The 189,506-nt window shown below is 71.4% G+C and carries 146 protein-coding genes, 14 tRNA genes, 1 other RNA gene, 2 pseudogenes and 2 riboswitches; of the genes and pseudogenes, 89 read left to right on the top strand and 74 right to left on the bottom strand.

Annotated features, from left to right (window positions below):
• The 5 genes from ACFYPN_RS20380 to ACFYPN_RS20360 all read right to left on the bottom strand — a co-directional run.
• Positions 1-2,119 (bottom strand): DEAD/DEAH box helicase (locus ACFYPN_RS20380; RefSeq protein ID WP_389299834.1); only part of this gene is annotated, 2,119 nt, incomplete at its 3' end.
• 291 nt (positions 2,120-2,410) lie between these two features.
• Positions 2,411-2,932, bottom strand: coding sequence for a hypothetical protein (locus tag ACFYPN_RS20375; protein WP_389299831.1), 522 nt, complete (start codon positions 2,930-2,932; stop codon positions 2,411-2,413).
• A gap of 95 nt (positions 2,933-3,027) precedes the next feature.
• Positions 3,028-3,408, bottom strand: a complete 381-nt coding sequence (locus tag ACFYPN_RS20370) for a CrcB family protein (protein WP_358761807.1) — start codon at positions 3,406-3,408, stop codon at positions 3,028-3,030.
• Positions 3,405-3,896: a CrcB family protein gene (locus ACFYPN_RS20365; RefSeq protein WP_389299827.1), complete on the bottom strand. Its 492-nt coding sequence runs from the start codon at positions 3,894-3,896 to the stop codon at positions 3,405-3,407. Before ACFYPN_RS20365 ends, ACFYPN_RS20370 begins: the two co-directional genes overlap by 4 nt.
• Positions 3,893-4,243, bottom strand: a complete 351-nt coding sequence (locus ACFYPN_RS20360; protein ID WP_327176650.1) for a metallopeptidase family protein — start codon at positions 4,241-4,243, stop codon at positions 3,893-3,895. The genes ACFYPN_RS20365 and ACFYPN_RS20360 overlap by 4 nt, the downstream gene beginning before the upstream one ends.
• A 197-nt stretch (positions 4,244-4,440) precedes the next feature.
• Between ACFYPN_RS20360 and ACFYPN_RS20355 the strand changes: the two genes are divergently transcribed.
• From ACFYPN_RS20355 to ACFYPN_RS20340, 4 genes are all read left to right on the top strand, one after another.
• Positions 4,441-6,042 carry a metallophosphoesterase gene (locus tag ACFYPN_RS20355; protein ID WP_389299825.1) on the top strand — a complete coding sequence of 534 codons (1,602 nt, stop codon included), beginning with the start codon at positions 4,441-4,443 and terminating at the stop codon, positions 6,040-6,042.
• A gap of 91 nt (positions 6,043-6,133) precedes the next feature.
• Positions 6,134-6,206 (top strand) — tRNA-Glu (locus ACFYPN_RS20350).
• A 38-nt stretch (positions 6,207-6,244) separates the two neighbouring features.
• A tRNA-Asp gene (locus ACFYPN_RS20345) sits at positions 6,245-6,319 on the top strand.
• A gap of 22 nt (positions 6,320-6,341) precedes the next feature.
• Positions 6,342-6,415 (top strand) — tRNA-Phe (locus ACFYPN_RS20340).
• A gap of 385 nt (positions 6,416-6,800) precedes the next feature.
• Here the strand turns inward: ACFYPN_RS20340 and ACFYPN_RS20335 are convergent.
• Positions 6,801-7,571, bottom strand: a complete 771-nt coding sequence (locus tag ACFYPN_RS20335) for a DsbA family protein (protein ID WP_358761803.1) — start codon at positions 7,569-7,571, stop codon at positions 6,801-6,803.
• A gap of 526 nt (positions 7,572-8,097) precedes the next feature.
• Here ACFYPN_RS20335 and hrpA point away from each other — a divergent pair.
• From hrpA to ACFYPN_RS20320, 3 genes are all read left to right on the top strand, one after another.
• Positions 8,098-12,039, top strand: coding sequence for an ATP-dependent RNA helicase HrpA (gene hrpA, locus ACFYPN_RS20330; RefSeq protein ID WP_389299821.1), 3,942 nt, complete (start codon positions 8,098-8,100; stop codon positions 12,037-12,039).
• Between the two features lie 137 nt (positions 12,040-12,176).
• Positions 12,177-12,251, top strand: a tRNA-Asp gene (locus ACFYPN_RS20325).
• 158 nt (positions 12,252-12,409) lie between these two features.
• Positions 12,410-12,730, top strand: a complete 321-nt coding sequence (locus ACFYPN_RS20320; RefSeq protein WP_358761799.1) for a DUF6274 family protein — start codon at positions 12,410-12,412, stop codon at positions 12,728-12,730.
• 855 nt (positions 12,731-13,585) lie between these two features.
• On the opposite strand, the gene bldC is transcribed toward ACFYPN_RS20320, so the two are convergent.
• Both bldC and ACFYPN_RS20310 read right to left on the bottom strand, forming a co-directional pair.
• A complete protein-coding gene (gene bldC / locus ACFYPN_RS20315; protein WP_003949541.1) occupies positions 13,586-13,792 on the bottom strand; it encodes a developmental transcriptional regulator BldC in 207 nt (68 codons plus the stop codon).
• Positions 13,793-14,755: 963 nt separating this feature from the next.
• Entirely contained in the window at positions 14,756-15,601 is an 846-nt protein-coding gene (locus tag ACFYPN_RS20310) for a hypothetical protein (RefSeq protein WP_358761797.1), read from the bottom strand.
• A 183-nt stretch (positions 15,602-15,784) separates the two neighbouring features.
• Here ACFYPN_RS20310 and ACFYPN_RS20305 point away from each other — a divergent pair, with 183 nt between their 5' ends.
• Both ACFYPN_RS20305 and ACFYPN_RS20300 read left to right on the top strand, forming a co-directional pair.
• The gene (locus ACFYPN_RS20305) at positions 15,785-16,912 is read left to right on the top strand and encodes a Leu/Phe/Val dehydrogenase (RefSeq protein ID WP_389299816.1); all 1,128 of its coding nucleotides are present in this window, start codon (positions 15,785-15,787) and stop codon (positions 16,910-16,912) included.
• A gap of 371 nt (positions 16,913-17,283) precedes the next feature.
• Entirely contained in the window at positions 17,284-17,535 is a 252-nt protein-coding gene (locus tag ACFYPN_RS20300) for a DUF3073 domain-containing protein (RefSeq protein WP_358761793.1), read from the top strand.
• A gap of 271 nt (positions 17,536-17,806) precedes the next feature.
• Here ACFYPN_RS20300 and purM read toward each other — a convergent pair whose 3' ends face one another.
• On the bottom strand, positions 17,807-18,880 hold the full coding sequence (gene purM / locus ACFYPN_RS20295) for a phosphoribosylformylglycinamidine cyclo-ligase (protein WP_358761791.1): 1,074 nt from the start codon (positions 18,878-18,880) through the stop codon (positions 17,807-17,809).
• A 57-nt stretch (positions 18,881-18,937) separates the two neighbouring features.
• On the bottom strand, positions 18,938-20,464 hold the full coding sequence (purF, locus tag ACFYPN_RS20290; RefSeq protein WP_389299812.1) for an amidophosphoribosyltransferase: 1,527 nt from the start codon (positions 20,462-20,464) through the stop codon (positions 18,938-18,940).
• Between the two features lie 466 nt (positions 20,465-20,930).
• Here purF and ACFYPN_RS20285 point away from each other — a divergent pair, with 466 nt between their 5' ends.
• Together ACFYPN_RS20285 and ACFYPN_RS20280 are read left to right on the top strand one after the other, a co-directional pair.
• On the top strand, positions 20,931-21,023 hold the full coding sequence (locus tag ACFYPN_RS20285) for a putative leader peptide (protein ID WP_327269069.1): 93 nt from the start codon (positions 20,931-20,933) through the stop codon (positions 21,021-21,023).
• Between the two features lie 359 nt (positions 21,024-21,382).
• Positions 21,383-22,843 (top strand): sulfatase, encoded by a 1,461-nt coding sequence (locus ACFYPN_RS20280; protein WP_389299809.1) that lies wholly within the window; start codon positions 21,383-21,385, stop codon positions 22,841-22,843.
• 159 nt (positions 22,844-23,002) lie between these two features.
• Here the strand turns inward: ACFYPN_RS20280 and ACFYPN_RS20275 are convergent, their stop codons facing one another.
• The 4 genes from ACFYPN_RS20275 to purS all read right to left on the bottom strand — a co-directional run bounded on the left by ACFYPN_RS20275 (position 23,003) and on the right by purS (position 27,150).
• The gene (locus ACFYPN_RS20275) at positions 23,003-23,803 is read right to left on the bottom strand and encodes a sterol carrier family protein (RefSeq protein ID WP_389299807.1); all 801 of its coding nucleotides are present in this window, start codon (positions 23,801-23,803) and stop codon (positions 23,003-23,005) included.
• Between the two features lie 163 nt (positions 23,804-23,966).
• Positions 23,967-26,216 carry a phosphoribosylformylglycinamidine synthase subunit PurL gene (gene purL, locus ACFYPN_RS20270; RefSeq protein WP_389299804.1) on the bottom strand — a complete coding sequence of 750 codons (2,250 nt, stop codon included), beginning with the start codon at positions 26,214-26,216 and terminating at the stop codon, positions 23,967-23,969.
• A complete protein-coding gene (gene purQ, locus ACFYPN_RS20265; protein ID WP_358761782.1) occupies positions 26,213-26,893 on the bottom strand; it encodes a phosphoribosylformylglycinamidine synthase subunit PurQ in 681 nt (226 codons plus the stop codon). Before purQ ends, purL begins: the two co-directional genes overlap by 4 nt.
• Positions 26,890-27,150 (bottom strand): phosphoribosylformylglycinamidine synthase subunit PurS, encoded by a 261-nt coding sequence (gene purS / locus ACFYPN_RS20260; RefSeq protein WP_266706271.1) that lies wholly within the window; start codon positions 27,148-27,150, stop codon positions 26,890-26,892. The genes purQ and purS overlap by 4 nt, the downstream gene beginning before the upstream one ends.
• 573 nt (positions 27,151-27,723) lie before the next feature.
• Here purS and ACFYPN_RS20255 point away from each other — a divergent pair.
• From ACFYPN_RS20255 to ACFYPN_RS20235, 5 genes and pseudogenes are all read left to right on the top strand, one after another.
• Positions 27,724-28,059, top strand: a complete 336-nt coding sequence (locus tag ACFYPN_RS20255; RefSeq protein ID WP_358761781.1) for an Lsr2 family protein — start codon at positions 27,724-27,726, stop codon at positions 28,057-28,059.
• 178 nt (positions 28,060-28,237) lie between these two features.
• Positions 28,238-28,312: transfer RNA gene (locus tag ACFYPN_RS20250), tRNA-Gly, on the top strand.
• 76 nt (positions 28,313-28,388) lie between these two features.
• Positions 28,389-28,464 (top strand) — tRNA-Gly (locus ACFYPN_RS20245).
• Positions 28,465-28,702: 238 nt separating this feature from the next.
• Positions 28,703-29,167: pseudogene (locus ACFYPN_RS20240) on the top strand (DNA-binding response regulator); the annotation flags it as partial.
• 23 nt (positions 29,168-29,190) lie between these two features.
• Positions 29,191-29,266: transfer RNA gene (locus ACFYPN_RS20235), tRNA-Gly, on the top strand.
• Positions 29,267-29,508: 242 nt separating this feature from the next.
• Here the strand turns inward: ACFYPN_RS20235 and ACFYPN_RS20230 are convergent.
• Positions 29,509-30,051: pseudogene (locus ACFYPN_RS20230) on the bottom strand (TetR/AcrR family transcriptional regulator); the annotation flags it as partial.
• 128 nt (positions 30,052-30,179) lie between these two features.
• On the opposite strand from ACFYPN_RS20230, the gene ACFYPN_RS20225 reads away from it, so the two are divergent.
• Complete coding sequence (locus ACFYPN_RS20225) at positions 30,180-30,866, top strand: SDR family oxidoreductase (protein WP_389299799.1); 687 nt, start codon at positions 30,180-30,182, stop codon at positions 30,864-30,866.
• Positions 30,867-30,931: 65 nt separating this feature from the next.
• On the opposite strand, the gene ACFYPN_RS20220 is transcribed toward ACFYPN_RS20225, so the two are convergent.
• From ACFYPN_RS20220 to ffs, 6 genes are all read right to left on the bottom strand, one after another.
• Entirely contained in the window at positions 30,932-31,846 is a 915-nt protein-coding gene (locus ACFYPN_RS20220; RefSeq protein ID WP_389299796.1) for a phosphoribosylaminoimidazolesuccinocarboxamide synthase, read from the bottom strand.
• A gap of 276 nt (positions 31,847-32,122) precedes the next feature.
• Positions 32,123-33,580 carry a N,N-dimethylformamidase beta subunit family domain-containing protein gene (locus ACFYPN_RS20215; protein WP_358761775.1) on the bottom strand — a complete coding sequence of 486 codons (1,458 nt, stop codon included), beginning with the start codon at positions 33,578-33,580 and terminating at the stop codon, positions 32,123-32,125.
• A 477-nt stretch (positions 33,581-34,057) separates the two neighbouring features.
• Positions 34,058-36,007, bottom strand: a complete 1,950-nt coding sequence (locus ACFYPN_RS20210; protein ID WP_389299793.1) for a hypothetical protein — start codon at positions 36,005-36,007, stop codon at positions 34,058-34,060.
• Between the two features lie 585 nt (positions 36,008-36,592).
• Positions 36,593-37,852 carry a phosphoribosylamine--glycine ligase gene (gene purD / locus ACFYPN_RS20205; RefSeq protein WP_358761769.1) on the bottom strand — a complete coding sequence of 420 codons (1,260 nt, stop codon included), beginning with the start codon at positions 37,850-37,852 and terminating at the stop codon, positions 36,593-36,595.
• A 132-nt stretch (positions 37,853-37,984) separates the two neighbouring features.
• The gene (locus ACFYPN_RS20200) at positions 37,985-40,315 is read right to left on the bottom strand and encodes a DNA polymerase III subunit gamma and tau (protein ID WP_389299789.1); all 2,331 of its coding nucleotides are present in this window, start codon (positions 40,313-40,315) and stop codon (positions 37,985-37,987) included.
• Between the two features lie 308 nt (positions 40,316-40,623).
• Positions 40,624-40,720: signal recognition particle sRNA small type (gene ffs, locus ACFYPN_RS20195), an RNA gene on the bottom strand.
• 142 nt (positions 40,721-40,862) lie between these two features.
• On the opposite strand from ffs, the gene ACFYPN_RS20190 reads away from it, so the two are divergent.
• A tRNA-Ser gene (locus ACFYPN_RS20190) sits at positions 40,863-40,950 on the top strand.
• 676 nt (positions 40,951-41,626) lie between these two features.
• On the opposite strand, the gene ACFYPN_RS20185 is transcribed toward ACFYPN_RS20190, so the two are convergent.
• A complete protein-coding gene (locus tag ACFYPN_RS20185) occupies positions 41,627-42,295 on the bottom strand; it encodes a hypothetical protein (RefSeq protein ID WP_389299786.1) in 669 nt (222 codons plus the stop codon).
• A gap of 242 nt (positions 42,296-42,537) precedes the next feature.
• Between ACFYPN_RS20185 and ACFYPN_RS20180 the strand changes: the two genes are divergently transcribed.
• The gene (locus ACFYPN_RS20180; RefSeq protein WP_389299783.1) at positions 42,538-44,031 is read left to right on the top strand and encodes a hypothetical protein; all 1,494 of its coding nucleotides are present in this window, start codon (positions 42,538-42,540) and stop codon (positions 44,029-44,031) included.
• A 140-nt stretch (positions 44,032-44,171) separates the two neighbouring features.
• On the opposite strand, the gene ACFYPN_RS20175 is transcribed toward ACFYPN_RS20180, so the two are convergent.
• From ACFYPN_RS20175 to ACFYPN_RS20150, 6 genes are all read right to left on the bottom strand, one after another.
• Positions 44,172-45,911, bottom strand: a complete 1,740-nt coding sequence (locus tag ACFYPN_RS20175) for a ricin-type beta-trefoil lectin domain protein (RefSeq protein ID WP_389299780.1) — start codon at positions 45,909-45,911, stop codon at positions 44,172-44,174.
• 230 nt (positions 45,912-46,141) lie between these two features.
• Positions 46,142-46,603 carry a redoxin domain-containing protein gene (locus ACFYPN_RS20170; protein ID WP_389299778.1) on the bottom strand — a complete coding sequence of 154 codons (462 nt, stop codon included), beginning with the start codon at positions 46,601-46,603 and terminating at the stop codon, positions 46,142-46,144.
• 102 nt (positions 46,604-46,705) lie between these two features.
• Positions 46,706-46,918: a DUF4287 domain-containing protein gene (locus tag ACFYPN_RS20165; protein ID WP_358761757.1), complete on the bottom strand. Its 213-nt coding sequence runs from the start codon at positions 46,916-46,918 to the stop codon at positions 46,706-46,708.
• A gap of 158 nt (positions 46,919-47,076) precedes the next feature.
• The gene (locus ACFYPN_RS20160; RefSeq protein WP_389299776.1) at positions 47,077-48,558 is read right to left on the bottom strand and encodes a glycoside hydrolase family 76 protein; all 1,482 of its coding nucleotides are present in this window, start codon (positions 48,556-48,558) and stop codon (positions 47,077-47,079) included.
• Between the two features lie 185 nt (positions 48,559-48,743).
• Positions 48,744-50,276 carry an alpha/beta fold hydrolase gene (locus ACFYPN_RS20155; RefSeq protein ID WP_389299773.1) on the bottom strand — a complete coding sequence of 511 codons (1,533 nt, stop codon included), beginning with the start codon at positions 50,274-50,276 and terminating at the stop codon, positions 48,744-48,746.
• Between the two features lie 137 nt (positions 50,277-50,413).
• On the bottom strand, positions 50,414-51,529 hold the full coding sequence (locus tag ACFYPN_RS20150) for a hypothetical protein (protein WP_389299771.1): 1,116 nt from the start codon (positions 51,527-51,529) through the stop codon (positions 50,414-50,416).
• Positions 51,530-51,708: 179 nt separating this feature from the next.
• On the opposite strand from ACFYPN_RS20150, the gene ACFYPN_RS20145 reads away from it, so the two are divergent.
• On the top strand, positions 51,709-52,491 hold the full coding sequence (locus tag ACFYPN_RS20145; RefSeq protein ID WP_358761750.1) for a VOC family protein: 783 nt from the start codon (positions 51,709-51,711) through the stop codon (positions 52,489-52,491).
• Between the two features lie 81 nt (positions 52,492-52,572).
• On the opposite strand, the gene cobN is transcribed toward ACFYPN_RS20145, so the two are convergent.
• Positions 52,573-56,181: a cobaltochelatase subunit CobN gene (gene cobN / locus ACFYPN_RS20140; RefSeq protein WP_389299882.1), complete on the bottom strand. Its 3,609-nt coding sequence runs from the start codon at positions 56,179-56,181 to the stop codon at positions 52,573-52,575.
• A 54-nt stretch (positions 56,182-56,235) separates the two neighbouring features.
• Positions 56,236-56,315, bottom strand: a riboswitch (cobalamin riboswitch).
• A gap of 184 nt (positions 56,316-56,499) precedes the next feature.
• Between cobN and ACFYPN_RS20135 the strand changes: the two genes are divergently transcribed.
• The 3 genes from ACFYPN_RS20135 to cobJ all read left to right on the top strand — a co-directional run bounded on the left by ACFYPN_RS20135 (position 56,500) and on the right by cobJ (position 60,229).
• The gene (locus tag ACFYPN_RS20135) at positions 56,500-57,900 is read left to right on the top strand and encodes a cobalamin biosynthesis protein CobG (RefSeq protein ID WP_358761746.1); all 1,401 of its coding nucleotides are present in this window, start codon (positions 56,500-56,502) and stop codon (positions 57,898-57,900) included.
• Between the two features lie 119 nt (positions 57,901-58,019).
• Entirely contained in the window at positions 58,020-58,646 is a 627-nt protein-coding gene (locus tag ACFYPN_RS20130) for a precorrin-8X methylmutase (protein ID WP_358761744.1), read from the top strand.
• Between the two features lie 119 nt (positions 58,647-58,765).
• On the top strand, positions 58,766-60,229 hold the full coding sequence (gene cobJ, locus ACFYPN_RS20125; protein ID WP_389299880.1) for a precorrin-3B C(17)-methyltransferase: 1,464 nt from the start codon (positions 58,766-58,768) through the stop codon (positions 60,227-60,229).
• Between the two features lie 59 nt (positions 60,230-60,288).
• Here cobJ and ACFYPN_RS20120 read toward each other — a convergent pair whose 3' ends face one another.
• Positions 60,289-61,098, bottom strand: a complete 810-nt coding sequence (locus ACFYPN_RS20120) for a cobalt-precorrin-6A reductase (protein WP_389299766.1) — start codon at positions 61,096-61,098, stop codon at positions 60,289-60,291.
• A 14-nt stretch (positions 61,099-61,112) separates the two neighbouring features.
• Here ACFYPN_RS20120 and ACFYPN_RS20115 point away from each other — a divergent pair, with 14 nt between their 5' ends.
• Positions 61,113-62,231: a cobalt-precorrin-5B (C(1))-methyltransferase gene (locus ACFYPN_RS20115; RefSeq protein ID WP_358761740.1), complete on the top strand. Its 1,119-nt coding sequence runs from the start codon at positions 61,113-61,115 to the stop codon at positions 62,229-62,231.
• Between the two features lie 40 nt (positions 62,232-62,271).
• Here the strand turns inward: ACFYPN_RS20115 and cobM are convergent, their stop codons facing one another.
• Positions 62,272-63,021 (bottom strand): precorrin-4 C(11)-methyltransferase, encoded by a 750-nt coding sequence (gene cobM / locus ACFYPN_RS20110; protein ID WP_358761738.1) that lies wholly within the window; start codon positions 63,019-63,021, stop codon positions 62,272-62,274.
• Positions 63,018-64,241 carry a precorrin-6y C5,15-methyltransferase (decarboxylating) subunit CbiE gene (gene cbiE / locus ACFYPN_RS20105; protein ID WP_358761736.1) on the bottom strand — a complete coding sequence of 408 codons (1,224 nt, stop codon included), beginning with the start codon at positions 64,239-64,241 and terminating at the stop codon, positions 63,018-63,020. Before cbiE ends, cobM begins: the two co-directional genes overlap by 4 nt.
• A 413-nt stretch (positions 64,242-64,654) precedes the next feature.
• Between cbiE and ACFYPN_RS20100 the strand changes: the two genes are divergently transcribed.
• The 5 genes from ACFYPN_RS20100 (at position 64,655) to ACFYPN_RS20080 (ending at position 68,909) form a co-directional block, all read left to right on the top strand.
• Positions 64,655-65,086, top strand: coding sequence for a YciI family protein (locus tag ACFYPN_RS20100; RefSeq protein WP_389299761.1), 432 nt, complete (start codon positions 64,655-64,657; stop codon positions 65,084-65,086).
• A gap of 85 nt (positions 65,087-65,171) precedes the next feature.
• On the top strand, positions 65,172-65,891 hold the full coding sequence (locus ACFYPN_RS20095; RefSeq protein ID WP_389299759.1) for an HhH-GPD-type base excision DNA repair protein: 720 nt from the start codon (positions 65,172-65,174) through the stop codon (positions 65,889-65,891).
• Positions 65,888-67,459, top strand: a complete 1,572-nt coding sequence (locus ACFYPN_RS20090) for a M28 family metallopeptidase (RefSeq protein ID WP_389299757.1) — start codon at positions 65,888-65,890, stop codon at positions 67,457-67,459. Before ACFYPN_RS20095 ends, ACFYPN_RS20090 begins: the two co-directional genes overlap by 4 nt.
• Before the next feature lie 373 nt (positions 67,460-67,832).
• A complete protein-coding gene (locus tag ACFYPN_RS20085; protein WP_266706381.1) occupies positions 67,833-68,129 on the top strand; it encodes a type II toxin-antitoxin system VapB family antitoxin in 297 nt (98 codons plus the stop codon).
• A 180-nt stretch (positions 68,130-68,309) separates the two neighbouring features.
• The gene (locus ACFYPN_RS20080; RefSeq protein ID WP_358761815.1) at positions 68,310-68,909 is read left to right on the top strand and encodes a LytR C-terminal domain-containing protein; all 600 of its coding nucleotides are present in this window, start codon (positions 68,310-68,312) and stop codon (positions 68,907-68,909) included.
• A 91-nt stretch (positions 68,910-69,000) separates the two neighbouring features.
• Here ACFYPN_RS20080 and upp read toward each other — a convergent pair whose 3' ends face one another.
• Positions 69,001-69,636 (bottom strand): uracil phosphoribosyltransferase, encoded by a 636-nt coding sequence (upp, locus tag ACFYPN_RS20075; RefSeq protein WP_275493336.1) that lies wholly within the window; start codon positions 69,634-69,636, stop codon positions 69,001-69,003.
• Positions 69,637-69,787: 151 nt separating this feature from the next.
• On the opposite strand from upp, the gene ACFYPN_RS20070 reads away from it, so the two are divergent.
• The 8 genes from ACFYPN_RS20070 (at position 69,788) to ACFYPN_RS20035 (ending at position 74,895) form a co-directional block, all read left to right on the top strand.
• Positions 69,788-70,042: a hypothetical protein gene (locus tag ACFYPN_RS20070; protein WP_389299753.1), complete on the top strand. Its 255-nt coding sequence runs from the start codon at positions 69,788-69,790 to the stop codon at positions 70,040-70,042.
• Positions 70,043-70,259: 217 nt separating this feature from the next.
• Complete coding sequence (locus ACFYPN_RS20065; RefSeq protein ID WP_358761726.1) at positions 70,260-70,835, top strand: hypothetical protein; 576 nt, start codon at positions 70,260-70,262, stop codon at positions 70,833-70,835.
• 111 nt (positions 70,836-70,946) lie between these two features.
• Positions 70,947-71,375, top strand: a complete 429-nt coding sequence (gene tadA / locus ACFYPN_RS20060) for a tRNA adenosine(34) deaminase TadA (RefSeq protein WP_358761813.1) — start codon at positions 70,947-70,949, stop codon at positions 71,373-71,375.
• Between the two features lie 46 nt (positions 71,376-71,421).
• Positions 71,422-71,506: transfer RNA gene (locus ACFYPN_RS20055), tRNA-Ser, on the top strand.
• Positions 71,507-72,001: 495 nt separating this feature from the next.
• A complete protein-coding gene (locus ACFYPN_RS20050; RefSeq protein WP_358761724.1) occupies positions 72,002-72,166 on the top strand; it encodes a hypothetical protein in 165 nt (54 codons plus the stop codon).
• 11 nt (positions 72,167-72,177) lie between these two features.
• On the top strand, positions 72,178-72,471 hold the full coding sequence (locus ACFYPN_RS20045; RefSeq protein WP_358761722.1) for a Dabb family protein: 294 nt from the start codon (positions 72,178-72,180) through the stop codon (positions 72,469-72,471).
• 456 nt (positions 72,472-72,927) lie between these two features.
• Positions 72,928-73,806, top strand: a complete 879-nt coding sequence (locus tag ACFYPN_RS20040; RefSeq protein WP_358761720.1) for an RNA polymerase sigma factor SigF — start codon at positions 72,928-72,930, stop codon at positions 73,804-73,806.
• A 234-nt stretch (positions 73,807-74,040) separates the two neighbouring features.
• Entirely contained in the window at positions 74,041-74,895 is an 855-nt protein-coding gene (locus ACFYPN_RS20035; protein WP_266706395.1) for an RNA polymerase sigma factor SigF, read from the top strand.
• A gap of 231 nt (positions 74,896-75,126) precedes the next feature.
• On the opposite strand, the gene ACFYPN_RS20030 is transcribed toward ACFYPN_RS20035, so the two are convergent.
• A complete protein-coding gene (locus tag ACFYPN_RS20030; protein ID WP_266706397.1) occupies positions 75,127-75,342 on the bottom strand; it encodes a hypothetical protein in 216 nt (71 codons plus the stop codon).
• A 325-nt stretch (positions 75,343-75,667) separates the two neighbouring features.
• Between ACFYPN_RS20030 and ACFYPN_RS20025 the strand changes: the two genes are divergently transcribed.
• The 5 genes from ACFYPN_RS20025 to ACFYPN_RS20005 all read left to right on the top strand — a co-directional run bounded on the left by ACFYPN_RS20025 (position 75,668) and on the right by ACFYPN_RS20005 (position 81,601).
• Positions 75,668-76,249, top strand: coding sequence for a MarR family transcriptional regulator (locus tag ACFYPN_RS20025; protein WP_358766297.1), 582 nt, complete (start codon positions 75,668-75,670; stop codon positions 76,247-76,249).
• Between the two features lie 23 nt (positions 76,250-76,272).
• The gene (locus ACFYPN_RS20020; protein ID WP_389299747.1) at positions 76,273-78,738 is read left to right on the top strand and encodes an MFS transporter; all 2,466 of its coding nucleotides are present in this window, start codon (positions 76,273-76,275) and stop codon (positions 78,736-78,738) included.
• A 426-nt stretch (positions 78,739-79,164) separates the two neighbouring features.
• Positions 79,165-79,980 carry a YceI family protein gene (locus tag ACFYPN_RS20015; protein ID WP_358759670.1) on the top strand — a complete coding sequence of 272 codons (816 nt, stop codon included), beginning with the start codon at positions 79,165-79,167 and terminating at the stop codon, positions 79,978-79,980.
• A 122-nt stretch (positions 79,981-80,102) separates the two neighbouring features.
• The gene (locus ACFYPN_RS20010) at positions 80,103-80,579 is read left to right on the top strand and encodes a PPOX class F420-dependent oxidoreductase (protein ID WP_389299744.1); all 477 of its coding nucleotides are present in this window, start codon (positions 80,103-80,105) and stop codon (positions 80,577-80,579) included.
• A gap of 35 nt (positions 80,580-80,614) precedes the next feature.
• Positions 80,615-81,601, top strand: a complete 987-nt coding sequence (locus ACFYPN_RS20005) for an NAD(P)-dependent oxidoreductase (RefSeq protein ID WP_389299876.1) — start codon at positions 80,615-80,617, stop codon at positions 81,599-81,601.
• Between the two features lie 61 nt (positions 81,602-81,662).
• On the opposite strand, the gene ACFYPN_RS20000 is transcribed toward ACFYPN_RS20005, so the two are convergent.
• Together ACFYPN_RS20000 and ACFYPN_RS19995 are read right to left on the bottom strand one after the other, a co-directional pair.
• Entirely contained in the window at positions 81,663-82,454 is a 792-nt protein-coding gene (locus ACFYPN_RS20000) for a TetR/AcrR family transcriptional regulator (protein ID WP_358759666.1), read from the bottom strand.
• 77 nt (positions 82,455-82,531) lie between these two features.
• Positions 82,532-84,094, bottom strand: coding sequence for an MFS transporter (locus ACFYPN_RS19995; protein ID WP_389299741.1), 1,563 nt, complete (start codon positions 84,092-84,094; stop codon positions 82,532-82,534).
• A 271-nt stretch (positions 84,095-84,365) separates the two neighbouring features.
• Between ACFYPN_RS19995 and ACFYPN_RS19990 the strand changes: the two genes are divergently transcribed.
• On the top strand, positions 84,366-85,532 hold the full coding sequence (locus tag ACFYPN_RS19990) for a serine hydrolase domain-containing protein (protein WP_358759662.1): 1,167 nt from the start codon (positions 84,366-84,368) through the stop codon (positions 85,530-85,532).
• A gap of 122 nt (positions 85,533-85,654) precedes the next feature.
• Here ACFYPN_RS19990 and ACFYPN_RS19985 read toward each other — a convergent pair whose 3' ends face one another.
• From ACFYPN_RS19985 to ACFYPN_RS19965, 5 genes are all read right to left on the bottom strand, one after another.
• Positions 85,655-87,877: a glycosyltransferase family 39 protein gene (locus ACFYPN_RS19985; RefSeq protein ID WP_389299738.1), complete on the bottom strand. Its 2,223-nt coding sequence runs from the start codon at positions 87,875-87,877 to the stop codon at positions 85,655-85,657.
• Positions 87,874-89,295, bottom strand: a complete 1,422-nt coding sequence (locus ACFYPN_RS19980; RefSeq protein WP_358759659.1) for a bifunctional glycosyltransferase family 2/GtrA family protein — start codon at positions 89,293-89,295, stop codon at positions 87,874-87,876. The genes ACFYPN_RS19985 and ACFYPN_RS19980 overlap by 4 nt, the downstream gene beginning before the upstream one ends.
• A 96-nt stretch (positions 89,296-89,391) precedes the next feature.
• Entirely contained in the window at positions 89,392-91,086 is a 1,695-nt protein-coding gene (locus ACFYPN_RS19975; protein ID WP_389299735.1) for an ATP-binding protein, read from the bottom strand.
• Positions 91,087-91,091: 5 nt separating this feature from the next.
• Positions 91,092-91,850, bottom strand: coding sequence for a response regulator transcription factor (locus ACFYPN_RS19970; protein WP_358759657.1), 759 nt, complete (start codon positions 91,848-91,850; stop codon positions 91,092-91,094).
• A gap of 229 nt (positions 91,851-92,079) precedes the next feature.
• Positions 92,080-93,057, bottom strand: a complete 978-nt coding sequence (locus ACFYPN_RS19965) for a DUF2797 domain-containing protein (protein WP_358759655.1) — start codon at positions 93,055-93,057, stop codon at positions 92,080-92,082.
• A gap of 137 nt (positions 93,058-93,194) precedes the next feature.
• Here ACFYPN_RS19965 and sigJ point away from each other — a divergent pair, with 137 nt between their 5' ends.
• Complete coding sequence (gene sigJ / locus ACFYPN_RS19960; RefSeq protein WP_358759653.1) at positions 93,195-94,142, top strand: RNA polymerase sigma factor SigJ; 948 nt, start codon at positions 93,195-93,197, stop codon at positions 94,140-94,142.
• A 128-nt stretch (positions 94,143-94,270) separates the two neighbouring features.
• Positions 94,271-95,581, top strand: coding sequence for an FAD-dependent oxidoreductase (locus ACFYPN_RS19955; protein ID WP_358759651.1), 1,311 nt, complete (start codon positions 94,271-94,273; stop codon positions 95,579-95,581).
• A gap of 337 nt (positions 95,582-95,918) precedes the next feature.
• Here the strand turns inward: ACFYPN_RS19955 and ACFYPN_RS19950 are convergent.
• Positions 95,919-95,991 (bottom strand) — tRNA-Arg (locus tag ACFYPN_RS19950).
• A gap of 394 nt (positions 95,992-96,385) precedes the next feature.
• Positions 96,386-96,476 (bottom strand) — tRNA-Ser (locus ACFYPN_RS19945).
• Between the two features lie 391 nt (positions 96,477-96,867).
• Between ACFYPN_RS19945 and ACFYPN_RS19940 the strand changes: the two genes are divergently transcribed.
• Entirely contained in the window at positions 96,868-97,740 is an 873-nt protein-coding gene (locus tag ACFYPN_RS19940) for an SSI family serine proteinase inhibitor (protein ID WP_389299731.1), read from the top strand.
• 365 nt (positions 97,741-98,105) lie between these two features.
• Positions 98,106-102,500, top strand: a complete 4,395-nt coding sequence (locus ACFYPN_RS19935; protein ID WP_358759649.1) for a PAS domain-containing protein — start codon at positions 98,106-98,108, stop codon at positions 102,498-102,500.
• A gap of 117 nt (positions 102,501-102,617) precedes the next feature.
• Here ACFYPN_RS19935 and ACFYPN_RS19930 read toward each other — a convergent pair whose 3' ends face one another.
• The 3 genes from ACFYPN_RS19930 to ACFYPN_RS19920 all read right to left on the bottom strand — a co-directional run bounded on the left by ACFYPN_RS19930 (position 102,618) and on the right by ACFYPN_RS19920 (position 108,489).
• Complete coding sequence (locus ACFYPN_RS19930; RefSeq protein ID WP_389299728.1) at positions 102,618-104,267, bottom strand: long-chain fatty acid--CoA ligase; 1,650 nt, start codon at positions 104,265-104,267, stop codon at positions 102,618-102,620.
• 159 nt (positions 104,268-104,426) lie between these two features.
• Positions 104,427-104,984, bottom strand: a complete 558-nt coding sequence (locus ACFYPN_RS19925) for a SigE family RNA polymerase sigma factor (protein ID WP_358759646.1) — start codon at positions 104,982-104,984, stop codon at positions 104,427-104,429.
• 343 nt (positions 104,985-105,327) lie between these two features.
• The gene (locus ACFYPN_RS19920; RefSeq protein WP_389299873.1) at positions 105,328-108,489 is read right to left on the bottom strand and encodes a glycosyl hydrolase 115 family protein; all 3,162 of its coding nucleotides are present in this window, start codon (positions 108,487-108,489) and stop codon (positions 105,328-105,330) included.
• 600 nt (positions 108,490-109,089) lie between these two features.
• Here ACFYPN_RS19920 and ACFYPN_RS19915 point away from each other — a divergent pair.
• Together ACFYPN_RS19915 and ACFYPN_RS19910 are read left to right on the top strand one after the other, a co-directional pair.
• On the top strand, positions 109,090-110,052 hold the full coding sequence (locus tag ACFYPN_RS19915; protein ID WP_389299726.1) for a bifunctional DNA primase/polymerase: 963 nt from the start codon (positions 109,090-109,092) through the stop codon (positions 110,050-110,052).
• Between the two features lie 140 nt (positions 110,053-110,192).
• Positions 110,193-111,380, top strand: a complete 1,188-nt coding sequence (locus ACFYPN_RS19910) for a hypothetical protein (RefSeq protein ID WP_389299723.1) — start codon at positions 110,193-110,195, stop codon at positions 111,378-111,380.
• A gap of 539 nt (positions 111,381-111,919) precedes the next feature.
• On the opposite strand, the gene ACFYPN_RS19905 is transcribed toward ACFYPN_RS19910, so the two are convergent.
• From ACFYPN_RS19905 to ACFYPN_RS19895, 3 genes are all read right to left on the bottom strand, one after another.
• Positions 111,920-111,994, bottom strand: a tRNA-Trp gene (locus ACFYPN_RS19905).
• A 186-nt stretch (positions 111,995-112,180) separates the two neighbouring features.
• Positions 112,181-112,289: transfer RNA gene (locus ACFYPN_RS19900), tRNA-OTHER, on the bottom strand.
• Positions 112,290-112,370: 81 nt separating this feature from the next.
• A complete protein-coding gene (locus ACFYPN_RS19895) occupies positions 112,371-113,081 on the bottom strand; it encodes a DUF4145 domain-containing protein (protein WP_358759640.1) in 711 nt (236 codons plus the stop codon).
• Between the two features lie 836 nt (positions 113,082-113,917).
• Between ACFYPN_RS19895 and ACFYPN_RS19890 the strand changes: the two genes are divergently transcribed.
• Positions 113,918-114,451 (top strand): NUDIX hydrolase, encoded by a 534-nt coding sequence (locus ACFYPN_RS19890; protein WP_358759639.1) that lies wholly within the window; start codon positions 113,918-113,920, stop codon positions 114,449-114,451.
• Here the strand turns inward: ACFYPN_RS19890 and ACFYPN_RS19885 are convergent.
• A complete protein-coding gene (locus ACFYPN_RS19885; protein ID WP_358759637.1) occupies positions 114,429-115,778 on the bottom strand; it encodes a hypothetical protein in 1,350 nt (449 codons plus the stop codon). The genes ACFYPN_RS19890 and ACFYPN_RS19885 overlap by 23 nt on opposite strands.
• Before the next feature lie 323 nt (positions 115,779-116,101).
• Between ACFYPN_RS19885 and ACFYPN_RS19880 the strand changes: the two genes are divergently transcribed.
• The 4 genes from ACFYPN_RS19880 (at position 116,102) to ACFYPN_RS19865 (ending at position 118,865) form a co-directional block, all read left to right on the top strand.
• A complete protein-coding gene (locus tag ACFYPN_RS19880; protein ID WP_358759635.1) occupies positions 116,102-116,431 on the top strand; it encodes a hypothetical protein in 330 nt (109 codons plus the stop codon).
• A 193-nt stretch (positions 116,432-116,624) separates the two neighbouring features.
• Positions 116,625-117,749: a radical SAM protein gene (locus tag ACFYPN_RS19875; RefSeq protein ID WP_358759633.1), complete on the top strand. Its 1,125-nt coding sequence runs from the start codon at positions 116,625-116,627 to the stop codon at positions 117,747-117,749.
• On the top strand, positions 117,746-117,910 hold the full coding sequence (locus ACFYPN_RS19870; protein ID WP_358759631.1) for a hypothetical protein: 165 nt from the start codon (positions 117,746-117,748) through the stop codon (positions 117,908-117,910). Before ACFYPN_RS19875 ends, ACFYPN_RS19870 begins: the two co-directional genes overlap by 4 nt.
• A gap of 88 nt (positions 117,911-117,998) precedes the next feature.
• Positions 117,999-118,865 (top strand): GNAT family N-acetyltransferase, encoded by an 867-nt coding sequence (locus tag ACFYPN_RS19865; protein ID WP_358759629.1) that lies wholly within the window; start codon positions 117,999-118,001, stop codon positions 118,863-118,865.
• A 144-nt stretch (positions 118,866-119,009) separates the two neighbouring features.
• Here ACFYPN_RS19865 and ACFYPN_RS19860 read toward each other — a convergent pair whose 3' ends face one another.
• Positions 119,010-119,276, bottom strand: a complete 267-nt coding sequence (locus ACFYPN_RS19860; protein WP_358759627.1) for a hypothetical protein — start codon at positions 119,274-119,276, stop codon at positions 119,010-119,012.
• A 107-nt stretch (positions 119,277-119,383) separates the two neighbouring features.
• Between ACFYPN_RS19860 and ACFYPN_RS19855 the strand changes: the two genes are divergently transcribed.
• Positions 119,384-120,028 carry a hypothetical protein gene (locus ACFYPN_RS19855; RefSeq protein WP_358759625.1) on the top strand — a complete coding sequence of 215 codons (645 nt, stop codon included), beginning with the start codon at positions 119,384-119,386 and terminating at the stop codon, positions 120,026-120,028.
• A 1,745-nt stretch (positions 120,029-121,773) separates the two neighbouring features.
• Here the strand turns inward: ACFYPN_RS19855 and ACFYPN_RS19850 are convergent.
• Positions 121,774-122,313, bottom strand: a complete 540-nt coding sequence (locus tag ACFYPN_RS19850; RefSeq protein ID WP_358759624.1) for a GntR family transcriptional regulator — start codon at positions 122,311-122,313, stop codon at positions 121,774-121,776.
• Positions 122,314-122,477: 164 nt separating this feature from the next.
• Between ACFYPN_RS19850 and ACFYPN_RS19845 the strand changes: the two genes are divergently transcribed.
• From ACFYPN_RS19845 to ACFYPN_RS19810, 8 genes are all read left to right on the top strand, one after another.
• Complete coding sequence (locus tag ACFYPN_RS19845; protein WP_358759622.1) at positions 122,478-122,855, top strand: hypothetical protein; 378 nt, start codon at positions 122,478-122,480, stop codon at positions 122,853-122,855.
• Positions 122,855-123,100, top strand: coding sequence for a hypothetical protein (locus ACFYPN_RS19840; RefSeq protein ID WP_358759620.1), 246 nt, complete (start codon positions 122,855-122,857; stop codon positions 123,098-123,100). Before ACFYPN_RS19845 ends, ACFYPN_RS19840 begins: the two co-directional genes overlap by 1 nt.
• Positions 123,097-123,495, top strand: a complete 399-nt coding sequence (locus ACFYPN_RS19835; RefSeq protein ID WP_358759618.1) for a hypothetical protein — start codon at positions 123,097-123,099, stop codon at positions 123,493-123,495. Before ACFYPN_RS19840 ends, ACFYPN_RS19835 begins: the two co-directional genes overlap by 4 nt.
• Positions 123,492-124,943 (top strand): cell division protein FtsK, encoded by a 1,452-nt coding sequence (locus tag ACFYPN_RS19830; protein ID WP_358759616.1) that lies wholly within the window; start codon positions 123,492-123,494, stop codon positions 124,941-124,943. The genes ACFYPN_RS19835 and ACFYPN_RS19830 overlap by 4 nt, the downstream gene beginning before the upstream one ends.
• A 6-nt stretch (positions 124,944-124,949) precedes the next feature.
• Positions 124,950-125,696, top strand: coding sequence for a DUF2637 domain-containing protein (locus tag ACFYPN_RS19825; protein ID WP_358759614.1), 747 nt, complete (start codon positions 124,950-124,952; stop codon positions 125,694-125,696).
• Positions 125,697-125,834: 138 nt separating this feature from the next.
• The gene (locus ACFYPN_RS19820; protein WP_358759612.1) at positions 125,835-127,301 is read left to right on the top strand and encodes a replication initiator; all 1,467 of its coding nucleotides are present in this window, start codon (positions 125,835-125,837) and stop codon (positions 127,299-127,301) included.
• On the top strand, positions 127,292-127,495 hold the full coding sequence (locus ACFYPN_RS19815) for a helix-turn-helix domain-containing protein (RefSeq protein WP_358759610.1): 204 nt from the start codon (positions 127,292-127,294) through the stop codon (positions 127,493-127,495). The genes ACFYPN_RS19820 and ACFYPN_RS19815 overlap by 10 nt, the downstream gene beginning before the upstream one ends.
• Positions 127,489-128,868 carry a site-specific integrase gene (locus ACFYPN_RS19810; protein WP_358759608.1) on the top strand — a complete coding sequence of 460 codons (1,380 nt, stop codon included), beginning with the start codon at positions 127,489-127,491 and terminating at the stop codon, positions 128,866-128,868. Before ACFYPN_RS19815 ends, ACFYPN_RS19810 begins: the two co-directional genes overlap by 7 nt.
• Positions 128,869-128,870: 2 nt before the next feature.
• Here the strand turns inward: ACFYPN_RS19810 and ACFYPN_RS19805 are convergent, their stop codons facing one another.
• The 4 genes from ACFYPN_RS19805 to ACFYPN_RS19790 form a co-directional block, all read right to left on the bottom strand.
• On the bottom strand, positions 128,871-129,293 hold the full coding sequence (locus ACFYPN_RS19805; protein ID WP_358759606.1) for a hypothetical protein: 423 nt from the start codon (positions 129,291-129,293) through the stop codon (positions 128,871-128,873).
• Positions 129,294-131,816 (bottom strand): AAA family ATPase, encoded by a 2,523-nt coding sequence (locus ACFYPN_RS19800; protein WP_358759604.1) that lies wholly within the window; start codon positions 131,814-131,816, stop codon positions 129,294-129,296.
• 239 nt (positions 131,817-132,055) lie between these two features.
• A tRNA-Ser gene (locus tag ACFYPN_RS19795) sits at positions 132,056-132,145 on the bottom strand.
• 53 nt (positions 132,146-132,198) lie between these two features.
• Complete coding sequence (locus ACFYPN_RS19790; RefSeq protein WP_358759602.1) at positions 132,199-133,836, bottom strand: trypsin-like peptidase domain-containing protein; 1,638 nt, start codon at positions 133,834-133,836, stop codon at positions 132,199-132,201.
• Positions 133,837-134,196: 360 nt separating this feature from the next.
• Between ACFYPN_RS19790 and ACFYPN_RS19785 the strand changes: the two genes are divergently transcribed.
• From ACFYPN_RS19785 to ACFYPN_RS19775, 3 genes are all read left to right on the top strand, one after another.
• Positions 134,197-135,024: a glycerophosphodiester phosphodiesterase gene (locus tag ACFYPN_RS19785; protein WP_358759601.1), complete on the top strand. Its 828-nt coding sequence runs from the start codon at positions 134,197-134,199 to the stop codon at positions 135,022-135,024.
• 65 nt (positions 135,025-135,089) lie between these two features.
• Positions 135,090-135,797: an ATP-binding protein gene (locus ACFYPN_RS19780; protein WP_389299708.1), complete on the top strand. Its 708-nt coding sequence runs from the start codon at positions 135,090-135,092 to the stop codon at positions 135,795-135,797.
• Positions 135,798-136,278: 481 nt separating this feature from the next.
• Positions 136,279-137,247 carry a DUF5926 family protein gene (locus ACFYPN_RS19775; protein WP_358759599.1) on the top strand — a complete coding sequence of 323 codons (969 nt, stop codon included), beginning with the start codon at positions 136,279-136,281 and terminating at the stop codon, positions 137,245-137,247.
• Between the two features lie 978 nt (positions 137,248-138,225).
• Here ACFYPN_RS19775 and ACFYPN_RS19770 read toward each other — a convergent pair.
• Entirely contained in the window at positions 138,226-138,891 is a 666-nt protein-coding gene (locus tag ACFYPN_RS19770) for a bifunctional DNA primase/polymerase (protein ID WP_358759597.1), read from the bottom strand.
• Between the two features lie 835 nt (positions 138,892-139,726).
• On the opposite strand from ACFYPN_RS19770, the gene ACFYPN_RS19765 reads away from it, so the two are divergent.
• Both ACFYPN_RS19765 and ACFYPN_RS19760 read left to right on the top strand, forming a co-directional pair.
• The gene (locus tag ACFYPN_RS19765; RefSeq protein WP_389299705.1) at positions 139,727-141,211 is read left to right on the top strand and encodes a PP2C family protein-serine/threonine phosphatase; all 1,485 of its coding nucleotides are present in this window, start codon (positions 139,727-139,729) and stop codon (positions 141,209-141,211) included.
• A 261-nt stretch (positions 141,212-141,472) separates the two neighbouring features.
• Complete coding sequence (locus ACFYPN_RS19760; protein WP_389299702.1) at positions 141,473-142,951, top strand: aminopeptidase P family protein; 1,479 nt, start codon at positions 141,473-141,475, stop codon at positions 142,949-142,951.
• Positions 142,952-142,987: 36 nt separating this feature from the next.
• Here ACFYPN_RS19760 and ACFYPN_RS19755 read toward each other — a convergent pair whose 3' ends face one another.
• A complete protein-coding gene (locus ACFYPN_RS19755; protein WP_389299699.1) occupies positions 142,988-143,563 on the bottom strand; it encodes an ATP-binding protein in 576 nt (191 codons plus the stop codon).
• Positions 143,564-143,879: 316 nt separating this feature from the next.
• Here ACFYPN_RS19755 and ACFYPN_RS19750 point away from each other — a divergent pair, with 316 nt between their 5' ends.
• The 9 genes from ACFYPN_RS19750 (at position 143,880) to ACFYPN_RS19710 (ending at position 154,468) form a co-directional block, all read left to right on the top strand.
• Positions 143,880-144,728, top strand: a complete 849-nt coding sequence (locus tag ACFYPN_RS19750) for a hypothetical protein (protein ID WP_358759589.1) — start codon at positions 143,880-143,882, stop codon at positions 144,726-144,728.
• Positions 144,729-144,844: 116 nt separating this feature from the next.
• Positions 144,845-145,582, top strand: coding sequence for a YcnI family protein (locus ACFYPN_RS19745; RefSeq protein WP_389299696.1), 738 nt, complete (start codon positions 144,845-144,847; stop codon positions 145,580-145,582).
• Positions 145,583-145,692: 110 nt separating this feature from the next.
• The gene (locus ACFYPN_RS19740) at positions 145,693-146,349 is read left to right on the top strand and encodes an SCO family protein (protein ID WP_358759585.1); all 657 of its coding nucleotides are present in this window, start codon (positions 145,693-145,695) and stop codon (positions 146,347-146,349) included.
• The gene (locus tag ACFYPN_RS19735) at positions 146,346-146,792 is read left to right on the top strand and encodes a copper chaperone PCu(A)C (RefSeq protein ID WP_358759583.1); all 447 of its coding nucleotides are present in this window, start codon (positions 146,346-146,348) and stop codon (positions 146,790-146,792) included. Before ACFYPN_RS19740 ends, ACFYPN_RS19735 begins: the two co-directional genes overlap by 4 nt.
• A gap of 15 nt (positions 146,793-146,807) precedes the next feature.
• Positions 146,808-148,862 carry a copper resistance CopC/CopD family protein gene (locus tag ACFYPN_RS19730; RefSeq protein WP_389299692.1) on the top strand — a complete coding sequence of 685 codons (2,055 nt, stop codon included), beginning with the start codon at positions 146,808-146,810 and terminating at the stop codon, positions 148,860-148,862.
• 56 nt (positions 148,863-148,918) lie between these two features.
• On the top strand, positions 148,919-150,211 hold the full coding sequence (gene efeB / locus ACFYPN_RS19725; protein WP_389299870.1) for an iron uptake transporter deferrochelatase/peroxidase subunit: 1,293 nt from the start codon (positions 148,919-148,921) through the stop codon (positions 150,209-150,211).
• 297 nt (positions 150,212-150,508) lie between these two features.
• A complete protein-coding gene (gene pheA, locus ACFYPN_RS19720) occupies positions 150,509-151,444 on the top strand; it encodes a prephenate dehydratase (protein WP_389299689.1) in 936 nt (311 codons plus the stop codon).
• Between the two features lie 940 nt (positions 151,445-152,384).
• The gene (serS, locus tag ACFYPN_RS19715) at positions 152,385-153,662 is read left to right on the top strand and encodes a serine--tRNA ligase (RefSeq protein ID WP_358759577.1); all 1,278 of its coding nucleotides are present in this window, start codon (positions 152,385-152,387) and stop codon (positions 153,660-153,662) included.
• Positions 153,659-154,468: an HAD family hydrolase gene (locus ACFYPN_RS19710; protein WP_358759575.1), complete on the top strand. Its 810-nt coding sequence runs from the start codon at positions 153,659-153,661 to the stop codon at positions 154,466-154,468. Before serS ends, ACFYPN_RS19710 begins: the two co-directional genes overlap by 4 nt.
• A gap of 123 nt (positions 154,469-154,591) precedes the next feature.
• Here ACFYPN_RS19710 and ACFYPN_RS19705 read toward each other — a convergent pair whose 3' ends face one another.
• The 5 genes from ACFYPN_RS19705 to ACFYPN_RS19685 form a co-directional block, all read right to left on the bottom strand.
• A complete protein-coding gene (locus tag ACFYPN_RS19705) occupies positions 154,592-155,284 on the bottom strand; it encodes a hypothetical protein (protein WP_389299686.1) in 693 nt (230 codons plus the stop codon).
• Between the two features lie 322 nt (positions 155,285-155,606).
• A complete protein-coding gene (locus ACFYPN_RS19700; RefSeq protein ID WP_358759571.1) occupies positions 155,607-156,326 on the bottom strand; it encodes an ABC transporter permease in 720 nt (239 codons plus the stop codon).
• Between the two features lie 29 nt (positions 156,327-156,355).
• Positions 156,356-157,267 carry an ABC transporter ATP-binding protein gene (locus tag ACFYPN_RS19695; protein WP_389299683.1) on the bottom strand — a complete coding sequence of 304 codons (912 nt, stop codon included), beginning with the start codon at positions 157,265-157,267 and terminating at the stop codon, positions 156,356-156,358.
• Positions 157,264-158,178, bottom strand: coding sequence for an ABC transporter permease (locus ACFYPN_RS19690; RefSeq protein ID WP_389299680.1), 915 nt, complete (start codon positions 158,176-158,178; stop codon positions 157,264-157,266). The genes ACFYPN_RS19695 and ACFYPN_RS19690 overlap by 4 nt, the downstream gene beginning before the upstream one ends.
• A complete protein-coding gene (locus ACFYPN_RS19685; RefSeq protein ID WP_389299867.1) occupies positions 158,168-159,253 on the bottom strand; it encodes an ABC transporter ATP-binding protein in 1,086 nt (361 codons plus the stop codon). Before ACFYPN_RS19685 ends, ACFYPN_RS19690 begins: the two co-directional genes overlap by 11 nt.
• 494 nt (positions 159,254-159,747) lie before the next feature.
• On the opposite strand from ACFYPN_RS19685, the gene ACFYPN_RS19680 reads away from it, so the two are divergent.
• From ACFYPN_RS19680 to ACFYPN_RS19655, 6 genes are all read left to right on the top strand, one after another.
• The gene (locus ACFYPN_RS19680) at positions 159,748-161,493 is read left to right on the top strand and encodes an SDR family oxidoreductase (protein WP_389299677.1); all 1,746 of its coding nucleotides are present in this window, start codon (positions 159,748-159,750) and stop codon (positions 161,491-161,493) included.
• A 714-nt stretch (positions 161,494-162,207) separates the two neighbouring features.
• Entirely contained in the window at positions 162,208-162,750 is a 543-nt protein-coding gene (locus ACFYPN_RS19675; RefSeq protein WP_389299674.1) for an RNA 2'-phosphotransferase, read from the top strand.
• A gap of 105 nt (positions 162,751-162,855) precedes the next feature.
• Positions 162,856-163,314, top strand: a complete 459-nt coding sequence (locus ACFYPN_RS19670) for an NUDIX domain-containing protein (RefSeq protein WP_358759562.1) — start codon at positions 162,856-162,858, stop codon at positions 163,312-163,314.
• Between the two features lie 136 nt (positions 163,315-163,450).
• A complete protein-coding gene (locus ACFYPN_RS19665; RefSeq protein ID WP_389299671.1) occupies positions 163,451-164,353 on the top strand; it encodes an LLM class flavin-dependent oxidoreductase in 903 nt (300 codons plus the stop codon).
• A 52-nt stretch (positions 164,354-164,405) separates the two neighbouring features.
• Positions 164,406-165,599, top strand: coding sequence for a hypothetical protein (locus ACFYPN_RS19660; RefSeq protein WP_389299669.1), 1,194 nt, complete (start codon positions 164,406-164,408; stop codon positions 165,597-165,599).
• Between the two features lie 288 nt (positions 165,600-165,887).
• Complete coding sequence (locus ACFYPN_RS19655) at positions 165,888-166,751, top strand: Cof-type HAD-IIB family hydrolase (RefSeq protein WP_389299666.1); 864 nt, start codon at positions 165,888-165,890, stop codon at positions 166,749-166,751.
• 65 nt (positions 166,752-166,816) lie between these two features.
• On the opposite strand, the gene ACFYPN_RS19650 is transcribed toward ACFYPN_RS19655, so the two are convergent.
• The 5 genes from ACFYPN_RS19650 to hisC all read right to left on the bottom strand — a co-directional run bounded on the left by ACFYPN_RS19650 (position 166,817) and on the right by hisC (position 176,565).
• The gene (locus ACFYPN_RS19650) at positions 166,817-168,664 is read right to left on the bottom strand and encodes a GAF domain-containing sensor histidine kinase (protein WP_389299663.1); all 1,848 of its coding nucleotides are present in this window, start codon (positions 168,662-168,664) and stop codon (positions 166,817-166,819) included.
• A gap of 131 nt (positions 168,665-168,795) precedes the next feature.
• Positions 168,796-172,446, bottom strand: a complete 3,651-nt coding sequence (gene cydD, locus ACFYPN_RS19645; protein ID WP_389299660.1) for a thiol reductant ABC exporter subunit CydD — start codon at positions 172,444-172,446, stop codon at positions 168,796-168,798.
• Between the two features lie 84 nt (positions 172,447-172,530).
• Complete coding sequence (gene cydB / locus ACFYPN_RS19640; protein ID WP_358759550.1) at positions 172,531-173,532, bottom strand: cytochrome d ubiquinol oxidase subunit II; 1,002 nt, start codon at positions 173,530-173,532, stop codon at positions 172,531-172,533.
• A 17-nt stretch (positions 173,533-173,549) separates the two neighbouring features.
• Positions 173,550-175,061: a cytochrome ubiquinol oxidase subunit I gene (locus ACFYPN_RS19635; protein WP_358759548.1), complete on the bottom strand. Its 1,512-nt coding sequence runs from the start codon at positions 175,059-175,061 to the stop codon at positions 173,550-173,552.
• A gap of 424 nt (positions 175,062-175,485) precedes the next feature.
• On the bottom strand, positions 175,486-176,565 hold the full coding sequence (hisC, locus tag ACFYPN_RS19630; RefSeq protein ID WP_389299656.1) for a histidinol-phosphate transaminase: 1,080 nt from the start codon (positions 176,563-176,565) through the stop codon (positions 175,486-175,488).
• A gap of 430 nt (positions 176,566-176,995) precedes the next feature.
• Between hisC and ACFYPN_RS19625 the strand changes: the two genes are divergently transcribed.
• From ACFYPN_RS19625 to ACFYPN_RS19615, 3 genes are all read left to right on the top strand, one after another.
• Positions 176,996-178,108 carry a LacI family DNA-binding transcriptional regulator gene (locus ACFYPN_RS19625; RefSeq protein ID WP_358759544.1) on the top strand — a complete coding sequence of 371 codons (1,113 nt, stop codon included), beginning with the start codon at positions 176,996-176,998 and terminating at the stop codon, positions 178,106-178,108.
• A gap of 174 nt (positions 178,109-178,282) precedes the next feature.
• Positions 178,283-179,362 carry a metallophosphoesterase gene (locus ACFYPN_RS19620; protein WP_358759542.1) on the top strand — a complete coding sequence of 360 codons (1,080 nt, stop codon included), beginning with the start codon at positions 178,283-178,285 and terminating at the stop codon, positions 179,360-179,362.
• 184 nt (positions 179,363-179,546) lie between these two features.
• Positions 179,547-180,422, top strand: a complete 876-nt coding sequence (locus ACFYPN_RS19615) for a hypothetical protein (RefSeq protein WP_389299654.1) — start codon at positions 179,547-179,549, stop codon at positions 180,420-180,422.
• A gap of 74 nt (positions 180,423-180,496) precedes the next feature.
• On the opposite strand, the gene ACFYPN_RS19610 is transcribed toward ACFYPN_RS19615, so the two are convergent.
• Both ACFYPN_RS19610 and thiC read right to left on the bottom strand, forming a co-directional pair.
• Positions 180,497-181,747: an MFS transporter gene (locus ACFYPN_RS19610; RefSeq protein ID WP_389299651.1), complete on the bottom strand. Its 1,251-nt coding sequence runs from the start codon at positions 181,745-181,747 to the stop codon at positions 180,497-180,499.
• Positions 181,748-181,908: 161 nt separating this feature from the next.
• The gene (gene thiC, locus ACFYPN_RS19605; RefSeq protein WP_389299648.1) at positions 181,909-183,699 is read right to left on the bottom strand and encodes a phosphomethylpyrimidine synthase ThiC; all 1,791 of its coding nucleotides are present in this window, start codon (positions 183,697-183,699) and stop codon (positions 181,909-181,911) included.
• Positions 183,692-183,824, bottom strand: a riboswitch (TPP riboswitch). (Overlaps the previous gene by 8 nt.)
• Positions 183,825-183,895: 71 nt before the next feature.
• On the opposite strand from thiC, the gene ACFYPN_RS19600 reads away from it, so the two are divergent.
• A complete protein-coding gene (locus tag ACFYPN_RS19600; RefSeq protein WP_358759536.1) occupies positions 183,896-185,227 on the top strand; it encodes a YibE/F family protein in 1,332 nt (443 codons plus the stop codon).
• Positions 185,228-185,263: 36 nt separating this feature from the next.
• Here the strand turns inward: ACFYPN_RS19600 and ACFYPN_RS19595 are convergent, their stop codons facing one another.
• The 4 genes from ACFYPN_RS19595 to ACFYPN_RS19580 all read right to left on the bottom strand — a co-directional run bounded on the left by ACFYPN_RS19595 (position 185,264) and on the right by ACFYPN_RS19580 (position 187,753).
• Positions 185,264-185,701 (bottom strand): SsgA family sporulation/cell division regulator, encoded by a 438-nt coding sequence (locus tag ACFYPN_RS19595; RefSeq protein WP_266706557.1) that lies wholly within the window; start codon positions 185,699-185,701, stop codon positions 185,264-185,266.
• 101 nt (positions 185,702-185,802) lie between these two features.
• Positions 185,803-186,573 carry a helix-turn-helix domain-containing protein gene (locus ACFYPN_RS19590; RefSeq protein WP_358759674.1) on the bottom strand — a complete coding sequence of 257 codons (771 nt, stop codon included), beginning with the start codon at positions 186,571-186,573 and terminating at the stop codon, positions 185,803-185,805.
• A gap of 448 nt (positions 186,574-187,021) precedes the next feature.
• Positions 187,022-187,243 (bottom strand): DUF5326 family protein, encoded by a 222-nt coding sequence (locus ACFYPN_RS19585; protein ID WP_358759672.1) that lies wholly within the window; start codon positions 187,241-187,243, stop codon positions 187,022-187,024.
• A 192-nt stretch (positions 187,244-187,435) separates the two neighbouring features.
• Positions 187,436-187,753 (bottom strand): cupin domain-containing protein, encoded by a 318-nt coding sequence (locus ACFYPN_RS19580; RefSeq protein ID WP_358759534.1) that lies wholly within the window; start codon positions 187,751-187,753, stop codon positions 187,436-187,438.
• 81 nt (positions 187,754-187,834) lie between these two features.
• On the opposite strand from ACFYPN_RS19580, the gene ACFYPN_RS19575 reads away from it, so the two are divergent.
• Both ACFYPN_RS19575 and ACFYPN_RS19570 read left to right on the top strand, forming a co-directional pair.
• The gene (locus tag ACFYPN_RS19575; protein WP_358759532.1) at positions 187,835-188,212 is read left to right on the top strand and encodes a phage holin family protein; all 378 of its coding nucleotides are present in this window, start codon (positions 187,835-187,837) and stop codon (positions 188,210-188,212) included.
• Positions 188,213-188,295: 83 nt separating this feature from the next.
• The gene (locus tag ACFYPN_RS19570; protein ID WP_358759530.1) at positions 188,296-189,420 is read left to right on the top strand and encodes a cystathionine gamma-lyase; all 1,125 of its coding nucleotides are present in this window, start codon (positions 188,296-188,298) and stop codon (positions 189,418-189,420) included.
• The last annotated feature ends 86 nt before the right edge of the window (positions 189,421-189,506 follow it).

Here is a 189,506-nt window from a genome sequence, read left to right as displayed (position 1 = left end):
CACCGGAACGGAAACCACCCGACGGACGGTCGCCACCCGAGCGGAAGCCGCTCGACGGACGGTCGTCGCGGCCCTGGAACGGACGGCCACCACGGTCGCCACCACGGTCGTCACGACGGTCGCCACCGGAACGGAAACCACCCGACGGACGGTCGCCACCCGAGCGGAAGCCGCTCGACGGACGGTCGTCGCGGCCCTGGAACGGACGGCCACCACGGTCGTCACGACGGTCACCACCCGAACGGAAACCACCCGACGGACGGTCGCCACCCGAGCGGAAGCCACCCGACGGACGGTCGTCACGGCGGTCGTTGCCACCGCGGTAACCACCACGGTCGCCACCACGGTTGTCGCGACGCTCGTAGTTGCCCCGCTCGTCACGGCGCTCCTCGCGGACCGCCGGCTGCTGCTCCGGCACGGCGACGGCTGCCTCGACGGCGGCCTCCGCCTCGGCGACGGCCTCGGCCACCGCCTGCTCCGGGTCGTCGCCCCGCTCGCGTGCGGCACGGGCCACCAGACGGTCGGCCTCCTCGCGGAGTTCGCCGGCGCGGCGCTGCACGTGCTCCAGCTGCTTGGTCAGCTCGGCGACCTCGCGCTCGGCCTGCTTGGCGGCGTTGTTCGCGGAGTCGGCCTGGACCTCGGTGAGCGAACGCGCACCGGTGATCTCGGCGACCTCGGGCTCGAAGACGCCCGCGCCCTGGACGATGTGGCGCGAGGCGTCGACGCCCGCGTCCTCCATCAGGCGGAAGATCTGGCGACGCTGGTGCGGGAGCGCCAGCGAGACGACGACACCGGACTTCCCGGCACGGGCGGTACGGCCCGAGCGGTGCAGGTAGTCCTTGTGGTCGCCGGCCGGGTCCACGTTCAGCACCAGGTCGATGCCGTCGACGTGGATGCCTCGGGCGGCGACGTCGGTGGCGACCAGGGCGTTGACGTAGCCCTTCTTGAAGTCTTCGAGGACGCGGGTACGGGCACCCTGCGTCATGCCGCCGTGCAGCGCGTCGGCCTTCACGCCGGACTCGATGAGCTGCTCGGCGATGCGGTCGGCGCCCAGCTGGGTCCGGACGAAGATGATCGTGCGGCCCTTGCGGGCTGCGATGGCGGCCGTGACCGGCGCCTTGTCCTTCGGCTTCACGACGAGGACGTGGTGCGTCATGGTCGAGACGTTGCCCTGGGCGCTGTCGACCTCGTGCGTGACCGGGTTGGTCAGGTAGCGCTTGACCAGCGTGCCGATCTCGTTCTCCATGGTGGCGGAGAAGAGCATCCGCTGGCCGCCGCCGGGGATCTGGTCGAGCAGCTCGGTGACCTCGGGCAGGAAGCCCAGGTCGGACATCTGGTCGGCCTCGTCGAGGACGGCGACCTGGACGTTGGCGAGCGAGCAGGCGCCGCGGTTGATGATGTCGCGCAGACGGCCCGGGGTGGCGACGAGGACGTCGACACCGCGCTCCAGGGCGTAGATCTGGTTGCTCATGGAGGTACCGCCGCAGACGACCTTCATCTTGAGGCCGAGCACGTCGCCGTACGGTTGGAGCGCGTCCGCGACCTGCATCGCGAGCTCACGGGTCGGCGTGAGGATGATCGCGCGGGGCTTCTTCTTCTCCGTGTGACCGCCGGCCAGCGCGGCCAGCGTCGGCAGACCGAAGGAGAGGGTCTTGCCGGAGCCGGTACGGCCGCGGCCCAGGATGTCCTTGCCGGCCAGGGCGTCCGGGATGGTCGCGGCCTGGATCGGGAAGGGGCTGGTCACGCCGTTCTGCGCCAGCTTGCGGACGATGCCGTCGGGCAGGCCCAGCGAGGAGAAGGTGACGGTCGGCTCGGCGTCCTCGTCGGACTCGGAGACGACCTCGTCGGACACGACCTCGTCGGAGACGACCTCGTCGGAGACGGCCTCGACGGCGACGGGAGCTGCCTCGGCCACGACGGCCTCGGCGGGGGCCACGGCCTCGGCGGTCGCGGTCTCGACGGGAGCTGCGGCCTCGGTGGCCTGCTCGTCCGTCACCTCGGCGGCGACGGGAGCTGCCTCGGCCACGACGGCCTCGGCGGTCGGCTCGGCGGTGTGCGCGAGCTCAGTGGTGTCGATGTCCTCGGACATGACGGCGTGGTCAGAACTGGAAATTGACATGCGAAATGCGAAACCTTCCGGAGTCTCGGCACGCGCCCGTAACTCCGTGTTTTCGCAATTTCGACCGCCTCAATGCGGTCCAGCCACGGCAAGGGAGAGTACGCGCCACACGGCGCTCTTCTGTGTCGGCGCCGGGCAATGGGATCAAACGATCTACTACCATACGCACTCACCCCCGCATCGCGCAAACCGCCCCCCGCCGACACCCCTCCACACCCCTTCCGACCTGCGGTGATGTCCTGGAGGCGCGTACCGCCGACCGGTCCCCGGCGGGCCCGTGAGGGCGGCTGCTCACTCCGCCGGCGAGGCCGCGGGCGGTGTCGGTTCCTCCGGCGCGGGCGGGGACTCCGGGGGCTGCCCCGGACCGCCCGCGTCGCCGCCCGGGGCCGGGTCGGTGGCCGGCGGCTGGGTGGGGTCGGGCGGGACGGGTGCGAACGTGATGACGGGGTCCCCAGGGCCCGCCGTGACACCGGGCGGCACCACCACGGGTGCCCCGCTCCCGCTGGGAACCGGCAGGCCGGGACCCTGGTCCGCCGCCGTGGGACTGGGCGAGGCGGGGTCACCGGACCGCTTCGGGTCCGCCTTGCCGTTCTTGGCCCGGTCCGTGCGGGGGCGGCCGGCGCCCCCGGAGCCGGAGCGGCCGGCCGCTCCGGAGACCCCGCTGTCCTGCTCCTCCTCGGCCGCGGCCGCACCGGCGGACCGCGAGGGGCGGGGGCCGGTCTTCTCGGCGTCCACGCTCACGCACCCGAGGGAGGCGCCCAGCATCAGCGCGGTGAGGACGGCCCAACGGACGGGAACGGGGAACGGGCGCACGGGGCACCTCCGGGACGGTGTACGCGGGAACGGGTGCGTGGTGCCCAACTCCCCGGACCCCGCCGGGGACACGCCCGTCGGCCGACGGGTACGCGTCAGCCGCCGAAGCCGGCCCCGCCCGCCACCTCCGCACCGAGGAACACCGCGCCGAGCCCCACCAGCAGGGAGGCCGCCACATTGGCCCCCGCGAGGAAGGACCGACCGGTCTCGGCCATCCGGAGCGTCTCGTACGAGAAGGTCGAGTACGTCGTCAGCGCCCCGCAGAGCCCCGTGCCCAGCAGGGCGTACGCGGGCGCGGAGACGGCCGCACCGGTGAGCGCCCCGAGCAGCAGGCTGCCCGCCGCGTTGGCCGCGAAGGTGCCCCAGGGGAAGACGTACGGGACCCCGGGGCCGTGGTGGCGGCGCACCAGACGGTCCGTCAGGTAACGCAGCGGGGCGCCCGCCGCACCGCCGACGATGACCAGCAGCCAGTTCACCGGGCGCCACCCTCCGTACGCCCCGCGCGGGTCCGGCGTGCGCGGGTCACCGCTCCCCGGGTCACCACCGCCGACGCCCGCACGGCGCCCAGCGCCGCCGCCAGCGTGAGGAAGGCGTAGACCATGGCGGTCAGCGCCTCCTGGCGCTGGAGCAGCTTCGAGACGTCGGCCGCGTACGTGGAGAAGGTGGTGAAGCCGCCGAGCACACCGACGCCGAGGAACGGGCGCACCAGCGGCCGGCTGACCACGGACAGCTCGGCGGTGAGCACCATCAGGACACCGATCAGGGCACAGCCGGCGACGTTGACGGCGAGGACGGTCCACGGGAAGGTGCCCGCGCCGGTGGGCCACGCCAGGGTCGCCGCGTAGCGGGCGGTGGCGCCGAGCGCCCCGCCGGCCGCGATCACTCCGAGCACCGCCGCCTCGCGCGGCCCGGAGAGCGCGGGGGGCGCCTCCTCACCCGGCGGTCCCGTGTGGGAACCGCTCACGCGTACCCCAGCGCGTGCAGCCGCGCGTCGTCGATGCCGAAGTGGTGGGCGATCTCGTGGACCACGGTGATCTCCGTCTCCGCGACGACGTCCTCCCGGGTCTCGCACATCCGCAGTGTCGGCCCCCGGTAGACGGTGATCCGGTCCGGCAGCACGCCCGCGTACCACTCGCCCCGGTCGGTGAGCGGTGTTCCCTCGTAGAGGCCGAGCAACTCGGGGTCGCCGGGGTCCGGTTCGTCCTCGACGAACACCGCGACGTTGTCCATCAGCCGCGTCAGTTCCGGCGGAATCCGGTCGAGCGCCTCGCTCACCAGCTCTTCGAACTGCTCGCGCGTCATCTCCAGCACCCCGCCATTGTCACGCACCGCCGCCCCTGCGCACCCGCCCCGCCGGCGTTCGTCCGGTGCGTCCGGTGCGCCCGGCTCCGCCCCCGTACGACCCGGGCGCCGCCGCCCGCCCGCCACCGCACCCCGTGCGCGCCCCGTACGCGGGGACGCCCCGCCCCCGCCGCATGGCCGGAGCGCGGACCGGGCATACGGGTCCAATGGTTCGCGTCCCGTTCCGTCCGCTCCGCACCGCGTCCGCCCGTCTCCGCCGGAACCCGCCCACCCGCACCGCCGCGATGCCGGCGCCCGCCCTCCCCGGAGCCGCCGGGCCCCGGTCCCGCCCGGTCGTGCGGGTGCTCGCGATGGTCGCGGTGGTGGTGCTCGGCGGCTGGCTCGGGCTGCTGGTCGTGGGGGACGTGAAGACGCCGGTCGGTCCGATGGACACCACGATGGCGCTGCGGCCCTCGCTCAGCGGGGGCACCCGGGTGGACGTCTCCCCGCTCGGCGCGCTGGAACTGGACTCGCACGTCGCGCCCCTGCGCCTCGACGTGGACGTGGACCGCCTCGACCCCGAGCGCTCCCAGCGGCTGGTGGAGAAGCCCGAGCGGTTCTCCGGGCTCCAGGACGAGGTCACCCGGGACATCGCGGACGGCGCCCGGGAGCTGGCGCTGCGGTCGGTGGTGGCCGTACTGACCGGGGCGACCGCGCTCGGACTGATCGTCTACCGCCGCCCCCGCCCCGCCCTGGCCGCCGGCGGCCTCGCGCTGGTGCTGCTGGCCGGATCGGGGGTCAGCGCGTACGCCACCTGGAACCCGAAGTCGGTGCTGGAACCGAAGTTCTCGGGGCTGCTCTCCAGCGCCCCTTCGGTGGTCGGCGACGCCCGTTCGATCGTCACCGAGTTCGACGTCTACCAGCAGGAGCTGGCCCGCCTGGTCACCAACGTCTCCCGGCTGTACGACGCCACCTCCACGCTCCCCGTCTACCAGCCGGATCCGGGCACCCTGCGGGTCCTGCACGTCTCGGACATCCACCTCAACCCGGCGTCCTGGCACATCGTCGCTTCGCTGGTGAAGCAGTACGACATCGATGTGATCATCGACTCCGGCGACACCATGGACCACGGAACCACCACCGAGAACGGCTTCCTCGACCCGATCCGCGACCTCGGCGCCCCGTACGTCTGGGTGCGGGGCAACCACGACTCCAAGGACACGCAGAAGTACCTCAGGGGCTTCAAGAACGTGCGCGTCCTGGACGAGGGGAGCGCGGTGACCGTCGCAGGAGTGCGCATCGCGGGTACCGGCGACCCCCAGTTCACCCCCGACCGGACGCTGGCCCGGGGCGGCGGGGCGTCCGAGCGGATGGCCGGCCTCCGGCTGGCCTCCGCCCTCCGCGACCAGACCCGGGCGGGCACGCCGGTGGACATCGCGGTGGCCCACGATCCGCAACTCGCCCGGGAGACGGACGGCACCGTTCCGCTCGTCCTCTCCGGCCATGTCCACCATCGGGTCAACGAGGTCCTCCCGCTCGGCACCCGGCTGAAGGTGGAGGGCTCCACCGGCGGCGGTGGGCTGCGCGCCGTGCAGAACGAGAAGCCGGAGAAGGTCCGCGCCTCCGTCCTCTACCTGGACCGCGCGACCCGGCGGCTCCAGGCCTGGGACGAGATCACGCTGGGCGGGCTCGGCCTGACGACCGCCGAGGTGAGCCGCCATCTGCCGGAGGAGAACACCCCAGCGGCGTCCCCCTCGGGGGCGGGGTCCTCCGGCACTCCCGGCCCTTCCGCGCCCCTCCCGCCCGGCACTCCCAGCCCCTCCCGGTGACGTCGCCGGGAAACCGTTTTGGCGTTAGCTCCGGGATCCCATATGCTTCTGACGTCCCCGACGCGCTGGAAAGCAAGCCGGTGGGCCTTTAGCCCTCATCGTCTAGTGGCCCAGGACGCCGCCCTTTCAAGGCGGTAGCACGGGTTCGAATCCCGTTGGGGGCACGCTTTACCATGTGCGAGACTTGTCTCGCACATAGCTTGGTCCTGTGGAGCAGTTTGGAGTGCTCGCCACCCTGTCAAGGTGGAGGCCGCGGGTTCAAATCCCGTCAGGACCGCTGCAGTTCTCAGGAACTGCGTGGCTGGGTAGCTCAGTTGGTACGAGCGATCGCCTGAAAAGCGATAGGTCGCCGGTTCGATCCCGGCCCCAGCCACCTTCCGGAAGCCCCATCCACGCGGATGGGGCTTCCGTCGTTCCCGGGCTCGTTTCCCGGGGCGCCGGTCGCGGACCGTCCGGTCGCGGAGCTCGGGTTCGGAGCTCGTACCCGAGGCTCAGCCCGTCTCGCGCCCGGCCCGCCCCGCCCGCGCCGTGCCCGCAGGGCCCGTACCCCCAAGAACAGCACGGCTCCGGCCACCACCGCTCCCCGCAGCACCGCGTCCGGCACCCCCGCTCCGGCGCGTCGCGGCCACTGCTCGACGTACCCGGCCCCCATCCCGGCCCCCTCCCCGCCGAGCACCCCTGCGGACGCCCCGAGCACCCCTGCGGGCGCTGCGGCGAACGTCCCGGGGGCCGTGCCGGGGGCACTCCCGCGGCCGGCGTCACCGGGCCTGGTTCCCCGCCTGGCCGACGCTCTCGGTCGGGGCGGCGCTGCCGGTACGGGCCACCTCGGCGGCCTCCTCGATGGCCGCCGTGAAGGTCGCGTCGGGCTGGGCGCCCGCCAACGGGCGGCCGTTGACGAGGAAGGACGGGGTGGAGGAGGCGCCGAGCCCGTACGCCTCGGCCTGGTCCCTGCTGACCGCCTCGGCCGCCGGGGCGCCGTCCAGGTCGGCGCGGAACCGGTCCAGGTCCGCCACCCCCGCCTCCTTGGCGAGAGCGGTGAGGCGTGCGGGGCCGAACCCCTTCTCCTTGGCTCCCTCGGCGTAGGCGGCCCGGTAGAACTCCCAGAAACGCTTCTGGCGGCCCGCGGCCCAGGCGGCGCGGGCGGCGGCCTCCGACTCCTTCCCCGCGATCGGGAAGTTGCGCCACTCGATGCGCAGGGTGCCGTCGGCCACGTAGGCGTCGATCAGGTCGGGTTCGGTGTCCCGGGCGAAGGTGCCGCAGTAGCCGCACTGGAAGTCGCCGTACTCGACGAGGACGACGAGCGCGTCCGTACGGCCGAGGGCCAGCGGGTCGCCCGGTTCACGGCGGGCGAGCTTCGCCGTCTCGGAGTACTCCCCCGCGTCGGGCCGGGCCGACTCGCCGGCCGCTGCGGGGGACGGGCCGGGGGCGGTGGCCCGGTAGGAGGCGTAACCGAGCAGGGCGGCGGCGAGGACGACGGCGGAGCCGTACAGCAGGGGCTTCTTCGACCGGCTCTTCTGGGGCAGGGGCATGCGGCACTCCGGGAGCGTCGTACGGATGCGGGGCGGCGGGAAGAGAGGTGACCGGGCGCGGCGGCGGGGCTCAGAGGGCGCGGCCGGCCGCGGCTATCCGGGCGCCGGGACGCGACGCCCCGGCGGTACGAGCACCGGCGGTACAGAACCGGGCGGCACGAACGCCGGCGGCACGAACCCCGGCGGCACGGCCCTCAGCCGTACGGGCCCAGACGGCACGGCCCACCGCGCCACCGGCCTCCGCCGTACGGGCCCCCGTGGGGCGGGTCGGGCGGCTCACCGGGCAGGTCGTACGGGACACGGCGCGGGCCCCTTCCCGGACGGCCTCACATCGGGCGACTTGCCGGAAATGGTACGTGCCCGAACCCGTCCGGGCGGGCGCACCCGGCGCCGGGGCGCGGCCCGCGCCGCGGGCCCTGTCCGGCCCGCACGGGGGTGCCGGCACAGGGAGCCCGGCCCGCCGCTGGACGGCCGGTGTGAAATCGGTTCGCCACTCCTCGGGCGCGGGTGAGATCCTGGGATCCGTATGTCTACTTCCTTCGCTGATCTCCAGTCCCAGCTCGGACAGCTCTCGCTCCGTGACGCGCACCGGCTCGGCCGGCGTCTCGAAGGGGCGCGTCGCATCCGCAAGCCCGAGGCCCGTCAGTCCGTCGTGGACGAGATCGCGGCCGAAGCGGGCAAGGCCGCCGAACGGCTCGCCGCGCGCGCCTCCCGGCTGCCCACCGTGTCGTACCCCGAACAGCTCCCGGTCAGCCAGAAGAAGGACGTGATCCTGGAGGCGATACGCGACCACCAGGTCGTGATCGTCGCGGGCGAGACCGGCTCCGGCAAGACCACCCAGATCCCGAAGATCTGCATGGAGCTGGGGCGTGGGGTGCGCGGCATGATCGGGCACACCCAGCCCCGCCGGATCGCGGCCCGCACGGTCGCGGAGCGTGTCGCGGAGGAGCTGGACACCCCGCTCGGCGAGGCCGTCGGCTGGAAGGTCCGCTTCACCGACCAGGTGAACCCTGGATCGACCTTCGTGAAGCTGATGACGGACGGCATCCTGCTGGCCGAGATCCAGACCGACCGTGAGCTGCTCGCGTACGACACGATCATCATCGACGAGGCGCACGAGCGGTCGCTGAACATCGACTTCCTCCTCGGCTACCTGGCCCGGCTGCTGCCGAAGCGTCCGGACCTGAAGGTCGTCGTCACCTCGGCGACCATCGACCCGGAGCGGTTCGCCCGGCACTTCGGGGACGCCCCGATCGTCGAGGTCAGCGGGCGCACCTACCCGGTGGAGGTCCGCTACCGCCCGCTCCTCGAAGAGGGCGGCGAGGACGCCGACCGCGACCAGATCACCGCGATCTGCGAGGCGGTGGAAGAGCTCCAGTCGGCCGGCCCCGGCGACGTGCTGGTCTTCCTCTCCGGCGAGCGGGAGATCCGCGACACGGCCGACGCGCTCGGCAAGCGGAACCTCCGCCACACCGAGGTGCTCCCCCTCTACGCGCGCCTCTCGCACGCCGAGCAGCACCGGGTGTTCCAGCGGACGCCCAGCGGCATCACCCGGCGCATCGTCCTCGCGACCAACGTCGCCGAGACCTCGCTGACCGTCCCCGGCATCAAGTACGTGATCGACCCGGGAACCGCCCGCATCTCCCGCTACAGCCACCGCACCAAGGTGCAGCGGCTGCCGATCGAGGCGATCTCGCAGGCCAGCGCCAACCAGCGCAAGGGCCGCTGCGGCCGTACCTCGGACGGCATCTGCATCCGGCTCTACTCCGAGGACGACTTCCTCACGCGGCCGGAATTCACCGACGCCGAGATCCTGCGGACCAACCTCGCCTCCGTCATCCTCCAGATGACCGCGGCCGGGCTCGGCGAGATCGAGAAGTTCCCCTTCATCGACCCGCCGGACCACCGCAACATCCGCGACGGTGTGCAGCTGTTGCAGGAGCTGGGCGCGCTCGATCCCGAGGAGAAGGACGCGCGCAAGCGGCTCACCCCGCTCGGCCGCAAGCTCTCGCAGCTCCCGGTGGACCCGCGGCTCGCCCGTATGGTCATCGAGGCGGACCGCAACGGCTGTGCCCGCGAGGTCATGGTCATCGCCGCCGCCCTCTCCATCCAGGACCCGCGCGAGCGTCCCTCGGACAAGCAGACGCAGGCCGATCAGCAGCACGCCCGGTTCAAGGAGGAGACCTCCGACTTCCTGGCGTACCTGAAGCTCTGGGAGTACGTCCGCGAGCAGCAGCGCGAGCGCGGTTCCTCCAGTTTCCGCCGGATGTGCAAGCAGGAGTACCTCAACTTCCTGCGCATCCGCGAGTGGCAGGACATCTACTCCCAACTGCGCACCGTCGCACGGCAGATGGACATCAAGGTCGAGGAGCCCACGGCAGGTGGGGGCATTCCGGAGCAGGCGGTGCACACCTCCCTGCTGGCCGGCCTGCTCTCCCACATCGGCCTCAAGGACACCGAGAAGAACGAGTACCTGGGCGCACGCAGCGCCAAGTTCGCGATCTTCCCGGGCTCCTCGCTCTTCAAGAAGCAGCCCCGGTTCGTGATGTCGGCCGAGCTGGTGGAGACCTCCCGGCTCTGGGCCCGCGTGAACGCGAGGATCGAGCCGGAGTGGATCGAGCCCGTCGCCCAGCACCTGCTGAAGCACACCTACAGCGAGCCGCACTGGGAGAAGGACCAGGCGGCGGTGATGGCGTACGAGCGGGTGACCCTCTACGGGGTGCCGATCATCGCCCAGCGCAAGATCAATTTCGGCCGTATCGACCAGGAGGCGTCCCGGGACCTCTTCATCCGGAACGCCCTGGTGGAGGGGGACTGGCGGACCCACCACCAGTTCTTCCACGACAACCGCAAACTCCTCGGCGAGGTGGAGGAGTTGGAGCACCGCGCCCGGCGCCGCGACATCCTCGTGGACGACGAGACGCTCTTCGACTTCTACGACCAGCGCATCCCCGAGCACGTCGTCTCGGGCGCGCACTTCGACTCGTGGTGGAAGCACAAGCGACGCGACGAGCCGGATGCCCTGGACTTCGAGCGCTCCATGCTCATCAACGAGAAGGCCGGGGCCGTCACCAAGGACGACTACCCGGACTCCTGGCGGCAGGGGAAGCTCAAGTTCAGGGTGACGTACCAGTTCGAGCCCGGTGCGGACGCGGACGGCGTGACCGTCCACATCCCGCTCCAGGTGCTCAACCAGGTCACCTCGGAGGGGTTCGACTGGCAGATCCCGGGCCTCCGCGAGGAGGTCGTCACCGAGCTGATCCGCTCGCTGCCCAAACCGATCCGCCGCCACTACGTACCGGCCCCGAACTATGCCGACAAGTTCCTCGACCGGGCCGTCCCGCTCCAGGAGCCGCTGCCCACCACGCTCGCCCGGGAACTCCAGCGGATGGTGGGGGTGCCGGTCACCGCGGACGACTTCGACCTGGGGCGCGTACCGGAGCACCTGAAGATCACCTTCCGGATCATCGACGAGCGGCGGCGCAAGGTCGCCGAGGACAAGGACCTGGAGGCACTGAAGCTCCGGTTGCGCCCCAAGGCCCGTCAGGCGCTCTCCCAGGCCGCCGCGGCCACCGCGGGGCCCTCGGGCGTCTCCATCGAGCGTTCGGGCCTCACCGGCTGGACCATCGGCACGCTGGAGCGCGTCTTCGAGACCCGGCGGGCCGGGCAACCGGTCAAGGCGTACCCGGCGTTGGTGGACCAGGGCGAGACGGTGGCGGTCCGGCTCTTCGACACCGAGGCCGAGCAGCAGCAGGCGATGTGGCGGGGCACCCGCAGGCTCATCCTGCTGAACATCCCGGTGAACCCGGCGAAGTTCGCCTCGGACAAGCTCACCAACCAGCAGAAGCTGGCCCTGTCGCGCAATCCGCACGGCTCCGTGCAGGCCCTCTTCGAGGACTGCGCCACCGCCGCCGCCGACCGCCTGATCGCCGCCCACGGTGGTCCCGCCTGGGACGAGGCGGCCTTCAAGACCCTGTACGACAAGGTCCGCGCCGACCTGGTGGACCTCACGGTCCGCACGGTCGGCCAGGTCCAGCAGATCCTGGCCGCCTGGCAGGCCTGCGAGCGCCGCCTGAAGGCCACGAACAGCCTGACGCTGGTGAAGAACGTCGCGGACGTACGGGACCAGCTGGCGCGCCTCGTGCCGGCCGGGTTCGTCACCGCGACCGGGCTGCGCAGGCTGCCCGACCTGATGCGCTACCTCGTCGCCGCCGACCGCCGGCTCCAGCAGATGCCGACCTCCGTCCAGCGCGACACCACGCGCATGGAGAAGGTGCACGAGATGCAGGACGAGTACGCCTGGCTGCTGGAACAGCTGCCGCAGGGGCGCCCGGTGCCCCAGGAGGTCCTGGACATCCGCTGGATGATCGAGGAGCTGCGGGTCAGCTACTTCGCGCACGCTCTGGGGACCGCCTTCCCGGTGTCGGACAAGCGCATCGTGAAGGCGATCGACGCCGCCGCGCCGTAGGGAATCGGGCCTGCTCACACCCCTCACCGGGGTGTGAGCGGGCCGTGACTCGGGGTGAATTCGACCTGGCCCGCCGACCTCCTGTACAGTCCTGTTTCGCAGCCGGACGAGAGTACGGAAGCGGAGAACAACAGCAAGGTCCTGTGGAGCAGCTTGGAGTGCTCGCCACCCTGTCAAGGTGGAGGCCGCGGGTTCAAATCCCGTCAGGACCGCAGTGAAGAAGGCCCGGATCGAGTCGATCCGGGCCTTCGCGCGTTCCGCTCCCTTGACGGCGCGGTGGGCGGGGCGTACCTGTGGGAGCGCACGCGCCGGGAACGAACGGGCCATGCCGTTCCCTTCGCCCGGCGCGTCCGGCTTCCGGGAGGCGACCGTGCGTACATCCGCGGCGAGACACGAGGTCAGGGCTCTGCTGCGCGCCCACCTGGCGGCGACCGGGGGACGGGTCCACCCCACCCGCCACTGCACCGTCTGCCACCGTCTGCTGCGGCTCGCGATGACCCCGGCGCCCGCTCCCGGGCCGCCGGCCGCCACCGGGCCGGCCGGCACCTCGACCCACGACCCGACGGGCGCGCCCGTGGTCGCCCCCGTGGTCGCCCCGTCGTCGGTCCCGGAGGCCGCTTCCGGCCGCAGGAGCCCCGACGACACCCGGAGGGGCTCCGGGGGCCTGAAACCACCGCCGCAGGGCCCGTGAGAGCACTCTCCGAGGGCCGCGCGGGCATCGCGTCCGCCCTCTGCGCCCCCGCCCCTCGGGGCCCTCCGCGGCCTCGCCCGCACCCCCACCCCCCACCCGCGCCCTTTCCGGGCTCCGAGAGAAGTGCGGGGGAGATGCGGGGGTCACCCGGACGAAGGGCGAAAGTCCCCGTGCCCCACGACCATCGGCGACGTTTCCCGCGTTCCGGTAGTGGCAGGCTGGACGTTGGCAAGCAGTGGGCAGTGTGACGGGAGTCACCGAACCAGTTTTTGGACAGGGCAACTTTACCCTCCTCCTACAACTGTCGAATTTAATATGTGCAATTGCACTCCTCTTCGGGGGTTCTGTGGAATCCATCCCTCCGGTTTCTCCCGGCCCGTACGGGTAGCTCCCCCGCCTCCGGACAGACTCCTTCACCGGGTCGCACAGAGAACCCCACACCTGCTCACACTCCCCCCGCGCATCGGCCGGGAGAGCGACGCGGGCTGCGGGGAGGGCGGCCGTAGGGAGAAAGCGGGGAGGCGGCCGGAGGGCATCGCGGCCGGGCGCCGGGCGCACATGCCGACCGCATGTGCCGGTCCGCCAAGACGGCCGCACATGCCTCTGGAGAGGGCCGCCGCAGCCCCGTTGCCCCCGAAGGCACGCCCGGGGGCCTCGCCGGGCACCACGGGGCACTTCCGGGCATAAAAAAGATCGCGCTGGACCCGGCGGAGTCCAGCGCGATCTTGACGACGTACCCGCATCGCACAGGTATGACGCCCGTTGGGGCGGGCGCCCGTCGTATGGAGCTATGGGTGAGCGGCTGCGGTTGGGGGGCCGTCAGCTGCCCGGTCGTGATGCGGCGACAGGGGTGTTTCAGGCCTCGCTGCGCTGCTGCGGAATACCCGCAAGCAGTGCGCGGACCTCTGCCTCGCGGTACCGGCGATGTCCACCGAGCGTGCGGATGGACGTGAGCTTGCCAGCCTTGGCCCAACGGGTGACCGTCTTCGGGTCCACGCGGAACATCGTGGCAACCTCAGCCGGGGTCAGCAGCGGCTCGGCATCAGGGGTGCGAGCGGTCATGAGCGGCCTCCTCGGGAGAACCGAACCATCTCGGTTCTTTCCTCTAAATTCTGCACCTTGGCCCTCGTTGCCCGAAATGGCGAACGGGGACCGAGTCGGTTATAGGACGAACGGCTTGTCCTCGGCACTACAACTACACCATCCGTCCAGCCGCGTCGGCCAAACCGATGGAATTGCCCTCCCAGGTGTTCATCAGCGACGGAAGCCGATGGACCATGCCATAGCGGACAGTCACGCGTCAGTAACGATCAGTCACAGAGCGATCAGGAGTCACCAGACCCCCCATAGCGTGCAATGCAGAGCAATCCGCCCATAGTTGGACGGACAGAGTCCTCCCCGGACTCCTTGTCCTATTTTGGCACGAGGGGTGGGGATCGACGCAAGGGTGGCGTAAGTGCCGTCCGTCACGCTTGCGGCCAATGGACCGGTTCAGGACGTAAGACCTAGGGCGCTGGGCGTAGTCTCCCGCCCCTCACGCCCCTTTCACCCCAGAGGACACGTCGGACGTGCCGTCAGCCGGACGCCGGCTCCGCCCGGACCGCCCCGGCCCCGCGGCGAACGCTCACCGGATCACGCCCCGGCCGGGGCCCCCTCGACACGTCCCGTGGGTTCACGTGCGTGCTCGCGCATCCCGTCGGCGATCATCGACTTCCTCAACTCCCCTCCCGGTCACGGCCGGGCACCCGGGCCCGCCTTCCTGGCGAAGGAGGCAGTTGGTGCACCTTGGCGCGATTCCGGCCGATTGAGATGCATGCGACCGCCTCGGCCCAATGTTGCCCCGATTCGGACCTTTCATGCCGTCGTGTTCCGATTCGCATCCATAGGTGGTGTGGTGTGCCGACACATGTTGACGCCGGACAGCCCTTTCACCGTTCACTTCACGAAGTCGCGGCCGCACACCGCTCGCAGCCCCCGCGCTCCCGCACGGGGCCCCCCGACAGCGCGAGCGGAGGCACCGCGCGGTCAGTTGGCGAACCGGAGGTCCCGCACCGCACGCCAGCGCTCCGCGACCCGGCCGTACGCCACCGCCGCGCGGTCGTTGTCGCCTTCGCGCAGCGCCCCGAGGCCCTCGGCCACGTCCGCCGCCGACCGGTCCTCGGCGAGCCGCTCGGCCGGCACGGCGTGCACCAGACCCCCGTAGTCCAGCTCGACCAGCGACCGGGGGTGGAACTCCTCGAGCCAGCGGCCCACATCGACCAGTCCCTCCGCCAACGGGCCGTCGTCCACGCTCTCCCGCAGGGTCCGCAACCCGCGCGCCAGCCGGCGACGCGCCTCCACCATGGGCGTCCGGTACCGCAGCGAGGCGGGTCCGCCCGCGCCGTCCGGCGCCCCGTACTCCCGCTCCTCGTCGGCGAAGAGCACGAACCAGCGGACCGGCACGTGCCACACCGCCGTCCTGATCCAGGGCCGCGCGTCCGGGTTCCGGCGCTGCCACCGCTCGTGGTCGGCGGCCTGCTGGTCACGGACCACCGGAGGCAGTACCGCGTCCAGCACATTGGCCGGAAACAGACCATCGAGTTCCTCCAGCGCCAGCCATCCGCGCAGCCGGGTCCGCCACGGGCAGACGCAGACCACCCCGCCGATCTCCGCGACGAAGGCGTCCGCGCTCTCGTGGGGGCTCACCCCGACCGGTGGGGTGGGCACCAAGTCCGCCAGCGAACGGCGCAGTTCGTCCTGGGCCGTGGGGAATTCGGCACGTTGCGCGTAGCGCGCCCAGTGCGCGCGCTCGGCCTCCGGGAAAGCGGCGAGGGGCTCGTACACCCGCAGATAGGACGTGTAAGGGACGAGCACTGAAGACACCACGGGCATGGAGCTGATCGTGTCACGCCGGTACTCCCTCAGGGGGTGATCGACGGCGAAGAGGCGATCCGCGCGGGGGAAGCGCGCAAGGGTCGTAGGCTCGGACCCGCACGGGCCGGCCCCGCCGGTCCGCCGGGGTCTTCCCACCCTCAGAAGTCCCCTTCCGCCGCTTCGTACTTGGGAGTCACCACCGTGACCGATGTGACCGGCGTACCTCTCGCACCCGCCGCACCCGCCGACGTGCTGCGCACCCTGTTCCACTCGGACCAGGGAGGCCACGAGCAGGTCGTCATCTGCCAGGACCGGGCCACCGGCCTCAAGGCCGTCATCGCCCTCCACTCCACCGCCCTGGGCCCCGCCCTCGGCGGCACCCGCTTCCATGCGTACGCCACCGAGGCGGACGCCGTCGCCGACGCGCTGAACCTCGCCCGCGGGATGTCGTACAAGAACGCCATGGCCGGGCTCGACCACGGCGGCGGGAAGGCCGTGGTCATCGGCGACCCGGACCTCGTGAAGACCGAGGAACTCCTGCTCGCCTACGGCCGGTTCGTGGCCTCGCTCGGCGGCCGGTACGTCACGGCCTGCGACGTCGGCACGTACGTGGAGGACATGGACGTCGTCGCCCGCGAGTGCCGCTGGACCACCGGGCGTTCCCCGGAGAACGGCGGCGCCGGCGACTCGTCCGTGCTCACCGCGTTCGGCGTCTTCCAGGGGATGCGGGCCTCGGCCCAGCACCTGTGGGGTGATCCGACCCTGCGCGGCCGGAAGGTCGGCATCGCGGGCGTCGGCAAGGTCGGCCGGCATCTGGTCGGCCACCTCCTGGAGGACGGAGCCGACGTCGTGGTCACGGACGTGCGCGAGGAGTCGGTGCGCCGGATCACCGACGCCCACCCGGAGGTCACCGTCGCGGCGGACACCGACGCGTTGATCCGCACCGAGGGGCTCGACATCTACGCCCCGTGCGCGCTCGGCGGCGCGCTGGACGACACCACCGTGCCCGTGCTCACGGCGAAGGTGGTGTGCGGTGCGGCCAACAACCAGCTCGCGCACCCGGGGGTGGAGAAGGACCTCGCGGACCGCGCGATCCTCTACGCCCCGGACTACGTGGTGAATGCCGGCGGCGTGATCCAGGTCGCCGACGAACTGCACGGTTTCGACTTCGAGCGGGCCAGGGCGAAGACGGCGAAGATCTTCGACACCACGCTGGAGTTGTTCGCACGTGCGAAGGCGGATGGGATTCCGCCGGCCGCTGCGGCGGACCGGATCGCCGAGCTGAGGATGGCAGGGGCCCGCCGCTCCCCCTCTCCTGACCTCTCCTGAGCGATTCGCCGCCGAGCGTCCCACCGACTTCGCGGTGACCTCGGCGCGACCGTCCCGCCACTTTCCCGCCGACCGGAACAGCACGCCCGCCCCGGTCGGCGGGGCCTGCGGGGTCCGGGCGAGACAAGACTCACCCCGGTCGGCGGGTCGGACGCCGGGAAGAGGTTAAAATCGCAGTTGACCAGCGAGGACGGAGCGCCTCATTGGTCCTGCACCGGGGCGCAAGACGCGGGCGGCGTACCGTATGGCCACGGAAGCAGGTACCGTTGAAGCTCTACGGGCACGGGCTCTCATCCGAGGGGCCGTCCCGAAACATGAACGCGTGTCAAGACTCTGGGGCCGTCGAGCCCCGTCACCGAGGGGGTCGAGCCATGGGGCGCGGCCGGGCAAAGGCCAAGCAGACAAAGGTCGCCCGCCAGCTGAAGTACAGCAGCGGCGGAACCGACCTGTCACGTCTGGCCAATGAGCTGGGCGCATCACCTTCGAGTCAGCCACCGAACGCCGAGCCGTTCGAGGACGACGAAGAGGAAGATGACCCGTACGCACAGTACGCAAGTCTTTACAACGACGACGAGGACGAGGACGAGGAGTCCGGTCCCTCGTCCCAGCGCCGCGGCGCTTGACCTCGCGCTGACAGAACAACCCGGTCCGGGCCCGTCCCGGACCGGGTTCTGTGCTGTCCGGTCACGGTCGGTCCAGTGCGGAGAGCCCCGTGCGCCGAGCCCACTCGGGGCGGGCGGTACGGCAGCTCCGGAGGTCCGGCACAGGTCCCTGGGGCGTGGGCCGGATGCCTGCCGGACGTCACCCGACGGGCCCGCGCCGACGGGCGGGAGGGCGATCGGGTCGCCCTGCCCCGCCCCTCGGGCCGGTTGTCCTCAGGTGATCAGCGGGTGATCAGCGGGCGTACTCGCCGGTCAGCTCGGCACCGGTGGTGTGGTCGCCGCGGTCGGTGATCTCACCGGCGACCCAGGAGTCGACCCCTCGGTCGGCCAGCGTCGTCAGTGCCACGTCCACGGAGTCCGCCGGGACGATCGCGATCATGCCGACGCCCATGTTCAGCGTCTTCTCCAGCTCCAGCCGCTCGACCTTTCCGGCCGTGCCGACCAGGTCGAACACCGCGCCCGGCGTCCAGGTGGACCGGTCCACGGTGGCGTGCAGCCCGGCCGGGATCACCCGGGCGAGGTTGTTCGCCAGGCCGCCGCCGGTGACGTGGCTGAAGCCGTGCACCTCGGTCGTACGGGTGAGGGCGAGGCAGTCCAGCGAGTAGATCCGGGTGGGCTCCAGGAGCTCCTCGCCGAGGGTCCGGCCGAACTCCTCCACCTGGCGGTCCAGGGTCCAGCCGGCGCGGTCGAAGACCACGTGGCGCACGAGCGAGTACCCGTTGGAGTGAAGACCGGACGACGCCATGGCGATGACGGCGTCACCCTTACGGATGCGCTCGGGACCGAGCAGGCGGTCGGCCTCGACCACGCCCGTCCCCGCGCCGGCGACGTCGAAGTCGTCCGGGCCGAGGAGCCCGGGGTGCTCGGCCGTCTCGCCGCCGACCAGGGAGCAGCCGGCGAGGACGCAGCCCTCGGCGATGCCCTTCACGATCGCCGCGACACGCTCGGGATGCACCTTGCCGACGCAGATGTAGTCGGTCATGAAGAGCGGTTCGGCGCCGCAGACGACGAGGTCGTCGACGACCATGCCGACCAGGTCGTGACCGATGGTGTCGTAGACGCCCATCTGCCGCGCCAGGTCGACCTTCGTGCCGACACCGTCGGTGGCGGAGGCCAGCAGCGGGCGCTCGTAGCGCTTGAGGGCAGAGGCGTCGAAGAGTCCGGCGAACCCGCCGAGACCGCCGAGACCCTCGGTCTCTGGGCGCTTCGTCTTCTTCACCCACTGCTTCATCAGCTCGACCGCGCGGTCGCCGGCCTCGATGTCGACGCCGGCCGCAGCGTAGGAAGCACCTGTTGTCTCAGACATTGCCCGGGATCTTTCGTGTGGGAATACGGGGCTGGTGGGAACGCAGGTCGGTCCGGATCACGGACGACGCAGCGCGTCGGCCGCCGCGGTGGCGGCGGGGCCGGCGGCCAGCTCGGTCTCCAGCAGCTGCTTGCCGAGCAGCTCCGGGTCCGGGAGCTCCATCGGGTATTCACCGTCGAAGCAGGCGCGGCAGAGGTTGGGCTTCTGGATCGTCGTCGCCTCGATCATCCCGTCGAGCGAGATGTACGAGAGCGAGTCGGCTCCCATGGACGTGGCGATCTCGTCGACCGACATGCCGTTGGCGATGAGCTCCGCGCGGGTCGCGAAGTCGATGCCGAAGAAGCAGGGCCACTTGACCGGCGGGGACGAGATCCGGATGTGGATCTCGGCGGCACCGGCCTCGCGGAGCATCCGGACCAGCGCGCGCTGGGTGTTGCCGCGGACGATCGAGTCGTCCACGACCACCAGGCGCTTGCCCTTGATGACTTCCTTGAGCGGGTTCAGCTTCAGCCGGATGCCCAGCTGACGAATGGTCTGCGACGGCTGGATGAAGGTCCGGCCGACGTAGGCGTTCTTGACCAGCCCGGCACCGAACGGGATTCCGCTGGCCTCGGCGTAACCGATCGCGGCGGGGGTGCCGGACTCCGGTGTCGCTATGACCAGGTCCGCCTCGACGGGGGCCTCGGCGGCGAGGCGGCGGCCCATCTCGACGCGGGAGAGGTAGACGTTCCGCCCGGCGATGTCGGTGTCGGGGCGGGCCAGGTAGACGTACTCGAAGACACAGCCCTTGGGCTTCGCTTCCGCGAAGCGGGAGGTGCGCAGACCGTTCTGGTCGATGGCGACGAGTTCGCCCGGCTCGATCTCGCGGACGTAGCTGGCGCCGCAGATGTCGAGGGCGGCGGACTCCGACGCGACGACCCAGCCGCGCTCCAGCCGGCCGAGGACGAGTGGGCGGATGCCCTGCGGGTCCCGGGCCGCGTAGAGCGTGTGTTCGTCCATGAAGACCAGCGAGAAGGCGCCGCGGACCTGGGGAAGCACCTTGGTGGCTGCTTCCTCGATGGTCAGGGGATTTCCGTCGTCGTCGGTCTGCCCGGCGAGCAGCGCGGTCACGAGGTCGGTGTCGTTGGTCGCGGCGACCTGGGTGGCTCGGCCGTTCTTGCGCGGCAGGTCGGCGACCATCTCCGCGAGCTGGGCCGTGTTGACCAGGTTGCCGTTGTGGCCGAGGGCGATCGAGCCGTGCGCGGTAGCACGGAACGTCGGCTGCGCGTTCTCCCACACCGAGGCACCGGTGGTGGAGTAGCGGGCATGACCGACCGCGATATGGCCCTGGAGCGACCCCAGAGACGTTTCGTCGAAGACCTGCGAGACCAGTCCCATGTCCTTGAAGACCAGGATCTGGGACCCGTTGCTCACTGCGATGCCCGCGGACTCCTGTCCACGGTGCTGCAGGGCATACAGTCCGAAATAGGTGAGCTTGGCGACCTCTTCGCCGGGAGCCCAGACACCGAAGACGCCGCAAGCGTCCTGGGGGCCCTTCTCGCCGGGGAGCAGGTCGTGGTTGAGTCGTCCATCACCACGAGGCACGCCACCGAGTGTAGGCGAGGTCGACCACTGGTCCGAATTGGGGACGGCCCCCGCACCGGCGCCCGGAGCCGCCCGGACGTGCGCGGACGCGGAGCGGGAAGTCCGTTTCCTGGGGATCCTGTCGATCACCGGGAGTGATCACCGTTACGCCCCCGGACGGTGACCGCCCGGGGGCGTAACGACCGGAGCCCAGCACTGCGGCCCCCTCCTCGCCCACGAGGGGGCCGCGACGACCCATGGCGCACCGCCCTCCCCGTCGCTCAGGGTGAGGCGGGCCCGGGGGTTACGGATGGGCCTTGTCGGCCCTCCGTTCCGTGGCGAGCCTCACACTGCGGGGACCGGAGGGTGGACACCGGCGGCCCCTCCCACGCTCCGAGCGGCGTTCGCGGTCCGGATAACGGTACGCATGTCCGAGGAACGAGACGGTCGTTGACACGGACACGACCGCGCGGCAGGCTCCAGGGCCATGCAGCCCCTCGGTGATCTCTCGGTCACGCTCGTGGAGCGCCGCCACGTCGATCTGGGACGCCTGGCGAGCGCCATCTGTCGCTGCTCCTGAGCCGCTGAGCTCCTGATCCACCGGGCCGCCCCGAGTCGGCCGCAGCCCGCCCGCGCCGCATTACGGGTCCACGCCCGCGGCCCTCGGCCGGAGGCGTTCCCTTCCGGCCGTTACCGCTCGTGCGGTCCCTCCCGCTCGACGTGCTGTCGCCGCTGTCCGTGCTCCCCGCGGGCTGTTCGTGCTGCATGCGCTGTGCGTGCTGTTCCTGCCGGTGCGTTCCGCGGTCGTGGCCCTGCGCTGCCCGGTGGCCGTACGTCCTCACACCTTCCTCCCCATGCTTCCCTCCCGTCCCGTACGGAGGTTCCGGGTGCGCCCCCACGCATCCGGCCGCCCTGCGGGACCCCGTGCCCGGAGTCGCCATGTCTTCCACCCAGAACCCCAACCCCGGATCCGCCGAGCCGACCGGCTCGGTCCCGCGGCGCGCCTTCACCGCCGCCATCGGCGTGACTGCCGCCGCCGCGGCCGTGGGACTGTCGGCCGGACCCGCGTCGGCAGCCCCGGCCGCCGCTCAGCAGAAGCCCGATACGCGGGAGAAGCCCTTCCGGGCGGCGCGCGGCAAGCACTCCCGCCGCCCCAACATCCTCTTCATCCTGGGCGACGACCTCGGCTGGGCCGACCTCTCCTCGTACGGCGCCCCGCACATCAGGACGCCGAACCTGGACCGCCTCGGCCGTCAGGGCGTGCGGTTCACCGACGCGTACTCCGGCTCCGCCACCTGCTCGCCCACCCGCTTCAGCCTCTACACCGGCCGCTACCCGGGGCGTACCGCGGGCGGGCTCGCCGAGCCGATCGCGGACCGGTCGGTGGGTCTGGAGCCGACACATCCGACGCTCGCCTCGCTGTTGCGCGGCACCGGCTACGCCACCGCGCTGATCGGCAAGTGGCACTGCGGCTACCTGCCGGAGTACAGCCCCACCAAGTCGGGGTGGGACGAGTTCTTCGGCAACTTCGGCGGTGCGCTGGAGTACTACTCCAAGCTCGGCCTCGGCGGCGAGTACGACCTGTTCGAGGGCGACGCCGAGTACAAGGACCTCCGCTACTACACGCGCATCCTGACCGAGCGGGCGAGCGAGTACGTCCGGCGCGACCACGACAGGCCGTGGCTGCTGAACCTCAACTTCACCACCCCGCACTGGCCGTGGATCGCGGACGGCGACACCGAGGAGAGCGCGGAGGTCGTCCGGAAGATCAAGGCGGGCAATCCCGCCGCCCTCTTCCACAACGACGGCGGATCGGTCGAGAAGTACAAGCAGATGGTCGAGGACCTGGACCGTTCGGTCGGAGAGGTGCTCGACGCGCTGAAGAAGTCCGGGCAGGAGGAGGACACCCTCGTCTTCTTCGCCAGCGACAACGGCGGCGAGCGCTTCTCCTACCAGTGGCCGCTCTCCGGCAACAAGAGCTCGCTCCAGGAGGGCGGAATCCGGGTGCCCGCGCTGCTGCGCTGGCCGGCCCGGATCGACGCCGGCCAGGTCAGCGACGTGCCGGTCTTCTCGCCCGACTGGACCGCGACGCTGCTGGAGATCGCGGGCGCCCGCCCCGCTCCGGCGTACCCGCTGGACGGCACCAGCCTCGGCGGCTATCTGCTGCGGGGCGAAGAGGTGGCGGAGCGCGACCTGTTCTGGCGGGTGCGCGGCGAGCGCGCGGTGCGCCGGGGCGACTGGAAGTACTACCGGGGCAAGACCGGCGGTGACCAGCTCTTCAACCTGCGCGAGGACCAGCGGGAGCAGGCGAACCGGGCCGCCGAGGAGCCGGAGCTGCTGGCGGAGCTGCGGGCGTTCTGGGAGCGGACCGACGCGGAGCTGCTGCCGTACCCGGCGTGAGACCCGTCCCGCCGCCCGCTCCTGACGGCGGGCGGCGGGACGCCCGCACCGACGACCAGCCATCAGCGCCTGCGACCTGCTATCTGCGACCTCCGATCAGCGGTCAGCGGTCAGCGGTCAGCGGTCAGCGGTCAGCGGTCAGCAATCTGCGGTCAGCGATCACCGCATCAGCGGCAGCAGCCCCGTGAGATCGGCCCGCTCCCCGCTCGCCGAGATCCGTGCCGCCTCCAGCTCATCGGCCCAGCCGGTCCGCCCGGTGGCGAGCCGGATCCAGGTGAGCGGGTCGGTCTCCACGACGTTGGGGGGCGTACCACGCGTGTGCTGGGGCCCGCCGATGCACTGGACCACGGCGAACGGCGGGACGCGCACCTCCACCGAGCCGCCGGGCGCCCGTTCGGCGAGGGCGTCCGCGAGCAGCCGGGTGGCGGCGGCCAGGGCCTGACGGTCGTACGGGACGGCCAGGCCGGTCGCCGCGTTGAGGTCGTCCGTGTGCGCGATCAGCTCGACGGTCAGGGTGACCAGGTGGTCGCCCAGCCGCATCGAGCCGGCCCGGGTCGGCAGCAGCCGGTCGGCCGGGGCCGGTCCCACCACCGCCTCGAAGCGGGCCGCGACCTCCTCGTACAGGGCAGCGGGATCGGGGTGGGCCGCAGTGAGGGCGCGGGTCTCCTCGTCGATGGCGTCCGACCGTCCCGCCGTCGTGAACGGCCATTCCGCCGGGGTCAGTTCCGGCTTCGCGCCGCGCGGCTCCGGCAGTTCCAGGTTCCGGCAGACGGCCGAGAGACCCGCCGCGAGATGGGCGGCCAGCTCACGGACGGTCCAGTCACCGAGCGGGGTGGGCAGCGTGAGTTGTTCGGGGGTCAGCCCGGCGACCGCCTGGCCGACCTGGGCGAACTGCGCCAGTACGGCGGCGCGGGTGCGGTCGGGGTCGTAACGGCGGGCGCGCTTGCGGGTCGGCGGCATGCCATCGAGCGTACGGCTCCGAGGGGCGTCCCCACCCATGGCGTCCGGCGCCCCGGAGGCGCCCGGTCCCGGAGAGCGCGATGCCCCCGTCCGGCGGACCGGACGGGGGCATCGGCACACGTGCCTCGGGAGGGAGACCCGGAGGGCCCGATCGAGGGGCGAGTCAGGCGAGAAGCGCCGGAATGGTTCCCTCGTGGGCCGTCCGCAGCTCGCTCAGCGGAATGCTGAACTCGCCCTGGATCTCGATCTCCTCGCCGTCCACGACACCGATCCGGGTGGCGGGCAGACCCCGCGCCCCGCACATGTCGCTGAAGCGGAGTTCCTCGCTGCGCGGCACCGAGACGATCGCGCGCCCCGCCGACTCGGAGAAGAGGAAGGTGAACGCGTCCAGACCGTCCGGGACGACCAGCCGGGCACCCTTCCCGCCGCGCAGGCAGGACTCGGTGACCGCTTGGACGAGACCGCCGTCGGACAGGTCGTGCGCGGCGTCGATCATGCCGTCGCGCGAGGCCGAGATCAGGATGTCGCCGAGCAGCTTCTCGCGGCCCAGGTCGACCTTGGGCGGCATCCCGCCGAGGTGCTGGTGGACGACCTCGGACCAGGCCGAACCGCCGAACTCCTCGTGCGTGTCGCCGAGCAGGTAGACCAGCTGCCCCTCCTGCGCGAACGCGACCGGGGTGCGCCGGGTGACGTCGTCGATCACACCGAGCACGGCCACGACCGGCGTCGGGTGGATCGCGGTGTCACCGGTCTGGTTGTAGAGCGAGACGTTGCCACCGGTGACCGGGGTGCCCAGCTCCAGGCAGCCGTCCGCGAGACCACGGGTGGCCTCGGCGAACTGCCACATGACGTCCGGGTCCTCGGGCGAACCGAAGTTCAGGCAGTCCGAGATCGCGAGCGGCTTGGCGCCGGAGGCGGCGACGTTGCGGTACGACTCCGCCAGCGCGAGCTGAGCGCCGGTGTACGGGTCGAGCTTCGCGTAGCGGCCGTTGCCGTCGGTCGCCATGGCCACGCCGAGGTTGGTCTTCTCGTCGATGCGGACCATGCCGGCGTCCTCGGGCATCGCGAGCACGGTGTTGCCCTGCACGAACCGGTCGTACTGGTCCGTGATCCACGTCTTCGACGCCTGGTTCGGCGAGGAGACGAGCTGGAGCACCTGCGCGCGCAGTTCGTCGCCGTTCGCCGGGCGGGCGAGCTTGCCGGCGTCGTCGGCCTGGAGCGCGTCCTGCCAGGAGGGACGGGCGAACGGGCGGTGGTAGGTCGGGCCCTCGTGGGCGACGGACCGCGGCGGAACGTCCACGATCTGCTCGCCGTGCCAGAAGATCTCCAGCTGGGAGCCCTCGGTCACCTCACCGATGACGGTGGCGATGACGTCCCACTTCTCGCAGATCTCCAGGAAGCGGTCCACGTGCTGCGGCTCGACGATCGCGCACATGCGCTCCTGCGACTCGCTCATGAGGATTTCCTCGGGCGAGAGGGAGGAGTCGCGCAGCGGCACGGTGTCCAGCTCGACGCGCATGCCGCCGGAGCCGGCGGAGGCCAGCTCGGACGTGGCGCAGGAGAGCCCGGCGCCGCCGAGGTCCTGGATGCCCGCGACGAGCTTCTCCTTGAAGATCTCCAGGGTGCACTCGATGAGGAGCTTCTCCTGGAACGGGTCGCCGACCTGGACGGCGGGGCGCTTGGCCGGGCCGGTCGACTCGAAGGTCTCGGACGCGAGGACCGAGACGCCGCCGATGCCGTCGCCGCCGGTGCGGGCACCGTAGAGGATGACCTTGTTGCCGGGGCCGGATGCCTGGGCGAGGTGGATGTCCTCGTGCTTCATCACGCCGATGCAGCCGGCGTTGACGAGCGGGTTGCCCTGGTAACAGGCGTCGAAGACGACCTCGCCGCCGATGTTCGGCAGGCCGAGGCAGTTGCCGTAGCCGCCGATGCCCGCGACGACACCCGGCAGGACGCGCTTGGTGTCGGGGTGGTCGGCCGCGCCGAAGCGCAGCGGGTCGACGACCGCGATCGGGCGGGCACCCATGGCGAGGATGTCGCGCACGATGCCGCCGACGCCGGTGGCCGCGCCCTGGTAGGGCTCGATGTACGACGGGTGGTTGTGCGACTCGACCTTGAAGGTGACCGCGTAACCCTGGCCGACGTCGACCACACCGGCGTTCTCGCCGATGCCGACGAGCATCGCGTCGTTGGCGGGGACCTTCTCGCCGAACTGCTTGAGGTGGACCTTGCTGCTCTTGTAGGAGCAGTGCTCGGACCACATCACGGAGTACATGGCGAGCTCGGCACCGGTGGGACGGCGGCCGAGGATCTCGCGGATCCGGGCGTACTCGTCCTCCTTGAGGCCGAGTTCCTTCCAGGGCTGTTCGGCGTCCGGGGTCTCGGCCGCGTGCTTGACCGTATCCAGGCTCATGCGTTGACCAGCTTCTTGATGATCGAGGTGAAGAAACCGAGGCCGTCCGTGCCGCCGGTGCCAATCAGCGGCTCCACCGCGTGCTCGGGGTGGGGCATGAGGCCGACGACGTTGCCGGCGGCGTTGCTGATGCCGGCGATGTCACGGAGCGAGCCGTTGGGGTTCACGTCGACGTAGCGGAACGCGACGCGGCCCTCGGCCTCCAGCTCGTCGAGCGTGCGCTCGTCGGCGGTGTACCGGCCGTCCATGTTCTTCAGCGGTACGGAGATCTCCTGGCCGTCCGCGTAGTCCGCGGTCCAGGCCGTCCCCGTGTTCTCCACCCGCAGCTTCTGGTCGCGGCAGATGAAGTGGAGGTGGTTGTTGCGCAGCATCGCGCCGGGCAGCAGGTGCGCCTCGGTCAGGATCTGGAAGCCGTTGCAGATACCGAGGACCGGCATGCCGGCCTTCGCCTGCTCGATGATCGGCTCCATCACCGGCGAGAAACGGGAGATGGCCCCGGCGCGCAGGTAGTCGCCGTAGGAGAAGCCACCCGCGAGAACGACCGCGTCGACCTGGTGCAGGTCCTTGTCGCGGTGCCACAGCGGTACGGGCTCCGCCCCCGCGACCCGGACCGCGCGCAGCGCGTCCTGGTCGTCGAGGGTGCCGGGGAAAGTGACCACGCCGATACGAGCGGTCACTTCGCGGCCTCCTCGGACTCCACCTTCACGACGAAGTCCTCGATGACGGTGTTCGCGAGGAAGGTCTCGGCGAGTTCGTTGATCCGGGCCAGGGCGGCGTCGTCGACCGGCCCTTCGACCTGAAGCTCGAAACGCTTCCCCTGGCGAACGTCGGCGATTCCCTCGAAGCCGAGACGGGGCAGTGCGCGCTGCACCGCCTGTCCCTGCGGGTCGAGGATCTCCGGCTTGAGCATGACGTCGACTACGACGCGTGCCACTGGCACTCCCAATGGTGTGGTGCGGCTGGGTCTCCGAGGGGTTCCCCAGACCCCCGCGGGTCCTGTCAGCGTACCTGGCTGAAATTTCTACGCGGGTAGACAAGGTTCTGCGGATCACGCGAAGATATCGATCGCCACCGTTCCGGGGAAAAGTCCGGGAAAAAGAGCCGGATCGATTGCGGACGGACACGCGAAACAATTGGGCGGGCTTCACAATGCCGTACCGCCGCTGTACAAATGATTACCAGGGAATGCATCACGGCTCGGGGAACACCGGAACACCGACGCCCAGGACCTGTATCGATTTCCGGGCCGGACCAGTGAGCGGCGACGTACTGCTTCGCATCCGAGGCGGAGGAGGGAGCGATGGCGCGGGCCTCGCGACCGACGACATCGCCGGAGACGGAGCCGCACGATGCCGCGAGCCTGGCCGGGACTCCTATACAGGCCCCGAGGATCGGGCCGGACAGCCCGCGAGTCCGGCCTGATCCGACCATAAAGACCCCAGGCAGCCGGAAGGCCGGCGTCCGCGCACCTCAGACGCGCGGGGGCCGCAGGAAAGGACCGATATCCGTGGCGCAGCGCGTAGTGGTCACGCTCTCCGACGACATCGACGGGGGGCAGGCGGCAGAAACGGTCACTTTCGCCATCGACGGGAAGTCCTACGAGATCGATCTCAATCCCGTCAACGCGAAAAGACTGCGGAAGGCCCTGGCCCCGTACATGGCGGCCGGCCGAAAGCAGACAAATGCTGGAAAAAACGGCAAGACTCCCGTTTCCTACCGCCACACCTCCCTCGCCCCCGACCCGGCGGCCGTCCGCGCCTGGGCGCGCTCGCACCAGATGGCGGTGCCGGCCAGGGGACGCATCCCCAAGAAGGTCTACGAGGCCTTCGAACAAGCGAGTTGATGACGGGGCGGGACCCGTCGACCGAACCCGGAGGCCAGCACCGGCCTCCGGGCCGGTCCGCGCGGGAAGCTCGCGGCGACATCCGCGGGGGAGCCGACTTGCGCTGCACCCCCGGACGTCGGATAGAGTCTGGATCACGCCAAGGGGCAAGGCCGAAAGGCCCCAACCACAGCAGCGTGCGGGTGTAGTTCAGTAGTAGAACACCCCCCTTCCAGGGGGGAGGCGCAGTGTGCGATTCCTGTCACCCGCTCCACATCACTCTCCGACCACTCCGGTGGATCGGGTAGAGTGGTGCTCGCGCCGCCCGGTGAAAGCCGAGCGGATGCAATGCGGACGTAGCTCAGTTGGTAGAGCGCAACCTTGCCAAGGTTGAGGTCGCCAGTTCGAACCTGGTCGTCCGCTCCAGAAGAAAGACCCCGGTCGATTTCGACCGGGGTCTTTCTCGTGCGCCCGGAGTGTGTTCCTCCGGCTGTTCCACCTGGTGGATCTTTGTCTTTTCCGGGAAACCGAGCGAGCGCTCCCGCCGCGTGGATGGGCTTCCTGATGGCCGCCGTGAAACCGCGACCGGGCCCGACGGGCTCGCCCGCCATGGATCCGACCCACCGGCCCGATGGTCCGATTTGCCGATGGCCTGGTCTTCTTTCCCGATGGCCCGGTCTTCGATTCCCGGCCGCCCGGCCCGGACGGTGTGAGGGTGGCCACAACCCCGCGGGCCGAACTCCCGGGCTGCGCCCCGTGATCGTGACGGACCACGGCCGCCCCGGCCATCCGGAGCGGGCCCTTTCGGCAGGCGTGCGGGGGTTCGTCACCCACGACGCCCAGCGCCCGCCGAACGGCCGGGATCATCCGCATCGTGCACGGCGGACACCGTGACGCGGAAACGGAGTTGGTGGCCGACGCGATATCCGCCGGGGACTCACCGCCGCCCCCATGGAAAGCCGAGGCGCTGGAACTCCCGGCGGACGGCGCCCCCGCCGCGTGGATCGCCGCGCGCGCCTCACTCTCCCCCCGGGACGGTCCCTGACCACCTCCCCTCGGCGGTCGCCGGGCGGGGCGCGGAGGAGCTCCCGCGGCAGCGCGTTTCGCTCGGGCTCAGGGATGGGTATAGTTGTCCTCGCGCTCAGGCGCAGTGCGAACGTAGCTCAGCTGGTAGAGCGCAACCTTGCCAAGGTTGAGGTCGCGAGTTCGAACCTCGTCGTTCGCTCCACAGGAGAAGGCCCCGGTCCCCAGGACCGGGGCCTTCTGCGTACCCGGCCGCCCCTCGGAGCCGTACCCCCACCTCCCCATCGGTCTTCCGCCGACCGGTCAGGCCGCTGACGGTGTGGTCGGTGGGATCGGTTCGGTCGGCGCGGTCGGTGAGGTCGTTCCGGGCGGTGGAGTCGGCGCGATCGGTGGGGTCGGTTCGGTCGGTGGGGTCGTTCCGGGAGGTGGAGTCGGCGCGGTCGGGGCCAGGGCCTCGCGCGCGGCGGCGAGGATCGCCTCGGAGAGCGGGAACCCTTCGGTCGCCCGGGCCAGCACCAGGGCGCCCACCAGGGTGGAGAGTTGGGCGAGGCCGTCCCGGTCCTCCGTGGCGAGCTTCTCGGCGAAGGCACCCACCCCGTCCGCGTAGACGCGCCGGGCCTCGCGGTTTTCCGGTTCGCGCGCCATGTCGGTGACGAGGGCGGCGACGGGGCAGCCGTCCGCCGGGCTGTCGCGGTGTTCGACCGACAGGTAGTCGTCGATCAGCGCCCGCCGGGCGAGATCGGCCCGTTCCACGTGGTGCGCGGGCCCCGGTCCATGCCGGTCGTAGGCGTCGAAGGCGTGGGCGGTGGCCTCGTCGACGAGCGCCTCCTTGGACGCGAACTGCTTGTAGAAGCCCCCGTGGGTCAGACCCGCCTCCCTCATGAGATCGGCGACGCTGACGTGCGTGCCCTGCTCCCGGAACATCCGGGAGGCGGTCTCCACGACCCGGCGGCGGTTCTCCTCCGCCTGCGCCTGCGATACGCGGCCCATCAGCCACCTCCCGAGATTGGATGCCAGTTGACATCTATCCTATGGCCGATTTTAGATTGCGGTCATAATCTAAATGGGTCGGGTCGGGTCCACCGACTGCCCCGCCCCGCCGAGCCGGGAGTACGCACATGGAACTGAAGAACGCGGTCGCCGTGGTCACGGGCGCCAACCGGGGGCTGGGCCGGCATCTGGCCGCGCAGCTCACCGAGCGGGGGGCGAAGGTGTACGCGGCGGCCCGCCGCCCCGAGACGGTGGACCTGCCCGGGGTCGTCCCGCTCCGGCTGGACGTGACGGACGAGGAGTCGGTCCGGGCCGCCGCCGCCCTGGCGTCCGACACGACCCTGCTGGTGAACAACGCCGGCATCTCCACCTCCACGCCGCTGATCGCCGGTGCCACCGAGGCGGTACGGAGGGAGATGGAGACGAACTACTTCGGGCCGCTCGCCGTCACGCGGGCCTTCGCCCCGGTCATCGAGAGCAACGGGGGCGGAGCGGTGCTCAACGTCCTGTCCGTGCTGTCGTGGCTGCACCCGGCCGAGCTGGGTTCCTACGCGGCGACGAAGGCAGCGGCCTGGGCACTCACCGGCGCGGTCCGGCAGGAACTGGCGCCGCGCGGGATCGTCGTCTCCGCTCTGCACGTCGCCTACATGGACACCGACATGGCCGCGAGCGTGGCAGCCGACCAGAAGGCCGATCCCGCCGACGTCGCCGCGCAGGCCCTGTCCGGCATCGAGGAGGGCCGACTCGAAATCCTCGCCGACGACACCACCCGCTTCATCAAGAAGAACCTGGCCAACGCGCCGACCCTCGCGTGAAGAGCATGATGCCGCCGCCCCTCGCGTGCGGGGGCGGCGGCATCACGGACGGAACCGCGGGGGGGCTACTTCCAGCTGAGGCCGGTCAGCCGCTCGTACGCCTCGATGTACTTGGCGCGGGTCGCGTCCACGACCTCCTGCGGCAGCGCGGGCGGCGGGGTCTCGCTCTTGCGGTCCCAGCCCGAGGCGGGCGAGGTCAGCCAGTCACGGACGAACTGCTTGTCGTACGAGGGCTGGGCATGCCCCGGCTCCCACTCGGCCAGCGGCCAGAAGCGCGAGGAGTCCGGGGTCAGCACCTCATCCCCGAGGACCAGTTCTTCGACGCCCTCCGCGGCGGGCGCATAGCCGAACTCGAACTTGGTGTCGGCCAGGATGAGTCCGCGTCCGTACGCGATGTCCCGGGCCCGCCGGTACACCTCGAGCGTCAGCTGCCTCAGCAGGGCGGCCGTCTCCACGCCGACGGTGTGCGCGACCGCCTCGTAGCTGACGTTCTCGTCGTGGTCGCCCACGGCAGCCTTCGTCGCCGGGGTGAAGATCGGCCCCGGCAGTTCGGAACCGTCGACGAGACCCTCGGGAAGACCGATGCCGCAGACCGTGCGCGAGGCGTCGTACTCGAGGAGCCCGGAACCGGTCAGGTAGCCGCGCGCCACGCACTCGACCGGGACCATCCGCAGCGAACGGCAGATCGTCGTGCGGCCCTCCCAGTCGGCGGGTGCGCCGGCCGGCACCTCGGTGGAGATGACGTGGTTCGGCAGCAGGTCGCCGAGCTGGTCGAACCACCAGAGCGACAGCGCGGTCAGCACCCGGCCCTTGTCGGGGATCTCGGTCGGCAGCACCCAGTCGTACGCGGAGATGCGGTCGCTGGCGACCATCACGAGATCGCCGGCCTCGTTCCGGTACAGCTCACGCACCTTGCCGGTGTGCAGGTGGGTGAGGCCCGGCACCTGGACGGGCTCGGGCTTTTCTACGAAACCGGACACGCTGCCTCCGCGTAGGTTGATCCAAGGGTCGCGGGTCCGATTGTCCCGTATGCCGGTGGCACCTCGCCGCGTGGGGCGGTCCGGTGGGGTACCGGCACCCGGCGACCACGCCCGCGCAGCGCCGCGCGCTGTCGGCGGATCGGCCGCACGTCGGCCGCGGACGGCCTGCGCGTCGCCGTCGCGTCGGCTGCGGATCGGCTGCGCGTCGCTGTCGCGTCGGCTGCGGATCGGTTGCGGATCCTCTGCCGATCGTCCGTGCGTCGCCCGCGCGGAGGGTCAGTCGCGCTTGCAGATCCGGTTCAGCAGATTGGCCGTGGCGCGCTGGATGCGCTCGTCGGTGTGTCCCGGCCGGTCCAGCGCCGGCGACCAGGCGAACGTACCGGAGGCGAAGACGAGAGCCCCGGAAGGTGCCTGGTAGAGCGAGGACTCCTGGTAGCGCCGGGCGCCCTCCAGGTCCTCGTACGGTGAATGCGCGAGCAGGATGCGCTGCTCGTGCTCCGGCAACGCGGTGCGTGGGTAGTACCGGTCGGCCTCGCCCGCCACCAGACCGGCGATCTCGTCGCCCTCCCCCGCCCCGGTGCCCCGCCAGAGCCAGTGGTCGGCGTTGCGCACGATGAGCGGCGAGGGCTCGGGCACCCGGCCCGCGTACTGGATGCCGAGCAACTGCTGCTCCGGTCTGTCGACCTCCCGCCACAACGCGGGCTTCCCCGGCCCCTGCCGTTTGCGGCAGGTGAGAAGACGGTCGGGCACCCCGGACGGCGACGCGGCGAGGGACACCTGCCAGTACATGGTGTTGGCCGAGAGGAAGACCAGCGAGGTCCCGGTGTCCCGCGCCAGCTCCGCGGTGCGCCGCATGGGGATGGACCAGTACTCGTCGTGGCCGGGGAAGACCAGGCCGCGGTAGCGGCCCGGGTCGACGCGGCCGGCGTGCAGGTCACGGGCGTCCGCGTAGGCGAGGCTGTAGTCGTACCGCTCGGCCCAGCGGATGAAGTCGTAGGCGTGGCCGACGTGCAGGGGAAGCCCGGCGCCCGCGTACGGACGGTCGAAGGAGACCGTGACCGCCGCCTCCTCCTCCCCCAGCAGACCGCCCTTCTCGTCCCACGCGTGGTAGAGACTGGCGCCCGTCCGGCCGTCCTCGGGGTAGAGGTTGTACGCCTGCCAGGTGATGTCCGGGAGCAGCAGCAGCAGATCGGCCGGATGGTCGTCCCGGACCGTGAACGGGACGTGCGAGCGGTGGCCGTCGACGGTGGTCAGTACGGCGACATAGGCGCCCACCGACCAGTGGGCCGGGATCTGGAGCCGCCAGGAGAGCCACCAATGGTGGCAGGAAACAGTCTTGTCGGCGGCGAGCGGAGGGGGCTGCACGATGCCCGACTGGCGCGGGCTGGTGGTGATCTTCCGGGCGCCGTCGCCGCCGTAGTGGCCGATGCGGTAGATGTCGACGTAGAACTGCTGCGGCGGGTCGACCGTGATGTGGAAGTCGATGGCCTCCCCGGGCGCCGCCGCCCCGGGCGACGCGAAACCCTTCACCTGTCGGCGCACGTCATCGGCCGTACGCGGCCCGCCCCCACTGCGCCCCAGATCGGGATCGGCGTACCAGGGGACGACCTGCCCCGTGTCGTTCAAGTAGTTCTCGCTCCCGCGCAACCAGGGCAACGGCCCCTGCCCGAACGGATCGCTCACGGCGTGCGCGAAGGCACCCGACTCCCATCGGCGACTGAGCTCCGCCCCCATGATCGGCCCCTCCCTCACGTCCCCCGTACCACTCTGGTGCGCCCTGTGTCAGGACGGATCCCAGCACATCACATAACGCATGCGGCTCGTCACCGTTCGTCGTGAATTGACGTGAACGGAACCTAGCCTTCCGGGTATTGGGCCCGTACCGGGGTCCGCACCAGCGCGCGCACGGCGGTGTGCGCCGGACGAGGGCGCGTGCGCGGGGCGCGGGACGGAGCCCTTTCGGCACCGCGTGCGCGGACCGATTGCGTACACGGTGCCATATTTCCGTATACGGAGGGCCTGTTGCGGCGGAGTGGGACACATTTCCGTATCCGAGGGGCGTGTTGGCTACGCGCGGGGCACACGGACACGCATGAGCGCCGGAGGAACGGCGGGATCGAGGGACCGCTGGGCGGAGGGACGGCCACGAGGAGGGACGGCCACGCGGCTGGACAGCTGGACAGCTGGACGGCTGGGCAGCTGTCCAGCTGATCAGACCAGGCGGACCGGCTTGTCCTCCCGGATGCCGAGCTCTGCGAGCCAGGAGCGCAGCGGCTCCGCGTCGCCGTCCTCCACCAGGCTGAGCACCGGAGTGCCCAGATCCGCCCGGCGCGCCCCGTCGACCAGCAGGGCTGGACCGTCCAGCCAGTCGAGGCCGGGCGCCGCGCCGGCCGTGTCCACGGCCGCGCAGCAGACCATGGCCGTGACGTGGTCGGCGAGCAGTTCCGCACCCGTACGGGGCGGCTGGAGCGGGAAGAGCGGGAGCGGGCCCGGACCCCAGAGGTCGAGCGGGTCCACGGCCGGGCTGTTCCCGCCCGCCACACCGTTCGCCGTGCCGGGAGCCGCCGTGCTGTTCGTCGGGCTGTTCGTCGCACCGTCCGCCGTACCGGCGGCCGTCTCGGCGCGTGCGGTGGCCTCCGCGGCTTCCTCGCGGGCGACGGCGGCTCCCACGGCTGCCGCGAGCTCCTCGCCCCCGCCCCGGGCCGCGAGGTGGTCGATGACCCGGGCCAGCGTGGGGGCGCCCGCGTCGGCGGTACGGACGGCGGCGGGACGTACGGCGGCGGGACCGGCGGGAAGAAAGCCGAGCGTGGATGAGGCCGCTCCCAGGCCTCGCTCCGGGGAGGTGGCGCCGGAGGCCGGTGCGCCCGGGGCCATCGTGTCGGGGCCCGCCAAGTCGGGGCCCGTGCCGAGGGGGCCTGACCCGGGGGAGCCCATGCCGAGGGAGTCCATGACGCCGTGCAGGCGGGCCGCCTCGGTACGCCACTTCCGGTCGACGACTTCTTCCGGATACCGCTGCCAGTCGACCGGCGACCACTCGCCGCCCCGGGCCGGTGCACCGTGGAAGAGCCTCGCGGCGAGCAGGGAGGCCGCCTCGTCGGCGAGACCGGGCTCTTCGAGGAGATCGCAGGCGGGGCGCTCGCCCAGGCGCGCGGTGAAACCCTCGGCGAGCCGGTCGCGGCGGGACAGCTCGGTGAGCGCGGAGACCACTCCCGCGTCCAGCCGCGCGGGCCACCGGCCCATCCGCCACGCGGGCAGCGCGACGCGGGTCAGCAGGCGGTCCCAGCCCGCGTAGACGAGCCCGACCTGCTCCTGGGCGACGGCGCGCGCGCCGTACTCCACGCCCTGGGCGCGCAACGAGGCGGAGAGCGCGACGCAGCGTTCCATCTCGGCGGCGTGCCCGCGACAGCTGCGGAGCAGCAGCCGGGCGGCCCAGCCGGTGAAGGCACGCCGTAGCCGGCCGAGCGCGCCGACTGGTGAAACGTTTGACCGCGCGGTCCCGGGAGTGGGGGCTCCGGCGTCCGCGACGACGCCGTCCAGGCCCCGGACGAACCGGCGGGCGGCCGCTATGTCGGGGTGCGCGGCCAGGCCCGTACCGGCGACCACGGGGGCGAGTACCGCCCGCAGCTCATCGACGCGCATCCACCACAGGAACGGGGACCCGATCACCAGCACCGGTGCCGCCCGCTCCCGGTCGCGCCGCTCACCGGCCTGCTCCCTGGCTCCGGCGGTGCGCCCGGTCCGTGCCGTCGGATGGGTGCGGTCCTCCAGCCAGCTGTCGCAGTCGGGGGTGAGCGCTATGGCCGAGGGCGCGGGCACGTCCATGCGGTCGGCCAGCTCGCGTACGAGCCGGTAGAGATCGGGGGCGGACTTCTCGTCCACCGCGACGGTCGGGCTGAGCGCCGGCCGGGCCCGCGCCACGGTGACGGCGACCCCCGCGGCCAGCAGCAGGAAGACGACGGCCGTCGCGCCCACCACCCAGCGGGCGGTGTTCCAGCCGACGCCCGACAGACGTCCCTGCGCCGTGGCGGCGATCATGACCACGGCCACCGCCGCGGGCAGGATCGCCAGCGCCACCGCACGGCTGCGGATGCGCAGCAGCGCGAGGGCCCTCGCCCGGGCGGCCCGCATGCCCAGGTCCTCAACAGTCTCCGTACCGGACACGACCGGAAGTCACCCCCTCTGCCCCCGCGACGGTGTTGCTCACTCCCCCACTGTGGCACCGCCCTCGGACATCGCAATGTCAGTGGGCCAAGTGCCGGAATCCTTGCGCCGCACCCTAGTTGGGGGTTTCTCGGCCGTCATCCGGATGGCGCAGCCGTCACCCGATGGAATGGCTTTGGGCAAAGCTGCTGACTTATCGCCATGGATGGGCAAGCCCTCTCCCCGCGCGCACAGCGCACGCGCGGGGGCGTGCTCCGGCGCACTGGGAGCTCGTACGCGACCGACTCGTACGCGGACGAACGGTGCGGTGGTGAGGCCTGCGGGGACCTGCGGACACGCCTGTGGCGGCCGAGGTGTCACTCGGCCGCCACTGGGTCACGCGGGGGTGGGACGTGAAGACGGGGCGGGCGCTCAGGGCGGCCCGGCCGTACAGGTCCGGACCGGACCGGCCGTACAGGCCCCGGCCGTACAGGACCGCCGTACCGGACCGGCCGTACAGGCCCCGGCCGTACAGGACCGCCGTACCGGACCGGCCGTGTCGAACCCGGCCGGGCCCCGGGGGAACGGCGCGGGGCCGGGCCCGGATCAGACCCCGGCGTCCTCCGCGGCCTTCTGCGCGATGTCCGTACGGTGCTGGGAGCCGTCGAGCCGGATGCGGCCGAGGGCCGCGTAGGCGCGCTCGCGCGCCGTGCCGAGGTCCGGGCCGGTCGCGGTCACCGAGAGGACCCGGCCGCCCGCGCTCAGGACCGTACGGCCGTCCGCCTTCGTCCCGGCGTGCAGGACGTAGGCGTGCGGGGCATCCTGGGCCGCCACGTCGGCGAGACCCTCGATCGGGTCGCCGGTGCGGGGGGTGTCCGGGTAGTTGTGCGAGGCGATGACCACGGTGACGGCGGCGTCGTCGAGCCAGTTCAGCGGCGGTACCTCGTCCAGCGTGCCGTTCGCCGAGGCGAGCAGCAGACCGGCGAGCGGCGTCTTCAGACGGGCCAGGACCACCTGGGTCTCGGGGTCGCCGAAGCGCGCGTTGAACTCGATGACGCGCACGCCGCGCGAGGTCAGCGCGAGGCCCGCGTAGAGAAGACCCGAGAACGGCGTACCGCGTCGGCGCAGCTCGTCGACGGTGGGCTGGAGAACCGTCTCCATGACCTCGTCGACCAGCTTCGGGTCCGCCCACGGCAGCGGGGAGTAGGCACCCATGCCGCCGGTGTTCGGACCCTCGTCGCCGTCGAGGGCGCGCTTGAAGTCCTGGGCCGGCTGGAGCGGCACCACGGTGGTGCCGTCGGTGATCGCGAAGAGGCTGACCTCGGGACCGTCGAGGAACTCCTCGATGACCACCCGGTCGCAGGCCAGCGCATGGGCACGGGCCACCTCGACGTCCCCGGTCACGACGACGCCCTTGCCGGCGGCGAGCCCGTCGTCCTTGACGACGTACGGGGCGCCGAAGGCGTCGAGCGCGTGGTCGATCTCGTCCGCGGTGGTGCAGACGTAGCTCCGGGCGGTCGGGACGCCTGCCCCGGCCATGACGTCCTTGGCGAACGCCTTGGAGCCTTCGAGCTGCGCCGCCTCACCGGACGGGCCGAAGCAGGGGATACCGGCCGCGCGCACGGCGTCGGCGACCCCGGCGACAAGCGGCGCCTCCGGGCCGACGACCACCAGCCCCGCATCCAGTTCGGTGGCGAGGCGCGCGACGGCGTCGCCGTCGAGCGCGTCGACCGGGCGCAGTTCGGCCACCTCCGCGATACCGGCGTTGCCGGGAGCGCAGTACAGAGCGGTGACCTCGGGGTCGAGGGAAAGAGAGCGGCACAGGGCGTGTTCGCGGGCGCCGCCGCCGATGACGAGGACCTTCACGGTGTGCAGCCTAACCGCCGGGGGCGCGGGGCCTCGACGGCCGCCGGTCCGTGGACGGGGGGCTCCGGCGGACCGGGGCGCGCGGCAGGCGCCCGAAGGCCCGCTCGGTGCGCCCGGACGCCCGGGTCCCCGCTACTCGTTGGTGAACTCCTCCACGACCGTGGCACCGAGCTCGCGGACGATCAGCTCGTGCCCGGAGAGCGCCGAGTCGACGAGGTCGGGATCGTCGGCCTCCGGGGTGTCGTCCTCCGGCGCGACCGTGTGCACCGGCTCGGGCGCGGACCGCTCGTACGCCGCCGGGGCCGACCCGGAACCGCCCTGTCCCGACCCACCCCCCTGGTGCTGCTGGGACTGCGGGGACTGGTCGGACTGCTGGCCTTGGGGGGACTGCTGCGACGAGGGGGACGACGGAGGCTGATAGGGCTGCTGGGGCGCTCCTGCGGGCGCGGGCCGCTGCTCGTACGACTGCTGGGGCGCGGCCTGGTACGCCGGGGCCTGGTAAGCGGGCGCGCCACCGCCGGGGCGTCCGCCGCCGCCCTGCGTCGGCTGGCCACCACCGCCGGAGGCGTCGACGATGGCTTCGACGCGCCACTGGGCGTTGAACCGCTCGGCCAGCGCCTGCCGCAGCACCTCTTCGCTGCCGCTGCTCGCGAAGTTGTCGCGGGCGCCCGCGCTGGTGAAACCGATCTGGAGCGTGGTGCCGTCGAAACCGGTGACCTGGGCGTTCTGGCTGAGCAGGATCCAGGTGAAGCGGCGGCGGTTCTTCACCGCCTCCAGGATGTCCGGCCAGATGCTCCGCACCTGCCCGGCGCCCTGCACCATGTCCTGCCCTCCGGCCGGGGCGGCGGGCGTCTGAGCAGCGGAAGCGGACGGGGCGGGGGCCGGAGTGGCCGGGCGGGGCGCTGCGGCACCGGGCGTCGAGGCGGTCGGCCACCCACCGGGGCGGCGGGCCTGCTCCCCACCACCGGCAGCGGCCGGGGTGGGCCACGCACCGGGCCGCTGAGCAACGGGCGGCGCCTCGGCCGGAGGCTGCTGGCCGTACTCGGCGGACGGCGCGGGGGGCTGCGGAGCGGGGGCTTGCGCGGCCGGGTTCTGCGGGGCCGGCGCTTGCGTGACCGGGGGTCCGTACGGCGCTGCGGCAGGCTGCGCGACGGCGGGCGGGTTGTACGGGGCGGCGGGCGCAGCCGGCATCGGCGGATGGGCCTCCGGGCCGGGGACGTACCCCAGCGCGGACGGTGCCGCCATGACCGGTGCCGGTACCCCTGCTCCGGCTCCTGCCCCTGCCCCTGCCCCTGCTGCAAAGGCGCCGCCCCGCTCCAGGCGGTCCAGCCGCGCCTGGAACGACCGCTCGTCGTCGAAGGCGGCGGGCAGCAGCACCCGGGCGCAGATCAGCTCGACCTGGAGGCGCGGCGAGGTCGCGCCGCGCATCTCCGTCAGCCCCTGGTTGACGAGGTCGGCGGCGCGGCTCAGCTCGGCCGCTCCGAAGACGGACGCCTGGTCCGACATCCGCTCCACCACGTCGGCGGGGGCGTCGATGAGCCCCTTCTCCCCGGCGTCCGGCACGGCCGCCAGGATCACCAGGTCACGCAGGCGTTCCAGCAGGTCGGCGACGAACCGGCGCGGGTCGTTGCCGCCCTCGATCACCCGGTCCACGACCTCGAAGGCCGCCGCGCCGTCGCCGGCCGCGAAGGCGTCCACCATCGAGTCGAGGAGCGACCCGTCCGTGTAACCGAGCAGCGAGGTCGCCATGGCGTACGTCACGCCGTCGTCGCCCGCACCGGCCAGCAGTTGGTCCATCACGGACATCGAGTCACGGACCGAGCCGGCCCCGGCGCGTACGACGAGCGGCAGCACACCGTCCTCGACCGCGCTGTTCTCCCGGTCGCAGACGTCCGCGAGGTACGACCGCAGGGTCCCGGGCGGGACGAGCCGGAAGGGGTAGTGGTGCGTGCGCGACCGGATCGTGCCGATGACCTTCTCGGGCTCGGTCGTCGCGAAGATGAACTTGAGGTGCTCCGGCGGCTCCTCGACCACCTTCAGCAGGGCGTTGAACCCTGCCGGGGTGACCATGTGCGCCTCGTCGATGATGTAGATCTTGTAGCGGCTGGAAGCCGGCCCGAAGAACGCCTTCTCGCGCAGGTCACGGGCGTCGTCCACGCCACCGTGCGAAGCCGCGTCGATCTCGATGACGTCGATCGAACCCGGGCCGTTGCGCGCCAGGTCCTGACAGGACTGGCACGTCCCGCACGGCGTCGGCGTCGGCCCCTGCTCACAGTTCAGGCAGCGGGCGAGAATGCGCGCACTGGTCGTCTTTCCACAACCACGCGGCCCGCTGAACAGGTACGCGTGATTGACCCGGTTGTTCCGCAGGGCCTGCTGGAGCGGGTCAGTGACATGCTCCTGACCGATGACCTCGGCGAACGACTCGGGGCGGTAGCGGCGGTACAGCGCAAGGGACGACACAGTTACGAGGTTATCGGGACGCACCGACAACCGACTCCGCATCGGGCCCGCCCGCCCGGGGACCCTGGTCACACCGGGCCCCCGACGGAACGACGAGACGTAGATCACACGCGGGGCGGGGAGATCACACGCGGGCCGGGGGCGGCCGGGTGCGGTACGGCGGCTCAGTCGCGTACGGCGGCGACTCACGCACGTACGGCCGAGCTCGGCTCCCAGGGGCCGGGACCGCCTACGGGGAACCAACGAGCCCACCGCTGCGCCCGCCCACGACAGGCTGCGTTCCGGGCCACCGAACAGGCCCCGGAAAACACAAGGGCCCCCCACGCACCCGCCAGAGCCAACCTACCCTTGCTGCCTTCCGGCCCTGGGGGAGTTCAGTCAGATAGCGCCACGTGAGGGGCTGACGCCCACCTTAGCCGATCCCCACCCCCCCAGGTCCACCCGCCCGGCCCCGAGGTTCCCCCGATCCGACCACACGACCCCGTCCCGACGATCTTCCGGGGAACGTGTTCGCGAGCACCCCTCAACGTCTTGTATTGTTTGCGGCGGAGGATTCGCCTAGTGGCCTAGGGCGCACGCTTGGAAAGCGTGTTGGGGGCAACCCCTCACGAGTTCGAATCTCGTATCCTCCGCCATTGCTCTCACCGGGCAATACGTCGAAGGGCTCCGCAGCTTGCTGCGGGGCCCTTCGGCGTTGGCGGTCGCAGTGGTGATCACAGTTTCCGGCTACCGCCTGTTGAGGATTGCCCGGCACACGTTGCAGTACATGGCCGCGTTCTCACCGCGCCGCCGCATCATCTGGCTGCAGCCGGCGCACAGCCCGAGCTCCCATGGTGGGCAGCCCAGCGCTGCGGGGCTGCCGTCCGCTCGACAGGAGTGATCCGCGTCGGAGCGTTGGACCGGCAGACGCAGGAGGGGGAAGCCACTTGTCGGTTGATCGAGATCGCGGAGAGGCCGGGCGTCGCTGCCGCACCAGCCGTCTTCGCCTGCTCGGCAGCTGCGGTCGACCTCCTGTTCGGCGAAGGTGATCACGTCGTCGTCTTCTTCGACCGGCGCCGCGGGCGGGGCAGTTCTCTCCCCGACGATCTCCTCCCACTGCGTGCGATCGGCCGCCGACACCCACATGTGCCGCCCAGCGCGACCGCTGCTCCGACTGGGCAGGTAGACCGATACGCTTTCCTCCGTAGCGCTCCGCAGGACCAGGTCCTCGATGAAGACCGGCTTTCTCTGTGGGAGGCACAGCTCCGGCACGAACCAGTCCGCGTGAATCGCCCCGCAGTGACTGGCCCCTCGCTGACGAGGCAGTGGCGCTCACTGCTCGGCACGCACTTCCAGACTTCGAGGTGCCGGTACCCGCCGCGGATCACCATCTCCTTGCCGCCGGCGATGTCCCTCCACGGCATGTCGTCCACACGCGCCCACGGGGCGCCGGTCGATCAGGGAAGCCGTGCGATCTTTGGCCACCCACACATGGGGGATGCCGTTTTCGACAGCGTTCGCCGAACGGCGGCGCACGCTGCTGGGGCTGAGATGGTGGTACTGGATCTCCCAGCCGACACTCGGCCCACCAGGGCCGGTGACGACGGCGTCCGAGACGCTCCGCCGGTTGGCCGTACGGACGTCGGCCTCGGCGCCCAGGCCGTGCCGTGCGGCGGTCTCGACGACCCGCTCCTTGGTGACCTTGTGTTGCGCGCTCTCCGCCGGGGTCGCCTTGTGTGTGCTCGGCAGGTGCGAGGCCACGAGCGGCCTCCGGCCTCCGGCCCGGCCGCGACGGATGAACAGCCACGGTGACTTCCCGCCGGCCTCCGACAGGCATGCCCGACCCTCGTGATGTGCGAGGCATTCGAGCAGTTGTGGTTCGCGCCCGGAAACCCCGACTGTGATCTCCCCCAGCAGCTCGGGACGGTTCGGGTGACCGAGGTCGGGGAGGGACGGATTGATCTCCAGGCCATGTCCGGTGTGCCACACCCCTTGTGCCATCCCTCAACGGTAGGGACGACCGCCGACATGCAACAGAGCGCCGCCGAGTCAGCCTTCCGTCGCGTAGCGGCCAAGCATTTGGGCTGTACGGCTCTTCCGGACAACAGCGCGGGCACCGTAACGAACCGGACCGGCCGGCGTTTCCCGTCGGATCCACTCCAGAGATCATCCCATTAACCAGAAACTCGCCCTTACCGCACCGGACATACGCCACCATCCACACATGAGCAAGGAACAGACGCGTGGGTAAGCGCGAACGCCGCCGCAAGCGGGAACGGGGCAAGAAGAAGCAGCCACAACGGCCACCGGCTGCCCCGGAGCCGATTGTTCGGGAGTTTCCAGTAGAGGCTCCCCGCCTCCGCGTCGTGATCAAGCACGATGCTCCCGAGGACGCCCAGAAAGTCAGCGCCCTCTACTGGGAAATCAAAGACGACGGCACCTGGGCCCGGACCGTCAGCAGCATCGGCGTAGCCGGCGACATCGGCTCGATGGCCACGACGCACTCGCACGCCATCCTCCTGAACTGCCCCTGCGCGAACTGCTCCGAACCGATCACCGTCCCCAACCGGTCCTGGGCCAACAAGGTCGGCGGGAAGTACCTCGACGCGGAGGCTCCCTTCTTCCTTTGCCGGGACTGCGGGGCGATCCGGGAGCGAGAAAAGACCGAGCAGCAACAACGCGCCGCCGAACAGAGACGCATCGAACAAGAGCGTGAGCAGCAGAAGACTGAGAGGCTTCAACGCCTGGTTGCTCGAACGGTCGAGGCGGAAGAGAGAAAGGACGAGCCGACCGGCTTGCTCCCGACGGACAGTCCTCTGGCCCATGCCCTCTACGTAGCGTTGATCAGCTACGCCACACGTAACCCCGGCAAGGCACTTCCCAGTCTCGCAAGTGTCGGCCCCTTGGGCTGGACGGGTGACACCGAGCAGGACAGGGAACTATTCCTGGCCCTCTACGATGCGAAGCTGCTTGCTATCGCACCGGAGAGTCCACCGCGGGCGTTCACTCTCACCCAGGACGACGGCATCGCATTCTTCTCCACCGAAGTCGTGTGGCGGGTCGTCGGATGCCTTGCCACCGCACAAGAGCGCGTCAAGAAAATCACGTACCTCCTCCAGACTCAGCCCGGGCCCCAGGGAGCTGCGGCGCGTGATGCCTTCACCGTGCTGATGGACCGGATGGAGGTCACCGATATCGCCGGCTATCTCAACAACCTGCTCACCAAGAAATACGGTTACCCCGAAGTACCCGAAGCGCGGCGCGAGGAGCTCGCGGAGGTGATCCGCGAAGGCTTCGAGCACGGGTACACCTCTGGTCAGATGATCTGCTTCGCCTGGCGAGCTGCCGACTCTGCTGCGGCGTGGAAGGAGCGCAACCCTCGGATGGGGCCGCCGGAGGCGGCGTCCGCCTCGGTGACAAGCCTCCGTGCCAAGATCGACAGGGCGATCGAACTCCACCACTCCATCCCCGAGTACGAAACCCCGCGCTGGCACGCAGCACCCCTCGCGCTCGCCGGCTTCCGGCGGCTGCACGCGAAGATCCGCTGGGTGTACAACCGTGAAGTCATCGACGCGTGCACCCGATGCGACCACCTGGGCCTCAAGGAAACCGTCCGCTCCGGGACCGGGGAAAGCGCCATGTGGCGCTGCACCCATCCCCTCGGGATTCCACCTCAGCAACACGCTGAGGAAGAACCGAGCGGCTGGGACGACGTACCCGACCCCGCCGACGCCTGACCTCAAGGCCCGCTCCCCATCCGGGGTCGACCGCTTCAACCGGGAATCCCGCCCCTGCTCTCGCCGGGCAGCAGGCCGGAGGGCCCCGCAGCCAGCTGCGGGGCCCTCCGCCTACGTGACCCTTCGAGGCGCCTCGCCGCTCACCCCAGTGCGAACTTCTGCGCCGCAGCCCCGTTGCAGTCCCAGATCTGCAGGCGGGTGCCGTTGGCGGTGGCGCCGGACGGGGAGTCGACGCACCGGCCGCTGGTCGGGTTGGACATCGAGCCGTTGGTGTTGGCGGTCCAGTTCTGGTAGCCGCTGCCGTTGCAGGTGGCGAGCTGGAGCTTTGTACCGGCGGCGCTGTTGCCACCGGCGATGTCCAGGCACTTGCCCAGGGTCTGCAAGGTCTGGCCGCTCCACGTCCAGTGCTGGTCCTTCGCCGCGGACTGGCAGTCCCACAGCTGGACCGCGGTGCCGTCACTGCCGGTGTCGTCGCCGGCCACGTCCACGCACTTGCCGCCCGGACCGACGATCGGGGCGGCGAGGGTGAACTTCTGGGCGGCGGAGCTGTTGCAGTCCCAGATCTGGAGGCGCGTGCCGTTGGCGGTGGCACCGTTCGGGGCGTCGATGCACCGGCCGCTGGTCGGGTTCCTCAGCGAGCCGTCGCTCTGCTGCACCCAGGACTGGTAGCCGCCGGTGTTGCAGGTGGCGAGCTGGAGTCGGGTGCCCCCGGCGCTGTTGCCACCGGCGATGTCCAGGCACTTGCCCAGGGTCTGCAAGGTCTGGCCGCTCCACGTCCAGTGCTGGTCCTTCGCCGCGGACTGGCAGTCCCACAGCTGGACCGCGGCGCCGTCGCCGCCGACGTCGTTGCCCGCCACGTCCACGCACTTGCCGCCCGGACCGGTGATCGGTTGGCCGGTCACCGTACCGCCGGTGTTGCCGCCTGATCCGGATCCGGGCGCCTTGTTGTACACGGCGACCGAGTCGATCACCAGCTTGCCGCCGGAGACCGTGGCCGCGTTCGGGCCGCCACCGAACGCGTCCGGGAAGCCGCCACCGATCGCCAGGTCGTAGATGATGTAGAACGGGTGGTCGATCGCGTCGGCCCAGGTCGTCGCGTCGACCTGGTTGGCGTTGACGGTGAAGAAGTTGTTCCCGTCGAGGTAGAACCGGACCTGCTCCGGCGACATCGAGCGGTCGATCTCCACCGCGTAGTCGTGGAAGCCGGTCTGGCAGCCCGAACAGGCGCGCTCACCGGAGCCGATGCCGGTCGACTCGCCGCACGGGCCGCCCGGGTTGACGCCGCAGTGGATGGTGCTGAAGTCGGAGCTGCGCCCGTTGATGTCCTCCATGATGTCGACCTCGCCCGACTTGGGCCAGGTGACACCGGACCGCAGCGGCGCGCCGAGCATCCAGAACGCCGGCCAGTACCCCGCACCGTTGGCGGTGGTGACGTTGGGCTGCTGGAGGACCGACTCCATGCGTACGACTCCGCCTGCCGGGGCGCCGAAGCTCGCCGACTGGGTCTCCACCCGCCCGGACGTCCATCCGGTCCGCGGGTCGGAACCGGAGTGCAGGGCCTGGAGTACCAGGTGACTCTGGCCGTCGTAGTAGACGTTCGACGTGCTGTTGGTCATCGTCTCGATCTCACCGGTGCCGAAGCTGCTGCCCGGCCCGGTGTCGTACTTCCACAGGTTCTGGTCGATGCCGGTGCCGGACGCGCCGCTGAAGTCGTCGCTCCAGGTCAGGGTGAAGCCGGAGGGCGGCGCGGGCACCGACGCCTCGGCGCTCATCGTCCCGCCGACGGTGGCCGCCACCGTGACCGCGACGACGGGAAGCAGTCTCAGTGCTTTCGTCCACCCGCCACGCTGCGACCTTGGCCTTGCCCAGTTCACGCGCATGTGTCCGACCTCCGGGGAAAGGCGTGACAGCGCGAACGGGCCGCGCCGCCTCTGGCGGGACCTCCAGGTACGTACCTGGAATGTCATGCGCACAGCATGTCGACGGCTCCGGCTTTCGACAAGACGCTTGGCACGTACACCCTCCCGGAGCCGGAACACCCGATGAGCATCCCGACGCGTACCTGCCCAAAACCCCAAGGGGCCGGCGCCCGGGGGACGGCACCCCCCGGTCACTCCCGCGCCGCCAGCTCCTCCACCGCCGCCAGCACGAGCTCCGCGTGGTTCTCCGGGTCCGCCACCGGATGCAGCAGCGCGCGCACCCGGCCCGCCCGGTCGAGGACGACCCCGGCCCGAGCGAACAGGATGCGCTCCCCCACCCGCACCTCGGGCACGCCCAGGGACCGGCCGAGGACCAGCTCGGGGTCGCCGACCAGCGGGTATCCCAGCTCGCGCGAGGCCGCGAACTCCGCGAGGTGTCCGGGGGCGTGGGCGCTGACGCCCAGGACCCTGACATCGGCGCGGGCGAACCGGGCGGCGTTGTCGCGTACCGAGCAGAGGCCCGTGGTGCAGCCGGCCAGCTCGGGCAGCACCTCGCCGATACCGGGCTCGGTGATGAAGAAGAGGACGGTCCAGCGGTGCTCCCCGGAAGGAACGGCAACCGGGCCCTCGGTGGTCTCGACACTTCTCTGCACGGGAATCCTCGCTGGTGGCGCTGGTGGCGCTGGTGGGAGCGCGGGACGACGCCCGTAGGGGCGCGGTTGCGGAGACCGATCATCGCACCGCCCCGCCGTGGGTCACCTGCCCGTTTCCTCCGCAAGGGTGTGCGCGACCAGAGCGTTGGCGTGGCCGTGCCCCAAGCCGTGGGTGGTCTTGAGCCAGCCGACCAGCTCCCCGTGCTTCGTCAGGGGCGAGGAGCGGATCAGTTCCTTCCACTCCGCCACGGGGCGTCCGTACGTCTTCTCGATCGAGGGGAAGTAACTCGCGGGGCCTTTCACGGGGTTCGTCATGCAGGGTGGACCGCGGACCGGGCCGGACATCACCGGTCGGGTCCCGTGATCCACCTCACACGCACCGGGCCTGAGCCGCACGGCGGGGGTGGCGCGAGCACAGACCCGCGCCACCCCCGGACGGCCGCCCACCGCCCGGCCGTTTACTGCCCGGCCCCCTACTGCCCGGCCGCGTTGAGCAGATCGAGGACGCTCTGCTGGCAGCCGTAGTCGGTGGTGCCGGTGCCTCCGTTCCAGTGCGGGCCGTACTGGTCGAGCGCGTTGCGGTCCTTGGCCCAGGCCGCGTCGGCCCAGCGGTCGAGCGTCGCCGCGTACGGGTGGTCGGTCAGCTGGGTGTCGAGCTTGCCGAGGCCGCGGACGTACGCGCCCTTGAAGGACGGGCCGTCGCCGGCGCACTCGTCCCCCTCGCCTGGCTCCCGCAGCACCCCGTCGGTCTGGAGCCGGACGGTGGAGGCGCCGGCGAGGGTGCGGGCGGTGGTCAGCAGGGCGGAGTCGCCGGTGGCCCGGTACAGCTCGGTGAGCCCGCCGAGGACCACGCCCTGGTTGTACGTCCAGGTGGGCTGCCCGTTGTTGGCGCAGGCGTCGGTGAGTCCGTCGTTGACCATGTGGTCACCGTTGATCATCCCGCTGCCCTGGAACCACGACCACTCGGCCTTCGCCCTGCCCAGGTACACCGTGTCACCGGGGATGCGGTTGTGCAGCGCCGCGTTGAGCTGGAGGAAGAGCTCGTTGGTGATCGCGTTCTTGTACGTCATCGTCCGGTTCCACAACACCCCGCCGCCGCACGTGCCGTTCCAGGACGCCTGCATGTGGTCGGCGTCGGCGCGAGCCGTGTTGAGGTACCGGCTGTCGCCCGTCGCGTCGTAGGCGGCGACCCAGGCCAGGCCCCACCAGCCGGTGTCGTCCAGGTAGTCGTTGCGGAAGCTGCCCCCCTGCGCGTTGATGTTCTTGTCGTACGTGGAGGCGATGGCGTACCGGTAACTCGGCATGCCGCTCAGCCGCGCGTTGTCGAGCACGGCGGTCAGCGCGTTGGCCGCCGTCCACCAGCCGTTGCCGCCGAACAGGCCGGTGCCCCGGTCGTACGACATCATCAGCGCGGTCGAGGCGGCGGTGGAGCGGCTCCACGCGTTCCAGTTCACCCGCGCCCAGCCGGTGCAGGTGATCTCGGGGCGGTCCCCGGCCTTGCCGCAGGCGCGCAGGGCGCCGACACCGGCGGTGTTCCAGTCGTCGACGTTGTACATCCGGGTCCGCCAGCCGCTCGATCCGGCGGGAACGGTCGTGTCACCCAGCTTGCTGCCGGAGGCCCAGGTCCGGCCGCCGTCGAAGGAGCGGTCGGTCCAGACCTCGTCGCCCGCCGCGCCGCTCTCGATCGAGGCCCACCCCATGACATCGTTGTCGGAGAGATGCAGCCGGACGGTGCGTCCGTACAGCGCACTGCTCACCGGCACCCGGTCCGAGGTCGCGGCGGCGGGATCGCGGCCGTCGCACTGCTTGTTGCAGAGGGCGGCTGCGGCGGCTGCGGCCGTGGCCGCCGGGGTGGGGGCGGCGGCGTGCGCGGCCGCCGCCGGGAGGGCGGTGAGCAGCAGGCTCGCGAAGAGGGCGAGGACGGCGGGGCGCCGCCCTCTGCGGGTGAGGGGCATGCGGCAACTCCTTGCGGGTGGGGGGGGGACGTGCCGACCCACCAAGCCGACCTGATATATCAGGTCCATGTCAATATGCGGGCGGGTCCCGGTGCCGTCCAGGTGGGGTACGAGCCGGACGCGCCGGCCCCGCCCGGGACCGTCCCGCCCCCACCTCACCTCACCTCACCGGCACCGGCACCGGCTCACCCCTCCAGGTGCCCCAGCACCGTGCGTACCGCCTGCTGGACCGCCAGGCGCGCCGGGTCGGTGTGGTCGACCGCCTCGAAGCCGTGCCGCGCTCCCGGGACGGGGATCACCTCCAGCCGGAGCTCCGTCCCCTCGGCCGCGAGCAGGAACTCCTCGACGGTGGCGTCGATCTCCGCCCGTTCCCTCTCCACCCGGCTCAGCACGAAGGGCAGCGGGCCGACGGCCCCCAGGGCCTCCACAGGCCTGAACCGCCCGCCGAAACCGGGCCAGTTGGGCAGCGGGGCCAGCACCGGATAGGTGGCCGCGATACAGCGCAGCCACGTTGGGGGCGCCGCCAGCCAGTCGGCGGAGAGGAGCGATCCGGCGGAGAAGAACCAGAGGGCGATCCGCTCACCGTCGACGCGCGGATCGGCGCGGACCCGTTCGATCGCCGCCGCGAGGTCCTCGGCCGCCGTGGAGTAGTCGCCGAGGCCGTGGAGGCGGTGGTCGAGCACGACGCCGACCGCGCCCAGGCTCGCCACGTACCCGCCGTACCCGGCGAAGGTCGGCCAGTCGCGGGGGGTGGGCCGCGCGTCGGCGGCCACCGGGCCGCCGTGGACGAACAGGACGGCGGGGCGCGGCTCCTCGGCGTCGGGGAAGTAGAGGTCGACACGGCCGTCCCGCTCGCGCTTCCGCTCGGGCACGTCCAGCAGGAAAGGCCCCAGATGTACGGGTGACCCGGTTGCCCGCGCTCCGACGCGGTGGCCCTCGCCGGCCGCCGCCCGGCACAGCACACCGGCGAGTTCGGCGGGCGCGGAGAGCATCGGCCAGTGCCCGGTGGGTATCTCGACGAGGGTGACGCCGGGGCGGGTGAGCGCCTGGACGCGTGGTTCGCCCATGCCGACGAGGGACTCGACGAGTTCGATGCTCGATCCGTTCCCCGACGCGAGGATGCCCGTGCACGGGATGCCGTGGGCAGCCCCGGTCGCGGGCAGCGGCTCGACGAGCGTGCCCGCCGGGTGCGGCACCGCGCGCCGCGCCAGCAGTTCCAGGTCCTCGGCGGACAGATCGGCCGAGCCCGCCCGCAGGCGCCACTCCTCGGCGGAGGGCGGTCGGATCACCGCGGACCCCGGCCCGTCCGTGCCGTACGGGGCCTCCGCCGTCAGGGACACGGCCTGCTCCCGGACCGCCGGGTCGGGCTCGATGACGAGGGCGGGTTCACCGTCCTGCGGCAGCCCGGCGTCCAGGTTGACGATCCGGGAGACCCGGTCCGGGCGCCGGGCCGCCGCACCGAGGACGGGGAGGATGCCGTAGTCGTGGCCCACGAGGACCACCTCGGTCTCCGCCGCGTCCACCCAGTCGACGACCCGCACCAGATCCTCGATGTGGGTGGTGAGGTCCGTGACCCGGCCCACCGGGTCCGCTTCCTCCCCGAGGCCGGTGAGGGTCACCGCGTGGACCGTCGCGCCCGATTGCTCCAGGTGTTCCGCCACCCGGTCCCAGATCCAGCCTCCGGTGAACGTACCGGGCACCAACAGGAAAGCCGTCACGCGCCGCCTCCGCCTCCTCGTACGAAACGATGCGGGCGTACGCAGACCGTGCCCGCACCGCTCACCTACCCAATCCTCCGGCGACGCAGCTCAAGGCCCCGGGGGTGCGGCCCGGCGCAGGAGGTCCCCCCACCCGCTCAGGCCGGGTGGCGCTCGGTGATCCGGCCGACCGCGTCGGCCAGCAGGTACGCGCTCTTCCCGTGCCCGGCGACCGTCACCCGGACGATCGGCGCGGGGGTGGAGCCCTGGGACGTGATGTCGATCCGCCAGCTCTCGGGGGAGTCGACGCCCAGCCCGGTGCGCGCGGTGTCCACGAGTCCGGGGAGCAGTTCGTACGGGATGCCGCGCAGGCTGATCGGGAAGTCGCCGCCGGCGGAGAAGCCCTTGCTGCCCACGGCCGACATCACCTTCTCCTCGATGGTGATCCGGGTGCCCATCTCCGTACCCATGCCGGTGACCAGGGTGTTGGCGAGGCGGCGCATCTCGCCGGTGCGCAGGGTGGACGCGGAGGACGCGGAACCGGTGACCGTGGAGACGGTCGTGGAGGTGGAACCGGAGCTCGGGCCCGGTAATGCCGCCGTGCTGGTTGAGGACGGGGAGGGGGCGTCGGAGTCGCTGGGCAGATCGTCCCAGTAGGGGACAAGGACGAGGGCCACCCCGACCAGCAGGCCCAGGAGCATGAGCAGGCACCCCGACCATGCCTTGCTGTCCGCCTTCACCCGGGTGTGTGCGGGCGCGGTGTCGATCCGCGCCTCGGCCGCCCTGCGCGCCCACTCCGCCGTCGGCCGCCGCTCCAGCTTCACCTTCCAGGGCTCGGCCTCGGGGTACGTCACCACCACGGTGCGGCCCTCGGGATAGTCCGCCAGGTCGACCAGGTTGACGGACTCGTCGACGGTCACCCGGTAGGCGGGGGCGTCGTCGGGCGCCACCGTGAGGTCGAACCGCACCGGTACGTCGGCGAGCTCGCCGTTCGTGGCCCGACGGTTCTCGATCCGGGCGAGCGCGACCCGGAGCACCGGGACGCTCCGCCGCGCCTCCCGCACCCGCGCGGGGACGGCCACCAGCAGGACGGCCACCACCAGCCCGCCGAGACCGCAGCCGAACACGGCCACGCTCTTCACCATCACGCCGACGACCAGCGCCGTCAGGGTGCCGCCGAACAGGGCGCTCACCGCGAAACCCGCCAGCAGGGAGAGAACCTCCCGGGCGGCCGACCGCGTGGGGCGTGCGGACGTTTCCCCCGTCGTCACCATGGCCGTGATTGTCCCCGGCGAGGGTGGCCGCGGGAAGACGAACGGCGGAACCCCGCGGGGCGGTTCCGTACCGGCGTCCGGGTGAAACCGGCTTCCCGCGCGCGCAGGTGCCCGGCTGCCGCAGGGCCGGGTCGGCATCGTGGCCTCCGCCCGCCCCCACCCGCACCCCAGGAGGACCCATGCTCGGCACCGACTTCCGCACCGGATCGCCCAACTGGCTCGACCTCGGCAGCCCGGACCCCGAGGCCGCCGCCACCTTCTACGCCGCCGTCTTCGGGTGGCGGGTCGTCTCCGCCGGGCCCGACACGGGCGGGTACGCGTTCTTCCAGGTGGAGGGGGCGACCGTGGCGGCCATCGGCCCGCTCACCGAGGAGGGGGCGTCTTCGGCCTGGACGGTCCACTTCAAAACCGACGACATCCGGGCCACCGTCCAGGCCGTCAAGGACGGCGGAGGAACCGTCCGGATGGAGCCCATGGACGTCATGGGCGAGGGCACGCTCGCCCAGATCACCGATACGCAGGGCGCCGACTTCGCGCTCTGGCAGCCCGGCAGGACGGCCGGGCTCGGGCGCACCTCCGCCCCGAACAGCCTGGTCTGGGTGGAGCTGCACGTCCCCGACCCGCTCGCGGACATCGCTTTCTACCAGGGCCTGTTCGGCTGGCGCACCCAGGACATGCCGGTGCCCGGAATGACGTACCGGGTGTTGAGCACCGAGGACGGCGACCTCCAGGACACCACCTTCGGCGGGGCGGCTCCGGCGGACGACAGCGGCGGCGAGCAGGCCCGCTGGGTGCCCTACTTCCATGTGACGGACGTGGACGCGACCGTCGAGGCGACCCGGTCCCACGGCGGGGCCGTGCTGATGCCGGCGGCCGACATGTCCGACGTCGGCCGGATGGCCTGGCTCGCGGACCCCTTCGGCGCGGTGTTCGCACTGCTGAAGCCCGACCCCCGGATGTGAGTCCGCGGCCGGACTCCTGCGAAGGCGCGGAGGCGTGAAGGCGTGAGGGCGCGTGAAGGCGCTGGGGCGCGGGGGCCCGGCTCAGTCGTCCCCGCCCTCCAGCTCGCCCTCGGTCTCCAGGAAGACCTGGCGCAGCGCTTCGAGGACGGCCGGGTCGGGCTTCGCCCACATCCCGCGCGACTCGGCCTCCAGGAGGCGTTCGGCGATCCCGTGCAGCGCCCAGGGGTTGGCCTGCTGGAGGAACTCCCGGTTCTCCGGATCGAGTACGTACGTCTGGGTGAGCTTGTCGTACATCCAGTCGGCGACGACCCCGGTCGTGGCGTCGTAGCCGAACAAGTAGTCCACGGTGGCGGCGAGTTCGAAGGCGCCCTTGTAGCCGTGGCGGCGCATCGCCTCGATCCAGCGGGGATTGACCACGCGGGCGCGGAAGACGCGCGAGGTCTCCTCGACCAGGGTGCGGGTGCGGACGGTCTCCGGGCGGGTGGAGTCGCCGATGTAGGCCTCGGGGGCGGTGCCCTTCAGCGCGCGCACGGCCGCCACCATGCCGCCGTGGTACTGGAAGTAGTCGTCCGAGTCCGCGATGTCGTGCTCGCGGGTGTCGGTGTTCTTCGCGGCGACCTCGATGCGCCGGTACGCGGTCTCCATCTCCTCGCGGGCCGGGCGCCCGTCGAGCTCCCGGCCGTAGGCGTAGCCGCCCCACACCGTGTAGACCTCGGCGAGGTCGGCGTCGGTGCGCCAGTCGCGGGAGTCGATGAGCTGGAGGAGACCGGCGCCGTACGTCCCCGGGCGCGAGCCGAAGATCCGGGTGGTGGCCCGGCGTTCGTCGCCGTGCTCGGCGAGGTCGGCCTGCGTGTGGGCGCGTACGAAGTTGTGCTCCGCCGGTTCGTCCAGCGAGGCGGCCAGCCGTACGGCGTCGTCCAGCAGCCCCACCGTGTGCGGGAAGGCGTCCCGGAAGAAGCCGGAGATCCGCAGCGTGACGTCGATGCGCGGGCGACCCAACTCCTCGTGCGGGATGGGCTCCAGGCCGGTCACGCGGCGGGAGGCGTCGTCCCAGACCGGGCGGACGCCCAGGAGCGCGAACGCCTCGGCGATGTCGTCGCCCGCCGTACGCATCGCGCTGGTGCCCCAGAGCGAGAGGCCGACGGAGGAGGGCCAGTCGCCGTTGTCGGTGCGGTAGCGGGTCAGCAGCGACTCGGCGAGCGCCTGGCCGGTCTCCCAGGCGAGCTTGGAGGGCACGGCCTTCGGGTCGACGGAGTAGAAGTTGCGGCCGGTCGGCAGGACGTTGACGAGCCCGCGCAGCGGCGAGCCCGAGGGCCCGGCGGGTACGAAGCCGCCGTTCAACGCGTGCACGGCGTGGTCGAGTTCGTCGGTGGTGGCGGCGAGGCGCGGCACCACCTCGGTGGCCGCGAAGTCCAGGATGTCGGCGACGGCGGACGGGTGTCCTGCCGCGACCCCCGCGACGGCGGCCGGGTCCCAGCCGGCGTCCTCCATCGCCTGGACCAGGGCGCGGGCCTGCTCCTCGACCTCGTCGGCCGCGGTGCGGGTGGCGGCCGACTCGTCCAGGCCGAGCGCCTCGCGCAGGCCGGGGAGCGAGGCGGTGCCGCCCCAGATCTGGCGGGCGCGCAGCACCGCCAGGACGAGGTTGACCCGGTCCTTGCCGGCCGGCGGGTTGCCGAGCACGTGCAGGCCGTCGCGGATCTGGACGTCCTTGATCTCACAGAGCCAGCCGTCGAGATGCATGATGAACTCGTCGAAGCCCTCGTCCTGGGGCCGGTCTTCGAGCCCGAGGTCGTGGTCGAGTTTCGCGGCCTGGATGAGCGTCCAGATCTGGGCGCGGATCGCCGGCAGCTTCGCCGGGTCCATCGCGGCGATCTGCGCGTGCTCGTCGAGGAGTTGCTCCAGCCGGGCGATGTCGCCGTAGCTGTCGGCGCGGGCCATCGGCGGCACCAGGTGGTCCACCAGCGTGGCGTGCGTCCGGCGCTTGGCCTGGGTGCCCTCGCCCGGGTCGTTGACGAGGAACGGGTAGACCAGCGGCAGATCGCCGAGGGCCGCGTCGGGGCCGCAGGCGGCGGAGAGCCCGGCGTTCTTGCCGGGCAGCCACTCCAGGTTGCCGTGCTTGCCGAGGTGGATCATCGCGTCGGCGCCGAAGCCGCCGTCGTCGGCGGAGGCCGCGATCCAGCGGTAGGCGGCGAGGTAGTGGTGCGAGGGCGGCAGATCGGGATCGTGGTAGATCGCGATCGGGTTCTCGCCGAAGCCGCGCGGCGGCTGGATGAGGATCAGCAGATTGCCGCGCCGCAGCGCCGCGAGGACGATGTCGCCCTCCGGGTTCGCCGAACGGTCCACGAACATCTCGCCGGGCGCCGGACCCCAGTGCTCCTCCACCGCCGTACGCAGCTCCGCGGGGAGGGTGGCGTACCAGCGGCGGTAGTCGGCCGCCGGGATACGGACCGGGTTCGCGGCCAACTGCTCGTCGGTCAGCCACTCCCGGTCATGGCCGCCCGCCTCGATCAGCGCGTAGATCAGCTCGTCGCCGTCGCCGGAGACCAGCCCCGGGATGTCCGCCTCGGGCCCGAAGTCGTACCCCTCGGCGCGCAGCCGGCGCAGCAGCGCGACGGCGCTCGCGGGGGTGTCGAGACCGACCGCGTTGCCGATGCGGGAGTGCTTGGTCGGGTACGCGGAGAGCACCAGGGCGATCCGCTTCGCGTTGTTCGGGATGTGCCGCAGGCGCGCGTGCCGGACGGCGATCCCGGCGACCCGGGCGGCGCGCTCGGCGTCGGGGACGTAGGCGGGCAGGCCGTCCGCGTCGATCTCCTTGAACGAGAACGGCACCGTGATCAGGCGCCCGTCGAACTCCGGCACCGCGATCTGGGTGGCCGCGTCCAGGGGCGAGACGCCCTCGTCGTTCTCCTCCCACGCGCTGCGCGAGCTGGTCAGGCAGAGTGCCTGGAGGATCGGTACGTCGAGTCCGGTCAACGCCCCCGCGTCCCACGACTCGTCGTCGCCGCCCGCCGACGCCTCGGCGGGGCGGGTGCCGCCGGCCGCGAGGACGGTGGTCACGATCGCGTCGGCCGCGCGCAGGGCGTCGATCAGGCCGTCCTCGGGGGTACGGAGCGAGGCCACGTAGAGCGGGAGGGCGCGGGCCCCGGCGTCCTCGACGGCAGCACAGAGCGCGTCCACGAACGCGGTGTTGCCGCTCATGTGGTGGGCGCGGTAGTAGAGCACCGCCACGGTGGGCGCGGTGTCGGGGAGTGTGCGGGCGGTCCGTTCCAGCGGACCCCAGGCGGGGGCCGGGGCGGGCGGTTCGAAGCCGTGCCCGGTGAGCAGCACGGTGTCGGAGAGGAAGCGGGCCAGCTGGCCGAGGTTCTCCGGGCCGCCGTGGGCGAGGTAGGCGTGCGCCTCGGCGGCGATGCCGATCGGGACGGTGGAAGCGGCCATCAGCTGTGCGTCGGGAGCCTGTTCACCGGTGAGGACGACGACCGGGAGGCCGGTGGCCCGCACTTGGTCGAGGCCTTCCTCCCAGGCGCGCACCCCGCCGAGGAGGCGCACCACGACGAGGTCGGCGCCGTCGAGCAGCGCCGGAAGGGTGTCGAGCGGGAGGCGGGAGGGGTTGGCGTACCGGTAGCGGACCGGGCCTTCGCAGGCGCGGGCGCTCAGCAGGTCGGTGTCGGAGGTCGACAGGAGCAGGATCATGCCGGGAAAGCCCTTCCCCGGGATGTCCACGCCCCGGGCGGTGTCGGACGGCGGGAGTTCCTGACTCGTCCGGCCGCGTCAGCGGGCCGGACTCACAGTGGCGGGACCGCGCCGGATTCTCACCGGGCTTCCTCCCATGGCGCCGTCTGGCGTCGGCGGACCGAATGGTCCACCGCGAGCATCCTAAGCGGCCCGCGTCCGTCGCGGCAGGGGGCCTCCGATGGTCGGGTCGCGCGGGCCACCGGGCCCTCACGGCGCCCGGACCCACGCGGCGGAGGTCACTTCCGCTCCGCGGGTGACGCCCCGGACCCGGTGGGTATGCTCGCCGCCATGTCCGCAACCGCCGATTCGCCCGGTTCCCCGGCCGCCGTCGCCGCAGCCCGGAACGGCGGTGACGCCTGCCCCGGCACTTTGCGGCTGCACACGGCGGATGACGGTGCGCTGGCTCGCGTGCGGATACCCGGCGGGGTGCTGACCGCCGCCCGGGCCCGCACCCTGCTGGACGCCGCCGACCGGCTCGGCGACGGCGAACTCCACCTCACCTCGCGCGGAAACGTACAACTCCGCGGTCTCGACGTGGGTTGCGGTGGCGAACTCGCCGGGCTACTCCGCGGAGTGGGCATGCTGCCGTCCGACCGGCACGAGCGCGCACGCAATGTCGTCGCCTCCCCGCTCTCCGGTCTCGACACCGTCGGCCACGCCGACATACGGCCCTGGCTCGACGAGTTGGACACCCTGATCTGCTCGGACGAACGCGCCACGGCACTCTCCGGCCGCTTTCTCTTCGCGCTCGACGACGGCCGCGGCGACGTGGACGCCCTGGGCGCCGACCTCACCCTGATCGCGCTCGACGGCGAACGCGCGCTGCTGAGGGTCGGCCCCGGCGATACCGGAACCCTTCTCCCCGTCGCCTTCGCGAACGCCCCGCGCGCCGCGCTGCTCGCCGCCGAGGCCTTCCTCGACCTGGCGGCCGGTCCGGGCGTGTGGCGGATCTCCGGCCTCCCCGAGGACGCCCGTGCCGCACTCCCCGCCGAAGCCGCCCGCCGCGCGGGACTCGTACCACCGCCCGGACCGGCGCCCCGCCCGCTGCTTGGCCCGCCGCCCGGCCCGCCGGAGACTGCGCACCGCCCCATCGGCACGCCGAACGGCACCCCCGTGCCCGGCGCGGTGACCGGTCCCGAGGGCCGGACCGCGTTGCACGTCGGCGTACCGATGGGGCGGCTGACCGGAGTGCGGTGGCGGGCGCTCGTGGAGACCGCCGAACGGCTCGGCTCCGGTGAGCTGCGCTGCACCCCGTGGCGCGGGGTCGTCGTGCCCGGCCTGGCCGCCGGACCCGCCCGACGCGCCCTCGACACGCTCGCCGAAGCCGGTCTGGTGACCGGGCCCGGCTCTCCCTGGGCCGGGGTCGGCGCCTGCATCGGGCGCCCCGGCTGCGCGAAGTCTCTGGCCGACGTGCGGGCCGAGGCGGAGGCCGCGCTGGTGGCACCCGGGATCGGTCCGGCAGCGCTCGGTCCGGCCGGGCGGCTGCCCGTGTACTGGTCCGGGTGCGAGCGCCGCTGCGGCCACCCCCACGGGGAGTGGATCGACGTCGTCGCCACCCCGGCGGGACACCGGATCACCCAGGTACGGGGGGAGTCGCGGGGCGCCCCGACGGCCGTCCCGGACGATCCGGCCGCCCTCGCCGCCGCGGTGGCCGCGGCCCGAAGTCCCCGCACCTGACCACCTGAACACCTGACCGCGTAACCGTCTGAACACCTGAACCGACCACGCCGGGCCCCGGACCGTCCCCGGCCGTCCGGCGAGAACCGGCCGGCCCGACCGAAGAAAGCGACAGCACTGTGCATCAGTACGAGAAGGACGGACCGGCGATCTACCGCCAGTCCTTCGCCACCATCCGCGCGGAGGCGGATCTCGCCGGTCTGCCCGCCGACGTCAGTCAGGTCGCGGTCCGGATGATCCACGCGTGCGGCATGGTCGACCTCGTACGCGACCTCGCCTTCTCGCCGACCGCCGTGGCCGACGCCCGCGCCGCCCTCCGGGCCGGCGCCCCGGTCCTCTGCGACGTGGCCATGGTCGCCAGCGGGGTCACCCGCAAGCGCCTGCCCGCCGCCAACGAGGTCGTCTGCACCCTCTCCGACCCCTCCGTGCCGGAGCTGGCCCGGACGATGGGCACCACCCGGAGCGCCGCCGCCCTGGAGCTGTGGCGGGACCGGCTGGAGGGCTCGGTGGTCGCCATCGGCAACGCGCCCACCGCGCTCTTCCGGCTGCTGGAGATGATCGAGGAGGGCGCCCCGCTCCCCGCCGCCGTGATCGGCGTCCCGGTCGGCTTCATCGGCGCGGCCGAGTCGAAGGAGGCCCTCGCGGCGCACGTCTCGGGGGTCCAGCACCTGGTGGTGCGCGGCCGTCGCGGCGGCAGCGCCCTGGCGGCGGCAGCCGTCAACGCCCTCGCGAGCGAGGAGGAGTGACCGGCACCGTGGCGGCGAACGAGCACGCCGCAAGCGCATCCGCCCTCGGGAACGCCGACGCCGCACCCGGCGGTACGGGCCGGCTCTACGGGGTCGGCCTCGGCCCGGGCGACCCGGAGCTGATGACCGTCCGCGCGGTCCGGGCCATCGCCGAGGCCGATGTGATCGCCTTCCACAGCGCCCGGCACGGCCGCTCGATCGCCCGCTCCATCGCCGCCGCGCACATCCGCCCGGACCACGTCGAGGAACCGCTGGTCTACCCCGTCACCACGGAGACCACCGACCACCCGGGCGGCTACCGGGGCGCGCTGGAGGACTTCTACACCGAGGCGGCGGCCCGGCTCGCCGCGCACCTCGAAGCGGGCCGCACGGTCGCCGTACTCGCCGAGGGCGACCCGCTCTTCTACGGCTCGTACATGCACATGCACAAGCGCCTGGCGGACCGTTACCCGGCGGAGGTCATCCCCGGGGTCACCTCGGTCAGCGCGGCCGCCGCGCGGCTCGGCACCCCCCTCGTCGAGGGCGAGGAGATCCTCACGATCCTGCCCGGCACCCTGCCGGAGGAGGAGCTGACGGCCCGTCTGGCATCGACCGACTCCGCCGTGGTGATGAAGCTCGGCCGGACCTTCCCGGCGGTGCGCCGCGCGTTCGACGCGTCCGGGCGGCTGCCCGAGGCGCGGTACGTCGAGCGCGCCACCATGGCCGGAGAGCGCACCGGCGACCTCGCGGACGTGGAGCCCGGCTCGGTGCCGTACTTCGCGGTCGCCGTGCTGCCCAGCCGGATCGACGCCCCCCGCCCCGCGCCGGTACCCGGCTCCGGCGAGGTCGTGGTGGTCGGCACCGGTCCCGCCGGACCGCTCTGGCTGACGCCCCAGACGCGCGGGGCGCTGGCCGCCGCCGACGCGGTGGTCGGCTACACCACCTATCTGGACCGGGTACCGGTCCGGCCCGGCCAGGCCCGCCACGGCTCGGACAACAAGGTGGAGGCGGAGCGCGCCGAGTTCGCGCTCGACCTCGCCCGGCGCGGTCAGCGGGTGGCCGTCGTCTCGGGCGGCGACCCGGGTGTCTTCGCCATGGCGACGGCGGTCCTGGAGGCCGCCTCCCAGCAGCAGTACGAGTCCGTCCCGGTACGCGTCCTCCCCGGGGTCACCGCGGCGAACGCCGCCGCCGCCCTCGCGGGCGCCCCGCTCGGCCACGACTACGCGACGATCTCCCTCTCCGACCGGCTCAAGCCCTGGGAGGTCATCGCCGGACGGCTGCGCGCCGCGGCCACCGCCGACCTGGTGATCGCGCTCTACAACCCGGGCTCCAAGAGCCGGACCTGGCAGGTCGGCAAGGCCCGCGACCTGCTCCTCGAACACCGCTCCCCGGACACCCCGGTCGTCCTCGGCCGGGACGTCGGCGGCCCCACCCAGAGCGTGCGCACGGTACGCCTCGCCGATCTCGACCCGGCCGAGGTGGACATGCGCACCCTGCTGATCATCGGGTCCTCGCAGACCCGCCGGGTGGAACGCCCCGACGGCACTCACCTCGTCTGGACCCCGCGCCACTACCCGGAGGCGCAGGGGGAGACGGGGTCGTAAGGGGTCGTAAGGGGTCGTAAGGGGTCGTAAGGGCTGTCCCGCGCCGGAGACGAGTCGTCTCAGCCACCCAGGCAGGCGTCCAGCCAGCCCAGGGCCTCGGTCGTGGTCGCGGCCACCGGTACCCCCTCGGGGACCGGTGGCCGCACCACGACCACCACCGGAATCCCGGCCTCCCGGGCGGCGGCCAGCTTCGGCGCGGTGGCCGAGCCCCCGCTGTCCTTGGTGACGAGCACCTCGACACGGTGCCGGCGGATCAGCTCCCGCTCGCCCTCGAAGGTGAACGGCCCCCGGTCGAGCAGCACCTCCATCCGCGCCGGGTGGGGCGCCTCGGGCGCGTCCACCGACCGCACCAGGAACCACAGCTCGTCCAGCCCGGCGAAGGCCGCCAGCCCCATCCGTCCGGTGGTGAGGAACACCCGCTCGCCCAGTGACGGCAGCAGGTCGGCGGCCTCCTCCAGGGAGCCGGCGGGGTGCCAGTCGTCCCCCGGGCCGGCCACCCAGCCGGGTCGGCGGAGCGCCAGCAGGGGAACATGGGCCGAGGCGGCGGCGCGGGCCGCGTGGAAACTGATCGTTCCGGCGAAAGGATGGGTGGCGTCGATGAGCGCATCCACCCGGTGCTCCCGCAGCCACGCGGCGAGCCCCTCCGTACCGCCGAAGCCGCCGACGCGGACCTCGCCCGGCGGCAGTACCGGCCGGGCCACCCGCCCGGCGAGCGACGTCGTGACCAGCGGGGGCCTCCGCCCTCCGGCCGGCACCTCGGTGGCCAGGGCCTCCGCCAGCCGGCGGGCCTCGGTCGTCCCGCCGAGTACGAGGACGTGCTGCGGGGAGACGGGCTCGTCCGGCATGTCGGGCAGTGGTATCGGCACCATCGAGGGGACCTTCCATGAGCAGTGAGGCGAAGGGCGGGCGCGAGGCCCAACTCAAACACACCGGTCTGCGCCCCGGTTGGACCACCGGTGCCTGTGCGACGGCGGCGACCACCGCCGCGTACACCGCCCTGCTGACGGGGGAGTTCCCCGACCCGGTGACCATCACGCTGCCGAAGGGCCAGACACCCGCTTTCGCGCTCGCCGTCGAATCGCTTCAGGACGGCACCGCGACCGCCGGGGTGGTCAAGGATGCGGGCGACGACCCGGACGTGACCCATGGAGCGCTGGTCAGGGCGACGGTACGGGAGCTGCCGCCGGGTTCGGGAGTGGTGTTCCGGGCGGGTCCGGGCGTCGGCACGGTGACCCTGCCCGGACTGCCGCTGAACGTCGGCGAACCGGCCATCAACCCGGTGCCCCGGCAGCTGATGCGCGAGCACGTGGCCCGGGTCGCGGCGGAGCACGGCGGCACGGGTGACGTGGAGATCACCCTCTCCGTGGACGACGGCGAGGAGATCGCACGTTTCACGTGGAACGGTCGCCTCGGCATCCTGGGCGGGCTCTCCATCCTCGGCACCACCGGGGTCGTCGTGCCCTACTCCTGCTCGGCCTGGATCGACTCGATCCGGCGCGGGGTCGACGTGGCGCTGGCCGCCGGGCAGACCCATGTGGCCGGGTGCACCGGCTCGACCTCGGAGAAGACGGTCGTCGCGGAGTACGGCCTGCCGGAGATCGCCCTGCTGGACATGGGCGACTTCGCGGGGGCGGTGCTCAAGTACGTACGCCGTCATCCGGTGCCCCGGCTCACCGTCTGCGGCGGGTTCGCCAAGCTGTCCAAGCTCGCCGCCGGACACCTGGACCTGCACTCGGCGCGCTCCCAGGTGGACAAGGGGTTCCTCGCCGGGCTGGCCCGGGAGGGCGGGGCGGACGAGGAGCTGGCCGGGGCGGTGGCGACCGCCAACACGGGTCTCGCCGCACTGCAGTTGTGCGCGGCGGCCGGAGTCCCGCTGGGCGACCTGGTGGCGGTGGCCGCCCGGGACCAGGCCCTGGAGGTGCTGCGCGGAGCGCCGGTGGCGGTGGACGTGATCTGCGTCGACCGGGCCGGGACGGTGGTCGGGCGCAGCGCGGTCCGCTGAGCCCGACCACCGGCCCGGCCCGGGCCGTGCAGGTCCGTGCTCAGCAGGTGTGGCGGTCGCGCTCCGGCGAGTAGAGGTGGCTGTCGCGGAACTGCTCCGCCCCCAGGGTCCGCCCCACCATGATGACGGCCGTACGGGTCACTCCGGCCTCCTCCACCTGTCCGGCGATGGTCGCCAGGGTGCCGCGCAGGACGATCTCGTCCGGCCGGGAGGCCATGGCCACCACGGCGGCCGGGCAGTCGGCCCCGTAGTGCGGCAGCAGTTCCTCCACCACCCGGTCCGCGTACCGCGCGGCCAGGTGGAGCACGAGCAGGGCGCCGCTGCGGCCGAGCGTGGCCAGGTCCTCGCCCTCCGGCATGGCGGTGGCCCGCTGGGCGATCCGGGTCAGGATGACCGTCTGACCGACCGTCGGCACGGTCAGCTCCCGCTTGAGCGCCGCCGCGGCGGCGGCGAACGCGGGTACCCCGGGCACCACTTCGTACGGCACTCCGGCGTCGTCGAGCCGCTTCATCTGCTCGTTGACCGCGCTGAAGACGGACGGGTCGCCGGAGTGCAGCCGGGCGACGTCGTGGCCCTCGGCGTGGGCGCGGACCAGCTCGGCGGTGATCTGCTCGATGTCCAGGCCCTGGGTGTCGATCAGCCTGGCGTCCGGCGGGCAGTCGGCGAGCAGTTCGCGCGGCACCAGGCTGCCCGCGTAGAGGCAGACCGGGCTGGCGGCGAGGAGGCGGGCGCCGCGCACCGTGATCAGGTCGGCCGCGCCGGGTCCTGCGCCGATGAAGTACACGGTCATGGGGTCTCTCCCGGGAGGTTGCGGGGCTTGCGGACGGACCACTGGGTGACGGGCATCGCCTGGCGCCAGCCGGTGAAGCCGCCGACCGGGACGGCATGGGCCACCGCGAGCCGGACCAGTTCGCCGCCGTGGCGCCGGTAGCGGTCGGCGAGGAGCGCCTCCGACTCCAGCGTGACGGTGTTGGCGACCAGCCGTCCCCCGGCGGGCAGCGCCTCCCAGCAGGCGTCGAGCAGCCCGGGGGCGGTGAGGCCGCCGCCGACGAAAACGGCGTCCGGGACCGGCAGTCCGGCGAGCGCCTGCGGGGCGCGGCCGGAGACCACCCGCAGTCCGGGCACGCCGAGCCGGTCGGCGTTGCGGCCGATCCGGGCGGCACGCGCCTCGTCGCGTTCGACGGTGACGGCGCGGCAGGACGGATGGGCGCGCATCCACTCGACGGCGATCGAGCCGGAGCCGCCGCCGATGTCCCAGAGCAGCTCTCCGGGCGCGGGCGCGAGTGCGGCGAGGGTGGCGGCGCGGACGTGGCGCTTGGTGAGCTGCCCGTCGTGTTCGTACGCGGTGTCGGGCAGCCCGGGGACGAGGCCCAGGCGGAGCGCGTCCGGGGTGGCCCGGCACTCCACGGCGACGAGGTTCAGCGGGTCGCCCGCCGGGTGGGTCCACTCTTCGGCGGTGCCCTCGTGGCGGGCCTCTCCGGCCGAGCCGAGCTGTTCGAGGACGGTGAGCCGGCTCGGGCCGAAGCCGTGCCCGGTGAGCAGGGCGGCCACCGTCGCGGGGGTGGTGGCGTCGGCGCTCAGCACCAGCAGCCGGCGCCCGTCGTGCAGGGCGGCGACCAGCCGGGCGGCGGGGCGGCCCACCAGGGTGATGGTTTCGGTCTCCTCGGCGGGCCAGCCGAGCCGGGCGCAGGCGTACGCCACCGAGGACGGATGCGGCAGCACGCGCAGTGCCCCGGCGCCCAGCTCCTCGGTGAGCGCGCGGCCGATCCCGTAGAACATCGGGTCACCGCTGGCCAGCACCGCGATCCTGCTGCCCCGGTGGTCGGCGAGCAGACCCGCGACGGCGGGGCGCAGCGGCGAGGGCCACGCCACCCGCAGGCCCGCGCACACCGCGGGCAGCAGTCCGAGCTGGCGTCCGCCGCCGATCAGCACCTCGGCCTCCAGCAACGCGGTGCGCGCCGGTTCCGCCAGGCCCGCCCAGCCGTCCGCACCGATGCCCACGACGGTCACGGGGGCCGAGGGGACCGGCAGGGGGCCGGCCGGCGGGAGTGCGGGTGATGCGGGCGGGACGGTGGGCACGGCCGGACCTCGGTGTTCGGGGCGTTCGGGCGGTCGGGTTCTCGGACACCCGGGATTTCGGGCGGTCGGGTGTTCGGGTTCGCGGGTGGTCGGGTTCTCGGGTGTTCGGGTTCGCGGGTGGTCGGGTTCTCGGGTGGGGGGAGACGCTGCCGCACTCTACTGTCCGGCGCCCGGGCGACGACCGGCCGGGCCCGCCGGGCCCGCTCGCGCACCCGTCCCGTCCGGTGTCCGATGGAAGGAGGCGCACCCCGGCCGCCAGGTGGCTCCGGCAGCGGGCTCCGGCCCCCCGAGGAGACGGGCCGCCCGGCAGGGGACGACAACGACGACGGTGGAGGTGCAGGCGTATGAGGTTCCTGGTGATGGTGCAGGGTTCGCAGGCCGACTACGACGCGATGTCCGGCAGGGGGTCCGCCGAGGGCGGCCCGACGTGGGGCGAACAGGACCGGAAGGCGATGTTCGCGCACATGGACACGCTCAACAAGGAGTTGGAGGCCTCCGGCGAGATGCTTTACTGCGACGGCCTCACCGCCCCGGACGAGACCCGCTTCGTCACGGCGAGCGCGGACGGCGGGCCCCCGCTCGTCGCCGACGCCCCGTACGACCGGGACCAGGTGCTGATCGCCGGGTACTGGGTGCTGGACTGCGCCGGGCTGGAGCGGGCCACCGAGATCGCCGCCCGGGTCGTCGCCTGTCCGCAGCCCGAGGGCGCCCCGTACCGGCCGGTGGCGATCCGCCCGATCGGTGAGGCCCCGCAGGAGGATCTCGCACCCGCCTGATCCTCGGGGGCCGGCGTACGCGCACGGCCCCCATCGGCAGCAGCAGAAGTCGCCGAAGCCCGCGCCCCCCGCCACCATCGGCTCCATGACCACGAGCAGGAAGAGCGACGGGGAGCCCGTGGCGAACGGCGCCCCCACCCTTCGGATCGCGCAGCAGCCGGAGGCCGACGAGCTGCTCGCCCGCAGCCCGCTGGCCGCACTGGTCGGCATGCTGCTGGACCAGCAGATCCCCATGGAGTGGGCCTTCACCGGTCCGCACGCGCTGGCCCAGCGCATGGGAGCGGACGACCTGGACGCCCGGGAGATCGCCGCGTACTCTCCCGAGGCGTTCACGGCGCTCTTCACCGACAAGCCGGCCCTGCACCGCTACCCCGGCTCCATGGCGAAGCGGGTGCAGCAGCTCTGCCAGTACCTCGTGGCCGAGTACGACGGCGACGCGAGCGCGGTGTGGGCCGACGCCGCCACCGGCGCGGCGCTGTTGGCCCGGCTGAACGCGCTGCCCGGCTTCGGCACCCAGAAGGCGCAGATCTTCCTGGCGCTGCTGGGCAAACAGTTCGGCGTCCGGCCAACCGGCTGGCGGGAGGCCGCGGGGGCCTACGGCGAGCAGGGCGCACACCGATCGGTCGCCGACATCACCGGGCCGGAGTCGCTCGCCGAGGTCCGCGCGTCCAAGCAGCGGGCGAAGGCGGAGGCGAAGGCCTCCGCCGCCGCGAAGAAGGCCGCGCCGGCCGCCGGTGAGACCGCACCGGCCGCCGACCGGGCCGCACCGGCCAAGAAGTCCGCGTCCTCCCGGAGTACCCGGTGAGCGCCCCCGCGCGGACCCGCCCGTACCGCCGCCCGTCCCCCCGGCGCGCGCTCCCGCTCGTCGCCTCGGCCGTCCTGCTCCTCCCGCTGCTGCTGGGCGCGGCGGTCCCGCCACCCGCGGCGGGGCCGGACCCGGCGCGGGAGGCCACCCGGCTCTCCCGGGAACTCGTCGCCGCCTCCTCCGCCACCGGCGCCCGCCGGCACCTGCGCCGCTTCCAGGAGGCGGCCGACGCTGCGGGCGGGAACCGGGCCGCCGGATCGGCGGGCCACGACGCCTCGGCCGCGTACGTCCTCCAGCAGCTCCGCCGGGCCGGCTACGACGCCCGGTACGAGCCCTTCCCCTTCACCTGGACGGAGACGCTCGCCGCGAAGCTGGCGGTGGTGACGCCGGAGCCCCGGGACGCGGTGGTGGAGGCGATGACGTACACCGCGTCGACCGAGGAGGGCGGGCTCACGGCGGAGCTGGTCCGGGTGCCGGTGGACGACACCACCGGCTGCGAGGCGGCCGACTACGCCAGGACCGAGGTCACCGGGCGCATCGCGCTCATCCTGCGGGGTGGCTGCTCCTTCCAGCAGAAGCAGGCCGCCGCGGCCGGGGCGGGCGCGGCCGGGGCGTTGATCTCCAACAACCTGGACGGCAAACTCACCGGCACCCTCGGCGACCCCACCGCCGTCCGCATCCCGACCGGCGGCATCACCCGCGCCGAGGGTGACACGCTCGCCGCCGCACTCGACGGTGGAGAGGTGACCGTCACCCTCGAACTCCGTGAGCGCCAGGAGAAGCGCACCACCCGCAACGTCGTCGCCCAGACCCCGGACGGCGACCCCGCGCACACCGTGATGCTCGGCGCCCACCTGGACTCCGTCTCCGAGGGACCGGGCATCAACGACAACGGCTCCGGCTCCGCCGGGCTCCTCGAAGTCGCCCTCCAGCTCGCGGCGACGCACCGCACCCCGGCGAACGCCGTCCGGTTCGCCTGGTGGTCGGCCGAGGAGAACGGGCTCGTCGGCTCGGACGCGTACGTCGCCGGACTGACCGACGCCCAGCGCCAACAGACCGCCCTCTACCTCAACTTCGACATGATCGCCTCCCCCAACGGCGTCGAGTTCGTCTTCGACGGCGATGACTCCGAGGCCTCCGGTTCAGGACCCGGTCCGGCGGGCTCGGCCCAACTGGAGCGTGGAATCACGGAGTTCCTGAACCGCCGGAAGACCCCGTACGAGAGTTCCGACTTCACCGGACGCTCCGACTACGGCCCGTTCATCGAAGCCGGCATCCCGGCGGGCGGCACGGACACCGGAGCCGAGGGGATCAAGTCGGCAGCGCAGGCCGGGAAGTTCGGCGGGACCGGGGGGACCGCGTACGACCCGTGCTACCACGCCGCCTGCGACACCCTCGACAACATCGACCCGACAGCCTTCGAGACCAACATCGACGTGATCGCGGACGCGGTCGGCACCTACTCCCAGGACCTGCGCCCGCTCACCGGCCCGGCCCCCGCGGCGGCCGGCACGGACCGCCGCGGGAGCGGACGTCTACGCACCGGCCACGGTCGTGACACAGCGTGAGGAATGGCCGCCGGCCCCCGGCAGCCTCCGCAGGCCCGGCTGCCTACCGCACGGAGCCCCCGCGTCCACCCGTGCGAGCAGAGGGGCGCGCGCCGCACTTCCGCGCCCCCGCCTGCGCCGGTGGCCGCGGACCACTCCCGTTCACCCCGACACCACCACCGGTCGGCCGACGGGTGTCCACCGCTCCGAAAACAGGTCGAACTCCCCCTCGATTGCCGGGGATCGACCTGATCCGGACGTGATGTCCGTCCCTCCGCTCGCGTTCGCCGGCGGGACCGGCCTTCCCTTTTCAGGGGGTTCACTCACTTTCGACCGGCATCATGACCCCCTTCCCCGGCTGCGCACGGTGGTTGTTCCCCGGTAGGCTTTCCGTGTGATCTTCAAGCGCATCGGAAATGGGCGGCCATACCCCGACCACGGCAGGGAAAGCACCCGCCAGTGGGCCGACGTCGCGCCGCGCCCGGTTCGCCTCGACCAGCTCGTGACCACGAAGGGCGAGCTGGACCTCGAAACGCTCCTCGCCGAGGACTCCACCTTCTACGGCGACCTCTTCGCGCACGTCGTGAAGTGGCAGGGCGACCTCTACCTGGAGGACGGGCTGCACCGAGCCGTCCGCGCCGCGCTCCAGCAGCGCCAGGTGCTCCACGCCCGCGTGCTCGAACTCGGCTGACGGCACCTCCGCGCGGTTCCGCCCGTCCGCCCCTTCTACCACCACCGCGGCCGGGACTCCGAGTTGTCGGGCCTTTCGGGTGCTTTCAGGCGCATGCGGGTGCCATCGGTTGATCATTTAGTACGCATCATCGGCGGCCCGCACTACGCTGCGCACATGAGCATGCTCACTCCCCCCGGCATGGGCGGAAAGTACCGCATCACGGGCAACGCCTATCCGCGGATGCGCCGTCCCCGTCACCGCCGCAGGCTCGCCCTCGCCGCCGTCGCCGCCCTCGTGGCACTCGGGCTGGCCGGCTGGGGCACGCTGCAGCTCATCGACGTCTACTCGGGCGGCGACACGAAGGCGGTGGCGGCCGACCACAAGCGGGAGTGCGCGAACGTCCCGAAGCAGGTGGCGGCCGTGCAGGCACTCCCCGCGCCGGCCCGGATCACCGTCAACGTCTACAACGCGACCCCGCGCCGCGGTCTGGCCAAGAGCGCCGCCGACGAGCTGAAGAAGCGCGGCTTCAAGATCGGCGAGGTGGGCAACGCCCCCGCCGCGTACGACAAGAAGGTCCCCGGCACCGGCCTGCTGCTCGGTCCGCCGACCGCCGCCGACAGCGCGTTCCCGGTCCTCGAAACCCAGCTGCCGGGCACCGCCCGGAAGACCGAGGCCCGCAAGAACGCCGAGGTGGATCTGATCCTGGGCACGCGGTTCACGGCGTTCAGCACCCCGCAGGCCGCGGCCGCCGCGCTGTCGGCGCTGACCAGGCCGGCGCCCGCCCCCGCCTCCTGCTGAACCCCGAGGCAGCGGCTCCGCACCCGCGCGGACACGACGACGGCCGGTCACCCCACCTGTGACCGGCCGTCGCGCGTCTGTCGGTGGCGGATCAGTCGGCGGTGCCGTACATCCGGTCGCCCGCGTCGCCCAGGCCCGGCACGATGTAGCCGTTCTCGTTGAGCCGCTCGTCGATCGAGGCGGTGACGACCGTGACGGGGGCGTCCGCCAGCTCGCGCTCCATGATCTCGACGCCCTCCGGCGCCGCGAGCAGCACGACGGCGGTGACGTCGTCGGCACCCCGCTTGATGAGCTCGCGGATCGCGGCGACGAGCGTGCCGCCGGTCGCCAGCATCGGGTCGAGGACGTAGACCTGACGGCCGGAGAGGTCCTCCGGCATCCGGGTCGCGTACGTCTCCGCCTGGAGGGTCTCCTCGTTGCGGATCATGCCGAGGAAACCGACCTCCGCGGTCGGCAGCAGCCGCACCATGCCGTCCAGCATGCCGAGACCGGCGCGGAGGATCGGTACGACGAGGGGCCGGGGGTACGACAGCTTCACGCCCGCCGTCGGCGAGACCGGGGTCTCGATGTCGACCAGCTCGGTACGCACGTCCCGCGTCGCCTCGTAGGCGAGCAGGGTGACCAGCTCGTCGGCGAGCCGACGGAAGGTCGGGGAGTCGGTGCGCTTGTCGCGCAGGGTGGTGAGTTTGTGCGCCACCAGGGGGTGGTCGACGACGTGGATCCGCATGGCGTCCACACTAACGGCCTCCCGCGCGCCACGAGCTTCCTCCCCGGCGGTGACGGGGCCCGCCCACCTCTCCCCGTACGCCCGCGCTGGCATCATCCACTCGTTCGGGGGGAAGGTGAGGCGTACGGACCAGCCTTGGGGTGGTGTGCGGATGACCGACCGGGAGCGGAAGCGGGACGAACCCGCGACGCGGGAGCGACTCGAATCACGCGACGTGCGCGAGGAGGGCGACGCGCCGACGAGTACGGAGCACACGCAGGAGAGTGACGCCGCCCGCCGCCGTCGCCGGGCGCAGTTCCTCCGCGAGCTGCACGAGGCGAAGCAGCTGCGGGACCGCGTCCAGCCCCGTCGGGCCCGCGCGGCCCGTATGCGGCAACAGATGCGGATGCGTACCTTCCGCTGGTGACGGGGGCTCCGACGGGAGCGCTCGCCCCTGGCCGAGTGCTCCGGAGCGGCTTCCGCCGACCGGGCCCTTGCGGAACTGATGGCCGACGCAACGTCCGAAGAGGTCTCGCTCGGCCGATGTTTCTGCCACGATGCCGATTGGGCGGGGCTCAGCGCAGTCGGACAATCGTCTGCCCTCCCGTCGGACCGATTCACCTCTGACCAGTGGGAGTGTCACGGTGTACTTGGCCGCACTGCTCGCGCGCACCGAAGACGGGTGGGAAGCGAGCGATACGGAGCTCGACAATGTGGAGGCCCTGTCCGACCTGACGGACCTGGCCCGGGACGCCTCGGTGGACGAGGACACGGTCCTCGTCTACATCGAGCAGGAGGACGCGTGGTTCGGCGTCGTCCGCGTGGACGGGGAGGAGGACCCCCGCATCTACGTCTCGGACGCCTCCGCCGCCGCCAGGTCCTCGTACGGGGAGATCCTGCTCACCGACGAACTGCTCGGCCGCGAACCGGGGGCCGAGGACGAAATCGCCGCTCTGGAGGAACTCGTCGGCCTCGAAGGCGATGAGGACCACGATCCGGAGCTCGGCCACGGGGACGAGGACGGCGCGGCCGTCCCGCCCACCGGGGCCGCCGACCCGGACCACGACCCCGATGCCGTGCCGGCGGGACCGATCGGGGACACCTCGATCCTCGCCGACCTCGGTCTCTCCGAGCGGGCGCTGCTGACCCTGCGGACCGATGCGCTGGCGGAGATCGTCGACGCGCTCGGAGCGGACGAAGTGCTGGAGAGCGTCCGCTAAGGTCCGCGGGTGACCGCGCGCCCCCCCGAAGAACCCCCGCCCCCCTTTCCCCCCACCCCCCTTCTCGCGTCCTTCGCCACCGATCCCGTACGGGACCCGTGGCGGGCCCCGATGCGCCATGCCCTGGACGAGGCGGCGCAGGCGGCGCTTGCCGGTGATGTTCCGGTCGGTGCCGTCGTCCTGGGACCGGACGGATCGACGATCGCCACCGGCCACAACGAGCGTGAGGCGACCGGTGATCCGACCGCGCACGCCGAGATCCTCGCCGTCCGTGGAGCCGCCGCCGCCCTCGGGCAGTGGCGGCTCACCGGTTGCACACTCGTGGTCACCCTGGAGCCCTGCACGATGTGCGCGGGCGCGCTGGTGCAGTCGCGCGTGGACCGTGTCGTCTACGGCGCGCGCGACGAGAAGGCCGGGGCAGCCGGCTCGCTCTGGGACGTGGTGCGCGACCGGCGGCTCAACCACCGGCCCGAGGTGATCCACGGCGTCCTGGAGGAAGAGTGCTCCAGGCAGCTCACGGCGTTCTTCCGCGCGCTGTAGGGAACTGATTTCTGCTCCCGGCCCGTGATGGTCTAAGCTCTCTCTCGGTAGCGTGTCCGAGCGGCCGAAGGAGCTCGCCTCGAAAGCGAGTGTGGGGAAACTCACCGAGGGTTCAAATCCCTCCGCTACCGCTCTTACGAAGGGCCCGACGCATCGCGTCGGGCCCTTCGAGCGTTTCCGGTGCGTGCGCGCGGACCCGCGCCGGGTACGGCAACGGCCCCGGCCCTCACGGAAGAGGGGACCGGGGCCGGAGCCGGGACGGGGAGGGTCGGGGGAGGCGGCATCGGGGGGACAAAGCCGCCTCCCCCGATGAGGACAGTCCCTACTGGTCCTGCCGCGGTCGGGGGGAGTGCCGCGGCAGGACCCCACAGAGAGGGTCCTGTCCCGCGCCCCGCGGGTTCCTGCCTGGTCCGCCGGGCGTGCTTCCATCGTGCCCGCTCGTCCCGCCCGTGCGGGCCGGTGAAAGGCCCTTGTCGCAGGGACCTTGGTCCCGGGGGGACCGGGCACCGGTCGGGCTCCGTCTCCGCCACGGGTTCGAACACCTATCGTGATCGACCCCCGAAACCGACCGGGTGTACGGATAGAATCTGCCGACCGCGCACGGGACCGAGGGGGAGGCAGGGGCTGTGGCGCAAGCGAGGAAGATCGCGCTCTACATCGTGGTGGTCTTCGTGCTGTACACGATCATCACGTCGCCCGCGAGGGCCGCCGACCTCGTCCAGGTAGGGTTCGAAGGCATCTCCAGCGCCGCCCGGGGCGTCGGGGACTTCATGTCCGAGCTGGTGAAGTAGGAGCACTGCCGATGATCCGCCACTTGGTCCTGTTCAAGCTGAACGACGGCGTCGAGCGGGACGACCCGCGGGTCGTGGCCGGTGAGAAGGCGTTCCGGGAACTGGACGGTCTCGTCCCCGGACTGGAGTTCTGGGAGTGCGCCTGGAACATCACCGACCGGCCGATCGCATACGACTTCGCCATCAACTCCGCCGTCGCCGACGAGGACGCGCTCAAGCGGTACATCGAGCACCCGGCGCACCAGGCGGCGGCCGGTCAGTGGCGCGAGTTCGCCACCTGGGTCATCGCCGACTACCCCTTCTGACCCCTGCGCGCGCCCCGGCACCCCGGCGCGCGGGCCGTTCGCGGGACGGTGCGCCCGGCCGTGCGCGGGTCACGCGCGAGCCTCGGTGCGCCCCCGCACTCGCGCCCGACGCACCCCACGCGCCGCACCGTTGCCACCCCCGCCCCGACCGCTCCGTACGTACGCCCCGACGGGGGGCGACACGGGCCCGTCGGCCGTCGCCCCCAGTCCCTTGCCGTTCAGATGAGGGGCTTTTGATGGTTTTTAAACCCATTTGACTCCAACACGGCTATATACGGTGCTTGCACACAGTGGACATGTCTTGTGATGCTATGACCGCTTTTGATGGATGAATGGACCGCAGTTGTCCGTCACGTTGGCTGTCAGTCGACCGTGCGGTTCGATCGCGCAGTGCGATCGCGCAGGTCGGAAAAAGAAGCGTGACCGTGAAGTCGACCGTGAAGGGGTGGCGTCACCGTGCCGGCCAGTGCAGCGCCTCAAGTGCCTCCCCAGACAGCCCAGAAGGACCGGACACAGCTGTCCGACGAGATCCAGACCGAGACGCCCGACCCCTCCACACCGCCCGCGAGAACCCGGGGCGCCGACACCAGGGCGCTCACCCAGCTCCTCTTCGGCCAGCTCAAGGACCTCGTGCCCGGCACGGCCGAACACCGCAGGGTGCGGGCCGCGCTGATCGAGGCGAACCTGCCGCTGGTGCGGTACGCCGCGGCGCGCTTCCGCAGCCGGAACGAGCCCATGGAGGACGTCGTCCAGGTCGGCACCATCGGCCTGATCAACGCGATCGACCGCTTCGACCCCGAACGCGGCGTCCAGTTCCCCACGTTCGCGATGCCGACCGTGGTGGGCGAGATCAAGCGCTACTTCCGGGACAACGTCCGCACCGTCCACGTGCCCCGTCGGCTGCACGAACTCTGGGTGCAGGTCACCGGGGCGACCGAGGACCTGACGACGGCTCACGGACGCTCTCCCACCACCGCCGAGATCGCCGAGCGGCTGCGGATCTCCGAGGACGAGGTTCTGGCCTGCATCGAGGCCGGCCGGTCCTACCACGCGACCTCACTGGAAGCGGCCCAGGAGGGCGACGGGCTGCCCGGCCTGCTCGACCGCCTCGGGTACGAGGACCCGGCGCTCGCCGGGGTCGAACACCGCGACCTCGTACGGCACCTGCTCGTACAACTGCCCGAGCGCGAGCAGCGGATTCTGCTCCTCCGCTATTACAGCAACCTGACACAGTCCCAGATCAGCGCAGAACTGGGCGTATCCCAGATGCATGTGTCAAGACTTTTGGCCAGAAGTTTCGCCCGACTGCGATCCGCAAACAGGATCGAGGCATAACCAGAACGGGTAGACCGTCTCCGAGCGGTTTTCCGGCGCCCCCGTCCTCCGCACCCCCTGCTTCCTGCGCATACGCGGCGCTGACTTATCGACATGTCACTACAGCGTGTTGCCGACATGTGACATTCTGCTGGAACCGCGTTTGCCGCAGCCTCCCCTCCGGTATTCAGGTGGAGGCTGCGTTCCTCCGATGGTCGCGGCCACCGCGACCGTCCGCGACCTCAAGGGGGTGGCATGTCCGTAGACCAGGGCAGCTCGAAGGTGCTCACGCTCACGAAGAGCGCGCCCGCGCCTGCCGTGCTCACCAGCTCGTCGGAAGCCATCGACACCCGTACGCTGTCCCGCTCCCTGTTCCTGCGGCTCGCCGCACTCGGTCCCGAGGGAACGGACAGCCCGGAGCGGGCCTACGTACGCGACACACTCATCGAGCTCAACCTCCCGCTGGTGCGGTACGCGGCAGCGCGCTTCCGCAGCCGCAACGAACCGATGGAGGACATCGTCCAGGTCGGCACCATCGGCCTGATCAAGGCGATCGACCGGTTCGACTGCGAACGGGGGGTGGAGTTCCCGACGTTCGCCATGCCGACGGTCGTGGGCGAGATCAAGCGGTTCTTCCGCGACACCTCGTGGTCCGTACGGGTCCCCAGACGGCTCCAGGAGCTGCGCCTGGCGCTCACCAAGACCAGCGACGAACTGGCGCAGCGGCTCGACCGCTCGCCGACCGTCCCGGAGCTGGCCAAGGCGCTCGGCGTCTCCGAGGAGGACGTGGTCGACGGGCTCGCCGTCGGCAACGCCTACACCGCCTCCTCGCTCGACTCCCCGTCCCCCGAGGACGACGGCGGCGAGGGCTCCCTCGCGGACCGCCTGGGGTACGAGGACACCGCGCTGGAGGGTGTCGAGTACCGCGAGTCCCTGAAGCCGCTGCTGGCCAAGCTCGCGCCTCGCGAGCGGCAGATCATCATGCTGCGGTTCTTCGCCAACATGACGCAGTCGCAGATCGGCGAGGAGGTCGGCATCTCGCAGATGCACGTCTCACGCCTGCTGACCCGCACGCTCGCGCAGCTGCGCGAGGGGCTCATCACCGACTGACGGTCCGGCTGCCGGGGGGAGACGCGCTCACGCGCCCCGGCAGCACCCCTCACACCCGGGCCGCGCCCCTCATACCCGGGCCGCGCCCGGACGCCCCGGGTCGCGCCCCGGTACGTCCGGCCGGTCCGGTTTCCGTGCCGGGCGCAGGCACGTGCACCACGCGGGGCCTTCCGCATACGCCTCGGCGGCCCCCGTCGTACGGAGGCCGCCGGATGGTCGGACGGTGCGCGGTCAGCCGAGCGCGAGCCAGGCGACCGCGGCGAGGACGACGACGACCGCGACGACCGCGACGATCACCCCGGTCTTCGGACCGCCGGACGGGGCGGCCTGCTGCGGCCGGCGCTGCGGCTCTCCGTCGTCGACGAAGGCGCGGAACATCTGCGTGCTGCCCGCCGGGTCGTCATTGCCCGCGGGGCCCTGCTGAGGGGCGTGGGGGTTGTGTGCCATGGGCCAGGACCCTAGCGAACTCGGGCCTTCCGCCCAACCCCCGGGGGACTTCCGGGCGACGGTTCGTACGGACATTCCCCTCATCTCCACAACATCGCGCGCCGTCAACATGAGCCCCCGGGGAGCCTCACCCTGTGGTGTGAGACACACAGCTGACCCACGGGAGCCACACGCTGGGGCTTTGACCGTCAGCCTACGGAGCCTTTGGGGTTCCTTTACTTTTGCAAGCCCCATTTAGTTTGCCTGCAGCAACCAACGGCTTCTATGGTTGCCCTAAGCAACAAGATGTGGAGCGCGAGTCTGCGCAGAAGTCTGGGGGTGCCCCGTGGCAGCACGGAGTCAGTACGAGGAACTGGCCCGGCACCTCAGCGCCATAGGCGTCGTGAAGCGCGGGCTCTCCCGCGCTCTGCCCGCCGACTGCCCCGGCGGCTCGGCCGCGGTGCTCACGCTCCTCGCGCAGCACGGCGAGATGCGCATCAGCAGACTCGCCGAGCTGCTCTCCGTGGACATGTCCGTGACCAGCAGGCACGTCGCCCACGTGGCGGAACGCGGCTGGATAGAGCGGTTTCCCGACCCTGCGGACAAGCGCTCACGCATCCTGAGGCTGACCTCCTTGGGGCATGACGTGCTCGTCGACCTCAGTCGTCGGAGCACCGAAGTGTTCGCGCACAACCTCGCGGACTGGTCCGACGACGAAGTCGGACAACTCGTCACGTCGCTGGCACGGCTCTGCGGCAGTTTCGCCGCCCGCACGCCCAGCGCTTGCACCCCCGGACGGCACACCGACGACTGTCGCGGCCGGCTCACCGGGCGCACCGTCCCGCAGGGTTCCGACCCGGACGGGAAGCCCGCGGAAGGGCCCGCTCCGGTCACCGAGGACCTGACGGACACCCGTACACCTCTGTAACAGAAGCAAAGCAAAGGACATTCATGGCTACGACCACACCGACCGGTGTGCGGGGCGGCCACGCCAAGCACGGGGGCTCCGAAGCTCCCGACGGCGCGCCGATGACACACCGGCAGATCATGGAAGCGCTGGCCGGACTGCTGCTCGGCATGTTCGTCGCGATCCTGTCGTCGACGGTGGTTTCCAACGCGCTCCCCCACATCATCTCCGACCTCGGTGGCGGCCAGAGCGCCTACACCTGGGTCGTCACGGCGTCGCTGCTGGCGATGACCGCGACCACCCCGATCTGGGGCAAGCTCTCGGACCTCTTCAGCAAGAAGCTGCTGGTCCAGATAGCCCTGGTCATCTACGTGCTGGGTTCCGCCGCCGCCGGTCTGTCGACCAGCGCCGGCATGCTGATCGTCTTCCGCGTGGTCCAGGGCATCGGCGTCGGCGGTCTCTCCGCCCTGGCGCAGGTCGTGCTCGCCGCGATGATCTCCCCGCGTGAGCGCGGCCGGTACAGCGGTTACCTCGGCGCGGTCTTCGCCGTCGCCACCGTCGGCGGCCCGCTGCTCGGCGGCGTCATCACCGACACCAGCTGGATGGGCTGGCGCTGGTGCTTCTACGTGGGTGTGCCGTTCGCGATCATCGCCCTCTTCGTGCTCCAGAAGACCCTGAAGCTCCCGGTCGTCAAGCGGGACGTCAAGGTCGACTGGACCGGCGCGTTCTTCATCAGCGCGGGCGTCTCGCTGCTGCTCCTCTGGGTGACCTTCGCGGGCGACAAGTACGCCTGGGGCTCCTGGCAGACCGTCGTGATGCTGCTGGGCGTCGTGGTCCTCATCGGTGCGTTCATCTTCACCGAGTCGAAGGCCCGCGAGCCGATCATCCCGCTGCGGCTCTTCCGCAACCGGACCATCACGCTCGCCTCGGTGGCCTCGCTCTTCGTCGGTATCGCGATGTTCGCGGGCACCGTCTTCTTCAGTCAGTACTTCCAGCTGGCACGCGGCAAGTCGCCGACGATGTCCGGCGTCATGACGATCCCGATGATCACGGGTCTCTTCCTCTCGTCGACCATCTCCGGCCAGGTCATCACCAAGACCGGCCGCTGGAAGGCATGGCTCGTCTCCGGTGGCGTCCTGGTCACCGCGGGTCTCGGCCTGCTGGGCACGATCCGGTACGACACGACGTACTGGCACGTCGCGATCTTCATGTTCCTCGTCGGCGCCGGTGTCGGCATGATGATGCAGAACCTGGTTCTCGCAGCCCAGAACCAGGTCGACCCCAGCGACCTCGGCGCGGCCAGCTCCGTCGTCACGTTCTTCCGTTCGCTCGGTGGCGCCATCGGCGTCTCGGCGCTGGGCGCCGTCATGGCGAACCGCGTCACCCACTACGTGGCGGACGGCCTCTCGGACCTCGGCGTCAAGGGCACCGGCGGCACCGGCGGCGGCATCCCCGACCTGGCCACGCTGCCCGCTCCGATGCGCGCGGTCGTCGAGGCCGCGTACGGCCACGGTGTCGGCGACGTCTTCCTCTTCGCCGCCCCGTGCGCACTGCTGGCCTTCCTCTTCGCGATCTTCATCAAGGAGGTCGCCCTGCGGACCACCTCCGGCAGCGAGAGGGCGGCTGCGGCCACCGCCGAAGCGGTCGCGGCCCCCTCGGCCGACGCTGCCCCGGCCGACGCTGCCCCGGCCACCGCCACCCTGCAGGCTCCGGCGGCCACCTCGGCCGACACCCTCACCATCCAGGGCACCCCGGTGCGCGGTGTGGTGCGCGGCGCGGACGGCGCTCCCGTCGCCCAGGCCGCCGTCACGCTGATCTCGCTCGGTGGTCGTCAGCTGGGCCGTTCGGTGGCGCAGACGGACGGTTCCTACGTCCTCGACGCCCCGGGTACCGGCAGCTACGTGCTGATCGCCTCCGCCGACGGCTGCCAGCCGCAGGCGTCCACGGTGGTCGTCGGCGACGAGCCGCTGGCCTTCGACATCCTGCTCTCGGGCACCAGCGGACTGGCCGGTACCGTCCGGGCCGCCGAGGCCGGTACTCCGGTCCGGGGCGCCATGGTCATCGTGACCGACGTGCGCGGTGACGTGCTCGCCACCGGCACCTCCGGTGAGACCGGTGACTTCGCCTTCGGCGAGCTGGTCCCCGGCACGGTGACGCTCGCGGTGAACGCGGCCGGTTACCGCCCGCTCGCCCTCCCGGTGGAGATCGCCGGCACGGGTGTCACCCGGGTCGAGGCCCCGCTGCAGGCCGGCGCCCTCGTCCAGGGCGTGGTGCGCGCCGGCTCCGCCGGTACCGCCCTCGCGGACGCCCGCGTCACCCTGATCGACGCGGCGGGCAATGTCGTCGCCACCTCCACGACCGGTGCGGACGGCGCGTACGCCTTCACCGATCTGGACGCCGGTGAGTACTCCGTCGTCGCGACCGGCTACCCGCCGGTGGCGAGCACCGTGACCGTCGCCGGTCACGGGATCGACGGACACGACATCGAACTCGCCCACCCCGGCGAGTGACCGAGCGCTAGTGCCGCGCCCGGCAGTGTTTGCCCCATGAGGAGCGGTGGTCGGTGCGTGCCGACCACCGCGACGGGGCAAAGCTTGCCGGGCGCGGCACCAGGTGGTACCCGGCGGATCATGGCCGGGGTCGCGACGCCCGGCACGGCACCTCGCGGCGTTTCCGAAACGTCCGAATCGCTCCGCGATGAGGACGTTCCAGCGCCTTGCGGTGCACCGCGCCGAACGCCGCGCCCTTCCCGACCCCGATCCGCCGGACACCACCCAAGCCCCCTGGCAGGACGCGACTTTCAGCGGAGAGTCTGTCCCGGCCGGTGGAAATGGGCCCCGGTGGCGAGTGCGGCAGGCAGGGGACGGCCTGCCGCCCCGCCCCGGGGCCCGACTCGTATCCCGAGTCATCGAGTCAGTGAACAAGGAGAGAACGGTATGGGACTTCGCGCACAGGTACGGACGCGGGACGGCTGGGCGGTCCAGCACGCGATCGTCACGGTCACCGACATGACCGGCACCCAGATACTGCGCGCCACCGCCGACGAGGACGGCGCGACCCGCACGGAGGATCCGCTGCCCGCCGGTGCGTACACGGTGATCGTGACCGCGGTCGGTTACGCGCCCGCCGCCTCCACCGCCCTCGTCACGGCCAGCGGCCGCATCGAGGCCGGCACCGTGGTCCTGGCCCGCCAGGGCGGCGTGGAACTCCCCCCGCCCGGCGACTGGTCGCTCGACCCCGCGCACAGCTCCGTGGCCGCCTCCGCCCAGCACCTGGGCATCTCCAGCGTGCGCGGCCGGTTCACCGAGTTCAGCGGCCGGATCGTGATCGACGAGGACATCGCCCGGTCCCGGGTCGACGCCGTCATCGACGCGGCGAGCATCGACACGGGCAACGGCATGCGCGACCAGCACCTGCGGTCGGCCGACTTCCTCGACGTGGACCGGTTCCCCGAACTGGCGTACAACTCCACCGGGCTGGTCCCCGCCGGGCCCGACCGCTGGACGGTCAAGGGTGAGCTGACGATGCGGGGCGTCGCCCGCCCCGTCGACCTCGACCTCACCTACCTCGGCACCGGTCCCGACCCGTGGGGCGGGGTCCGGGCGGCGTTCCGCGCGACGGCCGAGCTGCGCCGCGACGACTTCGCCATGAACTACAACCAGGTCGTGAAGGCGGGCATCTCCGCCATCGGTACGACGCTCCGCGTAGAGCTGGACATCCAGGCGGTCCAGGGCGACTCCCTCCCCTCCTGAGCAGCACGCACCCGGCCGGTCACCGGTCGGCCACCACCGGGCCGGTCGCCGGGGAGGGTACGCCCTCCGCCGGTGGCCGGCCCGTCGTGCGTCCCGGGCGGCCCCGCCCTTACGCTGGGCGTATGGCTCCCCACATCGCGACCAACACCACCGCCGACCGTGACGAGTTGCTGGCGTTCGTGAGGCCCCGGCACCGGGCGCTGCTGATCACCGCACGGTCCGACGGCCGCCCCCAGGCCTCCCCGCTCACCTGCGGGGTGGACGACTCCGGCCGGATCGTCGTCTCCACCTACCCGGAGCGCGCCAAGACCCGTAACGCCAAGCGGGACGACAAGGTCAGCGTGGTCGTCCTCTCCGACGACTGGAACGGCCCCTGGGTGCAGATCGACGGCACCGCCGAGGTCATCGACACCCCGGACTCGGTCGAGCCGCTCGTGGAGTACTTCCGCAACATCTCCGGCGAGCACCCGGACTGGGACGAGTACCGGGCCGCCATGCTCAAGCAGGGCAAGTCGATCATCCGGATCACCCCGGAGCGCTGGAGCCCCATCGCCACCGGCGGCTTCCCCGCCCGGCTCGTGACCGGCACCGACGCCTGAGGACCACCCGATTGCCCCCCGTGACCACCGCCGCCCTGCCCAGCCCCGGGCTCCTCGCCCGCGCCCGGCTGCTGACCGCCCCCGGCCTCGGTCCGGAGGTGCGGCGCGGGCTGGCGGAGATCACCGGCCGTGACTGGGCCGCGTACCCGGACGACGGGGCACCTGAGGCGACCAGGACACCGGACGACGGGACACCCGGTGGCGGCGGGCCGGTCGTGTACGTCGGGGCCTCGCGTCCGGCGGGGCTGCCGGTGAGCGATCTGGTCTGGTACCACAGCGTCAACGCCGGTACGGACGGCCTGCTCGCCCCCGGCCCCTGGCCCGCCGGGGCGCTGCTGACCCGGACGGTCGGCCGGATGGGTGAGCGGATCGCGCAGTACGTCCTCGCCTGGGTGCTGGCCGAATGCCAGTCGGTACCGGAGTTCGCGGCGCGGCACGCACGCGGGGAGTGGCGGCGCGAGCCGTCCGAGCTCGCCGCAGGACAGACCGCCCTGGTCCACGGCACCGGCCGGATCGGCTCGGCGGTGGCGGGCCTGCTGCGGGCGTGCGGTCTCCGTACGGTCGGTGTGGCCCGGACCGCGCCCGGCGTCCCGCCGCCCGGCTTCGACCGGGTGGTGGTGGCGGGTGGGCCCGCGGAGCGGGACGCGCTCGGCGAGGCGCGCTGGGTCGTGGCGGCGCTGCCGCTGACCGCCGCCACGGAGAACTACTTCGGCTCGGAGCGCTTCGGGTGCGTACGGGGAGCGTCGTTCGTCAACGTGGGGCGCGGGGCGACGGTGGACCTGGCGGCGCTGGAGGACGCGCTGCGGGCCGGCTCGGTCCGGCGCGCGGTGCTGGACGTCCTGCCGTCCGAACCGGCCGTTCCCGGCGACCCCTGCTGGCGGCTGCCGCGCACGGTCGTCACCTCGCACTCGGCGGGCATCACGGCGGACGAGGACATCGTCACCGACTTCGCCGCCTGCTGGGCGGAGTTGCACGCGGGGCGGTGGCCCGAGCTGACCGTGGACCCGGGGCGCGGCTACTGACGGGCCCCGTCCGCAGATCAGTCGTGTCCCGTCCCTGTTCCGTCCCGTAGCGGCGCTCGCGTCAGCGGTCCCGCATCGCCTCGATGCCCGCGATCAGCAGGTCGAGCGCGAAGGTGAAGTCCCGCTCGCGCATCTCCTCGACGGTGTCGCCGCCGCGCGCGTCCATCAGGTCCTGCGAGACGTCGACGACGGGCTTGAGACTCGGCTCGGAGCGGTACGCGGTCATCGCCTGCCGGAAGTACTCGTCCTGGCTGACCCCGGCGGCGGCCGAGCGGCGGCGGAGGTCGCCCTCGATGGTGCCGAACCCGTACACGAACTGGAAAACCGCGGCGAGCGCGCCGGTCTGCCGGTGCAGCGGGAGGCCGGTCGCCCGGATGACGTCCTGCACGGCCCGGGTGAAGCGCAGGGAGGACGGGCCGATGTTGAGGAAGCTCCCGACGAGCGAGGACGCCCATACGTGGCGCACCAACAACGCCCGGTAGGCGAACGCGAGTTGACGCAGGCGGTCGGTCCAGGCCGCGTCCTGTCGGGGTGGCGTGATCTCCCCGTAGAGAGCGTCGAGGGCCAGCTCCAGCAGGTCGTCCTTGGTGTCGACGTACCAGTAGAGGGACATCGCGGTGACGTCCAGCTCGGCGGCGAGGCGGCGCATGGAGAACTTCGCGAGGCCCTCCGCGTCCAGCAGCCGGACCGTCGCGGCGGTGATCCTGTCGCGGTCGAGGCCGGCGGGCGACCCTTCCGACCTGCGGCTGCGCGAGGCCGGCCGCCCGTCGAGCCACACGCTGGTCCGCAGGGCCGGTGGGGCCGGGGCGGTCTTCGGTGCGGGCTCCTCCGCCCGGTCGGCCGCGGACACCATGGCGCACTCTCCTCGTGTACCCGGGGGACGGACCGGGCGGGGCACCGTCACGGATGCCCCGGATGCCCGGTCCGATGCTATGCCGCCGAGCCGGCCGGTTCCTCCGGTACGTGCGGGCCCTCCGCCGCACCGGGCGCCCGGCCCGCCCGTTCCGCCCGGCGCAGCAGGAGGGCCGCGACCAGCCCGCCGGCCAGTACGGCTGCCGCGCCGACCAGTTGGCCCCTCTCCAGCCCGGACGCGAAGGCGTCCGTGACGGCGGCGCGCCCCTGGCCGTCGCCGGCTGCCGAGAGCGCGGCGGGGAGGGAGGCGGCCCCGGCGGCGGCGAGGGGCAGCAGCGCGGTGAAGCGGGAGGTGAGGACCGCACCGAGGACGGCGACCCCGAGGCCGTTGCCGAACTCGGCGAGGGTGCCGTTGACGCCCGCGCCCACCCCCGCGCGCTCGGGCGGGATGGCGCCCATGATCGCGGCGGCCATGGCGGGGGCGGCGAGGGAGATTCCCGTGCCCATCACGACGAGGCCGAGCAGCATGCCGGGGTACCCGTGCGGGGCGAGCAGCGCCACGGCGGCGAGGCCGGCCGCCAGCAGGGACATCCCGGTCGCGATCGTGGCGGGGGTGCCCATCCGGGGCACCAGCCGGGCGCCGACACCGGTGAGGTTGAGGGCGACCACGGTGAGCGCGAGCGGGGCGATGCGCAGACCGGCTTCCAACGGCTCGTACCCGAGCACGAACTGCAGGTGCTGGGTGAGCAGGAAGAGCGAGCCGCCCATCCCGAACGCGACCAGTACCGAGCCCGCCACCGCGCCGACGAACGACCGGTTCCGGAAGAAGCGCATGTCGAGCATCGGCGACGGCACGCGGAGCTCCCAGAGCGCGAACCCGGCCAGCACGGCGATCCCGGCGAACGCGGTGAGCAGCACCCGGACGGAGGCCCACCCGTGGTCCGGGCCGGAGATGATCGCGTACACCACGGCGGTCATGCCGATCGTGGAGAGCAACGCGCCCAGCAGGTCCGGGCGTTCACCGTCCGGGTTCTTGAACTCCGGTACGAGCCGGGCCACGGCGACCAGGGCGAGGGCCGCGACGGGGAGGTTGACGAGGAAGATCGAGCCCCACCAGAAGTGGCCGAGCAGGACTCCTCCGAGGAGCGGTCCGGCCGCGAACCCGAGGGAACCGACCGTGGCCCAGACGCCGATCGCGCGGACCCGCTCGGTCTCGTCGAAGACCTGGACCACGACGGCGAGCGTGCTGGTCAGCAGCAACGCCCCGCCGACGCCCATCCCGGCCCGCGCCGCCACGAGTTGGCCGGGGCTCTGGGCCAACCCCGCAAGCAGTGAACCGACTCCGAACACCGCGAGCCCGGCGAGCAGCATCTTCTTGCGCCCGTAACGGTCCGAGGAGCTGCCCGCGGTGATCAGCAGACCCGACTGGACGAGCGAGTAGGCGTTGATCATCCACTGCACCTGGGCACCGGAGGCACCCAACTCCTCGGTGAGGGAGGGGATCGCGACGTTGAGGACGGTGTTGTCGAGCAGCACGGTGAGCTGGGCGAGGCAGATCACGCCGAGGATCAGCCAGCGCTGGGGGTGCCGGGGCGGCCCGAGGCCGGAGCCGGCTAAAAAGGTTGAGGCGTTCGCCGTCATGCGGTCTCCTACGGGACAGCCCTTCGGGGCGTCGGCTCACAGCGGCCGTGCCTCTCCGGGTAGGGCGGTTCGGGGGCGGTGCGCGGCGGGACAGGTCAGGGCGGGACAGCGCAGGGCAGGGCGGGGCGGGAGAAGCCCGATCCCCTTACACCGTATGGCTGTTGCTCTACGGCGTACAAGCGAATTTCCGGTACTCATCCGAACGAGCGAACGGACGCACGGACGGGGCGAGGGGCCGGGACAGCCCGGGCCGCCGGGGGAAGGTGGGCCCATGACGACGGACTTGCGCGCATTCCTGGACCCCTACGTCGAACGCGGCGCCGCCCCCGGTGCCGTGGCGCTCGTGGCCCGTGGCGATCGGGTGGACGTGGCCGCGTCCGGCTCGGCGGACACCGAAGGCTCCGCGCCGATGGCCCGCGAGACCATCTTCCGGATCGCCTCGCTCACCAAGCCGATCACCGCAGCCGCCACGATGGTGCTGGTCGACGAGGGACGGCTGACACCGGGCCAGCCCGTCGGGACCTGGCTGCCGGAACTGGCCTCCCCCAAGGTCGTCCGCACGCCGGACGGCCCGATCGACGACGTCGTACCGGCCAGGCGGCCGATCACCGTGTTCGACCTGCTCACCTTCCGGGCCGGGTACGGCTTCCCCTCCGACTTCGCGCTGCCGGCCGTCGCGCCGCTCTTCTCCGAGCTGAACCAGGGTCCGCCGCAGCCGCAGGCGGTGGCGGAACCGGACACCTGGATGCGGACGCTCTCCCGTATCCCGATGCTGCGGCAGCCCGGCGAGGCGTGGCTCTACAACACCTGTTCGGACATCCTCGGGGTGCTCGTCGCCCGTGTTTCGGGGCAGCCGCTGCCGGTGTTCCTGGCGGAGCGGCTCTTCGAACCACTCGGGATGAAGGACACCGGGTTCGCCGTTCCGGCGGCGGACCTCGGCCGGTTCACCGGTTACTACCGGACGCACCAGGACGGCGGGTTCGACCTGGTCGACGCGGCGGACGGGCAGTGGAGCACCCTCCCGGCGTTCCCCTCGGGGGCGGGCGGCCTGGTCTCCACCGCCGACGACTGGTTCGCCTTCGCCCGGATGCTCCTCGCGGGCGGCCTGGCCCGCGACGGGCACCGGCTGCTGTCGGCCGGCTCGGTACGGCAGATGCTGACCGACCACCTCACCCCCGCCCAGCGGAGGGCGAGCGGACTCTTCACGGAGGGGCAGGGCTGGGGGTTCGGCGGATCGGTCGACGTGGAGACCCGGGACCCGTGGAACGTGCGCGGCCGGTACGGCTGGGTCGGCGGCACCGGCACCGCCGGCCACCTCGTCCCGTCCACCGGGCTGGCCACCCTGCTGCTGACCCAGGTCGAGCTGGGCGGCCCGACGCCGCCGCAGCTGATGCGGGACTTCTGGACCTACGCGGCACGGGTCGCCGCGTCGGAGTGAGGGCGGGGCCCGTGGCCGACGCACCCGGAACGGACCGAGGCGGGCCCGGACAGCCGTGGGGCTGCCGGGTCCGCCTCTTCGTGGGGACGGGAGTGACGAGGTGGTGCCGGGGACGGACGACGTCAGCTCTTGGGCCGGGTCAGGTCGTAGAACGTGGCGCTGCCGACCGTCACCTCCTGGAAGTTCTCCTCGACCCAGGACGAGATCTTCGAGGACGTGCCGCTGTCGCCGCCGCCCATGCCCATACCGCTCCCGCCGATGAAGTAGTGGATCTTCCCGTCGGAGACGTAGCTCTTGAACCGGGCCAGGGTCGGGGACGGGTCGCTGCCGTTGAAGCCGCCGACGGCCATCACCGGGTCCTCGGTGGCCAGCTGGTAGCTCGCCGAGTTCTGTGAGCCGATCGCCGCCGCGACCCAGGTGTAGTCGTCGGCGTCCTTCTCCAGCAGCTTCTTCGCAGCGTCGGAGACCGTGGCGCCGTCGAGCAGCCCGCCCATGCCGCCGCCCCCGCCGCCGGCCGGACCGCCCTCGCCCATGGCGCCCGGCATCCCGCCGAAGTTCTGCCCGACCGTGCCGTTCTGCCTCGTGCCCTGCCCGGGCATCGTGCCGGTGGGGGGCGTACCGGTGGGAGGCGTACCGCCGCCGCCCGCACCCTGGCCGGTCCGGCCGGTGCCCTGACCGCCGTTGGCCTGGCCGGTCATGGCGCCCGGAGGCCGCATGCCGCCACCGCCACCGCCGGGTCCACCGCCCCCGCCCATCACGCTGGCCCCGGACGGCCCGGCCGTGACGATCGACCCCTGATGGCCGGTGTTCAGCGTGGACACCGTGTACGCGGCCGGACCTGCCAGTGACGCGACGAGAGCCGCCGCAGCCACCGCGAGCCCGGCCCGCCGGTCGATCCGGCCCGCGAACACCATCCACGCGGCGGCGATCAGGCCGACGAGCAGCACCACCCAGCGCAGCCACGGCAGGTAGTCCGGGGTGCGGCCGAGGAGGACGTACGCCCAGACCGCGGTGGTGGCGACGGTGCCGGCGAGCACCGCGCTCGCCCACCACGCGGCCCGCTCCTCCCACAGCGCGACGGCTCCGATGCCGACGAGCGCCGCGAGGTAGGGGGCCAAAGCCACCGTGTAGTACTGGTGGAAGATGCCGGCCATGAAGCTGAAGACCACCGCGGTCATCAGCAGCGAGCCGCCCCAGGCGAGGAACGCGGCCCGGCGCGCGTCGGTGCGTGGCGCCTTCCGGGTGAGCCGGATGCCGGCCACGAGCAGGATCAGCGCGGCGGGCAGCAGCCAGCTGATCTGGCTGCCGATCTCGGAATTGAACATGCGCCCGATGCCGGTCTCGCCCCAGCCGCCGCCCTGTCCGCCGCCACCGCCACCGACGCTGCCGGTCTCGTCGCCGCTGATGCGGCCGAGCCCGTTGTATCCGAAGGTCAGTTCAAGGAAGGAATTGTTCTGCGAGCCGCCGATGTACGGGCGGGAGGAGGCGGGCCACAGCTCGACGATCGCCACCCACCAGCCGCCCGAGACGGCCATCGCCACGGCGGAGAGGCCCAGTTGGCCGAACCGCTTTCGTACGGACACGGGCGCGACGACCGCGTAGAGCACGGCCAGCGGCGGCAGGATGAGGAACGCCTGGAGGGTCTTCGCCAGGAAGGCGAGCCCGACCGCGACGCCCGCCCAGAGGAGCGACGTGGTGCGGCCGTTCTCCACCGCGCGGAGCACGCAGTAGACGGTGACGGTCATCAGCAGCGCGAGGAGCGCGTCCGGGTTGTTGAAGCGGAACATCAGCGCGGCGACCGGGGTCAGCGCGAACGCGCCCACCGTGAGGAGCCCTGCCGCCGCGCCGAAGCGGCGGCGGACGGCCGCGTACAGCACCCCCGCGGTGGCGACGCCCATCAGCACCTCGGGCAGCAGGATCGCCCAGGAGCCGAGACCGAAGATCCGTACCGAGATCGCCATCGGCCAGAGGGCGGCCGGCGGCTTGTCGACCGTGATCGCGTTGGCCGCGTCCGAGGAGCCGAAGAAGAACGCCTTCCAGCTCTCGCTGCCCGCCTGGACGGCAGCGGAGTAGAAGGAGTTGGCGTACCCGGAGGCGCTGAGGTTCCAGACGTAGGCGAGCGTGACCACCAGCAACAGGCCGAGGAGGGCCGGGCGCGCCCAGGCCGGGTCCTCGGGCCTGCCGCGCCGGAGCCGTCCCGCCCGGCCGGCTACTCCGTCGGACCTCTCGGACCAGTCGGCGCCGTCGGACCCGTCGGAGGAGGCCGTCCGGTGGGAGACCTGCGGCGGTGCGGGCACCACCGGCGGCGGCGGGGGGTACGCGTCGGGGCGGAGGGAGGCGGTCATCGGGCGTTCCTCGGTTCGTCGTCGGCGTACGGGGCGGTGCCGCGGTCCGGGATCGGAGCCGTACGGGAGATTCCGGTCGGGTCGGCCTGCGGGGCGGGAGGGCCCGTGGGACGGCCGGTGGGGGCGGGTGCCCCTGCGGTGGGGCGGTCGCCCGGCCGCTCCGGGAAGACCCAGGCGCGCAGCAGCAGGAAGCGCAGCACGGTCGCCGCCAGGTTGGCCGCGATCAGCACGGCGACCTCGGTGCCGTGCGAGGTGGAGGGGGCCGTGGTGCTCAGCGCGGCGAGCGAACCGCTGGTGAGCGCGAGGCCGATGGCGAAGACCACGAGGCCCTGCGCCTGGTGGCGGACCGCATCGCCCCGGCCGCGCACCCCGAAGGTGAGGCGCCGGTTCGCCGCCGTGTTGGCGACGGCGGACACCAGCAGGGCACCGGCGTTGGCGAGTTGCGGTCCGACGCCCAGCCGGAAGAGGGAGTAGAGCGCGAGGTAGACGGCGGTCGAGAGCGCCCCGACCACGCAGAATCCGACCAACTGCCTGGCCAGCCCGCGCGGCACGCCGGGCACCGTACGGTCCCGGGGGTCGTCGCCGAACGGCCGGGCCAGCCGGTCGAGCGGCAGCGCGCCGACCGCCAGCGCCCGACCCACCCGCCAGACACCCTTCAGGTCCTCGGTGGCCGTCTTCACGAGGTGGACCGTGGAGTGCGGGTCGTCGATCCAGTCGACCGGCACCTCGTGGATGCGCAGCCCGGCCCGCTCGGCGAGCACCAGCATCTCGGTGTCGAAGAACCAGCCGGTGTCCTCGACCATCGGCAGCAGCCGTTCGGCCACCTCGTACCGGATCGCCTTGAACCCGCACTGCGCGTCGCTGAACCGTGCGGAGAGCGAGGAGCGCAGGATCAGGTTGTAGGAGCGCGACACGAACTCGCGCTTCGACCCGCGCACCACCCGCGCGCTGGGTGCCAGCCGGGACCCGATCGCCAGGTCCGAGTGGCCGGAGATCAGCGGCGCGACCAGCGGCAGCAGGGCGTTCAGGTCGGTCGAGAGGTCGACGTCCATGTAGGCGAGGACCGGCGCGCCGGACCGCGACCACACCGTGCGCAGGGCGCGCCCGCGCCCCTTCTGCTCCAGCCGGTACGACACCACCTCCGGGAGCAGCGCTTCGAGCCGGGACGCCACCTGCGGGGTGGTGTCGGTGCTCGCGTTGTCCGCGATCGTGATGCGGAAGCGGTAGGGGAAGGTCCGCGACAGGTGCTCGTGGAGCCGCCGCACACACGGTTCAAGGTCCTTCTCCTCGTTGTACACGGGCACGACCACGTCGAGGACGAGTACGGGCGCTCCGTGCGCGTCCACCGTCCCGGCCGGAAGATGCCGCCGGGCCGGCAGGGCACTGGTGCCGGCGCTCCAGGGGTTGTCGGTTCGCATGGGCCCGACACTCCCGGGCCGCGCTGTCACGCCGTTGTGCTGAGGCTGTGGTCACGCTGTGAGTTCCGACCACAGCGTGACGCCACCTCACATGCGTTACCCAGCAGTCGGGTTGTGCGCGGCGACCGGCGTGCGCACGTCTTCCGTTCCGGGCTCGGCACAGGCCGGCAGCCGGACGGAGAACACCGTGTCGCCCGGTACCGAGCGCACCGCGACCTCACCGCCGTGCGCGACCGTCACCGCCTGCACGATGGCCAGCCCCAGTCCGGTGGAGCCCGCGTGGCGCGAGCGAGAGGCGTCTCCCCGGGCGAACCGCTCGAAGACGTGCGGCAGCAGCGCCGCCGGAATCCCCGGGCCGTCGTCCCGTACCTCCATCGTCACCCAGGGAGCCCCCGGCGTGGCCGCGCGCACGCGGGCGGTGACGGTGGTGCCGGGCGGAGTGTGGCTGCGCGCGTTGCCCAGCAGGTTGACCAGCACCTGGTGGATGCGGGTCGCGTCGGCCCGTACCGTCGCGGGCGCTTCGGGCAGCTCCAGCCGCCAGAGGTGACCGCCCTCGGCCGACCGGGCACGGTCCGCCGCGCGCGCGTCGCTCACCGCGTCCACCACGAGGGGCGAGAGGTCGGTGGGCCGGTGGTCGAGCGGTCGGCCCGCGTCGAGCCGGGCCAGCAGCAGCAGGTCCTCCACCATCCCGGTCATCCGTTCGGCCTCGGACTCGATGCGCCCCAGCGCGCGCCGGGTGTCGGGTCCGATGGACTCGTCCCCGCGCCGCGTCAGTTCGGCGTACCCGCGGATCGAGGCGAGCGGGGTGCGCAGTTCGTGACTGGCGTCCGCGACGAACTGCCGCACGCGCGTCTCGCTCTCCTGCCGGACGGCCAGGGCCGAACCGACGTGCCCCAGCATCCGGTTGAGCGCCGCACCGACCTGCCCGACCTCGGTGCGGGGATCCGCCTCCGCCGCGGGGACGCGTACGAGCGGCGCCACCTCGCCGCTGTGCAGCGGGAGTTCGGAAACACGCGTCGCGGTGGCGGCGACCCGGCGCAGCGGGCGCAGCGCCACCCCGACCATGGTGACCCCCGCGATCCCGGCGGCGATGAGCCCCGCCCCCGTGACACACACCTCGACCAGGATGAGCGCGGCGATGTCCCCGCTCACCTCCTCGCTCGGGATGCCGACGAGGAACGTGACACCGCCCTTGGCGGAGGCCGACTCGACGCGGTAGGAGCCGAGTCCGGGCAGTTCGACGTCGTGGGTGGCGGAGTCGCCGGCCGCGCCGGAGGACTCCAGGGCCTCGGACTGGGCGGTGGTCAGCGGCGTGGACGTGGGGACCCTGTCCTCGCCCCGATCGGCGAACACCTTCGAGTCGAGGACCGTGCCGCCGTCGGTGACGACCGCGCCGACCGTACCGATGGGCTGGCCGCCGTTGCCGATGAAGTCGAGCAGCCCGCCACCCGGACCACCGCCGCCCGGCCCCGGTACGCCGACCCCCGGGCCCAGTCCGGCCCGGACCGCGATGGAGTCCAGCTGGTCGTCGAGCTTCCCGTACATGTAGCTGTGGAAGGCGATCGCCGTCACCGAGCCGATCACGGCCGCGACGACGGCGATGAGCGAGACGGCGGAGACCACCAGCCGGGTCCGCAGCGTCCAGGGCCGCCCGGCCCTTCCACGGGCGCCGGCTCCCTTGCGGCCGCCGACTCCCGCGCGGCTGCTGCCGACTCCGTCACGGCCGCCGGGTCCGTCACAGCCGCCGGGTCCGTCGCGGTGGGTCGCCTGCCGGCCGGTCCGCCTGCGCACGCCGGCTACTCGCCGGGCTTGATGAGATAACCCGCGCCCCGGCGGGTGTGGATCATCGGCGTGCGACCCGCGTCGATCTTCTTGCGCAGGTAGGAGATGTAGAGCTCGACCACGTTGGCCTGGCCGCCGAAGTCGTAGTTCCACACCCGGTCCAGGATCTGCGCCTTGCTCAGCACCCGGCGGGGGTTGCGCATGAGGAAGCGCAGCAGCTCGAACTCGGTGGCGGTGAGGTGGATCGAGGTGCCGCCCCGGCTGACCTCGTGGCTGTCCTCGTCGAGCAGCAGGTCGCCGACGACGAGCGTGGACTCGCTGCGGGCGGTGGTGGACGTGCCGGAGCGGCGGATCAGCCCGCGCAGCCGCGCCACGACCTCCTCCAGGCTGAACGGCTTGGTGACGTAGTCGTCGCCGCCCGCCGTGAGACCCGCGATCCGGTCCTCCACCGCGTCCCGAGCGGTCAGGAAGAGCACCGGCACGTCGGCGTGGTCGCGGCGAAGCCTGCTGAGCACCGCCAGCCCGTCCATGTCCGGCAGCATCACATCGAGCACCACCGCGTCGGGGCGGAAGTCCCGGGCGGTCCGCAGCGCACCGGCGCCGTCCCCGGCGCTGCGCACGTCCCACCCCTCGTACCGCAGGGCCATCGAGAGCAGCTCGGCGAGCGGCGGCTCGTCGTCCACGACCAGCACGCGGACGGGGTTGCCGGGCTTACCGGTGGTGCGGTCGGCCCTGAGCGGTTCGGTACGCCCCTGGGGCGAGGTCGTCGTCATCCCCCCACTCTGTGAGACCGCTCTGAGAGGGAGCTTGCCCATTCCTGTGAAAACCCTGAGAAATGAGTCAGGCTCTGGTCATGAGGACACCAAGACCTGGACACCAAGACCGGACATGACCGAACCGGAGGAGCACCGGCGGGACCGGTCCTCCCCGGCGAAGAACCCGTCAGAACACCGGTAGTCACATCTCGTCGGACCACCCGTCGGACCACCCGTCGGACCACCGTCAGAAGAGCCCGTCCTGCACGGCGCCCCGCCCCAGATCGTCGACGGGGACGGTCACCGCCGGACCCCAGCCACCACCGCTCCCGCCGGTGCTCCCGCCCCCGCCGGTGCTCCCGCTCGCCACCGGCCCGTCCGGCGCGTCACCGGTGGCCCGTACGAGTTCCCAGCCGGTCATCAGCCGGGTGTCCAGCACCACCACCGCACCGCCGTCGCCGGTCGCCAGGTGGAGATCCGGTCCGGCGGCCGCCACCAGCCGCCCGGCCACCCCGCCGCCCGCGACCAGCTCCCGTACCGCTCCGGCGCTGGATCCCAGGGCCGCGAGACCGAAGAGTTCCGTGTGGTCCACCGCCTCGTACGGCAGCCGCTCCAGCGACTCCGGCCAGCCGCGCCCGTCGAGCGCCGCCGCCCTCCCGTAGAGTTCCGCCACCTCGGCCCGGCGCCCCTCCGGGCCCGGCAGCGCCCCGCGCACCGCGCGCTTGCGGGCGTACGGAATCCGGTCCGGCACCCCGAGCGCGGCGCGCAGCACCTCCTCGGTCCGCCGCGCCGCCATGAGCGGGCCCCGCCCCAGCCAGCTGAAGACCACGGCGCCCTGCTCCCGCAGCCGTGCGGCGCCCCGCTCCTCGGCGGTGATCCCGACCTTGACCATCCCCGGCCCGAACCACGCGAGGTAGACCCGGTACGTACGCGGGTCGTCCGCGATCGTGTCCGCCGCCACCGAGTGCGCCCGGTCCAGCCGCGCGCACTCCGCGCACCTGGCACCCGTGCTCCGGCCCGGCACCGGCGCCCCCACCGGGCAGAGGTTCTCGCGCGCACCCACGCAGGTCCGCTCCCCGAGGGCCCGGAAGCCGAGCTCGCTCCCGTACACGAGGACGCTCCCCCGCCGGTCCCGGTCGCTGCGCCACCCCAGCTCCGGGGCGTCCCCGGGCCACCGCAATCCGGTGCACCGCCAACCCACGTCGACCCCCGAGACCGTCACCATCCTGATCCTGCGAGGGATCAACCCTACGGGGCCTTCCGGGACCGGTCGCCTCCGCTCGGTTCCGGTCGCTTCCGGTCACCTTCGACCTCGATCGGTCTTGAGGTGCCGGGGGCCCGAAAGGCCCTACAATCCCGGCCATGGCACTGACCATGGACGACGTGGACCGCTTCGAGGCATCCCGACCGCGCCTGGAGGCCATCGCCTACCGCCTCCTCGGGTCCGCGAGCGACGCCGAGGACGCCGTGCAGGACACCTTCCTGCGCTGGCAGGGCACCGACATCGGCCACATCGAGGTCCCCGAGGCCTGGCTGACGAAGGTCCTCACCAACCTGTGCCTCAACCAGCTGACCTCGGCCCGCGCCCGCCGCGAGACGTACGTCGGCCAGTGGCTGCCCGAGCCGCTGCTCGCCGGAGACCCGATGCTCGGCCCCGCCGACACCGTCGAGCAGCGCGAGTCCGTGTCGTACGCGGTCCTCGCCCTCATGGAACGCCTCTCCCCCAACGAGCGCGTGGTGTACGTGCTGCGGGAGGCCTTCGACTACCCGCACCGGAGGATCGCGGAGATCCTCGACATCACCGAGGCCTCCTGCCAGCAGATCTACCACCGCGCGAAGAAGCACGTCGCGGAGGGCAAGTCGCGTACCGAGATCGACGAGGCGGCCGCCCGGCGGATCGTCCACGAGTTCCTCGCCGCCGCCACCAGCGGCCGTACCGAACCCCTCGTACGGCTCCTCACCGGCGACGCGATCGCCATCGGCGACGGCGGTGGCAAGGTCCCGGCCCGCGCCAAGGCCTTCGAGGGGGCGCTCGCGGTGGCGAAGTTCATGCGGGGCCTCTTCAAGCCCGGCCCGGCCAAGCGCAACCTCGTCGGCGGCTCCCCCGGGGTCTACGCCTGGACCGCCAACAACACCCCCGCCCTGGTCGTGGTCCTCAACGGCCGGGTCATCGGGATCGTCTGCATGGAGATCACCGCCGAGGGCATCGCCGCGTTCCGCAGCCAGGTCAACCCGGACAAGCTGGTCCGCGCGACCGAGCGGTGGGCGGCGGCCGGTGACCACGGCGAACCCCTGCTCCGCCCCTTCTGACCGCACCCTGCCCCACGTGAGCCACTGATGTGAGCCACGTCACAACACACCTCTGTCAGGAATCGTCGGGCTGTCCGGTTCAGGAGGCGAACCGCGCGGAACAGGACGCGAGACAGGGAGCCAGGGAAATGAAGGACCACACCGTCCGGAAGCACCGCATCATCGTCCTCGGCGCCGGATACACCGGAGCCATCGCCGCCGGCCGCCTCGCCAAGCGGCTGCGGCGCGAGGACGTCGACATCACCCTCGTCAACGCCGAATCCGACTTCGTCGAGCGGGTCAGGCTGCACCAGCTGGCGGTCGGCCAGGAGCTGCGGCCACGCCCCTTCGCCGAGATGTTCGCCGGCACCGGCGTGGAGCTCAGGCTCGGCCGCGTCACCGCCGTCGATGCCGACCGCAAAACCGTCACCGTCACCGTCCTCGACGGGAGCGGGCCGGGGAACGGAAACGGGAACGGTGGCGGGACCGCGGGCGGGACCGGTGGCCATGAAGCCTCCGCCGCGGAACTCCCGTACGACACCCTCGTGTACGCCCTCGGTAGCGGCTGGAACACCCACGGCGTCCCCGGCACCGCAGAGCACGCCCACGACATCACCGGCCGCCCCGGCGCCCTCCGACTCCGCGAGCGCCTGGCAGTCCTCGGCGCAGGATCGCCGGTGGTGGTCGTCGGTGGCGGCCTCACCGGGGTGGAGGCCGCCACCGAGATCGCCGAGGCCCGCCCCGACCTCGACGTCACCCTCGCCGCACACGGTGAACTCGGCGACTGGCTCTCCCCCAAGGGCCGCCTCCACCTGCGGAAGGTCGCCGGCAAGCTCGGCATCACCGTCCGCGAACACACCGCCGTCGAGGCGGTGGGGGCCGACCACGTCGTCACCGCCGACGGCACCGCCGTCCCCGCCGCCGTCACGGTGTGGACCGCCGGCTTCTCGGTCCACCCGATCGCGCAGGCCACCACCCTGGAAGTCACCGGCGACGGCCGGATCGTGGTCGACAGGACCCTGCGCTCGGTCTCGCACCCCGACGTGTACGCCATCGGCGACGCCGCCCACGGCATCGGCCCGGCCGACAAGCCCCTGCGGATGTCCTGCGCCTCGGGCGTCCCCCTCGCCTGGCAGGCCGCCGACACCATCGCGGCCCGCCTGACCGGGGACAAGCTCCCGAAGCCTTCGGCCCGCTACTTCAACCAGTGCATCTCGCTGGGCCGCAAGGAGGGCCTCATCCAGTACGTCACCGCCGACGACCGCGCCGTCAGCGCGGCCCTGACCGGACGGCTCGCCGCCTTCTACAAGGAAGTCGTCTGCAAGAGCGCCGCCTGGGGCGTCGCCAACCCCACCCTCGGCCTCCCGTCGCGCCGCCGGCCGCTCGTGCACCAGACGCCCGGGGCGGCCCCGGCCCCGGCTGCGGCCCCGCAGGACGCGCTGCCGGAGGCGGCGTCCTGACCGACCCGGCGGCTTCCCGCAGGCCGTGGACGGAAGAGCAGCTCCGCCCTCGGCCCGTACATCCGTTACGGGCCTGCGGGTTGGCGCTGTCAGCCCCGCCGGGACCCCGGTTACCTGACCGACCTCCCCTACAGCGAGGGCCCGTTGCGGGTGGGCCGGTCCCGGACCACCGGTGGCTGGAGCGACTTCCTTCAGGAAGACGCCGTCGGCATCCTCCGGAACACCGCTCGCCCCGCGCTCCCTCCCGCCGGGGCGAGCGGCCTTCGGGACCGCGCCACGCAGGGGCGGACAACGCGAGAGGCCCCCGGGATTTCTCCTGGGGGCCTCTGGCCTGCTGTGCACTCGGCAGGATTCGAACCTGCAACCTTCTGATCCGTAGTCAGATGCTCTATCCGTTAAGCTACGAGTGCTTGGCGTTCCGGGCTTTTTTCTTCCCGGTCGGCGTTGCGAGAACAACATTACATGAACCGCGCCGTGACGCGAAATCCATTGCCCTCACCCCGCCTGACCTGCGGAAACGTCCCCAGAGGGTGAATCTCGACGGTTCCGGGGCGCGCTGCCGCCCCCGTCCTTCCGCCTCTGCCGCTCGCGGAAACCGTTCGAACGGGCCTCCACGGGCGGGAGCCACCGCGATCCGGACCCGGACCCGTACCTCGCACGATCACGACCGGGAATGATTGGGAACGACCGGATTCGGCCCCGGCCACGGCGACCGCCCCGACCGCGAGCACGGCAGGTCCTCCGAGCGACGGCCCCCGAGAACGACCGAAGCCCCGCGCCAGGGGCACGGGGCTTCGGATGGGGCGGAGGCGGAGGGATTTGAACCCTCGATGGGTTTTAAAACCCAAACCGCATTAGCAGTGCGGCGCCATAGACCGGACTAGGCGACGCCTCCAGCACACCTCGCGCAAGCGCGAGTGGTGCGTGCAGATGATGACACAGCCGGAGCCGGTGTCACCAATCGCGGCCCACGGTACTAGGCAGGTGGGCGCGGTGGCAAAGCAGATACGGCCCTGATGCGGGGAAGATCCGGCGCGCTCCCGTTCCCGGTCGGCGCTCCCTGCCCGTACGCCGGCCCGTCGCCCTACTGAACGCCCCGCCCGCCCCGCCCGTACGCCCGGCGTGCGCCCCGGCTTGCTCCGTGCGGCCCTTCCGGATCGCGCAACGTCGGGGCGGGAGGGACGTTAGGGACACCAGGAAGGGCCGACGTGATCCAGGGACACGAGATGGGTCAGCCGCTGCCCGCCGCCCACCCGTGCCCGTGCCCCAGGACCAGGAGCCCCGCAATGTTGCGCCGTCTCGCCCTCACCGCCGTCCTCTCGATCGCCGCGCTCTCCACGGCCGCCCCCCTCGCCACGGCCGTGGGGCCGCTGCCCGTGCCCATCGAGGGGTCGGGGCCGCTCCCGGTGTCCGAGCAGCCCGGGCCCACCGTCCCGGACGGGACCGCCGGCCCGAACGCAACCACGGTCCCGAACGCAACCCCCGGCCCGAACGCAACCCCCGGCCCGAACGGGACCGCCGGCCCGTCCGGCCCGTCCGGCCCCGCCGGCTCCCCGTACAGCGGGATGCTCCGCCCCGCGCGCAAGGGTGCCGGGGCTGCCGAGGCCCGCGGTCCCCGTGACACGGACGACCCCGCCCTCCCCGGCCGCAGCAACGGCGACCGGCCGGGGGACTCGGCCGGTCCCACCACGCTCCCGGCGCCCGTCACCCTGCCGGCGCCCACCACCGGCGGAGCCGAGGCCGACGCGACCACGCGGCTGACGGTGACCGTGGAGGGCTCCGGAAACACGGACTCCGGCAGGACCGACTCCGGGGCCTCCGGCAAGCCCGGCTCCGCACAGCGCGTCGGTGACGGTTCGTACGAGCTGACGTGCACGCCCGCCGCCGGCACCCGGTCGGGTACGCGGGCCGGAGGCGACCACCCGGACGCGCAGGGCGCCTGCGACCGGCTCGCGGAGGCGGAGGGAACCGGTGAGGACCTGTTCCGGCCCGTCGACAAGAACGCGATGTGCACCCAGATGTACGGCGGACCGGCCACCGCACGGATCACCGGGACCTGGCGGGGCCGACCGGTCGACACGACCGTGAACCGCAAGAACGGCTGCGAGATCGCCCGCTGGAACGCCCTGCGCCCGTTGCTCCCGGCCACCGGCCAGTAGGCCGGGCGGTAACCGGCAGGGTCCCGGCCGGCGTCCACCCCCGGGACGCGGGCGTGAAACCGGGCGGGTGCCGGCGGGCCAGTGAGCCCGTCGAGTAGGCCGAATGGGGCTTTTCCCGGCCTCCTTCCCGGGCCCCCGGCGTACGGCTCCGTGCAGAGCTCCGGAGCCGTACGTACGGGGCGCGTTGGGGTGTTTGGGGGGTTCCGGTGCGCACCGGTTGTACAGAAGCTCGACGAGAGCTCCCCCTCATCCACCGTTCCCGCCCGCTCCGGTGCCCGTAGACTCCTCCCGTGACAGCTTGTGGCCCGAGGGGCAAGATGGGGCCCCGGGCCGGCAAGGTGCGGTAAACAGGGAGGAAGCGCGTCGTGAGTAGCAGGCCATCCCGAGGCACTGCTCGCCTCGCAGCCATACTCGACGCCCTCCCTGACGGGCTGCTGCTCGTCAATGCCAACGGCACGGTCGTCAACGCCAACAGCATCGCGCTCGAAATGTTCGAGGCGCCCGGTACGGGCCTGGTGGGACGCGGACTCCTCGATCTGCTCTCCGAGTTCGACTCACGGCTGATCCCCGGGTCGATGCGCCGGCCCGAATCGGCGGACTCCCGGGGCAGGACCAAGCCGACGCGGATGATCGCGCGCCGGACGGACGGCCACGAGTTCCCCGTAGAGGTCACCAGCGCGAGCCTCGACAGCGGGCAGGCCGCCTACAACGACTTCCCCACCTCCTCCTTCACCGGTGACGAGCTGCTGATGCTCGTCGTCCGGGATCTCTCCGGCACCGTCGACACCGAGGCCGAACTGGCCCGTTCGCAGCGGCAGACCGAGATGATCCTGCGGGCCGCCTCGGAGGGCGTGGTCGGTACCGACACGGACGGCAGGGTCGTCCTGGTCAACCCGGCCGCCGCGCAGATCCTCGGTTTCCGCGCCAGCGACCTGGGCGGCAAGGAGCTGCACCCGCTGATCCTGCACTCGCGTGCGGAAGGCGAGCCGTTCCCGTACGACGAGTCGCCGCTCGCCGACACCCTGCGCTCCGGGCGCAAGCACCGGGTGCGCGGGCAGGTGCTCTGGTCCAAGAGCGGCGCGCGGGTTCCGGTGGACCTGACGACCGCTCCGGTGCGGGACGGCGACCAGCTGGTCGGCGCGGTGATGACCTTCACCGACCGCAGGCCGTACGAGGAGCTGACCGAGCAGCACACGACCGAGGTCGCGGAGCTGAACGAGAAGCACGCCGCCGAGATCTCCTCCCTGACGGAGAAGCACACCGCCGAGGTCGCCGAGCTGACCGCGAGCCACACCGCCGCCGTCACCGAACTCACCGAGAACCACACCACCGAGGTCTCCGGGCTCACCGAGGGCCACGCCTCGGAGATGGCCGACCGCACCGAGCGGTACGCCTCCGAGCTGGAGGAGCAGGCCGACCACATCGCCCTGCTCGGTGCGCAGCACGCGCAGCTGACGGCCGTTCTCGGCGAGTCGCTGCGCGGGCCGCTGGAGGAGCTGCGGGGCGAGCTCGCCACGCTCGCCTCCGACCCCGCCGGCCAGCTCTGGCCCGAGGCGAACCAGATCCTGCACCACCTGGCCGCCGGGTACGCCCGGATGACCACGCTGGTCGACAACGTTCTGGGCTACCAGCGCCTGGACCTCGGCACGGAGACGCTCGACAAGGCTCCGGCGCCGATCGACGCCGTCGTGACGGCGGGCATCGACGGCGCGGTCGAGCTGATCGGTCCGGGGCGCGCGCAGTTCGCGGTGCACGCTCCGCCGATCGAGGCCGAGGTGGACGCCCGCCGGCTGGCGACCGCCCTGGCCCACCTGGTCGCGGACGTGGCCGGCATCGACTCCACCGGCAAGACCCGGATCGCACCCGGCGGCGGCTATCTCGACTCGACCGTCGTGGTGGCCGCGGCCCAGCGCGGGGACGTCGTACGGATCGAGGTGCGCGGCCCGTTCGCCGGTGGTGACCCGGTGCACACGCCGATCGTGCGCGGGATCGTGCGGGCGCACGGCGGGGTGCTCCAGACCCACGAGATGCCCGGCATGGCGGGCAGCGCGTACGTGCTCGAAGTACCGCTGGGATCGGGTTCGGGCACGATCCAGCAGCCGCCCCCGCAGGCGCGGGCCGCCCTGCCGGAGCAGGCCACGGAGTCGCAGCCGCAGCAGGAGGTCGCGGCCTTCGAGGCCGTCGGCGCTCCCGCCGTCGTCAGTGGTGGGCGGCGCAGGGCTCGCCGGGCCTCGACGGACGCGTTCCTGGAGAGCGCGCTGAGCCCGGAGGGGCCGGAGAGCCTCGCGGGTACCGAGGGCACGGGTGTCCCGGTGGACTCGTCCGACGGTGCGGGCGGCGCGGGCGCGACCGGGCGGCGCCGGGCACGGCGGGGTCCGGCGGCGGTGGAGGAGCAGGAACAGGAAGCGTTGGTGCCCCGGCCCAGCGAGGGTTCCGGCCGCAGGCGCGGTCGCCCCAGCCCGGCGGAGACCGCCCCGGTTCCGGCGCAGTCCGGTCCCGCCCAGCACTCCGGGCCCGCGGGGCAGTCCGGGCCCGCGGGGCAGTCCGGGCCCGCGGGGCAGGTCTCCGTACCGGATCCGCGGCCCGTATCCGCTCAGCAGTCCGTGCCCGTACCGGCGCAGGCCGGTCCTCCTCAGCAGCTCCCGGCCGCGCAGGCGCGTCCGCGCGGTGCCGGGCAGGCTCTGGCGCTCCCGGCAGCCGGTAACGCGCCTTCGGAGGGCTCCGTCGTGACGGCGGCGGAGGGCGCCCAGGGCGCGGGGCGTCCGCAGCGCGGACAGACCGTGCCCCCGCAGGGCGTCCCGACGGGCCCGCAGGCCCCGGGCGTACAGAACCCCGGCGTACAGGTCACGGGCCCGCAGGCCCCCGGACAGCAGGGCCGACCGGTGCGTCCGGAGGGCGCGGGCCGTCCCGCGCTGCCCGTGCGGTCGCCCGTGGTGCACGACGAGGGCGTTCCGCAGCCCGAGGCGCTCGCACCGGAACTCCAGCCCGCAGGACGTCGCGCCCGGCGTGCGCTGGCCGCCGCGCAGGAGCGGCTGGCCGCCGAGAACGCCGGGCCGCGCACCCCGTTCGCGCTGGGGCCCGCAGACGCCGACCGGCCCGAGCCCGGGCCCGGAGCGGTACCGGACCGGCACGACGCCACCGCCATGGGTCCGGACGAGGACCACACGCCACCGGAGCCGCACCCCGTGACCGCCGCCCCGTCCGGCCGCCGCCGGGCTCGTCCCGCCGAGGCGGCGGGTTCGCCGGAGAGCTGGTCGCGGGTCGACTCGACCGACCGGGTCGGCCGCCCGGCGCACGGGCCCTCCCACGCCGGCATCCACGCAGGTGTCCAGGACGACGACGAGGCGCCGCAGCCCGCCCTGGCGTACGCCGCACGCGACCGGGAAGGCGCCGTCACCGGCGACGGGTTCGCGCGCCCGGCCGTGGCCCCCGCCGCCGCACCGGTGCCTCCCGCCACCGCCGTACCGCCCACCGCTCCCGCCGCGGCACCGCCCGTGCCCGCGCCGCCCGCCGCTCCCGGGCCGGTGTCCGGCGATGCCGGGCCCACCACGCACGCGACCGGCAACACCCACGTGCCGCCCGCCGCCGCGCCCGCGGCCCGCAGGCAGCCGCTGCCCGCCGAGATGCCGATGCCCGGCGGCTCGGACACCCAGGGACGGGCCTTCAGTGTGCGGACACTCGGTCAGGGCGTACCGCTCGTACAGCACCTGGGGCACCAGCAGAACCAGACGCTCGGCGCGGCGGGCCGGCGCCGCAAGCTGTCCGCGCCCCCGGGAGCCGACTCTCCCGCCCCCGCCGCCGCTCCGCAGGGACTTCCGCAAAGCCTTCCGCAGGCTCCGACCCCACAGCCCGCGCGGCCCGGCTCCGGCGCGACGGCGTCGGCCTCCGGGCAGCTGATGACGCCCGTCTCCGAAGGGCGTTCGTACGCCATAGGAGCACCCGACGAGGGTGCCGAGGGCCCGGAGCCGCTGGACGGTCCGGGCGGTGCGGTCGAGATCGCCAACCGTCCGCAGCCCCGGCCGGTCGACGACGAGCTGCCCCCGGAGCCGCTGGACAACCCCCGGCGGCTGCTGGTCTGGCCCGCTCCGGACGTGTCGACCCAGCAGGCGCTCAGCGACCGGGGCTACCGGCCGGTGATCGTGCACTCGCGCGAGGAGGTGGACGCGCAGATCGCCGCGTTCCCCGCCGCGCTCTTCGTGGACCCGCTGACCGGGCCCATCACACGTACCGCCCTCCAGTCGCTGCGCCAGGCCGCCGTGGCGGCCGAGGTGCCGGTGCTGGTCACGGCAGGTCTGGGGCAAGCAAGCCGGGACGCGGCGTACGGCGCCGATCCGGCCGTCCTCCTCAAGGCGCTCGCCCCGCGCGACAGCGAGCAGCACCCGCCCCGGGTCCTCGTCATCGAGGAGCGGGAGGAGATCGCGGAGGCCCTCGCGCAGACCCTGGAGCGGCGCGGCATGCAGACCGTCCGGGCGTCGACGGACAGCGAGGCGGTCGACCTGGCGGCGCGGACGCGGCCGAACCTGGTGGTGATGGACCTGATGCAGGTACGTCGCCGACGGGCCGGGATCATCGACTGGCTGCGGGCCAACGGGCGCCTGAACCACACCCCGCTGGTCGTCTACACCTCGGCCGGACTGGACGGACCGGGGCTGTCGCTGCTCGCTTCCGGCGAGTCCGCGCTCTTCCTGGCCGAACGCTCCACCAGTGACGAGGTGCAGTCCCGGATCGTCGATCTGCTGGCGAAGATAGGGACCAACTGACCGCACGGCAGCGGGGTGGTACGGATCTCCGTACCACCCCGCTGCCGTGCGGCCGGCGTGCGCCGACGTGAGCCGACGTACGGCCGACGTGAGCCGACGTACGGCTGACGTGGACGGTCAGACGACCGTGACGTCCAGTTCGCCGTTCGCGTGCTGCTTGCGGATCACCTTCTTGTCGAACTTCCCCACGCTCGTCTTCGGTACGGCCGCGATGACCGTCCACCGCTCCGGAAGCTGCCACTTGGCGACGCCGGACTCGGCGAGGAATGCCTTGAGGCTTTCGAAGCCGGCGGTGGCGCCCTCCTTGAGGACGACCGTGGCCAGCGGGCGCTCGCCCCACTTGTCGTCGGGTACGGCGACGACGGCGGCCTCGGCCACGTCCGGATGGGCCATGATCGCGTTCTCCAGCTCCACGCTGGAGATCCACTCGCCGCCGGACTTGATGACGTCCTTGGCCCGGTCGGTGAGGGTGAGGAAGCCGTCCGGGCTGATCACGCCGACGTCGCCGGTCTTCAGCCAGCCGTCCACGCTGAACTTGTCCTCGGGACGCGAGGGTTCACCGTCCGCGCCGCCGTAGTACGCGCCGGCGATCCAGGGGCCGCGTACCTCCAGCTCACCGGCCGACTCGTTGTCCCAGGGCAGGTGTTCACCGCCCGGGCCGACCAGCCGTCCCTCGACACCGGCCGGGAAGCGGCCCTGGGTGACGCGGTACGGCCACTCCTCCTCGGCGCTCAGCCCGGCGGGCGGGTTGGCCATGGTGCCCAGCGGGGAGGTCTCCGTCATGCCCCAGGCGTGGCAGAGGCGGACGCCCAGCTTGTCGTACGCCTCCATCAGCGAGGGCGGGCAGGCGGCTCCGCCGATGGTGACCCGGGCCATCGAGGTGAGGTCGCGCGGCCTCGCGGTGACCTCCGCGAGGAGGCCCTGCCAGATGGTGGGGACGGCGGCCGCGTGGGTCGGCCGCTCCTGCTCGATCATGTCGGCGAGGGGAGCGGGCTGGAGGAAGCGGTCCGGCATCAACATGTTCACACCGGACATGAAGGCCGCATGGGGCAAACCCCAGGAATTCACATGGAATTGGGGCACGACGACCAGCGTGGTGTCGGCGTCCGTCAGCCCCATCGACTCGGTCGCGTTGACCTGCATCGAGTGCAGGTAGATCGAACGGTGCGAGTAGACGACGCCCTTGGGGTCGCCCGTGGTGCCGGAGGTGTAACACATGGCGGCGGCCTGGCGTTCGTCGATCTCGGGCCAGTCGAAGGTGGCCGGACGGCCGGCGATGAGCTGCTCGTAGTCGTGCACGCGCGGCGCCACGCCGTCGAGCAGGGAGAGATCGCCGTGGCCCGCGACGACCACGTGCTCCACGGACGGCAGATGGGGCAGCAGCGGCGCGAGGAGCGGCAGCACCGAACCGTTGACGATCACCACCTTGTCGTCCGCGTGGTTGACGACCCAGACGAGCTGCTCGGCGGGGAGCCGCAGGTTGAGGGTGTGGAGCACGGCGCCCATGGCCGGAATCGCCAGGTATGCCTCGACGTGCTCCGAATTGTTCCACATGAGGGTTCCCACACGCTGGTCACCGTCGATGCCCAGTTCGTCGCGGAGGGCACCCGCGAGACGGGTCGCACGGTCGCCGATCTCCGCGAAAGTCCGGCGGTGCGGCTCGGGTTCGCCGGTCCAGGTCGTGACCTGCGACTTCCCGTGGATCGTCATCCCATGGGTCAGGATGCGGGTGACAGTCAGCGGTACGTCCTGCATGGTGCTCAGCACGGCGTCCTCCCGGAGGCGCTACGCAGCAGTAGGGTTCCGCTGATTCTGCGCACATACCGCGCGGTATGTCACTACTCCGGGCCACCCCAATCGGTACGCGCCCCCGGGAGAGCGGTGGTCAGGGTCGTCCGTGACCAGCACGCGGGGCACCGCGCCGGGTCAGCGCGCCGGGGTCAGCTCCGGGTCCTCGCGGAGCTTGCGGAGCGCCCGGGAGACGGCGCTCTTCACCGTGCCCACGGACACCCCGAGCACCTCGGCGGTCTGGACCTCGCTGAGGTCCTCGTAGTACCGCAGGACGACCATGGCCCGCTGCCGGTCCGGCAGTTTGAGCACGGCCCGCCACATCGCGTCGTGGAGCGACTGGTGTTCGGCCGGGTCGGGGGCCGGGGCGGTCGCCGGCTCGGGCAGATCGTCGCAGGCGTACTCGTCGACCTTGCGCTTGCGCCACTGCGAGGTACGCGTGTTCACCAGGGCGCGGCGGACGTATCCGTCCAGCGCCCCGTGGTCCTCGATCCGCTCCCAGGCCACATAGGTCTTGGCCAGCGCGGTCTGGAGCAGGTCCTCGGCGTCGCTCGGATTCGCGGTGAGCGAGCGCGCGGTGCGCAGCAGGACGGGCCCGCGCGCCCGGACGTACGAGGAGAACGACGAGTAGGGCGGGGTGTGTCCGGCGGCGGCAGCGGGGTGCCTGAGGGCGCCCGTGCAGACTGGCGTGGTCATCTCTCCAACCTAGGAGCGAAGGCCGGGCGACGGATCGGCCCCAGGTCCCGATGGCACGTCCGCCTCAGGGTGTAGGAGCCGGGAGGCGTCCACCTCCTGGGGGTGGAGGGCGCGAGAGGGGGAGTCGGGGTCGGGGCCTTCACCGTGACGCCAACCCGGGCCGGACGGCGGCGGGGAGGGGTACGGGTACCGGTACGTGGTCGGGGGCCGGGGCAGGGGCGGGAACGGCCCGCGCGAGGCACCGGAGTGCACCGCGCGGGCCGGCCGCGCACCGTACGGGTCCGGGGGTCGCTTCGGGGTACAGCGGGACGGCTCCCGGTTCCAGCCGGTCCTCCGCCGGTCCTCAGCCGATCCGCAGGCTCTCCGGCGGCCCGAGGTAGACCGGCCGCAGACCGCCGGTGTCGACCACCAGCTTCTGGAGCACCACCGTCGGGTCGATCATCCAGAACTTCAGCACGTGCTCCCCCGGCCGGGCGATGACGTGCTGGGTGGCGGTGCGGTTGACGTTGTCGGAGGTACCGCGCGCCCACTGCACGTTCATGGTGCCGTCGTCCTGGCCGGTGACCGCCGTGGCGTTCACCGTGCGCGGTACGTCGTCGTCGAAGGAGACCGCGTACTTCAGGCCGTCGCCGGCCAGCGCGTTGTTCCTCGGGGAGAGATACGCCCAGACCGTGACCGGTCCGGTGGTGAAGAGGCTCAGCGTGTACTCCAGCCGGGGGCCCCGGCCCGCCGACTGCCGGGCCGCCGTCACCGGGAAGGCTTCCATGCCGCCCGCGGTACGGCCCACGTCGGGCAGGTGGCGCCAGTTCACCGACCCGCTGCCGATCGCGCGACTGTAGTGCTCGGCCTCCATCGACACGTACCCGCCGGCCTCCACGAACCCCTTGGGGCCCGGCTTCGGCGGCCGGGGCCGGTCGACCACGGCGGTCACGACGACGCTCGCCCCGCCGGGGCCGCTCACCGTCACCGGCACCCGGCTGACGCCCTGCGGCGCGCGCTTCCAGTCGACCCGCAGGGTGACCCGGGTCTGGGTGGTGACCCGCCCGTGCGGCCGGTCCACCAGCAGCCAGGACTTCCCGGCGGTGATGCGGTAGTCGAAGGGCGCCTGCCCCCGGTTGAACACGTCGAGGTAGGGGTCGGGGCCGTTGGAGTACGGCGAGAACACCGGCAGTTCCGCCTCACCCGCCCCGCCGCCCGGCCACCAGTCCTCGCTCCCCTCGACGGCGACGCCCATCTCGGCCGCCCGGGGCAGCTCGATGCGCTTCACCGCCGGGTAGATCTCGTCGGCGAGCGCCACGTTGTTCAACTCGGGCTGCTGCCACGGCGCGTTGGGACCGTAGCGCGCGACGTCTCCGTACCCGATGTGCGGCTGGGTCTGGAAACCCTCCCACTTGCCGTCCGCCACCTGGGTGTTGAACCTCTTGGACAGGGCGAAGTCGTCCGCGAGACGGGCCTCGGCGGTCGCAGCCAGTTCGTTGGTCAGGGCCCGGCCCTGCTCCGCGTAGAAGAGGTTGGTGAACTGCGCCTCGCGCAGCTCGTAGACGTTCGCGGTGGCCTCGACCTCGTACCCGACGAGCTCGAACCAGGCGTCCTGCGAGGAGGCGGGCAGGCGCTCGCCCACCGCGCGCGCCTTCGCCGCGAGAGCCCGCCAGCGGTCGGTGACCCGCTCGAGTTCCCGGTGGTGCACCAGGCTGAAGGGGGTCGCCCGGTCGTCGTAGACGATCGCCGAGGAGTCGGTGGCCGGGTCCTTGGCGGGGTCGAGGGTGATGCGCCGGTTCAGCAGTTCCGGCTTGCGGATCTGCTGGAGGTGCGCGTACTCGGAGAGGACCTCCGCGATCCGCTCGGCCTGCTTCTCCCCGAAGTGGAGTCGCGCGTAACCGAGTTCCCACTCCGGGAGGCGGTCGAGGTCCCAGCGCGCCGGGCTCCAGGCGTACTCCATGAAGAACTGCGTGGCGAGCTCGTTGCCCTTGAGATCGCCGACGTTGGTGATCCACAGGTCGTGATTCCCGTACGTGTACGACTGGTTGAGCTGGTCCCACATGTTCGGCAGCGACGTGGTGTCCACCCACTTGTAGTTGCGGCCGACGCCCACGTAGTCGAAGTGGTAGTAGAGGCCGTAACCACCGGCGCGGGCGTCGGTGGCGAGCTGGGGCAGTCTGCGCACGTTGCCCCAGTTGTCGTCGGTGAGCACCACCGTCACGTCGTCCGGGACGCGCAGCCCCCGGTCCCAGTAGCGCTGCACCTCCTTGTAGAGGGTCCACACCTGCGGAACGGACGTCTCGTCGCCGGTGATGTCGGCGATGATGGCGCGCTGGCTCGCGATGATCTCGCCCATCAGCTCGATCGCGTCGCCGTCCGGGAGGCTGGTGTCACCGTTGCCGCGCATGCCGAGGGTGACCACGCCCTCGAAGTCCTGCTCCTTCATACGGCGGATTCCGTCGGCCCAATATGCCTTCAGCGCCTCGGAGTTGCGCCGGAAGGACCACTCCCCGGTACCGCCGTAGGGGTCGTGGCCGGGGGTGGTGATGTTGCCCGCGCTGTCGCGCACGGCGGCGACCGCGTGCCGGTTCCACTCCTCGATGCCGCGCATCATGGGGGCCTCGTGCGAGGTGCCCATGACGATTCCGTACGCCGTCGCGGTGGCGTGGTTCAGCGGGTCGTCCTCGGCGAAGGCACGGCCCCAGACGGCGGGCCAGAGGTAGTTGGCCTTGAGCCGGAGGAGCACCTCGAATATCCGGGCCCAGAAGTCGGCGTTGAACCCGCCCTCGAAGCCCGCCGCCTTGCCGGGGCCGAAGAACTTGGGGGCCCAGGTGCCGAGCGAGGGGTTCTCGTCGTTGACGAAGATGCCGCGGTACTTCACGGCGGGGGTGCCCTGGGTGTGGCGGCCGGGGCGGACGTGGATCTGGTCGCGGTGCTCCGGCACCACGTCGTCCCACCAGTACCAGGGGGAGACCCCGATGCCCCGGGAGACGTCGTACGCGCCGAAGATCGTGCCGCGCTGGTCGCTGCCGGCGATCACGAAGGCCCGGTCCACGCCGGGCATCGGCCGCTCGACGATCGTCTGGAGGGACGTCTCCCACGTGCCCGCGATGCCGCTCACGTCGAGCTTGCCCGCGTCCACCAGTGCGTCGATGAGCGGGCTGCGCCCGATGGTGCCGATGATCGCGATCTCGCGCTGCCCGGCGCCGGCCTTCCGCACCACGGCCGGTCGCACCCCGGTGACCCGCTCGATGTCGGACTGCAGATCGCCGACGGTCCGGATGACACCCGCGTGGTCCGCGCCGCTGACGACGAGCGGGACCGCGCGGCCCGACGCCACCAGGGTGAACCCGCCGGACACCGCGCCGAACGAGATGTACGCCCCGGAGTCGGTGGCCCGGCCCGCAGCGCCCCCCTGCGTCCCGCCGTCACCGCGCGTCCCGCCGACGCCCTGGGTCCCGAGGGGTGCGGCCACGGCGGGCGTCGCGCCGCCGAGGGAGAGGAGCGGGGAGGCGAGGGCGCTCAGACCGAGGCCGAGCGCGAGTACGGACCGCCGACTGGCAGGGGCCGAGGCGGCCGATTCCGGTGCGCCGGAGCGATCGGGGCCCTGAGAAGCGTCCTGGGACGGGCCCTGGGACCAGTCCTGACAGGAGCTCTGACGGGACCCCTCTACCTGGGATGCCGGTAGGCGCGGGCCCGGAACCTGTGATTCCACGAATGACCTCCGATAAAAGTTTCGAGAAAAGAGTCGCCACAACGGGCAGGGGGGAAAGTTCGCAGGTCACGGGTTGGAACAGCGGGAAGCGAGGCGCAGGATGCCAGGACTACACAGCTCACCGATCCCTCCCTTATCGAGCCAAGGCACTCGAACACGAGGAATCCCGACATCGGACCACGCGCGATCCTCGAACGGGACCGAAACATTTCGAGAATGTCCCCGCAATTTTCTGGAAACCTAAGGCCCGCCTTTTCCGGCGGTCAATCCCCTTGCACCAACCGATTGCCGCAAGGCCGGCCGGGAGGTGTCCGGCCACGGCCCGCCCGGAGCCCGGGGGCGGACGAGGGGGTGCCCAGGGTCACCCTCAATTCCGTTGCCTTATTCGAACTCACGTACGAACATGAGTGCATGGCCCCCACCGACCGGCAGATCGCCACCCTGGCCCTGGCCCACGCGCTGAACGCCGCGGAGCGGGGTCTCCCCGTCATCCCGCTCACCGCCGCCAGACTCCCCGCCCTGCGCTCGCCCCACCCGGGCCGACCTGCGCGTACCGCCTGCACCGGCCAGTGCGGGCTGCCCGGACACGGGGTGTACGACGCGACCACCGACCCTGCTGTCGTCCGCGCGCTTTTCGCGGCGGCGCCGGACGTGGCCGGGTACGGCATCGCCTGTGGGCGGGGGCCGCACCGGCTGATCGGCATCGATCTGGACGCGGACACCGCCGGACCGGCCACGGGGCAGGCCGCCGACGCTCTCGGGGCTACGGACGCACACGCGGACGGCGCGCTCCGCCAACTCGCCCTCCAGCACCTCTTCACGATCCCGCCGACCCTCACCGTTCTCACCCCGAGCGGCGGTCGGCACCTCTGGCTGACCGCGCCCGCGGAGGTCGTCGTGCCCAGCTCGGCGAGCCGCCTCGCGCCGGGCATCGACGTCCGGGGCACCGGTGGCTACCTCATCGGGCCGGGCTCCCTCACCCCGCACGGCACCTACCGCCTCGCCCCGGGCACCGCGCACCTCCCACCGGCGCCGTGCCCGCGCACCCTGCTGCGCCTGCTGACGCCCCCGGCCCGCCCGGCCCGCCGGACCGGAGGGGCCAATGGGGTGGGAGGGGCCAGTGGGGCTGCTCATACCCTCCGCGCCCCCGAGGACGGCGAGGGGCTGGTCCACTTCGTGCTCGCCGCCCGCGCCGGACAGCGCAACACCCGGCTGTTCTGGGCCGCCTGCCGCGCGTACGAGCACGGTTTCGGCGACGCGCTCGCCCCCGCCCTGACCGAGGCGGCCGTACGCGCCGGCCTCTCCCTCCACGAGGCCCGCGCCACCCTCGCCTCCGCCGCCCGGATGACGGCGGGCCGCTCCGAGGCGGCCTGAGGGTGCCCACAGCCACTTCGGCAGGACTCCGAGGCGGCGGCGAGGCCGAGGAGTAGGGTTCTCCCCGGTCTCCGCAGCCCGCAGGACCGGTGTGCGCGAACCCGTCACGCACACCCCGTCCCGGAGAGATCGGCCCGTTCATGCCCGCCGCAGCGCCCACCACCCGGGAGCACGGTGGCGACAGGCCGACGGCGGACCCGGCCCGGCGCCCGCTCCGCGCCCACCTCCGCGCCGGCGGCCCCGCGCTCCTCGCGGTCGCTCTCTTCCTCTGCGTACGGGTGTTCTCCCTCGCCGCCCTGGCCGTGCGCGCCGCCGCCACGGACAAGAGCCCGCGGGTGCTCCTGTCGGAACGCTGGGACTCCCTCTGGTACGCCCGGGTCGCCGAACACGGCTACGCCTTCACCGTCAATGCGCCGGACGGCCGCTCCCTGTCGAGCATGGCCTTCTTCCCCCTGCTCCCCTGGCTGGAGCGGGGCACCCGGACGGTGACGGGCCTGAGCCTGCCCGCCGCCGGGCTCCTGGTCGGCGCCCTCTCCTCGGCCCTCGCGGCCTGGGCCGTCTTCCTGGTGGTGCGCCACTCCTACGGTGACCGGGCCGGGGTCGTCTGCGTGGTGCTGTGGGCGGCCGTACCGGTCGGCATCGTCCAGTCGATGGCGTACAGCGAAGCCCTCTTCACCGCCCTCGCCGCCTGCGGGCTGCTGTGCGCACTCCGCGAGAGGTGGATGACCGCGGGCATCCTGGCGAGCCTCGCGGGACTGACCCGCCCGGTCGGACTCGCCGTCACGGCCGCCCTGTTCCTCGCGGTCTGGCTCCACCACCGCGCGGGGGCCGGCGGCTCCCGGGACCGGATACGGGCGGTGCTCGGCTGCCTGGTGGCACCGGTGGGCGCGGTCGCGTACATCCTCTGGGTGGGCGCCCGACGCGGCCGTCTGCTGGGCTACCTCGACGTACAGGACGAGTGGGGCAACGGCTTCGACGGCGGCTGGGCCTTCGCCCGCTTCCTGACCGGCGGCTCCGCCGCACTCGCCGTGCTCGCCCTCCTCGGCATGCTGCTCCTGGCGTACTGGCCCCACCACATCGGTGCCAAGCAGCACCAACCGCCGCCCCTGATCGCCTACTCGGCCCTCGTCACCCTGCTCGCGGTAGGCGCCTCGGGCTACTTCGGTTCCAAACCCCGCCTGCTCCTCCCGGCGTTCCCCCTGCTGATCCCTCTCGCGGTGCTCCTCGCCCGCCGCCGCCCCGCGCTCACCTGGAGCGCCCTCACCACCCTGACCGTCGCCTCCGCGGTGTACGGGGCGTACTGGCTCACGGGGTCGGGGCCGCCGTAGGGACGGGGCAGCAGCAGGGGCCGTAGGGGCGGAAGCCGTACGGGCGGAAGCCGTACGGGCGGAAGCCGTACGGGCGGAAGCCGTACGGGCGGGGGCCGTACGGGGGGCCGTACGGGGGGGCGTACGGGGGGGGCGTACGGGGGGGCGTACGGGGGGGGCCGTACGGGGGGCGTACCGGGGGGCCGGTCACGCCATGCTCAGAAAGCCCTCAAGAGTTCCCGCTTCGGCTTCCGCGGGCCCTCGGGTACTGCCAGGGTCATCCTCACGCGGCCCACCACCGCGCGTCGCGGCCACCGCCTTCGGGCCCTTGCCGTGGGGTTTTCGCCGTCGGGGTCTTCTCCCGCCGGCCAGTCGACGAGACCAGGAGACACCCATGCTGGGAGCACTGACCCCGGGCGAAGTGACCGTCATCGTCCTCACCCTCATCGTCCTCGCGGGCCTCGGAGTGGGCGGGCTGAGGTTGCTGGGGAGGCGCGGGCGGTAGCTGCCGCGATCGCGCGGGGACCGGAAGGGGGAGCCGTCCGGGCGGACGGGAGAGGCGGAGCCGACCGGATTTGAACCGGCGTCCTCACGGTTTTGGAGACCGCGCGCGACGACCTCTGCGCTACGGCTCCGCCCCCACCGGAATCCTAAGGGGCCTCCCGCAGTTCCTGGTGGTCCCGGCGCGTACGGCCGCGCACGGAAGGGGACTTGACCACTGACGCTGCGGTCCCACCGCCCACGCGGCCCTTCCTCGACGCCCCCACCGGGGCATGAGAACGACCCCTGACCGATGTCGCTGGTCAGGGGTCGTTCCTCTGCGGTGGGTGTGGGATTTGAACCCACGGTCACATCGCTGCGACGACGGTTTTCAAGAGGGTGCTGCGGGAAGCCTCTCGCACGCGCCTGACCTGCATACTCGACCCCACCACCAGCCGCCGTGGAGCCACGCGGTCCACGCCGGGTCCACTGCGACCGGCGCGGGCGCGATCGCACCGCCCCCCAGCAGTCCTACAGGTGAAGCTCAGAGATCCTGCTGAGCAAGAGGTTGGTCTGCTGCTCCATGAGGCCGGCGCGTTCTCGACTCAGCTCCTCAAACTGACCATGAGCCGCCGCATTCCGGAGTCCCCCAACTTGCTCAAGATCCTTCGCTTCCTGCTTGGTGATCAGCTCCTCCCGACGGAGAAGCTGCGAGTACGTGCTGAGCGAGGGGCGCTCGGGCAGTTCCAGCCCGCGGGCCTCAATCAGCGCCCGTAGTGCGCTCTCCAATGCTGCACCGCACAGCACGATGGCCGCAGCAGGATGGGTCTGCTTGTCACTCAGTAGCCGCCGTACCTGGCCCATCATGTCCGTGCTGATCAGGCCGACCTCCGACCAAGCGCGAGCACCCACGATTTCGCTGACGCCCGCTTCCACCTGGCGAACCCAGGTAAGCAGGACATCACCGACGGCGCGAGCTCCCGACTCAGTGGACTGGTTATCTCCCTTGCTTTGGTACACCTCAGCAGCACGGGAGGTCCAGAAGCTGTCCTCACCGGCGTACTGGCGCAGAAACTCCATGCCCGCGAACGCGTTCGCCATCAGGGCAGGAAGCTCCTGATGGTCCGATATCTGCCACCAGCCCCGACCGTCCTCGTTCCGACCGGGCTTCCACACCAGACCTTCTTGCAACGTCTGGGCCAGTGAGCGAGCGTACGAGAGGACCTGCTCCTGATTGGGCATATCAACACTCCGACTGCAGCGATGGAACTCTCGATCATCGCTGCCGAAGGTTACGTGCGCATACGGTTTAAGAGTTACAGGAGACTGTCGGTATGGCCAAGGAGTACCGAGTCGGGATCGTATGCACCGATAGGGGCCAGCACGCGCGAGTCCGTCTGACGATGGCTCGACGCGAAGCTGATGGCAGCCATGGGATGACCCATGCCTTCAGATACTTCGCGTCACCAATGCGGGACGCCGAGCCTGGGTCCATGATGGGTCGCAGTTCATACGTCTTCAGGTGCCCAGCATGCCCGCGCACGCCCCAGGTTGAAGCGACAAGGTGGTGGCACCTCGTAGACGAGATGCGAGCTGCGGGCTTCACCGAGTTGGACGTCTCGTTGCTACCATGATTCTGCTGCCGCATGGCTAGGGCAGTCCCTGGGCGAGGACGGGGTCACTTTCCAGTCACGTACGTGACGTTCGCTGCAAGCCCGCTCATCCGGTGGGTAGCTTCAAGCTGCCCATGGAGAGCACATGCAGGGCTTTCTCATCGACATCCTCGCCAATCTGGCGGCAAGCACTGTCACGACTATCGGTGTACTCGCCGGCCGAAGTGCATTCACACGGTGGCGTCGCCGCGGTCGTCAGGAAGGCAACAACAGCTAGCCCTGGCTTCGTAACTGGCTGACAACAGATTGGCCCCCGCTCATGGTCTTGGGCGAGGGCCAATCACCACCATCCGCGTCCCCTCAGGCTGGCCACCTATTCGTCACTATGACGTGAATTTGATTGAACCTGGCAGTCTGTGGCTGTAGCTCTGCGATGCTGGAGGCCGATCGAGAGGGGCCGCAGCGATGCAGTGGAAGATCCACGGGGAACGTCCGATCTACGAGAACAGCTGGGTGAACCTGTGGCTCACGGACGTCGAGACGCCGGACGGAAACCGCTGGGAGCACCACGTCGTAAAGCTCCGGCACTTGGCCGTGGCTGCCGTCGTCAACGAACGGCGCGAGGTGCTGATGATGTGGCGGCACCGCTTCATCACCAACGCCTGGGCGTGGGAACTGCCCATGGGCTTGGTCGAGGAAGGCGAGAGCCCGGCTGAAGCGGCAGCCCGTGAGGTGCTGGAGGAGACCGGCTGGCGGCCCGGCCCGATCAAGTCGCTGATCTATGCCGAGCCAGCCAACGGCATCACCGACTCCCAGCACCACGTCTTCCGGGCTGACGGAGCGACGTACGAGGGTCCGCCGACCGAGAAGAACGAGTCGGACCGGATCGAGTGGATCCCGCTGGCCGACGTGCGGGGCATGATCGACCGCCGCGAGATCGTCAGCAGCGGCTCCCTGGTCGGGCTGCTCTACGTGCTCATGGACGAGGCGATCCGCTGATCTGGCGGGGCAGCACTTCCCGGAGTCGGGCCTCGAACGCCACCGCAGCCGGTTCCCGACGGAAGGGCTCCAGCTGCTCGTAGAACTCCCGCAGGTGGCCGGCGACTCGTTGCGAGCTGACGGCCGCCGCCGGGGCCAGGGCATCCATGGCCGTGTGGCACGCCTCGTCGAGTTTGCCGCGCTGAAGCTGGGTGCGGGCGAGCCAGAAGGCGTGGAAGGCCCGGCCTCGGTGGTTCGATGCGTGCTCGCGGCGTAGCGCGTCCGCAATGAGGGGTTCGGCGAGGGCTGCTTCGCCCAGGCGGCCGTGCGCGATGCCGGTGTCCACGATCAGCTTCGGTTCGTCGAAGTAGGCGACCCAGGCCGGGTCCGGATCACCTGTGCTAATCCGTCCGAAGTGGGTGTGGGCTTCCGAGATCGCGGTGTGAGTCGCGCCGTGGTTGCCCAGGGTGGCGTGAGCGAAGGCTTCGCGCATCGCGAGCATGGCCAGCACGCGCGGTGTCGTCCCCGCGGCCGCTCGGGCCTGGTCCTGGGCGGCCGTGACGAGCGCGAGGGCGTCGCCGGGCTTGTCCTGGTAGGTGGCCTGGAGACTCATGCAGGCGAGGACGTTGGCCATGAACTGGCGGTCGTCGATGACCTTGGCCAAGCCGAGGGATTCGGTGAAGTATGCGCGTGCCTGGTTGTACTGACGGGCGTCGAAGTAGGTCCATCCGGTGAGCCGGGCCAGTTCGGCCGCGATGCTGTGCAGGCCGTCCCGCAGAGGAGCCGGTCGCTGCTCCTTGAGAAGATCGACGACGTAGCGGAGCTGGCCCACGACCGCTGGCCGTAAGGTCTCGCCACCGTGCTCGTCGTCCCGGCGCCAGTAGTCCGCGATCGACGAATGCAGCGCGTCCAGCGTCGAGGCGCTGAGATCCCGCTCGGCCGCCAGGGCGAGGATGCTGTCGACGTCCGCCCCCGGTAGTCCGGCGGCCAGTGGTTCGACGGCTGAGGGGGCCGGTACCTCGGCCGGTTCGCGGGGCGTGACTGTCAGGTTGGACGGCGTCTCCCAGGAACGTCGGGCAAGGCCGAGCATGTGTCCGGGGATGCGCAGTCCGTCCGAGATCCGTTCGATCACGTCCATGTGCAGCAGCTGCCGCCGTCCGGCGATCACCTCGCCCACGCGGCTCGGGGTCAGGTCGCAGCGACGCGCGACCATCGACGGATAGATGCCTGCTCGTGCCTTGACCAGCTGAAAGATGCGGCCAAAGTCTCTGGCCTGGCATGCCTCGATCATCACTGGGTCCGTGAGCAGGCTGACCGGGAGTTCCTTCGAGCGAGATGGCTCGGGCATCGGGCACGCTCCGGCATGAGGACTACGGATCGCTGCACTTGGTCAACCGAGGGTGATGTTACCCAAGTTGGGTAATCCGCTTGGCCTTTCTGGCCGGGCCCGTGGATCGCGATGCTCCTGACCATGGCGAACGGACAGGACGACGTACGGATGACGTTGCGGGTCTCCCGCGACTCCGGCCAGACGTGGGGACCTTGCACGGAGGTACGCGTGGGCGAGGACCCTGTGGTTCCGGAGAACCCAGGCCGCTACCCGCCGTGCGTCTGTCCCCGGTGCTCGCAGCAGGCCCGGAACAACGTCGCGTCCTTCCGGATGGTGTCGTGATGCGTTGCGCGCGCTGGCGCCGGGTGCCCCTCGACCTGGCACGAGAAGCCCGTGAGAAGTCGACCGCCCCGTACATCGACAGGGTGGTGCAGTGCCAGCTGTCCGCGCACGACGAAGGTGAGCACTTCGGTCTCCTCACCGACGTCGGCGCGTACGGGACCGCGCTGTGGCTCCGCTGGCACGGGGCGGACGAGGCGGAGCTCGTCGTGTTGCCGGACTGTCCGGTGGCCGCCCCGGGTCCTGACGGTGAGGGCTGCTGTCTGTTCGCCGACCATGCCAAGCAGCACACCTGGGAAGACGCCCTGGAGGAGGTCTCGTGCAGCAGCTGATCGCGAGCCCGCACAAGACCCGGCGCTCTCGCTCGCCTCGCAACGAACAGTGCGGGGACTGCGGTGGCAGCGGCGCCAACTCGTCCGGCAAGACCTGCGGCACCTGCAACGGGCTGGGAGAGATCCACTGCCACGCCGGCCGCCAGGGGCCCCGTGCACTGTCCTGCTCCGTGATCCGGAAGGAGGGCCACCGATGGCCCACGCTCTGATCGCCTCTCCGTTCCTCGACGGACACCTTCTCCTCAAGCCGGGAGCGCGGGCCGGCGCCCGCATCTCCGCCGACCACTTCGAGGGTCTGCGCCAGGCCGCCACCGCCGGTGAGTCGCTTCCCACCTGGACGGTGCAGACCGCCTCCGACCTGTGGGGCCTGGACCTGGGTGGCCAGACCGCGCAGGGCACCGTGCTGGTGCGCGAGCCGTCCCCGTACGGCTACTGCCGTGCCTCCTGGGAGATCAACCTCGGCTGCAACTTCGGCTGCAAGCACTGCTACCTCGGCGAGCGCCCTTTCTCCGGCCTCGGCTGGGAGGACAAGGTCCGGCTGCTGGGCATCATGCGCGAGGCCGGTGTCCTCTGGCTCCAGATCACCGGCGGCGAACCCACCATGGATCCCCACTTCCAGGGCGCCTATCGGTACGCCTGGCAGGCCGGGATGATGCTCACCATCTCCACGAACGGCTCCCTGCTCTGGCGGCCGGACCTCCTCAAGCTCTTCCGGGACTCTCCGCCGTACCGCCTAGTGGTCAGCATGTACGGGGCGAGCGAGGAGTCCTTCGATACGCTCACCCAGCGCCGTGGCGCGTGGAAGGCGTTCCGGCGCGGCATGGACGCCGCCCGTGAGGCGGGTCTTCCTCTGCGCATCAACGTCGTGGTGACCGAGGACAACGCCTCCGAGGCCGACGAGATGGCCGCCCTCGCCGAAGAGTGGAACGTCGAGAACCACGCGTACACGAACATGACGCCCACGATCTACGGCGGCGGAGAGCCGCTGCTCGCCCAGTCTGCCGCCCACCTGCGGCAGCGCAAGCCGTTCGCCGGCTGCAACGCGGGACACACCTTCTTCCACGCCGACCCCCACGCCAAGGTGTCGATCTGCAAGGTCGGCCGCGACGACCAGATCGACCTCATGGCCGAGGGCATCGACGGCCTCACCCGGCTCGGCGCCATCGCCGACCGCCTCATGCTTCGCACCGGTGGGTGCGAAGGCTGCGCCCTGTCCGGCACCTGCCGGGTCTGCCGCCCCCTGGCCAAGCACTACCAGGAGGCCAAGGCGCCGCTGCACAGCTACTGCCAGCACGGAGACAAGGAGAACGCCTCATGACCCCGCCCGTACCGGTGACCATCCTCCCCGGCCCGCCGACCTCGGCCCGCCGCGCGGCCCCGCCCGTCGCGACCGCGTCGATCACCGCCGTCCCCGACCTCGACGTGATCGTGGAAAGCGCGGAGTGCTCCTGCGACGCCGGCGACGACAACCCCCACTGACCGACACGATCCGGTCAACACCGTTCAGGCCCCGGCGTACTCGCGTCGGGGCCTGGGCCCTGCCCGTCCCACCGCTAGGGTGCCGCTCATGTTCTTCCGCTGGGACTGGCTCCGGCCCCAACTGACCGCGCCGATCGTGCCCACTCTCGGTCCCGTCCATCCCGACGCCCTGACCGTCGACCTCTTCGAGGACACACTGCGAGCGGCCGAAACCGGGGACTTCCTGCCCTACGACAAGGACCGGCGCTGGGGCGGCGAGAAGGACGAGAAAGTCCTCCGCGAGGACGTAGTCCACCAACCCGAGCACACCCTCATCCCCACCCTGACCCAGCGTGGACGCGGCACCGTGAAAGTCTTCGCCTACGGGCTCCGCGACAGCGACGTGGAGGAGGCCGCCGAGATGGCCGCCAAACTCGCCGCCGCGCACGATGTGGTCGACGCCCGGGTCGTACGCCCCCTCGGCCCCGAGACCACACACCCGCGGGGCATCCGCATCCAGCTGAAGGACTTCACCGCCGGCCCCTGCCCCGCCCCGGACGGTCCGGTCCACCCCGTCACCGCCTGGCCGACCAGCGCGCAGGAGACCTTCGCCCCGTTCGCCGAGGCCATGGCGGGCGATGGCCTGGCCTTCCTCCACACACAGATGCAGGCCGGCCGGTGCGGCCCGGTCCTCACCGCCACCGTCGACGACCGCATCGTGGGCGCGATCGGCCCCATGGAGATCCAACCCGACGCCGTCGGACGCCTCCAGCTCCTCCCCCAGTACTTCGCCGTCCTGCCCGAAACCCGGGGCCAGGGCCTCGGACGCGTCCTGTGGCGGGCCGCCATGCACTGGGGCCAGTCCCACGGCGCCGCCTACCAACTCCTCCAGACCGAGGTCGGCGGCCCCTCCGACCACCTCTGCCAGACCGAAGGACTCACCTCCCTCGGCTTCACCCACACCACAGCCGCATAGCTCCGGGCCGCGCCGCTTTCTCTGGTCGGCGAGGAGGAGGTGCTCAGATGGCAAAGCAGCAGAAGCGAGCCTCGGACCGGTTCACGGTCCCAGGCTCGCTCGTTTGCTCTGGCGGTGAGAACACACCATTTGTGCGCCGGAAATCTACCTCCTGGAGATGGCGAGGAAGGCGGCGATCGCACCTGCGATCGTGACGACGAGGGTCACGCCAGCGACCGCGACTGTGAGCGGGGTCGCGAGCGAGGGGTGCGCGATCGTCACGTAGAGCAGGCCGGCTCCAATGATGAGGATGACGAGGACGAAGAGCAGGATCAGGAGAGGGAGCAGGGCTGCGGCAGCCGGGCCTGCGGGAGCCGGGTAGGACTGCTGGGACTGGGCGGAAGGCGTCTGAGTGGAACTGCTGTTGGTCATGGCACGAGCATCGTTGCGATCGTCGGGAGATCCTGCCCGACAAAATCGGGGGTGTTCTCTGGACGACCGGGACGGTGCCGAACGAGGGCTTGCGAGATAGTGGCCGTATGGCATTCGGGATGGGGTTCGGTGAGATCGAGATGGACCTCACCGAGACCGGCGTCACCCTGCGGAATCTCTACGGGTGGCCAGGGTGGGTGATAGAGGTCGACATCGCTTGGTCGACCTGGAGCGCGCGCACCGTCCGGGACATCCCGCCCCCTCGGACCCGGAGCAACGCCCGGCGACCGACCGACGACCCCGAACTGGTCCGGCGCATCAGGAAGGCGGCTGAGGCAGCCAAGGAACTCCCCCGCAGCTCGATCTGGGTGGTCTCCCTGGCCCTTCCCACACCGCACAAGAAGAAGACGGACGGTGTGCAGTTGCGGGCCGCCACCATCGGCACGATGTACAACTACGCGCTCAATCTCGGCCTCTCCCGAAGCGCGCTATCTCGGAGGTCTATGACCTCCCTCTGGTGGAAGCCGAGGATGAGCGTGCGCAGCCCTCCCGCAAATACGAGCGCTGGATCGAGCAGGCCCGTAAGACCATCAACCCAGAAACCGGCAGGCCGTACCTCCAGCCCTACATCAGCGAGCTTCACGCTCCCAGGTTGTGGCCGATCGGCCGCGGACACCCACTGGAGCCGCGCCGCGCGCAGCCAGCGATTCCCGAGCCCATCCGAGAAGGACGGTACGCCGGCCGCGTCCTGACCTTGAGGGTGTCGAGAACGGCGCCGCCGGACTGGGCAGTCCAAGAGGCTCGGGAACGAGGATCCCGGCTGATCGGCCCGGACCTGGTCATCGAAGGGTCCTGGTCCAACGGCGAGGAATCGCCGCCACTTCCCGTGTTGCGGGGCGTCAGCCCGGGGGAGACCCCCCGCCGGGTGCAGAGCCTGGTCAAGGAGCTGGAGGGGCGCTATCCCGGGGCGAAGGTCACCGCTACGGTCAGCACCCAGGCGATGGGACAGCCTCACGGAGCGGACTGATCGCGGCGTAGGACCGGGTCCCAGTCGTACTGCGGAAGGGCGTGCTCGACTGCTTTGGAGGACCGCTACTGCCCGGCGTGCGCCACGAAGCGCAAGCCCCTACAGCCGACCCATGCCGTTGGCGACCTCAGCCACAGAAAATCAGCCACGACGGCGGGTGCGCCGAACAAGCGCCCGCCACGTGTGCCTCCAGCAACCCCCACCGGCCCCAGCCACGCTTCCCCAATCCGTTACGGTCTCGGCCACGTTGCAGCCTGAGCGCTGTCATCAGCCCCGCCTGACGGATGGACAGCAGGCCAGCCACCGGGAACAGCTGATGAAGCGGCAATCCGCCGTGACCGATGCAGAGTTGGCGAGCACCTCGCTCCTGCCAGCTGTGCTCGCCGTGGGACAGCTGGCGGGGTTCTCCGCAGGTCTGGCTGCCCGCTTCTCGGGCTTTTGCGGCGCGAGTGGGCGGGGGCCGTCGCGGGCGGTGGCGGAGACATGGAGCCAGCGGCGGCCTGGGCCGCCGCGCCGCGCGGCCCGCGCCAGCGGGCCGCCTTGATCCAGTAAAGAAACTTTGGACAGCTCACCCCTTCGGCCGCGTCGGCCGGTAGGAGTGGGCCGCTTTGCCATGGATTGCATGGTTCATCATCTGAATCGCCTATTCGCCCGCTGTTGCCTGGGTCTGTTCGTGGAATCGGCGAAAACTATCCACAGGTGAACCGTGGTTGGCTCCTCTGGTCGGGTTATCCATAGACAGGGGCTACATGCACGTTCGGGGTGAGTTATTCGTTTTGTCGACCGCACTGGCCGCACCGGGGGAGAGGCCCGTTTCGCGCGGGCGCGGGAGGCGTGATCCAGGTCACCTCGCACGGGGTCACGCGCGGGGCGTCTCTCGCACCTCTATACGTGATCCGGGATTGCGGGCCGGCGAACATAGCCGACGATCGCCGGTTAGCCAAACCGGGGATTCTCCGGATGCTTGTCAGCGCGGACCAGGGAGCCAGGCCCGCGAGGGGGAGCTGATCGTGACGCGCACCACATGGACGGGGTGTCACACCGGGGCCGTTTTCCCCACCTGTAGCAGGCGAGAGGGCCAAACCGGTCCGAGTGCACGAAAGGAGACGGTCATGGTGGAACGGGTGCAAGCGTCGCCGGAGGGGGTCCACCCTGCTCGCCCGGCGGGACGCGAAGCCGGATCGGGGGCTCCCGAGACGGGCACTGCGGAAATGCCCTCCCGTGGCACGGGAGCTCACGGATCGAGGGGTCGAGCAATCCGCAGAGATGCCTCAGGGTTGGCCAGGCCGGACGGGCTGCGGACACACCCGCCGGGCAATATCCGACAGGAGATACCGCACGCACGCAGCAAGAACGGGGTGGGCATGACCGAGCACGAACAGCAGGTACTGGCCGGGTACATGGCTCGGCTGGGCGAGCAGGTTGAGCGGTTGGGGCAGCTGGCGGAAGAGGTGGCGAGCGCGCTGGGTGCTATGAAGCGTCCGGCTTCCGCACTTCCTCAAGAACCTGCTGGAAAAGCTGTGTGAGCTGGTCGACCTGCTGCGTGAGGACCTCTACCTGCTGGGCCAGGGCGTTGAACTCCGGACTGGCGTCCGGCCGGGTCAGCGTCCCCGGCTCGGGCTTGGACTCGCGCTTGAGTAGCTCGCGCAGCGAGGCCGGAGCTCCGGGACCGGTCCACAACTCCTTGCGGCCGACCTGCATCGTGTACCAGGCCGGCGGGGTGTAGTCACCGGTGGACTCGTCGGGACGCTCGGCGTCGCCAGCACCTTCACCCTCGGGCGCGAGGACGAAACTGCCCCGACCCTGCACCGTGTGGATCAGGCCCTCGTCCCGCAGGACGCGCAGTGCACTGCGGGCGGTCATGTTGGCGACCTCGAACCGCTCTTGCAGCTCACGGTGCGAGGGAAGCTGCTGGCCAGGCTGTAGAACGCCTCGCTGGATCTCGTCGCGCAGCACATCCGCGACCCGCCGGTAGGGAGGGCGCGTGTCGCTGGAGGGCCGTTTCGTCATGGCCCCAGCCTAGCGGCCCCTAGCCCAGCTACCCCGTGTTCGGCCAACCCACCTAGCGCAACATAGCTAGGTCACGCATCTTTTCTTTGTTGACCTGGCTAGCTGGGCGAGGTAGCGTCTTCCTGTCGGCCCCACCAGGGGCCCCGAAACGCAGGAGTGAACGCATGGCTCGCATCCCGGTCCTCGTCAAGCCGACCGACACCTACATCACCGGCACCGGCAACACCCCGAAGATCAAGAACCCGGAGACGGGGGAGATTGCGACCGACCGCGACACGGGGGAGGTCCTCCACACGGTCACCGTCATGCAGATGTCGGAGGGCCGCGCCGAGATCCTCAAGATCACCGTGCCGGAGTCCGGTGTCCCGGCGGGTCTGGCGCCGGGCCTCATGGTCCGTCCGGTGGAGCTGATCGCCACCCCGTGGGCCCGCATCTTCAACGGCAGCCTCTCCGACGGCGTCGCCTACCGGGTCTCGCGCCTGGACCTGGCAGCCCCGGCGGCTGCTCCGGCGGCCGAGTCGGCGGCCAAGAGGGCCGCGTAATGGGTGCCACTGCCGGGCGGAGTTCCACCACTCCGCCCGGCGGCGGCAAGGGGGCCTCGCCGCTGTCCGAGGACGTGTTGACGGTCTTTGCCGCTCACGGGATCGAACTGGACTGGATCGCCCGGATGCACGTCACCAACGCGGTCCATGACGCCCGGCTGTCGGTCTACGGCTACGGGATCTGCGCGGACATCAAGGCGTCCATCGAGGACATGAACAAGCACCGGAAGGGGAGGGCACGATGACTCCAGAAGAGATCAACAGCGGCCCCGCTCGGGAGGCCGGTACCCCGGAGGTTCCCGGTTACCCGGTCCTTCTCCCCGAGGAGGGGGACACCCGGTTCAGCGAGCGGCTGCTGATGGACGTGCACGCTGTGCTGCGGGCGCACGGGTATCCCGAGCTCGGCGATGAGTGGGACCTGGAGCACCTGGAGCTGACGCTCCACTGGTTCCTGTACTCCGAACAGATCAGCGAGCGCACTCGCGTGCTGTGGGACCTGATGCGGTCCGCGTCCGACGGGGCGGGTCTGCCTCTGGGATCCAAGCGGCGGGCACTGGCCACCGCACTTCTGGCACGGCTTGAGGCCGGACAGGACATCAACATCCGTGACGGCAAGCTGGCTATGGAGGGGGCGAAGTGAGCCCGGAAGAGATCATCGGCTGGGCGCCGGTGTTGGCCGTGGTCTGCGCCGTACTGCTCATGGTGTGGGCCACCGCCAAGACTGTCCGCTACGTGCGGGCCGACCGGGAGACGCGCCGCAGCATCCGGCAGGCCGTCAAAATCAAGATGACGTGGGGGCGGCTGGCCAAGATGGCCGGCCTGTCGGTCACCGACCGCACCCCGCCCTGGCTGTCCTACTTCAACATCAGCACGGACGCCCCGGAGCCCAAGCCGCGTGAGCTGGTCCCGGTGATCAAGACCCGGCCGGACAGGTACGGGGTGATCGTCCACGTCAAACTGCTGCCGGGGGTCGGGATCAAGGAACTCCAGGACAAGGCCCGGTTCCTGGCCGATGCCTGGGGCTGCGTCCGCGTCGCCGTCGAGGCGGGCAAGCCGGGCCACGCGGTCCTGAGGGCGATCCGCCTCGACCCGCTGACCGGCCACACCCAGTACGTGCCGACCGGGGAGCCGCCCGCCGACTTGATGGTATGGCCTGTCGGCCGGGACGAGTACGGAGCTCTGGTCCACATCGAGCTCAAGAACAAGTCGGGGGCGGTCGTCGCGGGCGGTGTCGGCGGCGGCAAGTCCAACCAGCTCTCGGCTCTGATCACCTACTTCGGGCCGTCCCCGGCCGTGCAGTTCGTGCTGTTCGACGGCAAGGTCTCCGATGCCGCCCACGGTGACTACGCGGACGTGCTGCCCCGCGTCTTCGCACACGCCGGCAATGACCTGCATGAGGCCAACGCACTCCTGCGGCGGCTGGTAAAGCTGCTGCACGACCGTGCCACGATGGCCCGGAGGGTGCTGGGCACGGCGAACATGTGGAATGTCGGCCCCAGCGAGCAGTGGCCGCTGGTGTTCGTCGTCATCGACGAGTCCCACACCTTCTTCCACGATCACAAGGGCAGTGACAAGGAGACCCGCGCGCTCGCCGCCCTCGCGGCGGAGAACATCCGCCTGACGGGGCTACTCGTCAAGGGTGGCCGGTCGGTCGGGATCTTCACGGTGCCGGCCACCCAGAAGGCGACCGGCGACGCCATCCCCACCTCGATCCGGGACGTGTGCAGCGCTGCCCTGTCCTTCTACCAGCGCACCACCGAGGCATCGGTCGCCGCGCTCGGGGACGACATCCGCAACTGGCCGGACATGGACCCGATCAACCTCCAGGGTTCCCAGTACGTGGGCGTCGCGTCCATGGCCGCCGAAGGGCGCCCCGGCTTCGTCCGTGTCCGCACGCCCTACCTCGACCCCGCCAACGCCGCAGCCGTCGCCAACGCCACCGCGCACCTCACCCAGGACCCGACGGTACTGCTGGCCAAGCTGACCCCGCCCAGCCTGCACAAGGCTGAGTCCCCGGAGGACGACGCCCCGCCGCAGCCTGAGCCCCCAGCCTCACAGCCGCTCCCAACTCCCCAGGAAAGGAGGTGAATTACATTGACGGAAGACCGGACGACACAGCGCACCATCACCATCGTGATGATCTTGATCGCCGCCCTGGCGTTCGTGTTCTCCTTCGGGAACGTCTGGGCCCTGGCCCTGAGGCTCGGAGTCCCGGCCCCGATCGCCCCGCTGATCGCGCCTATGGTGGACCTGTCGGTGGTCGGGCTCCTGGTCGCGCTGCGCTCGCTCTCCCTGCGTGGAGTCCCCGCCGGTGACCTGCGCTCGGCGACTCGCCTCATGCACCTGTCCGGCCTGCTGACCCTCGCCCTCAACACCGCGCACCCGCTCTTGGCCGGACACTACGGCCGGGCCGCCCTCGACAGCGTGGCCCCGCTCCTCTTGCTCGGCTGGGGCTCGGTGGGCCCCGCCCTGCTCAGGCACTTCCACGCCGTCGCCCCCGCCGACCCCGCTCCAGCGCCGGTCCCAGCATCCGAACCGATCATGGCACCGGCTCCCGAGCCGGACGCAGAGCCGAACCCGGCCGTAGCGGAACCCGTCGCCGAACCCGCGCCGCACCTCGCCGCCCCGGCTCCGATCACCACTGCCACACCGGCCCCCGTGGTGAAGACCGCCCCGACTCAGGCCCCTGTGGTGCCGGAGCCGCTGATGAACGCGGCCCGCACCATCGCCGCATCCCACCTGGCCGCACACGGCGAACCCATCACTGCGGTGCAGCTCCGCGCCCGCCTCGGCATCGCCCTGCCGCTCGCCACCGCCACGCACGCGGCTCTGTCGGCCTGACCCTCCCGCCGGCCTCCCGCACTTCTCCGCCCTCGGCCCCTCCCGGGCCTGGCCTGTCATGCCTCCGGGCAGCACCCCACCCCGACAGTGGTGCTGCCCGGGGCCCCCTTCTCCTCAGCGGAAAGGATCCTCTTGCCGATGCCCCGTGACCTCGACTTGCGGCACGTGATCAGCCCCGCTATCCGGGACCTGATCGAGCTGGCCAACCTCGACGACTTCGACCGCACCCGCGACCAGATCACCCGCCTGCGCGGCTGCACCCGCCCCATCAACCTCGTCGGCCACACCACCACCCGCAACGCCGCCACCGGCGAAACGATCCGCTCGTACTCCACCAGTGACGAGCCCACCGGACGGCTCCTGACCACCTGCGGCAACCGCCGCACCTCCCGCTGCCCCGCCTGCTCCCGCACCTACGCCGCCGACACCTACCACCTCGTCCGCGCCGGACTCTGCGGCGGCAAGGACGTCTCCGAGACCGTCCGCACCCACCCCCGCGTCTTCCTCACCCTCACCGCCCCCTCCTTCGGCCCCGTCCACAACCGCCCCACCAAGGACGGCAAGCCCCACGCCTGCCGCTGCGGCGACCACCACCCCGAGGAAGCCCCCGAACTCGGCACACCGCTGACCCCGAAGACGTACGACTACACCGGCGCCGTGCTGTGGAACGCCCACGCCGGGGCCCTGTGGGCACGCTTCACCCTCAACCTCCGCCGCGCCCTGGCCGCACACTTCCGTATCACCCAGAAGGACATGAAGCACCTCCTGCGCGTGTCCTTCGCCAAGGTCGCCGAGTACCAGAAGCGCGGCCTGGTCCACTTCCACGCCGTCATCCGCTTCGACGGCCCCGACGGCCACACCAGCGCCCCGCCGGCCTGGGCAGGCCTGGACGACCTCACCTACGCCATCCGCGCCGCTGTCCGCCGCACCGCCCTCACAGTCACCTCCGACACCGTGGGAGACCAGGAGATCCGCTGGGGCGCCATGCTCGACGTCCAGGAGATCACCGCGCTGGGAGACGGCGAACTCACCGACTCGGCCGTAGCCGGGTACGTCGCCAAGTACGCCACCAAGAGCGCCGAGGACTCTGGCACGGTTGACCGCTCCTTGGTCTGCCGGACCTGCTCCGGCCGGGGCACGGTCGGCGGACGTGTGAAGGACCTCTGCCCCGACTGCGAAGGCTCCCGACAAGCCGAACCCCTCCGGGACCTGCCCGTCCACCGGCACGTCCGGCAGATGATCCGCACCGCCTGGGACCTGGGCGGCCTGCCCGAATTCGCGGACCTCAAGCTCTGCAAGTGGGCCCACATGCTCGGCTTCCGCGGCCACTTCTCCACCAAGTCCCGCGCCTACTCCACCACCCTCGGAGCCCTCCGTGACGTACGCCGCGCCTGGCGCCTCGCCCAGGCCGACGCCGCCCGCACTCGCGCCGGCCACCCCACCCCCGGCCCGGACACCGTGCTCGTCACCGAGTCTTCCTGGGCCTACCTCGCCTCCGGCTACCGCCCCGGCGAGGAACTCCTCGCCGCCCAGACCCGCCACGACATCGACCAGACCCGCGCTGACAAGGAACGGGCCAAGACCGAAGGGGAGGTATGGCAGTGACCGCCGCACCGACCACCCGCATGCTGACCCTCGTAGAGGCGCTGACCGAGCTGCGCATGTCGCGGGCCGCCTTCTACCGGCTTCGCGCTCGCGGGAACGCGCCCCGCTGCCTCAAGCTCCCGAACGGACAGATCCGCATCCGCCGGGCCGACCTCGACTCCTGGTTCGAGGGCTGCGAGGTGTCCGCGTGCTGACGTACGACGTGAAGATCTGGAGCATCCGCAAGCGGCCCGACCGGGCTGCGGCCTATCAGCTGCGCTGGCGAGTTGGCATTCAGCCATTCTCGAAGAGCTACAAGATCAAGGCCCAGGCAGACGGACGACGTTCCGAACTGCTCGCCGCGCTGCGCAACCGCGAGCAGTTCGACACCGAGACTGGCCTGCCGGCCTCCGAAGTCCTGGCGGCCCAGTCCCCCACCTGGTACGCCCACGCTCGGGAGTACGTGGCGATGAAGTGGCCGAACGCCTCGGCCAAGCACCGCGCGAGCATCGCGGATGCTTTGGCCACGGTCACCCCACGCCTGGTCAAGGACAACCGCGGGGCCCCCGCTCCCCGGGTCCTCCGCGCCGCGCTCTACTCCTGGGCCTTCCGGCTCGTCCTCGACCAGGACGGCGAACTCGTGGCCCGCGCCGATGCCGAGGAAGCGCCAGAAGCCATCGCGTCGGCCCTCGACTGGATCGGCCGCAAGTCCGTCGACATCTCGGCTCTGAACACACCGGCCGTCGTGCGGTCCGCCCTGGACGCGCTGGCCCGCAAGATGGACGGCACCGCTGCGGCCGACAACACGGTGAACCGCAAGGTCCCCGTGTTCAGCAACTGCCTCCGCTACGCCGTCGAGTTGGAACGCCTGCCCTCGCTGCCCCTGACCAAGGTGGACTGGACGCCGCCCGACACTGACGACGAGATCGACTTCCGCTACGTACCCGGCCCGGCTCTCGCCCGGAAGCTGATCGATGCCGTGGGCGTACAGGGAGTTCGTGGCCAGCACCTCAAGGCGTTCTTCGGATGCATCTACTACGCGGCAACCCGCCCCGGCGAGGCCGTGACCCTCCGGGCCTCGGACTTCACCCTGCCCGAGGAGGGATGGGGACAAGTCGTCCTGTCGTCCAGCTCCGCGCGTGTCGGCTCCGGCTGGACCGACTCGGGCGAGTCGTACGACTCCCGCGGCCTCAAGAAGCGCGCCCGCCGGGCCACCCGCGAGGTGCCCATTCCCCCGGTCCTCGTCCACCTGGTCCGTGACCACATCGAGGAGTTCGGCACGGCCGAGGACGGACGACTCTTCCGGGCCGTCCGGAACGGCGGCCTGCTCAGCAAGGAGTACGGCGACATCTGGAAGGCCGCTCGCCTGTCCGTCCTCACCGAACAGGAAGCCAAGACGCCCCTCGCCGAAGTCCCGTACGGACTCCGCGCTGCCTGCGTCTCCCTCTGGCTGGAGTCCGGTGTCTCCCCGGCCGAGGTCGCCCGCCGCGCCGGCCACAGCATCGCGGTCCTCTTCCGCTTCTACGCCAAGGCAATACATGGGTCTGAAGACAGAGACAACGCTCTGATTGAGAGTCATTTGCTCTAGCGTCACTTCGACGCGACCTGCCCACTCACCTCTCCAGCCGGAGCAGGAATAGCGATGGCAGATTCCCCGCCAACCTCGGGCCTCTCAACGAATTGATCGAGAAAACCCTCCAGTCGGGATACGACGAATTCCCACTCATCGAGAACAACAGAGGAAGCATTCAGAAGACCTGAGCGACCATGCAAAATATCCGATGACTTCTTGTAGATATGGCGAGACAGTCTAATTACGCCAAGAACCTCTCCATAGCTACCCTGCTCGACAAGGCCGAGCACAAAGGCTAGTTGAGCATCCGCACCGTTTGAAATTGTCGGAGGCCGATCCGGCTTGCAGACAAGCTTGTAGGCATCAGACGAGACCCTCTCGATCCGAAGCCTCAACTCCAGAACCTTGATTCTACGCAACGAGAGGTCGGTCACATCCATTCAGAAATCCCACTCACCAAGCGTCGAGCATGCATCAAGCCCTGCCTTGATCTCCAACTTCAGATCGGCCTTCGCTTCTTCTCCGCCATGTGCAGCGCTGTTCCACTTGGCGATGTGATGCCCACACGCTTGCCGAGCCTTGTCGACAGGGTGAGAAAGAGCCGGATCCAAAGAGATGATCTGCTTAGCTGCATCGAGTCGCTTGGTGGTTGTCATCGCTCCATCCAGAAGCCCCAGCGACGTAGCCACGTTCTCCCCAGAGAAAAGCGAGTATCGAACGATGCACTGCCTCAACGCATCATCCAGCGCCTGCCGCAACAACCCTCGAATAATCTGAACCTCATTGAGGTATCCCGTAGACGACACCTTGGGTGAGAACTGCCATACCGACTCCGCATCCCTAATAAGGACCCGCCAAAGCTCGTCGGTCTTCTCAACAGAAATCTCTCCCCGGATCCCATCACGACTCACGACCCACGCCTCGCACACATGACTCCGTGCCAGAAGATGCTCCTTCAAACGCTCATCGTGAGTTAGAACGATGACGCGCCTCCCCTTGGCCAGGTCGGAGATCACAGCGGCGAGCCTGTCAACCCTGATTTCATCGAACGAATGGACGGGATCGTCGAGGATCAGAAAATTGAAGGGTCCAGAACCAGCCGTCGCAAACAGCGGAGCAAGCAAGAAGGCATTTCTCTGCCCCGCGCTCAGCATGGCAAGTTCCAGCTTGTTCCCGTCAGCTCCCTGTACGGAGATTTCAGCTCGCGTCCGCTTGAGGCTTACCGATTCCAGGACGATTCCAGCATCTTTTAGTAGACGCTCTACCTGTACGCCGGCCTTTCCTTCGAAACGCACAGTGCGGCCAGCACGGAGACGGTCCTCAAGTTCACCGATACACTTGCGTGTCGCCTCCCAGAGGGGAGCAGACTCAGCTTCCTCATTCTCCTGCTCCCAGGCCGCGATGTATGGCTCTAGCGTCGCCCTACGCCCCCGTCGCCACTGAGCGGAAATATCACTCAGCTCGATCGCCTTACTATAAAGACCCTTCCAGGACTCTCCTGAAAGTTTCGCTCGAATTCCGAGGAATCTTGTCACTACAGGGGCAACAGGCTGTTCGCCGTACGCCTCAAATGTCGCCAGAAGAGCCGCGTACTCAGATCGGAAACCGTCGAGCAATGGTTCATCGAAATCTGCTACGCCTGAGACTATGTCGAGAACCATCGGGATGATCTCAACGGCTCCGCGAAGTGCCTTCAGTGAGGCGTTTGCCGCATTTCTCCTGGGGGCTGTCTCTGTAACACTTGCCAGGTTATCGGCAAGGCGCTGCACCCAATCGGAAACCTCGCTGTCGCAGACCGGGCAGATGTATCCGCAGTTAGCAACCTGCTCGACCTCTGAATGGAGAGAAGTCAGGTGAACCGCCAGACGATGGTGAACTGTAGGAACGTCCCCTAGCACCAACTCCAGAGCACGGTCGACATCGCGCAGCGAAGCATCCAGTCTTTCGATTCCAGCCGCTGTAACCTCAGGTAGCGCTGCTCCGACTTCGGTGAGGCCGTTCTCAGTCAGCCAGGCCCGTATGTCGCCCACATCCCCACTCCAGGACATGTCTGGAAGATGGTGCTGCGGTTCGAGTTCCAAGAAGTGGGCGTCTACCCTTGCCACTCTCTCCTTGGCGCTCTTGAGTGCGGCTGCGAGACGCTTACGACTAGCAGTTGCGGAAGAACTGATCTCCTCAACGCGACGTTCCAGGTGATCAAAGCAGCCACCGAGCGCGAGCAGATTCTCAATGTACCTCTGAAGATCTTCGTGCTGCTGCACACGCCTCTCTACATCGGCATACGAAAACACCGGCGGATGAGATTCCACGGCGTAACTCCAGGGGGTCTCCGAGATTTCAAAACTCGCAACTCCCCCGCTGGAAAGCTCACGGATGGAATCGAAGTTATTAACCTGCCCATCCTTGCCGATTCGAGCTGTAAGTCGAAGTGACTCTTCACCTCGCGTTAGAACGACTTCAACCGTAGATTCTTCTGCATCGCGGGCACAGTTCACTTTCTCCCATAGTGGACTCTTCCCGCTTCTTGCAGTCGCCGGAGCAACAGCCGCCCACCAGTCCGATCGACCCGAAAGCGCCGTCCGAATCCCATCAGAGATGCTCGACTTCCCAGACCCATTAGGCCCGTGAAGAATGGTCACGCCAGGCGTCGGGTCGAACTGGAAGAAAAAAGGAACAGTGGCGCCCTGAAAACCCTCGATCCTCAGTGAAACGAGGTCCCATGAAAGGCCACGCGTAGGATCCCATGCATCGATTCTCCCCGTTCCTCCGATCTCTTCGATCAGAGCGAGAAGGTTCCCCCAAGCCTGCCTCTTCTGGGGGCTGTTCGCACGAGCCTGTGCGAACTTGCTTTCCTCGGCAAGGTCCGCATACGTGAGGAGGCTCAGCTCGCTAGAGCCGGCCGAGGATCGGGCGTGACCGCCATCGGGGGCCGAACTGGTAGCCGTGTGACGATGAGGGTCCACCGATGCTCCCTGTGCAGAACGCTCCTTGCGATTTGCGATGCTACCCAGGTAACTAAAGCTGGTGCATGGGTTTTTGCCCGATTCCCTTCCCCTCCGCCTGATGCGCACGTGGTGGTCCACGCCTGGTCCACACACGATGATCCAAAGCGGCACACAGGCGATCCAGGGTGAGACAGGACCCATGCCGAAGGGGTGCCCCTCAATCGGGACACCCCTTCTGATCAGCACGTTCTCTGACCTGGCGGTGGGTGTGGGATTTGAACCCACGGTCACATCGCTGCGACGACGGTTTTCAAGACCGTTCCCTTAGGCCACTCGGGCAACCCACCCCGGTCCCCGGAGCGACGCGTCGCCGCCGGGGAACGGCCTACAGCCTAGCCGGTCAGCTGTCGCCCTTGCGCTCGCCCAGGGTGAGTTCGACGGTGGACTCCTTGCCGTCGCGCTCGTAGGTCAACGTGACCCGGTCGCCCGGCTTGTGGGTCCAGATCTCGCCGATGAGGGTCGGTCCGCTGTCGACCGGGGTGTCGTTGAACTTGGTGATGACGTCGCCCGCCTTCAGGCCCGCCTTGGCCGCCGGGCCGTCCGCGGCTACGGCCGAGGTGCCGGACGAGCCCTGGTCGGAGATGACCGCGCCGTCGCCGTTCTCCGACATGGTGACCGTCGCGCCGATGACCGGGTAGACGGGCTGGCCGGTCTTGATGAGCTGCTCGGCGACGTTCTTCGCCTGGTTGATCGGGATGGCGAAGCCGAGGCCGATGGAGCCGGCCTGGGTCTGGGCGCTGCTGCCGGTCGACTGGATGGCCGAGTTGATCCCGATGACCGCGCCGGTGGCGTCGAGCAGCGGGCCGCCGGAGTTGCCCGGGTTGATCGAGGCGTCCGTCTGCAGGGCGCTCATGTAGGAGCTGCTGCTGGAGGAGGAACCGTCACTGGAGGCGACCGGGCGGTTCTTGGCGCTGATGATGCCGGTGGTGACCGTGTTGGACAGGCCGAACGGGGCGCCGATCGCGATGGTCGAGTCACCGACCGCCACGTTGTCGGAGTTGCCGAGGGCCAGCGGGTTCAGACCGGACGGCGCGTTCTTCAGCTTGATGACCGCGACGTCGTACCCCTCGGCGCGGCCGACCACCTCGGCCTCGTACTTCTTGCCGTTGGAGAAGGTCGCGGTCAGTTCGCCGTTCTCCGCCGCGGAGGCCACCACGTGGTTGTTCGTGAGGATGTGGCCTTCCTTGTCGTACACGAAGCCGGTGCCCGTGCCGCCCTCGCCGTCGCCGTTCTTGGCGTCGATCGTGACCACGCTGGGGAGGGACTTGGCGGCCACCCCCGCGACCGTGCCGTCGGCGCGCTTGAGTGCCTTCGGGCTGTCCGCGGCGCTGATCGTCGTCGAACCGGTGGAGCCGTCGTCGTTGCTGTCCGCGGCCCAGAAGCCCAGCGCGCCACCGATGCCGCCGGCGACGAGCGCCGTCGCGGCGACCAGGGCGACGAACCCGCCCGCCCGGCGCTTGCCGGGGCCCTTGGGGGTCTGCTCGGCGGAGGCGCCCCAGACCGCGCCGCCGTTGCCGTCGCCACCGCCGGCGTACGCCGGTACGGCCGGCGGGGCCGGAGGCGGCCACGAACCCGCGGGCGCGGCGGTGTGCGGCGCCGGGTACGCCGGAGCGGCCTGCGGGGCCGGGTAGCCGGGCGCGGGCGTGTGCGGCGCCTGCGCGGGCGTGTGCGGCGCAGGGTAGCCCGGCGCGGGAGGGGTGCCGTACGGTCCGGCGGGCTCGACCGACGGGGAGGAGTCGTCGGCCCGACCATCCGCGTACGGCGGTTCCTGGGGCGGCTCGGCGTGTGCGGCGGGTCCGGTGGAGCCGTGCGCCGCCGGAGCCGCGTCTTCCTGATGTGCCGTCGCCGGTGCCTCGGGCCTCGGGGAGGTCTCCCGGCGGGGGTCCTCAGGAGCGGCGGCCGGCACGGGAGGTACTGACGGAGCGGGCGGTACGGCGGGGACCGCGGCGCCCTCGTGGCCCTCGTTCTCGGTGCTCACAGCTCTTTACTCCTCGGTTCCACTCGGCATTCGGCAAGAGATCCGCTCTGCAGTGTTCTGGACCCAAGCTTTGCCCAGAACACGTCAGGCCACTGTAAGCAGGACCTGTGCATCCGCACACCAATCTTTACATCAGACAAAACGGCACTCCCGGTACTCAGGCGGTCCCGCACTTCGTGGTGGATCGGCGGGCGGTGTCGGATGCGGTGCAGCCAGGGCGGGGGCGCATCCACAGACCGGATCTGTGTGCAGGTTTCGACCGGGCGGCGCGGTGCCGCAACCGTCGGCGCACACCCGTCCGAAAGCGGGGGCACCGCTGAGGAGTGCACGGCCCGCGCGTCGCGGTGACACCATGACGCGGTGACCGACGCGCAACAGCCCTCCAGCTCGCCTCCCATCCAGGTCGTGGCCCATCGCGGAGCCTCTGACGACGCCCCCGAGCACACCCTGGCCGCTTACCGGAAAGCCATCGAAGACGGCGCCGACGCGCTGGAGTGCGATGTCCGGCTCACCGCCGACGGACAGCTCGTCTGCGTGCACGACCGCCGGGTCAACCGCACCTCCAACGGGCGGGGCGCGGTCTCCGCGCTCGAACTCTCGGAACTCGCCGCGCTCGACTTCGGCTCGTGGAAGGACCGCGACGAGTCCCCGGACTGGGATCCGGTGCCCGGCGAACTCGCCTCCGTACTCACCCTGGAACGCCTGCTGGAACTGGTCACCGAGGTACGGGCGGCGGGCCGGCCCGTACAACTCGCCATCGAGACCAAGCACCCGACCCGATGGGCCGGACAGGTCGAGGAGCGGCTGCTGCGGCTGCTCAACGAATTCGGCCTCGACGCGCCGCCGGCCGAGGGCCCCTCGCCCGTACGCGTCATGAGCTTCTCCGCCCGGTCCCTGCACCGGGTCCGCACGGCGGCCCCCACCCTGCCCACCGTCTACCTGATGCAGTTCCTCACCCCCCGGCTGCGGGACGGGCGGCTGCCCGCCGGGGCGCGGATCGCCGGGCCGGGGATCCGGATCGTACGCAACCACCCCGACTACGTCCGCCGTTTGCACCGCGCCGGCCACCAGGTGCACGTCTGGACCGTGAACGAGCCGGAGGACGTGGCCCTCTGCGCCGAGCTGGGAATCGAGGCGATCATCACCAATCGCCCGAAACAGGTCCTTTCCCAGCTCGGACGTCTCTGACGACCGCCTCCGGACCCCTCACGCGGAGTGCACCGGCGCGTTCAGCGCGTGTCGAGCCGTTACGAGTGCGTCACCGGAGATACCCAAAACGGTTTCCGGCGCAGCTCAGAGGGGCATCCCCTTCGTGGCGTGGGGCAAAGGAGGTCTCGGGGGTGACGTTGGTGGTGGCACAAGAAGTGCCCACGTCGTCGAGCATGGCCGTTTCCCACGGTCCTGCGGGCGTGAGGCAGGCGCGACACTGTATGCGCGCACAACTACGGGACAACGGGGTCTCGGACGCAGTCGTCGACGACGCGGTCCTGATCCTGTCCGAACTCCTCAGCAACGCCTGCCGGCACGGCAGACCGCTGGGACAACACGTGGACGTCGGTGACGGCGACGTCCGCGCCGCTTGGCGCGTGGACCGCCGGGGCGGCCTGACCGTGGAGGTCACGGACGGAGGCGGGCCCACCCGGCCCACCCCCTCCACCCCCTCGGTGACGGCTCGGGGCGGACGCGGGCTGAACATCATCAGTGCCCTCTCCGAGAAGTGGGGCGTCAGGGACGACGCCCCGGGCGAGGTCACGGTCTGGGCACTGGTGGCGGCGGAGGAGCGGCCGGACGAGGTGGAGGGGCTCGACGGCCTCGACGGCCTCACCCGGCTGAACACCGGTGACGGGCGCCCGGGTCTCGAAGGGCTTCCAGGATTCGCGGGGCTGCCGGGATTCGACGGCCTCTCCGGCTTCGAGGACCTGGACCTCGACGGACTGTCCGCCCTGGACGACGCGAGCTGAAGACGGAGCGAGCGCACCGCAGCGCCGCACCGCTGTACGGCACGACGACACAGCCGTACGACACAGCCGGGCACACCCCGGCGGCAGAGCCGGACGACGGAGCCCGGCACCTCACCCCCCGTACCGGACCCATCCACCGGGACCACCCACGGGAACCACCCACGGGAACAAACACCGGAACCAGACACCGGAACCATGTACCGGGACATGTGCCGACGGCGCCCCCCGAAGACGCGGACGGCGGTCGGGTCCGGGGCGCGGGAGGCACTAGGCTCGCGCTTCAGAGCCTGTCGGGCGACCTCTGACCGGGCGGCCACGCCCCGGCACGCACGCTTTCCGCGTCGGCGGAATGCCCCAGTAGCTCCGCTACGAGGACATTCCGCCGCCCGGAACCGCACGCACCGGACCGCGTCCCCCGTCCGACCGCAGGTCACCCGGCAGGCTCTCCGACCGCACCGTCGCACCCGGGAGAATGCCGACCATGGCCAAGAAGCGCCCTCAGACGACCAAGGCCGCGAAGCCGCAGGTGAAGGACGGGGAGATCCCCGTCGTCGGGGCCCGCGAGCCCTGCCCCTGCGGTTCGGGACGCCGGTACAAGGCGTGTCACGGGCGCACCGCCGCGCACGCGGTCACCGAGCTGGTCCAGCGCCCGTTCGAGGGGCTGCCCGGGGAGTGCGACTGGGTCGCGCTGCGCGAGCTGGTACCCGCCGCGACCGTCCCGCTGACGCTGAAGGACGGACTGCCCGAGGGCGTCCCGTCCGTCACGCTCGCAACCGTGCTGCCGATGGCCTGGCCGGCGCTCCGCCGCGACGACGGCTCCATCCTTCTCGCCCTGCAGAACGACACCTCCACCGGTGACCTCAGCCGTGGTCTGGCCGACGCCCTCCAGCAGGCGCTGGAGGTTGCGCCCGGCACGCCGGTCGCCGCCCGCCGGATCGCCGCCGACGGTCCGCGCCTGCAGGACCTGCTCGCGACGGACGCGCCGTTCGAGCCCGTCGTCCACTCGGGCTTCGAGTTCTGGGTGCCGGACGCGGAGAACGCCACGGCCGAGGTGACCGCCTCCCTGGAGCGCGCCAACGCCGCCGCCATCCCGACCTCGCTGCTCTCCTCCGTGGACGCCGCGTACTGGTGCGAGACCCCGGAGAAGAACCACCTGCGCTGGGTCATGCCGCATCCCGAGGAGAAGCTCCTCGACGCGCTCGCCCGGCTGCACGCGGCCGGCGGTACCTCGCTCGGCGAGGGGACGCGGCTGGTCGGTTCGTTCCGCGCGCACGGTCTCGTCGTCCCGGTGTGGGACCTGCCGAGTGCGATGACCGCCGACGAGTGCGAGAAGCCCGCGGCCGAGTTCGCCGAGCGACTGGCCGGGGCGCTGGCCTCCGAGGCTCCGCTGACCGCCGAGGAGCGCCGGGCGCGTGGTGGGCTCACCAACCGCCAAGTGACGCTCAGCTGACAGTGACGAACCGCGAGTCCGACCGGTGACTCGCGTCACAACGAGCCGCGCCGACGAGTAAATCCCCGCCCGAATAGGCGAGATCGAATTTGCGAACGGCAGATCTCTTGTTACGGTTCTGAAAGCCCGGTCGCTGGTGCATCCCCCGTCGCCAGCGATCGGGCGTCTCCATTCCGGGTACGGCCCGGCCCGCGGCGAAGCCGTGAGCGGCCCGCCGCCCCGCGCACGAGGGCCTTGCCCCTCACGCCTCCCGCACGAAGGCCGGACACCGACCGGTTCACCCCACGCACCCGTGTCGCGAACGCCTGGCGCTCCGGCCCCAACCCGCCCCGCGCGGCGGCCCTTTGCCGCACCCCTGCCGAGCCACCCTCGGTATGCGCCGGGCCACGAGCGCCGGGAGCCACCGGTCCGCCGAGGCGTCAGCCGCCCCCGCGTCGCCGCACGACCGCGAACCCTCTCCCGCCCCGCCGCCCCCGGTGGCCGCCCCGCAGAACGGCACGCCGACACTCCGGCCGCCCGGTCGACGTCACCTCACGCGGGTTACCGCATACGAGAGTTGTGCGCCCCCTGTGCGTCCCCTGCGTATCCGTCACGTCGTAACGTGCACCTGCATCACGCGCCCTGCACCGGAAACGGACGGAAGTCCGGAGCTGCATTCCTTATTCGACAGGTATTCAGGAGCCGGGAACAGGGGAAACATTCCAGAAAGGCAGCCGGGCTCGAAAAGTCGGTCAAGAATTCGCATGGCCCGACCCCCTTCCCCCCCCGGCCCAAAATCCCGCGGCCAGGGGGCTCCGTCGAAAGTCGCACCGGAAGTCGCACCGGAAGTCACACGGGGAAGCCACCTCGGAAGGCACCCCGGAATGCACTGGGTGACGCTCTCCGCATGGCCGACCGAGCGACTCCTCGGTCGGGGAAGTGACGAAATGGCCGGATCACCCGACATGGACGCCTCTTACGGTTCGCCGCGTCCGTCCCTCAGTAGGCGAGCCGGCTCCCGCCGTCCGGCGCACCCGTACTCGCCGCCACGAGCGCGTCCAAGGCCGCCCCGACGTCCGGCAGCCACGGCGCGGCGCTCCCCGCAGAAGGCGGCCGCTCCCAGCGCACCTGGCTCTCGCTCTTCCCCTCGGGCGGCACCGCCAGATAACCGCCCTCACCGTGGAAACGCAGCGAACTGGGCACCCACTCCTGGGCGTGCAGCAGCTCGCCGAGGCGCTCCAGGGTGTACGGGCGTACCAGCAGCGCCCACCGGGTCGGCGTCGCGATCACCGGCCCGAGCCTCATGCCCCGCGCGTCCAGTACCGCGAGCGCCTGCGCGCCGCTCACCGCCGGCAGGCTCACGGCGCACGGCGCACGGCCGCCGGTGGCCAGCAGCACCGGGGCGGTGGGCCGCCCGGTCCACCACCACCGCACCATGCGCTCGTCCGTGGTGGCGGCGAGCAGGCCGGGATCGAAGGGGTGTGCGCCCGGTACCACGCACTCGGGGTCGGGACAGGCGCAGCCGCTCCGGGCCGCGGACAACCCGACACCGGGGAGGACGGGCCACTGCCGGTCGATGGCGCAGGTCAGCGCCGCGTCGAGCTGAGCGGTGCCGCCCCCACGCCGGAACCGGTTCCCGCGTCGCCTTCCGGGGATCTCGCGCATGAGCGCTCGTTCCTTTCCGTTGAACGCCGAGGTCCACGTCGCCGCCCGCGTATCGCACTGCTTCGCAACGACGGCGACTCTGACCGACGTAGATCACTGGGTTGATCACCGTGCGCAATCGTCGTGCGTGGATTGCCGCGCGGGATCATCGAGCGTGGATCATCGTGCGTGGATCAAGGTGCGCGCTTCACGAGCCGTGCGTCGCTCTGCGCCGATCACTCTGCGTGGATCACCGCGCGGACCTGAACCGCGCGTGCACGACAGTGCTTCCACGACCGTGCATTCATGGCCGTGCGTTCCCATGGCGGTGCAATTCCATGGCCGTACGTTCTTCGCCGTGCTGCGTTCTTCGCCGTGCGTTCTTCGCGTGCGTTCTTCGCTGGGCGTTCGTGACCGCGCGTGCTCACCGGACCGCACCGCCGGCGTGTGGCGGGCACCGGGCCGAGCGCGACGGAGCGAACCGGACCGAGCCTGAGTCGAACGGTCTTGCGGAGTCGAGCTGTCGAGAGCCGGACCACCTCGTGCGATCCAGCCGCGGCGGGACGAGAAAGAGCCACGCCGCGCACGCGCCGCCCGGAGCGAGGTCCCGCCGCCCCCGGGCGGTGGCCTCACGGACGAGGACGCCCGCTCCCGTCGCCGGGTTCCGGAGCGGCCCCAACTGCCCCACGCTTCAACGATTACGTACCCAGCAAGACCGGAATGACGCTCCGGCCCGCACAACACCCCGAAGGGCACTGCCCTGAGAACTCGACCAGTCGACCGCAAATACCTGCCGCCTGCGGCATTTTTCAGCCAAGTTGAGTACCTCGCGGACACCAGGAGTCTCGCTTGGACAATGCTGGACATCGCCTTACTTGTACGTGTACATGTGGATGCCTTGATAGTGGCGCAGAATGACAGGGGGGTTTGCGATGCTATTCGACGGAACTCGCCGGTCGGAAAGCCGGAGGCCATGAGCGCCCGACACCTGCCAAAAATGGCTGGAATCAATCCCACTGTTCCGGTTTCGACGCACACTCCGGAACCGCTGACCACGGTGCCGCCCGCACCGGCCGCCTTCCTCCAGGACCGCCTGGCCGGATGGGTCTCCGACCTCACCACCCTCCACGAACTCACCGAGCGGCTGGCCGGTACCCACACCCTCGACACCGCGCTCCCGGAGCTGCTGAGCGCCGGCGCGGCCCTCGTCGGCGCGCGCCGCGGCCTCCTGGCCCTCGAACCCGACGACGGGCGGGGCCCGCACACCACCATCGGCCTCGGTCTCGGCCACGCCGACCTCGGCGTCATCGAGACCGTCCCGCGAGCCGCCACCCCCCACGGCCGGGTCCTCGACGGACCGCCGGGCGCCACCGCACCGCTGAGCACCCCGGACCTCCTCGCCGAGGCGGACCTCGACCCCCGCCACCGCGAGGTCGCCGAACAGCTCGGATACGCCGCCAGCTACGCCCTGCCCCTCGCCTGCCGGTCCGGTGCCCGGCTCGGCGCGGCCGTCTGGTTCTACGACGAACCGGCCGAACCCCTGGAACGGCAACAGCACCTCGTCGGCCTCTACGGGAGGTACGCGGCCGAACACCTGGCCCGCCTCCTCGAACTCGAACACGCCCGGTCCGACCTGGCCGTCATCGCCGAGGAACTGCTGCCGAGCAGGTTGCCACGCGTCCCCGGCGTGCGGCTGGCCGCCCGTCACCGCCCCGCACCGGGCGGCGGCGGCGACTGGTACGACGCTCTGCCGCTTCCGGACGGCGCGCTCGGCCTCTCCGTGGGAGCCGCCGGCGGCTCCGGCCCGGGGGCGACGGCCGCGATGGGGCGGCTCCGCTCCGGGCTGCGTGCGTACGCCGTCATGGAGGGTGAGGACCCGGTGGCGGTCCTCTCGGACCTGGAGCTGCTGCTCCGTCTCACCGAACCCGCACGTACCGCGACCGCGCTCTTCGCGTACTGCGAACCGGCGCTACGCAGGGTCGTGCTGGCCGGCGCCGGGCACGCCCCGCCGCTCGTGATCGGCGACCGGCGCACCGCGTTCGTCGAGACCACCGTCTCCGCCCCGCTCGGCATGCTGGCCTGCTGGGAGGCGCCGAGCGTGGAATTCACCCCCGAGTCGGGCGAAACCGTTCTCCTCTACACCGACGGGCTGCTGCGCCGCACCGGCGACTCGACGGACCGGGCGTTCGCACGACTGCACGCCGCCGCCGCCGGGGTGCCGCGGGCCGCCCGCCGCGACCCGGAGGCGATCGCCGACCACGTACTGCGCACCCTGCTGCCCGGGAACACCTCCGCCGACCGCACGGACGACGTGGTGCTCCTCGCGGTGCGTTTCGACTGACCGGTCGGCGTCGCCCGCCGAAGCCGCCCGGCGTCCCGGCTCTCCGATGCGCTTCCCCGGGGAGGCTCTCGCGAGCGCTCTCCGGGGATGCTTACCGGAATCAATCCGTCCGCTTCCTGCATCCGTGCTGATCAGCCACGCTCTCCGGCCTCCGTACGCTCGGGTCCGTACCCCTGCGGTAAGAGGCCCTTCGCCCCTGGGCCCCCTTCCGTACGCCCGTACGATGGTGGAGCCCAGTGTCGTAGCAAGGAGAGACAAATCGTGTCCGACGAGCTCACCCCGGAGACCCCGGAAACCGAAGCGACCGAAGAGACCGAGCCGGTCAAGACCCGGAAGAACGGCCTGTACCCGGCCGTCTCCGACGAGCTCGCCGAGAACATGAAGTCGGGCTGGGCCGACACCGAGCTGCACGGCCTCGCGCCGCTGCCGCAGGCCGCGCACACCGCCGCCCGCCGCGCCGCTCTCTCCGCGCGCTTCCCGGGCGAGCGCCTCGTCGTCCCCGCGGGCCACCTGAAGACCCGCGCCAACGACACGGAGTACGCGTTCCGCGCCGCCACCGAGTACGCCTACCTCACCGGTGACCAGACCCAGGACGGCGTACTCGTCCTGGAGCCGAAGACCGGCGAGGACGGCCACGACGCGACCGTCTACCTGCTGCCGCGCTCCGACCGTGAGAACGGCGAGTTCTGGCTCGACGGCCAGGGCGAGCTGTGGGTCGGCCGCCGTCACTCCCTCGCCGAGGCCGAGCAGGTGCTGGGCCTCCCCGCGAAGGACGTCCGCGAGCTCGCCGCCGCGCTGAAGGAGGCCACAGGACCCGTCCGCGCCGTCCGGGGTTACGACGCCGGCATCGAGACCGCCCTGACCGACAAGGTCACCGCGGAGCGCGACGAGGAACTGCGGGTGTACCTCTCCGAGGCGCGCCTGGTGAAGGACGAATTCGAGATCGCCGAGCTCCAGAAGGCGTGCGACATCACCGCGCGCGGCTTCGAGGACGTCGTGAAGGTGCTCGACAAGGCCGAGGCGACGAGCGAGCGCTTCATCGAGGGCACGTTCTTCCTGCGCGCCCGCATCGAGGGCAACGACATCGGCTACGGCTCGATCTGCGCCGCAGGCCCGCACGCCACCACCCTGCACTGGGTCCGCAACGACGGCGCCGTCCGCTCCGGCGAACTCCTGCTGCTCGACGCCGGCGTGGAGACCAACGAGCTCTACACCGCCGACGTGACGCGGACCCTGCCGATCAGCGGCACCTTCTCGCCGCTCCAGCGCAAGATCTACGACGCGGTCCACGCGGCGCAGGAGGCCGGCATCGCCGCCGTGAAGCCCGGCGCCGACTTCCGCGACTTCCACGACGCCGCGCAGCGCGTGCTCACCGAGCACCTCGTCGCGTGGGGCCTGCTCGGCGACCTGACCGTCGAGAAGGTCCTGGAGTTGGGCCTCCAGCGCCGCTGGACCCTGCACGGCACCGGCCACATGCTCGGCATGGACGTCCACGACTGCGCCGCCGCGCGCACCGAGACGTACGTCAACGGCACGCTGGAACCGGGCATGTGCCTGACGGTGGAGCCGGGTCTGTACTTCCAGACCGACGACCTGACGGTGCCGGAGGAGTACCGCGGCATCGGCGTCCGGATCGAGGACGACATCCTCGTCACCGAGGACGGCAACCGGAACCTCTCCGACAAGCTGCCGCGCGGCGCCGACGAGATCGAGACCTGGATGGCCGGCCTCAAGGGCTGACGCCCACCGCACGGGAACCGCGCCGGGGCGCGCCGCTCAGGAGACCATGAGCAGCGCGCCCTCGCGCCATTTCAAGGTCTTGTCGAAGCTCACCACGGTGCCGCGTCCCGGCCGGTTGCCGATGTGGACGTGGTCGGCGAGCTGTTTGATGAGCCCGAGGCCGCGGCCGCTCTCGGCCACGTCCCACGGGTCGGAGGCGCACTCCGGCCTGGTCGCCGGCGCGCCGGCGGTATCGGAAGGATGTGCCGCGGGGCAGAGGGCGCGCCGGGCGGGGAAGCCCGGTCCGGAGTCCGCGACCTCGATACGGCACGTCTCGCCGTCCAGATAGGCGGTGACCCGGTACTGATCACAGACGCCCGTGGGCCGGTCGGTGGCGGCCCGGCCGGGGGGCGCACCTCCGGGATCCCGGAGATCCCCCAGGCCCCCCAAGTCGTCGGAGCGGTCCCCGCCGTGTTCCACGGCGTTGGCACAGGCCTCGGTGAGCGCGACCGACAAGTCGTACGAGATGTCCGGATCCACGCCCGCCGTCTCCATGCTGCCGAGGAGGAATCGACGGGCGAGCGGAACGCTCGCGGCTTCGCGCCGCAAATGGAGTGACCACCACATGCTCATGCTCCAGCCTCCTGGCTGCGGCTCGACATACCGATACGTATTGCCGTGGAGGGCACACCGTAAGCACGGTTCCTCCGTGATGGCCCTCATTCGGCGGACGCGAATATTCCGCTTGCGGTGTATGCCCGGCCCCACGGGCCGAACCCACGAGGCCTGCACACCTCTGCCACCAGCTACAACGACCGTCCCACCCGTCACGTTCTGCATCTCGTGCAACAGTTCCGCTTCCCGCGCAACGCACCCCGAACGGTACGGAAGATGACGTTCCGGACCTGCCGCCCCACGGGCGGGGGCGCAGTGCGATGATGGCCCGGCCATGTCTACGCCTGACGCACGGTCCGTCACACGCGCCGGAGCCGGTCTGCGGCTCCTCAGGGCCTCGGTGTTCGCCGCGGTCTGTGTCGTGCTGTCCGCCGCGGGACATGGCCTCGCCTCCACCTCCGCCGTGCCGTGGTGGGCGCTGCTCTGCGGGTTCTTCGTCGTGCTCGCGGCGGTGGCACCGCTGGCCGGGCGGGAGCGGTCACTGCCGTCGATCGCCGCGGTCCTGGCCGGCGGACAGCTCGCGCTGCACACGCTCTTCGGGCTCGCCCACCCCATGACGGCCGCCGCCATGGGCGCATCCCCCGCGGCCCCGGCCACCGGGGACGCGTCGCTCGTCCGGTTCGCCGCCTCGCTGGTCTGCGGGGACACCGCCGGATCGATCAGCGTCGCCCAGGCCCACCGCATCGTCACGGAGGCGGGCGTCGATCCGGCGACCGCGACGGGCGCCCACGTCCACCTCGCGTCCGCCGCCGCCACGGCCGCCACGTCCTCCGTGACCGGCTCCGCGGCGGGGCTCCTGCCCGGCCTGCCGATGATCCTCGGCCACCTGCTGGCCGCACTCGCCACGGGCTGGCTGCTGCGCAGGGGCGAGGTGGCGCTCTTCGGGCTGGCGCGGCTCTCCGCGCACGGCGGGCGGGAACTCGCCGCCGCCGCGCGGCTGCGCTCCCTGCGGGCTGCGCTCGCGCTCGTACGGGTCCTGCGTGCCGGGTTCCCGGGAGCCCAGACCGCCGGGCCGCGCCCGGCCCGTACCCCCGTGGACGCCCCGGCTCCGGCCACCGGCGATCCATTGCAGCATCTGGTGATCAGGCGCGGGCCTCCCGCCGCGTACGCCCTCGCAGCCTGACGCGACGACTTTCCCCCGTGCCGTACGCCGGCACCGCGGGGCGGAGGTGTCGTGATGCCGTCGCGCTCCCGCGCGCCGGACCACCGTTTCCCATGCCCAGTGGAGTGATCCCTGCCATGAACGTTTCCCGTATCGCCGTCGCGGGCGGCATCGCCGCGACCACCGTCCTGCTGCTCGCCGGTCCCGCCTCCGCCCACGTCGGTGTGCAGCCCCAGGGGGAGGCGGCGAAGGGCGGTTACGCCACCATCAACTTCAAGGTCCCCAACGAGCGCGACAACGCCTCGACGGTGAAGCTCGAAGTCAACTTCCCCACGGACCACCCGCTCTCCTCGGTCAGCCCGCAGGCCGTGCCGGGGTGGAAGATCGACGTCACCAAGGCCACGCTCGCCAAGCCGCTCGATGTCCACGGCAAGAAGGTGACCGAGGCCGTCTCCAAGGTCACCTGGACGGCCGACGCCTCCGCCGCGATCAAGCCCGGGTACTTCCAGCAGTTCCCGCTCTCGGTGGGCCAGCTCCCCGACGACACCGACCAGCTCGTCTTCAAGGCGCTCCAGACGTACAGCAACAAGGAAGTCGTCCGCTGGATCGAGGAGACCCCGGCGAGCGGCGAGGAGCCCGAGAACCCGGCGCCGGTCCTGACCCTGACCGACGCCGCGACGGATGCCCACGGCGCCGCCGCCGACTCCAAGAGCACCGGCACCGACGCGTCGGCGGAGGCCGGTCACACCACCACGGCCACCGCGTCGTCCGACGGGACGAGCGACAGCACCGCACGAGTGCTGGGCGTCGTCGGCATCGTCCTCGGCATCGCGGGCGTCGCGTTCGGCGTCCTCTCCCGCCGCCGTACCGTCTGACCCACCCGGGCCCACCGTCCGGCCGTGCCGGGCCGGGTGCACGCGCGCCCGGCCCGGCCGCCGGAACGCCCCGAGCCATCCACCGCACCACAGACCAGGACACATCCTTCATGCGCACCAAGAAACTGGCGCCGGCCCTCGCGTTCGCCGCGGCGGCGGCACTGGCACTGACCGCCTGCGGCTCGAACGACGACACCGCCGCGAAACCGGTGGCCGACGTCTCCACGTCCACCACCACCCGGGCCGCCACCGTCCTCGACCAGCCGTTCACCAAGCCGGACCTCGTCCTGACGGACACCCACGGCAAGACGTACGACCTCCGCGAGGAGACCAGGGGCAAGCCGACGCTCATCTACTACGGCTACACCAACTGCCCGGACGTGTGCCCGTTGACCATGAGCAACATCGCGCTCGCCAAGCGCGCGCTGCCCGCCGCCGAGCAGGACGAACTCCGGGTCGTCTTCATCACCACCGACCCCGAGCGCGACACCCCGGCCTCCCTGGGCGCCTGGCTCAAGGCCCAGGACCCCGACTTCATCGGCCTCACCGGCGACTTCAGGACCATCCAGGCGGGCGCCCGGTCGATGGGCATCGGCATCGACCCGGCGACGACGGAGAAGGACGGCACCGTCGTCTCCATGCACGGCGCCCAGGTCATGGCGTTCTCGCCGAAGACCGACGCCGGATACGTCATCTACAGCGAGGACACCACCGCAGACGACTACACCGCGGACCTCCCCGCACTCATCCGGGGGGCGAAGCCGTGACAGGCCGGACGGTCCTCGCCGGTGGGCTGGCCCTCGTGACGGGCCTGACCCTCGCCGGGTGCTCCTCCGCGGGCTCCCCCGAGCTGAAGGTCGTCGGGGCCTTCATGCCGCAACCGGTCAGCGACATCGCGGCGGCGTTCCTCGTCGTGGAGAACAAGGGCGGCGCCACCGACCGGCTGACCTCCGTGACCAGCTCGATCTCCGACCACGTCACGATCCACGAGACCAAGGGCCAGGCCATGCGGATGGTCTCGTCCTTCGAGGTCCCCGCCAACGGCGAACTGGACCTGGAACGCGGCGGCAGCCACATCATGTTCAGCGGACTCAAGCGGCAGCCGAAGCGGGGACAGAAGATCTCCGTGGAACTGCACTTCGAGAAGACCGGCCCCATCACGGTCGACCTCCCCGTCGAGGAGACGACCTACAACCCGGCGAAGCAGTGAGGGACTGAACCCACCATGACAGCCACCGCCCCGCACGCAGGTCGTGTCCGGCCTTCCCCGACAGGCCGGCCGCTCACCGCGTCCGCGCTCCTCGCCACGCTGACCGGCCTGTTCTTCGGCCTGATGCTGGTGTGCGCGGCCCCCGCGTCCGCGCACGCCGCCCTCACGGGGAGCGACCCGCAGGACGGGGCGGTGGTCGACGCCGCACCTCAGAACGTCACCCTCTCCTTCTCCGAGTCCGTCTCGCTGAGCGACGACGCGATCCGGGTGCTCGACCCGTCCGGCGCTCGGGCCGACACCGGTGACCCGCGTGCGGTGGGTGACGGCAAGGCCGCCCGGTACGCCGTCACGCTCCACTCCGGACTTCCCGACGGCACCTACACCGTGGCCTGGCAGGCGGTCTCCGCCGACAGCCACCCCGTCTCGGGCGCGTTCACCTTCTCCATCGGCGCACCGTCCACCACCACCGTCGCGCTGCCCACCCAGGCAGCGGGCGGCGGAGTGGTCGGCGTGCTCTACGGCATGGCGCGCTACGCCGCCTACGCCGGCTTCATCCTGCTCGCGGGCGGCTCCGCGTTCGTCCTCGCCTGCTGGCGGGGCGGCGCCTCGGTCCGCCCGCTGCAACGGCTCGTCCTCGGCGGCTGGATCACCCTCACCGCGTCCACCCTGGTGATGCTGGCGCTGCGCAATCCGTACACCGGCAGCGGGAAGCTCGCCGACGCCTTCGATCTCGCCGGCCTCCAGGCGTCCCTGGAGACAAAGCCGGGCGCCGCACTGGTCTCCCGGCTGCTCCTGCTGGGCGCCTCCGCGCTCTTCGTCGCCGTGCTGTTCGGTACGTACCCCCGGCGCGAGGACGAGGAGGAACGCAAGGACCTCACCTTCGGCCTCTCGCTCGGCGGAGCGGTCGTCGCCACCGGCATCGCGGGCACCTGGTCGCTCGCCGAACACGCCTCCACCGGCATTCAGCCGGGCATCGCCATGCCGGTCGACATGGCGCATCTGCTGGCCGTCGCGGCCTGGCTGGGTGGTCTGGCCTCACTGCTGACCGCCCTGTGCCGCGCCCCCGAACTGCCCGTCGGCGCCGTACGCCGCTTCTCGCGGATGGCGTTCGGCAGTGTGGTGGTGCTCGCCGGAACCGGGCTCTACCAGTCCTGGCGCCAGGTCGGCTCCTGGTCCGCGCTCACCGGCACCACCTACGGCCGGCTGCTGCTGGTGAAGGTCGGGCTGGTCGCGGTCCTCGTGGGCGTCGCCTGGATCTCCCGGCGCTGGACGGGACGGCTGACGGGCGCCGAGGCGTCCGGGACCTTGCCGGCGCCCGAGGAGACAGCGACGGGCACGGAGACGGGGACGGGGACGGGGACCAAGGCGGAAAGGGAGACGGAGGAGGAGGGGGAGGCGGCCGGACTCGTCACGGTCTCGGCCACCGAGTCCGTCACCGAGTCCGTCACCGAGTCCGTCACCGCTACCGGCGCGGGAGGGGTGAGCACGAGCACGGACCCCGGGCGGGCCGCCCAACTCGCCCGCCAGCAGGCTGCCCTGACGGCGACGAGGGTGAGGAAGGCCCGTGACGCCGACCCCGGTCGCTCCGGACTGCGCCGCTCGGTCCTCGTCGAGACCGGCATAGCCGTCGTCCTGCTGGCCGTCACCACCCTCCTCTCGTCGACCGAGCCGGGCCGTACGGAGGAGGAGGCCGCGCGGACCAACGTCGCCGCCGCTCCGGCCGTCGCCCAGCCGGTCACGGTGACCCTGCCCTTCGACACCGGCGGCATCAACGGCAAGGGAACCGTCCAACTGGACCTCGACCCCGGCCGGACCGGCTCCAACGACCTCCACCTCTGGATCGAGGACGGGAAGGGCACCGCGATGGAGGTACCGGAGGTACGGCTCGCGCTCACGCTGGAGGCGAAGGGCATCGGCCCCCTGCCGGTCGTCCCCGACCGGCTCGCCGAGGGCCACTGGGCCGCGAGCGGCGTCCAGATCCCGATGGCGGGCGAGTGGAGACTCGCGGTCACCGTCCGCACCTCGGACATCGACCAGACCACCGTCGACAAGAACGTGAAGATCGGCTGACCGACGTGAGCGAACGGAACACGAACGTGCAGAGCCCCCGGGAGCGCGCCGGAACGGTGGGGACGACCGGAGACCCCGCCGACGTCGACGCGCGCGCCACCGACGGGGTCTCCCGGCGGAAGGTGCTCGGTGGCGCCGGGGCGGCCGGTGCCGCCGGCCTGTTGCTGGGGGCGGCGGGTGGTGCCACCGGGTACGCCACGACGCGCCCCGAGGCGCCGGCGGCGCTCGCCTCGATCGGCTCGACCGAGGCGATGTTTCACGGGAAACATCAGCCGGGGATCACCACCCCGCTGCAGGCGAGCGGGCATCTCGTCGCCTTCGACCTCACGCCCGGCGCCGGGCGTACGGAGGCCGCCGCCCTGATGCGACGCTGGTCGGCGCTGGCCGGGGAGCTGATGGCGGGCCGCCCGGCCGGCTCCGGCGGAGACACCGGGATCGCCCAGGACGCCGGCCCGTCCTCTCTGACGCTCACCTTCGGATTCGGCCGTACCTTCTTCGACCGGACCGGGCTGGTGGAGCGGAGGCCCGCGGGGCTCGACCCGCTGCCCGCGTTCTCCTCGGACCATCTCGACTCCGGACGGTCGAACGGTGACCTCTGGGTGCAGATCGGCGCCGACGACGCGCTCGTCGCCTTCCACGCGCTGCGCGCGGTCCAGCGGGCCGCCGGTTCGGCGGCGCGCGTGCGCTGGCAGATGAGCGGCTTCAACCGCACGCCGGGCGCGACCGCCCGCCCCATGACGGCCCGCAACCTGATGGGCCAGATGGACGGGACCAACAACCCCAAGCCCGCCGACAGCGACTTCGACGCACGGATCTTCGTGCCCGCGCCTCCGGCCTCCGCTGCCGCCGACCCGGCGCAGGACTGGCTGGCGGGCGGCTCGTACGCGGTCGTGCGGCGCATCCGGATGCTGCTGGACGACTGGGAGAAGCTCCCGGTCGCCCATCAGGAGCGGGTCATCGGCCGGCGCAAGAACGACGGCGCCCCGCTCAGCGGCGGCGACGAGACGACCGCGATGGACCTGGACAAGCTCGGTACGGACGGCAAGCCGATGATCCCGTCGAACGCCCACGCCCGGATCTCCTCGCCCGGGAAGAACGGCGGGGCGGCGATGTTGCGGCGCCCGTTCTCGTACCACGACGGCATCGACCCGGACGGGACGCCGGACGCGGGGCTGCTCTTCGTCTGCTGGCAGGCCGACCCGTTCCGGGGGTTCGTGCCGGTGCAGCGCAAACTCGACCGGGGGGACGCGCTCTCGCCGTTCATCCGGCACGAGGCGAGCGGTGTCTTCGCGGTGCCGGGCGGCGCCGCGGAGGGGGAGTACGTCGGGCAGCGGCTGCTGGAGCCCTGACCGCCCGGGGCCGACGGCCCGGGGCGGCGGCCCCGCTCGGGGCACCGGCTCGGCGGCCCGCCCGGCGACCCACTCGGCTTGCCCTCGGTGGAACGCCTTCGGAAGCCGCCCCGACAGCTTCTAGTGCCGCGCCCGGCAAACTTTGCCCCGTCGCGGTGGTCGGCACGCGCACTCGCGGCGTTGGCCAAAAGCCCTGGTGGCTCCGTTACAAGGACTTCCGGCCGCCTGGCGATCGCACGCACCGACCACCGCTCCTCATGGGGCAAACACTGCCGGGCGCGGCACTAGAGTGACGCCATGTCCGCCACGCGTTACGCCTATCTCGGCCCCGAAGGCACCTTCACCGAGGTGGCGCTCCGTACGCTCCCGGAAGCCGCCACCCGCGAACTCGTGCCGATGGTCTCCGTACCCGCGGCGCTGGACGCGGTACGGAACGGGGAGGCCGCCGCCGCGCTCGTACCGATCGAGAACTCGGTCGAGGGCGGGATCACCGCGACCCTCGACGAGCTGGCGGTCGGCGCGCCCCTGATGATCTACCGCGAGGTGCTGCTCTCCATCTCGTTCGCGCTGCTGGTCCGGCCCGGGACCCGGCTGGAGGACGTCAAGTCCGTCACCGCGCACCCGGCCGCGCAGCCGCAGGTCCGCAACTGGCTGGCCGCGCACCTCCCGCAGGCCGTGTGGGAGTCGGCCGCCTCCAACGCGGACGGGGCCCGGCTGGTCCGGGACGGGCGGTACGACGCCGCCTTCGCCGGGGAGTTCGCGGCGGCGACCTACGGGCTCGTGCCGCTCGCCACCGAGATCCACGACGCGGTGAACGCGCAGACCCGCTTCGTCCTCGTCGGGCGCCCGGCCCGCCCCTCCGCTCCGACCGGCGCCGACAAGACCTCCGTGGTCCTCTGGATGGGCGAGGACCACCCGGGCGCCCTGCTCGAACTGCTCCAGGAGTTCGCCGTGCGCGGAGTGAACCTGATGCTCATCCAGTCCCGTCCGACCGGTAAGGGCATCGGCGACTACTGCTTCGCGGTGGACGCCGAGGGACACATCGCGGACCGGCGGGTGGGCGAGGCGCTGATGGGCCTCAAGCGCATCTGCCCGAACCTCCGCTTCCTCGGTTCCTACCCCCGGGCCGGGGTGACGCCGGAAGAGATCGCCGCACTGCGCGAGGGCACCTCGGACGCGGACTTCGCCGCCGCCTCGGACTGGCTGGCCCGCAGCCAGGACGGGCGCGGCTGACAGCTCGCGAGTGGCTCACGGGTCGGGGAGTGGCCTGCGGGTCGGGGAGTGGCCTGCGGGAGAGGCGCGATCGGCCACCGCGGACCGCTTTCGAGAGGCGCCCGGAAGGCATCCGAGAAGGAGCGCCGGGTGCACATCTGGGCGGCCGCATCCACCGATGGTCGTCTACTCACAGAGTTATCCACAGGCTGCGGGCCCGGCCTGGGGACAAGTCGACACCACCACCCGACATCATCGACAAATCGTCCCAGGTGATCCCAGGGGGCGGTGAAGCCCCCAAGGGGGCCCCATGATCCACATCTGACTCGTTCTACTCAATTACCTTGATCAAAGGCACAGAATGACGAATTGACGCTCGAATGGGTGAACGAAAAGCGGTTTGAAGGTGGATTCCATGCCTTCCGGGACACACGGAACCGTGCTTCGGGAACCACCTTCAAGAATCCACAGGTTTTCCACACAGCCTGTGGATAACCCTTTCGAGCAGGGCCATCTTGTGGACAACCTCCCGCGAAGATCGTCCCCAACTCTCCGTCACGGCAGGGCGGTACGTCGAGGAGAGGGTGTTTCCTGCCCGATCCAGGGCATCGGGCCCCCTCGATCGCCCCTCCTCCCGCCACCCCCGCGCCCACACCCGTCGCCCCCTCGGCCGCACCGCACCCTCCGGATCTCTTGGATCCCTCCCGCATGGCCGGCGCACCCGGCCCGCACCGGCCCGCACCCGGCCCACCCCGCAGACATTCCCAGCGGCCGACGACGGGCGGACGGACGATTACCGGCGGACGGTTCCCGGCGACCGCACTCCGGCTCGGCTCCCCATCGGCTCCCCGCCCGAATCCGGGATTCCCCTCAGAGATACCATTCACGGCAATTAGGGCAAAGTGACACGCTCGGCAATATCGGTTCGGATAGCCGAAGCGCACACCGGTAGCCTGGAGGGGTGATTGACCTTCGCCTGCTCCGTGAGGACCCCGACCGTGTTCGCGCCTCCCAGCGCGCCCGTGGAGAGGACGTCGCGCTCGTCGACGCCCTGCTCTCCGCCGACGAGCTGCGCAGGTCGTCCGGCGTCCGCTTCGACGAACTCCGTTCCGAGCAGAAGTCGCTCGGAAAGCTGATCCCCAAGGCCACGCCCGAGGAGCGGACGGAGCTGCTGAAGCGCGCCGATCAGCTCAAGGCCGACGTCCGCGCCGCCGACGCCGCCCAGAACGAGGCGGACGCGGAGGCCAAGCGCCTGCTGCTGCAGCTCGGCAACATCGTCCAGGAGGACGTGCCGGTCGGCGGCGAGGAGGACTTCGTCGTCCTGGAGACGCACGGCACCATCCGCGACTTCGGGGCCGAGGGCTTCGAGCCCAAGGACCACCTGGAACTCGGCGAGATGCTGGGCGCCATCGACATGGAGCGCGGCGCCAAGGTCTCCGGCTCGCGCTTCTACTACCTGACGGGCATCGGCGCCCTGCTGGAGCTCGCCCTCGTCAACGCGGCCATCGCGCAGGCGACCGAGGCCGGTTTCATCCCGATGCTCACCCCCGCGCTGGTACGCCCGCGCGCCATGGAGGGCACCGGCTTCCTCGGCCAGGCCGCCGAGAACGTCTACCACCTGGAGAAGGACGACTTCTACCTGGTCGGCACCTCCGAAGTCCCCCTCGCCGCTTACCACATGGACGAGATCATCGAGGCCGACAAGCTGCCCCTGCGGTACGCCGGCTTCTCGCCCTGCTTCCGCCGCGAGGCCGGTACGTACGGCAAGGACACCCGGGGCATCTTCCGCGTCCACCAGTTCGACAAGGTCGAGATGTTCAGTTACGTCGACCCCGCCGACGCCGAGGCCGAGCACCGCCGGCTGCTGGAGTGGGAGAAGCAGTGGCTGACCGGCCTGGAGCTTCCCTTCCAGGTGATCGACGTGGCCACCGGCGACCTCGGGGCATCGGCCTCGCGGAAGTTCGACTGCGAGGCGTGGATCCCCACCCAGGGCAAGTACCGCGAGCTGACCTCCGCCTCCAACTGCGACAGCTTCCAGGCGCGTCGCCTCTCGGTGCGCATGCGGGACGGCAAGAAGGTCCAGCCGCTGGCCACACTCAACGGCACGCTCTGCGCCGTACCGCGCACGATCGTGGCGATCCTGGAGAACCACCAGCTCGCTGACGGCTCCGTACACGTGCCCGAGATGCTCCGTCCGTACCTCGGCGGGCGCGAGGTTTTGCAGCCGGTCGCCACGTGACCTTTCCCTTCAGGCTCGTCGCCACCGATCTGGACGGCACGCTGCTCCGCGACGACCACACGGTCTCCGCGCGGACGCGCGAGGCGCTGGCCGCCGCCACCGAAGCCGGTGCGGCGCACATCGTCGTCACCGGCCGGGCGGTCCCGTGGACCCGGCGGATACTGGACGACCTGGGCTACGACGGGATCGCCGTCTGCGGCCAGGGCGCGCAGGTCTACCACGCGGGCGAGCACAGGCTGCTCACCTCGCTCACACTGGACCGGCAGCTCGCCGGGCTCGCGCTCTCCAAGATCGAGGCGGAGGTGGGCCCGCTGCTGCTCGCCGCGAGCAGTGACGGTCTGGAAGGCGAGGTCATGGTCGGCCCCGGCTACCAGTTCCACAAGGGCCTGCAGGTCGTTCAGGTCGACGACGTGAACGAGATGTGGGCCGCGCCGCTGAACAAAATCTTCCTGCAGCACCCCGAACTCGACGACGACCAGCTCACGGCCGCCGCCCGGGCGGTCGTGGGCAGCCTGGTCAACATCGTGATGGCCGGCCCCGGGGTCGTGGAGATCCTCCCGCTCGGCCTCAGCAAGGCGACCGGCCTCTCGCTCGCCGCGCGTCGGCTCGGCGTGAAGGCCGCGGACACCATCGCCTTCGGCGACATGCCCAACGACATCCCGATGTTCGGCTGGGCACGCCACGGAGTGGCCATGGCCAACGCGCACGACGAACTCAAGGCCGTGGCCGACGAGATCACCGCCTCCAACGAGGAGGACGGCATCGCGGTGGTCCTGGAGGAACTCCTCGCCGGCGGAACGCGGTAGCCCTCGGCGGCCCATCCGACGTACCGCGGGACCCACCGCACGCGACGTACCACAACGACTGCCCGCGGCCCGCTAAGGCCGCGGGCAGTCGTACGTCCGGCCCCGCAGCGACGGAGCCGGTCCTCATCCCACGCGCGGTTCGGGCCGCAACTCCCGCAGCCGGTGAGCCACGTCGTCCAGCCGGGCATCGACCCGTCGTACGTCATGCGCGACATCGGCGAGTCGGCCACTCATCGCACCGACGACCTCATGGGTCACCCCCAGCTTCCGGTCCAGACCGTCGAACCGATCCGACATCCTGCTCAGCACCGGACCGAGCTCCTGGAGGGCCGACCCGACTCCGGCGAGGCAGCTCTCGATGCGGGTGACGCGGAAATCGAGCGAGTCGTACCGCTCCCGCAGGTCTCCCTCGGCGTCGAGGAGGTACGTACGCACGCAGCGGGCGATGTCGCTGTCGCGAAGAAGCATCGCCAGGTTGAGCACCGTACGACGGGTGTAGAGACTGAGCCGGACGGCTGCCTGTGGATAACTTTCCCCGCCGCCGCCCCATAGGGACATCATGTCCCTATGGAAGGACCGCAGGTCAGAGCCGCACAGCAGCAACAACCCATTCTCCTCCATCTCGACGCGATGGCGCTGGGTGACCTTCTTCACCACCTCTGTGGATACTTCGAAGTAGCGCGCCACGTCCTCTGTGCGGACGTGAATTCCGTCCGGGAGCATGACAAGGCTCTTCACCTTGTCGAGGACGTCGACGCGCACCATCCGCTCGGCGCGCAGAGCGCGGGATTCGAGCAGGGCGACTTCCGTGGGCATGGGCATGCCTTCCGTACGCGGGGGAACGGCGAAGGACGGCCCTCACCCCGGGCATCAGGGGCGGAGGTCGCTCACGGGTGCCACTCACTCGATGGCCGGCTCCGTTCGGGGCTCACGCACCCGGGGCCGGCATTCCCCTGCTTCACGAACGCTCGTCGTCACGGATTCCAGTCGCCTCCACGCATCCGGCCCAACGACCCGGCAGGCGTCACGTCACGCGGCGGTCCCGCGGGTCCGTGACCGCCGACGGAAACGGGACAACCCCCGCCCACCGGACGAGGGTTGTCCCGTACCGCACCGGCTCATCGGCCGACGCCGTGCCTCACTCCTCGCCGGCCAGCTTGAGGGTGCGCAACTTCTGGCCCGCGTACCAGGTGGCACCGACGGTGACCACGACCAGCAGCACCGTGGCGACGGGCAGCTGGACGTCGGCGGTGATCGCGCCGTCCGCGCCGGACTTCTCGGCGACGGCGAGCGCCCACTGCTGCACGCTCAGCGTGCGCGCCCCCGGCATCGTGCTGCCGAAGAGGGTCTCCCACACCAGCGCGTACACCAGGCCGAACACCACCGCGTGGCGGCTGACCGTGCCGAGCAGCAGGAAGAGCGCGCTGTACGCGATCGAGGCGACGAGCGCCCCGACGGTGTAGGCGACCGCGAGCTGCTGGCCGTTGCCGTTGAGGATGATCCCCGCGATCAGGGTGGGCAACGCGGAGAAGACCATGGTGACGGCGATGGCCACGATCAGCTTGGTGAAGATGATCGTGGGGCGCTTCACCGGCTTCGCCAGCAGGTAGACGATCGAACCGTCGTCGATCTCCGGCCCGATGGCACCCGTGCCCGCGATGACACCGATGAGCGGCACCATCGCGGCGAGCGCGAAGCCGCCGAGCACGTCCGAGGTGATCTGGTCATCGGCTCCCGCGAGGAGCCGTACCGCGATCGCGATCGCGATCAGCAGGGCGGGCAGGACGAACAGGATGGCGGCCCTGCGCCGGCCGAGCAGGGCCCGGTAGGTGAGCCGGGCGACCGTGGGGTCGTACATGACGCTTCACAGCTCCTTCAGGCCACTGGTCAGGCCGATACGAGGTACGAGAAGACCGATTCGAGGGACTCGTCGGACGGCGAGACGGCCAGCAGCCGGATGCCCCGCTCCTGCGCCACACGGGGCAGCAGCGCGGTGAAACGGCCGAAATCGACCGCCTGGATCAGCAACGCGCCCTCACGGTGATCGACCTCGATGCCGGCCGTCGACGGGTCGGCGATCAGGGCCGCCGCCAGCGCGCGGTCGTCGCTGGAACGCACGAGATAGCGGTGCGGGCGGTCCGTCATCAGCCGGCGGATCCGGCGGAAGTCACCGGAGGCCGCGTGCCGCCCGGCCACGATCACCTCGATGTGCGAGGCGAGTTGCTCGACCTCTTCGAGGATGTGGGAGGAGAAGAGCACGGTGCGGCCCTGCTCGCCCATTTGCCGCAGCAGGTCCATCAGCTGCATCCGCTGCCGGGGGTCCATCCCGTTGAACGGTTCGTCCAGCAGCAGGACCGACGGGTCGTGGACGAGCGCGGACGCCATCTTCACGCGCTGGCGCATGCCCTTGCTGTACGTCTGGATCTTGCGGTCCTGCGCGTACTCCATCTCCACCGTGGCCAGCGCGCGCGAGGCCTCCGCCGCGCCCAGACCGTGGAGTTCGGCGTTGGCCACGACGAACTCCCGGCCGGTCAGGAAGTCGTACATGCCCTCCCGCTCGGGGACGATGCCGATCGCCCGGTAGACCGATTCATTGCGCCAGATCGGTCGTCCGTCGAGCGTGACCGTCCCCGTGGAGGGGGCGAGAAAACCGGCCATCAAGTTGATCAGCGTGGACTTGCCCGCGCCGTTGGGGCCGAGCAGCCCGGTGACGCCCGGACCGATCGTCATGCTCACGTCGTTGACGGCGACGACGTTCCCGAACCAGCGGGAGGTGTGGTCGATCTCGATGGTGGTCACAGCCCGACCCTCCGGTAACGGCGCAGCAGGGCGGCGTACGAGCCCGTGATGAGCGCGAGGACAACGATCAGATAGACGACGCCCATCGCGGCTCCCGGGCCGTCTTCGCCGGGGAAGGTGGAAGTGGCGCCGAGGAAGGCGGTCTGCACCCCGTCGATCAGGGTGATCGGGGAGAACAGCCCGAACCAGGGGACGGCCCCCTCGGCCCCGGTCGAATACGCGATGGCCTGGACCGTGGAGACCGCTCCGTACGAGATGGTCAGCACGGCGATCACCGCCGCCACCCCGAAGCCCCGGCGCGGAGTCACCGCGGCCACCACCAGCGCGAGGGCGGCGAACAGCACGGACAGCAGGGCCACCGACACCAGTCCCTGGGCGAACCAGCCGGTCTGGTCGCCGAAGTCGAACTTCGCGAGCAGCGAGCCCACGTAGAGGATGAGCAGCGGCAGCCCGGTGAGCACGAAGAGCGCGGACGCCATCGCCGCCACCTTGGCCACCACGTAGTCGGCGTTCTCGATCGGCCGCGAGAAGTAGAGCGGAACCGTCCGGAAGCGCAGGTCGCGGGAGACGCTCTGGGGGGCCTGGGAGGCCACGAACAGGCCGATGACGGCCTGGAGGAAGATCGCGTACGAGGTGTACTTCACGACCAGCTTCGTGGCGCCCGGCGCGGCCATCGAGACCGCCACCAGGATCGCCGCGACCAGGCACATCACCGCGAGCATCAGCATCGGCAGGACCTTGGACCTCGCGGAGCGCCCGAGCCCGAACGCGCCCTTGAGGGACTGCACGTAGAGCGAGCGGCGGGCGTACGCGCGCCCCAGCCGGGGGCCGTCGTAGGAGCGGTAGCCGATGTCGTGGATGCGGGAGGCGTCGCCGGGCAGTGCGCCTCCGGCCCTGATCTCAGTGCTCATCGGGACCGCTCCCCTTCTGCTGTACGGCTCCGGGGGCCGGAACCTGATGGACGGCCCCGGGAGCCGGGGCCTGCGATACGACCGCCGGGGCGGCCGGGGAGTGCGGTACGGCTGCGGGGGCGGGGACGGCGGCGTCCACCGCCGGGGCCGGCCGGAAGACCTCGGCGATGTGGTGGCGGCGCTGCTCCATGCGGACCAGCCCGAGACCGAGACCGGCCACGCTGTCGCGCACCAGGTCGTACGTCTCCTCGCCGGTCGCCTCGACGAGCAGGATGTGACCGGCTCCGGGCAGACCGCCGGTGTCGACGCCTCCCTCGCCCATCAGCTTGACGCCGGCTCCGACGAGCTTCCGCCGCAGTGCGTCGGTGCCGTCCGGGTGGGTGTCGCTGTCGGTGACCTCGACCGCGAGCGTGGTGGTGGTCTGGGTGAATTCGCTGGTGGAGCTGGAGCGGAGGAGCTTCCCGCCGTCGATGACGACGACGTGGTCACAGGTGCGCTCCAGCTCGCCCAGGAGGTGCGAGGTGACGAGGACGGAGATGCCGAAGTCGGTGTGCACCCGGCGGATGAGACCGAGCATCTCGTCGCGGCCGACCGGGTCGAGGCCGTTCGTCGGCTCGTCGAGCAGCACCAGCCGCGGGTCGTGGACCAGCGCCTGAGCCAGCTTGACGCGCTGCTTCATGCCGGTCGAATAGCCCCCGATGGGGCGGTACCGCTCCTCGTAGAGGCCGACGTGGCGCAGGGTGTCGGCGGTGCGCTCCCGGGCCGCCGTCGGCGGCAGACCGGACATCCGCGCCATGTGGACGACGAACTCGGTGGCCGAGACGTCCGGCGGCAGGCAGTCGTGCTCCGGCATGTACCCGACCCGCTCCCGGATCGCGGCTCCTCGCGTGGCGACGTCCATCCCGAGCACCGAGGCCGAGCCCTCGGTGGCGGGCGAGAGTCCCAGCAGGATCTTGATCAGTGTGGACTTGCCCGCCCCGTTGGCACCCACCAGACCGGTCACACCCGGTCCGATGTCCAAGGAGAGCCGGTCAAGAGCGGTCACCCGGGGGTACCGCTTGCTCAAGGCTTTCATCGCGATCACAGTCACGGGTACGACGGTAGTGGTGCGGACGACGCCGGTCGTCAGACCTGACGGTCGCATACACGTCAAACTTGAGTTGTAGAGACCCGTAGGGGAGTCCGGCGCAGGGGCGACATGGGCGGGGGCACCGCACATGTCGGCCGCGTCGCGGATCGGTCTCCGATCGGGCTGCGGATCGCGTTGCCGGGGAACGGAGTTGACGGCGGCCGACGGTGGGCCGACTCCTCGGCGGGGCGGAAGGGAGCTTCCCACCCGGGCCTCCCACCGGCAGTTCCACAGGAGTTGTCCCCAGGGTTGTCCACAGCGGTTGTCCACAGGGCGCGCGCCCCTCTTGACCACCCGCCCGGCCTGGACACATTCTTCACTGTCACGTTACTGGCGCGTACAGCTCGCCAAATGCGCTGCCCGTAGGCGGGGTTCGGGCGGCCGGGGCCGAGGAAGACGGATGCCGCAGGGGCGGCACCCGACCGAGGAGAGGTGGCGGGATGCATCTGCCGGGAGCGCGCGAGCGCTGGGTCCGTACGGGCGGCATCGAGCTCTGCGTGGCCGAGCTGGGAAATCCGGACCGGCCCACCGTGGTGCTGGTGCACGGCTATCCGGACAGCAAGGAGGTGTGGTCGCGGGTCGCTCCGGCGCTGGCCGAGCAGTGGCACGTGGTGCTCTACGACGTGCGCGGCCACGGCCGCTCGACCGCACCGAAGCCGCTGCGCGGGGGATTCACCCTGGAGAAGCTGACCGACGACTTCCTGGCCGTGGTGGACGCGGTGAGTCCGGGCCGGCCGGTGCATCTGGTGGGCCACGACTGGGGTTCGGTGCAGTCCTGGGAGTTCGCCACGGTGGAGCGGACCAAGGGCAGGATCGCCTCCTTCACCTCGATGTCTGGCCCCTCCCTGGACCACTTCGGGCACTGGATCCAGGGACGCCTGGCCCGGCCCACCCCCCGCCGCGTGCTCCAGCTCGCCGGCCAGGGCGCCAAGTCCTGGTACGTCTACCTGCTGCACACCCCGGTCCTGCCCGAACTCGCCTGGCGCGGACCGCTGGGACACCGGTGGCCGGACATCCTGGAGCGCCTGGAGAAGGTACCGGCGGGCGAGTACCCCACCGCCTCGCTCCCCCGCGACGCGGCCCACGGCGCCTGGCTCTACCGTGACAACGTCCGTACCCGGCTGCGCCGGCCACGCCCCGACGCCCACGCCCACGTCCCCGTGCAGCTGATCACGCCGACCGGGGACGCCTTCCTGTCGGAGTCGCTCTACGACGACCTGGAGCGGTGGGTACCGACGCTGGTACGCCGCCGGCTGCCCGCCCAGCACTGGGTTCCGCGTACCCGGCCGGACCAGCTGGTCGCCTGGATCTCCGAGTTCGTCGCCGCTCAGGAGCGCGCCGGGACGGGCCGGGCGACGGCGGAGGACCCGAGGGCGTCCGGCCGCTACGCGGACCGGTTCGGCGGCCAACTGGTACTGGTGACGGGCGCGGCCGACGGTGTCGGACGGGCCACCGCCCTGGCGTTCGCCGAGGCCGGGGCGCGGGTGGTGGCCGTGGACCGGGATGCGGCGGGCGCCGCCGGGACGGCGGAGACGGCCCGGCTCGTCGGTGCGCCGGCCGCCTGGGCGGAGACCGCCGGACCGGGCGACGAGCAGGCGGTGGAGAAGCTCGGTGCGAAGGTCGCGGCGGAGTACGGCACCGTCGACGTCCTGGTCAACCTCGCCGGTACGGCCCCCTCCGGCACCTTCCTGGAGACCACGAGCGAGGAGTGGCGGAACCTCCTCGACGTGGGGCTCCTGGGGGTCGTCCACAGCTGCCGGGTGTTCGGCGGGCGCATGGCCGAGCGCGGACAGGGCGGCCACATCGTCAACGTGCTGCCGGTCAACCCCGTTGTGCCGTCCCGCACTCCGGGGATCGCCGCCCCCGGCACGGCACAGGCCGCCGTGCTGGCGTTCAGCCAAGGACTGCGGGCCGAACTCGCGCCCCGTACGGTCTCGGTCAGCGCGGTGCTGCCGGGAATGGTCGGCCCAGGAACGGGCCCCACCGAGGGGAGTTCGGGGTCCCGGTCCGGCGTCCCGCCGGAGTGGCCTCGCGGCCACACGCCGGAGCGGGTCGCCGAGGCGGTACTGGAGGCGGTGGTCCGCGATCAGGCCCTCATGGTGGTGCCGGGAGAGCGGCGGGGTCTCCGTGGGCTGCTCCGGCGCGGGCGGGGCAGCAGGCCGGGAGTCCCGGCCAAGCGGGGCTGACCTACACGGTGTTGGGTACGCCGCACCCGCCGCGCCGGGGTTCCGGGCTCCGGGCGGCGCCCCCTCGCGGGCGGGTGCGGCGTAGGCACCGTTCCTACTTGGGCCTCGAAGCGGACCATCCCGGATGCGGGGAAGCCGAATTCAGGGAGGCACACCCGGCCCTCCCGCGCGGTCCGCTTCCGGGCCTGCCAGGTGCTCGCGATCGACTCGACGGGTCGTACGGCGCTCCGGACGTCAGTACGTTCTCCGCGCCCGGAGCACGGCTGTCCCCACCGGCCTTGGAGAGCCTGTGGGCGGAACGGGGATCGGCGCATGAGCTGTTCACCACGTCGGATGCCACGGTCTGCCGTGCGTGCCCATGGCACGAGGAGTGCGCGTCGCCCGTTGGATCGGCCGAGCAACCCGTCCGCCTCTGTGGGCAACCTGGTGACGCGGAGGGGCCCGTGGGAGGAGAGGAGTGGACGCTCCGGTGCACGAGACCGATAACTCAAAACAGAATATGGCACTTTACCGACAGAGAAGACATAGCGTCCATATGCCAACCTAGTTACCCAAAAGCACTATTTCTCGCGCCTGTTGTCCACAGATTCGCCAAATACTCTGTGGATAAGTCGAGTTGCTTGTGGATCAAACCTCGGTGCTGCACTCACTCATCACGAAGCGCGGGAGAACAATCCGGATGCACGGACCGAAGAGGCCGGGCACTCTGGCTGGATGGATGACAGACGCACCGTGAAGGTGTCGAAGTACCTCTCCAAGCACCTGCGACATCAGCCGGAACGCATCGGGCTGACACTCGACCCGAACGGATGGGTGGATGTCGCGGAGTTGCTGGAGGCTGCGGCCCGTAACCACTTCCCGATCACGCGGGCCGAACTCGAACACGTGGTCGTGGCCAACGACAAGCAGCGTTTCGCTCTGGAGGGGGATCGCCTGCGCGCCCACCAGGGCCACACCGTCGCCGTCGATCTGGACCTGCCCCCGGCCGAACCGCCACCGTTCCTCTACCACGGGACGGTGGCCCGGTCACTGACTGAGATCCGGGCCGAAGGGCTGCGCCCCATGGCCCGCCACCACGTCCACCTGTCGCCCGACCGCGAGACCGCCACCCGGGTCGGGGCGCGGCGTGGCAGGCCCGTGGTGCTCTCCGTTGACGCGGGAGCGATGCACCGCGCCGGTCACGTCTTCCGCGTCACTGCCAACGGGGTCTGGCTGGCCGAGTCCGTACCCCCCGCCTACCTGCGTTTCCCGGGCTGAGGTGCGAAACGCGGTCCCCTGGACCCGGAGACCCGCAATCCCGGGGCCGGAGCCCGCCCGGCTCCGAGGCCCGCGTCTTCTGGCACCGAGGGAGTGGGCACCGTCATGAGCACCAGCGTGATGAACAGCCGCAACATGGTCTGCGTGATCGTCCACGACAAGCGCGCCGGAACGATCGCCGCCGTGCACCACGCCGCACGTCACTGGTCCCCCGAACCGGCCTGGACTCTCCCCGGTGGCAAGGCCGAGCCGGGTGAAGCCCTCGACCAGGCCGCCGCCCGCGAACTCGAGGAGGAGACCGCCCTGCTCGTCGACGCGACGGACCTCGCCCTCGTCCACGTCATCCACGTCGAACAGGGCCGGGACCGGGCCGGGCCGTTCATCCTCTTCGTCTTCGCCACCGACACGTGGACCGGGAAGCTGACCAACACCGAGCCGGAGAAACACCTGGCGGCCCGGTGGGTCGCCGCTGACCGCCTGCCCGAACCCATGTTCCCCACCTCCACCCAGGCCCTGGCCGCGTATCGGAACGGTGGCCCGTCCTTCTCCCGTTACGGCTGGTAGGTCGCTCCCGCGCCCCGAGCGAGCGGCAAGGGGAACGACGCGCCGGTCGCGTGTGTGACGTCGAGCGGCCGGGAAAGGCCCCGGCCCACCCCGCTCAGGACGGAGGGAAGTCCGGGTCCGGCATAGGCTCGGGGGTATGAGCATGCGCCTGAGCACCGTGATCCTTCCCGTCGACCGCTGGCACCAGGGAGGCCGTGCCACGTGGCAGCGGGCCGAAGAGGTCGGCTTCCATGCCGCGTACACCTACGACCACCTCTCCTGGCGCACCTTCCGCGACGGGCCGTGGTTCGGCGCCCTCCCCACCCTCACTGCCGCCGCCACGGCCACGGACCGCCTGCGGCTGGGCACCCTGGTCACGTCGCCGAACTTCAGGCACCCGGTGACGCTGGCCAAGGAGCTGATCTCGCTCGACGACATCTCCGGCGGGCGCGTCACCCTCGGCATCGGCGCCGGCGGCAACGGCTTCGACGCGACGGCGCTCGGGCAGGAACAGTGGACGCCGAGGGAGCGTGCGGACCGGTTCGCCGAGTTCGTGCCGCTGCTCGACCGGCTGCTCACCGAGGGTGCGGTCTCGCAGAAGGGCGAGTTCTACACCGCCGAGGAGGCCCGGAACCTCCCCGGCTGCGTACAGCGCCCCCGGCTGCCGTTCGCGGTGGCGGCGACCGGCCCCCGCGGCCTGAAGCTGGCCGCCCGCCACGGGCAGGCGTGGGTGACGACCGGCGACCCGAAGCTGTACGAGACGGGCACCCCGGACCAGTCGGTGGAGGCGCTCCGCGGGCAGATCGAGCGGCTCGGCAAGTCGTGTGCGGAGGTCGGCCGGGACGTGGCCGGACTGGACAAGATCCTGCTCCACGGCTTCACCCCCGACCGGAACCGGCCGCTGGAGTCCGTGGACGCGTTCGTCGACTTCGCCGGCCGCCACCACGAGCTCGGTTTCACCGAAATCGTGATCCACTGGCCGATCCCCGACTCCGACTTCGCCGCCGACCAGGCCGTTTTCGAAAAGATCGCCACGGAGGCCGCCGGGCAGCTGGCCTGACCGGCACCCGCACCTCCTCCACGCAGAACCGGTGTGCACGAAAGGGCGGAACGTGACGGACGCCGTACAGCGCGCGGGGGGACCCTCGCTCACCGACCTCATCGAGCGCAGCGCCGAGCTGAAGGCAGAACTGGTCGCCTTCGCTCAGAGTGCTCGCTTCGACCGGTGGTTGACGCCGCTCCTGGTGGAGGCGGCCGGCCCCGCGCGGCAGTTGGACGAGGGTGCGGCGATCCGGATCACCGACCACTTCATCCTGCGATACCGGCTGCCGGACGGATCGACCGTGGTGGACCGGTTCGTCGCCGGCCGGAGCGACCTGGCCACGGCCGACCGGGAGATGCTGCTCGGCTGGCGTGACCCGGTCGAGGGCATCTTCGAGATCCAGCGCAAGGACGGGGATGCCGTCGTCCTCCTCGACCTGATCAGCGACCTGGAGTACCGCACCTACTCGAACGTCGGGCGGGCGGCGTTCCGCAAGGCGTTCAGGGGAGGGTTCCTCCACACCTGCCTGGTACCCGTCGGGGCCGCCGACGGGGCGTGGCTGGTGTCCGGGGCGATGTCCTACTACCCCAGGTCCAGCGCCGCCGACATCGCGCAGGCGGCGCTCGAACTGGCCACCACCCGACCAGAGCTGGTCTTCCGCAACCCCCTGAAGATCGAGCAGGGCCGGCAACGGATGCGGGAGGACCGGGCCGCGTTCGTCGAGTTCTCCGGCGGCGACGAGTTGGTCCTTCCGCCTGCCGAGGCCGAGGATCTCCTCAACGCCTACTACCGCCACCGCCAGGAAGCCGCCGTGGCCGCACAGCCGGGCCGTGCCCGGCTCCGGCGGCTCCCGGGACCGGAGCTGCCCGCGTTCGTGTTCCCGCAGGAACTGGCGGACTCGGACACCATCGGTGTCATCTACGACCAGGTCGACGGGCTCAACTTCTACGCCGAATACGGCATGCTGCGGGACCTCTTCGCCGACCCCGCCCGTACGGGCCGCAGGCCGCACCAGGACCTGCTGCGCAGGTATCTGCGTGAGGAGTCGATCGCTCCGTTGCCGATCCGCCGTCTGGCCGCCGCTCACCCGGAGACGACTGACGAGGTGTTCCGGAAGCTGCTGCGGAGGCCCGGATTCGTCTGGAGCGAGCACGGTGAGGCGCTGCTGCGCCGACGCAAGCCCTGGTACTACGAGAGCGAGCCCCGTCCGGGTGTCTCGGTCATCGGCGACCGCCTCAGCGTGCTCGCGCGCGGCGGCCGGTAGGTGGTGTCCGGCGGATCAAGGTCGCGCCCCCGGGCATGATCCGCCGGTCACCACCTCAGTCGGCCGGGCGTCTCCGTGACCCGGGGCTGCCAGAGGCTCCCTCCGCCCGCTCGCCGCCGGGCTCCGTCGGCCGCCGTCCGGCTCATGCGGGGTGGCCGGGCTCGCCGCAGGGGGCCTCGCGCTCCTCGAAACCCCTTCTCCGCGGATTGGCATATGACAGGGGCCTATCCTCCAGTTCAGCGGCGCGCACCCCTCATATGTGCGCCCCCCTGCACGCCCGTGCACCGAATGCGGGAGAATGGACCGGTGACCACGCCTACCGATGCACCGCCTGCCGCCGTGCCCCGGCTGATAGCCACCGATCTGGACGGGACCCTGCTGCGCGACGACAAGACGTTGTCGGCACGCACGATCGCCGCCCTCTTGGCCGCCGAACGCGCGGGCGTACACGTCCTCTTCGTCACCGGGCGCCCGCCCCGTTGGATGGACGCGGTGGTGTCGCATCTGCCCGAGCACGGAACCGCGATCTGCGCGAACGGCGCCGCGGTGGTCGATCTGAGCGCCGGTGGCCGGCTGATCAAGGTCCACCCGCTCGGCCGGGCCGAAGCACTCGACGTCGTGCGCCGGGTCCGGGCCGCCGCCCCCGGCACCACGTTCGCGGTGGAGTTCACCACCGGTCTCCACTACGAACCGCTCTACCCGCCGTTCCACAAGGACCCCTGGGCGACCATGGCTCCCGTCGAGAAGCTGCTGGAGGAGGAGACACCGGGCGCTGGCGCACCCGTACTGAAGCTCCTCGCCCACCACACCGCGATTGCCCCCGACACCTTCCTCGCCCTCGCCCGTGAGGCCGCCGAGGACCGGGTCTCCTTCACCCGGTCCAGCCCCTCCGCGCTGCTGGAGGCCGGCGGAGCGGGCGTCTCCAAGGCCCGCACGCTCGCGGAGTACTGCGCGGAGCGCGGGGTGCTCGCGGAGGAGGTCATCGCCTTCGGGGACATGCCGAACGACGTCGAGATGCTGACCTGGGCCGGCACCTCGTACGCGATGGCCAACGCCCACCCCGCAGCCGTGTCCGCCGCGTCGGGGCGCACCCTCACCAACGAGGAGGACGGCGTGGCGGTCGTCCTCGAACGCCTCCTCGCCGCCCACTGACCCGCACGGGCACCGCCGGACACCTGCCGATCGCCGCCGGACGACGAGCGCCGACGGCCGGGGCCTCAGAGTGGCGCCTCCCAGACCACCGACGTACCGCCACCGTCCTCCCCGAGCCCCGGCCCGAACCAGCTCGCCCCGCCCAGTGACTCGGCCCGCCGGGCCAGATTGCGCAGACCGCTCCGGCGGCCGCCCTCCGGAATGCCGACCCCGTCGTCGGAGACGGTCAGCCGGACGGCGGCGCGCCCGTCCGGCAGGGTGGCCGTGGCGTCGACGACCACGTCGATCCGTGAGGCGTGGGCGTGCCGGAAGGCGTTGGAGAGGGCCTCGCGCAGGGCCGCGATCAGGTTCTTCCCGGTGAGTTCGCCCACCTGGGTGTCGACCGCCCCGAGAAAGCGGTGCGAGGGCGTGAAGCCCAGAGGTACCGACGCCATGTTGACCTCGCGCAGCACCCGTACACGCAGCCCGGAGGGCGCCTCGGCCGGCTCCTGCTGGAGGGCGAAGATGGCGGTGCGGATCTCCTGGATGGTGATGTCCAGCTCATCCACGGCCCGGCCGACACCCTCCCGTACCTCCGGCACCACCGACCGGCGCTGGGCGCTCTCCAGCATCATCCCGGTGGCGAACAGCCGCTGGATCACCAGGTCGTGGAGGTCCCGGGCGATCCGGTCCCGGTCCTCGTACACCGCGAGCCGCTCCCGGTCGCGCTGCGCCTCCGCCATCATCAGCGCCAGCGCGGCCTGCGCGGCGAACTGTGCGGCGAGTGTCCGTTCCGCCGCGCTGAACGGGCGCTGCCCCGGCGCCCGGGGCACGGACAGCGCCCCGAGCATCCGGCCACCGCTGCGCATCGGCAGCAGCATGTTCGGGCCGTACCCCTCGGACGCGCGGCTGATCAGGCGGGGGTCGGCCCCGGGGTCGTCGATGAACACGGGCTCCCCCGCCAGCAGAGCGGAAACGACCGGGCTCTCCGGTCCGATGATCACGCCCAGCGAGGCGGAGGGATCGTCGGAGGCGATCGCGACCACCTCCAGCCCGTCCGCCCCGTTCTTCCCCACCGGCAGCAGGACGGCACCGGCGGCCGAGTCGGCGAGCCGGCGGGCCTGCTCGGCCACGACGCTCAGGGCGTCGTCCGCGTCCCCGCCCGCGAGGAGCGCCGTGGTGACCGCGACCGATCCGTCGATCCACCGCTCGCGCTGACGGGCCGCCTCATAGAGGCGGGCGTTGCCGATGGCGATGCCCGCCTCGGTGGCGAGTACCCGGACCATGTGGAGGTCGTACTCGTTGAACGCGCCGCCGTGGTGCTTTTCGGCGAGGTACAGATTGCCGAAAATCTGTCCCTGAACGCTGATGGGGACGCCCAGGAAGGTGCGCATCGGAGGATGGCCGGCCGGGAATCCGGCGTACCGCGGATCGGCGGTGAGGTCGGTCAGCACCACCGGAGCCGGATCGTGGATGAGCGCCCCGAGGAGGCCCCGGCGGCCACTGGGCGGATGCCCGATCGCGCGGGCCTCCTCGGCCGACATGCCGTGGGTGACGAAGTCCTGCAGCCCTTCGGCCGACTCGTCCACGACACCGATCGCCGCGTACCGGGCGTGGGCCAGTTCGGCGGCGGTCTCGCAGATGCGGTCGAGTGTGGAGTGCAGATCCAGCCCCGTACCGACCGAGCGCATGGCCTCCAGCAGTTGCGGCACCCGGGCGGTGAGCTCGGGGGAGAGGCCCTGCAGATCGCGGGCCGCCCGGGTGGCCGCTTCGAGCGACTCCTGGTCCCAGGCACTCCGGCCCGCCTCGCCGCGGCCCGTCGAGGCCCGGCCCACCTCGCCGTGGCCCACGTCGCCGTAACCCACACCCACCGAGTTCTGGCCCGTCCCGTCCTCGGCCGCCGAGCCCCGCCGGTGCTCCTGCCGCTCTGCCATGCGTCGAGCGTACGGAGGGACCATGCGCGCGGAAAGTCGGGATTGCCCCGTTCTCCGGGTGGGTGCGGTCGCGCGGGGCAGGACGGCCCCGGCCGGGACGACCCGAGCCGTCGGGTGTCGCCGGAGCGGGCTCAGACGAGTGCCGTCCGGGCCGGTTCCGGCGGGCGCACCGCTCGCAGGTCCGCCTCCCGCTCGCGCTCCAGCATCCGGCGCAGCGGCCCGTCCACCGCGGCCAGCTCGGCGTGGGAGCCGCGCTGGACCACCCGGCCGCCGTCCAGCACCACGATCTCGTCCACCGCGTCCAGGCCCGCCAGGCGGTGGGTGATGAGCACGGTGGCGCGTCCCCGGGTGACGTCGAGGAGATCCTCGGTCAGGGCGTCCGCCGTGGCGATGTCGAGGTGCTCGGCGGGCTCGTCGAGCACGAGGACGGGGAAGTCGGCGAGCAGGGCGCGGGCCAGCGCGAGGCGCTGCCGCTGGCCGCCGGAGAGCCGGGCACCGTGTTCGCCCACCAGGGTGTCGAGCCCGTCCGGGAGCGAGTCGGCCCAGTCGAGCAGCCGTGCCCCGGCGAGCGCGTGCCGCAGCTCCCCCTCGGTGGCACCGGTACGCGCGAGCCGCAGGTTCTCCCGTACCGAGCTGTCGAAGACGTGCGCGTCCTGGGCGCAGAGCCCGACGTAGGTGCGGACCGTGTCGCCGTCGAGCGCGGAGGCGTCCGTGCCGCCGAGCCGGTAGGTGCCCCGCTCCGCGTCCAGGAAGCGGAGCAGGACCTGCGCAAGGGTGGTCTTGCCCGCGCCGGACGGGCCCACGACCGCGATGCGGCGTCCCCGCTCCAGGGTCAGGTCGACCGCGTCCAGGGCGGGCCGGGACGCCTCCGGGTAGCGGGCCGTCAGGCCGCGCACCTCCAGCGGGAAGGGGGTGGCGGGGGCCGGGGCGGGCTCGTCGGGTTCACGCACCGGGACGGGGGCGTCCAGCACCTCGTACACCCGCTCCGCGCTCCGGCGGGCGCGCCGGCGGTACTGCACGGCGAGCGGCATTCCGTTCACGGCCTCGAAGGCGGCGAGCGGGGTGAGCAGGACGACCGCGAGCTCCAGGCCTCCGAGCCGGCCACTCCGTACGGCGGGCAGTGCCACCAGGGCGGAGGCGACCGCGGTCAGCCCGCAGAGGAGCGAGGAGAGACCGCCGCCGAGTGCGGTGGCGGAGGCGGCGCGGGCGGCGATCCGGGTGAGGACCCCGTCCGCCTCCCGCACCCGTGCGGTGCGCGAGGGCAGGGCGCCGGCGACGGTCAGTTCGGCCGTACCGCCGAGCAGGTCGGTGACCCGGACCGCGAGGTCGGCACGGGCCGGGGCGAGCCGGCGTTCCGCCCGGGCGGCGACCGCCCCGCTGACCGACGGCACGCCCACGCCGGCGAGCAGGAGCCCTACGGCGAGGACCACGCCGGCCTCCGGGAGGAGCATCCCGAGGAAGCCCGCGGAGGCCACGCCCACGGCCACGGCCGTACCGGCGGGCAGCAGCCAGCGGAGCCAGTAGTCCTGCAGTTCGTCCACGTCCGCCACCAGCCGGGAGAGCAGGTCGCCCCGGCGAGTGGCGCGCAGTCCGGCGGGCGCGACGCGTTCCAGCCCTCGGTAGACGGCGACCCGCAGTTCTGCGAGGAGCTGGAGCACGGTGTCGTGGGAGACGAGACGTTCGGCGTAGCGGAAGAAGGCGCGGCCGAGACCGAAGGCGCGGGTCGCGGTGACGGCGATCATCAGGTAGAGGACCGGGGGTTCTTCGGAGGCACGGGAGATCAGCCAGCCGGAGACCGCCATCAGCCCCACCGACGAGCCCAGCGCGAGACTGCCCAGCAGCAGGGCGAGGGCCAGCCGCCTGCGCCGGGCGCCCGCCGCCTCGCGGACCCGTGCGAGCACCTTGCCGGTACGAGGGGTGGTCTCGCGCAGGACTGCCGTTTCCCGCAGGACGGGACGGAGGACCGGCGGCTGCACCCGGTCCGGCGCCGTGCGAGAGGAAGCGTCTCCCCGGACGCCCTCTTCCCAGGTGGTCTCTTCCCGACTGGCCGCTTCCCGGACGCCCTCTTCCCAGGTGGTCTCTTCCCGACTGGCCGCTTCCCGGACGCCCTCTTCCCGGGTGGTCTCTTCCCGGCTGGCCGCTTCTGCGGCTGCCGGCTCCAGCGTCACCACACGGTCGGCCAGCGGCAGCAACGCGGGGCGGTGTGCGACCAGCAGGACGGTACGGCCCGCGGCCAGCCGCCGCACCGCGTCCACGACGGCCGCCTCCGTCCCACCGTCCAGACTCGCGGTCGGCTCGTCGAGCAGCAGTACCGGCCGGTCGGCGAGGAAGGCCCGGGCCAGGGCGAGACGCTGGCGCTGGCCGGCGGAGAGCCCTGCGCCGTCCTCCCCGAGGAGGGTCCCCTCCCCCTCGGGCAGCGCGGCGACGAACTCCAGGGCGCCCGCGTCCCGGAGCGCGGCGGTCACCGCGGCGTCGTCGGCGTCCGGCCTGGACAGCCGCACATTCTCGGCGACGGTCCCGGCGAAGAGGACGGGGCGCTGCGGCACCCAGGCGATGTGCTCGCGCCAGCGTTCGGGGGAGACGGTGGCGAGATCCACGCCACCCACCCGTACCGTTCCCGCGGCCGGCGACGTGAAGCCGAGGACCACGTCGAGCAGCGTGGACTTGCCGACCCCGCTCGGGCCGACCAGTGCGACCGTCTCCCCCGGTTCGACCACCAGCGAGGCCCCGGCCGGCGAGGCCCCGGTCCGGCCCGGGTGGCGCACGGTCACCCCGTCCACCTCGATACGGAGCGACTGCGGCACGTCCGCCGTACCGGCCGCCGGGAGCTCGGTCTCCAGCACGGCGAATATCTCCTCCGCGGCCGACAGCCCTTCCGCCGCCGCGTGGAACTGCGCACCGACCTGGCGGATCGGCAGATACGCCTCGGGGGCGAGGATCAGCACCAGCAGGCCGATGTAGAGGTCGAGTTCACCGTGGACGAGCCGCATGCCGATCGTCACGGCGACGAGCGCCACGGAGAGGGTCGCCAGCAACTCCAGCGCGAAGGAGGAGAGGAACGCGATCCGCAAGGTCCGTACGGTCGCCAGCCGGTACTCCGAGGTGATCTTCCGGATCGAATCGGCCTGGGCCTTCGCCCGTCCGAAAACCTTGAGCGTCGGCAGCCCGGCGACCACGTCGAGGAAGTGGCCGGAGAGCCGGGAGAGCAGCTTCCACTGCCGGTCCATCCGGGACTGGGTGGCCCAGCCGATCAGCATCATGAAAGCGGGGATGAGCGGCAATGTGACCACGATGATCGCGGCCGACACCCAGTCCTCGGTGACGATGCGTGCGAGCACCGCGACCGGCACCACCACCGCGAGGCCGAGCTGCGGGAGGTAGCGGGAGAAGTAGTCGTCGAGCGCATCGACACCCCGGGTGGCGAGGGCGACGAGCGATCCGGTGCGCTGCCCGTCGAGCCAGCCGGGACCGAGCTGCGCGGCTCGCTCGAGGAGCCGGCCGCGCAGCTCGGACTTGACCGCCGCGCTCGCCCGGTACGCGGCCAGCTCGGTGAGCCAGGCGACCAGCGCCCGGCCCGCCGCGACGACGACCAGCAGGATCAGGGGAGTACGGAGCCCGGAGACACTCAGTCCGTCCTCGAAGCCCCCGACCACGATCTCGGCCACCAGCATCGCCTGGGCGATGACCAGCACCGCGCCCACCGCACCCAGCGCCACCACGGCCACGAGGAAGAAGCGGGTGGCACGGGCGTACCGGAAGAGACGCGGATCGATCGGTTTCACGTGAAACATCCCCTGAGGTCGGTGCGGGCGGCCGGTTCGCCGGCGCCCGGCGCTCTTGCCGGGCACCGGCGCCGGGCGGGGCGCTCAGTGCGCGTCGGCGATGTGCTGGGTGCCGATGCGCTTGCGGAACACCCAGTAGGTCCAGCCCTGGTAGAGCAGGACCAGGGGCGTGGCGATCCCCGCGCACCAGGTCATGATCGTGAGCGTGTAGGGCGTGGACGAGGCGTTGGTGACGGTGAGGCTCCACGCGCCGTTGAGCGAGGACGGCATGACGTCCGGGAAGAGCGCCAGGAAGAGCATCGCCACGGCAGCGGTGATGGTGAGGCCCGAGAGCGCGAACGACCAGCCCTCCCGGCCGGCGGCGATGGCCGCGATCGCACCGGCCAGGGCGAGGACCGCGACGGCCATCGCGAGCAGTGACCATCCGTCGCCCGTGTGCAGCTGCGTCCAGATCAGGAAGCCCAGCGCCAGGACCGCGGTGACGACCCCCAGCCGCAGCGCGAACTTCCGGGCCCGGACGCGGATCTCGCCGACCGTCTTCAGCGCGGCGAAGACCGCGCCGTGGAAGGTGAAGAGGGTGAGCGTCACCGCTCCGCCGAGCAGCGCGAACGGGTTGAGGAGGTCCCAGAAACCTCCCACGTACTCCATGTGCGCGTCGATCTTGACGCCGCGCACGATGTTGCCGAAGGCCACGCCCCAGAGGACCGCGGGGATCAACGAGGTCCAGAAGATCGCGTGTTCCCAGTTGGTCTGCCAGCGCTCCTCCGGTCGCTTGGCCCGGTACTCGAAGGCGACGCCCCGCAGGATGAGGCAGAGCAGGATGACGAGCAGCGGCAGGTAGAAGCCGGAGAACAGGGTGGCGTACCAGTCGGGGAAGGCCGCGAAGGTGGCACCGCCGGCGCTGAGCAACCAGACCTCGTTGCCGTCCCAGACGGGGCCGATCGTGTTGATCAGGACCCGCCGCTCCTTGCGGTCGCGGGCCAGCAGCTTGGTCAGGACGCCGATGCCGAAGTCGAAGCCCTCCAGGAAGAAGTAACCGGTCCAGAGGACCGCTATCAGGACGAACCAGACGTCGTGGAGTTCCATCGTTCCGCTCCTTCCTCTCAGTACGAGAAGGCCATCGGCCGGTCGGCGTCGGCGTCGTCGTGACCGCCGATCGTGGCGGGCGGGTTGAGGTCGTCCTCGCTGAGTTCCGGAGGACCGGCCTTGATGTACTTCACGAGCAGCTTGACCTCGACCACCGCGAGGATCGCGTAGATCAGGGTGAAGGCGATCAGCGAGGTGATGACCTCTCCCTGCGAGACGCCGGGGGAGACGGCGTCAGCCGTCTTGAACACGCCGAAGACGGCCCAGGGCTGCCGCCCGGTCTCGGTGAAGATCCAGCCCCACGAGTTGGCGATCAGCGGGAAGAGCAGGGTCCAGAGCGCGACCAGCCAGTACAGCTTGGTGAGCTTGGGGCTGAGGGCCTTGTTCTTGAAGAGGACCAGATGCGGCACTTCGTCGTCGCCGGTCCGCATGCCCGGCGGCAGCATGAACTTCTTCCGGGTCAGCCAGAGCCCGAGGATGCCGAGGCCGAAGGAGGCCATCCCGAAGCCGATCATCCAGCGGAAGCCCCAGAAGGCGACGGGGATGTTGGGCCGGTAGTCCCCCGGGCCGTACTTCTCCTGCATCTGCTGGTTCAGCTCGTTGATGCCCGGGATGTACGAGGTGAAGGTGTCGTCGGCGAGGAAGGAGAGCACCCCCGGGACCGAGATCTCCACGTCGTTGTGGCCCTCGGAGACATCGCCCACCGCGAAGATCGAGAACGGTGCGCCCTCCTGTCCCTCCCAGAGCGCCTCCGCCGCCGCCATCTTCATCGGCTGCTGCTTGAACATCACCTTGCCGAGCAGGTCACCGCTGACGGAGGTCAGCAGGCCGGCGACCACCACGGTGACGAGCCCCAGCCGCAGCGACGTCCGCATGACCGGGATGTGCTTCTTGCGCGCCAGGTGGAAGGCGGCGATTCCGACCATGAAGGCACCGCCCACCAGGAACGCCGCCGTGATGGTGTGGGCGAACTGGGCGACAGCGGTGTTCTGCGTCAGCACGTGCCAGAAGTCCGTGAGTTCTGCACGCCCGCGTTCCCCGTTCATGCGGTAGCCGACCGGATGCTGCATCCAGGAGTTGGCCGCCAGGATGAAGTACGCGGAGAGGATCGTCCCGAGCGAGACCATCCAGATGCAGGCCAGGTGGATCTTCCGGGGCAACTTGTCCCAGCCGAAGATCCAGAGCCCGATGAAGGTGGACTCGAAGAAGAAGGCGATCAGCGCCTCGAAGGCCAGCGGCGCACCGAAGACGTCACCGACGAACCGCGAGTAGTCGGACCAGTTCATGCCGAACTGGAACTCCTGGACGATGCCGGTGACCACACCCATGGCGATGTTGATCAGGAAGAGCTTGCCCCAGAACTTGGTGGCCTTGAGGTACTTCTCCTTATTGGTCCGGACCCATGCCGTCTGCAACCCCGCCGTCAGGGCGGCGAGCGAGATCGTCAGGGGGACGAAGAGGAAGTGGTAGACGGTCGTAATGCCGAACTGCCAGCGCGCCATCGTCTCGGGCGCCAGAGCTAGTTCCACGTCGTCGGCTCCTTACATCGCCGTAGTGACAGCCGCGGTTCGCCCGATTGATCCCACCCATTACTGGACCAATCGGGGTGCGCTTGTGAACGCGTTCACATTCACAAGCAAAGTATGGCGCACACGCTTCCGAATCTTCGAACGGGGGGGCCTCTTCTTGTACGTGCCCACCCGGCACCGGACAGAACCGGCGCCCACGGGCGGTTTCAGGACAACAGCGACCATCGGGGCGACGGCGGCCCCGCGGCCTCGGCCACGTCCCCCACGCACCTGTGGCCCCACCCTCCCGAAGACCGAGGGCGGGGCCACAGGTGACCGGCGCCGGAGCCACGGTCAACGCGACTCCGGCGCCGACCGCGCCGCCCGGACGGGACGACGAGACGGCAGGACAGCAGGACAGCAGGACAGCAGGAGGAGGTGCGCGCTACAACTTGGTGCGGTACGCCTCCGCCGACTTGAGGAAGAGGTCGTTGCCCTCTTCCTCGCCGATCGTGACCCGCACGCCCTCACCGGCGAACGGCCGCACGACCACCCCGGCCCGCTCGCAGAACGCGGCGAAATCACCCGTGTGCTCGCCGAGCCGCAGCCAGACGAAGTTGGCCTGGCTCTCCGGCACCGTCCAGCCCTGTGCCACCAGCCCGCCGTGCACCCGGTTCCGCTCGGCCACCAGCGAGCCCACCCGTCCCAGCAGTGCGTCCTCGGCGCGCAGCGAGGCGATCGCCGCGTCCTGCGCGATCTGGCTCACGCCGAAGGGCACGGCCGTCTTGCGCAGCGCCGCCGCCACCGGTTCGTGCGCCACCGCGAAGCCGACCCGCAGTCCGGCCAGTCCGTACGCCTTCGAGAAGGTGCGCAGCACCGCGACGTTGGGCCGTTCCCGGTAGATCTCCAGGCCGTCGGGGACGTCGGCGTCACGGACGAACTCCTTGTACGCCTCGTCGAGCACCACCAGAACGTCGCCGGGCACCCGGTCGAGGAACCGCTCCAGCTCGGCCCGGCGGACCACCGTGCCGGTCGGGTTGTTGGGGTTGCAGACGAAGATCAGCCTTGTCCGGTCCGTGATGGCGTCCGCCATCGCGTCGAGGTCGTGGACGTCCCCGTCGGTCAGCGGCACCTTCACCGAGGTCGCCCCGCTGACCTGCGTGATGATCGGGTACGCCTCGAAGGAGCGCCAGGCGTAGATCACCTCGTCGCCGGGCCCCGACGTGGCCTGAAGCAGCTGCTGCGCGACACCCACCGAACCGGTTCCGGTGGCGAGGTGCGCGAGGGGCACCCCGAAACGGTCGGCCAGCTCGTTCATCAGGCCCGCGCAGGACATGTCGGGATAGCGGTTGAGCTCCGAGGCTGCCGCGAGCGCGGATTCCAGCACACCGGGCAGGGGCGGGTAGGGGTTTTCGTTGGAGGACAGCTTGAAGGCGACCGGCCCGTCCTGGGATGCCGGCCTGCCCGGCACATAGGCGGGAACACCATCCAGCTCGGGGCGCAGCTTGGGGCTCGTCTCGCTCACCACGGGTTCTCCTCGACGGTCGACGCACTTCGATGCGTCTCACCTTAAGAGGGGGTGCCGGGCCCTCCCCGCGACCGGGGGTGGTCTGCGTCACCTCCGGCCGCCCGTGCGGCCGACGCCCGGTGCGGCGAGGGGGCCCGCGGGCCGCGACGGGCGGGGCACATCCATGGGGGGCGTGCGCACACTCCGTTGCGCGCCGGTGGCTCGCGCCGTAGCGCGCGTCCCTCGAACTGGTGAGTTGCGACCTCTTCCGTCCACCGCTCCCAGGGCCGACTCAGCCCGATGCATACATGACACATCCGGCCGCCCTCCGCCAACTCCCTTGCTTTGCAAGGCAATCAGCCCCCGACGACCATGGAGAAACGTGCCTGTCAACAGGTGCATATGCGCCCGGCCGAGGTGGCCTCCCGAGCCCTACTATCGGCTCGCCATGACAGCAGCAGGGAAGCACCAGGTGAGCCGGACGGAGACCCCCCGGCGCAGCGGCCGGCCAGGACGCGCGGGTATCCGCGATGTAGCCGCCGCGGCAGGGGTCTCGATCACGACCGTCTCCGACGCGCTCAACGGCAAGGGCAGGCTCCCGGACGCCACCCGTCGCCATGTCCGCGAGGTCGCAGAGCGCCTGGGCTACCGCCCCTCGGCCGCGGCCCGCACCCTCCGCACGGGCAAGTCGGGCCTGATCGGCCTGACCGTGACCACGTACGGGGATGAACCTTTCACCTTCACCGAGTTCGCGTACTTCGCGGAGATGGCGAGGGCCGCCACCTCGGCCGCGCTCGCCCGGGGGTACGCCCTCGTGATCCTGCCCGCCACCTCGCGCCACGACGTCTGGTCCAACGTGGCGCTGGACGGGACCGTCGTCATCGATCCCTCGGACCAGGACCCGGTGGTCACCGAACTCCTCCGCCAGGGGCTGCCCGTCGTCTCCGACGGACGGCCCGCCGGATCGCTCCCGGTCACCGCGTGGGTCGACAACGACCACCGCGCGGCCGTGCTCGACCTCCTCGACCACCTGGCAGCGGCCGGCGCCCGGCGGATCGGGCTGCTCACCGGCACCACGACCGACACGTACACCCGGCTCTCCACCACCGCGTACCTGCACTGGTGCGAGCGCGTGGGCCAGGACCCGGTGTACGAGTCCTACCCGGCCCACGACCCGTGCGCCGGAGCGGTGGCCGCCGACCGGCTGCTCGCCCGCCCGGACCGGCCGGACGCCGTCTACGGCCTCTTCGACCCCAATGGCACCGACCTGCTGGCCGCGGCCCGCCGGTACGGCCTGCGCGTCCCCGACGACCTCCTGCTGGTCTGCTGCAGCGAGTCCACGGTCTACGCAACCACCGAGCCGCCCATCACCACGCTCTCGCTGAAGCCGCGCCGCATCGGCACCGCGGTGGTGCAGCTCCTCATCGACGCGATCGAGGGCGTCGAGCACGACGGACCGGTCGAGCAGGTGATACCGACCGAGCTCATCGTCCGGACCTCCTCGCAGCGCCGGCCGCCCCGTACGACGGTGAGCGCGCCACGCTCTCCGAGCAGGGATTGAACGGATTAATCCGGACCAATGGACAGGTGAACGACGCACCCGCCGGGATTCACCGCCCCTGGTGCGTCACACGGGGCGATCCGCGTTCCTATGATGGGCGCACGACACCGCGGACCCCCTCTACCAGGCAGGGCCCGTCAGGTGTACGGCGGCGCGACGGTGGTGGAGGGGTCGATGACTCAGAGGGCCGGTCAGGAACCCGTGGTGCGTACGGCGACGTTGCGCGACTTCCGCGTTCCGCCGTACACGCGAACGACCATGTCCGGGACGGACCCGCATCCGGACGGCGCGCTCACGCATCCCGGGAACGCCGTTCCCGACGACGGGGTGCCGGAGGGCTACACGCCGACCGAGCGCGACCTGCCCGTGATCACCCCGGCGGGGGTGCCCGTCGCGGCATCCGTGCCGGACGCGGACGCCGACGGGGCCGACGGGCTCGGCCCGCTCTACGTCGTGGGCGACGTGCACGGCTACCTCGACGAGCTGAAGGCCGCGCTCGCCGACCAGGGCCTCATCGACGTCAACGGCAACTGGTCGGCGGGCAACGCCCGGCTCTGGTTCCTCGGCGACTTCACGGACCGGGGCCCCGACGGCATCGGCGTCATCGACCTGGTGATGCAGCTCTCGGCCGAGGCCGCCGCCGCGGGCGGCTACTGCAAGGCGCTGATGGGCAACCACGAGCTGCTCCTCATCGGCGCGAAGCGCTTCGCGGACACCCCGGTGAACTCCGGCGCCGGCACCGCCACCTTCCAGGCCGCCTGGCTGCTCAACGGCGGCCAGAAACACGACATGGAGCGGCTGCGCGACGTCCACCTGCAGTGGATGTCCCGGCTGGACGCTGTCGTCGAAGAGGACGGGCATCTGCTGATGCACTCCGACACCACGGCGTACCTCGACTACGGGGCGACCATCGAAGACGTCAACGACACGGTCCACGCCATCCTGACCCGTAATGACGCGGACGAGTGCTGGGACCTGTTCCGCAAGCTCACCAAGCGGTTCGCGTTCCGCGACGACGGCGGCACGCAGGCGGTGCGCGAGCTGATGGCCGCGTACGGCGGCCGCCGGGTCGTCCACGGCCACAGCCCCATTCCGTACCTCCTCGGCGAGGTCGGATCGGAGGACGGCGAGAACGGCGCGGGGCCGGTGGTGCGCGGACCGCACCTGTACGCGGACGGGCTCGCCATCGCCATGGACGGCGGAGTGACCATGGCCGGAAAGCTACTGGTCGCACAACTCCCCCTGCATGACTGACATCTTCGCCGGGTAGGGCTCCGCCGACCCGATCGTTCGCGGTCGGCGGGCCTATTTCTGGAAACACCCTGTCACCGCTCGCCCCGGGCGCTCTACCATCGGCGTATCAGTAGCAGGCTCTCCTCCGTTTCGTCCGAGACGCCCCGCCGTGCGCGGGTTTCCGGGCGCCACGGAGCATCGGGGGATGCAGATGACAAGCGCTCCGCACCTGCTGGCCGAGGACGGGCCCGAGTACGAGCGAATCCTCGGCGACGCGCTGCGCCACGCGCACGAACGGCCGGATCTGGACGGCGTCGGGGAACGGCTCAACCGGGAACAGCTGCGGACCATGGCGCTGAGCGCCACCGCGCTGATCACCGCGGCAGCCGCCACCGAGTACGAGCACTACGTGAAGGCGCGCGGGGAACTCCGGGTCCCGACCGGGGACGCCGACCAAGACTCCGACGAGGTGCGGGACTCGCCCGACCGCCCCGGCGAGGGCGTCGGGGTCGGCGCGGTCGTCACCGTGCTCGCGCCGCTCCTCGCGGGTTCCGCCGCGGTGATCTTCCTGCTGATCGGCTATCTCCTCCGGGCGGTGAGCTCCGCGGCCATCGCGGGCCCGCTGATCACCGCCGGCTGGCTCTTCGCCGCGCTCGCCGCTCTGGCGATACTCGCCGCCGCCGTCGGACTGCTGGTCACGGCGCTCCGCAACAGCTCCAACGAGCTGGCCGTCGCCATGGCGGAGGACGACGTGCCGGAGGAGATCGCCAGGGCCCGGGAAGCCTGGCGCCACGCCCTGCTGGAACGCGGCATCCTCCCGTTCCTGCGCGACGCGCTGGACGACCCGTCCGCCGCACCGGCCGCCCGCGCCCCCCGGCCGTCACCGAACCGCATCCCGAAGATCGGTTACAGCAGCCCCGACTTCTCGAACCCGCGGGACGGCTCGCGCCAGAGCCCTCGGCCCTCCTTCACCAGCCCGGATTTCAGCAGCCCGGACTTCGACAGCCCCGGCTTCGACAGCCCCGGCTCTCCGAGTCCGGGCTCCGGCGGTGCGGGCTCCGGCGGTCCGAAAGACGGATAGCCGGCGTCCGGCCATGAGCGGCCGGGCCGCGGGAACCTGGCGACCGGGGCGCCGCACCGCATCCCGCCTCCGGTTCAGCCCGCCTCGGCCACCGCCACCTGCCCCTGGGGACCCGACGCCCTCAACCCTCGTACCTGGGGCGAGAGCAGAGCTCCCGCGGTGGCCAGCACCACCAGAACCGCGCAGCCGTACAACGCCGGTCCCGGTCCCACCGCGGCCGCGACCGGACCCGCGACCAGCAGCCCGAGCGGGGCGAAGGCGAGCGAACCGAAGAGGTCGTACGAACTCACCCTCGAAAGGGTGTCCTCCGGGATCTCCCGCTGCACGGTCGTGGACCACAGCACGGCGAAGACGTCACCCGCCACCCCCGCGCAGAACATGGCCGCCGCGATCACGGCGAGCGGCGCGTGAGCGCCGAGGAGCGCGAGGGGAGCGGCGAGGGGAAAGGTCGCGAGGACCGCGACGAGGACGGGGCGCCCCACCCGCAGACGGGCCGACGCCCCGGCCCCGGCGATCATGCCCAGCGCCTGGGCGGCCACCAGGACCGACCAGGCCCGCGCACCGCCGAACTCCTCCTCCGCCACCAGCGGACCGAGCACGCCCAGCGTGGCGTTGAGCGCGGCCACCACGAAGGTGTACTGCGCCACGACCGCCCAGAGCCACTGCCGGCCGGCGAACGCCGTCCAGCCCTCGCGCAGATCGGTCCACCCGGAGGAACCTCCGCGCGGCCGGCCGGCCAGGCGCAGCCCACCCGTCAGCGCCGCGCTGACGACGAAGGAAGCGGCGTTCAGCGCGAGCGCCCACCCCGCGCCGACGAACGCGACGGTGACTCCGGACAGGGCGAGGCCCAGCAGCAACGCCCCGTGGGAACCGACGCGCAGCAGCCCGTTGGCCTCCTGGAGGCGGTCGGCGGGGACCACGAGCGGGACCACCCCGTCCATGGCCGGCGCGAACATCGCGGTGGCCGTACCGGTCAGCACCGCCAACACGCACATCGCCCCCAGGGGGGCGTGGCCGGTCAGCACCATCGCGGCCAGACCGGCGTAGGCGGCGGCGCCGGCGACATCGGCCAGCACCATCAGCCGGGACCGCGACGTCCGGTCCGCGACCACCCCTCCGACCAGGACGAAGACCAGTTGCGGCAGGGCTTGGCAGGCCAGCACCAGGGAGAGCCGGCCGGGACCGCTCCCGGACAGTGCCAGCACCGCGAAGGCCAGTGCCACCCGGGCGAATCCGTTGCCCAGGATCGAGACGAACCGGGCGGCGACGAGCAGGGCGAACCGTCGGTTCCGCCGGAGGGGTAACCGGGCCGGGGAAGGTGTCATGACGGGTCACCCCAGGGGGTGTCCACCGGACACCACCCGGGGCGCGCACACCCGTCCCACCGCCTCCCGACCCGTCCCGGCCATCGCCGGGTGACCGTGGGCGCCCCGAGAAGCCGCCGCCCGCCCTCCTCACCGGGGGTGCCGGGCGGCCCTCCGACGGTTCAGTCCGCGAGCGGAAGGTAGACGCGGCTGCCCGAGGCCGCGAACTCCTTCGACTTCTCCAGCATCCCGGCCTCGATCTCCTCCGGGGTGGCGGCCTCCTCGCCGCCGAACTGCTCGGTGATGCTTCTGCTGATCTTCATCGAGCAGAACTTGGGTCCGCACATCGAGCAGAAGTGCGCCGTCTTGGCCGGTTCGGCGGGCAGCGTCTCGTCGTGGAAGGCGCGTGCGGTGTCCGGGTCGAGCGCCAGGTTGAACTGGTCCTCCCAGCGGAACTCGAACCGTGCGTCCGACAGCGCGTCGTCCCAGTCCTGCGCACCCGGGTGCCCCTTGGCCAGGTCGGCTGCGTGGGCCGCGATCTTGTAGGTGATGACCCCGGTCTTCACGTCGTCCCGGTCGGGCAGCCCCAAATGCTCCTTGGGGGTCACGTAGCAGAGCATCGCCGTGCCCCACCAGGCGATCATCGCCGCTCCGATACCGGAGGTGATGTGGTCGTACGCCGGTGCGACGTCGGTGGTCAGCGGGCCGAGGGTGTAGAACGGCGCCTCCTCGCAGATCTCCTGCTGGAGGTCGATGTTCTCCTTGATCTTGTGCATCGGGACGTGCCCCGGCCCCTCGATCATCGTCTGCACGCCGTACCGTTTGGCGATCGAGTTCAGCTCGCCGAGGGTGCGCAACTCGGCGAACTGGGCCTCGTCATTGGCGTCGGCGATGGACCCCGGCCGCAGTCCGTCCCCGAGCGAGTACGTCACGTCGTACGTCGCGAGGAGTTCGCAGAGCTCCTCGAAGTTCTCGTAGAGGAACGATTCCTTGTGGTGCGCGAGGCACCAGGCCGCCATGATCGAGCCGCCCCGGGAGACGATGCCCGTCTTCCGGCGCGCGGTGAGGGGGACGTACGGAAGGCGCACCCCGGCGTGCACCGTCATGTAGTCCACGCCCTGCTCGGCCTGTTCGACGACCGTGTCCCGGTAGATCTCCCAGGTCAGCTCCTCCGCCCGGCCGTCCACCTTTTCGAGTGCCTGGTAGAGCGGGACGGTACCGATGGGCACGGGGGAGTTGCGGAGGACCCACTCGCGGGTGGTGTGGATGTTGCGGCCGGTGGACAGGTCCATGACCGTGTCGGCGCCCCACCGGGTCGCCCAGGTCATCTTGTCCACCTCCTCCTCGATGGAGGAGGCCACGGCCGAGTTGCCGATGTTCGCGTTCACCTTCACCAGAAACCGCTTGCCGATGATCATCGGCTCGATCTCCGGGTGGTTCACATTGGCCGGCAGCACCGCCCGGCCGGCCGCGATCTCCTCGACGACGACCTCCGGGGCGACGTTCTCCCGGATCGCGACGTACTCCATCTCGGGGGTGATCTCCCCGCGCCGCGCGTAGGCGAGCTGGGTGACGGGGCGTCCGTCGCGGCTGCGCCGGGGCCTGCGCGCGCCGCCGGGGAAGACCGCGTCGAGGTTGCGCAGGCCGTCGCGGGAGGCGGGCGGGCGGCCGTCGTCCTCCGGACGGACCGGGCGCCCCTCGTACTCCTCGGTGTCGCCCCGGTCCTCGATCCAGCCGCCGCGCACGGAGGCGAGGCCCCGGCGGACGTCGGTCGTGACCGCGGAATCGGTGTACGGACCGGACGTGTCGTAGAGCGTCACGTCCTTGCCGTTGGTCAGGTGCACCTGACGGACCGGCACCCGGAGGCCGGGGCGCGAGCCCTCGACGTATCCCTTGTGCCAGCCGATGGACTTGCTCGCCCCGACGCTCTCGTTCGTCGTGGAGGCAGGCGTGCGTGCGTCCGATGTGGTCATGAGACCTACTCCCTACGCCGGCATTACCCGGTAACAGGTTCGGCGGTCGGCGCAGCCTGTCCCGTGAGGATTCACGAGGTCAGCGCCCTCTCAGCCCGGTGCTCCGAGCTCCCGCGTGTGCAAAGGTGCCACCACGCTAGCGCCCGCCCGGCCGTGCTGAACAGGGGGCCTCCGCCGCAGTTGGGATGATCGCCCGGTGAACTCCTCCCAGGACCGGCCCGAACCCCAGGACCCCTCGCACGGCCATACCCACAGCCATGGCCCCGCGGCGCCCGTCTCCACCCATCTGCGGAAGGTCATCGCCTGTGTGCTGATCCCCTTCGCGGCGGCGGTGGTCGTCGGCCTGGTGGTGCTCTGGCCCGGCGGAACACCCGCCCACGAGCGGACCGGTGTGGGCTTCGACCGGCAGACCGAGCAGGGAGAGGTGGTGCGGGTGGACCGGGTGAACTGCGCGGACGTCAACGCGGCCCAGGTCCCCGCCACGGGCGGTGCGTCGACGGGCTCCGGCCCGGCCGGCGCGGCCGGGGAGACCGGCGACTGCAAGAAGGCCACCATCGAGGTGACCAGCGGCAAGGACGAGGGACGCAGGTTCGCCGAGATCATCCAGCCGGACGCGTCACGGCAGTTGAGCGAGGGCCAGGGCGTCGTGCTCGCCTACGCGCCGGACGCTCCGCACGATCTGCAGTACTCGGTGACCGATGTGGACCGGAAGCTTCCGATGGCGCTGCTGGCGGGACTCTTCGCCGTCGCCGTGGTGGTGGTGGGGCGGCTGCGCGGGGTGATGGCGCTCGTGGCGCTCGCGGTGTCCTTCGCCGTGCTGACGCTGTTCATCCTCCCGGCGATCCTGCAGGGGTCCAACCCGCTGCTCGTGGCGGTGGTCGGGGCCAGCGCGATCATGCTCATCGCGCTGTACACCTGCCACGGAGTGACCGCCCGCACCTCGGTGGCGGTCATCGGCACGCTGATCTCGCTGGTACTGATCGGGCTGCTGGGCTCGGTCTTCATCGACTGGGCGGGGCTGACCGGCAACACCGACGACAACACCGGCCTCATCCACGGCCTCTATCCGGACATCGACATGAGCGGCCTGCTGCTGGCCGGTGTCATCATCGGTTCGCTCGGGGTCCTGGACGACGTGACGGTCACACAGACGTCGGCGGTGTGGGAGCTGCACCAGGCGAACCCGGCCACGGGGGCGCGCGGGCTCTACCGGGCGGGCATCAGGATCGGGCGCGACCACATCGCCTCGGTGGTCAACACCCTGGTGCTCGCCTACGCGGGCGCGGCGCTGCCACTGCTGCTGCTGTTCTCCATCGCGCAGAGCAGCGTGGGCACGGTCGCCAACAGTGAGCTGGTGGCGGCGGAGATCGTCCGCACTCTCGTCGGCTCGATCGGACTGGTCGCCTCGGTGCCCGTCACGACGGTGCTCGCCGCTCTGGTGGTGTCCGCGGACCGCACAGGGCTCGGCGCGGAAGCCAAAGCTCCTGCACCCGTACGGACCGGGAGGGGCCGCCGCCGCAAGGCATGAGCGCGAGGACCCAAAAGCTGACGGGCTGACAGCCTGTCAGCCCGCGTTCTGCTCCTCGGCGAGGATCCTGCCGAGCGCCTCTTCGAGATTCCCGTCGAAGTCACCCTGCGTGTGCTCCTGCCCCAGTGGCACCAGCTTGTCCGTCCGGTCGAGGAACGCGACGAGCGGTGCCGTCCCGGCTCGGAACAAGGCCCGGTCCGCACCGACCTGGAGCCGGATGTGCACGTCACAGAGGCCCTCGGGTTCGGTCGGGCCGATGTGCACATCGCCGTCGCCGCTTGGGCTGTTGAGGCCGTCGAGCAGGAGCTCACGACCAAAAGCCCAGGTGACAGGGGCGTCACCCGGCAGATGGAAGGTCATCCGGATCGCGTACGGATCGCTCACCTCGTACCGGAGCTCCACCGGAATACGGAACGAGAGCTCCTCCGAGACGAGGAAACTCATCATGACCTCTGCTTGAACCGACTCGCGCATCGTTCAACCCCGCAGTAGATGAATCTGGCCAGGAATGATCCCCCGTGGCCCTATTGACGCCATCGTGGTGCACGCGATAGCAGATCACAAGGAGTGATTTTTCAGATACTGATAGAGAACACGAACGAACGCAAGAGCCGTGCCACTTCGGCACGTAGTTGTTCGACTGCGGGGAGCAACTGGTCCTGTCGGTCCAGGGGTAGAGAAATGGCCATCGCGGCGACGACCGAACCTGCGGTGATGGGGATGGCGGCACAGACGGTTCCCAGTGCGTACTCCTGTCGCTCAATGACAGGTTTCATACGCTCCATCGAACGCAATCGCTCAAGTAGGACCGGCCCATCTCGCACTGAGTAACGGGTCAGCGGACGCACCGGATGGCGGAGCAGATGGTCCTCACGTGACTCCTCGTCGAGCTGACCGAGGAGGCACTGACCCAGGGCGTGCGCGTGGCCGGTCTCCGCGAAGGGGGCCCACTCGTCCACGGCCGGCGTCTCGGCGGAGTCCGCCACGGCGACCAGCTCGATCTCTCCCTCACGGTAGACCGCGCAGTACACCGGGGCCCCCAACTCGTCGCACCACCGCACGAGGGAGTCGTTGAGCCTGCCGCGCCTGCTCTCCTCGGCCGCCAGGCCGGACATCCGCTCGGCGGCGGCGCCGAGGACGAAGACACCGTTCTCCCGGCGGAGATAACCCTCGTGGGCCAGGGTGCGCAGCAGGTGATAGGTGGTCGGCAGGGGCAGCCCCGCCTCCCGCGCCAACTGCTTGGCGGGAGCGCCGGCCTGATGGGCGCCCACCGCCTCCAGCAGTCTCAGGGCCCGCTGGACCGAACCGATCAGCGTCGGGACAGTGGTGGTCGATGCCGTGGTCACGGTCACCCCCAGGCATGGTGACGGGCGGTCAGCCCTCCCGTGGAGGCCGCCCCCACGGGCGTGCCGCGAGCCCGGGGCGCACACTCGACTGTCGCGGAACCATGGGTCAGGATGGTGACGGACAGTACTTACCAGGCGGCGGCAGCGAAGCGTCACTGTAGCCGCCGGGGCCATTCGTGGGGCGGTTTCGGGCCCCGCTTAGCTCTGCCGGGCTAATCCACGCGACGCTCCGTGACCATCCTGCGGGGCGCGACGCTTTTCGGGTGGCCTTGCGTGGGGATCGTGCGTGGGTGGGGACCTTGCGTGGGCGCGCGTGGGCCTGCAGGGGTTTTCCCCAGGCGCTGAGGTCCGTACGCGGAACGGTCCGTACGCGGACGGTCCAGGCACTGGGCGGTCCGGGCGCTGCTCGGTCCGCGCCCGGGGACGGTCCGCGCCCGGGCGTCGACGCCTACCAGTCGCTCCGGGAGTCCGAGGAGGACGTGAAGAACCTCCGCACGACGAAGATCAGCCCGCCGACGAGGATGACGAAGAGCAACACCTTGAAGAGCAGCGTGACCACGAAGGTCACCACGCTGGCGATCAGTCCGCCGAACACGGCGATCGCGATCACCGGCACCGCGATCCACTTCACCCACCAGGGCATTCCCGCGAATATCTCCCGGACCGCCATCGTCCCTACCTCGTCTCTCATGTCCCTGCCCCGTAGAGCCGGGGGTCCCCGGTCCTGGTCCCCGACCTCCCGGTTACCGATACCGATGCTAGAGCGGAGGCGGTGGCCACGGGCGGTCCGTACCCCCCGGAATTCCCTGATCGATCCCCTAGGGCCTGGGCCTTCGGATCAGGTAGGGCCTGGGCCTTCGGATCAGGCTTCCGCCGGGGAGAAGACCACCATGACGCGGAGGTCCTCGGTGATGTGGTGGAACTTGTGGGCCACGCCGGCCGGCACGTACACGACGCTTCCCCGGCCCACCACGGTCGTCTCCGTGCCCACGGTGATCGACCCCCGCCCGCTGACGACGAGGTACACCTCGTCCTGGCCGTGCGGGTTCTGCGGATCGAGGGCCCCGGCGTCCAGCGCGTAGAGACCCACGGACATGTTCCGCTCGCGAAGGAACTGCAGGTAGGCACCATCGTTGGCGGCTCGTTCCGCTTCCAGCTCGTCCAGCCTGAATGCCTTCATGTGCGGTGCGCCTCTCGTGGTCGTCCCGGGTTGCCGTACGGACGGTCTACCCCGTGGTCGGTGTCTGCCACGATCAGACACATGAAGAATTTCGTAGTCAAGACGACCGCCAACGCAGCCGCTCTGGCGGTGGCCATCTGGCTGCTGCAGGACATCACGCTGACCGGCTCCGGAACCGGTCGCAAGGTCCTCACCCTGATCCTGGTCGCCCTCCTCTTCGGCCTGGTCAACTTCCTCGTCAAGCCGGTCGTCCAGCTCCTGACGCTGCCGCTCTTCATCCTCACCCTGGGCCTGATCACCCTGGTCGTCAACGCCCTCATGCTGAAACTGACGTCGTTGCTGGCCGACGCGGCCGACCTCAGCTTCCACGTGGAGGGCTTCTGGACCGCCGTGCTGGGCGGCCTGATCATCTCCGTCGTCTCCTGGGCCATGCACGTGGCTCTCCCCGACGAAGACTGAGACACCCTGACGGACTTCGCCCACGGGCTGAGAAGGTGCAGGCAGCACCGGCGACGGCCCGGGAAGGAAGCAAGGAGCGCAGCATGAGCACCATCGGCGACGGAACGAGAGCGGTACGAGCGGGTCTCCCCGAGCCGCAGCAGTACGAACCCACCCTCCCGGGACCCGTCTTCGCCGCGCACTTCCACCTCTCGGGAGAGCCGGTAGGGCCGTACACCTATGGCCGGGAGACCAACCCGACGTGGACGCACCTGGAGAAGGCCATCGGTGAGCTGGAGGCGCCGGGAGAGGAGGTCGTGACGACCGTCTTCGCCTCCGGCATGGCCGCGATCTCGGGCGTCCTCTTCTCCCAGCTTCGCGCGGGTGACGTCGTCGTCCTGCCGAACGACGGTTACCAGGCACTGCCACTGGTCCGGGAGCAGCTGGAGGCGTACGGCGTGGAGGTCCGCACCGCGCCCACCGGCGGCGACGCCCAGCTGGCCGCCCTCGAGGGGGCCAAGCTGCTCTGGATCGAGACACCGTCCAACCCGGGCCTCGATGTCTGCGACGTCCGTCGGCTGGTCGAGGCTGCACACGCCGGCGGCACCCTGGTGGCCGTCGACAATACCCTGGCCACCCCGATCGGGCAGCGGCCTCTGGACCTGGGCGCCGACTTCTCGGTGGCAAGCGACACCAAGGGCATGACCGGCCACGGCGACATCCTGCTCGGCCACGTGACCTGCCGGGATGCTGGACTCGCCGCGGGGGTGCGGCGTTGGCGCAAGGTGGTCGGCGCGATCCCCGGTCCGATGGAGGCATGGCTCGCGCACCGGTCGCTCGCCACTCTCCAGCTGCGCATCGAGCGCCAGTGCTCCACGGCGCTCACCCTGGCCGAGGCGCTCGTCGAGCGGCCCGAGGTGACCGGCCTGCGCTACCCCGGTCTCCCCTCCGACCCGTCGTACCCGGTCGCCGCGCGGCAGATGCGCCGCTTCGGGTCCGTGGTCTCGTTCGAGCTGGCCGACAAGGAAACCGCCGAACGCTTCCTGGAGGCGCTGCGACTGGTCGACGACGCCACGAGCTTCGGCGGACTGCGGTCCACCGCGGAGCGGCGCGGCCGTTGGGGAGGCGACGCGGTCTCCGAGGGCTTCGTCCGTTTCTCGGTCGGCGCCGAGGACCCCGAGGACCTGCTCGCCGACGTGGCACAGGCTCTGGACGCGGCCGGACGCTGACCGCATGGTGACCGGCGGGGTTGCGGGGGGGCCCGCGGGGGAGAGAGATGGCCCCCGAACCCCCCCCCGGGTGTTGGGAGGGGGTG

The organism is Streptomyces sp. NPDC005576, assembly GCF_042871745.1.
GTDB lineage: Bacteria > Actinomycetota > Actinomycetes > Streptomycetales > Streptomycetaceae > Streptomyces.
Note: the sequence above shows the minus strand (reverse complement) of the source record. Positions and strands in the feature narration are given on the sequence as shown.

Coding starts and splice junctions, on each gene's coding strand:
- ACFYPN_RS19970 (WP_358759657.1), bottom strand. CDS start 91,850: ATGACGACGACCTCGCCCCAGGGGCGTACCGAACCGCTCAGGGCCGAC.
- ACFYPN_RS19870 (WP_358759631.1), top strand. CDS start 117,746: ATGACCCCGCCCGTACCGGTGACCATCCTCCCCGGCCCGCCGACCTCG.
- ACFYPN_RS19705 (WP_389299686.1), bottom strand. CDS start 155,284: ATGCCCACGGAAGTCGCCCTGCTCGAATCCCGCGCTCTGCGCGCCGAG.
- ACFYPN_RS20035 (WP_266706395.1), top strand. CDS start 74,041: ATGTCCGTAGACCAGGGCAGCTCGAAGGTGCTCACGCTCACGAAGAGC.
- ACFYPN_RS19860 (WP_358759627.1), bottom strand. CDS start 119,276: ATGACCAACAGCAGTTCCACTCAGACGCCTTCCGCCCAGTCCCAGCAG.
- ACFYPN_RS19865 (WP_358759629.1), top strand. CDS start 117,999: ATGTTCTTCCGCTGGGACTGGCTCCGGCCCCAACTGACCGCGCCGATC.
- ACFYPN_RS20070 (WP_389299753.1), top strand. CDS start 69,788: ATGACCGACCGGGAGCGGAAGCGGGACGAACCCGCGACGCGGGAGCGA.
- cobN (WP_389299882.1), bottom strand. CDS start 56,181: ATGATCCTGCTCCTGTCGACCTCCGACACCGACCTGCTGAGCGCCCGC.
- tadA (WP_358761813.1), top strand. CDS start 70,947: ATGCGCCATGCCCTGGACGAGGCGGCGCAGGCGGCGCTTGCCGGTGAT.
- ACFYPN_RS19620 (WP_358759542.1), top strand. CDS start 178,283: ATGACTCAGAGGGCCGGTCAGGAACCCGTGGTGCGTACGGCGACGTTG.
- pheA (WP_389299689.1), top strand. CDS start 150,509: ATGTCCGCCACGCGTTACGCCTATCTCGGCCCCGAAGGCACCTTCACC.
- ACFYPN_RS19730 (WP_389299692.1), top strand. CDS start 146,808: ATGACAGCCACCGCCCCGCACGCAGGTCGTGTCCGGCCTTCCCCGACA.
- hrpA (WP_389299821.1), top strand. CDS start 8,098: ATGTCTACTTCCTTCGCTGATCTCCAGTCCCAGCTCGGACAGCTCTCG.
- ACFYPN_RS19895 (WP_358759640.1), bottom strand. CDS start 113,081: ATGCCCAATCAGGAGCAGGTCCTCTCGTACGCTCGCTCACTGGCCCAG.
- ACFYPN_RS20120 (WP_389299766.1), bottom strand. CDS start 61,098: ATGGTGCCGATACCACTGCCCGACATGCCGGACGAGCCCGTCTCCCCG.
- ACFYPN_RS20310 (WP_358761797.1), bottom strand. CDS start 15,601: ATGCCCGTGGTGTCTTCAGTGCTCGTCCCTTACACGTCCTATCTGCGG.
- ACFYPN_RS19580 (WP_358759534.1), bottom strand. CDS start 187,753: ATGAAGGCATTCAGGCTGGACGAGCTGGAAGCGGAACGAGCCGCCAAC.
- cydB (WP_358759550.1), bottom strand. CDS start 173,532: ATGGAACTCCACGACGTCTGGTTCGTCCTGATAGCGGTCCTCTGGACC.
- ACFYPN_RS20335 (WP_358761803.1), bottom strand. CDS start 7,571: ATGCCCCTGCCCCAGAAGAGCCGGTCGAAGAAGCCCCTGCTGTACGGC.
- ACFYPN_RS19915 (WP_389299726.1), top strand. CDS start 109,090: ATGGCCCCCACCGACCGGCAGATCGCCACCCTGGCCCTGGCCCACGCG.
- ACFYPN_RS20215 (WP_358761775.1), bottom strand. CDS start 33,580: ATGGGGGCGGAGCTCAGTCGCCGATGGGAGTCGGGTGCCTTCGCGCAC.
- ACFYPN_RS19585 (WP_358759672.1), bottom strand. CDS start 187,243: ATGGCGGTCCGGGAGATATTCGCGGGAATGCCCTGGTGGGTGAAGTGG.
- ACFYPN_RS19655 (WP_389299666.1), top strand. CDS start 165,888: ATGCGGGAGAATGGACCGGTGACCACGCCTACCGATGCACCGCCTGCC.
- ACFYPN_RS20300 (WP_358761793.1), top strand. CDS start 17,284: ATGGGGCGCGGCCGGGCAAAGGCCAAGCAGACAAAGGTCGCCCGCCAG.
- ACFYPN_RS20015 (WP_358759670.1), top strand. CDS start 79,165: ATGGGACTTCGCGCACAGGTACGGACGCGGGACGGCTGGGCGGTCCAG.
- ACFYPN_RS19575 (WP_358759532.1), top strand. CDS start 187,835: ATGAAGAATTTCGTAGTCAAGACGACCGCCAACGCAGCCGCTCTGGCG.
- ACFYPN_RS20275 (WP_389299807.1), bottom strand. CDS start 23,803: ATGCCGCCGACCCGCAAGCGCGCCCGCCGTTACGACCCCGACCGCACC.
- ACFYPN_RS19995 (WP_389299741.1), bottom strand. CDS start 84,094: ATGACGGCGAACGCCTCAACCTTTTTAGCCGGCTCCGGCCTCGGGCCG.
- thiC (WP_389299648.1), bottom strand. CDS start 183,699: ATGACCACATCGGACGCACGCACGCCTGCCTCCACGACGAACGAGAGC.
- ACFYPN_RS19980 (WP_358759659.1), bottom strand. CDS start 89,295: ATGCGAACCGACAACCCCTGGAGCGCCGGCACCAGTGCCCTGCCGGCC.
- ACFYPN_RS19940 (WP_389299731.1), top strand. CDS start 96,868: ATGTTGCGCCGTCTCGCCCTCACCGCCGTCCTCTCGATCGCCGCGCTC.
- ACFYPN_RS19850 (WP_358759624.1), bottom strand. CDS start 122,313: ATGACGAAACGGCCCTCCAGCGACACGCGCCCTCCCTACCGGCGGGTC.
- ACFYPN_RS19805 (WP_358759606.1), bottom strand. CDS start 129,293: ATGGATGTGACCGACCTCTCGTTGCGTAGAATCAAGGTTCTGGAGTTG.
- ACFYPN_RS20150 (WP_389299771.1), bottom strand. CDS start 51,529: ATGGTGACGACGGGGGAAACGTCCGCACGCCCCACGCGGTCGGCCGCC.
- ACFYPN_RS20000 (WP_358759666.1), bottom strand. CDS start 82,454: ATGGTGTCCGCGGCCGACCGGGCGGAGGAGCCCGCACCGAAGACCGCC.
- ACFYPN_RS19755 (WP_389299699.1), bottom strand. CDS start 143,563: ATGAGCATGTGGTGGTCACTCCATTTGCGGCGCGAAGCCGCGAGCGTT.
- ACFYPN_RS19770 (WP_358759597.1), bottom strand. CDS start 138,891: ATGCGCGAGATCCCCGGAAGGCGACGCGGGAACCGGTTCCGGCGTGGG.
- ACFYPN_RS19775 (WP_358759599.1), top strand. CDS start 136,279: ATGGCCAAGAAGCGCCCTCAGACGACCAAGGCCGCGAAGCCGCAGGTG.
- ACFYPN_RS20020 (WP_389299747.1), top strand. CDS start 76,273: ATGGCTACGACCACACCGACCGGTGTGCGGGGCGGCCACGCCAAGCAC.
- ACFYPN_RS20280 (WP_389299809.1), top strand. CDS start 21,383: ATGTCTTCCACCCAGAACCCCAACCCCGGATCCGCCGAGCCGACCGGC.
- ACFYPN_RS20185 (WP_389299786.1), bottom strand. CDS start 42,295: ATGGCACAAGGGGTGTGGCACACCGGACATGGCCTGGAGATCAATCCG.
- ACFYPN_RS20160 (WP_389299776.1), bottom strand. CDS start 48,558: ATGCCCCTCACCCGCAGAGGGCGGCGCCCCGCCGTCCTCGCCCTCTTC.
- ACFYPN_RS19985 (WP_389299738.1), bottom strand. CDS start 87,877: ATGACCGCCTCCCTCCGCCCCGACGCGTACCCCCCGCCGCCGCCGGTG.
- cobM (WP_358761738.1), bottom strand. CDS start 63,021: ATGACCGTGTACTTCATCGGCGCAGGACCCGGCGCGGCCGACCTGATC.
- ACFYPN_RS20080 (WP_358761815.1), top strand. CDS start 68,310: ATGGGCGGAAAGTACCGCATCACGGGCAACGCCTATCCGCGGATGCGC.
- ACFYPN_RS20030 (WP_266706397.1), bottom strand. CDS start 75,342: ATGGCACACAACCCCCACGCCCCTCAGCAGGGCCCCGCGGGCAATGAC.
- ACFYPN_RS19740 (WP_358759585.1), top strand. CDS start 145,693: ATGCGCACCAAGAAACTGGCGCCGGCCCTCGCGTTCGCCGCGGCGGCG.
- ACFYPN_RS19880 (WP_358759635.1), top strand. CDS start 116,102: ATGCGTTGCGCGCGCTGGCGCCGGGTGCCCCTCGACCTGGCACGAGAA.
- ACFYPN_RS19670 (WP_358759562.1), top strand. CDS start 162,856: ATGAGCACCAGCGTGATGAACAGCCGCAACATGGTCTGCGTGATCGTC.
- ACFYPN_RS19835 (WP_358759618.1), top strand. CDS start 123,097: ATGACTCCAGAAGAGATCAACAGCGGCCCCGCTCGGGAGGCCGGTACC.
- ACFYPN_RS19820 (WP_358759612.1), top strand. CDS start 125,835: ATGCCCCGTGACCTCGACTTGCGGCACGTGATCAGCCCCGCTATCCGG.
- ACFYPN_RS20225 (WP_389299799.1), top strand. CDS start 30,180: ATGGAACTGAAGAACGCGGTCGCCGTGGTCACGGGCGCCAACCGGGGG.
- ACFYPN_RS20145 (WP_358761750.1), top strand. CDS start 51,709: ATGCTCGGCACCGACTTCCGCACCGGATCGCCCAACTGGCTCGACCTC.
- ACFYPN_RS19840 (WP_358759620.1), top strand. CDS start 122,855: ATGGGTGCCACTGCCGGGCGGAGTTCCACCACTCCGCCCGGCGGCGGC.
- ACFYPN_RS19750 (WP_358759589.1), top strand. CDS start 143,880: ATGTCTACGCCTGACGCACGGTCCGTCACACGCGCCGGAGCCGGTCTG.
- ACFYPN_RS20175 (WP_389299780.1), bottom strand. CDS start 45,911: ATGCGCGTGAACTGGGCAAGGCCAAGGTCGCAGCGTGGCGGGTGGACG.
- ACFYPN_RS19665 (WP_389299671.1), top strand. CDS start 163,451: ATGAGCATGCGCCTGAGCACCGTGATCCTTCCCGTCGACCGCTGGCAC.
- purM (WP_358761791.1), bottom strand. CDS start 18,880: ATGTCTGAGACAACAGGTGCTTCCTACGCTGCGGCCGGCGTCGACATC.
- ACFYPN_RS19890 (WP_358759639.1), top strand. CDS start 113,918: ATGCAGTGGAAGATCCACGGGGAACGTCCGATCTACGAGAACAGCTGG.
- ACFYPN_RS20285 (WP_327269069.1), top strand. CDS start 20,931: ATGCAGCCCCTCGGTGATCTCTCGGTCACGCTCGTGGAGCGCCGCCAC.
- ACFYPN_RS20010 (WP_389299744.1), top strand. CDS start 80,103: ATGGCTCCCCACATCGCGACCAACACCACCGCCGACCGTGACGAGTTG.
- ACFYPN_RS20095 (WP_389299759.1), top strand. CDS start 65,172: ATGACCACGAGCAGGAAGAGCGACGGGGAGCCCGTGGCGAACGGCGCC.
- bldC (WP_003949541.1), bottom strand. CDS start 13,792: ATGACCGCTCGCACCCCTGATGCCGAGCCGCTGCTGACCCCGGCTGAG.
- ACFYPN_RS19875 (WP_358759633.1), top strand. CDS start 116,625: ATGGCCCACGCTCTGATCGCCTCTCCGTTCCTCGACGGACACCTTCTC.
- ACFYPN_RS19690 (WP_389299680.1), bottom strand. CDS start 158,178: ATGAGCACTGAGATCAGGGCCGGAGGCGCACTGCCCGGCGACGCCTCC.
- ACFYPN_RS20355 (WP_389299825.1), top strand. CDS start 4,441: ATGGTTCGCGTCCCGTTCCGTCCGCTCCGCACCGCGTCCGCCCGTCTC.
- ACFYPN_RS19845 (WP_358759622.1), top strand. CDS start 122,478: ATGGCTCGCATCCCGGTCCTCGTCAAGCCGACCGACACCTACATCACC.
- ACFYPN_RS20165 (WP_358761757.1), bottom strand. CDS start 46,918: ATGACGAACCCCGTGAAAGGCCCCGCGAGTTACTTCCCCTCGATCGAG.
- ACFYPN_RS20100 (WP_389299761.1), top strand. CDS start 64,655: ATGAGGTTCCTGGTGATGGTGCAGGGTTCGCAGGCCGACTACGACGCG.
- ACFYPN_RS19650 (WP_389299663.1), bottom strand. CDS start 168,664: ATGGCAGAGCGGCAGGAGCACCGGCGGGGCTCGGCGGCCGAGGACGGG.
- ACFYPN_RS20135 (WP_358761746.1), top strand. CDS start 56,500: ATGCTCGCCGCCATGTCCGCAACCGCCGATTCGCCCGGTTCCCCGGCC.
- ACFYPN_RS19570 (WP_358759530.1), top strand. CDS start 188,296: ATGAGCACCATCGGCGACGGAACGAGAGCGGTACGAGCGGGTCTCCCC.
- ACFYPN_RS20045 (WP_358761722.1), top strand. CDS start 72,178: ATGATCCGCCACTTGGTCCTGTTCAAGCTGAACGACGGCGTCGAGCGG.
- ACFYPN_RS19610 (WP_389299651.1), bottom strand. CDS start 181,747: ATGACACCTTCCCCGGCCCGGTTACCCCTCCGGCGGAACCGACGGTTC.
- ACFYPN_RS19855 (WP_358759625.1), top strand. CDS start 119,384: ATGGCATTCGGGATGGGGTTCGGTGAGATCGAGATGGACCTCACCGAG.
- ACFYPN_RS19625 (WP_358759544.1), top strand. CDS start 176,996: ATGACAGCAGCAGGGAAGCACCAGGTGAGCCGGACGGAGACCCCCCGG.
- ACFYPN_RS19815 (WP_358759610.1), top strand. CDS start 127,292: ATGGCAGTGACCGCCGCACCGACCACCCGCATGCTGACCCTCGTAGAG.
- ACFYPN_RS19990 (WP_358759662.1), top strand. CDS start 84,366: ATGACGACGGACTTGCGCGCATTCCTGGACCCCTACGTCGAACGCGGC.
- ACFYPN_RS19965 (WP_358759655.1), bottom strand. CDS start 93,057: ATGGTGACGGTCTCGGGGGTCGACGTGGGTTGGCGGTGCACCGGATTG.
- ACFYPN_RS19955 (WP_358759651.1), top strand. CDS start 94,271: ATGAAGGACCACACCGTCCGGAAGCACCGCATCATCGTCCTCGGCGCC.
- ACFYPN_RS20115 (WP_358761740.1), top strand. CDS start 61,113: ATGAGCAGTGAGGCGAAGGGCGGGCGCGAGGCCCAACTCAAACACACC.
- purL (WP_389299804.1), bottom strand. CDS start 26,216: ATGAGCCTGGATACGGTCAAGCACGCGGCCGAGACCCCGGACGCCGAA.
- ACFYPN_RS19595 (WP_266706557.1), bottom strand. CDS start 185,701: ATGCGCGAGTCGGTTCAAGCAGAGGTCATGATGAGTTTCCTCGTCTCG.
- ACFYPN_RS19765 (WP_389299705.1), top strand. CDS start 139,727: ATGCTGGACATCGCCTTACTTGTACGTGTACATGTGGATGCCTTGATA.
- ACFYPN_RS19885 (WP_358759637.1), bottom strand. CDS start 115,778: ATGCCCGAGCCATCTCGCTCGAAGGAACTCCCGGTCAGCCTGCTCACG.
- ACFYPN_RS19700 (WP_358759571.1), bottom strand. CDS start 156,326: ATGTACGACCCCACGGTCGCCCGGCTCACCTACCGGGCCCTGCTCGGC.
- ACFYPN_RS19675 (WP_389299674.1), top strand. CDS start 162,208: ATGGATGACAGACGCACCGTGAAGGTGTCGAAGTACCTCTCCAAGCAC.
- ACFYPN_RS19685 (WP_389299867.1), bottom strand. CDS start 159,253: ATGAAAGCCTTGAGCAAGCGGTACCCCCGGGTGACCGCTCTTGACCGG.
- ACFYPN_RS19680 (WP_389299677.1), top strand. CDS start 159,748: ATGCATCTGCCGGGAGCGCGCGAGCGCTGGGTCCGTACGGGCGGCATC.
- ACFYPN_RS19615 (WP_389299654.1), top strand. CDS start 179,547: ATGCAGATGACAAGCGCTCCGCACCTGCTGGCCGAGGACGGGCCCGAG.
- ACFYPN_RS19910 (WP_389299723.1), top strand. CDS start 110,193: ATGCCCGCCGCAGCGCCCACCACCCGGGAGCACGGTGGCGACAGGCCG.
- sigJ (WP_358759653.1), top strand. CDS start 93,195: ATGGCACTGACCATGGACGACGTGGACCGCTTCGAGGCATCCCGACCG.
- upp (WP_275493336.1), bottom strand. CDS start 69,636: ATGCGGATCCACGTCGTCGACCACCCCCTGGTGGCGCACAAACTCACC.
- ACFYPN_RS19925 (WP_358759646.1), bottom strand. CDS start 104,984: ATGACCACGCCAGTCTGCACGGGCGCCCTCAGGCACCCCGCTGCCGCC.
- ACFYPN_RS19745 (WP_389299696.1), top strand. CDS start 144,845: ATGAACGTTTCCCGTATCGCCGTCGCGGGCGGCATCGCCGCGACCACC.